205 protein-coding genes, 1 tRNA gene, 6 pseudogenes and 2 riboswitches (1 of these 214 only partly in view) are annotated in these 229,077 nt (G+C 72.6%); of the genes and pseudogenes, 120 read left to right on the forward strand and 92 right to left on the reverse strand.

All coding sequences use genetic code 11. The features are described from left to right. Positions 1–204: pseudogene (locus AB0M79_RS11260) on the forward strand (hypothetical protein); the annotation flags it as partial. A gap of 54 nt (positions 205–258) precedes the next feature. Here the strand turns inward: AB0M79_RS11260 and AB0M79_RS11265 are convergent. Then, positions 259–1,206, reverse strand: coding sequence for an A/G-specific adenine glycosylase (locus AB0M79_RS11265; RefSeq protein WP_364211037.1), 948 nt, complete (start codon positions 1,204–1,206; stop codon positions 259–261). 136 nt (positions 1,207–1,342) lie between these two features. Here AB0M79_RS11265 and AB0M79_RS11270 point away from each other — a divergent pair, with 136 nt between their 5' ends. The 3 genes from AB0M79_RS11270 to AB0M79_RS11280 all read left to right on the forward strand — a co-directional run bounded on the left by AB0M79_RS11270 (position 1,343) and on the right by AB0M79_RS11280 (position 3,199). Next, positions 1,343–1,855 (forward strand): ACT domain-containing protein, encoded by a 513-nt coding sequence (locus AB0M79_RS11270; protein WP_364211039.1) that lies wholly within the window; start codon positions 1,343–1,345, stop codon positions 1,853–1,855. Next, positions 1,852–2,403 carry a peptide deformylase gene (locus AB0M79_RS11275; RefSeq protein WP_364211042.1) on the forward strand — a complete coding sequence of 184 codons (552 nt, stop codon included), beginning with the start codon at positions 1,852–1,854 and terminating at the stop codon, positions 2,401–2,403. Before AB0M79_RS11270 ends, AB0M79_RS11275 begins: the two co-directional genes overlap by 4 nt. 88 nt (positions 2,404–2,491) lie before the next feature. After that, positions 2,492–3,199, forward strand: a complete 708-nt coding sequence (locus AB0M79_RS11280) for a hypothetical protein (protein WP_364211045.1) — start codon at positions 2,492–2,494, stop codon at positions 3,197–3,199. Positions 3,200–3,239: 40 nt separating this feature from the next. On the opposite strand, the gene disA is transcribed toward AB0M79_RS11280, so the two are convergent. The 4 genes from disA to AB0M79_RS11300 form a co-directional block, all read right to left on the reverse strand. Then, entirely contained in the window at positions 3,240–4,424 is a 1,185-nt protein-coding gene (disA, locus tag AB0M79_RS11285; RefSeq protein WP_357535353.1) for a DNA integrity scanning diadenylate cyclase DisA, read from the reverse strand. 230 nt (positions 4,425–4,654) lie between these two features. Then, positions 4,655–6,082: a DNA repair protein RadA gene (gene radA / locus AB0M79_RS11290; RefSeq protein ID WP_364211048.1), complete on the reverse strand. Its 1,428-nt coding sequence runs from the start codon at positions 6,080–6,082 to the stop codon at positions 4,655–4,657. 87 nt (positions 6,083–6,169) lie between these two features. Further along, on the reverse strand, positions 6,170–6,919 hold the full coding sequence (locus AB0M79_RS11295; RefSeq protein ID WP_364211051.1) for a hypothetical protein: 750 nt from the start codon (positions 6,917–6,919) through the stop codon (positions 6,170–6,172). A gap of 202 nt (positions 6,920–7,121) precedes the next feature. Continuing rightward, entirely contained in the window at positions 7,122–7,961 is an 840-nt protein-coding gene (locus AB0M79_RS11300) for a UbiA family prenyltransferase (protein ID WP_364211054.1), read from the reverse strand. A gap of 45 nt (positions 7,962–8,006) precedes the next feature. On the opposite strand from AB0M79_RS11300, the gene AB0M79_RS11305 reads away from it, so the two are divergent. From AB0M79_RS11305 to AB0M79_RS11320, 4 genes are all read left to right on the forward strand, one after another. Next, positions 8,007–8,783: a methyltransferase domain-containing protein gene (locus AB0M79_RS11305; protein ID WP_364211057.1), complete on the forward strand. Its 777-nt coding sequence runs from the start codon at positions 8,007–8,009 to the stop codon at positions 8,781–8,783. 28 nt (positions 8,784–8,811) lie between these two features. Beyond that, positions 8,812–9,981, forward strand: coding sequence for an acyl-CoA dehydrogenase family protein (locus AB0M79_RS11310; protein WP_364211060.1), 1,170 nt, complete (start codon positions 8,812–8,814; stop codon positions 9,979–9,981). A 116-nt stretch (positions 9,982–10,097) separates the two neighbouring features. Further along, complete coding sequence (locus tag AB0M79_RS11315) at positions 10,098–11,153, forward strand: 3-oxoacyl-[acyl-carrier-protein] synthase III C-terminal domain-containing protein (protein ID WP_364211906.1); 1,056 nt, start codon at positions 10,098–10,100, stop codon at positions 11,151–11,153. Positions 11,154–11,166: 13 nt separating this feature from the next. Then, entirely contained in the window at positions 11,167–11,739 is a 573-nt protein-coding gene (locus AB0M79_RS11320; protein ID WP_364211063.1) for a hypothetical protein, read from the forward strand. Positions 11,740–11,747: 8 nt separating this feature from the next. Here AB0M79_RS11320 and AB0M79_RS11325 read toward each other — a convergent pair whose 3' ends face one another. Continuing rightward, a complete protein-coding gene (locus tag AB0M79_RS11325) occupies positions 11,748–12,482 on the reverse strand; it encodes a hypothetical protein (RefSeq protein WP_364211065.1) in 735 nt (244 codons plus the stop codon). A 365-nt stretch (positions 12,483–12,847) separates the two neighbouring features. Here AB0M79_RS11325 and AB0M79_RS11330 point away from each other — a divergent pair, with 365 nt between their 5' ends. The 4 genes from AB0M79_RS11330 to AB0M79_RS11345 all read left to right on the forward strand — a co-directional run bounded on the left by AB0M79_RS11330 (position 12,848) and on the right by AB0M79_RS11345 (position 15,754). Beyond that, a complete protein-coding gene (locus AB0M79_RS11330; RefSeq protein WP_212825823.1) occupies positions 12,848–13,333 on the forward strand; it encodes a CarD family transcriptional regulator in 486 nt (161 codons plus the stop codon). 47 nt (positions 13,334–13,380) lie between these two features. Continuing rightward, positions 13,381–14,088, forward strand: a complete 708-nt coding sequence (gene ispD, locus AB0M79_RS11335; RefSeq protein WP_364211068.1) for a 2-C-methyl-D-erythritol 4-phosphate cytidylyltransferase — start codon at positions 13,381–13,383, stop codon at positions 14,086–14,088. Then, positions 14,085–14,573, forward strand: coding sequence for a 2-C-methyl-D-erythritol 2,4-cyclodiphosphate synthase (gene ispF, locus AB0M79_RS11340; RefSeq protein WP_364211070.1), 489 nt, complete (start codon positions 14,085–14,087; stop codon positions 14,571–14,573). The genes ispD and ispF overlap by 4 nt, the downstream gene beginning before the upstream one ends. A gap of 176 nt (positions 14,574–14,749) precedes the next feature. After that, positions 14,750–15,754, forward strand: coding sequence for a tetratricopeptide repeat protein (locus tag AB0M79_RS11345; protein WP_364211909.1), 1,005 nt, complete (start codon positions 14,750–14,752; stop codon positions 15,752–15,754). 81 nt (positions 15,755–15,835) lie between these two features. Here AB0M79_RS11345 and AB0M79_RS11350 read toward each other — a convergent pair whose 3' ends face one another. Continuing rightward, positions 15,836–17,008: a homogentisate 1,2-dioxygenase domain-containing protein gene (locus AB0M79_RS11350; protein ID WP_364211073.1), complete on the reverse strand. Its 1,173-nt coding sequence runs from the start codon at positions 17,006–17,008 to the stop codon at positions 15,836–15,838. A gap of 149 nt (positions 17,009–17,157) precedes the next feature. Here AB0M79_RS11350 and AB0M79_RS11355 point away from each other — a divergent pair, with 149 nt between their 5' ends. From AB0M79_RS11355 to AB0M79_RS11370, 4 genes are all read left to right on the forward strand, one after another. Further along, a complete protein-coding gene (locus AB0M79_RS11355) occupies positions 17,158–18,000 on the forward strand; it encodes a hypothetical protein (protein ID WP_364211912.1) in 843 nt (280 codons plus the stop codon). Next, positions 18,000–19,199, forward strand: coding sequence for a fumarylacetoacetase (gene fahA, locus AB0M79_RS11360; protein WP_364211076.1), 1,200 nt, complete (start codon positions 18,000–18,002; stop codon positions 19,197–19,199). Before AB0M79_RS11355 ends, fahA begins: the two co-directional genes overlap by 1 nt. 105 nt (positions 19,200–19,304) lie before the next feature. Further along, positions 19,305–19,538, forward strand: a complete 234-nt coding sequence (locus tag AB0M79_RS11365; protein WP_357535379.1) for a hypothetical protein — start codon at positions 19,305–19,307, stop codon at positions 19,536–19,538. Between the two features lie 106 nt (positions 19,539–19,644). Beyond that, complete coding sequence (locus AB0M79_RS11370) at positions 19,645–20,997, forward strand: PQQ-binding-like beta-propeller repeat protein (protein ID WP_364211080.1); 1,353 nt, start codon at positions 19,645–19,647, stop codon at positions 20,995–20,997. A 60-nt stretch (positions 20,998–21,057) separates the two neighbouring features. Here the strand turns inward: AB0M79_RS11370 and hisC are convergent, their stop codons facing one another. Together hisC and AB0M79_RS11380 are read right to left on the reverse strand one after the other, a co-directional pair. After that, the gene (gene hisC / locus AB0M79_RS11375) at positions 21,058–22,158 is read right to left on the reverse strand and encodes a histidinol-phosphate transaminase (protein WP_357535383.1); all 1,101 of its coding nucleotides are present in this window, start codon (positions 22,156–22,158) and stop codon (positions 21,058–21,060) included. After that, complete coding sequence (locus tag AB0M79_RS11380; RefSeq protein ID WP_364211083.1) at positions 22,155–23,144, reverse strand: RDD family protein; 990 nt, start codon at positions 23,142–23,144, stop codon at positions 22,155–22,157. The genes hisC and AB0M79_RS11380 overlap by 4 nt, the downstream gene beginning before the upstream one ends. A 440-nt stretch (positions 23,145–23,584) precedes the next feature. Between AB0M79_RS11380 and AB0M79_RS11385 the strand changes: the two genes are divergently transcribed. The 4 genes from AB0M79_RS11385 to AB0M79_RS11400 all read left to right on the forward strand — a co-directional run bounded on the left by AB0M79_RS11385 (position 23,585) and on the right by AB0M79_RS11400 (position 29,069). Next, positions 23,585–25,024, forward strand: coding sequence for a PQQ-binding-like beta-propeller repeat protein (locus AB0M79_RS11385; RefSeq protein WP_364211086.1), 1,440 nt, complete (start codon positions 23,585–23,587; stop codon positions 25,022–25,024). Between the two features lie 81 nt (positions 25,025–25,105). Then, the gene (locus AB0M79_RS11390; RefSeq protein WP_364211089.1) at positions 25,106–26,776 is read left to right on the forward strand and encodes a fumarate hydratase; all 1,671 of its coding nucleotides are present in this window, start codon (positions 25,106–25,108) and stop codon (positions 26,774–26,776) included. Between the two features lie 121 nt (positions 26,777–26,897). Further along, on the forward strand, positions 26,898–28,307 hold the full coding sequence (locus AB0M79_RS11395; RefSeq protein WP_364211092.1) for a class II fumarate hydratase: 1,410 nt from the start codon (positions 26,898–26,900) through the stop codon (positions 28,305–28,307). A gap of 33 nt (positions 28,308–28,340) precedes the next feature. Beyond that, the gene (locus AB0M79_RS11400; RefSeq protein ID WP_364211095.1) at positions 28,341–29,069 is read left to right on the forward strand and encodes an HAD family hydrolase; all 729 of its coding nucleotides are present in this window, start codon (positions 28,341–28,343) and stop codon (positions 29,067–29,069) included. Positions 29,070–29,143: 74 nt separating this feature from the next. Here AB0M79_RS11400 and AB0M79_RS11405 read toward each other — a convergent pair whose 3' ends face one another. Continuing rightward, a complete protein-coding gene (locus AB0M79_RS11405; RefSeq protein WP_364211098.1) occupies positions 29,144–29,791 on the reverse strand; it encodes a helix-turn-helix domain-containing protein in 648 nt (215 codons plus the stop codon). A gap of 131 nt (positions 29,792–29,922) precedes the next feature. Here AB0M79_RS11405 and cysS point away from each other — a divergent pair, with 131 nt between their 5' ends. The 3 genes from cysS to AB0M79_RS11420 all read left to right on the forward strand — a co-directional run bounded on the left by cysS (position 29,923) and on the right by AB0M79_RS11420 (position 35,810). Continuing rightward, positions 29,923–31,338, forward strand: a complete 1,416-nt coding sequence (gene cysS, locus AB0M79_RS11410; protein ID WP_364211101.1) for a cysteine--tRNA ligase — start codon at positions 29,923–29,925, stop codon at positions 31,336–31,338. Next, positions 31,338–32,477, forward strand: a complete 1,140-nt coding sequence (rlmB, locus tag AB0M79_RS11415; protein WP_357535397.1) for a 23S rRNA (guanosine(2251)-2'-O)-methyltransferase RlmB — start codon at positions 31,338–31,340, stop codon at positions 32,475–32,477. The genes cysS and rlmB overlap by 1 nt, the downstream gene beginning before the upstream one ends. Positions 32,478–32,585: 108 nt before the next feature. Beyond that, a complete protein-coding gene (locus AB0M79_RS11420) occupies positions 32,586–35,810 on the forward strand; it encodes an Hsp70 family protein (RefSeq protein ID WP_364211105.1) in 3,225 nt (1,074 codons plus the stop codon). A 125-nt stretch (positions 35,811–35,935) separates the two neighbouring features. On the opposite strand, the gene AB0M79_RS11425 is transcribed toward AB0M79_RS11420, so the two are convergent. The 5 genes from AB0M79_RS11425 to AB0M79_RS11445 form a co-directional block, all read right to left on the reverse strand. Next, the gene (locus tag AB0M79_RS11425) at positions 35,936–36,616 is read right to left on the reverse strand and encodes a hypothetical protein (RefSeq protein ID WP_364211108.1); all 681 of its coding nucleotides are present in this window, start codon (positions 36,614–36,616) and stop codon (positions 35,936–35,938) included. Between the two features lie 163 nt (positions 36,617–36,779). Beyond that, positions 36,780–37,658 carry a carbohydrate ABC transporter permease gene (locus AB0M79_RS11430; protein ID WP_364211111.1) on the reverse strand — a complete coding sequence of 293 codons (879 nt, stop codon included), beginning with the start codon at positions 37,656–37,658 and terminating at the stop codon, positions 36,780–36,782. After that, positions 37,658–38,638, reverse strand: a complete 981-nt coding sequence (locus AB0M79_RS11435; RefSeq protein WP_364211114.1) for a sugar ABC transporter permease — start codon at positions 38,636–38,638, stop codon at positions 37,658–37,660. Before AB0M79_RS11435 ends, AB0M79_RS11430 begins: the two co-directional genes overlap by 1 nt. Positions 38,639–38,668: 30 nt before the next feature. Beyond that, the gene (locus AB0M79_RS11440; RefSeq protein WP_357535403.1) at positions 38,669–40,015 is read right to left on the reverse strand and encodes an extracellular solute-binding protein; all 1,347 of its coding nucleotides are present in this window, start codon (positions 40,013–40,015) and stop codon (positions 38,669–38,671) included. A 19-nt stretch (positions 40,016–40,034) separates the two neighbouring features. Next, positions 40,035–41,069 (reverse strand): LacI family DNA-binding transcriptional regulator, encoded by a 1,035-nt coding sequence (locus AB0M79_RS11445; protein ID WP_357535405.1) that lies wholly within the window; start codon positions 41,067–41,069, stop codon positions 40,035–40,037. A 232-nt stretch (positions 41,070–41,301) separates the two neighbouring features. Here AB0M79_RS11445 and AB0M79_RS11450 point away from each other — a divergent pair, with 232 nt between their 5' ends. From AB0M79_RS11450 to AB0M79_RS11480, 7 genes are all read left to right on the forward strand, one after another. Beyond that, positions 41,302–42,633 carry a Gfo/Idh/MocA family oxidoreductase gene (locus AB0M79_RS11450; RefSeq protein WP_357535407.1) on the forward strand — a complete coding sequence of 444 codons (1,332 nt, stop codon included), beginning with the start codon at positions 41,302–41,304 and terminating at the stop codon, positions 42,631–42,633. 106 nt (positions 42,634–42,739) lie between these two features. Next, positions 42,740–44,170 (forward strand): glucuronate isomerase, encoded by a 1,431-nt coding sequence (gene uxaC, locus AB0M79_RS11455; RefSeq protein ID WP_364211119.1) that lies wholly within the window; start codon positions 42,740–42,742, stop codon positions 44,168–44,170. Beyond that, positions 44,167–45,468 (forward strand): enolase C-terminal domain-like protein, encoded by a 1,302-nt coding sequence (locus AB0M79_RS11460; protein ID WP_364211122.1) that lies wholly within the window; start codon positions 44,167–44,169, stop codon positions 45,466–45,468. The genes uxaC and AB0M79_RS11460 overlap by 4 nt, the downstream gene beginning before the upstream one ends. A gap of 56 nt (positions 45,469–45,524) precedes the next feature. Beyond that, positions 45,525–46,988, forward strand: a complete 1,464-nt coding sequence (locus AB0M79_RS11465) for a mannitol dehydrogenase family protein (protein ID WP_364211915.1) — start codon at positions 45,525–45,527, stop codon at positions 46,986–46,988. 96 nt (positions 46,989–47,084) lie between these two features. Continuing rightward, positions 47,085–48,260 (forward strand): Gfo/Idh/MocA family oxidoreductase, encoded by a 1,176-nt coding sequence (locus tag AB0M79_RS11470; protein ID WP_364211125.1) that lies wholly within the window; start codon positions 47,085–47,087, stop codon positions 48,258–48,260. Between the two features lie 230 nt (positions 48,261–48,490). After that, entirely contained in the window at positions 48,491–49,810 is a 1,320-nt protein-coding gene (locus AB0M79_RS11475; RefSeq protein ID WP_364211128.1) for a pectate lyase, read from the forward strand. Between the two features lie 161 nt (positions 49,811–49,971). Further along, complete coding sequence (locus AB0M79_RS11480; RefSeq protein ID WP_364211131.1) at positions 49,972–51,594, forward strand: family 16 glycoside hydrolase; 1,623 nt, start codon at positions 49,972–49,974, stop codon at positions 51,592–51,594. Positions 51,595–51,740: 146 nt separating this feature from the next. Here the strand turns inward: AB0M79_RS11480 and ugpC are convergent, their stop codons facing one another. Next, a complete protein-coding gene (gene ugpC / locus AB0M79_RS11485) occupies positions 51,741–52,832 on the reverse strand; it encodes a sn-glycerol-3-phosphate ABC transporter ATP-binding protein UgpC (RefSeq protein ID WP_364211134.1) in 1,092 nt (363 codons plus the stop codon). A gap of 395 nt (positions 52,833–53,227) precedes the next feature. Here ugpC and AB0M79_RS11490 point away from each other — a divergent pair. Beyond that, a tRNA-Thr gene (locus AB0M79_RS11490) sits at positions 53,228–53,304 on the forward strand. Positions 53,305–53,376: 72 nt separating this feature from the next. On the opposite strand, the gene AB0M79_RS11495 is transcribed toward AB0M79_RS11490, so the two are convergent. From AB0M79_RS11495 to AB0M79_RS11515, 5 genes are all read right to left on the reverse strand, one after another. Next, a complete protein-coding gene (locus AB0M79_RS11495) occupies positions 53,377–54,051 on the reverse strand; it encodes an RNA ligase family protein (RefSeq protein ID WP_364211137.1) in 675 nt (224 codons plus the stop codon). An 83-nt stretch (positions 54,052–54,134) separates the two neighbouring features. Further along, entirely contained in the window at positions 54,135–54,575 is a 441-nt protein-coding gene (locus AB0M79_RS11500; RefSeq protein ID WP_364211140.1) for an HNH endonuclease, read from the reverse strand. Between the two features lie 140 nt (positions 54,576–54,715). Then, entirely contained in the window at positions 54,716–55,207 is a 492-nt protein-coding gene (locus AB0M79_RS11505) for an MSMEG_6728 family protein (protein WP_364211143.1), read from the reverse strand. 3 nt (positions 55,208–55,210) lie between these two features. Continuing rightward, positions 55,211–56,740 carry an FAD-dependent oxidoreductase gene (locus tag AB0M79_RS11510; RefSeq protein WP_364211146.1) on the reverse strand — a complete coding sequence of 510 codons (1,530 nt, stop codon included), beginning with the start codon at positions 56,738–56,740 and terminating at the stop codon, positions 55,211–55,213. Positions 56,741–56,876: 136 nt separating this feature from the next. After that, positions 56,877–58,076 carry a hypothetical protein gene (locus tag AB0M79_RS11515; RefSeq protein WP_364211149.1) on the reverse strand — a complete coding sequence of 400 codons (1,200 nt, stop codon included), beginning with the start codon at positions 58,074–58,076 and terminating at the stop codon, positions 56,877–56,879. Positions 58,077–58,251: 175 nt separating this feature from the next. Between AB0M79_RS11515 and AB0M79_RS11520 the strand changes: the two genes are divergently transcribed. Then, a complete protein-coding gene (locus tag AB0M79_RS11520) occupies positions 58,252–60,036 on the forward strand; it encodes an NAD-binding protein (RefSeq protein ID WP_364211151.1) in 1,785 nt (594 codons plus the stop codon). Positions 60,037–60,051: 15 nt separating this feature from the next. Here AB0M79_RS11520 and AB0M79_RS11525 read toward each other — a convergent pair whose 3' ends face one another. Next, positions 60,052–61,260: a DUF4032 domain-containing protein gene (locus tag AB0M79_RS11525; RefSeq protein WP_357535431.1), complete on the reverse strand. Its 1,209-nt coding sequence runs from the start codon at positions 61,258–61,260 to the stop codon at positions 60,052–60,054. 149 nt (positions 61,261–61,409) lie between these two features. Between AB0M79_RS11525 and AB0M79_RS11530 the strand changes: the two genes are divergently transcribed. Both AB0M79_RS11530 and AB0M79_RS11535 read left to right on the forward strand, forming a co-directional pair. Next, positions 61,410–62,759, forward strand: coding sequence for a serine protease (locus AB0M79_RS11530; RefSeq protein ID WP_364211154.1), 1,350 nt, complete (start codon positions 61,410–61,412; stop codon positions 62,757–62,759). A 9-nt stretch (positions 62,760–62,768) separates the two neighbouring features. Further along, a complete protein-coding gene (locus tag AB0M79_RS11535) occupies positions 62,769–63,554 on the forward strand; it encodes a phosphatase PAP2 family protein (RefSeq protein WP_364211157.1) in 786 nt (261 codons plus the stop codon). Between the two features lie 25 nt (positions 63,555–63,579). Here AB0M79_RS11535 and nagA read toward each other — a convergent pair whose 3' ends face one another. The 3 genes from nagA to AB0M79_RS11550 form a co-directional block, all read right to left on the reverse strand. Beyond that, positions 63,580–64,686, reverse strand: coding sequence for an N-acetylglucosamine-6-phosphate deacetylase (gene nagA / locus AB0M79_RS11540; protein WP_364211160.1), 1,107 nt, complete (start codon positions 64,684–64,686; stop codon positions 63,580–63,582). Next, on the reverse strand, positions 64,683–65,558 hold the full coding sequence (locus AB0M79_RS11545; protein WP_364211918.1) for an ROK family protein: 876 nt from the start codon (positions 65,556–65,558) through the stop codon (positions 64,683–64,685). The genes nagA and AB0M79_RS11545 overlap by 4 nt, the downstream gene beginning before the upstream one ends. A 189-nt stretch (positions 65,559–65,747) precedes the next feature. Next, a complete protein-coding gene (locus AB0M79_RS11550; protein WP_364211163.1) occupies positions 65,748–66,677 on the reverse strand; it encodes a sugar isomerase in 930 nt (309 codons plus the stop codon). Positions 66,678–66,900: 223 nt separating this feature from the next. Between AB0M79_RS11550 and AB0M79_RS11555 the strand changes: the two genes are divergently transcribed. The 4 genes from AB0M79_RS11555 (at position 66,901) to AB0M79_RS11570 (ending at position 70,375) form a co-directional block, all read left to right on the forward strand. Continuing rightward, positions 66,901–67,686 (forward strand): DeoR/GlpR family DNA-binding transcription regulator, encoded by a 786-nt coding sequence (locus tag AB0M79_RS11555; protein WP_364211166.1) that lies wholly within the window; start codon positions 66,901–66,903, stop codon positions 67,684–67,686. Positions 67,687–67,873: 187 nt separating this feature from the next. Beyond that, a complete protein-coding gene (locus tag AB0M79_RS11560; protein WP_364211921.1) occupies positions 67,874–68,806 on the forward strand; it encodes an ATP-binding cassette domain-containing protein in 933 nt (310 codons plus the stop codon). After that, complete coding sequence (locus AB0M79_RS11565; protein ID WP_364211169.1) at positions 68,803–69,816, forward strand: ABC transporter permease subunit; 1,014 nt, start codon at positions 68,803–68,805, stop codon at positions 69,814–69,816. Before AB0M79_RS11560 ends, AB0M79_RS11565 begins: the two co-directional genes overlap by 4 nt. A 130-nt stretch (positions 69,817–69,946) precedes the next feature. Continuing rightward, complete coding sequence (locus tag AB0M79_RS11570) at positions 69,947–70,375, forward strand: DUF3263 domain-containing protein (RefSeq protein ID WP_364211172.1); 429 nt, start codon at positions 69,947–69,949, stop codon at positions 70,373–70,375. Between the two features lie 23 nt (positions 70,376–70,398). Here AB0M79_RS11570 and AB0M79_RS11575 read toward each other — a convergent pair whose 3' ends face one another. Further along, the gene (locus tag AB0M79_RS11575; protein ID WP_357535447.1) at positions 70,399–70,611 is read right to left on the reverse strand and encodes a hypothetical protein; all 213 of its coding nucleotides are present in this window, start codon (positions 70,609–70,611) and stop codon (positions 70,399–70,401) included. Positions 70,612–70,908: 297 nt separating this feature from the next. Between AB0M79_RS11575 and AB0M79_RS11580 the strand changes: the two genes are divergently transcribed. Beyond that, positions 70,909–72,141, forward strand: coding sequence for an ice-binding family protein (locus tag AB0M79_RS11580; RefSeq protein WP_364211175.1), 1,233 nt, complete (start codon positions 70,909–70,911; stop codon positions 72,139–72,141). Positions 72,142–72,161: 20 nt separating this feature from the next. Here the strand turns inward: AB0M79_RS11580 and AB0M79_RS11585 are convergent, their stop codons facing one another. Continuing rightward, on the reverse strand, positions 72,162–74,459 hold the full coding sequence (locus tag AB0M79_RS11585) for an AAA family ATPase (RefSeq protein WP_364211178.1): 2,298 nt from the start codon (positions 74,457–74,459) through the stop codon (positions 72,162–72,164). Between the two features lie 157 nt (positions 74,460–74,616). Here AB0M79_RS11585 and AB0M79_RS11590 point away from each other — a divergent pair, with 157 nt between their 5' ends. After that, positions 74,617–75,216: a hypothetical protein gene (locus tag AB0M79_RS11590; protein WP_364211181.1), complete on the forward strand. Its 600-nt coding sequence runs from the start codon at positions 74,617–74,619 to the stop codon at positions 75,214–75,216. A 22-nt stretch (positions 75,217–75,238) separates the two neighbouring features. Here the strand turns inward: AB0M79_RS11590 and AB0M79_RS11595 are convergent, their stop codons facing one another. The 6 genes from AB0M79_RS11595 to AB0M79_RS11620 are packed head-to-tail and all read right to left on the reverse strand — an operon-like array spanning position 75,239 to position 81,321. Continuing rightward, a complete protein-coding gene (locus AB0M79_RS11595) occupies positions 75,239–75,703 on the reverse strand; it encodes a hypothetical protein (protein ID WP_357535454.1) in 465 nt (154 codons plus the stop codon). A gap of 38 nt (positions 75,704–75,741) precedes the next feature. Continuing rightward, positions 75,742–76,545: an ATP/GTP-binding protein gene (locus AB0M79_RS11600; RefSeq protein WP_364211184.1), complete on the reverse strand. Its 804-nt coding sequence runs from the start codon at positions 76,543–76,545 to the stop codon at positions 75,742–75,744. Beyond that, positions 76,523–77,002 carry a DUF742 domain-containing protein gene (locus AB0M79_RS11605; RefSeq protein WP_364211187.1) on the reverse strand — a complete coding sequence of 160 codons (480 nt, stop codon included), beginning with the start codon at positions 77,000–77,002 and terminating at the stop codon, positions 76,523–76,525. Before AB0M79_RS11605 ends, AB0M79_RS11600 begins: the two co-directional genes overlap by 23 nt. After that, the gene (locus AB0M79_RS11610) at positions 76,999–77,478 is read right to left on the reverse strand and encodes a roadblock/LC7 domain-containing protein (protein ID WP_357535458.1); all 480 of its coding nucleotides are present in this window, start codon (positions 77,476–77,478) and stop codon (positions 76,999–77,001) included. Before AB0M79_RS11610 ends, AB0M79_RS11605 begins: the two co-directional genes overlap by 4 nt. After that, positions 77,475–80,111, reverse strand: a complete 2,637-nt coding sequence (locus AB0M79_RS11615) for a nitrate- and nitrite sensing domain-containing protein (RefSeq protein ID WP_364211190.1) — start codon at positions 80,109–80,111, stop codon at positions 77,475–77,477. Before AB0M79_RS11615 ends, AB0M79_RS11610 begins: the two co-directional genes overlap by 4 nt. Continuing rightward, positions 80,098–81,321 (reverse strand): hypothetical protein, encoded by a 1,224-nt coding sequence (locus AB0M79_RS11620; RefSeq protein WP_364211193.1) that lies wholly within the window; start codon positions 81,319–81,321, stop codon positions 80,098–80,100. Before AB0M79_RS11620 ends, AB0M79_RS11615 begins: the two co-directional genes overlap by 14 nt. Positions 81,322–81,698: 377 nt before the next feature. On the opposite strand from AB0M79_RS11620, the gene AB0M79_RS11625 reads away from it, so the two are divergent. From AB0M79_RS11625 to AB0M79_RS11640, 4 genes are all read left to right on the forward strand, one after another. Beyond that, positions 81,699–84,566 (forward strand): alpha/beta fold hydrolase, encoded by a 2,868-nt coding sequence (locus AB0M79_RS11625; RefSeq protein ID WP_364211196.1) that lies wholly within the window; start codon positions 81,699–81,701, stop codon positions 84,564–84,566. Next, positions 84,566–85,459 (forward strand): ABC transporter permease subunit, encoded by an 894-nt coding sequence (locus AB0M79_RS11630; protein ID WP_364211199.1) that lies wholly within the window; start codon positions 84,566–84,568, stop codon positions 85,457–85,459. The genes AB0M79_RS11625 and AB0M79_RS11630 overlap by 1 nt, the downstream gene beginning before the upstream one ends. 135 nt (positions 85,460–85,594) lie before the next feature. Continuing rightward, positions 85,595–85,734, forward strand: a riboswitch (SAM riboswitch). A 9-nt stretch (positions 85,735–85,743) separates the two neighbouring features. Next, on the forward strand, positions 85,744–87,036 hold the full coding sequence (gene thrC / locus AB0M79_RS11635; RefSeq protein WP_364211202.1) for a threonine synthase: 1,293 nt from the start codon (positions 85,744–85,746) through the stop codon (positions 87,034–87,036). 264 nt (positions 87,037–87,300) lie between these two features. Continuing rightward, positions 87,301–88,320: a GNAT family N-acetyltransferase gene (locus AB0M79_RS11640; RefSeq protein ID WP_364211205.1), complete on the forward strand. Its 1,020-nt coding sequence runs from the start codon at positions 87,301–87,303 to the stop codon at positions 88,318–88,320. A 44-nt stretch (positions 88,321–88,364) separates the two neighbouring features. Here AB0M79_RS11640 and AB0M79_RS11645 read toward each other — a convergent pair whose 3' ends face one another. Then, the gene (locus tag AB0M79_RS11645) at positions 88,365–88,829 is read right to left on the reverse strand and encodes a hypothetical protein (RefSeq protein ID WP_364211208.1); all 465 of its coding nucleotides are present in this window, start codon (positions 88,827–88,829) and stop codon (positions 88,365–88,367) included. A 65-nt stretch (positions 88,830–88,894) separates the two neighbouring features. On the opposite strand from AB0M79_RS11645, the gene paaN reads away from it, so the two are divergent. Continuing rightward, positions 88,895–90,562 carry a phenylacetic acid degradation protein PaaN gene (paaN, locus tag AB0M79_RS11650; RefSeq protein WP_364211211.1) on the forward strand — a complete coding sequence of 556 codons (1,668 nt, stop codon included), beginning with the start codon at positions 88,895–88,897 and terminating at the stop codon, positions 90,560–90,562. Between the two features lie 119 nt (positions 90,563–90,681). Here paaN and AB0M79_RS11655 read toward each other — a convergent pair whose 3' ends face one another. Further along, positions 90,682–91,200: a GNAT family N-acetyltransferase gene (locus AB0M79_RS11655; protein WP_357535475.1), complete on the reverse strand. Its 519-nt coding sequence runs from the start codon at positions 91,198–91,200 to the stop codon at positions 90,682–90,684. Between the two features lie 52 nt (positions 91,201–91,252). After that, the gene (locus AB0M79_RS11660; RefSeq protein ID WP_364211215.1) at positions 91,253–92,188 is read right to left on the reverse strand and encodes a serine hydrolase; all 936 of its coding nucleotides are present in this window, start codon (positions 92,186–92,188) and stop codon (positions 91,253–91,255) included. 253 nt (positions 92,189–92,441) lie between these two features. On the opposite strand from AB0M79_RS11660, the gene AB0M79_RS11665 reads away from it, so the two are divergent. Both AB0M79_RS11665 and groL read left to right on the forward strand, forming a co-directional pair. Then, positions 92,442–92,645: a cold-shock protein gene (locus tag AB0M79_RS11665; protein WP_357535477.1), complete on the forward strand. Its 204-nt coding sequence runs from the start codon at positions 92,442–92,444 to the stop codon at positions 92,643–92,645. Positions 92,646–93,348: 703 nt separating this feature from the next. Then, positions 93,349–94,971, forward strand: a complete 1,623-nt coding sequence (gene groL, locus AB0M79_RS11670) for a chaperonin GroEL (RefSeq protein WP_357535479.1) — start codon at positions 93,349–93,351, stop codon at positions 94,969–94,971. Positions 94,972–95,052: 81 nt separating this feature from the next. On the opposite strand, the gene AB0M79_RS11675 is transcribed toward groL, so the two are convergent. The 3 genes from AB0M79_RS11675 to AB0M79_RS11685 all read right to left on the reverse strand — a co-directional run bounded on the left by AB0M79_RS11675 (position 95,053) and on the right by AB0M79_RS11685 (position 98,860). Next, entirely contained in the window at positions 95,053–95,283 is a 231-nt protein-coding gene (locus AB0M79_RS11675; protein ID WP_364211995.1) for a hypothetical protein, read from the reverse strand. Positions 95,284–95,438: 155 nt separating this feature from the next. Beyond that, positions 95,439–96,392 (reverse strand): GNAT family N-acetyltransferase, encoded by a 954-nt coding sequence (locus tag AB0M79_RS11680; RefSeq protein ID WP_364211220.1) that lies wholly within the window; start codon positions 96,390–96,392, stop codon positions 95,439–95,441. A gap of 11 nt (positions 96,393–96,403) precedes the next feature. Then, positions 96,404–98,860, reverse strand: coding sequence for a S8 family serine peptidase (locus AB0M79_RS11685; RefSeq protein WP_364211223.1), 2,457 nt, complete (start codon positions 98,858–98,860; stop codon positions 96,404–96,406). A 58-nt stretch (positions 98,861–98,918) separates the two neighbouring features. On the opposite strand from AB0M79_RS11685, the gene AB0M79_RS11690 reads away from it, so the two are divergent. The 3 genes from AB0M79_RS11690 (at position 98,919) to AB0M79_RS11700 (ending at position 102,981) form a co-directional block, all read left to right on the forward strand. Beyond that, the gene (locus tag AB0M79_RS11690; RefSeq protein ID WP_364211924.1) at positions 98,919–100,739 is read left to right on the forward strand and encodes a glycerol-3-phosphate dehydrogenase/oxidase; all 1,821 of its coding nucleotides are present in this window, start codon (positions 98,919–98,921) and stop codon (positions 100,737–100,739) included. 161 nt (positions 100,740–100,900) lie between these two features. Continuing rightward, on the forward strand, positions 100,901–102,232 hold the full coding sequence (locus AB0M79_RS11695; protein WP_364211226.1) for an MFS transporter: 1,332 nt from the start codon (positions 100,901–100,903) through the stop codon (positions 102,230–102,232). After that, positions 102,229–102,981, forward strand: a complete 753-nt coding sequence (locus tag AB0M79_RS11700; RefSeq protein ID WP_364211229.1) for a MerR family transcriptional regulator — start codon at positions 102,229–102,231, stop codon at positions 102,979–102,981. The genes AB0M79_RS11695 and AB0M79_RS11700 overlap by 4 nt, the downstream gene beginning before the upstream one ends. On the opposite strand, the gene AB0M79_RS11705 is transcribed toward AB0M79_RS11700, so the two are convergent. Continuing rightward, positions 102,978–104,372 (reverse strand): FAD-linked oxidase C-terminal domain-containing protein, encoded by a 1,395-nt coding sequence (locus AB0M79_RS11705; RefSeq protein ID WP_364211232.1) that lies wholly within the window; start codon positions 104,370–104,372, stop codon positions 102,978–102,980. The two genes, AB0M79_RS11700 and AB0M79_RS11705, sit on opposite strands and share 4 nt — an antisense overlap. Positions 104,373–104,408: 36 nt before the next feature. Here AB0M79_RS11705 and AB0M79_RS11710 point away from each other — a divergent pair, with 36 nt between their 5' ends. Next, a complete protein-coding gene (locus tag AB0M79_RS11710; RefSeq protein ID WP_364211235.1) occupies positions 104,409–104,684 on the forward strand; it encodes a DUF4031 domain-containing protein in 276 nt (91 codons plus the stop codon). A 49-nt stretch (positions 104,685–104,733) separates the two neighbouring features. Here AB0M79_RS11710 and AB0M79_RS11715 read toward each other — a convergent pair whose 3' ends face one another. After that, positions 104,734–105,444, reverse strand: a complete 711-nt coding sequence (locus AB0M79_RS11715) for a metal-dependent phosphohydrolase (RefSeq protein WP_364211237.1) — start codon at positions 105,442–105,444, stop codon at positions 104,734–104,736. Between the two features lie 29 nt (positions 105,445–105,473). Between AB0M79_RS11715 and AB0M79_RS11720 the strand changes: the two genes are divergently transcribed. Next, a complete protein-coding gene (locus AB0M79_RS11720; RefSeq protein WP_364211240.1) occupies positions 105,474–106,637 on the forward strand; it encodes an FUSC family protein in 1,164 nt (387 codons plus the stop codon). A gap of 3 nt (positions 106,638–106,640) precedes the next feature. Here AB0M79_RS11720 and AB0M79_RS11725 read toward each other — a convergent pair whose 3' ends face one another. Further along, complete coding sequence (locus AB0M79_RS11725) at positions 106,641–107,930, reverse strand: aminotransferase class V-fold PLP-dependent enzyme (RefSeq protein ID WP_364211243.1); 1,290 nt, start codon at positions 107,928–107,930, stop codon at positions 106,641–106,643. A gap of 47 nt (positions 107,931–107,977) precedes the next feature. After that, a riboswitch (SAM riboswitch) is annotated at positions 107,978–108,128 on the reverse strand. A 67-nt stretch (positions 108,129–108,195) separates the two neighbouring features. On the opposite strand from AB0M79_RS11725, the gene AB0M79_RS11730 reads away from it, so the two are divergent. Beyond that, positions 108,196–109,923 (forward strand): PrsW family intramembrane metalloprotease, encoded by a 1,728-nt coding sequence (locus AB0M79_RS11730; RefSeq protein WP_364211246.1) that lies wholly within the window; start codon positions 108,196–108,198, stop codon positions 109,921–109,923. 10 nt (positions 109,924–109,933) lie between these two features. Here the strand turns inward: AB0M79_RS11730 and AB0M79_RS11735 are convergent, their stop codons facing one another. Then, a complete protein-coding gene (locus tag AB0M79_RS11735; RefSeq protein WP_364211249.1) occupies positions 109,934–110,272 on the reverse strand; it encodes a co-chaperone GroES in 339 nt (112 codons plus the stop codon). Between the two features lie 125 nt (positions 110,273–110,397). On the opposite strand from AB0M79_RS11735, the gene AB0M79_RS11740 reads away from it, so the two are divergent. Then, entirely contained in the window at positions 110,398–111,693 is a 1,296-nt protein-coding gene (locus AB0M79_RS11740) for an AI-2E family transporter (RefSeq protein WP_364211252.1), read from the forward strand. Between the two features lie 23 nt (positions 111,694–111,716). On the opposite strand, the gene AB0M79_RS11745 is transcribed toward AB0M79_RS11740, so the two are convergent. Then, positions 111,717–113,699 carry an ATP-dependent DNA helicase gene (locus AB0M79_RS11745; protein WP_364211931.1) on the reverse strand — a complete coding sequence of 661 codons (1,983 nt, stop codon included), beginning with the start codon at positions 113,697–113,699 and terminating at the stop codon, positions 111,717–111,719. 298 nt (positions 113,700–113,997) lie between these two features. On the opposite strand from AB0M79_RS11745, the gene AB0M79_RS11750 reads away from it, so the two are divergent. The 4 genes from AB0M79_RS11750 to AB0M79_RS11765 all read left to right on the forward strand — a co-directional run bounded on the left by AB0M79_RS11750 (position 113,998) and on the right by AB0M79_RS11765 (position 117,322). After that, positions 113,998–114,501: a DUF402 domain-containing protein gene (locus tag AB0M79_RS11750; protein WP_357535505.1), complete on the forward strand. Its 504-nt coding sequence runs from the start codon at positions 113,998–114,000 to the stop codon at positions 114,499–114,501. Positions 114,502–114,659: 158 nt separating this feature from the next. Further along, positions 114,660–115,532 (forward strand): PPK2 family polyphosphate kinase, encoded by an 873-nt coding sequence (locus AB0M79_RS11755; protein ID WP_364211934.1) that lies wholly within the window; start codon positions 114,660–114,662, stop codon positions 115,530–115,532. A gap of 158 nt (positions 115,533–115,690) precedes the next feature. Further along, positions 115,691–116,317, forward strand: a complete 627-nt coding sequence (locus AB0M79_RS11760) for a DUF47 family protein (RefSeq protein ID WP_357535507.1) — start codon at positions 115,691–115,693, stop codon at positions 116,315–116,317. A gap of 3 nt (positions 116,318–116,320) precedes the next feature. After that, a complete protein-coding gene (locus AB0M79_RS11765) occupies positions 116,321–117,322 on the forward strand; it encodes an inorganic phosphate transporter (protein ID WP_364211256.1) in 1,002 nt (333 codons plus the stop codon). An 85-nt stretch (positions 117,323–117,407) separates the two neighbouring features. Here the strand turns inward: AB0M79_RS11765 and AB0M79_RS11770 are convergent, their stop codons facing one another. After that, positions 117,408–118,376 (reverse strand): Gfo/Idh/MocA family oxidoreductase, encoded by a 969-nt coding sequence (locus tag AB0M79_RS11770; protein WP_364211259.1) that lies wholly within the window; start codon positions 118,374–118,376, stop codon positions 117,408–117,410. Positions 118,377–118,582: 206 nt separating this feature from the next. On the opposite strand from AB0M79_RS11770, the gene AB0M79_RS11775 reads away from it, so the two are divergent. Then, a complete protein-coding gene (locus AB0M79_RS11775; protein ID WP_357535681.1) occupies positions 118,583–119,380 on the forward strand; it encodes an NUDIX hydrolase in 798 nt (265 codons plus the stop codon). Here AB0M79_RS11775 and mshD read toward each other — a convergent pair. The 3 genes from mshD to AB0M79_RS11790 all read right to left on the reverse strand — a co-directional run bounded on the left by mshD (position 119,377) and on the right by AB0M79_RS11790 (position 122,233). Next, positions 119,377–120,312, reverse strand: a complete 936-nt coding sequence (gene mshD, locus AB0M79_RS11780; protein WP_364211262.1) for a mycothiol synthase — start codon at positions 120,310–120,312, stop codon at positions 119,377–119,379. The genes AB0M79_RS11775 and mshD overlap by 4 nt on opposite strands. Before the next feature lie 66 nt (positions 120,313–120,378). Further along, complete coding sequence (locus tag AB0M79_RS11785; protein WP_364211265.1) at positions 120,379–121,332, reverse strand: polysaccharide deacetylase family protein; 954 nt, start codon at positions 121,330–121,332, stop codon at positions 120,379–120,381. Positions 121,333–121,519: 187 nt separating this feature from the next. After that, the gene (locus AB0M79_RS11790) at positions 121,520–122,233 is read right to left on the reverse strand and encodes a response regulator transcription factor (RefSeq protein WP_212825987.1); all 714 of its coding nucleotides are present in this window, start codon (positions 122,231–122,233) and stop codon (positions 121,520–121,522) included. Positions 122,234–122,509: 276 nt separating this feature from the next. On the opposite strand from AB0M79_RS11790, the gene AB0M79_RS11795 reads away from it, so the two are divergent. The 5 genes from AB0M79_RS11795 (at position 122,510) to AB0M79_RS11815 (ending at position 126,053) form a co-directional block, all read left to right on the forward strand. Continuing rightward, positions 122,510–123,520: a hypothetical protein gene (locus tag AB0M79_RS11795; protein ID WP_364211268.1), complete on the forward strand. Its 1,011-nt coding sequence runs from the start codon at positions 122,510–122,512 to the stop codon at positions 123,518–123,520. A gap of 261 nt (positions 123,521–123,781) precedes the next feature. Then, on the forward strand, positions 123,782–124,567 hold the full coding sequence (locus AB0M79_RS11800) for a DUF2993 domain-containing protein (protein WP_364211271.1): 786 nt from the start codon (positions 123,782–123,784) through the stop codon (positions 124,565–124,567). Positions 124,568–124,631: 64 nt separating this feature from the next. Next, positions 124,632–124,709 (forward strand): Ms5788A family Cys-rich leader peptide, encoded by a 78-nt coding sequence (locus tag AB0M79_RS11805; protein WP_331716730.1) that lies wholly within the window; start codon positions 124,632–124,634, stop codon positions 124,707–124,709. A 169-nt stretch (positions 124,710–124,878) separates the two neighbouring features. Beyond that, positions 124,879–125,727: a sulfurtransferase gene (locus AB0M79_RS11810; protein ID WP_364211274.1), complete on the forward strand. Its 849-nt coding sequence runs from the start codon at positions 124,879–124,881 to the stop codon at positions 125,725–125,727. After that, a complete protein-coding gene (locus tag AB0M79_RS11815) occupies positions 125,724–126,053 on the forward strand; it encodes a DUF1416 domain-containing protein (RefSeq protein WP_357535683.1) in 330 nt (109 codons plus the stop codon). Before AB0M79_RS11810 ends, AB0M79_RS11815 begins: the two co-directional genes overlap by 4 nt. A 126-nt stretch (positions 126,054–126,179) precedes the next feature. Here the strand turns inward: AB0M79_RS11815 and AB0M79_RS11820 are convergent, their stop codons facing one another. Next, entirely contained in the window at positions 126,180–130,559 is a 4,380-nt protein-coding gene (locus AB0M79_RS11820; RefSeq protein ID WP_364211938.1) for a S8 family serine peptidase, read from the reverse strand. A gap of 238 nt (positions 130,560–130,797) precedes the next feature. Here AB0M79_RS11820 and AB0M79_RS11825 point away from each other — a divergent pair. The 3 genes and pseudogenes from AB0M79_RS11825 to AB0M79_RS11835 form a co-directional block, all read left to right on the forward strand. Then, positions 130,798–130,917 (forward strand): annotated as a pseudogene (locus tag AB0M79_RS11825) (transcriptional regulator); the annotation flags it as partial. Between the two features lie 273 nt (positions 130,918–131,190). Beyond that, a pseudogene (locus tag AB0M79_RS11830) lies at positions 131,191–131,490 on the forward strand (winged helix-turn-helix domain-containing protein); the annotation flags it as partial. Positions 131,491–131,623: 133 nt separating this feature from the next. Next, the gene (locus AB0M79_RS11835) at positions 131,624–132,532 is read left to right on the forward strand and encodes a hypothetical protein (RefSeq protein WP_364211277.1); all 909 of its coding nucleotides are present in this window, start codon (positions 131,624–131,626) and stop codon (positions 132,530–132,532) included. Between the two features lie 34 nt (positions 132,533–132,566). On the opposite strand, the gene AB0M79_RS11840 is transcribed toward AB0M79_RS11835, so the two are convergent. Continuing rightward, positions 132,567–132,941, reverse strand: coding sequence for a DsrE family protein (locus tag AB0M79_RS11840; protein ID WP_357535523.1), 375 nt, complete (start codon positions 132,939–132,941; stop codon positions 132,567–132,569). Between the two features lie 12 nt (positions 132,942–132,953). Here AB0M79_RS11840 and mtfM point away from each other — a divergent pair, with 12 nt between their 5' ends. Together mtfM and AB0M79_RS11850 are read left to right on the forward strand one after the other, a co-directional pair. Beyond that, entirely contained in the window at positions 132,954–133,058 is a 105-nt protein-coding gene (mtfM, locus tag AB0M79_RS11845; RefSeq protein ID WP_269746704.1) for a small membrane protein MtfM, read from the forward strand. Further along, positions 133,055–133,657 carry an FABP family protein gene (locus AB0M79_RS11850; RefSeq protein ID WP_364211281.1) on the forward strand — a complete coding sequence of 201 codons (603 nt, stop codon included), beginning with the start codon at positions 133,055–133,057 and terminating at the stop codon, positions 133,655–133,657. Before mtfM ends, AB0M79_RS11850 begins: the two co-directional genes overlap by 4 nt. A 70-nt stretch (positions 133,658–133,727) precedes the next feature. Here AB0M79_RS11850 and AB0M79_RS11855 read toward each other — a convergent pair whose 3' ends face one another. Further along, positions 133,728–134,573, reverse strand: a complete 846-nt coding sequence (locus tag AB0M79_RS11855) for an aminotransferase class IV (protein ID WP_364211284.1) — start codon at positions 134,571–134,573, stop codon at positions 133,728–133,730. Positions 134,574–134,613: 40 nt separating this feature from the next. Between AB0M79_RS11855 and AB0M79_RS11860 the strand changes: the two genes are divergently transcribed. The 8 genes from AB0M79_RS11860 to AB0M79_RS11895 all read left to right on the forward strand — a co-directional run bounded on the left by AB0M79_RS11860 (position 134,614) and on the right by AB0M79_RS11895 (position 140,625). Continuing rightward, positions 134,614–135,036 carry a Fur family transcriptional regulator gene (locus tag AB0M79_RS11860; RefSeq protein WP_357535528.1) on the forward strand — a complete coding sequence of 141 codons (423 nt, stop codon included), beginning with the start codon at positions 134,614–134,616 and terminating at the stop codon, positions 135,034–135,036. After that, positions 135,033–136,139 carry a folate-binding protein gene (locus AB0M79_RS11865; RefSeq protein ID WP_364211287.1) on the forward strand — a complete coding sequence of 369 codons (1,107 nt, stop codon included), beginning with the start codon at positions 135,033–135,035 and terminating at the stop codon, positions 136,137–136,139. Before AB0M79_RS11860 ends, AB0M79_RS11865 begins: the two co-directional genes overlap by 4 nt. A gap of 67 nt (positions 136,140–136,206) precedes the next feature. Further along, positions 136,207–137,046, forward strand: coding sequence for a 3-keto-5-aminohexanoate cleavage protein (locus AB0M79_RS11870; RefSeq protein ID WP_364211290.1), 840 nt, complete (start codon positions 136,207–136,209; stop codon positions 137,044–137,046). Further along, entirely contained in the window at positions 137,043–138,014 is a 972-nt protein-coding gene (locus AB0M79_RS11875) for an asparaginase (RefSeq protein WP_364211293.1), read from the forward strand. The genes AB0M79_RS11870 and AB0M79_RS11875 overlap by 4 nt, the downstream gene beginning before the upstream one ends. A gap of 184 nt (positions 138,015–138,198) precedes the next feature. Further along, positions 138,199–138,801: a helix-turn-helix transcriptional regulator gene (locus AB0M79_RS11880; protein WP_364211296.1), complete on the forward strand. Its 603-nt coding sequence runs from the start codon at positions 138,199–138,201 to the stop codon at positions 138,799–138,801. Then, a complete protein-coding gene (locus AB0M79_RS11885; protein ID WP_364211299.1) occupies positions 138,798–139,364 on the forward strand; it encodes a hypothetical protein in 567 nt (188 codons plus the stop codon). Before AB0M79_RS11880 ends, AB0M79_RS11885 begins: the two co-directional genes overlap by 4 nt. 65 nt (positions 139,365–139,429) lie before the next feature. Further along, positions 139,430–139,744: a DUF2516 family protein gene (locus AB0M79_RS11890; protein ID WP_357535538.1), complete on the forward strand. Its 315-nt coding sequence runs from the start codon at positions 139,430–139,432 to the stop codon at positions 139,742–139,744. Continuing rightward, on the forward strand, positions 139,741–140,625 hold the full coding sequence (locus AB0M79_RS11895) for an alpha/beta hydrolase (RefSeq protein WP_364211302.1): 885 nt from the start codon (positions 139,741–139,743) through the stop codon (positions 140,623–140,625). The genes AB0M79_RS11890 and AB0M79_RS11895 overlap by 4 nt, the downstream gene beginning before the upstream one ends. On the opposite strand, the gene AB0M79_RS11900 is transcribed toward AB0M79_RS11895, so the two are convergent. Continuing rightward, positions 140,618–141,754, reverse strand: a complete 1,137-nt coding sequence (locus AB0M79_RS11900; protein WP_364211305.1) for a nucleotidyltransferase domain-containing protein — start codon at positions 141,752–141,754, stop codon at positions 140,618–140,620. The two genes, AB0M79_RS11895 and AB0M79_RS11900, sit on opposite strands and share 8 nt — an antisense overlap. Positions 141,755–141,804: 50 nt before the next feature. Between AB0M79_RS11900 and AB0M79_RS11905 the strand changes: the two genes are divergently transcribed. Beyond that, positions 141,805–142,320, forward strand: a complete 516-nt coding sequence (locus AB0M79_RS11905; protein ID WP_364211308.1) for an O-acetyl-ADP-ribose deacetylase — start codon at positions 141,805–141,807, stop codon at positions 142,318–142,320. Positions 142,321–142,332: 12 nt separating this feature from the next. Here the strand turns inward: AB0M79_RS11905 and AB0M79_RS11910 are convergent, their stop codons facing one another. From AB0M79_RS11910 to AB0M79_RS11920, 3 genes are all read right to left on the reverse strand, one after another. After that, entirely contained in the window at positions 142,333–143,349 is a 1,017-nt protein-coding gene (locus AB0M79_RS11910) for a LacI family DNA-binding transcriptional regulator (RefSeq protein WP_357535548.1), read from the reverse strand. Between the two features lie 7 nt (positions 143,350–143,356). Beyond that, a complete protein-coding gene (locus AB0M79_RS11915) occupies positions 143,357–144,739 on the reverse strand; it encodes a GH1 family beta-glucosidase (protein ID WP_364211941.1) in 1,383 nt (460 codons plus the stop codon). A gap of 311 nt (positions 144,740–145,050) precedes the next feature. Next, positions 145,051–145,812, reverse strand: coding sequence for a maleylpyruvate isomerase family mycothiol-dependent enzyme (locus AB0M79_RS11920; RefSeq protein WP_364211312.1), 762 nt, complete (start codon positions 145,810–145,812; stop codon positions 145,051–145,053). Between the two features lie 68 nt (positions 145,813–145,880). Here AB0M79_RS11920 and AB0M79_RS11925 point away from each other — a divergent pair, with 68 nt between their 5' ends. Beyond that, positions 145,881–146,969: a UDP-N-acetylmuramate dehydrogenase gene (locus AB0M79_RS11925; RefSeq protein WP_364211315.1), complete on the forward strand. Its 1,089-nt coding sequence runs from the start codon at positions 145,881–145,883 to the stop codon at positions 146,967–146,969. A gap of 59 nt (positions 146,970–147,028) precedes the next feature. Further along, a complete protein-coding gene (locus tag AB0M79_RS11930) occupies positions 147,029–147,820 on the forward strand; it encodes an LPXTG cell wall anchor domain-containing protein (protein WP_364211318.1) in 792 nt (263 codons plus the stop codon). A gap of 8 nt (positions 147,821–147,828) precedes the next feature. Here the strand turns inward: AB0M79_RS11930 and AB0M79_RS11935 are convergent, their stop codons facing one another. Both AB0M79_RS11935 and AB0M79_RS11940 read right to left on the reverse strand, forming a co-directional pair. After that, on the reverse strand, positions 147,829–148,629 hold the full coding sequence (locus AB0M79_RS11935) for a class I SAM-dependent methyltransferase (RefSeq protein WP_364211321.1): 801 nt from the start codon (positions 148,627–148,629) through the stop codon (positions 147,829–147,831). Continuing rightward, on the reverse strand, positions 148,629–149,393 hold the full coding sequence (locus AB0M79_RS11940; RefSeq protein ID WP_364211324.1) for an SDR family oxidoreductase: 765 nt from the start codon (positions 149,391–149,393) through the stop codon (positions 148,629–148,631). Before AB0M79_RS11940 ends, AB0M79_RS11935 begins: the two co-directional genes overlap by 1 nt. A 175-nt stretch (positions 149,394–149,568) precedes the next feature. Here AB0M79_RS11940 and mshA point away from each other — a divergent pair, with 175 nt between their 5' ends. The 4 genes from mshA to AB0M79_RS11960 all read left to right on the forward strand — a co-directional run bounded on the left by mshA (position 149,569) and on the right by AB0M79_RS11960 (position 153,847). After that, positions 149,569–150,942, forward strand: coding sequence for a D-inositol-3-phosphate glycosyltransferase (mshA, locus tag AB0M79_RS11945; protein WP_364211327.1), 1,374 nt, complete (start codon positions 149,569–149,571; stop codon positions 150,940–150,942). A gap of 63 nt (positions 150,943–151,005) precedes the next feature. Next, the gene (locus AB0M79_RS11950; RefSeq protein ID WP_364211330.1) at positions 151,006–151,530 is read left to right on the forward strand and encodes a YbjN domain-containing protein; all 525 of its coding nucleotides are present in this window, start codon (positions 151,006–151,008) and stop codon (positions 151,528–151,530) included. A 79-nt stretch (positions 151,531–151,609) separates the two neighbouring features. Beyond that, positions 151,610–152,371 carry a hypothetical protein gene (locus tag AB0M79_RS11955; protein WP_364211332.1) on the forward strand — a complete coding sequence of 254 codons (762 nt, stop codon included), beginning with the start codon at positions 151,610–151,612 and terminating at the stop codon, positions 152,369–152,371. A gap of 333 nt (positions 152,372–152,704) precedes the next feature. After that, on the forward strand, positions 152,705–153,847 hold the full coding sequence (locus AB0M79_RS11960; protein ID WP_364211335.1) for a CaiB/BaiF CoA-transferase family protein: 1,143 nt from the start codon (positions 152,705–152,707) through the stop codon (positions 153,845–153,847). A 41-nt stretch (positions 153,848–153,888) separates the two neighbouring features. On the opposite strand, the gene AB0M79_RS11965 is transcribed toward AB0M79_RS11960, so the two are convergent. After that, positions 153,889–155,148, reverse strand: a complete 1,260-nt coding sequence (locus tag AB0M79_RS11965; RefSeq protein ID WP_364211338.1) for an MFS transporter — start codon at positions 155,146–155,148, stop codon at positions 153,889–153,891. A gap of 83 nt (positions 155,149–155,231) precedes the next feature. Further along, a complete protein-coding gene (locus AB0M79_RS11970) occupies positions 155,232–156,617 on the reverse strand; it encodes an MFS transporter (RefSeq protein ID WP_364211341.1) in 1,386 nt (461 codons plus the stop codon). 151 nt (positions 156,618–156,768) lie between these two features. On the opposite strand from AB0M79_RS11970, the gene AB0M79_RS11975 reads away from it, so the two are divergent. Continuing rightward, the gene (locus AB0M79_RS11975) at positions 156,769–157,527 is read left to right on the forward strand and encodes a phosphoglyceromutase (protein ID WP_364211344.1); all 759 of its coding nucleotides are present in this window, start codon (positions 156,769–156,771) and stop codon (positions 157,525–157,527) included. A 78-nt stretch (positions 157,528–157,605) separates the two neighbouring features. On the opposite strand, the gene phoU is transcribed toward AB0M79_RS11975, so the two are convergent. Next, positions 157,606–158,250: a phosphate signaling complex protein PhoU gene (gene phoU, locus AB0M79_RS11980; protein ID WP_364211347.1), complete on the reverse strand. Its 645-nt coding sequence runs from the start codon at positions 158,248–158,250 to the stop codon at positions 157,606–157,608. Between the two features lie 214 nt (positions 158,251–158,464). Between phoU and AB0M79_RS11985 the strand changes: the two genes are divergently transcribed. Beyond that, the gene (locus AB0M79_RS11985) at positions 158,465–159,754 is read left to right on the forward strand and encodes an ATP-binding protein (RefSeq protein ID WP_364211944.1); all 1,290 of its coding nucleotides are present in this window, start codon (positions 158,465–158,467) and stop codon (positions 159,752–159,754) included. 21 nt (positions 159,755–159,775) lie between these two features. Further along, positions 159,776–160,459 carry a response regulator transcription factor gene (locus tag AB0M79_RS11990; RefSeq protein WP_357535574.1) on the forward strand — a complete coding sequence of 228 codons (684 nt, stop codon included), beginning with the start codon at positions 159,776–159,778 and terminating at the stop codon, positions 160,457–160,459. A 112-nt stretch (positions 160,460–160,571) separates the two neighbouring features. Here the strand turns inward: AB0M79_RS11990 and AB0M79_RS11995 are convergent, their stop codons facing one another. Together AB0M79_RS11995 and AB0M79_RS12000 are read right to left on the reverse strand one after the other, a co-directional pair. Beyond that, positions 160,572–162,020, reverse strand: a complete 1,449-nt coding sequence (locus AB0M79_RS11995; protein ID WP_364211350.1) for a cellulose binding domain-containing protein — start codon at positions 162,018–162,020, stop codon at positions 160,572–160,574. A 142-nt stretch (positions 162,021–162,162) separates the two neighbouring features. Beyond that, positions 162,163–163,032, reverse strand: coding sequence for a hypothetical protein (locus AB0M79_RS12000; RefSeq protein ID WP_364211353.1), 870 nt, complete (start codon positions 163,030–163,032; stop codon positions 162,163–162,165). A 71-nt stretch (positions 163,033–163,103) separates the two neighbouring features. On the opposite strand from AB0M79_RS12000, the gene AB0M79_RS12005 reads away from it, so the two are divergent. Both AB0M79_RS12005 and AB0M79_RS12010 read left to right on the forward strand, forming a co-directional pair. Beyond that, the gene (locus tag AB0M79_RS12005) at positions 163,104–164,048 is read left to right on the forward strand and encodes a Ppx/GppA phosphatase family protein (RefSeq protein ID WP_364211356.1); all 945 of its coding nucleotides are present in this window, start codon (positions 163,104–163,106) and stop codon (positions 164,046–164,048) included. Between the two features lie 72 nt (positions 164,049–164,120). Continuing rightward, a complete protein-coding gene (locus tag AB0M79_RS12010; protein ID WP_357535581.1) occupies positions 164,121–164,948 on the forward strand; it encodes a sugar phosphate isomerase/epimerase in 828 nt (275 codons plus the stop codon). A 4-nt stretch (positions 164,949–164,952) separates the two neighbouring features. Here AB0M79_RS12010 and AB0M79_RS12015 read toward each other — a convergent pair whose 3' ends face one another. The 3 genes from AB0M79_RS12015 to AB0M79_RS12025 are packed head-to-tail and all read right to left on the reverse strand — an operon-like array spanning position 164,953 to position 166,949. After that, complete coding sequence (locus AB0M79_RS12015; RefSeq protein ID WP_357535583.1) at positions 164,953–165,504, reverse strand: CGNR zinc finger domain-containing protein; 552 nt, start codon at positions 165,502–165,504, stop codon at positions 164,953–164,955. An 18-nt stretch (positions 165,505–165,522) separates the two neighbouring features. After that, positions 165,523–166,689: a glutathionylspermidine synthase family protein gene (locus AB0M79_RS12020; protein ID WP_364211360.1), complete on the reverse strand. Its 1,167-nt coding sequence runs from the start codon at positions 166,687–166,689 to the stop codon at positions 165,523–165,525. A 2-nt stretch (positions 166,690–166,691) separates the two neighbouring features. Further along, the gene (locus AB0M79_RS12025; protein ID WP_357535586.1) at positions 166,692–166,949 is read right to left on the reverse strand and encodes a hypothetical protein; all 258 of its coding nucleotides are present in this window, start codon (positions 166,947–166,949) and stop codon (positions 166,692–166,694) included. A gap of 94 nt (positions 166,950–167,043) precedes the next feature. On the opposite strand from AB0M79_RS12025, the gene AB0M79_RS12030 reads away from it, so the two are divergent. From AB0M79_RS12030 to AB0M79_RS12055, 6 genes and pseudogenes are all read left to right on the forward strand, one after another. Next, positions 167,044–167,964 (forward strand): proline dehydrogenase family protein, encoded by a 921-nt coding sequence (locus AB0M79_RS12030; protein ID WP_364211363.1) that lies wholly within the window; start codon positions 167,044–167,046, stop codon positions 167,962–167,964. Positions 167,965–168,201: 237 nt separating this feature from the next. Further along, positions 168,202–169,503: a hypothetical protein gene (locus AB0M79_RS12035; RefSeq protein WP_364211366.1), complete on the forward strand. Its 1,302-nt coding sequence runs from the start codon at positions 168,202–168,204 to the stop codon at positions 169,501–169,503. A 419-nt stretch (positions 169,504–169,922) separates the two neighbouring features. Beyond that, the gene (locus tag AB0M79_RS12040) at positions 169,923–170,132 is read left to right on the forward strand and encodes a helix-turn-helix domain-containing protein (protein ID WP_357535592.1); all 210 of its coding nucleotides are present in this window, start codon (positions 169,923–169,925) and stop codon (positions 170,130–170,132) included. A gap of 274 nt (positions 170,133–170,406) precedes the next feature. Further along, on the forward strand, positions 170,407–170,508 hold the full coding sequence (locus AB0M79_RS12045; protein WP_007465623.1) for an AURKAIP1/COX24 domain-containing protein: 102 nt from the start codon (positions 170,407–170,409) through the stop codon (positions 170,506–170,508). A 111-nt stretch (positions 170,509–170,619) separates the two neighbouring features. After that, positions 170,620–171,663: pseudogene (locus AB0M79_RS12050) on the forward strand (NAD-dependent epimerase/dehydratase family protein); the annotation flags it as partial. Positions 171,664–171,794: 131 nt separating this feature from the next. After that, positions 171,795–172,727: a lysophospholipid acyltransferase family protein gene (locus AB0M79_RS12055; RefSeq protein ID WP_364211371.1), complete on the forward strand. Its 933-nt coding sequence runs from the start codon at positions 171,795–171,797 to the stop codon at positions 172,725–172,727. A gap of 36 nt (positions 172,728–172,763) precedes the next feature. On the opposite strand, the gene AB0M79_RS12060 is transcribed toward AB0M79_RS12055, so the two are convergent. From AB0M79_RS12060 to AB0M79_RS12080, 5 genes and pseudogenes are all read right to left on the reverse strand, one after another. After that, entirely contained in the window at positions 172,764–173,912 is a 1,149-nt protein-coding gene (locus tag AB0M79_RS12060) for a hypothetical protein (protein ID WP_364211374.1), read from the reverse strand. Further along, positions 173,909–174,811 carry an HAD-IB family hydrolase gene (locus tag AB0M79_RS12065; protein ID WP_364211377.1) on the reverse strand — a complete coding sequence of 301 codons (903 nt, stop codon included), beginning with the start codon at positions 174,809–174,811 and terminating at the stop codon, positions 173,909–173,911. The genes AB0M79_RS12060 and AB0M79_RS12065 overlap by 4 nt, the downstream gene beginning before the upstream one ends. A 364-nt stretch (positions 174,812–175,175) precedes the next feature. Continuing rightward, positions 175,176–176,033, reverse strand: a pseudogene (locus AB0M79_RS12070) (DUF5667 domain-containing protein); the annotation flags it as partial. A 259-nt stretch (positions 176,034–176,292) separates the two neighbouring features. After that, the gene (locus tag AB0M79_RS12075; protein ID WP_364211947.1) at positions 176,293–177,228 is read right to left on the reverse strand and encodes an ECF subfamily RNA polymerase sigma factor, BldN family; all 936 of its coding nucleotides are present in this window, start codon (positions 177,226–177,228) and stop codon (positions 176,293–176,295) included. Positions 177,229–177,320: 92 nt separating this feature from the next. After that, on the reverse strand, positions 177,321–177,491 hold the full coding sequence (locus tag AB0M79_RS12080) for a hypothetical protein (RefSeq protein WP_364211380.1): 171 nt from the start codon (positions 177,489–177,491) through the stop codon (positions 177,321–177,323). Between the two features lie 483 nt (positions 177,492–177,974). Between AB0M79_RS12080 and AB0M79_RS12085 the strand changes: the two genes are divergently transcribed. Genes AB0M79_RS12085 through AB0M79_RS12095 form a run of 3 tightly spaced genes read left to right on the forward strand, consistent with a single transcriptional unit; the run spans position 177,975 to position 180,505 of the window. Further along, the gene (locus AB0M79_RS12085; protein WP_364211383.1) at positions 177,975–179,576 is read left to right on the forward strand and encodes an AMP-binding protein; all 1,602 of its coding nucleotides are present in this window, start codon (positions 177,975–177,977) and stop codon (positions 179,574–179,576) included. Next, on the forward strand, positions 179,569–179,832 hold the full coding sequence (locus AB0M79_RS12090; protein ID WP_364211386.1) for a glutaredoxin family protein: 264 nt from the start codon (positions 179,569–179,571) through the stop codon (positions 179,830–179,832). The genes AB0M79_RS12085 and AB0M79_RS12090 overlap by 8 nt, the downstream gene beginning before the upstream one ends. A 13-nt stretch (positions 179,833–179,845) precedes the next feature. Continuing rightward, positions 179,846–180,505 (forward strand): HAD hydrolase-like protein, encoded by a 660-nt coding sequence (locus AB0M79_RS12095; protein WP_364211389.1) that lies wholly within the window; start codon positions 179,846–179,848, stop codon positions 180,503–180,505. On the opposite strand, the gene AB0M79_RS12100 is transcribed toward AB0M79_RS12095, so the two are convergent. Then, positions 180,490–181,152 (reverse strand): response regulator transcription factor, encoded by a 663-nt coding sequence (locus AB0M79_RS12100; protein WP_357535605.1) that lies wholly within the window; start codon positions 181,150–181,152, stop codon positions 180,490–180,492. The two genes, AB0M79_RS12095 and AB0M79_RS12100, sit on opposite strands and share 16 nt — an antisense overlap. A gap of 28 nt (positions 181,153–181,180) precedes the next feature. Next, positions 181,181–182,488, reverse strand: coding sequence for a sensor histidine kinase (locus AB0M79_RS12105; protein ID WP_364211392.1), 1,308 nt, complete (start codon positions 182,486–182,488; stop codon positions 181,181–181,183). Between the two features lie 405 nt (positions 182,489–182,893). Between AB0M79_RS12105 and AB0M79_RS12110 the strand changes: the two genes are divergently transcribed. The 6 genes from AB0M79_RS12110 to AB0M79_RS12135 all read left to right on the forward strand — a co-directional run bounded on the left by AB0M79_RS12110 (position 182,894) and on the right by AB0M79_RS12135 (position 188,918). Then, positions 182,894–183,667: a redox-sensing transcriptional repressor Rex gene (locus AB0M79_RS12110; RefSeq protein WP_357535608.1), complete on the forward strand. Its 774-nt coding sequence runs from the start codon at positions 182,894–182,896 to the stop codon at positions 183,665–183,667. Next, on the forward strand, positions 183,664–184,968 hold the full coding sequence (locus AB0M79_RS12115) for a glutamyl-tRNA reductase (protein WP_364211395.1): 1,305 nt from the start codon (positions 183,664–183,666) through the stop codon (positions 184,966–184,968). The genes AB0M79_RS12110 and AB0M79_RS12115 overlap by 4 nt, the downstream gene beginning before the upstream one ends. Then, positions 184,968–185,897 (forward strand): hydroxymethylbilane synthase, encoded by a 930-nt coding sequence (gene hemC / locus AB0M79_RS12120; RefSeq protein WP_364211398.1) that lies wholly within the window; start codon positions 184,968–184,970, stop codon positions 185,895–185,897. The genes AB0M79_RS12115 and hemC overlap by 1 nt, the downstream gene beginning before the upstream one ends. Beyond that, entirely contained in the window at positions 185,894–187,474 is a 1,581-nt protein-coding gene (locus AB0M79_RS12125) for a uroporphyrinogen-III synthase (RefSeq protein WP_364211401.1), read from the forward strand. The genes hemC and AB0M79_RS12125 overlap by 4 nt, the downstream gene beginning before the upstream one ends. A gap of 16 nt (positions 187,475–187,490) precedes the next feature. Then, positions 187,491–188,474 carry a porphobilinogen synthase gene (hemB, locus tag AB0M79_RS12130; RefSeq protein ID WP_364211404.1) on the forward strand — a complete coding sequence of 328 codons (984 nt, stop codon included), beginning with the start codon at positions 187,491–187,493 and terminating at the stop codon, positions 188,472–188,474. Between the two features lie 114 nt (positions 188,475–188,588). Beyond that, entirely contained in the window at positions 188,589–188,918 is a 330-nt protein-coding gene (locus AB0M79_RS12135) for a hypothetical protein (protein ID WP_364211407.1), read from the forward strand. A gap of 78 nt (positions 188,919–188,996) precedes the next feature. Here the strand turns inward: AB0M79_RS12135 and AB0M79_RS12140 are convergent, their stop codons facing one another. From AB0M79_RS12140 to AB0M79_RS12150, 3 genes are all read right to left on the reverse strand, one after another. After that, positions 188,997–192,269: a lamin tail domain-containing protein gene (locus AB0M79_RS12140; protein ID WP_364211410.1), complete on the reverse strand. Its 3,273-nt coding sequence runs from the start codon at positions 192,267–192,269 to the stop codon at positions 188,997–188,999. Between the two features lie 134 nt (positions 192,270–192,403). Beyond that, a complete protein-coding gene (locus AB0M79_RS12145; protein ID WP_364211950.1) occupies positions 192,404–193,426 on the reverse strand; it encodes a GNAT family N-acetyltransferase in 1,023 nt (340 codons plus the stop codon). Positions 193,427–193,503: 77 nt separating this feature from the next. Then, positions 193,504–195,141, reverse strand: a complete 1,638-nt coding sequence (locus AB0M79_RS12150; protein WP_364211413.1) for a lytic murein transglycosylase — start codon at positions 195,139–195,141, stop codon at positions 193,504–193,506. Between the two features lie 81 nt (positions 195,142–195,222). Between AB0M79_RS12150 and AB0M79_RS12155 the strand changes: the two genes are divergently transcribed. Together AB0M79_RS12155 and AB0M79_RS12160 are read left to right on the forward strand one after the other, a co-directional pair. Then, the gene (locus AB0M79_RS12155) at positions 195,223–195,444 is read left to right on the forward strand and encodes a zinc ribbon domain-containing protein (protein WP_364211416.1); all 222 of its coding nucleotides are present in this window, start codon (positions 195,223–195,225) and stop codon (positions 195,442–195,444) included. Positions 195,445–195,739: 295 nt separating this feature from the next. After that, complete coding sequence (locus tag AB0M79_RS12160; RefSeq protein ID WP_364211419.1) at positions 195,740–198,616, forward strand: adenylate/guanylate cyclase domain-containing protein; 2,877 nt, start codon at positions 195,740–195,742, stop codon at positions 198,614–198,616. Between the two features lies 1 nt (position 198,617). Here the strand turns inward: AB0M79_RS12160 and AB0M79_RS12165 are convergent, their stop codons facing one another. Next, entirely contained in the window at positions 198,618–199,160 is a 543-nt protein-coding gene (locus tag AB0M79_RS12165) for a phospholipase (RefSeq protein WP_357535625.1), read from the reverse strand. Between the two features lie 262 nt (positions 199,161–199,422). Next, positions 199,423–201,075 (reverse strand): family 10 glycosylhydrolase, encoded by a 1,653-nt coding sequence (locus tag AB0M79_RS12170; RefSeq protein ID WP_364211422.1) that lies wholly within the window; start codon positions 201,073–201,075, stop codon positions 199,423–199,425. Between the two features lie 237 nt (positions 201,076–201,312). Here AB0M79_RS12170 and AB0M79_RS12175 point away from each other — a divergent pair, with 237 nt between their 5' ends. Next, positions 201,313–202,308: a potassium channel family protein gene (locus tag AB0M79_RS12175; RefSeq protein WP_364211425.1), complete on the forward strand. Its 996-nt coding sequence runs from the start codon at positions 201,313–201,315 to the stop codon at positions 202,306–202,308. 817 nt (positions 202,309–203,125) lie between these two features. Here the strand turns inward: AB0M79_RS12175 and AB0M79_RS12180 are convergent. The 4 genes from AB0M79_RS12180 to AB0M79_RS12195 form a co-directional block, all read right to left on the reverse strand. Continuing rightward, positions 203,126–204,163 (reverse strand): DUF2330 domain-containing protein, encoded by a 1,038-nt coding sequence (locus AB0M79_RS12180; RefSeq protein WP_364211428.1) that lies wholly within the window; start codon positions 204,161–204,163, stop codon positions 203,126–203,128. A gap of 64 nt (positions 204,164–204,227) precedes the next feature. Continuing rightward, positions 204,228–205,292, reverse strand: coding sequence for a 2-oxoacid:ferredoxin oxidoreductase subunit beta (locus AB0M79_RS12185; RefSeq protein WP_364211431.1), 1,065 nt, complete (start codon positions 205,290–205,292; stop codon positions 204,228–204,230). Beyond that, entirely contained in the window at positions 205,285–207,132 is a 1,848-nt protein-coding gene (locus AB0M79_RS12190) for a 2-oxoacid:acceptor oxidoreductase subunit alpha (protein WP_364211434.1), read from the reverse strand. The genes AB0M79_RS12185 and AB0M79_RS12190 overlap by 8 nt, the downstream gene beginning before the upstream one ends. Positions 207,133–207,334: 202 nt before the next feature. Beyond that, positions 207,335–208,720: a hypothetical protein gene (locus AB0M79_RS12195; RefSeq protein ID WP_364211437.1), complete on the reverse strand. Its 1,386-nt coding sequence runs from the start codon at positions 208,718–208,720 to the stop codon at positions 207,335–207,337. A gap of 152 nt (positions 208,721–208,872) precedes the next feature. Between AB0M79_RS12195 and ndhC the strand changes: the two genes are divergently transcribed. Beyond that, positions 208,873–209,250, forward strand: coding sequence for an NADH-quinone oxidoreductase subunit A (ndhC, locus tag AB0M79_RS12200; RefSeq protein ID WP_212826131.1), 378 nt, complete (start codon positions 208,873–208,875; stop codon positions 209,248–209,250). A 36-nt stretch (positions 209,251–209,286) separates the two neighbouring features. Here the strand turns inward: ndhC and folP are convergent, their stop codons facing one another. Then, the gene (gene folP / locus AB0M79_RS12205; RefSeq protein ID WP_364211441.1) at positions 209,287–210,156 is read right to left on the reverse strand and encodes a dihydropteroate synthase; all 870 of its coding nucleotides are present in this window, start codon (positions 210,154–210,156) and stop codon (positions 209,287–209,289) included. Between the two features lie 214 nt (positions 210,157–210,370). Between folP and AB0M79_RS12210 the strand changes: the two are divergent. From AB0M79_RS12210 to AB0M79_RS12225, 4 genes and pseudogenes are all read left to right on the forward strand, one after another. Beyond that, positions 210,371–210,718, forward strand: a pseudogene (locus tag AB0M79_RS12210) (DivIVA domain-containing protein); the annotation flags it as partial. A gap of 461 nt (positions 210,719–211,179) precedes the next feature. Next, entirely contained in the window at positions 211,180–211,668 is a 489-nt protein-coding gene (locus tag AB0M79_RS12215) for an SRPBCC family protein (RefSeq protein ID WP_364211444.1), read from the forward strand. 160 nt (positions 211,669–211,828) lie between these two features. Next, complete coding sequence (locus tag AB0M79_RS12220) at positions 211,829–212,419, forward strand: DNA-3-methyladenine glycosylase I (protein ID WP_364211446.1); 591 nt, start codon at positions 211,829–211,831, stop codon at positions 212,417–212,419. Between the two features lie 4 nt (positions 212,420–212,423). Continuing rightward, a complete protein-coding gene (locus tag AB0M79_RS12225; protein ID WP_364211449.1) occupies positions 212,424–213,005 on the forward strand; it encodes a hypothetical protein in 582 nt (193 codons plus the stop codon). 106 nt (positions 213,006–213,111) lie between these two features. On the opposite strand, the gene AB0M79_RS12230 is transcribed toward AB0M79_RS12225, so the two are convergent. Both AB0M79_RS12230 and AB0M79_RS12235 read right to left on the reverse strand, forming a co-directional pair. Continuing rightward, the gene (locus AB0M79_RS12230) at positions 213,112–213,903 is read right to left on the reverse strand and encodes an enoyl-CoA hydratase-related protein (protein ID WP_357535646.1); all 792 of its coding nucleotides are present in this window, start codon (positions 213,901–213,903) and stop codon (positions 213,112–213,114) included. A 3-nt stretch (positions 213,904–213,906) separates the two neighbouring features. Beyond that, entirely contained in the window at positions 213,907–214,725 is an 819-nt protein-coding gene (locus AB0M79_RS12235) for a PaaX family transcriptional regulator C-terminal domain-containing protein (protein ID WP_364211452.1), read from the reverse strand. Positions 214,726–214,918: 193 nt separating this feature from the next. On the opposite strand from AB0M79_RS12235, the gene AB0M79_RS12240 reads away from it, so the two are divergent. Beyond that, complete coding sequence (locus AB0M79_RS12240) at positions 214,919–215,086, forward strand: DUF3117 domain-containing protein (protein ID WP_007455245.1); 168 nt, start codon at positions 214,919–214,921, stop codon at positions 215,084–215,086. 77 nt (positions 215,087–215,163) lie between these two features. Then, the gene (locus AB0M79_RS12245; protein ID WP_364211457.1) at positions 215,164–216,627 is read left to right on the forward strand and encodes a leucyl aminopeptidase; all 1,464 of its coding nucleotides are present in this window, start codon (positions 215,164–215,166) and stop codon (positions 216,625–216,627) included. A 61-nt stretch (positions 216,628–216,688) separates the two neighbouring features. On the opposite strand, the gene AB0M79_RS12250 is transcribed toward AB0M79_RS12245, so the two are convergent. Then, positions 216,689–217,258 carry an O-methyltransferase gene (locus AB0M79_RS12250; protein WP_357535695.1) on the reverse strand — a complete coding sequence of 190 codons (570 nt, stop codon included), beginning with the start codon at positions 217,256–217,258 and terminating at the stop codon, positions 216,689–216,691. Between the two features lie 294 nt (positions 217,259–217,552). Between AB0M79_RS12250 and AB0M79_RS12255 the strand changes: the two genes are divergently transcribed. Together AB0M79_RS12255 and AB0M79_RS12260 are read left to right on the forward strand one after the other, a co-directional pair. Beyond that, positions 217,553–218,884, forward strand: a complete 1,332-nt coding sequence (locus AB0M79_RS12255) for a trypsin-like peptidase domain-containing protein (protein ID WP_364211954.1) — start codon at positions 217,553–217,555, stop codon at positions 218,882–218,884. 72 nt (positions 218,885–218,956) lie between these two features. Further along, on the forward strand, positions 218,957–219,421 hold the full coding sequence (locus tag AB0M79_RS12260; RefSeq protein ID WP_364211460.1) for a preprotein translocase subunit TatB: 465 nt from the start codon (positions 218,957–218,959) through the stop codon (positions 219,419–219,421). Positions 219,422–220,247: 826 nt separating this feature from the next. On the opposite strand, the gene AB0M79_RS12265 is transcribed toward AB0M79_RS12260, so the two are convergent. The 3 genes from AB0M79_RS12265 to AB0M79_RS12275 all read right to left on the reverse strand — a co-directional run bounded on the left by AB0M79_RS12265 (position 220,248) and on the right by AB0M79_RS12275 (position 223,531). Then, positions 220,248–221,390 carry an Mrp/NBP35 family ATP-binding protein gene (locus AB0M79_RS12265; RefSeq protein WP_364211463.1) on the reverse strand — a complete coding sequence of 381 codons (1,143 nt, stop codon included), beginning with the start codon at positions 221,388–221,390 and terminating at the stop codon, positions 220,248–220,250. A gap of 268 nt (positions 221,391–221,658) precedes the next feature. Continuing rightward, the gene (locus tag AB0M79_RS12270; protein ID WP_364211466.1) at positions 221,659–222,249 is read right to left on the reverse strand and encodes a DUF1003 domain-containing protein; all 591 of its coding nucleotides are present in this window, start codon (positions 222,247–222,249) and stop codon (positions 221,659–221,661) included. Then, positions 222,242–223,531, reverse strand: a complete 1,290-nt coding sequence (locus AB0M79_RS12275) for a CBS domain-containing protein (RefSeq protein ID WP_364211469.1) — start codon at positions 223,529–223,531, stop codon at positions 222,242–222,244. Before AB0M79_RS12275 ends, AB0M79_RS12270 begins: the two co-directional genes overlap by 8 nt. Positions 223,532–223,672: 141 nt before the next feature. Between AB0M79_RS12275 and AB0M79_RS12280 the strand changes: the two genes are divergently transcribed. Then, the gene (locus AB0M79_RS12280) at positions 223,673–224,542 is read left to right on the forward strand and encodes a PhzF family phenazine biosynthesis protein (RefSeq protein ID WP_364211472.1); all 870 of its coding nucleotides are present in this window, start codon (positions 223,673–223,675) and stop codon (positions 224,540–224,542) included. A 20-nt stretch (positions 224,543–224,562) separates the two neighbouring features. On the opposite strand, the gene AB0M79_RS12285 is transcribed toward AB0M79_RS12280, so the two are convergent. Both AB0M79_RS12285 and AB0M79_RS12290 read right to left on the reverse strand, forming a co-directional pair. Beyond that, complete coding sequence (locus tag AB0M79_RS12285) at positions 224,563–225,087, reverse strand: hypothetical protein (RefSeq protein ID WP_364211475.1); 525 nt, start codon at positions 225,085–225,087, stop codon at positions 224,563–224,565. Further along, the gene (locus AB0M79_RS12290) at positions 225,071–225,874 is read right to left on the reverse strand and encodes an HAD-IA family hydrolase (protein ID WP_364211478.1); all 804 of its coding nucleotides are present in this window, start codon (positions 225,872–225,874) and stop codon (positions 225,071–225,073) included. Before AB0M79_RS12290 ends, AB0M79_RS12285 begins: the two co-directional genes overlap by 17 nt. Before the next feature lie 115 nt (positions 225,875–225,989). Here AB0M79_RS12290 and AB0M79_RS12295 point away from each other — a divergent pair, with 115 nt between their 5' ends. Together AB0M79_RS12295 and AB0M79_RS12300 are read left to right on the forward strand one after the other, a co-directional pair. Next, positions 225,990–226,937 (forward strand): DMT family transporter, encoded by a 948-nt coding sequence (locus tag AB0M79_RS12295; protein WP_357543691.1) that lies wholly within the window; start codon positions 225,990–225,992, stop codon positions 226,935–226,937. 115 nt (positions 226,938–227,052) lie between these two features. Then, the gene (locus tag AB0M79_RS12300; protein WP_364211480.1) at positions 227,053–228,009 is read left to right on the forward strand and encodes a CoA ester lyase; all 957 of its coding nucleotides are present in this window, start codon (positions 227,053–227,055) and stop codon (positions 228,007–228,009) included. Here the strand turns inward: AB0M79_RS12300 and AB0M79_RS12305 are convergent. Both AB0M79_RS12305 and AB0M79_RS12310 read right to left on the reverse strand, forming a co-directional pair. Next, the gene (locus AB0M79_RS12305; protein WP_364211483.1) at positions 228,006–228,464 is read right to left on the reverse strand and encodes a DUF4190 domain-containing protein; all 459 of its coding nucleotides are present in this window, start codon (positions 228,462–228,464) and stop codon (positions 228,006–228,008) included. The genes AB0M79_RS12300 and AB0M79_RS12305 overlap by 4 nt on opposite strands. 16 nt (positions 228,465–228,480) lie before the next feature. Beyond that, complete coding sequence (locus tag AB0M79_RS12310) at positions 228,481–228,909, reverse strand: DUF4190 domain-containing protein (protein WP_364211486.1); 429 nt, start codon at positions 228,907–228,909, stop codon at positions 228,481–228,483. 138 nt (positions 228,910–229,047) lie between these two features. On the opposite strand from AB0M79_RS12310, the gene AB0M79_RS12315 reads away from it, so the two are divergent. Continuing rightward, a protein-coding gene (locus tag AB0M79_RS12315; protein ID WP_357543687.1) for an SDR family NAD(P)-dependent oxidoreductase crosses the window boundary here: on the forward strand, positions 229,048–229,077 show its 5' portion. The gene runs 807 nt beyond the window's last position; the window shows 30 of its 837 coding nt (coding positions 1–30); it begins with the start codon at positions 229,048–229,050; its stop codon lies beyond the right edge, outside the window.

Genomic DNA, 229,077 nt, shown 5'->3' on the forward strand with positions numbered 1-229,077 from the left:
ATCCAGCGTGACATCGAGGACAACCTGTCCGAGCGGATCCTGTTCAACGAGTTGAAGCCGGGCCAGATCGTCGTCATCGACTGCGAAGGCGACCCGGAGGACATCGACAAGTCCAAGCTCGTGTTCCGCGGCGCCGACAAGCCGGTCGAGGTCCCGGACGCCGTTCCGGCCAACCTGACCAAGACGGCCGAGACGACCGAGTAACAACGGCAGAGAAGCCGGGTCGGAGTTCCCACTCCGGCCCGGCTTTTCCGTGTCTCAGACCGGATCGACACCGGCGTCCGGACCGGCCGCCAGCCGAGGCCCGGGAATGCGGCGATCGGCGAGGTGACGGTCGCCGGCGAGGACGTACGCCTCGCCGACCGGCTCGACCAGACCGTCGTCGACCAGACCGGCCAGCGCCCGGGCGCGCTGCGCGTCGTCGTCCCACACCAGGTCGAGGCGGTCCCGGTGCACCGGCCCCGTCGTCTCCCGCAACACCGCCAGCAGCATCCCGCGCACCTGGCGGTCCGTGCCGGCGTACCGCTGCGGGCGGCGGGTCGGCCCCACCGGGGCCGTACGCCCCGACGCCCGCCACGCGCACATCGAAGCCAGCGGGCAGTCGACGCACCGGGGTGCCCGGGCCACGCACACCAGCGCCCCCAGTTCCATGAACGCGGCACTCGCCCGCGCCGCCCGGGCCGGCTCCACCGGCAACAGTTCGGCGGTCGCGACGAGATCCGCCGGCCGGGTCGCCGGACCGGCGTCGGGTTCCCCGGCGACCGCCCGGGCCACCAGCCGCCGTACGTTGGTGTCGACGACCGGATGCCGCTGCCCGTACGCGAAGGCGGCCACCGCCCGCGCCGTGTACGTGCCCACACCGGGCAGGGCGAGCAGTTCGTCGAGCTGGGTGGGCACCTGCCCGCCGTGCCGCTCGACGATCGCCACGGCGCACTCGCGCAGCCGCAACGCGCGGCGGGGATAGCCGAGCCGTCCCCACATCCGGATCGCCTCGGCCGGCGGGTCCGCCGCCAGTGCGGCCGGCACCGGCCACCGGGCCAGCCAGGCCCGCCACGCCGGCAGCACCCGTACGACCGGGGTCTGCTGGAGCATGACCTCGCTGACCAGGATCGCCCAGGCACCGACATCCGGTTCGCGCCACGGCAGGTCGCGCGCGTTCTCGTCGAACCACCGCATCGCCGTCGCAGCCAGTTCCTTCTCCGCCATCTCGCCGCCGATCCTCGCACGCCGGCCGGACGAGCCCAGGGCGGGCGGCACCCAGTCGGCCGCCGCCCGTCCCGTAACGTGGGCGGCGCGTCGACGGCGGCGACATCGGACGGCCCCGATCAGGCAGACTGCCCGGATGAGCGAGCTCGCGATCACCGTGATCGGCCCGGACCGGCCGGGCATCGTCGCCGACGTGGCCGAACTTCTCGCGGGCCTCGGCGCCAACCTGACGGATTCGACCATGACCAGGCTCCGTGGCCACTTCGCGATGACCCTGGTCTGTTCCGGGCCGGGGGTGGCCGAGGTCGAGGCCGCGCTGGCCCCGCTGAGCGCGGACGGCCAGCTCGTGTCGACCGTACGCGAGGTCCGGCCGGACGGCCCGCAGACCCCGGCCGGTGAGCCGTACGTCGTCAGCGTGCACGGCGCCGACCGGCTCGGCATCGTCGCCGCGGTGACCCGGGTGCTGGCCGAGGCGGGCGGCAACGTCACCGACCTGACCACCCGGCTGGCCGGCCCGCTCTACGTGCTGGTCGCCGAGGTCGAACTGCCGGCGGGGAGCGCGGCCGAGGTGTCCGCGCGGCTGACCGAGGTGGCGACCGCGCTGGAGGTAGGGGTCACCCTGCGCCCGGCGGGATCCGATCTGCTGTGACGGGGGCGCTGGGTGGGTGGACCCTCGACGCGCTGGGTGGGCCGGGCCGGATACTTCCGGTCGTGACGGCGCCGGCGCAGGTGCTCAGCGGCGGTGGGCCGGAGGTCGACCCGCTGTCCGACGAGGTCGTCCGGTTGGCCGCCGACCTGGTCGCGACGATGCGGTCGGCGCCCGGTTGCGTCGGTCTGGCCGCCCCGCAGGTCGGGGTCGCCGCGCAGATGTTCGCGGTCGACGTGACCGGCCACCCGAAGTCGGTCACCTTGCACGGCACGTTCGTGCTGTGCAATGCCAAGCTGGTCGAGGCCAGCCGGTGGCGGCTCGGTCGTGAGGGCTGCATGTCGGTGCCGGACCTTACCGGTGACGTGAAACGGGCCAGCCGGGTCACGGTCGAGGGCGTGCTGCCCGGAACCGGACAACCGGTACGCTTGGCGACGGACGGTTTCGAAGCGCGCGCGCTGCAACACGAGATCGACCATTGTGCCGGTCTGCTGTTCCTCGACCGCGTCGCTGGCGCCCACGCGATCTACCAACGGAAGGTCTATCTCTGACGGTGCCGTGGGCGGCAGAGGTGTGCGTGGGTCCCCTCCGGCGCGTCGTCCGAGCCACCACATCCCATCCCGATACGGTGAGGGCATCATGCGATTGACGGTCGGCCCACTGCCGTCCGCCGTCTACTGGCGGCGACGGGCCATCGTGCTCGTCGCCATCCTGCTGCCGGTGATCGTGCTGCTCTACTCGTGCAGCGGCGGTGACGATCCGAACACCTCACCGGTCGGCAACGAGCCCACGCCGACCCCCGAGGCGACGGCGACGCTGCTGACGCCGGAGACCGGCGCGCCGCCGACCGGCGAAACGCCCGTCCTTCCGTCGCCCACCGCCGCCCCAACTTCGGCCGCTCCTTCGGAGCAGGTGCCGCAGAACCCCGCACCGCAGAACCCGCCGACGGGCGACACCTGCACCGACGCGGAGATGTCGGTGATTCCGGTGCCGGCGCGGGCCTCCGCCCAGCCGGGCGTCACCATCGACATCCGGCTGAAGATCAAGAACATTTCCAGCCGTACGTGCACGCGGGACGTCGGTGCCGACATGCAGGAGATCTACATCAAGCAGGGCGCCGAGAAGGTGTGGTCGTCGGACACGTGTGGCGCCGCCCGCGGCAACGACGTCCAGTCGTTCATCCCGAACCACGAGATGGAGTTCCGGGTCGGCTGGAACGGCAAGACCACCAGCACGTGCAACGGCAACCTGGCCGGTGGCGATCCCCCCAAGCCCGGCGAATACCAGATCATCGGGCGACTGGACCAGAAGCTCAGCGAGCCGGTGAAGTTCACCGTCACCAACTGACCGGCCAGGTCGGACCTGTCACGGCAAGTGACCGGCCAGGTCAGACGTACCGCTCCAGGATGGATGCCTCGGCGAGCCGGGAAAGTCCCTCCCGTACACCCCGCGCCCGCGCGTCGCCGACCCCGTCGACCGCCTGGAGGTCCTCGACCGTCGCGCCGAGCAGCCGCTGCAGGCTGCCGAAGTGGTTGACCAGCCGGTCGACGACCGTGCCGGGCAGCCGGGGCACCTTCGCCAGCAGCCGGAAGCCGCGCGGGCTCACCGCCGCGTCGAGGGCGTCGGACGCACCCGGGTAGCCGATCGCCTTCGCCACCGCCACCAGGTCGATCAGTTCGGTCGCGGTCAGCAGGTCGAGTTCGACCAGCGCCTCGTCCAGGGTCCGGGCCTTGCGCCCGACCGGCAGGTAGTCGCGGATCACCAGGGTGCGGTCGGAATCGACGCCGGCCATCAGCTCGTCGAGTTGCAGCGCCAGCAGCCGCCCGTCGGTGCCCAGTTCGACGACGTAGCCGGCGATCTCGTCGGCGATCCGGCGCACCATCTCCAACCGCTGCACGACGGCCACCGCGTCACGTACGGTCACCAGGTCTTCGATCTCCAGCGCGGACAGGGTGCCGGAGACCTCGTCGAGCCGCAGTTTGTAGCGTTCGAGGGTGGCCAGCGCCTGGTTGGCGCGCGACAGGATGGCGGCCGAGTCGTCGAGCACGTGACGCTGCCCGTTGACGTAGAGGCTGATGATCCGCATCGACTGGCTCACCGAGATCACGGGATAGCCGGTCTGCCGGGCGACCCGCTCCGCGCTGCGGTGCCGCGTGCCGGACTCCTCGGTGGGGATGGTCGGGTCGGGCATCAGGTGGACGGCGGCCCGTACGATCCGGGTGCCGTCGCTGGAGAGCACCACCGCGCCGTCCATCTTGCACAGCTCACGTACCCGGGTCGCGGAGAACTCGACGTCGAGTGGGAAGCCGCCGGTGCACAGCCCCTCCACGACCTTGTCGTAACCGAGCACGATCAGCGCCCCGGTGCGGCCACGCAGGATCCGCTCCAGCCCGTCGCGCAGCGCGGTGCCCGGTGCCATCAGCGCCAGGTTGGCGCGCAACGGGTCGCCGGTCGCCCCGGAGCCGGCGAGCGCGGAGGAACTGGCACTCACGCGGACGGGCGAGCCGACGACGCCGGCACGCCCCGGAGGGCTGACGCCAGCGGTTTTGTTCGCATCGCGGTCGATCGGCACCTGGACAGTCTACGGATCGTCACCCGCCCGCTGCGGTCGCGGTTGGCTCGGTCGCGCTGCCGTGACCTCCCACTGTGCGTCGTGGCGGTGCCGGCGCCGGTCGACTCGGCGCCGGCGCGGGCCGGGCGACGACAATCAACTCGAATCCGGACGTCATCCACGTGGGCGGCCGGTCCCGCCGGCACCCCGTCGACGCGCGGGCAGAGGACGGTCGCCGCCTACCGGTCCGGCTACTCGGCCGAGGCCCGGGCCGCCCACTGGAGAGCCGCCCGTACGTCGGCGACCTCCACCACCCGGATCGTGTCGGATTTCACTCCCGTCGACTCCGGCCCGCAGCCGTTGGGCACGATGGCGAACCGGAAGCCGAGCCGGGCCGCCTCCGCCAGCCGGCGGGGAACCGCGCCGACCCGGCGTACCTCGCCGGTGAGCCCCACCTCGCCGATCGCGACGAGATTCGGCGCGATCGCGAGGTTGAGGCCGCCGGAGGCCACGGCCAGCGCGACCGCCAGGTCCGCCGCCGGCTCCACCACCCGGATCCCGCCGACGGTGGCCGCGAAGACCTCCCGGTCGTGCAGCGTGAGCCGTTCGGTGCGCCGCTGCAGCACGGCCAGCACCATCGCCAGCCGGGCGCTGTCCAGGCCGGACACGGTCCGCCGCGGCGAACCGGCCACGGTGGCGCCGATCAGCGCCTGCACCTCGGTCACCAGGGCCCGCCGGCCCTCCATCGCCACCGTGACACAGGTGCCCGGCACGGCCTCGGAGTAGCGGGTCAGGAACAGGCCGGACGGGTCGGGCAGGCTGCTGATGCCGCCCTCGTGCATCTCGAAGCAGCCGACCTCGTCGGCGGCCCCGAACCGGTTCTTGACGCCGCGGACCATCCGCAGCGACGAGTGCTTGTCGCCCTCGAAGTGGAGCACCACGTCGACCAGGTGCTCCAGCACCCGGGGACCGGCGACCTGCCCGTCCTTCGTGACGTGGCCGACCAGGACGGTCGCCACCCCGCGCTCCTTGGCGATGGCGACCAGGGCGGCGGTCACCGCCCGCACCTGGGTCACCCCGCCCGGCACCCCCTCGGTGCCGGGGGTGGAGATGGTCTGCACCGAGTCGAGCACCAGTAGGCCGGGCTTGACCGCGTCGAGGTGCCCGATGACCGCCCCGAGGTCGCTCTCGGCGGCCAGGTAGAGGCGCTCGTGCAGGGTGCCCATCCGTTCGGCGCGCAACCGGATCTGGCTCACCGACTCCTCGCCGCTGACCACCAGCGAGGGGCTGCCCGCTCCCGCCGCCCACTGCTGGGCCACGTCGAGCAGCAGCGTCGACTTGCCCACCCCTGGTTCGCCGGCCAGCAGGACCACCGCGCCGGGCACCAGGCCACCACCGAGCACCCGGTCGAGTTCGGTCACGCCGGTCGGACGGGCCTTCGCCGGCGCGGCACTGATCGTGGCGATCGGCCGGGCCGGCTCCGACGGCAGGCGGGAGGTGACCACCCGCCCGGAGACCAGCGGGCCGGTGACGGTGGACTCGACCACCGAGCCCCACTCACCGCACTCGGGGCAGCGGCCGACCCATTTCGGTGGCTGGTGGCCGCAGGCGTCGCACTCGTACGCGGGACGCGGGTCACGGGCTGCGGCCCGGGGCCGCGACGCGGGTCGGGAGGTCACGCCACGACTCTAGACAGCGGGTACGACGCGGGCGGGCACCAACCGCCGTGAGGAGGTGGTGGCCCGCCCGGGTTGCCGGTGTGGGGGTCAGTGTCCTTCGTCGCCGGTCACCGAGGTCGCGCGCGGGGCCGGCGACAGCGGCACCCCGGTCGGCGCGGACGTGACCAGCGGCGGCGCCCCGTTGCTGAACTCGAACGTCAGGCTGACCGACTTGCCCGGGGTGAGCGCCGTGGTCAGGCCCTCGACCTGGAGGAGTTCGTCGCCGGTCCCGGAGATGACGACGGAGCCCAGCGCCGGAATCTCGATCACGGCCGGCCGGGTCGCCGGGGCCGGCGGCGTGGTCGGGGAAGCCGGAGCGGACGGCGAGGCGGGGGCCGACGGGGAGGCGGTGTCGGTGGAGGCCGGCACCGACGGCGAGGCGGGCGCAGACGGGGACGCGGGCGCTGACGGCGAGGCGGGCGGCGGCGCGGGAGTCGTCAGGTCGCTGAACACGACCGAGCTGCCCGAGACCACCGTCGCCTGGTTGTCCGAGCCCGAGGGGGCGGCCGGGGTGATCCGGACCATCACCGGCTGGTCGGACTGGTTGTAGAGGCTGAGCGCCAGCGGCGCGTCGCCGCCGGCCGGGTAGCCCTCGGGACCCTGGTAGACGACGTGCAGGTTCCGGATCAGGACGGAACCGTCGGAGGACTGGACGTTGACGCCGGGCACCGACGGCGCCTTCGCCGCGGTTTCGGCGATCTGGCCCGCGCCGCAACCCGACACCAGCAGTGCGGTGGCGAGAGCCACCCCACCCAGCAGAGCCGCCCGGTGGCGGGTCCCACTGATCGAGCGCGTCACGTCGGTCCTCCTCGTCGCGATCCCGCCCGGTCACGGAACCGGCCGGCACATCGGGGCGTGGTCTGTCGACGCGTCGGGCGGCGCCCGATCGGCCCGGGCGTGGTGGGCACACCCGTACAGACCACGCACCAGACTAGTTGGCGGCCCGTCCGTACCCCGATCCGGCCCGCCACCTCGCCGGATCCGGCCCGGGCGGACGGGGTCAGAGGCCCCGGCCGCCGGCGACGAGCAGCACGACGTCGATCAACGCGATCAGCATGACGGCCCGGAACACGGCGACCTGGCGACCACCCCGCCGGGCCGCCCGGCGCGCGGCGTACCAGCCGGTGGGCAGCACCACGACGGCGGCGACGATCGCCGCGAGCCCGACCCACGACGGCGGCCCCGGCGGGCCGAACACCAGCGTCGCCGTCGCCGCGAGCAGCAGCGTTCCGGCGGCGCCCCGCGACCAGGCCGCACCGATCCGGTGTGCGAGCCCGCGTACGCCGGTCCGCCCGTCGTCGTCGAGGTCGGGCAGTACGTTCGCGAAGTGGGCACCCGCGCCCAGCAGCGCGGCCGCCCCGACCAGCCACACCGGGGGCGCCGGCGCCCCCGGCAGGGCCAGCACCACGAACGCGGGCAGCGCGCCGAACGAGACCGCATACGGCAGCACCGACACCGGGGTCGACTTGAGCGGCCAGTCGTAGAGCAGGGCCGACACCAGGGCGAGCGTGGCACAGGCCGCGGCCGGCCAGGTGGTCGTGGCGGCCAGCAGCGGGGTGGCCACCGCCGCCAGCAGGCCCGCCATCGCCACCGCGCGCCGGCCGGCCGCGCCGGTGACCAGAGGCTTGTCCGGGCGGCCGACGAGCGCGTCCCGGTCGGCGTCGAGCCGGTCGTTGACCCAACCGACCGCGAGCTGGCTGGCCAGGACCGTCGCCGCGACCCGGACGATTCCGGAAGGTCCGTGACCGACCCCCCACGCCAGCAGGGCGGACACCGTGGTCACCGCCACCGCCGGCTCGGGGTGGCTCGCTCGTATCAGCCCTAACACCGTCCGCGACATAGAGGAAGTCTGGTTGTTACCGGCCCGTCGTGCCACGCTCGACCCATGGACAGCTCCGGGGCGGTCGACGCGGAACACGACCGCGCCGGGCCGCGGGCCCTGCCGCCCAACGACCCCCGGCAGTACGACGACCTCGCGGACCAGTGGTGGCAGCCGGACGGCGCGTTCGCCATGCTGCACTGGCTGGCCGCGGCCCGGGCCCGGCTCGTCCCGCCGGCCACCCGCGCCGACGCGCTGCTCGTCGACGTCGGCTGCGGCGCCGGCCTGCTCGCCCCGCACCTGCGCGGCAAGGGCTACCGGCACGTCGGCGTCGACCTGGTGCGCTCGGCCCTCGTGCAGGCCGCCGGTCACGGCGTCGTCCCGGTCGCCGGTGACGCGACCGCGGTGCCGCTGGCCGACGGCTGCGCCGACGTGGTGGTCGCCGGCGAGCTGCTCGAACACGTGCCGGACCTGCCGGCCACGGTGGCCGGGATCTGCCGGATCCTGCGGCCGGGCGGCCTGCTGGTCATCGACACCCTCAACGCGACCGCGCTGAGCCGGCTGCTCGCCGTACGGCTGGCCGAACTGGTGCCGGGGGTGCCCCGGGGCATCCACGACCCGGCCCTGTTCGTCGACCCGCGCGAGCTGACCCGGCTGTGCGCCCGGCACGGCGTACGTCTGTGGGTGCGCGGGGTACGGCCGACGTTCTGGCGTACCGCCGGCTGGGTAGTTCGGACGGCTACCGGACGTTCGGCGTCGACCGTCGACCGGCCGGCGCCCCGCATCGTTCCCACCTGGTCCACGGCGGTCCTCTACCAGGGGCGTGGCGTCAAGCAGAGCTGAAGCGTGATCCGCGGGCGGAAGGGGAGGCATGGCGGTGGATGCGATCGGTGCCGCACGTCGATTGGCGCCGCGGCTGGCGGCCCGGGCGGCCGGACACGACCGGGACGGCACCTTCCCGGTCGAGGACTTCGCCGACCTGCGTCGGGCCGGGCTCTTCGGCCTTATGGTCCCGGGCGAACTGGGCGGAGTGGGGGCGAGCTTCGCCGAATACACCGCGGTCGCCTACGAGCTGGCCCGCGGCAACGGGGCCACCGCCCTGGTCTTCAACATGCACGCCTCGGTGACCGGGGCGCTCGGCGCGGTCGACGAGCAGACCGCGGAGGCGCTGGGCGTGCCGGACGAGGCCCTGGCCGCCCGCGACCGGCTGCTCGCCGCCGCGGCGGCCGGATCCTGGTACGGCGTGGCGATGAGCGAGCGGCGGGCCGGCTCCCGCCTGTCGCAGCTCGCCACCGTCTACGAGCCGGTCGACGGCGGCTACCACATCAAGGGCGCGAAGACGTTCTGCTCCGGTGCCGGCAACGCCGACGCCTACCTGGTCGCGGCCCGCAGCGCCGCCGATCCGGACGTGGTGTCGCAGTTCCTGGTGCCGGCGACCCTGGCCGGGATCGAGGTCGAGCCGACCTGGGATTCGCTGGGCATGCGCGCGACCTCCTCGCACGACCTGCATCTCGACGTACGGGTGCCGGCCGACACGCTGCTCGGTGGTGTGGAGGGGCTGGCCCTGGTGATCGCCCAGCTGATGCCGCACTGGCTGATCGCCAGCTACGCCGCGGTCTACGTCGGGGTGGCGCGGGCGGCGGTCGACGCGGCGGTGGAGCACGTGAACGCGCGGGGCCTGGCCGGGCTGCCGGCCGTACGGGCCCGGATCGGCCGGGCCGACGCGGCGGTCGCGGCAGCCCGGCTGGTGGTCGACGAGGCGGCCAACCGGGTCGACGCGGCGCCCGGCGACGCGGAGACCAACCGCTGGGTGTGGCGGGCGAAGCTGCTGGCCGGCACGACGGCGGCCGAGGTCGCGGCGTCGATGCTGGAGGCGGCGGGCACCTCGGCGACGCGGCGTGGTCATCCGCTCGAACGTCTCTACCGCGACGCCAGGTGCGGCTCGCTGCACCCGGCGACGTCCGACGTGTGCGCCGACTGGTTGGGGGTCGCGGCGCTGGGCGGTGATCCGGACCGCGACACAACCACCCCGCGTTGGTGAGCACGAGGAGTGAGCGAGCGTAGCGAGTGAGCCCCGCGGTGTGGACAAGAGTTGGCACGGTGAGCGGGCGGAAGCGTGGCGGGTGACGGGAGGCCGTATCGGTGGGTGAACGGAGGATCGTTCCGGTGGTCGCCGGATTGGGTGTGGCGCTGCCGCCCACCGCGGCCCAGCGTGATCTGTGGGAGGGGTATTTCGCCGGCTACTACGGGGGTGCGACCCGGTCCCTCGCTGAACGGATCTTCACCAACTCCGGGGTGACGACCCGGCAGGCGGTGGTCAATCCACTGCTGGAGGACCTGTCCGGCTGGTCCACGGAGCGGCGGATGGCGCGGTATCTGGTCGAGGCGCTTCCGCTGGGCAAGGAGGCGGTCGGCCGGGCGCTGACCGACGCCGGCGTGGCAGCGGGCGACCTCGGCCTGTTCGCGGTGTGTTCGTGCACCGGCTACGCCACTCCGGGGCTGGACATCCTGCTCGCCCGGGATCTGGGCATGGCGCCTGACACGCAGCGGCTCTTCGTCGGGCACATGGGCTGCTACGCGGCCCTGCCCGGGCTGGCGACGGTGGGCGATTTCGTCACCGCCCGGGGGCGACCGGCGTTGCTGCTCTGTGTCGAGTTGACCAGTCTGCACGTACAGCCGGCGTCGGCGCGGGTGGACACCCAGCAGATCGTGGCGCACGCCCTCTTCTCGGACGCGGCGGCGGCGGCGGTGGTGCTGCCGTCGCGGGCCGGCGGGTACGCGGTCCGGGAGGTCGCCGCGGTGACGGACACGTCGACGGCCGACCACATGACGTGGGAGGTGACCGATCTCGGGTTCCGGATGGGGTTGTCGCCACGGGTGCCGAAGGTCCTGTCGATGCACGTACGCGGGCTCGTCGACGACCTGCTGGGCCGGCACGACCTTCGACTGTCCGACGTGGATGGTTGGGCGGTGCATCCGGGCGGGCCGCGGATTCTCGGCGTGGTCGAGCGGGAGTTGGGGTTGCCGGCCGAGGCGATGGCGGTGTCGCGGGCGATCCTGGCGGAGCGGGGCAACTGTTCGTCACCGACGGTGCTGCTGATCCTCGACCGGCTGCGGCGTTCCGCGCGTCCGCCGCGCCGCGTGGTGATGCTGGCGTTCGGTCCCGGTCTGACGCTCTACGCGGCGTTGCTGGAGTGGATTCCGGAGCCCTGAAGTGTCTCGTCCGGTGTCCGGAAGCGCCCCATATAGTCGCCGGGTGCAGACCGACGATTCGCAGCGGTATTCCGGGGCCGTGCTCGCTTTCCTGACGGTTGCGGCGCTGGTCGTCGGGGTCGGGTGGTGGGTGTCCGCCGCGCCTGCGGGGGCGCCGCGGCCGGAGTTGGGCGGCTCACCGGTGGTGGGTGAGGAGAGTGACTGGTCGCCGGAAGCCGGCAGTCCGCCGGTGACCGACGGGGCGGGAATCGTCGTCCTGGGGGAGAGCGCCGACAACCGGCTGCCGCAGTTCGCCGGCACCGTACGGCGCGAGGTGTGGGGGTTCGATTCGGACGATTGGCAGCGCTGGGCGATTTCGACGGATTCCGGAGCCCGCTTCCTGGTGCAGTTCGTGTGCGTGGGGAACGGTGTGCTGGAGGTCCGCCTGGGCGGTGTCGGGCCGGAGGGCCGGCGGCATCGGCTGAGCTGTGGCGACACGTTCGAGTCGGTCGACGTCACGGCGGCAGAGGACACCATGACCGTCGCCTTCCGCAGGATCGGCCCGGGGCCGGTGGAGGCCGCCGTGCAGATCGTGGCGGTGCCCTGACCGGTCGGTCAGCGGCTCGGGAGCAGGGCCAGGTCTTCCCGGTACGCCTCGACCGGTGTCGTCGCGGGCAGGGTCCGGACGATCCGTCCCGACGCGGCGACGAGCAGCACCGTGGGGCCGGGTTGGCCGGGGACGAGCCCGTCGACGAACGCGTCCAGCCGGGCGTCCGGGTCGCCCAGTGGACGGATCGGGGCGGTGCCCGGCCCGGGGGCGCCGGTGGGGGCCGGTCGGCCGCCGACCGGTACGACGGTGACCTGTGCCGGTGCGCCGGCCGCGACGGCCTGTATCTGGGCGTCGCAGGCGCAGTCCTTGACGAGCACGAGTACGGCGGGCAGCAGGCCGCGTACGGGCACTCGGGCGCCGTCGGGGCCGGTCAGGTCCAGGGCCGGCAGGGTGGCGGCCGGGACGGCGCCGCCACCGCTGGTGCCCGGGGTGTCGTCGGACTGGCGTTGGCCCTGCCAGATGACGGCGATCAGGCTGGTCAGTGCCGCCAGGACCGCGAGCGAGACGATGAGCAGCGGGATGCGCAGCGAGGCGGGTTCGAACCTCCCGGGGTGGCCGTCGACGGGACCCGCGCCGGGGCGTACGACCCTGCGACGCCGACGGAGTTCGCGGCGGACCTGAGCGGCCTCGGCGTCGAGTGCGGACGCGTCGTCGGGAACGACGATCGTGCCCCATTCGGCGGGCAGGTCAGGTAGGCCTTCGCGGTCGGGTCGGCTGTCACCGTTGCCGGGTGTGCCCATGGCGCCCCCTGGGGTTTTCCGCGCGGAATCGATCGGAACCGTGGTGTCGATCGGAACCGTGGAGTCGATCAGAACCCTGTCGTCCAGCCTCGCCCAACGACGGGGGGATTGCCAGTGCCGGCACCCGGCGAGCGACCCGAGATATGATGGAATGACCGCAACGTCCTAGATCCGATTTTTCCAGCTCGGCGGCACGCTGGTGATCCGGGCGTCACGGAGAGCGACGGAAATGGCGAATTGGCCGGTTGTCAAGCTGGAGCAAGACCTCTCACATGGCCTCTGAGCTGCGCTAATGGTCAGGACCGGAGTGGGACATCGGTGCCTGAGCGTGTTACCCTAGACACAGCGAAAGGGGTTTCGAACCTATGGATTTCAGTGTCGGCGAGACCGTTGTTTACCCCCACCACGGGGCCGCACTCATCGAGGCAATCGAGACTCGGGTCATCAAGGGCGAGCCTAAGCAATACCTCGTCCTGCGGGTCGCTCAGGGTGACCTGACGGTCCGGGTGCCCGCCGAGAATGCCGAGATCGTGGGCGTGCGCGAGGTGGTCGGCGAAGAAGGTCTGGGTAAGGTCTTCGACGTGCTCCGGGCTCCGCACACCGAGGAGCCGACCAACTGGTCGCGGCGTTACAAGGCAAACCTGGAGAAGCTGGCTTCCGGTAACCCCCTCAAGGTCGCCGAGGTCGTGCGTGACCTGTGGCGCCGGGAGCGGGAGCGCGGCCTGTCGGCGGGGGAGAAGCGGATGCTCGCCAAGGCTCGTGACATCCTCGTCGGCGAAGTCGCGCTCGCCGAGAAGAGCACCAAGGACGAGGCGGAGACGCTGCTCGACAAGGTGCTGACCGAGGCCTGAGAAGCCCGGCCCACAACCCACACACTGTTTTCGACGAGGACCGCGACGTGACCGCGCAGCTCAACCCGCGCGGTGACGTCGCGGTCCTCGTTCCTGCGGCGGGTGCCGGCGTCCGGCTCGGCCCCGGCGGCCCCAAGGCGCTGCGGCTACTCGGTGGCGAGCCGCTTCTGGTCCACGCCGTACGCCGCGTCGCCGAGGCGCCGTCCGTCGCGACGATCGTGGTCGCCGCGCCGGCCGCCGACGTCGACCACGTACGTCGACTGCTCGCCCCGGTCGCCCCGGTGACGGTGGTACCCGGCGGAGCGGACCGCCAGCAGTCGGTCGCCGCCGCACTGGCCGCCGTACCGCCCGGGCCGCAGATCGTGCTGGTCCACGACGCGGCCCGCGCGCTGACCCCGGCGACGCTCGTCGAGTCGGTCGCCGCCCGGGTCCGCGCCGGCCACGACGCGGTGATTCCGGTGCTGCCGGTGACCGACACGATCAAGGAGGTGTCGGCCGACGACGTCGTGCTCGGCACCGTCGACCGGTCGGTGCTGCGGGCCGTACAGACGCCGCAGGGCTTCCGCCGGTCGGTGCTCGTCGCCGCCCACGCCGCCGCCCTCGACCCGCTCACCGACGACGCCGGCCTGGTCGAGAAGAGCGGCGGTACGGTCACCTGCGTACCGGGCTCCGAACTGGCGCTGAAGATCACCCGGCCGTTCGACCTGATGCTCGCCGAGCACCTTCTGTCCGGCGGCGTACGCTTCGACCCGTGATCGTTCCCCGGGTCGGCATCGGCACCGACGTGCACGCGTTCGAGGCCGGCCGGCCGTGCTGGGTGGCCGGCCTGCTCTGGCCCGACCAGGACGGCCTGGCCGGGCATTCCGACGGCGACGTGGCCGCCCACGCGGCCTGCGACGCGTTGCTGTCCGCCGCCGGGCTCGGCGACCTGGGCTCGAACTACGGCACCGACCGGCCGGAGTGGGCCGGAGCGGCCGGTGTGGTGCTGCTCGCCGAGACCGCCCGCCGGGTACGCGACGCCGGCTTCGAGATCGGCAACATCTCCATCCAGGTCCTCGGCGTACGCCCGAAGATCGGCACCAGGCGTGACGAGGCGCAGCGGGCGCTCGGCGGGGCCGCCGGGGCACCCGTGACCGTGGCCGGCACCACCACCGACGGCCTGGGGCTGACCGGCCGCGCGGAGGGGTTGGCCGCCATCGCCGTCGCGCTGATCCACGCCGACCCGGCGCTGGCGCGCTGATCCACGCCGACCCGGCGCTGGCGCGCTGATCCACGCCGACCCGGCGCTGCCACGCTGAACCCCGGCCACCACCGGCGCGGCCGGCTCGCGGCCGGCTGAAAGGCACCGGCGGGGTAGGTGACGGTGCCGGCTAGGCTCGGACGGTGTCCAGCGACGCCACACCCCACCCGGACGCCATGTCGGACGACGGCCACGTACGACGGGCCGAGATGCTCGCCGACCTGGGCCGATACGACGAGGCCGCCGACGAGCTGACCGACGGGAGCGGCGGCCGGCCGGGCGACCCGACGACGCTGACCGTGCTGGCCCGCGTACACCTGGCGGCGGAGCGGCCGGCGGAGGCCCTGGCGGCCGCGGACGCCGCCCTGGCCGCGGCGCCGGGACTGCCCGGCGCGCTGGTGGCCCGCGGGATGGCACTCGTCGACCTGCGACGGTTCGGCGAGGCGGCCCAGGTCGCCGACGAGATCCTGGCCCGCGCACCCGACGACGCGTACGCCCACCGCAGCGCGGCCGCGATCCTGGCCGGCTCCCGCAACGGCCAGAAGTCGATCAACGCGGCGTGGCGGGGTGCCGAACTGGCCCCGGAGGAACCGCAGGCGCACCTGGTGCTCGCCCTGGTCGCGGCCCGGCTGCAGCTTTTCGACCTGGCGGAACGGGCCTACCAGGAGGCGCTGCGGCTCGACCCGTCGCTCGCCGACGCCCGCGAAGACACCGGCGTCATCCGGCTGGAGCGCAAACGCTACGCGCTGGCCCTGGAGGAACTGGCCGACCGGGTCGACCTGACCCCGGTCGCGGAGCCGCAGCCGGTCAAGCGGACCGTCGGCGAGACGGTCCGGCAGCTCGTGGTCTACGGCGCCGGCTACACGATCGTCGCCGCGGTCCTGGTCGCGTTCATGGCCGCGGCGAACGAGCCGATCTCCCGCTTCATGGCCGGGTTCGCCGGCGTGGTCGGCTTCGTGGTCGTCGGCGTGATGGCCGCCCGGGTGCCGGGCGCGATCGGCAGGATGCTGTCGGAGCTGTTGCGCACGGACCGGCTGATGGCCCTGGCGGTGTACGCCTCGTTCGCCGGCCCGTTCCTGGTCCTGCTCTACGCGGCGGTCGGCACGCCGTGGCCGCTGGTGCTGGCGATCGTGGCGACGGCGGTGGCCCAGCTCGCGGTGTTCCGTACCCGGCAGCCGTGACCGGGCCGGCGCCCGGCCGGACGCCGACCGCTGCCGTGGGCCGACGCCGACCGCTGCCGCGATGCCGGCCGACGCCGGCCGTCAGCGGCCGGGGTTGCGGGCCCAGGTCCAGGCGTAGCCGGCGTCTTCGCAGGACAGCGCCGGCTCGCACAGGTCGAGCGGCCGGAAGGTGTCGACCATGACGGCGAGCTCGTCGAAGTAGTCGACCCCGATGGCCCGCTCGACCGCGCCCGGCTGCGGGCCGTGCGTGAAGCCGGACGGGTGCAGCGAGATCGAGCCCTGCTCGATGCCGGAGCCGCGCCTGGCCTCGTAGTTGCCGCCGGTGTAGAAGAGCATCTCGTCGGAGTCGACGTTGTGGTGGTTGTAGGGCACCGGGATCGCCTGCGGGTGGTAGTCGACCTTGCGGGGGACGAACGAGCAGATGACGAAGTTGGGGCCCTCGAACGTCTGGTGGACCGGTGGCGGCTGGTGCACCCGGCCGGTGATCGGCTCGAAGTCGTGGATCGAGAACGCCCAGGGGTAGAGGTGACCGTCCCAGCCGACCACGTCGAACGGGTGGTTGGCGTAGACGTGGTTGGTCCAGCCGCGCCGGTGCCGGACCAGCACCTCGACGTCGGTGCCGTCGACCAGCAGCGGTTCGGCCGGGCCGCGTACGTCGCGCTCGCAGTAGGGGGCGTGCTCCAGGAACTGCCCGCGTACGGACAGGTAGCGCTTTGGCGGGCCGATGTGCCCGGTCGCCTCGATCGTCAACAGGCGCAGCGGGACCGGCGCGACCGGCACGATCCGGTGGATCACCGAGGTGGGGATGATCACATAGTCGCCGGCGGTCACCCCGAGCACCCCGAAGGTCGACTCGATCTGGGCGGCGCCGGACTCGACGTAGAGGCACTCGTCGCCCACCGCGTTGCGGTATAGCGGCGACGGGCGGTCGGCGACGACGTACGAGATGGTGACGTCGTCGTTGGCGAGCAGCGGGTGCCGGCCGAGCACCGGGTCGGCGCCGGGTGTGTCGAGCTTGTGGGTACGCAGGTGACGGGGCTTGAGCGGCAGGTTGGGCACCCGTGACCAGGCGGGTGGGGTGAACTCCTCGGCCGCCACGATCGCGGTCGGCAGGTGACGGTGGTAGAGCAGGGACGAGTCGGAGGAGAAGCCTTCCTGGCCCATCAGTTCCTCGGCGTAGAGGCTGCCGTCGGGCTGGCGGAACTGGGTGTGCCGCTTGCGGGGGATCTCGCCTACGGTGCGGTAGTAGGGCATGGCCACCCTCCGTTCCGTTCCGAACACCGAACGGTGTCGTCCTATTATCGGACACTATTGTCCGCTCCTCGTAGCGTCCCGTAGGTTCTCTGCTTGTGTCAACGCACGGACGCCGGGCCTCGTCCCCCACCGATTCACCATCGGCGCTGATTCCCGCGCTCTACACCGGCCTCGTCGACGACGCCGCCGTCTTCCCGCCCGGCAGCGCCACGCTGACCGACGCGGTCACCGCCCACCGCGGGCACCGCGGCGGCTGGTACGCGTCACTCGTCGGCCCGCTGCTGGTGCCGGCGTCCGACCTCGGCAACGTGCCCGCCCTCCTGGCCGCCGACGAGCGGCTGGAGATCGGCGTCGTCGCCGACGTACCGCTGGAGAAGTTGCCCGCGACGGTCGCCGGCGCCGACCCCCGGCTCGCCGTCCGCCAGGTCGAGGCCGCCGTCGCCAAACGCAGCCAGGACCCGCAGCCCGGCCTCCAGGCGTTGCTCGCCATGCGGCAGGACTGGCCCGACGTCCCCGTCTACGCCGAGGTGCCCCTGACCTGGGGGCTGCTCGCCGCCCTCGACACCCTCGCCGCGGCCCGCGCCGACGGCGTCCCGGTCGCGGCGAAGTTCCGCACCGGCGGACTCGCCGCCGAACTCTTCCCCACCCCCGTCGAACTGGCCGCCGTCGTCTGCGCCTGCCGCGACCGGCGCCTGCCGTTCAAACTCACCGCCGGGCTGCACAACGCGCTGCGGCACACCGACCCGGAGACCGGCTTCACCCACCACGGCTTCCTCAACGTGCTGGCCGGCACCCTCGCCGCCGAGCGGGGCGCCGAGGTCGCCGAGGTCGCCGAACTGCTCGCGGCCACCGATCCGGTGCCGCTGATCGAACCGGCCCGGGCCAGCCGCGCCGCCGACCGGCCGCTGTGGATCGGCTTCGGCTCGTGCAGCATCCTGGAACCGCTGACCGACCTGATCAGGCTCGGCCTGGTGGACGGGGGATTCGAGTGATGAGCTGGGTGGACGGTGCGGCCGGATCGCCGTACGGGGTGCACAACCTGCCGTACGGGGTGTTCCGCCCCGCGGACGGCCGGGCCCGGATCGGCGTACGGATCGCCGACCTCGTGCTCGACCTCGACGGCGCCGAAGCCGCCGAACTGATCCTCGCCGGCGGCGCGCTGCGCGAGCCGGTGCTCAACCAGTTCCTGACCCTCGGTCGTCCGCAGTGGACGGCCGTGCGCAGCCGGATCGTCGAACTGCTCACCGACGACGACCACCGGGCCGCCGTCGAGCCGCTGCTCGTCCCGCTCGCCGAGGTCGAGCTGCTGCTGCCGTTCGCCGTCGGCGACTACGTCGACTTCTACTCCTCCGAACACCACGCGGCCAACGTCGGGCAGATCTTCCGCCCCGGCCAGCCGCCCCTGCTGCCGAACTGGAAACACCTGCCGATCGGCTACCACGGGCGGGCCGGCACGGTGGTGGTCTCCGATACGCCGGTGGTCCGCCCGTCCGGGCAGCGCGGCACCCCCGACGGTCCGGTCTTCGGCCCCAGCCGGCGCCTCGACATCGAGGCCGAGGTCGGCTTCGTGGTGGGCGTACCGACCGAACTCGGCGAACCCGTGCCCGTCGACCGGTTCACCGACCACGTCTTCGGCATCGTGCTGGTCAACGACTGGTCGGCGCGCGACATCCAGGCCTGGGAATACCAGCCGCTCGGGCCGTTCCTCGGCAAGTCCTTCGCCACCTCGGTGTCGGCCTGGGTCACCCCGCTGGAGGCGCTCGCCGACGCCTGGGTACCGGCCCCGGCGCAGGACCCGGCGGTGCTCGACTACCTCGCCGACGCGCCGCACCTCGGGCTCGACCTGCGGCTGACCGTCGACTGGAACGGCACCACGGTCAGCCGGCCACCGTTCGCGACCATGTACTGGACCCCGGCGCAGCAACTCGCCCACCTCACCGTGAACGGGGCGTCGGTGCGCGCCGGCGACCTCTTCGCCTCGGGCACCGTCTCCGGCCCGGACCGGTCGCAGACCGGCTCCTTCCTCGAACTGACCTGGGGCGGCAGCGAGCCGGTGCAGCTCGACGACGGCACGTCACGCACCTTCCTCGAAGACGGCGACAGCGTGACGGTCACCGCGACCGCGCCCGGCCCGAACGGCACGACCGTGGCGCTCGGCGAGGTCCGCGGCACCGTCCGGCCAGCCAGGTGACCGCCGGCCGATCAGGGTGCGCCGGCTGGCACTGATCGGGGAGTCGCCGGCGCGCGGATGCTTCTAATCTTCTCCCTGTCAGCACGACACAGAGGAGACAGCGAAATGGTTGAGTTCATCGAGACCGACGTCGACGGCGACGGCTACGACGACCTGGTCCGGGTCGAGGTCGACGAGCACGGCGGCATCCTGGCCCAGGCCGACACCAACGGCGACGGCCTCGTCGACATCGTCACCTACGACGTGAACGGCGACGGCGTGGCCGAGTACGCCGAGGTCGACACCAACTACGACGGGATCGCCGACGCCAGCTACACCGGTGGCATCGCCGCCGTCTGAACCACGCACCTGACGACCTAGCGCTTGCCTCCGAGGCAGCCCCGCCGAGGGGGGAGGCAAGACCGGGTCGATCTCCGCTGGATAGGGTTCCCGCGGAGGTGCGCAGATGGGGATTCGCCGGTTCGTGTCGAGCGGACCCCGCTGGCTGCGGATCACCGCCGCCACAGCTCTGGCGGCCGGGGTCATCGCCGGCACCGCCGCCATCGCCGTACGGGTCCTCGCCCCGGCCGAGGTGAGCACGACACAGGCCGGGCCGTTCCCGGCGGCCAGCGAGCAGCCCGGTCCCGGCGTCCGGGGCGTACTGACCTCGGCCCCGCTGGTCGTCGCCGGCCAGCTGCGGATCTACGCCGCCACCCGCCAGGTACGCGCCGACGGGCCGGTCGACGCCAAGACCGAACGCAGCCCGTACTGGTCGTACCGCCGGTGGCCGGAACAACTCGTCGGGGTGGTCGTCACCGGCGACACCGTCGTAAGCCGGTGGTCCGACGGCCAACTCGTCGGACTCGACGGCCTGACCGGCGAGGTGCGCTGGCGCACCCCCGGACCCGAGCCGATCGACTCCGGATACACCGGCGGCCGTACCGGCGCCGACATCGTCTACCGGCCGCACGGGCTGCACACCGCGAACCCGCCCGGTGGCACGCCGGTGCTGATCGCCGGCAACTCCACCGAGCTACGCGGCTTCGACGCCGCCACCGGCCGCGAACTCTGGCAGGCCAGGTACGACCGACCCAACTGCCGGGCGACCGGGTTCACCACGACCGGCGGAGCCTTCCTGACCGTCGACGTCTGCGCCACCGAGGAGCCGCCGGTCGAGTTGTACGACGTGACGACCGGCGCGATGACCCGCTGGCAGCCCGAGGAAGCCCGCAAACCGCTCCAGGTGACCGGGGTGAGCTGCGCGGCGGCCGCGTCCGACTGCCCCGCCGTACGGATTCTCAGCGCCGGTGCGCGGCGCGGCTGGTCGACGGCCGGCCCGACGCCGGTGCCGGTGCCCGCCCTCGACCCGCCCACGGCGCTCGTCGCCGGGGACACGGTCGTCGCCCCCGGCGACGACCCCACGACGGTCGTCGCCACCTCGCTGGACGGCGGTGCGCCGCGGTGGAGCCGCGACGTCGACACCACCGCGCCGACCGGGACACCCGCCCCGTCGGGGCCGGCGGTCGCCGGCCTGTCGGTGCCGCCGGTGCGCCTGCTGGCCAGCCAGCCTGGCCGGCTGCACCTGCTGGTCACCGGCGGGCAACTGGTCACCCTCGACCCGGCCACCGGCGCCGAACTGTCCCGCTCGGTGCTCACCGTCGGCATCACCAACCGGCAGAAGACCGACTGGCAACCCGGTCACGTGTACGCCGAAGCCGGCCTGGTCTGCATCGAGCGGCTGCCCCACGAGGGCGACCCGGAGGGCACCGACCCCGGCGGCTTCTTCGTCGTCCAGCCGATGATCCTCGCCGGCACCTGAGCCGGCGCCGGCTCAGGTGCCGGACCGGACGTCGATGCCGGCCGGTCGGGCCGCCAGGCGTCAGAGAGCCGCTTCGGCCGCCGCCAGGAACGCGTCGTTCTCCGCCGGCGTGCCGATCGTGACCCGAACCCCGTCGCCCGGGAACGGCCGTACGATCACCCCGCGTGCCTCGCAGGCCGCCCCGAACGCCGCCGCCCGGTCGCGCAACGGCAGCCAGACGAAGTTGGCCTGGCTGTCCGGCACGTCCGGGACCAGCTTGCGCATCGCCTCGGTGACCCGGTCCCGCTCGGCGACGACCAGCGCGCAGCGGCGGCGTACCTCGTCTTCCTGGCCGAGCGCGGCGAGCGCGGCGGCCTGCGCGACCAGGTTGGTCGAGAACGGGGTGACCACCTTGCGGACGGCGGCGGCGACGGCCGGCTGCCCGACCATGAAGCCGATCCGCAGCCCGGCCAGCCCCCACGCCTTGGACAGGGTACGCAGCACGACCACGTTCGGCCGGTCGGCGTACTCCTCGATGCCGTCCGGCACCTCGGCGTCGGTGACGAACTCGCGGTATGCCTCGTCGAGCACCACCAGCACGTCGTCGCCGACCGCGTCGAGGAACCGGTCCAGCTGCGCCCGGCGCAGGCTGGTGCCGGTCGGGTTGTTGGGGTTGCAGACCAGCACGATCCGGGTCCGGTCGGTCACGGCCGCGGCCATCGCCGCCAGATCGTGACCGTGCCCGGCGTCGTTCGGCACCCGCACGCTGGTCGCGCCGCTGGTCGCCGCGATGATGGGGTACGCCTCGAAGGAACGCCACGAGTAGAGCACCTCGTCGCCGGGCAGGCAGGTCGCGCGCACCAGGTGCTCGCAGAGCGCGACCGAGCCGCAGCCGGTGGCGATCCGGTCCGGGGCGACGCCGTACCGCTCGGCGAGCGCCGCACGCAGCGCGACAACGCCCATGTCCGGATAACGGTGGGCACTGGCGACCGCATCGGTCACCGCCCCGACCACACCGGGCAACGGACCGTACGGCACCTCGTTGCTCGCCAGCTTGATCGCCTCGGGTAGGCCGAGTTCCCGGGCGAGGTCGGCGGGGCTGCGACCGGGTACGTAGTTCGGCAGCGCCTCGAGGTCGGCCCGGGTGAGTCGCTGCGGCTCGGCGGAACGGGGGCTGGTCATGCGGAGCCTCCTGGGGTGTCGGTGCGGTCACCGGCCGGCGGGGACGGGGCGCCGGCCTTCGGCGGGGCGGAACTCTTCGGCACCTGCACCACGACCGTACGCGCCGACTTGTCGTGCAGCGCCTGGCGCAGCGGCCGGTCGAAGAGCAGGAAGGCCGAGTCGACGAGTTGCAGGATGAACCCGACGCAGCAGTACCAGAGCAGGGTCGGCAGGCCCATCCGGATCCAGCGGCGGAACGAACGGCCGAAGCCGATCCGTTCGTCGGCCTCCAACGGCACGACCTTGATGCCGACGATCCGCTTGCCGAGCGTCTGGCCGCTGTTGCCGACCGCCGGCACCTCGTACGCGAACCACAGCGCGGTGGCGAGCAGCAGGATCGTCAGCAGGAGCCCGTCGGCCCGCGCGTCCAGTTGGGGAAGCCCCTCGGTCGAGCGGTCCCCGGCCATGGCCCGGCGCCAGCTCTCGGCGAACAGCGGGGAGAGTTCCTGGATGTACTGCCACACGAACCAGCCGTTGACGACGACGTTGAGCGCGAAGACGGCCCCGATGTCGATCAGCCGGGCGAGCAGGCGGCCGCCGAGCGGGGCCAGTGCCAACCCGTGCGGCCGGGGCGGGGGCTGGGGCGGCTGGAATCCGTACGGCGGGTAACCGTACGGCGGATAGGGCGCACCGGGCATCGGCTGGTGGGGGGCCGCCCCGGGGTGGGCGCCGGGGTGCCAGCCCGGCGGCGGAGGGCCGGCCGGTGGGTGGTGGGGCGGGGGCGCCCCGACGGGACCGGCCGGAGGTCCGGTGACCGGCTGGTTGCCGGCCGGTGCCTGCGGTGCCGGTTCGGCGGCGGCCGGCGGTTCCTCCGGCTCGGGCGGCGGCGGGCCGGCGGGCGGGGTGGCGTCGGCGGGCAGCGGCTTGCCGATCCAGCCCTCGCCGTCCCAGTAACGCTGGGTGGTCGGGTCTGCCGGGTCCTTGTACCACCCAGGATCGACGCTCACGGTGCCACCTCGCTCCGCTCGGCGGCACCGTGTCCGGGACTGAGCCTGATGGTTCGCTCGCTCACGGCCACCTCGCTCCGCTCGGCGGCACCGTGCTTGGCACTGAGCCTGATGGTTCGCTCGCTCACGGCCACCTCGCTCCGCTCGGCGGCACCGTGTCCGGGACTGAGCCTGATGGTTCGCTCGCTCACGGCGCCAGCCGTAGGGTCGTGGCCGTCGCCGATCCGGGGTGTCCGCTGCTCGCTCTCACGCTGGAACCTTAACCATCGGTTCTGTGGGTGCCCCGCCGTGGCCGTGTTCCGGAGCCGTACGGGGCAGGTGAAGCGGGTCGCGGCGCCACCGGCTCGGCCGGATCTATCGCACATAAGGTGCCTTACCCGATCGACACGGACGAATCGCGCTGGCGGAATCTGCGGTCCGGCGTCACTACCGTGTGCCGCATGGCGAACGGGAAGCCGAGGCTGCGGTACTACCTCGTCTTCGCGCTGGCCGTCGTCGTCGCGCTCGCCGCCACCGGGGTGTGGAACCCGTTCCCGACGATGTGGGACTGGGTGAATCGTAGCCAACCACTGTCCAAACCGGACGTCGCCTGGCAGCAGCGGGTCGGTGGCACGCCGAAGAGCGTGACGATAGCCGGCAACGCCGTCGTGGTCGAGCACCGGACCTCCGTCGAGGCGCTCAACCTCTCCTCCGGCGTACGGCTGTGGGACCGCAAGGCGGACTGGAGCGCCGTCGCCGGTGACGCCCGCGATCCCGTGGTCGCGGTCGGCAAACTGCTCATCAAGGGCTACGAGGTGCTCGACCCGGCGACCGGGGCCGTACGGCGCAAGGACACCGAGGCGGTCGCCGTGTGGACGTACCGCAACGCCCTGCTCGACGTGCGCTGCTCGGACCCGAAGGACTGCACGCTGACCGCCTGGGACCCGCGCGGCACCACCCCGCGGTGGTCCACCGACATCCCCGGCGTGGGATTCGTGCTCTTCGCCGACAACCCGGACGTGCTGGGTACCCGCAAGCTCACCGCCGACGGCGTCGACCCCGGCGCCGGCGGCCCCGAGCCCATGCCGGCCCTGATCGGCTTCCCGATCGACGGTCGGGTGCACGTCGTCGACACCGCCACCGGCCGGGTGGTGCAGCGGCTGGAACCGGACCGGCGTGACCGGCTGGTCGTGGTCGGCGGCCGGGTGCTGAAGATAACCGCCCGTTCCGAGGACGGCACCTGCTACTTCAACGTCGAGGCCCACGACCCCAACACAGGGCAGCGGATCTGGCAGCGGGCCGGGATCAACCTGCGTACGGCGGACGGCGCCGGCTGCGTGCAGCGGGAGGATCCGCAGGGCGGGCTCAACGTCATCGTCGGCATCGCCCCGGACGCCCGCGAGACGGTGATCGACGCGTACGACGGGCGCTACCTGTGGGTCGGCACGCAGGGCGAGCGGCTGCGGGCGGTCGACGATCATTACGCCCTGGTCCGCGCCGCCGACGGCAGGTCGGTGACGGGGCACCGGCTGTCGGTCGACGGCCCGCGCTGGGACCGGCCGGTCCACCCGGACGCCGAGATGGCCCTGGCCCGCTTCGCGGCGGTCGTGGTGGACAGCGACCCGGACCGGGTGATCGCCCTGGATCCGGCGACCGGCCGGGAGTTGGTCAACCTCCGTACGACCGCGAAGGTCCTCGCGGTCGGCCCGGCCGGCATGATCATCGGCGAGGGTCGCGACATCGGGTACGTCCCCTTCAACGGCTCCGCGCCCGACCAGCCGGGTGGCGGCGGGCCACCGCCCGGCGGCAACGGCGACCCCGGCGGCAACGGCGACGGCAGCGGGTCGTGCGGCGGCGCCAAGGAGCCGGAGTGTGAATCATCGCAGCCCAAGGACGGGTGACCGGCGTACTTCGGTGACGGCGGACATGCGTGGTGCCGGCGGGTGGGAGCGGACGGCCGCGCTGGCTTAGGCTCTCCGTTCATGAGCAGTGCCGCCGCCTTCTCCTACTCTCCCCTGCTGCCCCTCGGTGCCGACCAGACCGAATACCGGCTGATCACCGACGAGGGCGTCGACGTGGTCAACGGTCCCGGTGGCCGGCGGTTCCTGACCGTCGACCCGGCGGCGCTCACCGCCCTGACCGCCGAGGCGATGCACGACATCGCGCACTTCCTGCGCCCCGCTCACCTGGCCCAGCTCCGGTCGATCATCGACGATCCGGCGGCCTCGCCCAACGACCGGTTCGTCGCCCTCGACCTGCTGCGCAACGCGAACATCGCGGCCGGTGGCGTACTGCCGATGTGCCAGGACACCGGCACCGCGATCGTGATGGGCAAGCGCGGCCGGCACGTGCTCACCGACGGCTCCGACGAGGAGGCCATCGCCCGCGGTGTCTACCAGGCGTACACCCGGCTCAACCTGCGCTACTCGCAGCTCGCCCCGATCACGATGTGGGAGGAGCGCAACACCGGCACCAACCTGCCGGCGCAGATCGAGTTGTACGCCGAGGACCCGGGCGGCCACCCGGACGCCTACAAGTTCCTCTTCATGGCCAAGGGCGGCGGCTCGGCCAACAAGTCCTACCTCTACCAGGAGACCAAGGCGCTGCTGAATCCGACCAGGATGATGCAGTTCCTGGAGGAGAAGCTGCGGCTGATCGGCACCTCGGCCTGCCCGCCCTACCACCTGGCCGTCGTGATCGGTGGTACGTCCGCCGAGCACGCGCTGAAGACCGCGAAGCTCGCCTCGGCGAAGTACCTGGACAACCTGCCGACCGAGGGCTCGATGCTGGCGCACGGCTTCCGTGACGTCGAGCTGGAGGCCGAGGTGCTGGAGCTGACCCGGCAGTTCGGGATCGGTGCCCAGTTCGGCGGGCGCTACTTCTGCCACGACGTACGGGTGGTCCGGCTGCCCCGGCACGGTGCCTCCTGCCCGGTCGCGATCGCGGTGTCCTGCTCCGCCGACCGGCAGGCGGTGGCGAAGATCACCCCGTCCGGGGTCTGGCTGGAGCGGCTGGAGACCGACCCGGCCCGCTTCCTGCCCGACGTGACCGAGGAGACCCTCGGCGGCGACTCCGACGTGGTCCGCGTCGACCTCAACCGGCCGATGGACGAGATCCGGGCCGAACTCTCCCGCTATCCGGTGAAGACCCGGCTCTCGCTGACCGGGCCGCTGGTCGTCGCCCGCGACATCGCCCACGCGAAGATCGCCGAACGGCTGGACGCCGGCGAGCCGATGCCGCAGTACCTGCGCGACCACGCCGTCTACTACGCCGGCCCGGCCAAGACCCCCGAGGGCTACGCGTCGGGTTCGTTCGGCCCGACGACGGCCGGCCGGATGGACGCGTACGTGGAGAAGTTCCAGGCCGCCGGCGGCTCGCAGGTCATGCTCGCCAAGGGCAACCGGTCCGGCCAGGTGACCCGTTCCTGCCACCAGCACGGCGGCTTCTACCTCGGGTCGATCGGCGGCCCGGCGGCCCGGCTGGCCCAGGACTGCATCCGGCACGTGGAGGTGCTGGAGTACCCGGAGCTGGGCATGGAGGCGGTCTGGAAGATCGAGGTCGAGGACTTCCCGGCCTTCATCGTCGTCGACGACAAGGGCAACGACTTCTTCGCCGAGGTGACCAAGCCCGTCCTCACGGTCGGCCGCCGCTGACCCTCACCGCCACCACCCCGCTCCCCGCGATCTTGCAGTTATCTCCTCCTTTTGTCGGTTCTGTCGGGCGATAAGTGCAAGATCGCGGGGATCTCTGCGTGCCGGCGCCGCGCGGGGCAGGATGGAGTACGTGACTTCTCCTGAGGCTGTGGGCTACCGGATCGAACGCGACACGATGGGCGAGGTCCAGGTGCCCGCCGACGCTCTCTGGCGGGCCCAGACCCAGCGCGCGGTGGAGAACTTCCCGATCTCCGGACGCGGGCTGGAATCCGCGCACATCCGCGCCCTCGCCCAGATCAAGGGGGCGGCGGCAGAGGTCAACGCCGAACTCGGGGTGCTCGACCCGGACATCGCCGACGCCGTCGCCACCGCCGCGGCGCACGTGGCCGACGGCGGCTACGACGACCAGTTCCCGATCGACGTCTTCCAGACCGGCTCCGGCACCTCGTCGAACATGAACACCAACGAGGTGATCGCCACCCTCGCCGAGCGTGAACTCGGCCGGAAGGTGCACCCGAACGACCACGTCAACGCGTCGCAGTCGAGCAACGACGTCTTCCCGTCGTCGATCCACCTGGCGGCCACCCAGGCGGTCGTACACGATCTCCTGCCGGCACTGCGGCACCTGCACGCCGCCCTGGCGGCGAAGTCCGGCGAGTTCGCCACCGTCGTCAAGGCCGGCCGTACCCACCTGATGGACGCCACGCCGGTGACCCTCGGTCAGGAGTTCGGCGGGTACGCCACCCAGGTGCGGCTCGGTGTCGAACGGCTGGAGTCCGTCCTGCCGAGGCTCGGCGAACTGCCGCTCGGCGGCACCGCGGTCGGCACCGGCATCAACACGCCGCCCGGGTTCGCCGCGGCGGTCATCGAACGGCTCCGCCAGGAGACCGGACTGCCGCTGACCGAGGCCCGCGACCACTTCGAGGCGCAGGGCGCCCGCGACGCGCTGGTCGAGGCGTCCGGGCAGCTCAAGACCGTCGCGGTCAGCCTCTACAAGATCGTCAACGACATCCGCTGGATGGGTTCCGGCCCCACCGCCGGGCTGCGCGAGCTGCTGATCCCCGACCTCCAGCCGGGTTCGTCGATCATGCCCGGCAAGGTCAACCCGGTGGTGCCCGAGGCGGTCCGGCAGGTCTGCGCCCAGGTGATCGGCAACGACGCCACGGTGTCGTTCGCCGGCACCCAGGGCGACTTCGAACTCAACGTGATGCTCCCGGTGATGGCCCGCAACCTGCTGGAGTCCATCCGCCTCCTGGCCGCCGCCGGTCGCCTGCTCGCCGACCGCTGCGTGGCCGGCCTGGTCGCCGACGAGAAGGTCGCCCGGACGTACGCGGAGAGTTCGCCGTCGATCGTCACCCCCCTCAACCGCCACCTCGGGTACGACGAGGCCGCCTCGATCGCCAAGCAGGCGCTGGCCGAGGGGTTGACCATCCGCGAGGTGGTGATCGAGCGCGGCCACGTCGAGTCGGGCCGGCTCACCGAACGGCAGCTCGACGAGGCGCTCGACGTGTTGCGGATGACCCGTCCCTGAGCCCGGGGCCGCCGTCGGCCTACCCTCGACGATGTGATCTCCACTGTGGTCTTCGACGCCGACGAGACGCTGATCGACCTGCGGCCGGCGGTGACCGGCGGGCTGGTGGCCGTACTCGAGGAGATGTGGCGGCTGACCCCGATGGCGGCGGACGTCACACTCGCCGACCTGGAGTCGGACTGGGGCGCCGTCTTCGGCGAGTTGGCGTCGGCGCCGGTGACCGAGATCCGGCGGGCCGCGCTGGCCCGGTCGTTGGCCCGGGCCGGCCTGGAGACGGAACTCGACCGGCTGGCCGAGCTGTTCTTCGCCCGGCGCTTCGAGCTGACCCGCCCGTTCCCGGACGCGCTGCCGGCGCTGCGGTGGCTGCGGGAGACGTACACGCTGGGGTTCGCCACCAACGGCAACAGCCGGGCGGAGCGGTGCGGGCTGTCCGGCGAGTTCGCGTTCGAGATCTACGCCCATGTCGGCGGGGTGCCGAAGAAGCCGGACCCGGCCTTCTACGCGACCGTGGTGTCGGCGGCCGCGGTCGATCCGGCGGCGGTGGTCTACGTCGGCGACTCGCCGGAACACGATGTGACCGGCGCCCAGGCGGCCGGGCTGCGCGCGATCTGGCTCAACCGCTCCGGCGCCCCGGTGCCGGCCGGTCTACGCCCGGACGGCCAGGTCCGGTCACTCGCCGAGTTGCCCGCCGCGATCGCCGCCCTGCCAGCCCGACCCTCGACGCGACCCCGGCCGGACGCCCAGCCGCCAAGATCCGCGTGATCAGGGATTGAGTCTGGCGTGTCGTCGGTGCGCCGGCATGCAAAGTCCCTGATCACACGGATCTTGAGGGTGCTTCAGCCGAGGGCGGTGGCGATCGCGGTGGCGGCGGCGGTCACCTGCGTGCCGACCGATTCGATGTCCAGGGCGGCGAGCGCCACCACGCCTACGCTCGCGGCCAGACCCTCGACGCCGGGGACCGGGGCGGCCACGCCGTACGCCCCGGGTTGCAGCTCGCCGACGGTGGCGACCGGGCCGAGGTCGCCGAGCCGGCCGGCGAGGATCGCCCGGCCCGCCGCGCCCCGGTCGAGCGGATGCCGCGACCCGGCCCGGTAGGCGACGTGGAACGCGGTCCAGCTCGGCTCGACGACCGCCAGCGCGACTCCCTCGTCACCCTCGGCCACGGTCAGGTGGGCGGTCGCGCCGACCTGCTCGGCCAGCCGGCGCAGTGCCGGCAGGGCGGCGTCGGCGAGCAGCGGCTGCGCCCGGCGGGCGAGTTGCAGCACCCCCACCCCGAGCCGGAGCCGGCCGGCCGTGTCGCGGCGGACCAGGCCGTGCTGGACCAGCGCGGTGACCAGCCGGTAGACGACCGTACGGCCGACACCGAGCCGGGCCGCGGCCTCGGTGACGGTCAGCCCGGCGGGTGCGTCGGCGACCAGTTGCAGCAGTCGTAGCCCCCGGTCGAGGGTCTGTGCCGTCTCACCCGGGCGGGGCGCGCTCTCCACGACCGAGACCCTACGCGCGGAGCGGGTCGGCCGGCGCCACGCCGGCCCCTGCCGGCCGCCAAGATCGGATAAGGTGGATCAGAGGTATGTCCGGACGCCGCCGGGAAGGCCGCTGCGGCTACCCTTGTACGGTGACGCTACGCCTTTACGACACCGCGACCCGATCGGTGCGGGACTTCGTCCCGCGCGAGAGCGGCAAGGTGGGCGTCTACCTCTGTGGGCTGACCGTGCAGGCCCCGCCGCACATCGGCCACCTCCGTTCCGGCGTCAACTACGACGTGCTCCGGCGCTGGTTCCTGCGCAACGGCTACGAGGTGACCTTCGTCCGCAACATCACCGACATCGACGACAAGATCCTCGACAAGGCGTGCGAACAGGACCGGCCGTTCTGGTCGATCTCGTACGCCAACGAGCTGATCCTCTCGGCCGCCTACCGCAGCCTCAACGTGCTGCCGCCGACTTACGAGCCACGGGCCACCGGGCACGTGCCGGAGATGCACGAGCTGATCGCCCGGCTGATCGCCGACGGGCACGCTTACCCGGCGCTGGACGGCTCCGGCGACGTCTACTTCGACGTCAGCTCCTACCCCGCGTACGGGGAACTGTCCGGGCAGCAGCCGGACGCGATGCGGGCGGCCGAGGACGCGCCCGGGTTCGCCAAGCGCGACCCGCGCGACTTCGCGCTGTGGAAGGGGCACAAGCCCAGCGAACCGGCGGACGCCTCCTGGCCGTCGCCGTGGGGCCGGGGTCGGCCCGGCTGGCACATCGAGTGCTCCGCGATGTGCTGGCGCTACCTGGGCACCGAGTTCGACATCCACGGCGGCGGGCTCGACCTGACCTTCCCGCACCACGAGAACGAGGTCGCCCAGTCCAGGGCCGCCGGCTTCGGGTTCGCCCGCTACTGGGTGCACCACGGCCTGCTCAACCTCGGCCCGGCCAAGATGAGCAAGTCCCTGGGCAACGTCATCGACCTGGCCCACGTCACCGCGATCGGGGTCCGCCCGGTCGAGCTGCGCTACTACCTCGTGTCCCCGCACTACCGGTCCCGGATCGACTACTCCGACGAGGCGCTGCGCGAGGCGGCGGTCGCCTACCGGCGGATCGAGGGCTTCGTGCAGCGGGCCGTGGAACGCGTCGGCCGCATCGGTGCGGGTGCGGTGCCGGCGGCGTTCGCCGCCGCGATGGACGACGACCTCAACACCTCGGCGGCGACGGCGGTGCTGCACGACGCGCTGCGCGACGGCAACACGGCGCTGGCGGACGGCGACGACGACGCCACCCGCGTCGCGCTGGCCACGGTACGGGCCATGCTCGACATCCTCGGCGTCGACCCGCTCGACCCGGGAAACATCGGCGGTGAGCGGGGCGGCGACCTGAGAGGGGTCGTCGACTCGCTGGTCGCGCTGGCCCTGGAGCAACGCGCCCAGGCCCGGCAACGGAAGGACTGGGCCGCCGCCGACGCGGTGCGCGACCAGCTCAAGCACGCCGGAGTCGTGGTGGAGGACACCCCACACGGCCCGCGTTGGACCATTGGAGAACAGGACTGATGGCTGGCAACTCGCAACGCCGTGGGCGTCGGGTGACCCCGAAGAAGGGCGCCACGATCGGCTCGGGCGGCAAGAACCGCGCGGGTCTGGCCGGCAAGGGCAAGACCCTCCCGGCCGACGAGCGTCCGTGGCACAAGGCGTACTCGGGCACCGAGAAGCTGCCCCAGCGCACCGCCTGGAAGCAGGACAAGGAGCGGCGGGCGGCGGCCGAGGAGGGCCGGGCGCCCAAGATCGGCACACCGGGCTCGAAGGACACCACCTGGGGCGTCGGCCAGCGGGGCGCCGGCAAGCCGGCCCGCGCGGCCGCCGGCAAGGCGGGTGGCCGCGCCGGTTCCCGGACTCCGACCCGCAGCGGGCCACGGGTGGCGCCCGGCCGCAAGTCGATGCCGGCGAAGGACGCCCCCGAACTGCTCGTCGGGCGTAACCCGGTCGTGGAGGCGCTGCGCACGCACGTCCCGGCGACCGCGCTGTACGTCGCACACGGCATCGACATCGACGACCGGGTCAACGAACTGGTCCGGACCGCCGCCGACCGGGGCATCGCGATCCTGGAGGTCAGCCGGCCCGAACTGGACCGGATGACCGGCGGCGTGCTCCACCAGGGCGTCGGCCTGCAGGTGCCGCCGTTCGCGTACGAGATCTTCGAGGACCTGCTCGCGGCGTCGGTCGAGCACACCGCGCCGCTGCTCGTCGCGCTCGACGGGGTCACCGACCCGCGCAACCTCGGTGCGGTGATCCGCTCGGCGGCCGCCTTCGGCGCGCAGGGCGTCTTCATGCCCGAACGCCGCGCGGCCGGTATCACCGCCACCGCCTGGCGCACCAGCGCCGGCGCCGCCGCCCGGGTCCCGGTGAGCCAGGTGACCAACCTGACCCGGGCCGTCAAAGCCTGCCAGCAGGCCGGCTTCATGGTGGTCGGGCTCGACGCCGACGGCGAGACCGGGCTCTACGACCTGGAGGCCGCGGTCGGACCGCTGGTGGTGGTCGTCGGCTCCGAGGGGCGCGGGCTGTCCCGGCTGGTCGGCGAAACCTGCGACCTGCGGGTGAGCATCCCGATGGTGTCGGAGATCGAGTCGCTCAACGCCTCGGTGGCCGCCGCCGTGTCGCTGGCCGAGATCGCCCGGCGGCGCCGGGAGTCCTGACCCGCGGAGCCACTGCCACGGGCCGTGCGGCCCCGGACCGGTTTCGGGGCGGCGCGGCCCCCGTAACATGCAGGGCCGGGCATCCCCTCGCCCCGGAGGAGTCGGCAGATGGCAGACCAGGACGGCTACGCGCTCGGCGTCGACCTCGGCACGTCGAACACCGTCGCCGTGCTGCGCTGGCCGGACGGCCGTACCCGCCCGCTGCTGTTCGACGGCCAGCCGGTCATGCCGTCCGGGGTCTTCCTCGACGAGTCCGGCCGGTTCCACGTCGGCCGGGACGCGCAGCGGCTCGCCCAGGCCGACCCGGCCCGCTACGAGCCCAACCCGAAGCGGCGGATCGACGAGGCCGGGGCGCTGCTCGGCGACCGCGAGGTGGCCACCGTCGACCTGCTCGGCGCGCTGCTCGGCGCCGTCGCCCGGGCCGCGGTCGAAGCCGTCGGCTTCCTGCCGCCGGCGGTGGTGACATACCCGGCGGCGTGGGGCGCCCGCCGCCGGGAGGTGCTCGCCACCGCGGTCGGCCGCGCCGGCTGGCCGCCCGTCGATCCGGCCACCGTCGCCAGCGGCGAGGTCCGCCAGGGCACCGGCACCATCCTGCTCCCCGAACCGGTCGCCGCCGCCCGCTACTTCGCCGACGTACTGCGCCGGCCGGTGCCGGTCGGCAAGGCGATCGCGGTGTTCGACTTCGGTGGCGGCACCCTCGACATCGCCGTGGTCCGCAACGAGGGCACGGACGGCGGGGGCCGGCCCCGGTTTGTGGTCGTCGGCTCCGGTGGCGTCGCCGAGCTGGGCGGTCTCGACCTCGACTCCGCCCTCGTCGACCACCTCGGCCAGCTGCTGAACACCGCCGACCCGGGAGCGTGGCAGCAACTCGCCCGGCCGGCCACCCCGGCCCAGTCGCGCAACCGCCGCCAGTTCTGGGACGACGTACGCGGCGCCAAGGAGATGCTGTCGCGCAGCACGGTCGCCCCCGTTCCGGTCCCCGGCGTCGACCAGGCCGTCCACCTGACCCGTGACGAACTGGAGCGGCTGGCCACCCCGCTGCTGCGACGCGGGGTCATGGAGGCGGGCACCGTCATCACGAACTGCCGGATGACCAGCGACGAACTCGCGGGGCTGTTCCTGGTGGGCGGCTCGTCGCGGGTGCCGCTCGTCGCCCGGCTCCTGCACTCCGAACTGGGCATCGCGCCGACGGTGCTGGAGCAGCCCGAGCTGCCGGTGGCCGAGGGGGCCCTGGCCGAACTCGTCGCGCCGGCCCCGTCGCCGGCGACCGTCGCCGGGCCGGTCGGTCCGCTGGGCGCCGGAAACCTGGCGGCCGGCGGACTCGCCGCCGGCGGCCCGGTGGTCGCCGGCCTCGGTTCCGGTCCGGCCGCTTCCGGTCCGTTCGCTCCTGGTCCGGCCGCTCCCGGTCCGGGCCTGCCGGGGCCCGGCGTGGCCGGTCCGGGCGTTCCCGGCGCCCCGCCGGCCGGTGCCGGTGCCCATGGCGGGCCGGCCGGCGCCGGTACGGTGCCGGGCGGTGCCGGTGTCGGGCCGGCCGGCGCGGTGGTGCCGTCGCCGTCCGGGCCGCCGGTCACCTCCGCCCCGCCGTACCAGTCGGGCACCACCTACCAGGCCGGAACGTACGCGTCGAATGCCGCCGGTTCGCCCGCCGCACCGCCGGTCAGCCCCGGCCCGGCGCCGGGGGCCGGAGTCGCGTCCGTGCCGCCGTACCGGCCGGATTCCTCCTCCGGGCCGCCGTACCAGCAGGGGGTGGCCTCCGCGCCGCCGTACCGGTCCGAGGCCCCGTACGGCCAGGGCGGGCCGGCGGCGCCCGGCCAGCCGTACCCGTCGGGTGGTCCGGTCGGGTATCCGGTCTCCCCGGCGAGCCGGCCGGCACCGCAACCCGCCGCCCCGGTGTCCGCGGCGCCGTCCGCTTCCCGCTACGGCGGCCCGCCCCCGCGTCCGACCGAGCCGGACCGGGAACCGGTGGACGTCCACGGGTGGCGGCACCGGCGGTCGTGGTGGATGGGTGCCGGCGCCGCGGTCGCGGTCGTGGCGGTCGTGGCCGCCGCCTACCTCTACTTCACCGGCAACCGCTACGCCGACATCGAGTTCAAGACCTTCGCCGACGTCGGGACGGTCAAGGCCGGTGACACCCGGCCCTCACGCGTCTTCACCCGGGTCGTCGGGAACCGGGCGTACGCCGCCTACGAGCGGGAGGACAACCGGCTGGAGATCGTGGCCGTCGACATCACCACCGCCAAGGAGGTCTGGCGCCGGCAGACCACCGAGACGTCCGACGACTGGGCCGGCATCAGCGCGCTGCCCGACGGTGTCATCGCGTACGCCGACCGGATCAGCGACTCCGAGCCGCGCGCCATGGTCGTCTACGACGACGACGGCGACAAGCTGTGGACCCACCAGGTCCGGGGGAACGACTGGGTGTTCGTCTTCGACGGGGCGGCCGTGGTCATCGACCGGACCGGCAACCGGGTCGTCGGTCTCGACCGGCGGTCCGGTACGCAGAAGTGGTCCCACGACAACCCGCGGGACCAGTACGACAACGCGGCGACCGCCGTCTACCCGGTGACCACGGAGAAGGACATCTCCGGCCCGGCCATGGTCGACGGCAGCGCGCTCGCCCCGGATCTCGGCGACGACCAGCGGATCGTGCAGGTCGGCGCGGACCGCAGCGTCCGGGTGATCGACGTGAAGAGCGGCGAGATCGTCAAGAGCCGGCCGAACGTGGCCGACCCCGACGACACGGTCCTGGCGTACGGGAACCGGCTCTTCGTCGGCGCCAGCGAGAGCGGATACCGGATCGCCGCGTACGACCTGGAGAGCCTCGGTGAACCGTCGATCGTCTACACCGCGGCCGACGCGCAGGGGCGGCTCGACGCCATGGTGCCCTGCGGTGACGGGCGGATCTGCCTGCTGGAGACGTCGTCCCTGGACCGGAAGACCACCCACCTGGTGGCGGTGAACACCGAGAAGGACGGAGAGATCTGGCGCAAGCCGTCCCCCGACGCCCAACTCGTCGTGCCGGTGGGCGACCACGTCATCACCCGGACCCAGAGCAACTCGGAGTCGAAGGTCTTCGACGCCGACGGTGACGAGTTGGTCAGCCAGGAGGGGGTCGCGGTCCGGCTCGACGCGGCCAACGTACTGCTCTTCAGCGAGGACCTGGCCACCTACTCGGCCAGCCCGAGCGTCGCGGGGCTGCCGGTACGCGCCGGCGAGCCGGTCCAACTCGGTCAGCTCAAGGACGTCTGGCCGGCGAGTTGTTCGTGGAACACCGCCCAGATCATCTGCGGGACCGACGAGGGATTCGTGGTGAGGCGCTTCACCCCGGAGTGAGGCCGGCCGCGCGGCCTCGGTGTTCCTTGTCGATCTGAGCGAAAACCACCTCTCCCAGGCTGGGAAAGGTGGTTTTCGCTCAGATCACGATGCTGTTCGCCGCTGGCAATGCGGCGAGGTCGGCGTCAGCCGGCCTTGGCCGGGTGCCGGCGTTCGGTACGCCGGACCACGGCGTGCAGGGCCAGTAGCGCGTATCCGCCGAGGATCGGGATGACCGCCGGCAGGATCATGACGCCGAGGACCGCCACCAGCGCGGCGACGCCCGCGGTGGCGAGCAGCAGGCCGGGATGCGCCCCGGCGGTCAGCGCGGCGGCGCGGGTGGCGGCCAGCCAGTCCCGGCCGCCCCGCCGCCCCACCTCGACCAGGGTGAGTCCGGCGAGCCCGGCACCGGCCACGGCCAGTACGACGGTCAGCACGACCAGCGGGGCACCGCCCGGTACGACGCCCCGGTGCAGCGCCAGCAGGTTGACCCCGAGCAGCGCGGTGACGGCGAGCAGGGCGAGGGTGGCCACCGCACCGGGCAGAAGCGCGCGGGCGAACCGGTGCAGGGTCGGCCGCAGCCCGGGCCAACTGTCCGTCTCGATCCAGTCGTGGACGGCGGCGCTCGCGGTCGCCACCGCACCGCCCGCCGTCACCACCCCGAGCGACCCGATGGCCGCGAGGATCCCGACCAGGGCCAGGTCGCTGGCGTTGCGCAGGGTGTCCCGCCAGTCCCGCCGCGGCGCTGCGGCATCGGCTTCCTCCGGCCACCGGCCGACGACCGGATCGGCTGCCGTGCCGTCCGGCGCACCCGGACGGTCGACCATCCCCCGACGAGACACCCGCCCGGACGTCATGACCAGGCACCCGCCCCGTCATCGACCCCCGACCAGCGACCAGCACCGCTGCCACCCGACGAGGCACCTGGACCGGAGTCCAACCATGACCGGCTTGCGCAACCACCGACTGGCACGCCGTGACCCTCCGGTTTCACCCTTTGAGCCCGCTCGTGTTGATCCCCTCGACGAGCATCCGCTGGAATGCGACGAAGAAGAGGAAGACCGGCAGCAGGGACAGCACCGACATGGCGAACATCGGGCCGACCGCGCTCTGGCTGGTCGAGTCGATGAACAGGGTCAGCGCGACCGGCACCGTGTAGTCGTCGAGGTCGGACAGGTAGACGAGCTGCCGGAAGAAGTCGTTCCAGGTCCAGATGAACGAGAAGATCGCCGTGGTGACCAGCGCCGGCCTGCTCAGCGGCAGGATGACGTGGTAGAAGACGCCGTACGAGCTGGCGCCGTCGATCTTGGCGGCCTCGTCGAGTTCGCGCGGGATGCCCCGCATGAACTGGACCATGAGGAAGACGAAGAACGCCTCGGTGGCCAGGAACTGGGGTACGACCAGTGGCAGGTAGGGCCAAGGGCCGCCGACCATGTCGAAGGTGCGGAACAGGATGTACTGCGGCACGATCAGCACGTGACCGGGGAGCAGCAGCGTCCCGATCATGATGGCGAACCAGATGCCGCGGAACTTGAACCGCAGCCGGGCGAAGGCGTACGCGGCGAGCAGGCAGGAGACCGCGTTGCCGATGACGGTCAGCAGGCTGACCAGGGCGCTGTTGAAGAAGAACCGGCCGAAGTTGACGTCGAAGTTGGTCCACCCGTTGGTGTAGTTGCCCGGGGTGAACCGTTCCGGCAGGAGGCCGATGTTGTTGACGATCTCTTCCTGCGACTTGAACGACGTCCCGATCATCCAGATGAGCGGGTAGAGGACGACGGCCAGGATCGCGATCAGCATGAGCAGGCGCAGCGCCTGCCGGCCGCCGCCGGACCGGCGGGTGGCGGCGATTGCCGGTGTCTGGGTGACCATCAGTGGTCCTCCCCGTCGGAGTAGTGCACCCAGAACCGCCCGGTGCTGAAGAGCACGATCGTGATGGCGGCGATGGCGAGCAGGAAGACCCAGGCCATGGCGGATGCGTAGCCCATTTCCAGCTCGGTGAAGCCGGTGATGTAGAGGTTCAGCGTGTACATCAGTGTGGAGTCGACCGGGCCGCCGGTGCCGTTGCTGAGTACGAACGCGGCGGTGAAGCCCTGGAATCCGTTGATCGTCTCCAGCACCAGGTTGAAGAAGATGACCGGTGACAGCATCGGCAGGGTGATGTTGAGGAACTGGCGTACCGGCCCGGCGCCGTCGACGGAGGCGGCTTCGTAGAGTTCGGTCGGCACCTGCTTGAGGCCGGCCAGGAAGATCACCATCGGGGCGCCGAACTGCCAGATGGCCAGCACCATGAGGGTTTCCAGGGCCCAGTCGGGGTCGTTGACCCAGGGTTTGCCCTCGATGCCGAAGATGCTCAGGAACGAGTTGAACGCCCCGTCGCGGTTGAACATGTTGACCCAGACGATGGCCAGCGCGACGCTGCCGCCGAGCAGCGACGGCAGGTAGAACAGGCCGCGGAACAGCCCGACGCCGCGCCAGGCGCGGTTGAGCAGCAGGGCGACGGCGAGGGCCGCGGCCAGCTTGAGCGGTACGGCGATCAGGGCGAACGACAGCGTCACCTGTACGGCGTGCCAGTACGACGGGTCGGCGGTGAACATCCGCTCGTAGTTGGCGAAGCCGACCCATTCGAGTTCGGACCAACTGCTGAGGATGTCGTAGTTGGTGAAGCTGAGGTAGAGCGAAAGCAGCATGGGGATCGCCGTGATGGCCATCAGTCCGATGAGCCAGGGCGACAGGAAGACGTACCCGGCCAGACCTTCGCGCCGCCGGACCCGTCCGGACCCCCGCTTAGCGGAGGTCCGGACCGGGTCCTTGGTGCGCGAGGTCGGTTGGGGCGCCGTGGTCAACGCCACGAGTCGACTCCTCTCCGATCTCGTGACGGGCTATACGATCGCGGACTTGCAGGCGGTCAGGAACGCGGCGGCGGCCTGGGCCGGCGTCTGCCGGCCGTACTGGGCCTCCTCGGCCGACTTGATCAGCTCGGCCCGGACCTTGCTGTGGCCCTTGAGCGGCACCTGCGGGGACGGGCCGAACTTCGTGGCCAGGTCGGTCTCGACCTGGATCGAGGTCTTCATGGCCTGGTCGGTGACGGCGTCGCTGACGGTCTTGCGTACGTCGAGGTTGGACGGCAGGCCCCGGTCGGTGCCGAGGATCTTGCCGGCTTCGGGGTCGTTGGACAGGAAGTTGAGTACGTCGACCGCGACGTCCTTGTGCTTGGTGCCGCGGAAGACCGACCAGTACATCGAGGCCCGGGCCCACTGCGCGCTCGGGTCGCCGGGGTAGGCCATGACGCCGAGTTCGTCCTTGGTGTTCTTCTTCAGCTCCGGCAGCTGGTTGACCCACACGAACGAGGTGGCGGCCTTGCCGGTGACGACGAGCTGCTTGGTGATGTCGGTGGCGTTGCCCTCGTGGATCACGTCGGCGGTCGGGGTGGCACCGCGGTCGCGGGCGCCCTTCCACAGCTCGAACCAGCGGGTCACGTCGGACTCGTCGAAGCCGAGGTCCTTGCCCTTGTAGAGGTCCTTGCCCTGCTGGCGCAGCCACACCCAGAACGCCTTGTAGTCGGCGCTCGGGTCCATGGTCCCGGGGGTTCCGGTGGTCTTGCTGACCTGCTCGGCCCAGGTGATGAAGTCTTCCCAGCTCATGCCGGTGGTCGGCTCGGGCAGGTTGTGCTTCTGCAGCAGCGTCTTGTTGTAGACCAGGCCCTGGGTGTTCTCGCCGGAGGCGATACCGGCGAGCTTGCCGTCGACGACGCCGTACTGCCAGAGGCTCTCCGGGAACTTGGTGACGTCGAGCTTGTTGTCGTCCTTGTACGAGGTCAGGTCGAGCGTGGTGTTGCGCGACGCGTACTCGGTCAGGAAGTTGTCGTCGATCTGGAAGATGTCGGGGGCGTCGCCGCCGGCGGTGAGGGTGGCGAGCTTGTCGAAGTAGCCCTGGTTGGCCTGCCAGGTCTTCTTGAAGGTGACGTTGGGGTGCTTCTGGGTGTAGAGGGCGAGCGCCTGCTCGGTGAGGTTGGCGCGTGCCTCACCGCCCCACCAGAAGATCGACAGTTCGACCGGGGCGTTGGGGTCGGTGCTCGCTTCGTTGTCCTCGCCACCGCAGGCCGCGGCGCCGAGGACCAGGGGCAGTGCGACGACCGCCGCGACCAGGGCACGTAGCCTACGGCCACGACGGAAAGGGGTACGGTGGTCGCGCGGGGCGTCCGCCGTCGGGGATGAAGCGGGGTGCATTTGCGCTCACTCCTTGGCGTTAGGAGGCGACTCCTTCGAGGGCGGCTGTCGCCGTGCTGCCCGGGCCCGCAGGGCAATGCGGGCCCGGGCTCGTTGAGTCGCGAATGACCAGTTCGGTCTGCAGCGTTACCTGTGCGGTGGTGCGACGGTCGTCTCCGTGCTGTAGCAGCATGTCGACGGCCGTCCGGCCGGCGGCCGCGGTTGGGGTGGCCACCGTCGTCAATTTGGGGCGGGTGAGCCGGCTCAGCGAGATGTCGTCGATGCCGACCACGCTGATGTCTTTCGGCACCCCGATCCCGAGCGCGTCGAGCCCCTCGATGAGGCCGATCGCCATCAGGTCGTTGTAGGCCAGTACGGCGGTGACCTCGGCGCGGCGGACCTGGTCCGCCATGCTCTGACCGCCGTCTTCGGTTGGTGGGTTGGGGCCGAGCACCGTGAGGGTGGCGTCGGCGGCACGGGCCGCCGCGCCGGCAGCGCGGCGGATCTCACGACTGGTCCACGAGCCGCGCGGACCGCTGAGCAGGGCGATCTCACGGTGGCCGAGGCCGGTCAGGTGTTCGATGGCCAGGCGGGCGCCCTGGCCGACGTCCATCACGACCGCGGGTAGGCCGGTGACCTGCCGGTTGATGACGACGAGCGGCACCTCCCGGCTGAGTTGCTCGATCAGGCTGTTGCTCATCCGGGGGCTGCACAGCAGGACCCCGTCGACCTGCTTGGCGAGCGCGTGGACCAGCTCCTCCTCGACCGACGGGTCTTCGTTCGTGTCGGTCACGAAGATGTGGTAGTCCCGGTGTCGGGCCTGGCTCTCCGCCGCCTTGATCAGGGGCGGGAAGAACGGGTTGGCGATGTCGGCGACCATCAGGCCGATGTTGTGGGTACGGCCGGTGATCAGTGCACGGGCGGCTTTGTTGGGGCGGTAACCGAGGTGCTCGGCGCAGGCCAACACGCGACCACGGGTCTCCGGGTTGACCAGGTGCGGGGCCGAGAACGTGCGGGAGACGGTGGAGATGTGCACCCCGCAGGCCCGGGCTACGTCCCGAATGGTGGCAGGCACGTGAATCCCTTTCGCACTGTGGCTGTCGTCACTTCGGTGCGCCAATTAATGCAAACGGTTGCTCGGGTGTCAACGCCTGGATTACCGGATCATTGCGGCGAGGTTCCCGATCGGCGTCCTGAACGGTAGCTAACTAGGACAATCAGGGCGACTTTGCCGTCGAGCGTTGACGATCCTTCGGTTACATGGTTATTTCTGCTGCAAACGTTTGCAGTTACGGAGGCGGTGCGGAATGTCAGGCGAACCCGGTCGACGGCAGCGTTACGCCCTGGTCGGAGCTGGTGCGCGGGCGGAGATGTTCGTCCGCTCCCTGGTCCTCGACCACGGCGCGACCGCCGAACTGGTCGCGCTGGCCGACGTCAACCAGACCCGGATGGACGCCCACAACGCCTGGCTTCGCGAGCTGGCCGCACCGGCCGTGCCGACGTACCGGGCGGCCGACTTCGGCGCCATGCTGGACAAGGAACGCGTCGACACGGTGCTCGTGACCAGCGTCGACAGCACCCACGACGAATACATCGTCGGCGCGCTGCGGGCCGGCTGCCGGGTGATCACCGAGAAGCCGATGACCGTCGACGTGACCCGCTGCCAGCGGATCCTCGACGCAGTGGAGGCGACCGGCGGCTCGGTGGCGGTCGCCTTCAACTACCGCTACAACCCGTTGCACGAGAAGGTGCGCGAAATCATCGCCGCCGGCGAGATCGGCGAGATCGGCTCGGTCCACTTCGAGTGGCTGCTCGACGTACGGCACGGCGCGGACTACTTCCGCCGCTGGCACCGCGACAAGGCCAACTCCGGCGGGCTGATGGTGCACAAGGCCAGCCACCACTTCGACCTGGTCAACTGGTGGCTGGACGCGGTGCCGGTCGAGGTCTACGCCGCCGGGCGGTTGTTCTTCTACGGCTCCGACGCCGGGCACCGGCACGGCTACGCCCGCGACTACGACCGGGTGCACGGCTCACCGGCGGCCACCGACGACCCGTTCGCGATGCACCTCGCACAGCACCCCCGGCTGCGCGCGCTCTACCTCGACGCCGAGACCGAGGACGGCTACCACCGCGACCGCAACGTCTTCGCGCCCGGCGTGACGATCGAGGACGACATGGCGGTCCTCACCCGCTACTCCACCGGCGCGACCCTGACCTACCACCTCACCGCGTACGCGCCCTGGGAGGGCTACCGGGTGATGTTCAACGGCAGCCGCGGCCGCCTCGAACTCGAGGTCGTGGAGAGCGACCACGTCAGCCCGCAGAGTGCCGGCGCGCTCAAGGGTGCCGCGTTGCACGGCACCGAGGCCGCCGCCGAGTCCGGCGCGGTCAGCCTGACCGTACGGCCGTTCTGGACCAGGCCCCGGGAGGTGCCGGTGCCCGGCTACCGCCGCGAGGGCCACGGCGGCGCCGACGCCCGGATGACCGGGGTGCTCTTCGGCGGCGCGGCCGACCCGATGACCCGGGGCGCCACCGCCCGTGACGGGGCCCTCGCCCTGCTCACCGGCCTGGCCGCGAACCGCTCCTTCGAAACCGGGCAGCCGGTGCGGGTCGCCGACCTGCTGTCCGTGACCTGAGTGCCGGCCGGCCGAGCCGGCCGCGCCCCGTGACCTGACTGCCGGCCGGCCGAGCCGGCCGCCCCGTGACCTGATCCCGACCATGCACTTGCGAGGAGACCGCAACGTGTCGCCGACACCCAGATCCGACATCCTTTTCCCGGCCGAGCCCACCCAGCGGGCCCTCGCCCGGGAGCTGTACGCGCTGGCCAAGGACCAGCCGATCATCTCCCCGCACGGGCATGTCGACCCGCTGATCCTCGCCGACGACGCGCCGTTCCCCGACCCGGCCCGGCTGATCATCGTGCCGGACCACTACGTCACCCGGATGCTGCTCAGCCAGGGGGTCCCGCCGGCCGAGTTGGGCGTACCGACCGTCGACGGCCGGCCGGTGGAGACCGACGGCCGCACCATCTGGCGGCGGTTCGCCGCGCACTGGCACCTCTTCCGTGGCACCCCCTCCCGGCTGTGGCTGGAGCGGACCTTCGCCGAGGTCTTCGGCGTCGAGACCGCCCTGGGCCCGCAGACCGCCGACGAGGTGTACGACACCATCGCCGCCCGGCTCGCCGAACCCGAGTTCCGGCCCCGGGCGCTTTTCGAACGCTTCAACATCGAGGTGCTGGCCACCACCGAGTCGCCGCTGGACGACCTGGGCCGGCACGCCAAGCTCGCCGCCGACGGCTGGGGCGGCCCGGGCGGCCGGGTGATCACCACGTTCCGTCCCGACAACGTGGTCGACATGGAGTTCGAGGGCTGGGCCGACAACGTGGCCCGGCTCGGTGAGATCACCGGAGCCGACACCGGCACCTACCGCGGCTACCTCGCCGCCCTGCGCGACCGCCGGCAGGCGTTCATCGCCGCCGGGGCCACCTCGTCCGACCACGGCCACCCGACCGCGCTGACCCTGGCCCTGTCCGAGGCCGAGGCGACCGCACTCTTCGAGCGGGGCCTGCGCGGTACGGCCGACGCGGCCGACGCCGAGGCGTTCCGCGCCCACATGCTGCTGGAGTTCGCCCGGATGTCCATCGAGGACGGACTGGTGATGCAGCTGCACCCGGGATCGGTCCGCAACCACAACCGCTGGCTGTACGAGACGCACGGGCGCGACGTCGGCGGCGACATCCCGCAGGCGACGGAGTACCTGCACGCGCTGACCCCGCTGCTGGACGCGTACGGCAACGACCCGCGGCTGCGGGTGGTCGTCTACACCCTGGACGAGTACACCTTCAGCCGCGAACTCGCCCCGCTGGCCGGTGGCTACGCCGCCCTCTACCTGGGTGCCCCGTGGTGGTTCCTGGACTCGCCGGAGGTGCTGCGCCGCTTCCGCGAGTCGGTCACCGAGACCGCGGGCTTCTACAACACGGCCGGCTTCGTCGACGACACCCGGGCGTTCTGTTCCATCCCGGTACGCCACGACGTGGCCCGCCGCATCGACGCGGGCTTCCTCGCCCGGCTCGTCGCCGAGGAACGGCTGCCGCTTTCCGAGGCGGCCGAGACCATCGTCGACTTGGCGTACCGGCTGCCGAAGAAGATCTTCAAGATCGGGGAGAGGTTATGAGCGGCACGGTCACCATCACCGGCGTCGACGTACACGACGTGCGGTTTCCCACCGCGGCGGCCGGCGACGGCTCGGACGCGATCAACCGCGGTGACTACTCGGCGACCTACGTCGAACTGCGCACCGACGCCCCGGACGGGGTCTTCGGCGCCGGGTTCACGTTCACCAACGGCCGGGGCAACGAGATCACCTGCGCGGCCATCCGGGCCCTGTCGCACCACGTCGTGGGGCGTACGGTCGGCGAGATCTTCGCCGAGCCGGTGACGTTCTGGCGGTCGCTCACCGCCGACGTGCAGCTGCGCTGGCTCGGCCCGGAGAAGGGCGTCATCCACATGTCGGCCGGCGCGCTGGTCAACGCCGTGTGGGACCTGCGGGCCAAGCTGGAGGGCAAGCCGCTGTGGCGGCTGCTCGCCGAGATGCCGACCGAGGAACTGGTCGCCAACATCGACTTCCGGCACATCACCGACGCGCTGACCCCCGACGACGCGCGGGCCATCCTCGACAAGGGCCTGACCGGCCGGGAGGAGCGGCTCGCCGGCATCGAGCGGGACGGGTTCCCCTCGTACACCACCTCGGTCGGGTGGCTCGGTTACCCCGACGACAAGGTCCGGGCGCTGACCCGGCAGGCGTACGCCGAGGGCTGGCGGGCGATGAAGATGAAGGTCGGCGGGCCGATCGAAGACGACGTACGGCGGGCCCGGATCATCCGCGAGGAGATCGGCCCGGACGCGCTGCTGATGATGGACGCCAACCAGGTGTGGGACGTCGACGAGGCGATCACCAACATGGCCCGGCTCGCCGAGGTCGACCCGTACTGGATCGAGGAGCCGACACACGCCGACGACGTGCTCGGCCACGCCCGGATCGCCCGCGCCGTGGCGCCGATCCGGGTGGCCACCGGCGAGGTCGCGGCCAACCGGGTGATCTTCAAGCAGCTGCTGCAGGCCGAGGCGATCGGCGTCATGCAGATCGACGCCTGCCGGGTCGCCGGGGTCAACGAGGTGCTCGCCGAGATCCTGATGGCGGCCAAGTTCGGGGTGCCGATCTGCCCGCACTCCGGGGGCGTCGGCCTGTGCGAGTACGTCCAGCACCTGGCGATCTTCGACTACCTGCGGGTCGGTACGTCGCTGGAGGGCCGGATGGTCGAGTACGTCGACCACCTGCACGAGCACTTCATCGACCCGGTACGCACCCGGGACGGCCGCTACCTGGTGCCCGAACAACCCGGCTACAGCAGCACGATGCGGCCCGCCTCGATCGCCGAGTTCTCCTTCCCGGACGGCCCGGCGTGGCGATAACCAGCCAGCCCGGCGCGGCGACCGGCAGCCGGCCCGACCCGGCCCCGGGCGGGCGGCTGCGGCTCGACACGCTCCGTCACCTGCCCGCCGAGAGCCGCCCGCTGGTACGCCCCGGCGAGGTGTCCGCCGGCATCGTGCACCTCGGGCTCGGCGCCTTCCACCGGGCCCACCAGGCGGTCTACACCGAGGCGGCGATCGCCGCGGCCGGCGGTGACTGGGGCATCGTCGCGGTGGCCCCGCGCAGCCTCGACACCGTGCGCCGGCTCACCGAGCAGGACAACCTGTTCAGCGTCACGACGATGTCGGCCGCCGGGACCGGCACCAACGTGATCGGCGCGTTCGCCGGCGTACGGCACGCCGCCGGGGACCCGGCCGCCATCGTCGCGCTGCTCGCCGATCCGGCGATCCGGGTGGTGACGCTGACCGTGACCGAGAAGGCGTACCAGCTGGACCCGGCCACCGGCGTGCTGCGGCCCGACCCGGCCGTGGCCGCCGACCTCACCAGCGACCGGCCGCCGGTGACCGTACCCGGCCTGCTCGTCCGTGGGCTGCTGGCCCGGGCACGGGCACACGCCGGCCCGATCGCGCTGGTGAGCTGCGACAACCTGCCGTCCAACGGCCGGCGGCTGGCCGGGCTGGTGACCCAGGCGCTGGAGTACGCCGACGCGCCCGCCAAGGCCGTCGACTGGGTGTACGCGAACGTGACGTTTCCCGGCACCATGGTCGACCGGATCGTCCCGGCCAGCACCCCCGACACTCTCGCGACGGCGGAGCGGGCGCTCGGGGTCGCCGACCTGATGGCGGTGGCCGGTGAGCCGTACCGGCAGTGGGTGATCGAGGACCGGTTCCCGGCCGGCCGGCCGGCGTGGGAACGGGCGGGCGCGGTGCTCACCGACGACGCCGGCGGCTGGGAGCGGCTGAAGCTGCGGACCCTGAACGGCCTGCACTCGGCGACCGCCTATCTGGGCGCGCTCGCCGGGCGGGAGACGATCGCCGACGCGCTGCGGATCCCACACCTGACGCGGGTGCTGCGCCGGCTGGTCGCCGAGGACGTGGCGAACAGTTTCATGCCGCCGGACGGCGTCTCGGTGGTCGAGTACGGCGAGACGGTGCTGGAGCGGTTCGCCAACCCGGTCATCTGCCACCGCACCGTACAGGTGGCGATGGACGGATCGCAGAAGCTTCCGCAGCGGGTGCTGCACACGATCCTCGACCGCCGGGCGGTCGGGGCGAGCCCGCGCTGGGCGGCCCTGGTGGTCGCCGCCTGGATGCGGTTCGCGCAGGGTCGCGCCGACGACGGTTCGGCGCTGCCGCTCGACGACCCGCTGGCGCCGATGATCGGTGCCGCGCTCGCCGACAGCGACGGGACCCCGGCCGGTGTGGTCACCGCGCTGCTCGGCCTGACCGAGGTGTTCCCGTCCGGGCTCGCCGACGACGATGTGGTTCGTGAACTGATCGTGGACTGGTTGACCGCGCTGGACCGGCACGGCGTCGAGGCGACGCTGGCCGGGGCGACCTGACCGTACGACCGCCGGGCGGCGGGACCGGGTCCCGCCGCCGCGCGGTGGAGCGGGAGCGGGCCGCTGCCGCGGTGGAGTGAAGATGGAGGAGGAACGGTGACGACACCGACGGTCGCCCTGATCGGGGCGAGCGGCCACGGGCTGTGGCACCGCCGGGCGCTGGCCCCGTTGCACGAGTCCGGCCGGCTCCGGCTCGTCGCGCTGGTCGACGTACGGCCGGTGGAGGCGGCGCCGGACGCGCCCGTACCCGAGGGGGTCGGGGTGTTCACCGACCACCGGGAGATGCTGCGCGCCGCCCGGCCCGACGTGGTGGTGATCTGCACGCCCGCGCACACCCACCTGCCGATCGCGCTGGACTGCGTGGCGGCCGGCGCCGATCTGCTGCTGGAGAAGCCGCCGGTGCTGACGCTGGCCGAGCACGCCACGCTCGCCGACGCGCTGGCGGCGGCCGGGCGGACCTGCCAGGTCGGGTTCCAGGCGCTCGGGTCGGCGGCGCTGACCGAGTTGCGGCAGGCGGTCGGCTCCGGTGCCCTGGGTACGGTCACCGGCGTCGCGGCGGTCGCGTCGTGGCGCCGTGACGACGCCTACTACGCCCGCTCGTCGTGGGCCGGCCGGCGGTCCGTCGACGGCCGGCCGGTGCTCGACGGAGCCCTGGTCAACCCGCTGGCCCACGCCGTGATGCAGTCGCTGGTGATCGCCGGTGGGTGCGCGCCGGGCCGCCCGGTGTCGGTCGAGGTGGAGCGCTACCGGACCCGGCCGATCGAGGTCGACGACACGGCCACGATGCGGGTGACGCTGGACGGCGGCCCGCCGGTGGTGGTCGCGGTGACGCTGGCCGGGGAGGATTTCATCCCGGGCGAGGTGATCGTGCACGGTACGGCCGGCCGGGCGGTGCTGGAGTATCCGACCGACCGGCTCAGGCTGCCGGGTGAGACGGTCGCGCGGCAGGTGCCGGGCCGGGTCGGGCTGTTGGAGAACCTGTTGGCCCATCGCGCCGACCCGGCGGGGGTGCCGTTGATCGCGCCGCTGGCCGCCACGGAGGCGTTCACCGCCGTGGTCGAGGCGATCGGGACCGCGCCGGAGCCGACCCTGGTCGACGCGGTGTCGGTCGGTGCGGGGCCGGCACGGGTACGGGTGATCGAGGGCATCGACGGTGCGCTGCGGCTGGCCGGGGATCGGATGGCACTGCTCTCCGAACTCGGGGTGGCCTGGGCCCGGCCGCCGTTCCGGGCGGAACTCGCCGGGGCGGCCGGAGTCGGGCAGGGCGGGTGACGGAAAACATATTGCAAATCTGGGGAACAACAGTCCGGTAGCAAAACGGACCGAAGAGTACGAACCTCGGCGAGAGTGGCCGAGTGAATATGTATTGCCCTGATTCAATGCAACATTTCTGCGTTTCCAATGCATTGACATATTTGTGGCCACTTACCTAGCGTTTGTTCCAGTGAGGTTTCGTACTGGCGAACATCAGGCAGGGGCGAAATATGCGAATGCGATCGAGGGTGTTGACGGCCGCGGCGGTCGGGGTCTGCCTCGCGGCGGCTCCGGCCACCGTCGCGGCCGCCGGCGGCGGCATCGACCGGCCGGCGGGCTGGCAGACGCTGCCGGTGAACGACGGCTGGGCCGCGTACGGCCCGGGCACCACCGGCGGTGCCGCCGCGACGCGCGACCAGGTGCACGTGGTGCAGACCCGGGCCGAGCTGGTCGCGGCGCTCGGCGGTGACAACGCCACCAACCGGTCCAACGCCACTCCGAAGATCATCTACATCAAGGGCACCATCGACGGTTTCGAGGGACCCGACGACAAGCTGCTGAGCTGCGACGATCTGGCCGACCCGGAATACTCGCTGCCGGCGTACCTGGCCGCCTACGACCCGGCGACCTGGGGACGGGTCACCCCGTCCGGGGCGCTGGAGCAGGCCCGGGTCCGCTCGGTCACCAACCAGACCCGGCACACCCAGATCAACCTCGGCCCCAACACCACGATCATCGGACTGCGCGGTGCGGTCCTGACCGGTCTCACCCTGATGGCCGACACCGCCAACAACGTGATCATCCGCAACATCACCTTCGACGACGCCCGGGACTGCTTCCCGGCCTGGTCGCCGACCGACGGTGAGACCGGAAACTGGAACTCGCAGTACGACCAGATCTCGGTGCGGCGCAGCCAGAACGTCTGGATCGACCACAACACGTTCACCGACGGCGACAACCCCGACAGTTCCCAGCCGCTGTATTTCGGGCGGCCGTACCAGGTGCACGACGGCTCGGTCGACATCACCCACACCGCCAGCCTGGTCACCGTTTCCTACAACCGTTTCACGGGCCGTGACAAGGTCATGCTGATCGGTTCGTCGAACACCGTCGGGCCGGACGTCGGAAAGCTCAACGTGACGATTCACCACAACGTTTTCGAGAACGTCTACCAGCGGCTGCCGCGGGTGCGGTTCGGTCAGGTCGACGTCTACAACAACCACTACAAGCTGTCCGGCGCCGACTTCCAGTACGCCCTCGGGGTCGGGGTCCAGTCGGCCATCTACGCGGAGAACAACTACTTCTCCCTCGACCGGGGCGTCACCGCGGACAAGATCATTTACGACTGGTCCGGAACCGCGATCACCGAGAAGGGCAACTGGGTCCGCGAGGGCTGGCGGCTGCCCCGCCACGTCGACCTGCTGGGGGCCTACAACGCGGCGAACGAGGTCGCCCTCGGCTCCGACGCGGGCTGGACGCCCACCCTGCGCCACGGCCCGGTGCTGCCCGCACCGCTGGTCCCGCTCGCGACCACGCTGCTCGCCGGGGCCGGCAAGCTGCCGGTCTGATTACCGGTCGGTCCGGCCGTCCCGCCGGACCCGCAAGCCGCCAGCCGTGCCCGGCCGCGTCCTCGCATCCGCGGCCGGCACGGTTGGCCATCGTCCACCCGGCGGCCGGTTCCCGGCCGGCCGCCGGGCGGCCACCCCACCACACCCAGGGAGGCCCAACCATGGACAAGACTCCCGTCCCCCACCGATCCCGGTGGCGGCTGCCCGTCGCGGCAGCCACCGCCGGAACCCTGACCGCCGCCGTCCTGGCATTCGGCACCCCGTACGCCTTCGCGGACAGCCTGTTCTCCGACGACTTCGAGGACGGCAACTCGAACGGCTGGTCGAAGTCGGGCGGAAGCTGGTCGGTCGTCACCGACGGCTCGCTCGTCAACCGCCAGTCCGGCACCAGCAGCGACGCCCGTACCCTGGTCGGCTCCGCCACCTGGACCGACTACGGCGTGCAGGCCCGGGTCAAGCCCACCGGGTTCAACGGCGCGAACCGCCACGTCGGAGTGGTCGCCCGGGCGCAGAGCAGCAGCAACTACTACGCCCTCGTGGTCACCAGCGGCGGCGCGGTGCAGTTGCTCAAGCGGTCCGGCGGCGCTCCCGTCGCGCTGGCCAGCGGTGCCGGCGGCCCGACCGTCGGAAGCTGGGCGACGCTGCGGCTGGAGGCCGTCGGCAACTCGCTGCGCGGGTATGTCAACGGCAACCTCGCCGTCGAGGCCACCGACAGCGCCTTCGCCAGTGGCCGGGTCGGCCTGGCCACCTCGTACGCCAGCGCGTCGTTCGACGACGTCGCCGTCGACACCGAGACCGGCGCGCCACCGACCGGTGGCCCCACCACCGGACCCACCCTGCCACCCACCGGCCCGCCGCTCGATCCGATGGCGCCGCCGGTCGGCTTCGCCTCGGTCGACGCCCTCGGGCAGAACGGCACCACCGGCGGCGCCGGCGGCCCGACGGTCACCGTCGACACCGCGGCCGAGCTGCTCACCGCGATCGCCACCCCCGGCCCGCTCAACATCCGGGTCGACGGGATGATCGCACTGCCCGGCCCGATGCACGACGTGACCTCGGACAAGACCATCGTCGGCGTCGGGGCCAACTCCGGCATCACCGGTGGCGGCCTCAACATCGGCCTGCCGGTCAGCGACATCACCACCCGGCCGCCGGACGCGGTGCACAACGTGATCATCCGGAACCTGAACTTCCGGAACACCGTCGACGACGCGATCAACGTCCAGATGTTCAGCCATCACGTCTGGATTGACCACAACGACCTGGCCCAGGGCTACGACGGTCTCATCGACGTCAAGCGCGGGTCGAGCTACGTGACCATCTCGTGGAACCACGTCCACCACCACACCAAGACGATGCTGCTCGGCCACGACGACAGCAACGGGGCGCAGGACATCGGCCAGCTCAAGGTGACGTACCACAACAACTGGTTCGACCGTACGCCGCAGCGCAACCCGCGGGTCCGGTTCGGCGATCCGGTGCACGTGTTCAACAACTACTTCGTCTACAACACCGATGTCGGGGTGGCCTGCCAGCTCAACTCCGGCTGCGTCGTCGAGGGCAACTACTTCGAGGACGTCGAGGAGCCGTGGTCGATCAGCTACTCCGGACAGCGTGGCCGGATGATCGCCCGGGACAACGTGCTGGCCGGCAGCAGCGAGCCGGGTGACGCCGGCGGCACCGTGCAGGAGCCGAGCACCTACTACAGCTACACCCTCACCAACCCGAACGACGTGAAATCGGTCGTCATGACCGGTGCCGGCACCGGCAAGATCGGTCTGTAGCACCTACGACGTCGAGGCCACCGTGACCGCCGGTGTTTCGGCACCGGCGGGATCGGCCCGCGACCCCGAGCCTCCGGTGCCCGGCCGGACGGGAAAGGGCGCCCCACGGAGATCCGTGGGGCGCCCTTCTCGTTCGACCAGGCGGATCAGATCCGCACGCCGGTCGCGGCGTGGAAGGTGTGGTGCCGGTCGGTACGCGGCTTCACGAACACCGTGTCGCCCATGTTCGGCATGTGCCGGCGGTCGGTGCGTACGACGAACCGCTCCGAGACGCCGTCGAGGGTGGCGTGGCCGTAGACGTTGGCGTCGGAGCCGAGGTCCTCGACCAGTTCGACGACGACCGGCAGGCCGCCCTCGGTCGGGCTGACCAGGTCGCAGTCCTCCGGACGGAACCCGACGGTCACCTTCTTGTTGCCGCCGTCGGCCTGGGCCGTGGCAACCTGCTCCCGGGTCAGCGGAACGAGCAGGTCCGCGAACACCGCGCCCTTCTCCGACAGCGACACGGTCTTGATGTTCATGGCCGGGGAGCCCATGAAGCCGGCGACGAAGACGTTGGCCGGGGTGTCGTAGAGCGTCCGCGGGGTGTCGACCTGCTGGAGCACGCCGTCGAGCATGACCGCCACCCGGTGGCCCATGGTCATGGCCTCGACCTGGTCGTGGGTGACGTAGACGGTCGTGACGCCGAGCTTGGCCTGCAGCGAGGCGATCTGGGTACGGGTCTGGACCCGCAGCTTGGCGTCCAGGTTGGACAGCGGCTCGTCCATGAGGAAGACCTGCGGCTCGCGGACGATGGCGCGACCCATGGCGACCCGCTGGCGCTGACCACCGGAGAGCGCCTTGGGCTTGCGGCTGAGGAACTCCTCGAGCTGCAGCAGCGCCGCCGCCTCCTTCACCCGCCGGTCGATCTCGGCCTTCGAGGTCTTGCGCAGCTTCAGCGCGAAGGCCATGTTGTCGTAGACCGACATGTGCGGGTAGAGCGCGTAGTTCTGGAAGACCATCGCGATGTCGCGGGCCTTCGGCGGCAGGTGCGTGACGTCGCGGCTGTCGATGTAGATCGAGCCCTTGTCGACGTCTTCGAGGCCGGCGAGCATCCGCAGGCTGGTGGACTTGCCGCAACCGGAGGGGCCGACCAGGACGAGGAACTCCCCGTCGCCGATCTCCAGGTCGAGTTCGTTGACCGCGGGGCGTTCGGTGCCCGGGTAGATCCGGGACGCCTTCGCGTAGGTGACCGTAGCCATGGTGAAGCGCTTCCTTTCACCGGCAGGAACGTGCCGGACGATCCGAGTGAAGGAGCGACCGGTGCGGTGGGCGCCGGCCAACGAACGGCATCCGGACAGCAGGGCAGCCACGGATGTCGCTCGTGTCACGCCACGGTAAACGGGATTCGGCCCGGTGCCAAGGTCAGACGCCATCCGTGGGACGGAAGCCGGCGCTGACGGGCCCGACTTTCTGGGACAAGTGGCTTCTGACAGTCACTAAATGGCCAGTCGGGCAGTCCATGTCGACAAGTTCGTCTATCGGTCCGATTCAGTTGCTCCCGCCGCACTTCCGGCACCGGAAGAGCGATCTTGGCCACCGATGCCGGTCATTGCGCTGTTGTGGCCCGATCAGTGGTTATGCTGGCCACGGACACGCCCCTGTAGCTCAGCTGGCCAGAGCACTCGCCTTGTAAGCGAGATGTCGCCGGTTCGATCCCGGCCGGGGGCTCCACCAATCTCGGACCGCACGGAAGCCGATGGGCCCGCCCGGAAAACGGGCGGCCCACGATCGATGCCCACTCACTTATCCGGCCCCCGGAGAAGGTGACCGTTTCGGCCCATCCGTTGCCCGGAAACCGTTGGTGGCGAAGTCGTCCCGGTGCCGCCAGGCCGCCGTCGTACGGACGTGGCCGGCGCGTACCCACTTGCCGACCCGGTGCGCGAACTCGCTTGCGGGCACCGGACCCGCCGGCCGTACGACGAAACCCTCCGACGTCGTGGCGTCCCGGCACCCGGCCCAGGCGCCCAGTGCGGCGGCGAGATCCGCCCCCCGGTGCAGCACCGGCACCAGCGGCAGGCCGAGCAGGGCGGCCCACTGCTCGGTGTCGTCCCAGCCGAGCAGGGTGTCGTCGGCGTCCCACACCCCGAAGACGAGGAAGACCCCGGGCAGGTCGTCGTAGCCGACACTGCGCCGGGCCCACATCGACTCGCCGCTGATCCGCCAGCCGGCCGGGACGTCGTGCGCCACCCGCGCCCAGACCGCCTTCGCCGGCCGGTCCCACACGTGCGTGCCGGAGTCGACCGAGCGGGCGTACATCGCCTCGCGGGTGAAGGTGACGTTCCCGCCGTCCATCTTCTCGGTCACCACCAGTTCGCCGGTCAGGCCGGACAGGTCGGGCAGCCGCCGGTCGTCGGCGGTGGCGCCGGGGGAGCCGGGCAGGTGGTGGGTGCGGGGGTACTTCTTCCGGCGGGCGGACATCGTCGCCTCCAGGGCGGAGCCGGCCGGCGAAGGAGGTCCTTCACCGGCCGGCCGGGTCGACCGGCCGACGTGGCCGGGTGGGTTCAGCGGACCAGCGCCGCCCAGCTGGGGGCGACCGGCGTACGGCGTAGCCGCATGCCCGCCTCACCGGGCGTACGGTCGGCCTTGCGGTTGTTGCACGGACCGCAGGCGGCGACCGTGTTCAGCCAGGTGTTCCGGCCACCGCGCGAGCGGGGCAGCAGGTGGTCGACGGTGCTCGCCGGGCCGCCGCAGTAGGCGCAGCACCGGCCGTCGCGGACCAGTACCCCGGCCCGGGACCACCCCGGCCCGGAGGTGAACCGCCAGCGGGTGACGACGTAGCGGACCAGGCGTACGACCCGGGGCAGCGGGAACGCCCCGATGAGCCGGTCCGGCTCGGCTTCGTGGATCTCGGCCACCCGGCGGCAGAGCATCCGGATCGCGTGCTGCACGCTGACCCGGTGCAGCGGCCCGAGGTCGGCGTTGACGACCAGTACGGCGTTCACCGGGACTCCTCTCGTTCGGTCGCGGCGCGGTGGGGGTGGGGCGTGACGAAACAGCCGCCCGGTCCGGTCGGACGGGCGGCTCGGTCGTGGCCGGCTGACCGGTCCACTGTAGGTAGACCGGCGAACGTCGGACCAGCGATTTAACCGTCGGCGGGCGGCAGGCAGCGGGCTGGCCGGTCGGATCCCGGCCAGACGTACGGCAGGTCGTCCGGCAGGTCGCCGAACAGCGGCCGGTAGAAGTCGGGGTCCTTGCGCAGCAGCGACGAGCGGTGGCTGCGGTGCAGCGCGCCGTCACCGAGCCACGGGGGCAGCTCGCCGGCCGCGGCCAGGTCGGGCTGGGCCCGTACGGGAAAGGCGCCGCAGGCGAGGGTGAGGTCCGCGACCAGGCTGCCCGCGACGGTGTCCCGGCGCCCGGTCTCGCACCACACCGCGCACATCTGCAGGCCGTAGCGGACCAGGCCCTCCTCGTAGCCGGCCCACATCTTCACCGCCGGGTGGTGCCGCCACCCGTAGCGTGGCCGGGTGAGGGCCCGCAACACCTGCAACGCCTCGACCCGCTGCTTGCCGAGCCGCCGGGCGTCCAGCGCGCGGGCGCTGGCGGTGAAGTCCGGGTACGGCAGGAACGTCTGCACGGCTCAGCCCCGCCGACCGGCCAGCAGCCCGCGTGGGCGGACCGACCGCAGCGGCTCGGCCGCCGCACCGAGCCGGCGCAGCACGTGGTTGGCGGCGGTGATCCCGGTGGCCGCGGCCCGCTCCATCAACGCGCTCGGCAGGTCGGTGTGGATGCCGTCGCCGGCCAGGTAGAGCCGGTCGGCGTCGGTGCGCACACCCGGGCGACCGGCCGCCGTGCCGGGCCGGAACGCCGGGGCCCGCGCCCCGGTCTCCGCCCGCAGGTCGACCACGGGCAGGCCGGCCGTCTCCGGCCACAGGGCCGCGAGTTCGGCCCGCATCCGGTCCGCCAGGACCGGCGCCGGCAGGTCGGGGCAGGCGTACGCGTGCAGTTCGACGACCGAACCACCGACGCGGTCGGCCCACCGCCGGGCGCCGCGTTCCAGCCGGTGGTAGAGCGTGATCGAGTCGAGGGTCGGCTGCCGCGAAACCCCGCTGAACACCGACCGCCCCGGGGCCACGTCGCCGCCGAACCAGAACCTGGCGACGGCGTACGGCGGTCCGACACCGGCCGTCGCGACCTGCCCGGCGAGCACCGGTGCGGCGGCGGCGAGCCGGGGCGAGGCGGCGAGCAGGTCGCGCAGGGCCGGCGGATCGACGGCGAGGACCAGGAACGCCGACCGGTGGGTACGCCCCGCGGCGGTGTCGACCCGCCAGCCGGGCCGGACCTCCACGGCCGGGTCACCGGTGTGCACCACCGCGCCCCGACGTTCGGCGTGGGCCGCGAGCGGCCGCCAGATAGCGCTGTCGTGGTCGAGGTCGGGTGCGTCGAAGGCGAGCCCCTCGGGATTGCCGAGAAAGTAGAAGTGGAAGGCGGCGATCAGTTCCGCGGCCGACAGGTCGGCCTCGTGGTTGAAGAACGAGTGCGCGAAGACCTCGAAGAGCATCGCCCGGGCGCGGTCGGGCAGGTGCAGCCGGTCCAGCAGTTGCCGTGCGCTGGCGCCGTCGTGGTCGCGGTGGGTGCGTTCGGGGTCGTACGCGAGCAGCGGCAGCGCCGCCCGCCGGTCGATGCCGCGCAGGTCGCGCAGGCGCAGGCTGGGGCTGCGGGCGAGCAGGGCCAGCAGGTTCGCCGGCGGGGCGGCCGGCAGCCGGCCGAACTCCTCCGGCGGCCAGTCGGCCGACAGCACCGGATAGCCGTCGACCGGGCGCAGGAAACCCAGCCCGGGGTCGATCCGGCGCAGGATCGCCCGCCAGTTGTAGTACTGCCGGAAGAACGCGTGGAAACCGTGGTCGACGAGTTGGGACGTACCGTCGGGAAGCGACTCCGGCCGGGCCGACAGCCGCCCGCCCAGCCGTGGGGCGCCTTCGAGCACCGTCACCCGCACCCCGCGTTCGGCGAGCACCACCGCCGCGGACATGCCCGCGATGCCACCGCCGACGACCGTGACCCCGGCCGGGCCGGGCATCCCCGGCGCCTCGGCCGGGCCGTCGGCGCCGGGGTCGACCTGCTCGGCGCGTACGCCGAACAGGCGGCCCAGCAGTCGTGATCCGTCCATCCGCCCCTCCGGCCCGGTTGTGGCCAGGGTGCCCGGTACGGCGGCGTTCAATCCGGGTCGGCGGGTGGGTGGATCGGGGAACGGCCCCCGGCCGGCGGGTCGCGCCGGGCGGGGGCCGTCGGGGGGCCGTGGGCGGTCAGCCCGCCGGCAGGGTTCGGTCGATGCTCATGACCATCGGCGCGACGGTGCTGGTGGCGGGTCGGCCGCCCTGTGCGGGCAGGGTCTGCAGGCCGTCGAAGGCCGGCAGGAGTTGCGGATCCGATCCGCCGGGCAGGGCCCCGGCGGGCCGGATTCCGGGGTGCTGACCGGCGGCGGGCAGGACGGGTGAGCCGGCGGGGGCCGGCAGGGTCACCGGGCCGTCGAACGCCGGGAGCGTCTGCGGGCCGTCGGAGGCCGGGAGGACCTGCCGTGCGGACGAGGCCGACTCGGCGTAGTCGGGGTCCTCGCCGGCGACCGGACGGCCGGTGCCGTTGAAGCTCCGCTCGCCGCCGCGGGCCGGCTGCCCGCCGGCGGTCGACGGTGCCGGTCCGGTCGCGGGTCGGGTGGCCGTGTCCCCGGTCGCCGGCTGGGTCGTCGCCGGCTGGGTCGTGGCGGGCTGGGTGGTCGCCGGTCGGGTCGTGGCCGGCTGGGTCGTGGCCGGCTGGGTCGTCGGACCGGCGGCGGCCGGGCCGACCAGGTTCGACGGGTCGCCGACCAGCGGCAGTGATCCGACCAGCGGTACGCCGCCGTGGGTCAGGTCACCGACCACCGGGAGGCCGCCGACGACCGGCAGCGTGTCGACGACGGGCAGCGACTCGGTGCCGCCGAAGAGCTCCGGCTTCTGGGCCATCAGCGCGTCGCCGATCAGGGCGGGCACCTGTTCGCCGGCCGAGGTCACCATGGCCGGTATGGCGTCCGCCGTGGCGCCGGTCCGGCCCACCGGCTGGCCGACCTGGTCGACCGCCGGCCCGGCCGGGGCGGACTGGTCGCCGAGGCCGGGGAACATCCGGAGCTCGCCGGCGAGCAGCCGGTCGACCGGTACGTCGGCGAGGTCCGGCAGTTGTCCGGTCAGCGGGTCCGGCGCCGCCTCCCGGCTGCCGTCGGCCGCGTTGTTGCGGCTGATCGTGAGCACGCCGTCGGAGATCTCCCCGGCGGTCGCGTCGAGTTCGGACAGGCCCAGGTCGGGAAGGGTGCCGGTCGGGGTCAGGAGCTTGTCGATGGCGCCCTGGACCTGCTGCGGATCGGCCGCCTGCGGCGTGGCGTCGGCCGGATCGGCCTGGGCGGCGCCGCCGGTGAGCAGGAGGAAGCCGCCGGCGACACCGACGGTGCCGACCGCACGATGGAACCATCTCGACATTGCGCATCCAATCAGGTGCCGTACGGATACTGCGGGCAGCAAATCCGGATACACCTAGCAAATAGGGAGCACTGCAACAAAGTGCTTAACGATCGAGTCGTCGATACGTTGCTGCCCGATCCGGCGAAATGATCACGGGGCGGCGATCGATGAACGACATCGCTACGATCCGGGCATGACCTCCGGCCCCTGGCGTAGCCGCGCCCGTCGCGTGGTCGAGTCGAGGCTGCGGGACAGCCTGCGCCCCAACGGCGAGGCACGTCCGCACTACGTGATCTGCGGCGACGACGCACTGGCCTACTGGGTGGTCCGGACGCTGCGGCGGGACACCCCCACCAGCCCGGTACGGATCACCGTCATCGTGCCGACCAGGCGCCGTCCCGGCGACCCGGACATCACCGCGCTGCGCGGCGTACGGATCGTGCGGGCCGAACGCCTCAACGAGGAGACCTTCCGCCTCGCCGGCCTCACCGGGGCGGCCGGCCTGGCGCTGCTGCACCAGGACGACGTCGGCAACATCCACGCCGCACTGTGCGCACAGGAGGTCGAGCCCGACCTCCGCCTGGTCATGCGGATGTTCAACGCCAACCTCGGCAACGGGGTCAAGCGGCTCTTCCCGGACTGCGAGGTGCTCTCCGACGCCTCGATGGCGGCACCCGCCTTCGTCGCCGCCGCGCTGGGCGAGGTCGCCCCCACCCACTTCCGGCACGCCGGCCGCACCCTGCTGGTGGCCCGGCGGGCCGACGTACGGCCCGAGCACGTGGTGGTCGGGCTCGCCGACACCCGCGAGCCCAACAACCTGCGGGTCCTGCCGTCCGACGAGAGTCGGGCCGACCTGGTGCTCGCCGAGGCGAGCGGCCGGCCGGCCGGGACCGAACTGGCGGCCCGGCGGCTGGCCCGGGCCCGCTGGCGGCACCCGTTCGTCGGGCTGCTGCGGAGCATCCGGTCGTTCGCCACCCGCAAGATCGGCATGGCGACGCTCTGCGTGCTCGCCATCGTCGCGCTCTTCGGTTTCCTGCTGGCCCGTGCCGAGCGGGTCAGCATCGCGGAGGCGGTCTACCTGACCCTGCTGACCACGTTCAGCGGGGCCGAGCCCGAGGCCGGCACCGACGCGCGGGTGCAGGTCATGCAGGTGGTGCTGACCCTCGCCGGGCTGGCGCTGATCCCGCTGATCACCGCCGCCGTGGTCGACGGCATCGTCAACGCCAAGCTCGCCCTCACCGTCGGCCGGCTCTCGGTGCGCCGCGACGGCCACGTGGTGGTGGTCGGGCTCGGCAACGTCGGGAGCCGGGTCGTCGGGCAGTTGCACGACCTGGGGGTCGAGGTCGTGGCCATCGACAAGGACCCCGATGCCCGGGGCGCGTCGCTGGTCCGCCGGCTCGGCGTGCCGTTCATCGTCGCCGACGGGGCGCAGGAGGAGACGTTGCGGGCCGCCTCGGTGGCCACCTGCCAGGCCCTGGTCATGGTCTCCACCGACGACGTGACGAACCTCCAGGCGGCGCTCAACGGGCGCACCCTCAACCCCGACCTGCGGGTCGTGCTGCGCCTCTTCGACGGCGACTTCGCCGCCCGGATCCAGCACGCCTTCAACATGAACATCTCGCGCAGCGTCTCCTACCTGGCCGCGCCGTCGTTCGCCAGCGCCCTGACCAACCGCAACGTGATCGCCACCATCCCGGTCGACCGGCACGTCCTGCTGGTCGCCGAGGTGACCGTCGGCGAGCGGTCGCCGCTCGACGGGCTACGGCTGCGCGACGCCCGGCGCGGCACCGGCGTACGCGTGATCGGGCTGGCCCGGGCCGGTCAGTCGCGGCTGCGGTGGGCGCCCGCCCTGGAGAGCCGGGTCCGGGCCGGTGACCGGATCACGGTCGTCGCCCGCCGGGCAGGGCTGAGTTGGCTGCTCACCCAGACCACCCCGGTGCCGGCCCTACCCGAGGACGAACCCGACCCGGTCCCGTGACCGGCCGGTCGCTCGTCACCCGGTGGCGACCTCGATGCCGAGCACGGCCTGCTCGTCGGGGCGGTGCACCAGCACGTCGGCGAGGAACGACTGCACCGCCGGGGCCAGCCCGACGTCGCGACCGGCCTTCTCCGACAACCGCCACCGGTGCTCGATGACCTGCGCGAACAACTCCGACGGCTCCAGCTTGCGGCGCAGGTGCGCGGGTACGGCCCGGACCACCGGCTCGAACACCTCGGTCAACCACCGGTGTGCCGCCTGCTGCTCGTCGGTCAGGTCGCTCTCGGCCCGGTAGGTGTCGAGGTCGTTGAGCAGCCGGCGGGCCTGGTTCTCCTCGGCGTCCAGCCCGGTCAGCCGCAGCAGCCGGCGGGAGTGGTAGCCGGCGTCGACGACCTTCGGGCGGATCAGGTAGGCCCCCTGGTCGACCAGGGACATCGCCACCTCGGCCACGTCGAAGCCCATCTCGTTGAGCCGCCGGATCCGGCCCTCGATGTCGTGCCGGGCCTCCCGGGCGACCTCCTGCTCGAAGGTGATCTCGTGCCACAGGCGCTCGTAGCGGGCGACGACCTCCTCGCAGACCACCTCCGGGTCGATCGACTCGTGCAGCAGCCCGGCGGCCTGCAGGTCGAGCGCCTCGCCGAAGATGTTCACCCGCGCGATCTCCAGGTCCTCGCCGCGCTGGCCGTTGGAGAGCCGCGGGTGCAGTGCCCCCGTCTCGGCGTCGACCAGGTAGGCGGCGAAGGCGCCGGCGTCGCGCCGGAAGAGCGTGTTGGACAGCGAGCAGTCGCCCCAGAAGAAGCCGGTCAGGTGCATCCGGACGATGAGCGCGGCGAGCGCGTCCAGCAGCCGGTTCATCGTCTCCGGGCGCAGCGTGTTGGAGAAGAGCGCCCGGTAGGGCAGGGAGAACTGCAGGTGCCGGGTGATCAGGACCGGGGCCAGCGGCTCACCAGTCGGGTCGACCCGGTCGGCGACGATCGCCACCGCCTCGACGGACGGGAAGTCGATCCGCTCCAGGGCGCGGAGGAGGTCGTACTCGCGTTCGGCGACCCGCTCGCCGGTCTCCTTGACCGCGTAGACCGTGCCGGCGAGCCGGACGAACCGTACGACGTGCCGCGAGATGCCCTGGGGGAGCGCCACCAGGTGATCTGCCGGCCACTCCTCCAGCGGGGTGGACCACGGCAGGTCGAGCAGTGCCGGGTCGACGAGGGCGGAAGTGATACGCACCCATCAAGCATGACGGCCGGGACCGCGCGTCGCCGCCTGGCGTGGCTCGTTACACAGTGGCGAGATCACCGGCTTTGTGGCATCTGACGGTTTTTGCCGTCGGCATGTCGCGCACAGGACACACGGGAGACACAGGTATGCGGCGGACGGTGGCATGGGTTGTCGGAGCGTGCACGGTGGTGGCACTGGCCGGGGTGGCGGCGGCGGTGGGGCAGCCCGCCGAGCGGCCGACCTGGTCGGGCACGGAGACGTCCGCCACCGGTACGCCCGACCCGGCCGACCGGGTCGAGGAGGACCCGCCGCTCCCCGAGCCGGACCGCGCGGCCACCGCCCCAGCCGGGCGCGACCGGACGGCGCCGCCCACCGGCCGCGACGAGAACACCTCCGCGCCCGCCGGCCGGGACCGGATCGGCACCCTGAAGACCGTCGACCGGGTGCTCGGCTACCTCGACGGGGACACCTCCACCACACTGCGCTACCCGGGCGCCGACTACGTCAAGGTGCACTTCGACCGGCTCCTGATGCTGCCCGGCGACCACGTCACGGTGGCCAGCCCGGACGGCACCGAGGTGCACCGCATCGACGGCGACCCGGTCGGCGGGGTGGTCGACGCGCTGCGCGCCTCGCCGGCCGGCCGCTGGGCGATGTCGGTCTCCGGCGACACCGCCGTGGTCACCCTGCACCGGGCCCGCCCCGACCTGCTCGGCCTCGGCTCCCGGCTGGCCGGGCTCGGCGTCGGCATCGACCGGGTCGCGCACGGCCTCACCGCCGCCGACCGGGAGAGCGCGGCAGCGGCGCCCGGCGCCGCCGGGCCCGGCCGGGAGGAGAGCGTCTGCGGCCGCAACGACTCCCGCGACGCGATCTGCTACCGGTCCAGCGACCCGGTCGCGTACGAGCGCTCGAAGGCGGTCGCCCGGCTGCTCATCAACGGCACCGAACTGTGCACGGCGTGGCGGCTCGGCCCCACCAACCGGATGATGACCAACCACCACTGCTTCACCAGCTCCGAAGAGGCGTACCAGACCGAGGTGTGGTTCAACTACCAGTGCGCGGCCTGCGGCGGCTACGAGGTGTTCCGGAGCACGAAGGTGTGGGGCGACCGGGTGCTGAGCACCGACCGGACGCTCGACTACACGCTGTTCACCGTCGAGGACTTCCCGGCCGTGGAGAAGTTCGGTTACCTCGAACTCGACCTGCGCCGGCCGGCCCGTGGCACCGAGCTCTACATCCCGCAGCACCCGGGCGGCGACCCGACCGTGATCGCGATGTCCAGCGACCGGGACGCCAACGGCACCTGCGCCGTCGACAACCCGAGCTACGACGGCTACGGGACCGCGTCCGACATCTCCTACCACTGCGACACCGAGGGCGGCTCGTCCGGTTCACCGGTCATCTCCCGGGCCAGCGACAAGGTCATCGCGCTGCACCACTTCGGCGGCTGCCCCAACTCCGGGGTCCGCATCGATCTGATCCACGAGCGGATCCGCCAGCACCTGTAGCCTGGCTGCGTGCAGTTGACCCGGACGGTACGGCAGATCGCCGGGCTCACCCCGCGCCCGGTCCGGCCGGCCGGCTGGTGGCTCGACGGGGTGCTGCTCGTCGCCACGGCGGCCCTGACGCTCGCCCTGGCGAACGGGTTGTTCCTCGACACCGACATCGCCGTACGGGACTGGGTCGACTCGCACCGGCCGGAGGCGGCGTACTGGACCGCCCGGGTCTTCAACTTCCTCGGCCAGGGCGGTTGGCTGCTGATGCCGGTGGCCGGCCTGCTCGCCGCCGCGCTGGCCTGGCGGTCCCGGTCGGTGCGGCCGGCACTCGTCTTCGCCGGCGGGTTCCTGATCACGTACGCGACGATCGGGCCGATGAAGCTGCTGCTGCACCGCGGCTACCCGCACAACGAGGACGTCGCGCACCCGGAGCGGCTGTTCAGCGACCCGACCGAACACGCCTATCCATCCGGGCACGTCGCCAACGCCATCGTCTGGTACGGCGTCATCACCCTGCTGCTCGCCGGCCTGCTCCGGCACCTCCACCGGCCGGACGTCTCCCCGGCGGTCTACCGCACGATCCGGGTGGCGCCCCCGGCGATCGTCTTCTGCACCACGACCTACCTCGGCTTCCACTGGATCACCGATTCGATCGCCGGATTCCTGCTCGGCCTCCTGCTCTCCCGCCTGCTCAGCCGGGTGCCCTGGGACGACCTCCCGCTGCCGGCGCTGCCCAACGGGTTCGACCGGCCGGCGATCTTCAACCAGCCGGCCGCACCCGTGGAGAAGCCCACACCGGTCTCCTGACCCGGCCCGGTGCCGGGCGTACCGGTCAGATCCAGGCGCCGGCGCGCATCACCCGGACCACCCGCAGTTCGTCGTCGAGCACCACCAGGTCGGCGCGGCGGCCCGGGACCAGCGCCCCGACCCGGTCGTCGACCCCGATCGCCCGGGCCGGCGTGGTCGCCGCCATCCGGACCGCGTCGACCATCGACACCCCCGCACCCACCGCCTGGCGCAGCGCCGCGTCCATGGTCAGCGTCGACCCGGCGATCGACCCGTCGCGGGTCAGCCGGGCCACCCGGTCGGCGACCGTCACCGACTGCCCGCCGAGTTCGTACTCGCCGTCCGCCATCCCGGCGGCGGCCATCGCGTCGGTGATCAGCACCGCCCGGTCCGGGCCGGCGGTCTGCGCCGCGAACGCCAGCGTGCCGTCGTGCAGGTGCACCCCGTCGGCGACCAGCTCACAGAACACGTTCGGCGCCCCGAGCAGGGCGAAGACCGGCCCCGGCTCGCGGTGGTGCGGCTGGCGCATGCCGTTGAAGAGATGGGTGCCGACGCAGGCGCCGGCCGCGACCGCCGCCAGCGTCTGCTCGTACGTCGCGTCGGTGTGCCCGACCGCCGCCACGATCCCGTGCGAGACCAGCAGCTTCACCGCCTCCAGCGCCCCGTCCCGCTCCGGCGCGAGGGTGACCATCCGCAGCGTGCCGCCGCTCAACTCGATCAACTCGGTGAGTTCGTCGGCCGACGGGTCACGCAGGAACTCGGGATTCTGCGCACCGCAGCGCACCGTCGACAGGTACGGCCCCTCGTAGTGCACCCCGGCCAGCACACCCTCGCGGACCAGCGGCGTGAACGCCGCCGTCGCCGCCCGCATCAGCTCGTACGACGAACTGACCAGGCTGGCCAGCAGCGTCGTCGTACCGTGCGCCAGGTGGAACGCCGCCGCGCCGCGCGCCGCGTCGACGTCGCCGGTCGTGAACGTGTGCCCGCCGCCGCCGTGGGTGTGGATGTCGACGAACCCCGGCACGATCCAGTGCCCGTCACGCACGCTCGGGTATTCGGCGACCGCGTTGATCCGGTCGCCGGCGACCTCCACGCAGCCCTGCCGGATCACGCCGTTCGGCGTCACCACCTTGCCACTGACGCGTACGGTCACGGAGCCTCCAGAGTGTCGAGGGCGAGCAGGGCGGCCCCGATGCAGCCGGCCTCGTCGCCGAGAGTGGCGCGAACCAGTCGTGGCTCGCGGTGGAAGGTCAGCCGCTGGCGCAGGGCGGCGCGCAGCGGGTCGAGCAGGCCGGCGCCGGCCTCGGCGAGTCCACCGCCGAGCACCACCACCGCCGGGTCGAACAGGGCCTGGGCGACGAGCAGGCCGTCGGCCAGCGCCTCGACGGTCTCCCGCCACACCTTCGCGGCGACCGGATCACCCGCGACGGCACCGGCGGCCACCTGGGCCGCGGTCGCCGGCGTACCGGAGAACTCGGTGTAGCGCCGGCCGACCGCCGCCGCCGACGCGATCGACTCCAGGCAGCCGTACTGCCCGCAGCCGCAGCGCAGGCCGCCGGGGCGTACGACGATGTGGCCCAGTTCGCCGGCGGCGCCGTGCGCCCCCGCGAACGCCGACCCGCCGACCACGTGGGCGGCGGCGATGCCGGTGCCGATCGCGACGAACAGCACGTGGTCGCTGCCCTGCCCGGAACCGAGCCGGGCCTCGGCGATGCCGCCGACCCGCACGTCGTGGCCGAGCGCCGCCGGCCGCCCCAGGCGCGCCGCCACCAGGTCCCGCAGCGGTACGTCACGGAAGCCGACGTTCGCCGACCAGCGGGCCACGCCGGCGGCCTCGTCGACGACCCCGGGTACGGCCACCCCGGCCGCCACCACCTCGAGCCCGTCGGCCCGCGCCTTGTCCGCCAGCCCTTCGGCGACGTCGAGGATGGTGCCGATCACCGCCTCCGGGCCCCGGTCGGCGCCGGTCGGGTGCCGTTCGGTGTGGTGCACCCGGCCGTCGGGCCGGACCAGCGCACACTTCATCCCGGTGCCCCCGACGTCGAGCGCGACGACGGCGGTTCCGGTCACGGTGTCCCCTCGCTGCGCTCGGTGCCACCGTGCTTTGTGCTGAGCCCGATGGCGACCTCGCTGCGCTCGGTCACGCTGCCCCCTCGCCGCGCCCGGTGCCACCGTGCCTTGTACTGAGCCCGATGGTGACCTCGCTCCGCTCGGTCACGTGAGAACGACGGAGCGGGTCAGGTGGCGGGGTGCGTCCGGGTCGAGACCGCGGCTGGTGGCCAGCGCGACCGCGAACCGCTGGGCCAGGATCAGGTCGGCCATCGGGTCCAGCGGCTTGCGCCCGGCGACCCACCGGCCGAGTACGGAGTGGACCCCGCTGGTCCGGCTGTGGACGAACGCCGCACCGGTGGCCTCGACGTCGAGCGAGAGCCCGTCGGGGATTTCGCCGAACGCCCACACCGCACGGCCGGGCGCCGCGATCGAGATGGGGCCGTGCCGGTAGTCCATCGCCGGATAGGCCTCGGCCCAGAAGGTGGCCGCCTCCCGGCACTTCAGCGCTGCCTCGTGGGCGAGCCCGATCGTCCAGCCCCGGCCGAGGAAGGTGGCCTGCTCGATGCGGGCCGGGTCGATCGGCAGCGGTGCCCGTACGGCCACCTCGGCGTCGGCGGCCGCGGCCGACAGGTTTTCGCCGAGGCTGGTGCGCAGCAGCGCGAGGGCGCTGGTGGCGAAGCGGGTCTGCACGACCGACCGTTCGTCGGCGAACGGAATCGGCACCGTGTCGGTGGCCACGTCGACCACCGGCGATGCCGGGTCGCCGACGACGACCGACGTCGGGCAGGTGCCGTGCAGGTCGTTGAGCAGGTCGAGTACCTCGGTGGTGGTGCCGGACCGGGTGATCGCGAGCACCCGGTCGTAACGTCGGCCGACCGGGAACTCGGACGCGGGGAAGGCGTCGGTCTCGCCGTGGCCGGCCCGCTCGCGTAGGCCCGCGTACGCCATCGCCATGAACCACGAGGTGCCGCAGCCGACCACGGCGACCCGTTCGCCCCGGCGGGGAAGCGCGTCGGTGGACGTTGCGGCGACCTCGGCGGCCTGGCGCCAGCAGTCGGGTTGGCTCGCGATCTCCGTGTCGACGTAAGCCATGGAAGCACTCCTTTGCCGAGACCACTGCGCGCCGGACGGTGGCGCACCGAACCCTGCTGCTTGATACGGCTCGGTACGAGGGTCTTTCGAGCGTCATTGTGCGCGAAGTTTCCGGGGCCTGGCAACCATGTGACGAGATCGCGCACCCTGCGGGCTTTGCGTGGCGCAGTTTCGCGCACTATCGTGCACGCAACTGCTCACCGTTCGTGCAGAGAGGCATTCCGTGGACCGGTACGCGCGCTGGAACGCCCTGCTCGAACTGCTCACCGAGAGCGGTCGGGTGAGCGTCGAGGACGCGGCCGAACGGCTCGACGTCTCGCAGGCCACCATCCGGCGTGACTTCGACCAGCTCGCGCAGCAGCAGATGATCACGCGTACCCGGGGTGGCGCGGTCGCCAACGGTGTCTCCTACGACCTGCCGCTGCGCTACAAGACGGCCAAGCACTCCGCGGAGAAGCAGCGCATCGGCGCCGCCGCCGCCGGGCTGGTCTCGCCCGGCATGGTGGTCGGTCTCAACGGCGGCACGACGACCACCGAGGTCGCCCGGGCGCTCGCCGTACGCGCCGACCTGAACACCAGCGCCGACGGCGCGCAGCTGACCGTCGTGACCAACGCGCTCAACATCGCCAACGAGTTGCTGGTCCGGTCGCGGATGAAGGTCGTCGTAGCCGGCGGCGTCGTACGGCCGCAGTCGTTCGAGCTGGTCGGGCCGCTCGGCGGGGCGCTGCTGCGCGAGGTCACCCTCGACGTGGCGCTGCTCGGGGTCGACGCGATCGACGTACACCTCGGCGCGGCGGCCCACCACGAGGGTGAGGCGTCCATGAACGCCCTCATGGTCGCCCGCGCGAAGCGGGTCGTGATCATCGCCGACTCGTCGAAGCTGGGCGGGCACGCCTTCGCCCGGATCTGCGCGATCGAGCGGGTGGAGACCCTGGTCACCGATTCGGGGGCCGACCCGGTGACGGTCGAGGCGTTCCGGGCCGCCGGGCTGACGGTCATCTGCGCCTGACGGCCTACCTTTCTGTCCCCTGTCCGGGGAAGGGTGAGCGTGGCTTGTGCATACCGAGTATGGTGCCCACGTCATCGGAACCGAGGCGGGGAGGCCGAACTTGGTCGCCGTACTGGAAATAGAAGGTCTACGAAAGACGTACCGGAGCAGACGCCACGGCGTCCGCCAGGCGCTGGACGGGTTCGACATGCTGGTCGAAGCCGGTCAGGTGCACGGCTTCCTCGGCCCGAACGGGTCGGGCAAGACCACCACCCTGCGCACCCTGCTGGGGCTCATCCGGGCGAACGGTGGCCGGATGAGCATCCTCGGTCACGAGGTGCCGGCGGCGCTGCCGGCCGTCGCCGGCCAGGTCGGCGCGATCGTCGAGAGTCCGCAGTTCTTCCCGTTCTTCAGCGCCAGCGACACCCTGTCGCTACTCGCCGACGCCGGCGGGGTGGCCCAGACCCGGGTGGCCGAGGTGCTCGAACTGGTCGGCCTGCGGGACCGGGCCGGTGAGCGGGTCAAGACCTATTCGCTGGGCATGAAGCAGCGGCTCGCGGTCGCCTCCGCCCTGCTGAAGAACCCGAAGCTGCTGATCCTCGACGAGCCCGCGAACGGCCTCGACCCCGGCGGCATCCGGGAGATGCGGTCGCTGATGGCCAACCTCGCCAGGTTCGGCATGACCGTCGTGCTGTCCAGCCACATCCTCGGCGAGGTGCAGCAGATCTGCGACTCGGTCACCATCATCTCCCGCGGCCGCCGGGTCGCGGCCGGGCCGGTCGCCGAGGTGCTCGCGCAGCACTCCGCCACCGAGATCCGGGTCCGCCTGGAGGCCGTCACCGACCTGCCGATCGCCGCCGACCTGCTCACCCGGGCCGGCGCGCAGGTCACCACCTACCGTGACCACCTCATGGTGGGCGGGATCGACAAGCCGGCCAGGGTGACCCGGGTGCTGGCCGAGAGCGACTTCTTCGTCAGTGAACTGACCCCGCTCACCGTCGACCTGGAGAGCGTCTTCCTCGAACTGACCGCCACCGCACCGGTGCCCGGCCAGAACCGGCAGGTCGACCAGTCCGTGGTGGTGGGGCCGGCCGGCGCGGCCGACGCCGGGGCGCCGAGCAAGGGAGCGTGGGGGGTATGAGCCTCGCGAAGGCGGAGTTCCGCCGGTTGTTCAAGCGCCGGGTGACCCGGCTGATGCTGGTCCTGATGGTGCTCGGGCTCGGCGCCATCGTGGTCTCGTTCTCCCTGGCCAGCCAGCCGACCGGCCCGGCGCAGCGCGCCGCCGCCGAGGCCAAGGCCCAACAGCAGTACGAGGAACAGGTTCGCTACCACCAGGAGTCGGTGGCCGACTGCGAGGCGGCGCAGGCGCGGGGCGAGAACACCGACGACCGCTACCCGCCGGACTGCGGCCGCGATTACGCGCCCCAGCGCGACCAGTTCATGGCCGAGTGGTTCCTGCCCTACCAGTTCGACTTCAAAGCCGAGTTCGGCATCTTCGTCTCGGTGTTCGCCGGGATCGTCGCCCTGTTCGGGTTCATCGTCGGCGCGTCGTACGTCGGCGCCGAGTGGAACACCGGCGGCATGATGAACCTGCTGCTCTGGCGGCCCCGGCGGCTGCCGGTCCTGCTCACCAAGCTCGGTGTGCTGCTCGGCAGCGTGCTCGGGATCAGCGCCGTACTCGGTGCCCTGTGGACGGTCGCGTTCTGGCTCATCGGCAAGTTCGACGGCACGGTCGCGGGGATGACCGGTGGCACCTGGCAGTCGCTCGCGATCACCGGTGCCCGGGGGATCGGTCTGGTGCTGGCGGTCACCGCCGTCGCGTTCGGCCTCGCCTCGCTGGGCCGGCACACCGCGATGGCGCTCGGTGCCGCGGTCGGGATCGGCGTGGTGAGCGAGATCGGGCTCCGGATCGCGCTGAACATCGTCGGCGTGTCCTTCCCCGACCGGTTCGTGCTGTCGAGCTACGCGGTGGCCTGGTTCAACAAGTCGTACACGCTCTTCGACTGGAACTCGTGCCAGTTCACGATGGGCGCGTGCGAGCCGGCGGAGTGGGTGGTCACCTGGCAGCAGTCGGCCGTGCTGTTCGGCGTCGGACTGGTGGCGGTTCTCGGCGCGGCACTGTGGACAATGCGTAGTCGAGACATCACCTGAGAGTATTCTTGGTGGCGTGGGGCGGGGTCCGGAACCCGCCCCACCTGGGCGTCTGGTGCGCGGTGCGCGGCCGGCGGCTAGGCTGGTGAGTCCGTTCGCACATCAGTGCCACCGACGCCCGGGGGGCGCTATGAAGTCATCCGCCTCCGGCGCCATGAAGTCGTCCGCCTCCGGCGGCAGGAAACCGTCCGCCTCCGACGCCCCGGACCTCCGGCCGGCGGACGACGCGGCCGAACCGGCCGGCGTGCCTGGTCCCGACGGGCCGGCGGGTGCGGGCGATGCCACCGGGGCCGGTGCCCCGCCGGACGGGGCGGCGCGGCCCGAGGTTCCGCCGCTGACCGACCGCGAGCTGCAGGTCCTCGCCTTCGAGCAGAAGTGGTGGAAACACGCCGGCTCGAAGGAGCAGGCGATCCGCGACGCGTTCGACCTGTCGGCGACCCGTTATTACCAGATCCTCAACGGGCTGCTCGACAACCCGGCCGCGCTTGCCGCCGCCCCGGTGCTCGTCGCCCGGCTCCGCCGGCTGCGCTCCACGCGGGCCCGCACCCGCCGGCGCTGATCATCTGCCGGTTCGGCGCGGGCTCACTTCTCGTACGTGCGCAGCCCGTTGCCGAGCGCGATGAACGTCGGGGCCCATTCGCCGATGAAGATGCCCCACCGGTCGGCGCGGTCGATGCCCGCCGACTCGAGTTTGCGGGAGCAGGCCCAGCTCAGAAACGACAGGCCGATGCTCGCGATGCCCGCCATGTAGCAGTGTTCGGCCCGAAGGCCGGCTTCGTGCAGTCGCTCCAACATCCGCGGTGAACCCTTCGGTCGTGGAAACGGCGCCCAGTGGCGGAACATCACCCGGTGCGATGTCCCAGTGGTGGACCCGCTGGTGCCACTCGGCTTCACGCTACATTCGGTCACCATCCGACTTCGGTCGGTCGTGAGAATGCTTCGTGATGTGTCGCCCCGGTGGTCTTCGCCGGGGCGACCAGGTTTGACCGACAGACGTACGGGGAGCCCGTCGGTGGTCCGGCACCGCCCGCCAGGCACCGGTGGGCGATCGCGAGGGTGGGCCAAGCCATCCGACACCGAATGGGATATCCGATGACAGTCAACGCTGCGCTCCGGGCACGCGCCCGCCGTGGCCTGAGAGGGCTGGGTCTGGTCCTCTGCGGCACGTTCGCCTCCGGCGTGGTCCTCGCGCCGTCGCCCGCGTACGCGGCCAACGGGCCGGTCCCGCTCGGCGCGGCCGACCGCTATGCCGTACTGGCCGGGGAAACGGTGAACAACGTCGGCAACTCCGTGATCGGCGGTGATCTCGGCGTGGCACCCGGCGAGACGCTGACCGGATTCCCGCCCGGGGTCGTCAACGGCGAACGGCATCCCAACGACGAGTCGGCCCAGCACGCCCAACGCGACCTGGCGAGCGCGTATGACGACGCGAGCAACCGGGTGTCGACCGACCCGACCGGCACCGAGCTGGGCGGCAAGACGCTCGCGCCCGGCGTCTACACGTCGACCGACGCGGTGGCGCTCACCGGCACGCTCACCCTCGACGCCCGGGGCGACGCGAACGCGGTCTTCGTCTTCCAACTGGCGACCACCCTGGTCACCGGCGCGGACAGCCAGGTGCGGGTGGTCAACTCGCCCCGGCCGCTGTGCAACGTCTACTGGAAGGTCGGTACGTCGGCCACGTTGGGCTCCGACACCGAGTTCGTCGGCGTCATCATGGCGCTCGACTCGGTCAGCCTCAACCCCGGTGCCCGGGTCACACCCGGCGCGGTGCTGGCCCGCGACGGCGCGGTCACCCTCGACGAGAACACCGTGAACCGGGCGAGCTGCCTTCCGGCCGCGTCGCCGGGTGCGTCGGGCGTGCCGGGTCGACCCACGCCGTCGGTGTCCCCGTCTCCCTCACCGTCGGTGTCGCCCTCGCCCTCGCCTTCGCCGAGCCCGTCACCGTCGCCGTCCTCGCCGAGCCCGTCACCGTCCTCGTCGTCACCGAGCCCGTCACCGTCGAGCCCGTCGCCGTCCTCCCCGAGTCCGTCGATCTCGTCGCCTTCGCCGAGCCCGTCCCCGGCGGGGCCCACACCGACCCAAGCTCCGGCATCGCCGGCCGAACCACCCGCACCGCCGGCTCCGGCCCAGCCCGAACAGCCGCCCGTCCAGCCCGAGCAGCCGGCCCAGCCCGAACAGCCCGTCGTGCCGGAAGAGCCGGTCCTGCCTGAGCAACCCGTCGTGCCGGAACAGCCGGTGATGCCGGCGGAACCGGGACAACCGGGGGCGCCCGGGCCGGCGGCCCCGGCCGTACCGAACTTCGAGGTGCCGCAGGGGCCGTGACCGGGCGGCCCGGCGCCGGGTCAGCGGGCCGAGTGCTTGTCGGCGTAGTTGGCCAGCCAGGCGACCTGGGCCGGGTCGAGCGAGGGGCGTACCCGTGCGCGGGCCGCGGCGACGTGCGCGGCGGTGACCGTCGACGCCTCCAGTGACTGGCGCATCGCCGCCAGCGCCGCCTCGCGGACCAGGGCCGCGCAGTCGGCGGCCGAGAACCCGTCGAGTTCGGTGCCGAGTTCGGCCAGGTCGACGTCGTCGGCGAGCGGCACCGTCCGGGCCGACGCCCGCAGGATCTCGGCCCGGGCGTCGGCGTCCGGCGGCGGGACGTACACCAGGCGTTCCAGCCGGCCGGGGCGCAGCAGGGCGGGGTCGATCAGGTCGGGCCGGTTGGTCGCCCCGATCACCACCACGTTGCGCAGGGACTCGACCCCGTCGAGTTCGGTGAGCAGGGCGGCGACGACCCGGTCGGTGGTGCCGCCGTCGGTGGCCTGACCGCGTACAGGGGCCAGCGCGTCGACCTCGTCGAGGAAGACCAGCGTCGGGGCGGCCTCCCGGGCCCGGCGGAACAGTTCCCGGACGGCCCGCTCGCTCTCGCCGACCCACTTGGAGAGCACCTCGGCGCCCTTGACCGACAGCACGTTGGCCTTGCCGGTGCCGGCGAGCGCGGTCACCAGGAAGGTCTTGCCGCAGCCGGGCGGCCCGTAGAGGAGCACGCCGCGCGGCGGCCGGACACCGAGCCGGGCGAACGTGTCGGGATAGGTCAGCGGCCACAGCACCGATTCGGTGAGCGTCTCCTTGACCTCGACCATGTCGCCGACGTCGTCCAGCGTGACGGTCGCTATGTCCAGGGTGGACGAACCCATCGACGTCGGCCGGACCACCTCCAGGGCGGCCTCGAAGTCGGCCATCGCCACCGCCGGGGAGGGCGCCTCCTTCTGGCGCAGCGCCGCCCGCACGCCGGCCTCGCGGGCCAGCGCGGCCAGGTCGGCCGCGACGAACCCGGGCGTACGGCCGGCGACGTCGTCCAGCCGTACGTCGTCGGCGAGCGGCATGCCCCGGGTCAGTACGGTCAACTGTTCGCGGCGCAGCGCGTTGTCCGGCAGCGCCACGGTGATCTGCACGGCGAGCAGGTCGGGGGAGCGCAGCCCGACGTCGACCGACTCCGGGTGACTGGTGGTGCAGACGACGGCCGCCCCGGCGGCGACCGTCTCGGCGAGCAGTTGCCGGAACACGGTCGCCAGCGGGCCGGGCTGGTCGCGGGGGACCAGCGCGTCCACGTCGGAGACCAGCAGCACCGCCGGGCCGCCGGAGCGGACCGAGGCGGCGGCCTCCCGCAGCCGGCGGGCGGCGGCGTCGTTGGTCAGCGCGGCGATCTCGGGCGCCCACAGCGCCACCAGCCGGGCGCCGACGGCGGCGCTCACGGCCCGTACGAGGGCGGTCTTGCCCGATCCGGCGGGGCCGCTGACCAGCACGCCGAGCGACACGGTGGTGCCGAGCCGGCCGAGCACCTCCCGGTGGTGGAACCCGAGGTCGAGCAGTTCGGTGAGTTCGTGCGCCTGGGCGCGCAGGCCGGGCAGGTCGTCGACGCTGGGCGCCTCGACCTCGTCGACGGCGGCCGGCGCCGGGGCACCGCCGCCGGCGGGCGTCGTGGCGTACGGCGAACCGCCGGTGCCCCGGCCGGCACCGGCCACCGGCCCGCCACCGACGGCCAGCCGGCCCGCGGCCGCGGCGCCGGGCATGTTGCCGTGGGTGACCTGGCCGCCCTGCCAGCCGACGCTGGTGTCCATGGTGACCAGTGCGGCCTGCGCCGGCTCGGCGGCGGCGACGGTGAGCAGGGTGCTGGTCCAGGCGTACCCGACGGTGTTGGCCAGGCTGCGGCGGGCGGCCTCGACCAGGGCGCGGGCCGTGGCGTCGGGCAGCACGTCCTGGGGCAGCAGCGACACGTCGTCGCCCTCGGTGACGACCTTGCCGAGCAGGGCGAGGCGGAGCATCTCCGGGCTGACCGCGGCGACGATCTCCGGCGGGCCGGCGAGCGTCACCCGCCGGGCCGGTACGACCGGGGTGGGCGCGACGGTGACCTGGCCGCCGTCGCGCAGCCCGAGGTTGCCGAGGATGAGGTCGTCGGCGTAGAGCAGGGCGCGGCTGGCGGTGTGCTCGGCGCGGGCGGCGATCCCGGCGGTCACCCGGCGGCCGGACAACCGCACCGGATCGCCCGGGTGGAGCCCGAGGGCGGTGAGCACCTCCGGGTGCAGGCGGACGATGCCGCGGCGGGCGTCGAGCGCGGCCGGCCGTAGGCTCGCGGTGAGGGTGAGGTCGTGATCCGCCACCCGCCGAGACTATCCGGCCCGGGGTGCCCCGGGCCGTACGGCGGCCGGTGTGCCGTACGGCCCGGGTCGCCGCCCCGCCGTCCGGACGCGGCGGGATGGTGCCCGAACAGGCGCTGGTGCCCGACTGGCCGGGGGCTCACACTCGCGGAGGACTTTCGTGAGATCGCCGGGAGGCTCGAAGATGATGCAGCGTCGCGCGCTGGTGGCCCTGGCCGTCGTGGGCGGGCTGGCCCTCGCCGGGTGCACCGGCGACGACGAGCCGGGCCCGACGATCGGGTCGGCGGCGCCGGATGGCGCGGCGGGCCCGACCCGGCCGGCCGTCGACAGCGACATCAGCCCGAAGGGGATGGGACCCTACCTGGTCGGCGTCAAGCTCGCTGACCTCCAGACCGCCGGCCTGGTCGGTGACACCGAGAAGGCCGAGGGCTGCCCCGACCTGGCCCTCGGCAAGGGGCTGCCGGACTACGCGGTGCCGGCGCTGGCCTTCGACGACGGCCAGTTGGTGCACCTGACCGTGAGCACCCCGGCGGTGCGTACGACCGAGGGTGGCCGGGTGGCGATGACCCGCGCCGAGGTCGAGGCCAACCACCCGGACGGCCGGCAGGTGGCCGGCCGGGCCGGGGCATCCGGATGGTTGGTGACCGAGGACGCCAACGGCCTGCTCTTCCGGTTCGACGGCGAAAACCGGGTGGAGTCGATCGAGGCGGGCGACTCGGCGGCGCTCCAGCGGAGGTTCACCAGCGGCCGGGAGTGCTGACCGGCGCCGGTGAACCCGCCGGTCACCGTTCGTTCTCGTAGCCGTCCAGCAGCGACGGGTCGCTGCGGATGAGTTCGGCCAGCCGGGCGGCCGACCGGCCGGTCGCGGCGCTGTCGGCCGGTCCGGTCCACGGCTGCCCGGTGCCGGCCGGCCAGGCCGGTGGCGCGGCCGTCGCGGCGCCGGGTGCGTGCGTGGCCGCCGGCGCACGGACGTCCGTGGTGGCCGGCCCGACGGTGACGGTCACCTCGCCGGCGGTCCACTGCACGCGCAGCAGGGCGGCGGACGCGCCGGTGTGCACCGACAGGGTGACGGCCATGTCCGGGTGCCGGGATACGACCTCCCGTACGGCCGCGGTCACCTCGTCCGCGGGCGTGGGCCCGGCGGGTGGCGGCGGCTCGGGGGCGGGCGGCGCTTCGGCCGCCAGCCGGCGCTTCAGTTCGTCGCGCCGCGCCAACCGGGCGAGCGCGTCGTCCAGTTCACCCCTCATCCGGTGTCACCTTTCTCGTCCGCGTCCCGACCACCTCGTCAGGACTTCTTCTCCTTGACCGCCCGGTCCAGGGCGCGGTCCAGGACAACCAGCAGAGCGTCGCGTACGGACAGCCGGTCCCGTGCGTCGAACGTCAGCAGCGGGACGTGTCGTCCGATCGCGAGCGCCCATCTCACCTGTTCGAGATCATGCGCCACGCGTCCGTCGAACGCGTTGACGGCCACCACGAACGGCAGCCGGGCGCGTTCGAAATAATCGACGGCCGGGTAGCAGTCGTCCAGCCGGGAACTGTCGACGACCACCAGCGCCCCGAGCGCGCCGCGGACCAGGTCGTCCCACATGAAGCCGAAGCGGGCCTGCCCCGGGGTGCCGAAGAGATAGAGCTTCAGGCTGTGGTCGATCGTGACGCAGCCGAAGTCCATGGCGACGGTGGTGGTCGTCTTCGCCGAGCGGCTGCCCGGATCGTCGACGCCGATGCCGGCCGAGGTCATCTCCGCCTCGGTGGTCAGCGGGTCGATCTCGGAGATCGCGCCGACGGTCGTGGTCTTGCCGACCCCGAACCCGCCCGCGATGACGATCTTGACTGGGATGGGTGGGGTGGCCCGGCGGCCGCCGGCCGGCGGTGCCGCCGTCCCGATCCGGGGTGCCGGCCGGTCGGCGGGTGCGCCGTGACGCGGCGGCCCGCCCGGCCGGGGCGCGGCCGGGTCGGCGTCGCCGGCGGCTTCGAGCCGCCCGGTCGAACCGTCCTGGATCGCCGGGCCGTAGCCGGTGGTGTGCCCACGTGGCGTGCCGTAGATGGTGGAGCCGGCCCGTGGCCGGTCAGGAGATCGCACGGAGTCCATGGATCACTCGCAGAATCGTCTCGGGATCGTATGGGTCCGCCACGTCGGCGGTGTGTACGTCGAGATGGCCGGCCGCGCTCAGGTCGCCGACCAGGACCCGGGTGACGCCCAGGTGCAGTCGCAGCCGGGCCGAGATCTCGGCGACCGACAGCGGCACGGCGCACAGGTCGACGATCGCCTGAAGCTCCGGGGCCAGACTCGCCAGCGGCGGGGCGGTCCAGGCCACCCCGCCGAGCCGGGCGGTCACCTGCGTCTCCAGGCCGATCGCCGGATCGGTGCTGTTCACCCGGCCGGCGGTCAGCACGAACGGGCGCAGCCCGCCCGGCACGACCGGGGCGGTCTCGGCCCGGCCGGTCGTGGCCTCCGGATCCGGCGCGGGTTCCGGTGCCGACCCGCGCAGGTACGGACGTACCCGGAAGGACGGCTCCGGCACCTCGTCGCCGGCGGACGGGGTCATGACTGGACGGAGTTCTTCAGTTCGACGATCAGTCGCGGTGTCAGGGCGCTGCCGGCCCGGCTGGCGAACAGGGTCATCTCGTACGCCACCGTGCCCAGGTTGGCCGACCGGTCGGCGATGACGCCGAGCACCGAGCCGCTGCTGATCGACGCGACCAGCAGGTAGCCGTCGGCCATGTCGACGATCACCCGGTTGAGCGGCCCCAGGGAGTACCAGCTCGCTGCCCCGCCGGCCAGGCTGGTCATGCCGGAGACGACGGCGGCCAGCCGCTCCGCGTTCGACCGGTCCTTGATCGCCGACATCGCCATCAGCAGGCCGTCGGACGACACCGCGATGGCCTCCAGCACCCCGGCGGTGGTCGACGTGAACGAGTCGAGTAGCCAGTTGAACGTCTTCGCCTCGGGACTCAGCTGTCCGGCCGTACCCGGCCGGGAATCCTGGCGTTCCACGCTCTCGTGGATGAAGGGGCTGCTCATCGTGGTGATCCCTCTTCGCTGCGGTGTTCTGAACTGACCTCACGCAGTGCGCGTTCCACGCCGGACTCGAACTGCGTGACGAGATGACGTACTTCTTCCGGGTCGAGCGGCCGGTGCGCCTGCGGGGCCCGGTGCCGGACCGCCACCGGCGGCAGGCGCAGGCTCGCCCCGGGGATCCGCTGGGTCAGGACGGTCGTACCCGCTCCCTGCTGCTCGGCCCGCCGTACGCCGGACTCGAACTCCTCGACCAGAGCCCGCACGGTCAGCGGGTCGGCCGGCGCGGGCGGTGCCGCGGGCGGGCCGCCGACCGAGACGGGCAGTTGCGCGCCGGGCACCCGCTGCCGCAGCACCTGACCGGCCGGGGTGGTGGCCGGTGGCCGGGCGGGCGGCTCGTCCGCCGTCGACGCTGCGGCGGACCGGCCGGCCACGGCGGGTGCCAGCCCGGGGAGCGGTGCGGGTTCGGCCGGCGGTGCGGGTTCGTCGGCGGCGGGTACCGGGGCGGCGAACGCGTTCCACGGCTGCCCGGACTCCAGCGACCGGCTGGCCCGGGTCAGCGCGGCCGGGTCGAACAGCCCCGCGCCGGCCGGGATACGTCCGGCCCGGTCCGGCCGGCGGCTGGAGGTCCGGGCGGGCAGCCCGTCGGACGTCAGCGCGGGCGCCGCCGGCAGCGCGCCGGCCGGCCGCAGCTGTGCGGCCGGCAGCGCCTTGGCGCCCGCCGTGCCGGGCCGGGCCGCCACGACCAGCGGCGGTTCCGGCCGGGTGACGGGGGTCGGCACCGGACGGCCGGTCACCAGCAGCCGGGCGGCAATGTCGACGTCGGCGGTGACACCGCCGCCGGGGGTGGGGCTCAGCGCGACGTCCAGCCCGTGCCGACGGGCCAGCCGGCCGACCACGAAGAGACCGAGGAGTTCGGTCGGCACCAGGTCGAGCCGTTCGCGCCGGGTGATCCGGGCGTTCTCCTCCGCCATCCGCTCCGGCGACATGCCGATCCCGTGGTCGATGACGGTGACCCGTACGCCGTCGTCGCGCGGTTGCGCGGTGACGCTGACCCGGGTGTGCGGCGGCGAGAACGACGTGGCGTTCTCCATCAGTTCGGCGAGCGCCAGCACGAGGTCGCCGATGGCACCCGGCGCGACCAGCACCTCCGGCGGCACCCGTACGTCGACCCGCGGGTAGTCCTCGATCTCGCCGAGCGCCAGCCGTACGACGTTCGCCAGCGGCAGCGGGGCGACGTACCCGTCGGCGCCGGTCGAGCCGGAGAGCACGACCAGGCTGCTGGCGCTGCGGCGTAGCCGGCTGGAGACGTGGTCGAGCCGGTAGAGGTTCTGCAGCCGGGTCGGGTCGGTCTCGTCGTGTTCGAGCCGGTCGATCAGCGCGATCTGCCGGCCGACCAGGTTCTGGGTACGCCGTCCGACGTGCCCGAACATCTGCGCCACGTTGCGCCGGCTGGCCACCTGCCGTTCGACCAGCCGGGTGGCGGTGCCCTGGACCCGTTCGAAGGCCCGCGCCAGGTCGCCGATCTCGTCGCGGGCGTCGACGTCGACGGGGTCGAGGCGCACCTGCTCCACGACCTCGCTCTCCTCGTCGGAGATCCGGACGAGTTCGGCCTCGGCGACCCGGGCGACGCGGTCGGCGGACTGGGTGAGCCGGGTCAGCGGCCGGGCCACCGCCCGGGCGACGCCGGTGCTGAGCAGCACCACCGCGGCGAGCACCAGCAGGGCGAGGGCGCCGATGCCGTACGCGAGGAGGAGTTCGGTCTGCTGGCGTGCGGTGACCTCGCCGAGGACGTCGGTGATGATCTTCTGTTCGACGAACTGGCCGAGGGTGATCAGCGACTCGACGGCCGGGAAGAGCGTGGCGAGTTCGAGGCCGGCGATGGCGCCCTGCGGGTCGGTGCCGAAGGTGTCGAGGAAGTCGGGGCTGGTCCGGGCCCCGGCCGCGACCTCGACCAGCTGGTACAGCTCGTTCTGCTCGGCGCTGGCGTAGAGGCCGAACCGGCCGATCGAGACCTGGAGGGCGGCCATGTTGGCGATGTAGGCCGTGATCGCGCCGGCGTTCTTCGTGCCGACCACGACCACGAGCCAGCTCGCGCCCGCGCTGATGCCCTCGTCGGCGCGCAGTACGGCGTCGAGCGCGACCACCTGCCGGCCCTCGTCGGCGGCGGTGTCGATTCCGTCGAGCAGCCGCAGCGAGTCGACGAGCCGCTGGTTGAGCGCCGAATAGCCGGCCATGATCGCATCCGGGCTGGCGGTGCGGTCGAGCACGTTGGCGCGCAGGTCGGCGAGGTACTGGACCCCGTCGACCGCCTCGGCGACCCGTTCGGGTGGCGTGCCCTCGTAGTCCGCGGCCAGGTCGGCGACCCGGTCGCCGACCTGTGCCGTCTGCAGTAGCAGGCGGGACCGGTCGACGACGCCGAGCAGATACCCGATCGACAGCAGTCGTTCCCGTTGCAGATCCTGCACCAGGGTGCCGATGTGACCGGCGAGGCGCACCGAGCGGGCGGTGTCGGCGGCCCGGCCGGCCTGGGTCACCTGGTCGACGACCATCGGTACGGCGAGACCGGCGAGGCTGAGCAGCGGAACGATCAGCAGCAGGGCCAGCTTGCCCCGGATGCGCAGCCTACCGAGCAGCACCGCTGTGCTCCCACTGCTTCGGCGCCGGGGCGGTGTCGGCCGGGGTCGGGTGGCCGGGACCGGGGGGTTCCGGCGTGCCGCCGGGCCAGTGCCTCGCCACCGCGCCCGCCCGGCCGGCGGGTGCCGGGTCGCCGGCCGGACCGGACGGTCCGGCACCGGGCGCGGGCGGGGCGGTGCTGCCGCGGTGGCGGCCGGCGGCGACCAGGAAGACCAGGAGCGGAGCGTGGCCGATCAGGAAGAGGGCCACGCCGGCCGCGACCGTCACCAGGCGGGCGGTGCCGAGGCCGTCGACACGGGCTTCGAGCAACTGGTCGATCTCGGTGAGTACGGTCGCCGACAGCGCCGCCGCGGCGGCGTGCACGACCACCCGGGCGGCGGCGACGGCCGCCGGGTCGGGCAGCGCGTCGCCGGTGTTCGGGTTGCCGGTGTCCAGGGTGGCGGCGGCGCCGAGCGCCTCCACCGCCTGCTGGTAGGCGTCGAGTTCACCGAGCAGGTTGCCGCCGAGGGTGCCGCTGTCCGTGCTGTCGACGGCGAGCTGGAGGTTGGTGACCAGGTCGTGGGCGGGGTCGAGGACCTCGGCCCGGGCGTTGCTCAGCTCGCCCGCGGTGCGGACCAGTTCGGCCTGTGGCCGGACGGCGGCGAGCACCGCCAGGTCGGCGAGCCGGCCGGCGGCGACGACCGACTCGGGCAGTTCCTCGCCGGCGCTGTCCTGGAGCTGATAACTGTCCGGGTCGGGATCGCGGACCAGGCCGGAGGTGTCCCGAACCTTGGCGTACAGGGCGAGCAGCAGGTCGGTGGCCTCGGTGTACGCCGTGTACGTGGCCTCCGGGTAGGTGTGGCTCCGGTCGGACAGCGATTCGATCTTGGCCCGTACGCCGGCCCACCGTTCGTGGGTGCGCAGTTCGGTGCCGAGCCGGGCGTCGACCGTGCCGCCCTCGGCGACGGCCCGGTTGAGCGCGTCGCGGGGCACCGGCTGGCCGGCCACCGCGGCCGACTGGGCGTCGACGAGCGTGAGGGTGATCTGTCCGAGCGCCCGCAGGTATTCGACCCCGGCGCGTTCCCGTTCGGCGAACGCCGCCTTCTCGTCGGTCCCGCGCCATGCCTGTACGGAGAGGACGAGGGTGGGCACCAGCAGCGTCACCGCGAGTAGCAGGCGCGGGAGCAGTCCCGACATCCGCCGGTCGGGCGACCGCTCTGCTGGAAGTGTCATCGTCTTCCCCCCTCGGGCGACGTGAAAGGCGCAGGCGGGGGTACGTGTCGCACGATGCCGGTCCCGTCCGCCGGACCGGAAACCTAATGGACATCTGCGGCGGTGCAATCCACACCGAACAGCTATTTCTTGCCCACTGGCAAGTAACGTGCCGCTGTGTCGGAACGATGGTTACGTTGCGTGTCGACTCTGGAGTGGCCTGTTTCGATTGCCGTGATATGTGACTGAAGATCGGAATTCACGGGATGCTGCACTTGTCCTGCCGTCCTTCGGGTATGTCCGGTCGACTCACGGTTGCGGGGCGACGTTCGGAGGCCGGTCCGGGCCGTACGGACGATCTCAGGTGGCACTCAGGAACGGGGCCGTACGGTGTCCCCATGCCTTCACCGCTGTCGGCGCGGCTCCGTCGTGCCCTGCCGCGGATGACCCGGCGCCGGGTCGTCACCGCCACCGTGCTGATCGCCGTCCTCGCCGGCGCGGTCGCCTGGGCGGTCTGGCCGGAACGGCGCGACTTCACCGCCACCGACAGCATGATCAGCGTCCGGTCCGGGCCGACCGGTGACGAGCCGGTGACCCTGGACACCCGGTACTACCTGCCCGACGGCGCCTCCGCCGACGCCCCGGTGCCGGCGGTGCTGCTCGCCCACGGCTTCGGCGGGACCAAGGACACCGTGCGCGCCGACGCCGAGGACCTGGCCGGGCTCGGGTACGCCGTACTGACCTTCACCGCCCGCGGGTTCGGCCGCAGCGGTGGCGAGATCCACCTCGACAGCCCCGACTACGAGGTGCGCGACGCGCAACGGCTCCTCGACTGGCTGGCCGCCCGGCCGGAGGTCCGTACCGACACCCCCGGCGATCCACGGGTCGGGGTGGTCGGCGGCTCGTACGGCGGCGCCCTCGCCCTGCTGCTCGCCGCCCAGGACCCCCGTGTCGACGCGATCGTCCCGATGATCACCTGGAACGACCTGTCCCGTTCCTTCCTGCCCGAGTCGACCGGCCGGGAGCCGGTCGACGGGGTCTTCAAGAAGGGCTGGGCCGGCCTCTTCTTCGGCAGCGGCACCAGTGGCGGGCTCGGCGCCGCCGGCCTGCCCGGCGGCCCGGCCACCGGACCCGGCTCCGGCGACACCGGGGGCCTCCCCGCCGGGGTGCCGACCGCCGGCGGCGGGCTGGGCCCGGGCGCCCCGTTCGGCGACCCGTCCTGTGGCCGCTTCGCCCGCGACGTCTGCGCGGCCTACCAGCAGATCGCCACCACCGGTCGGGGTACGCCGGAGGCGGTGGAGTTGCTGCGCCGGTCCAGCCCGGCCACCGTGCTCGACCGGATCAAGGCGCCGACCCTGCTCGTCCAGGGCGGGGCCGACACGCTCTTCCCGCTGGCCGAGGCCGACCTCAACGCGCGCGGCATCGCGGCCAACGGCACCCCGGTGCGGGTCGCCTGGTTCACCGGCGGCCACGATGGCGGCACCGGTCCGCAGACCGACCGCGACCGGCTCAAGTTCCTCACCGCGCAGTGGCTCGGCCACTACGTCAAGGGCGAGGGGGAGCCGCCGGCGGACAGCTTCACCTGGTCGCGGATCGCCGGCTTCGACGCCATGGACCGGGGACTGGTGGCGACCGGCTACAGCACCGTCGACTATCCCGGCGTCGGCGGCGCCACCACCTCCGCGGTGGCAGTCGCCGGGCCACCACAGGCCATCGCCAACCCGCCGGCCGGCAACCCGGCCGCGATCTCCTCCCTGCCGTTCGCCGGCGGCCTGTCGTCCGTACTCGGCGGGGTCGCCGGAGACCTGCCCGGACAGCACGCCCGGTTCGAGTCCGCGCCGCTCGACGAGGCGGTCGACGTGGTCGGCTCACCGACCGTGTCGGTCCGGGCGGCGTCCCCGACCGGTGAGGCGGTGCTCTTCGTCAAGCTCTACGACGTCGACCCGAACGGTGCGGCCACCCTGCCCAGCGGCCTGGTCGCCCCGGTACGGCTCACCGGCCTGCCGGCCGACATCGGACAGGCGCGGCCGGTGACCGTGACGCTGCCGGCGATCGTCCACCGGGTCGAGGCCGGCCACCACCTGCGGCTCGTGCTCGCCACCGCCGACCAGGCGTACGCCACCCCGGTCGAGCCGACCGTCTACACCGTCGGCCTCGGCGCCGGCAGCACCGGCCCGGTGACGCTGCCGACCGTGACCGGCGCGCCGATCGCCACCTCGGAGCTGGTCTGGCGCTGGGTGCTCGCCGGCCTGCTCGCCGCGATCGTCGTCGGTCTCGTCGCGGTCGTGGCGGTGGTCCGTCACCGGCACCGCCGGCACGACACGTCGGTCGTCGCCGAACACGCCGACACCCCGCTCGTCGTACGCGACCTGCGCAAGGAGTACGCCGACTTCGTCGCCGTCGCCAAGGTCGGCTTCGAGGTACGGCGCGGCCAGGTGGTCGGCCTGCTCGGGCCGAACGGCGCCGGCAAGACCACCACGCTGCGGGTGCTGATGGGGCTGACCCAGCCGACCGCCGGCGAGATCTACGTCTTCGGCCACCGGCTGGTCCCCGGTTCGCCGGTGCTCTCCCGGATCGGGTCGCTGGTCGAGGGGCCGGGCTTCCTGCCCCACCTGAGCGGGCGCGACAACCTGAAGTCGTACTGGCGGGCCACCGGGCGGCCGTGGGCCGAGGCCCGGTTCGAGGAGGCGCTGGAGATCGCCGGCCTCGGGACCTCGGTCGACCGGCGGGTCCGCACCTACAGCCACGGCATGCGGCAGCGGCTGGCCATCGCCCAGGCCATGCTCGGCCTGCCCGAGCTGCTGGTGCTCGACGAACCGACCGACGGGCTCGACCCGCCGCAGATCGCCGAGATGCGCCGGGTGCTCAAGCGGTACGCCACCGACGGCCGGGCCGTGCTGGTCTCCAGCCACCTGCTGGCCGAGGTCGAGCAGACCTGCACCCACGCGATCGTGGTCAACAAGGGCGCGGTCGTGGCGGCGGGTCCGGTCGCCGACATCGTGGGCGAGTCGCCGATGGTGCAGTTCGACGTCAGCGACGCCGGTGCCGCCCGGGCCGTGCTCGACGGGCTGGAGGGCGTGCGTACGGTCGGCGGCGACGGCAACGGCGGCCTGGTGGTCGACATCGACGGCACCGCCCGCAGCGAGGTCGTGGCCGAACTCGTCCGGGCCGGGGTGGGGGTCGACCGGGTGGTGCCCCGGCGCCGCCTGGAGGACGCCTTCCTCGCCCTGGTCGGGGAGAACTCTCGGGGAAGCGGGGACCGGTGATGGCAGACGTCGAGCAGGCGGAGCGGGCCGAGGCGGCCGACGGTTCGGGGGCCGCCCCCGGATACCGGCCGCGCGCCACCCTCCCGATGTCCGCGGAGTTCCGGCGCCAGGCGTCCCGCCGGCGTACGCAGCTCGCGCTCGGGTTCATGGTGCTGCTGCCGCTGATCATCCTGATCGCGTTCCAGTTCGAGAGCGGCGACGACGACAACGGCGGCGGCGAGTTCGCCAGCCTGATCGAGTTCGCGACCGCGAACGGTCTCAACTTCACCCTCTTCACGCTCTTCGTGTCGGCCTCGTTCCTGCTGGTCGTGGTGGTCGCGCTCTTCTGCGGCGACACGGTGGCCAGCGAGGCGAGCTGGGGCAGCCTGCGCTACCTGCTGGCGATCCCGGTGCCGAGGTCGCGGCTGCTGGCGGTGAAGCTGGTGGTCGCGCTCGCCTACTCCGCGCTGGCCCTGCTCCTGCTCGCCGGCACCGCCCTGCTGATCGGCACCCTGCGCTACGGCTGGGGGCCGTTGCAGAGCGCGGTCGCCGCCGAGATCCCGGCCGGTGAGGGCCTGTTGCGGCTGCTCGGCATCCTCGGCTACCTGGCCGTGGTGCTGCTGGTGGTGGCCGGGCTGGCGTTCCTGCTCTCGGTGACGACCGACGCGGCGCTGGGCGCGGTCGGCGGGGCGGTGCTGCTGTGGATCCTGTCGAGCATCCTCGACCAGATCACCGCGCTGGGCGTGCTGCGTGACTTCCTGCCGACCCACTACAGCAGCGCCTGGCTCGGGCTGCTGTCGACGCCGGTGCAGACCGACGACATCGTCCGTGGCTCGATCTCCGCGATCAGCTACGCCACCATCTTCTGGGGGCTGGCCTTCTGGCGCTTCACCCGCAAGGACGTCGTCTCCTGAGACCCGCGCGACGGGACGGGCGGGTCGCTACGGGGCCGCCCGGCCCACGTCAAGATCCCGAGGTGTGGCTCACAACCTGGGAATCAGCGGTGGTCAACCGCGATCACGCCCGTAGACTCGGGTGCACAACTCAATACCTCATCCAGAGGGGCTGAGGGATACGGCCCGTTGACGCCCCGGCAACCACCCCGCACGACCGACTCATCGCCGAGTCGCGGGGGGCAGGTGCCAAATCCGTCCCCGCCGCGCGGTGCGGTGCAGGGGAAAGATGAGAGGACCCTCAGATGACGTCGATCATCGACGAAACCGCCGACGCCGCCACCTCGATCTCCAGCCCGGCCCGGTCCCTGGTCTGTCGCGGCTGCGGTGCCGAATACCCGCTGGCCGCCCAGCACGCCTGCTTCGCCTGTTTCGGCCCGCTGGAGGTCGCCTACGACCAGGCCGCGCTGGCCCGGGTCACCCGGGCCGACATCGAGGCCGGCCCGAACAACATGTGGCGGTACGCCGCCCTGCTGCCGGCCGGCCAGGACCCGGCCACCCGGGTGACGCTCGATCCCGGCATGACCCCGCTGGTCGCCGCCCCCGGCCTCGCCGCCGAACTGGGCATCAGCGCACCGCTGTGGGTCAAGGACGACAGCGGCAACCCGACCCACTCGTTCAAGGACCGGGTGGTGTCGGTGGCCCTGACCGCCGCCCGCGAACTCGGCTTCACCCGCTTCGCCTGCGCCTCCACCGGCAACCTCGCCAACTCGGTCGCCGCGCACGCCGCCCGCGCCGGCGTACCGTCGATCGTCTTCATCCCCGGTGACCTGGAGCCAGGCAAGATCATCACAACCGCCGTGTACGGCGGCGACCTGGTCGCCATCGACGGGTCGTACGACGACGTCAACCGGCTCTGCGGCGAACTGGTCGAGACCGACGAGTTCGAGGACACCGCCTTCGTCAACGTCAACGTCCGGCCCTACTACGCCGAGGGCTCCAAGACCCTTGGCTACGAGGTGGCCGAGCAGCTCGGCTGGCGCATCCCGGCCCAGGTGGTCATCCCGATGGCCAGCGGCGAACTGCTCACCAAGGTCGACAAGGCGTTCAGCGAACTGGTCGAGATCGGGCTCGTCGAGGCGCCGGCCGGCGGCTGGCGGGTCTTCGGCGCCCAGTCGACCGGCTGCAACCCGATCGCCACCGCCCTGCACGCCGGCACCGACACGATCAGCCCGGTCAAGCCGACCGGCATCGCCAAGTCGCTCAACATCGGCGACCCGGCCGCCGGGGCGTACGCGATCGAGGCGGTACGGCGTACCGGCGGCTGGATGGACCACGCCGACGACGACGAGATCCGCGACGGGATCCGGCTGCTGGCCCGCACGACCGGCGTCTTCGCCGAGACGGCCGGCGGCACCACCGTGGCCGTGCTGAAGAAGCTGGTCGACAGCGGCCGGCTCGACCCCGCGGCGGAGACGGTCGTCTACAACACCGGCGAGGGCCTCAAGACCCTCGACGCGGTCGCCGGGCTGGTCGGCCCGACGCACCGGGTCAAGCCGTCGCTGCGGGCGGCCCGGGAGGCCGGCCTGCTCGGCTGAGCGTCCGCTGTCAAGCCGGTCACCCCGTCGGGGTTACCGGCCTGCGCGGCCGGTAACCGGGGTTTTGCCGTCCGTGGAGAAAACCTGGCCCGACAGACTTGACGACCGCCTCGCGAAGACGCAAGATGCTCCGTGCGGGAGGGCGTAGCGCCGTAGACTTTTGAAGCTCTAACGACCCAGCGCCGGAGGCGTTGTGCGCACGTCCTCCCGACCAAAGAAGAAATTCGGTCGCGGGCACCCCGACCAGGCGGCACTCTCGGTCCCATGGACATCGCCGTCACCGCCTTCACCCCCGCCGACAGCGCCGCCGTGGAGCGAGCTTTCGAAATCCAGACGGCGGTCGTCACCGCCGACATCCCGGGTTTCCCGACACCCGTTCAACGCGACTTCTACGTCGGGATGAAACATCCGCGGACCGGGTACGCCTTCGAGCGCTATCTCGCGCACGTCGACGGCAAGCCGGTCGGCTATCTCGAAATGACGATGCCGCAGCTCGACAACACCGACAACGTCACGGTCGAGTTGCAGGTGCTGCCGGACTACCGGCGGCGTGGGGTGGGCCGGGCCCTGCACGCCCGGGCCGTCGAGCGGGCCCGGGCGCTCGGCCGCAAGCGGCTGATGAGCATGGCCGTCGCCACGCTGCCCGGCGGCCCGGTGCGCGACGAGGCCGGCAACCGGTTCGCCGCCGCGATGGGCGCCGAGTCGGTGCTCCTCGAGGTGCGCCGGCGGCTCGACGTGACCTCGGTCGACCAGCCCCGGCTGGACGCGATGCTGACCGAGGCGTGGAAGCACGCCGACGGCTACGAGCCCGTCCGCTGGGTGGGGGCCACCCCGGAGGACCTCATCGACGACGTCGCCTACCTCGACGGGCGGCTGGTCGAGGACGCGCCGATGGGCGACCTGGAATGGGAGCCGGAGAAGGTCGACGCGGACCGGATCCGCAAGGTGGAGCAGAACCACGAGTTGCGCGGCCGGCGCATGTACCACTCCGGTCTGCGGCACGTGGCGAGCGGTCGGCTGGCGGCCTGGACCGAGATCACGCTCGCCGACGGCAACGAGTGGCACGCCTTCCAGCAGATCACCATCGTCGAGCCGGCCCACCGGGGCCACCGGCTCGGCACCATCGTCAAGATCGACAATCTGCGTCAGGTCCTGGCGAAGGAACCCGACCTGAACGTCATCGACACCTGGAACGCGGCGGCCAACGACCACATGATCTCGATCAACGAGGCGATCGGGTTCCGCGCCGTCGACACCTGGAACAACTGGCAACAGGCGGTCTGACCCGGCCCTCCACCGGCGGGTACGGGTGCACGCGTACCCGCCGGTCAGCGCGGCGGGTGGCGGGTGAACGTGGTGTGGACCCGGACCGCCCACGGCCGCAGCGGCAACTCCCGGTAGCCGCCCGCCGAAAGCCCGGCCCGCCGCTCGAAGACGTTGCGGCAGCCGTACGAACCGGTCAACGTGTACGACCATCCGCACGCCAGCAGGTAGGCCGGCAGGAACAACGGGCCGAGCAGCGCGTACTGCCCGACGTGCCGGACCTCGTGCGCGAACAGTTCGGCCCGGCGCGGATCGAGCAGCCACCCGGCCGGCCGCCGCGTCACGACCACCGACCCGACCGTGAAGCACGGCTGCGCCGGCACCGGCAGCCGGTAGCCGCCGGCGACGAACACCCCGTCCGGCCCGCGCTCGCGGGTGGCCCCGCCCAGCGCGGCCACCACCAGCCCGGCAAGCGTCGAGCCGTTCACCCAGTTGACGGCCGTACGCAACGACGACCAGCGCCCGCCCATGACAAGAGGATGCGCCGGAATCACGCCCTACGACACCCACGGTCGGCTACGGCATGATGGCTGACATGACGGAGACCCCGCATCCCATGTACACCGCGCACGCCGACACCCTCGCCCGCGCGCTCACCGCGATCGCCGAGCGCGGCTACTGGTCGGCCTATCCCGAGTCACCCAGCCCCCGGGTGTACGGCGAGAACGCCGCCGCGCAGGGCGAGGCGGCGTTCCGGGCCCTGCTCGGCAACCGGTACCCGCTCGACCAGCCCGGCACCGTCGACTGGGTGGCCACCGAGGCCAGCCCGTTCGGTGTCGACCTCGGCGTCAGCTATCCGCACGGCGACGTCGACGCCTTGGTCGCCGCCGCGCGGGCCGCGCTGCCGGCCTGGCGTGACGCCGGAGCGCAGACCCGGGTCGGCGTCTGTGCCGAGATCCTCGCCCGGCTGCACGCCAACGTCTTCGAACTCGCCAACGCGGTCCAGTTCACCAGCGGCCAGGCGTTCGTGATGGCGTTCCAGGCCGGCGGCGCGCACGCCCTCGACCGTGCCCTCGAAGCGCTCGCCTACGCGTACGCCGAGATGACCCGGCACCCGGGCACCGCGGAGTGGGAGAAGCCCGCCGGCAAGGGTGACCCGCTGCGGATGAGCAAGACCTTCCACGTCGTACCCCGCGGGGTGGCGCTGGTCATCGGGTGCAACACCTTCCCGACCTGGAACTCGTACCCCGGGCTCTTCGCCTCGCTGGCCACCGGTAACCCGGTGGTCGTCAAGCCGCACCCGGGCGCGGTGCTGCCGTTGGCCATCACCGTCCGGATCGCCCGCGAGGTGCTCGCCGAGGCCGGCTTCGACCCCAACCTGGTGCTGCTCGCCGTCGAGGCCCCCGGCGAGAGGATCGCGTCCACGCTGGCGCTGCGCCCGGAGGTCCGGATCGTCGACTTCACCGGCTCCACCGAGTACGGCGACTGGCTGGAGGCCAACGCCCGGCAGGCGACCGTCTACACCGAGAAGGCCGGCGTCAACACCGTCGTGGTCGACTCGACCGACGACTTCGCCGGGCTGTGCCGCAACCTCGGGTTCTCGCTGACCCTCTACAGTGGACAGATGTGCACCACCCCGCAGAACATCCTGGTGCCGGCCGGCGGCATCAGCACCGACCAGGGCCACAAGACCTTCGACGAGGTCGCCGCCGGGATCGCCGGAGCGGTGGGCAAGCTCACCGCCGACCCGGCCCGGGCCGTCGAGTTCACCGGCGCCATCGTCAACGCCGGGGTGCTGGCCCGGCTCGCCGAGGTCAGCGGTGACGTCGTGCTGGAGTCGCGGGCGGTCGACCACCCGGCGCACCCCGACGCGGTGGTCCGTACGCCGACGATCGTGAAGCTGCCGGCCGACGCCGTCGACACGTACGGCCGGGAGTGGTTCGGGCCGATCTCGTTCGTCATCGCCACCGACTCGACCGCGCAGAGCCTCGACATCTTCCGCGAGACGGTCGGCCGCAACGGCGCGCTGACGGCGGCGGTCTACTCGTCAGACGAGAAGGTGCTCGACGCGGCCGAGGAGGCGGCGGTGGAGGCCGGCGTGCACCTGTCGTGCAACCTGACCGGTCAGGTCTTCGTCAACCAGTCCGCGGCGTTCTCCGACTTCCACGCCAGTGGGGCCAACCCGGCGGCGAACGCGGCCCTCACCGACGGGGCGTACGTCGCCGGCCGGTTCCGCATCGTCCAGTCGCGCCGCCACCTCTGATCCGCCTGACCCTCATGATCCCCGTGATCAGGGACCAGGACGCGCGTGTCGTCGGCGTGCCGAGGCGCGTACTCCCTGATCACGGGGATCATGGGCGGGAGGCCTAGGCGGCGGGACGTCTAGGCGGAGCGGCGCATCTGCAGTTCGGTGAGCACCGGGATGGTCGGGTGCGGCACCCGAACCCCGGTGTCGACGAAGCCCAGCCGCTCGTACGCGCGTACCGCCCGGTCGTTGCCGACCACGACCTCGAGCATCAACTCGGGCCGGCCAGCCATCCGCGACCACCGCGCGACGCTGTCCAGCAGCGCCCCCAGCACCCCGCTGCCCCGGTGTTCGGGTGTGACGTAGACCGCGTAGACGACGGTGAGGGTCGGCTCGTCCGGCGAGACGACGCCGCCGGCGTGCGCCACGAAACGCCCGTCCACCTCGGCGACGAACTGGGCGACGTCGTCGCCGGCCGAGACCCGGGCGACCCGGGCGGCGAACTCGGCGTGCGGCCGCGCCGCCGCCTCGGCCAGCGTCTCCAGGAAGGCCAGCGGCGTGTCGGCCAGCATCTCGAGCCGCATCGCCCGCATCCGTGCCGTGTCGGACGGTCGGAGCCGGCGTACGGCGGTCGGTGGGGCGGTCACGTCGGTCATCGTGGCATGGTCGGCGCCGGTACGGCCCGGCGGCAACCCGATTCGCCGCCGGTCAGGGCGCGTTGGGGGGAGGGGCCGCCCGGACCCGCCCGACCAGCAGTTGCCCGCCGACGTCGCGGCACAGTCCGGTGCCGTACTCGAAACCCAGCCGGCCGGGATAGCGGGCGAGGGTGGCCACGACCCAGTCCGGGCCGATCGCGAGGCAGGCGATGTGCCACAGGCCGTCCTCGTCGCGCAGCAGCCAGCCGTTCTTGATCGCGACCTGCGGGGCGAGGTCGGCGGGCAACGCGGCCCGGATCCCGAAGTCACCCACCCCGCGTACCCGCCGCATCTCGTCGAGCAGCCACGGCGTCCACCGGTCGCCGGCCGCGCGGCCGTCGGCGAGGCAGAGCCCGATCCGTACGGTGTCCCGCGCCGAGACGACCGTGTTGCTCCAGGCGTCGTGGTAGGGCGCCGAGTCGGTCAGCCCACAGGTCTCCACCAGCCGCTCGATCGACCGGCGGCGCCCGAGGACCGCGAAGAGGTCCTGTGCCGCCGCGTTGTCGCTGTCGCGGATCATCCGGGTCAGCGCGTCCAGCCGGGCCTCCGTCGGGGTCTCGCCGGGCGGTAGCCGCCGCAGGTAGTCGGCGGCGAGCCAGGCTTTCACCATCGACATCGTGTCGCTTGGCGCGGTGTGGTTGGCGGACCCGGTGATCCGGCCGGAGCGGCGGTCGAGGAAGGCCCAGGACAGGAACCCTTCGACGGGCACCCGCACCGCGTCCGGGGACGGCGGGCCGGGGTCGGGGGCGGCGGTCGCGCCGGCCGCGGGTTCGGTGCCCGCGGCGGGGTCCGGGCCGCGTACGAGGGCGGCCGGGGCGGGGTCGGCCGCACCGTGCCGGATCACCTCGTGGACGACCTCCGCCCCGATGAGCCCGGCGGCGAGCAGGAGTACGACGAACAGGTGGTGCCGCCGGCGCCGCCGGTGCCGACGTAGCCGGTGACGTGCCATCGGTTGGCTGGTTTCGGGGTGACCCACGTTGGTTAAACGAGCAACCCATTCCGGCGACGCCGTCGTGCATAAGATCGCATTCACCGTGTCCTTTTTGGGGTAGTGCACGGCAGAGATACCTCGTGTAGCGTGCGATTTCGGCCGCCATGTTCGACGGGACCGACATGGATCACGATTCCAGGTCCTCTCCGGGCGTACGTCCCGGGCCGGGAGGAGTGAAAGGCCAGGCAGCATCGAAGTGAGGAAGTGCACCGTGGCACAGGGCACCGTGAAGTGGTTCAACAGCGAAAAGGGCTACGGCTTCATCGCGGTCGACGGGGGGCAGGACGTGTTCGTCCACTTCTCGGCGATCCAGATGGACGGCTACAAGGCACTTGACGACGGGCAGCGGGTGGAGTTCGAGATCGCCCAGGGTCAAAAGGGGCCGCAGGCCGAAAAAGTGCACCTCATCGCCTGACGCCAGAGATCGACCAAGGCGGCCGAGAGGGGCCTCGGAAGAAACGTTCGGCGCCGGTTCTCCATAGCAGAGGGCCGGCGTCTTCGTTGTCCCCGAGGACGTCCTTTTCCTAACCGCTTCCCGGTGAGCAGGCACATGACGTGCCTCAATCGGTGTACGGCTCTCCGGCAGCTCCGGCCCGCCGGTTCGTTCTCGGCTTCCGTGCCGGTCCCTCGAATGAGGGAGCCCCGGCCCCTTGAATGGGGGAACGTCTCCGATGTTCGCCGGCCGGGTCGGGTTTTCCGGGCCCTGATCGGCGTGATCCGGGACGGGCTGTCGTCGCGTCGGGGTGTCGCGACGCCCGCTCCCGAGCGCGATCGTTGCGCGTCTATCTGTCGCGGGCTGCCTGGTCGGCCTCGTGCGACGTGCGGCGGGGCTGTCGCGGGCGGTCCCGGAAAAGCTCAACGAGCTTGCACTCGGCAGGGGGGAGTGCTAAACAGGTCATTGGCACTCGCGGACCGTGAGTGCCAATGGTCGGGGCGGTGGGGCCACCGGTGCGGACCCGGGAGACGGGGCTGTGGCGATGGCCGGTCGTCGCGGGCTATCCGGCCCGGCCAACGGACGTCACTGTCGCCAGGTAGTGACGTCCGAGGCTGCGTAGTCAGGCGGCACACCCGGGCCAACCGGCCCAGGTGGCCGTGAGTGTCCAGGAGGACAACGCCGTATGGCCAAGATCATTGCGTTCGACGAGGAGGCGCGCCGCGGCCTCGAGCGGGGCATGAACACCCTCGCCGACGCCGTAAAGGTGACGCTCGGCCCCAAGGGCCGCAACGTCGTGCTCGAGAAGAAGTGGGGCGCCCCCACCATCACCAACGATGGTGTGAGCATCGCCAAGGAGATCGAGCTCGAGGACCCGTACGAGAAGATCGGCGCCGAGCTGGTCAAGGAGGTCGCGAAGAAGACCGACGACGTGGCCGGCGACGGCACGACGACGGCGACCGTCCTGGCCCAGGCGCTGGTCCGCGAGGGCCTGCGCAACGTCGCGGCCGGCGCGAACCCGATCGCCCTCAAGCGGGGCATCGAGTCCGCGGTCGCCGCCGTGGCGGAGGAGCTGGCCAAGCTCGCCAAGGACGTCGAGACCAAGGAGCAGATCGCCTCCACCGCGTCGATCTCCGCCGGTGACAACACCGTCGGCGAGATCATCGCCGAGGCGATGGACAAGGTCGGCAAGGAAGGCGTCATCACCGTCGAGGAGAGCAACACCTTCGGGCTCGAGCTCGAGCTCACCGAGGGTATGCGCTTCGACAAGGGCTACATCTCGCCCTACTTCTGGACCGACCCGGAGCGTATGGAGGCCGTCCTCGACGACCCGTACATCCTGATCGTCGACGGCAAGATCTCGGCGGTTAAGGACCTGCTCCCGATCCTCGAGAAGATCATGCAGTCGGGCAAGCCGCTGCTGATCATCGCCGAGGACATCGAGGGCGAGGCCCTGGCCACCCTGATCGTCAACAAGGTGCGTGGCACCTTCAAGTCCGTCGCCGTCAAGGCCCCGGGCTTCGGCGACCGCCGCAAGGCGATGCTGAACGACATCGCGATCCTGACCGGTGGTCGGGTCATCAGCGAAGAGGTCGGCCTCAAGCTCGACGCCGTCACCATCGACCTGCTGGGCCACGCCCGCAAGGTGCAGGTGACCAAGGACGAGACCACCATCGTCGACGGTGCCGGTGACGCCGACCAGATCCAGGGCCGGGTCAACCAGATCCGCGCCGAGATCGAGAAGAGCGACTCCGACTACGACCGCGAGAAGCTGCAGGAGCGGCTGGCCAAGCTGGCCGGTGGCGTTGCGGTGATCAAGGTCGGCGCGGCCACCGAGGTCGAGCTGAAGGAGCGCAAGCACCGCATCGAGGACGCGGTCCGCAACGCGAAGGCCGCCGTCGAAGAGGGCATCGTCCCCGGTGGTGGCGTCGCGCTGGTCCAGGCCGGCAAGACCGCCTTCGACAAGCTGGACCTCGTCGGTGACGAGGCGACCGGCGCGCAGATCGTCAAGGTCGCGCTGGACGCCCCGCTGCGCCAGATCGCGGTCAACGCCGGCCTCGAGGGCGGCGTCGTGGTCGAGCGGGTCCGCAACATCGAGGCCGGCCACGGCCTCAACGCGGCCAGCGGCGAGTACGTCGACCTGCTCAAGGCCGGCATCATCGACCCGGCCAAGGTGACCCGGTCGGCGCTGCAGAACGCCGCCTCGATCGCGGCGCTGTTCCTCACCACGGAGGCCGTGGTGGCGGACAAGCCGGAGAAGACCCCGGCCCCGGCGGGCGCGCCGGGCGGCGGGGAGATGGACTTCTGAGTCCGGACTCCACGTGACGAAGGGCGGGCCGCGCGAGCGGCCCGCCCTTCGGCGTCTGCGGCACCCGGCCGCTGACGGCGCCTAGCGCCGCTGGTTGCGTTGCTTCTGGCGCCGTGACGTGGGTTCCGGCGCCATCTGTCGGGGCGCGTCGACCAGCGCCAGCGGCTCGTCCGCCGGCGGATCGTCGTACTCCGCCAGTTCGGCCAGGTCACCGAAGTCGAGCCGGTCGACGGGCAGGTCCGTGGACCGGTCCGCCATCCGCGCCGAGGCCGGAACGTGGAGATCGTCCGTCGGGTCGTCGTCCTTGGTCATGACCTCCTCCTTCCCCGGTCACCGTAAGGCGCGGCGGGGGGTGGCCGGGGACGAACGGCGCTACACCCGATACCTCCCATTTCGCTGGTCAGGTAGGGAGACGCGCCGGACGGCGACGGTCAGAGCTGCTTAGGGAGACGCGCCGAGGGCGACGGTCAGAGCTGCTTGCGGAAGAGGAAGAAGACCCGTTCGATCCAGGCCCCGGCGCTGCCGGCGTAGAAGGGCACCGGGCCGACCCAGCCGATCTGGACCCGATCGTGCCCGGCCGCCCGCTGGTCGCGCAGGCAGCGGCGCAGCAGCACACCGCCGATGCCGAGCCCCTGCGTGTCCGGCGCGGTCCCCATCGGGCCGAACCAGGACGGCCGCGACGACCCGTACGCGGCGAAGCCGAGCAGTTCGCCGCTGTCGCGTACGGCGAGATGGCAGCCGCCGTCCGGGCGGTCGACCGAGTGGGCGAGTTCGCCGCCCCACGACCCGCCGAAGGTGGCCCGGGCGAAGGCGACCAGCGCCGGCACGTCGTCCTCGGTCGCCCGCCGTACCCGGATCCCGCGCTCGGCGAGGCGGGCCTCGGCCGGCCCGGTGTCCCGCAGCGCCGGCGAGCCGTCGTAGGACAGGTCGGCGGTCATGTTCCAGGCCGTCCGGTCCTGCTCGTAGCCGAGCGCCATCGCCGCGCAGATCGCCGGCGTGTACCGGACGTCGATTCCCGGCCAGGCGTAGTACGGCGGGTTGCCGGCCAGCAGGACCTCACCGGCGCCCAGCCCGGCGAGCGCGCCCTCGACCCGTGACAGCAGGGTGCGGCCGATGCCCCGGCGCCGGTCGGCGGGGTGGACCGCGATCAGGTCGACGTGGCCGACGGCGGGGTCGCGGTGGGCGATGGAGCCGAGCACTACGCCGACCGGTTCGCCGCCGGCGACCGCGACGAACCCGACGAGCTGCCGGCGGCCGTCCGTCCAGGTCGCGTCGCCGGGGGCGGTGGTCTCACGGAGCCGGGTGACGATCTCGTTCGCCTCGGCCGAGTCCTCCGGCAGATCGAGCGCTTCGCCACAGAGTGCCACCACCTGGGGCAGATCGGCATCGGTCAGTTCGGCGACGGAGAACTCGAGATCCACGAGCGCCGAACCTACCGTGTCTGGCGGGCCCGCTCCACCGCGGCGTACGCGTCGACCAGACCGGCACCCTCGACGTTGGCGAGCTGCCCGCAGTCGCCCTCGCGCTGGCTCGCCGTCGGGGGCACGACCCCGGTGGCGGTGTCCAGCATGATCTGCCGGGTGGTGGCCAGGTCACCGATCAGGGCCGGGTTCGCCGACCACATCAGCGCCGCCACGCCGGCGACCTGCGGGGTGGCCATCGACGTGCCGGAGTTGCTGGTGTAGCCACCGCCCGGCATCGCCGACAGCACGTCGGCGCCCGGCGCCACCAGATCGGGTTTCGCCGAACCGTCCGGGGCGGGGCCACGGCTGGAGAACTCGGTCACCCTGCGGTTCTCGTTCACCGCGCCGACGGTCAGCACGTCGGCGTACGGCGCGGGCGGATCGTCGATCGAGCCGCAGAACGGGCCGGTGTTGCCGGCGGCGGCGACGAAGAGGATGCCGGCGGCGGCGAAGGCGGCCGTCGCCTCCGCCAGGGCCGCAGTGTCGCACCCCTCCAGGGCCGGGCAGCCCCAGGAGTTGGTGAGGATGTGCGGCGCGCGGTCCGGCCGGCCGTCGGTGAACGGGTCGCCGCCGGCCGGGAACGGCGCCAGCATGAACTGCAGGCAGTCGAGGTAGCGGGCCGGGTTGCCCAGGTTGCGGTCGAGGTTGACGCAGCCGACCCACTGGGCGCCGGGGGCGACGCCGATGTTGTCGCGCCCGACGGCCGAACCGGCGGTGTGGGTGCCGTGCCCGCCCCGGTCGGTCGGGGTGCGGGTGTCGTTCCAGGGGTCGTACCAGGAGTCGTCGCCGCCCCGGAAGCCCGCGGCCAGCGCCGGGTGGCTGCCGTCCACACCGGAGTCGGACGAGCCGACGACGATGCCGGCGCCGTCGGTGTCCAGCTGCGACCAGACCCGGTCGGCACCGATCATCGTCAGGTGCCACGGCGGGGCCTGCGGTGCGGGCTCGGTGCCCCGGCCGGGTGGCGGCGCCGCCGGCAGCGGCCGGATCTCCTGGCTGAGCAGCACCCGGTCGACGTCGGCACGGCGCGAAAGCCAGGCCCGCACCGCCGGCCCGCCGTCCACCTCGATCGCGTTGACCAGGTAGTACGGCCGGTGCCACAGGCGGAACCGGTCGAGTTCCCGGCGCAGGTCACCCTGCGACCGGGTGGCGGTGTCGACGAGCCGCCGGTGCACCTCGCGCACCTTCGCGTCCCGCCCGGCCTGGCCGGCCCCGCCGGTGATGCCGGTCAGGTCGGCCTGCTCCTTCATCACCACGAAGAGGCGCTCGCCGTGCAGGCCCGGTTGGCCGAGGCCGACGTGGACGGCCGCGCCGGCGAGCACGACCGCGGTGGCGGTGACCACGCCGACCCACCGGTGCGGGGTCGCGGCGCGGGTACGGCCGAACGCGACCGCGTACGCGATCCCGACGACGAGCGCGAGAGCGGCCGAGCTGCCGGCGGCCACCATGGTCCAGAAAGGCACGTCCCGGTCGATCAGGACCAGCGAGATCTCCTCGGGGTCGACCAGGGCCAGTGGTCCGAGGACGGCGACGGCGACCAGCCAGCCGACCGGCGGACGGGGGCCGGCGTCGTCCGCCGGTCCGTAGCCGGCGGTCCCGCGCTTCGGCGTCGCCGCGACGGGACGCAGCGCGGCGAGGGCGAACCCGGTCGCCGGCAGCAGGAACAGGGCGGCGAGCTGGCTGCCGCTGTGCCCGACGGCGGCCCCGACCAGCAGCAGCGTCACGCCGGCCACCAGCCCGCCCAGCAGGACCGGCCGTACGCCCCGGCCGGTCGGCCCGCCGTACGTGGACCAGAAGCCGGCGTCGAGGATCGCGGCGGCCAGCCAGCCGGTCGCGGCGGCGGCGGTGCCGGCGAGCAGCGTCTCGGTGAGCCCGCCGAGCGCCCCGACCCAGAGCCAGGGCAGCAGTACGGCGGCTCCGGCGGCGACCGCGAGCAGCACCGCCACCCCGGTCGGCCGTGATCGGCGTACCCGGCCCCGCGTGCTCCGGATCGCGACGGCGAGCAGGACCGCGCCGACGGTCAGCAGGGCCAGGTAGAGCTCGTTCTGCGCCTGCGGTACGGCCCGCAGCAGGCCGAGTACGGCCAGGACGATCGCGCCGCACAGCCAGGCCCGGCCGGCGGCCCGGACCGCCGCCGAGCGGGGTACGACCGCCAGCGGCGCCGCCACCGCGGAGATCAGTGCCGCGTCGACCAGGCTGGTCAGCGGCCACACCCAGACCGGTGCGGTCAGGCCGGCGACGATCGCCACCTGGTCGACCAGCCACCCGCCCACCTGCGCGACGGTGGTGATGCCGACCGCCCACAACCCCACCGCGACCGCCGCGACGACCGCCCCGATCCCCGGGCCGGGCGGCGGGGGCGGTGGCGGGTACCCGGGCACCCATCCGGTCGACGGCGGTTCTCCAGAAGGCGGCGGACCCGGCTGCATGCCCAGACAGTACGTTGTCGCTGCCTGCGGTTAACGTGGACACGTGCGTGACCCAGCCGTGTCCCGATACGCCGCCGGCCAACTGTCCGCGTCCCGCCGGGCGGCCGACCTGCGCCGCCTGCGCGGCGAACGGTTCGACGTGCTCGTCATCGGGGGTGGTGTCACCGGTGTCGGTGCCGCTCTCGACGCCGCGTCGCGCGGGCTCAAGGTGGCGCTGGTCGAAGCGCGTGACTACGCCGCCGGCACCTCCAGCCGGTCCAGCAAGCTGATCCACGGCGGCCTGCGCTATCTCGAACAGTTGGAGTTCGGGCTCGTGCACGAGGCCCTGACCGAGCGCGGGCTGCTCGCCACCCGGCTCGCCCCGCACCTCGTCCGGCCGGTGCCGATCCTCGTGCCGCTGCCGTCCGGCGCCGGCCCGCGCGCCCTGCCCGGCCGGGCCTTCCGGCGCGCCTACTACGGCCTCGGCGTGGCGGCGTACGACGCCTTCGCCGGGGCTTTCGGCGGCGGTCGCGGCATGCCGCTGCACCGCCACCTGTCCCGCGAGGGCGCCCGCCGGATCTTCCCGAGCCTGCGCGCCGACGCGATCGGTGGCGCGATCCGCTACTACGACGGCCAGATGGACGACGCCCGCCTGGTGGTCAACCTGGCCCGCACCGCGGCCAGCCTGGGCGCCGCCGTGGTGACCAGCGCGCGGGCGGTCGCCCTGGTGCGGCAGGCCCGTGAGGTCACCGGGGTCCGGGTCCGTGACATGGAGGCGCCCGCCGGGTCGCCCGACGCCGAGTTCGAGGTACGGGCCCGCACCGTCGTCGCCGCCACCGGGGTCTGGACCGACGACATGTCCCGGATGCTCGGCGACGTGGGCCTGCGGCCCGGCTTCCGGGTACGCGCCTCGAAGGGCGTGCACCTCGTCGTGCCCCGCTCGGCGATCACCGGCGACGCCGGTCTGATCCTGCGTACCGCGACCTCGGTGCTCTTCGTCCTGCCCTGGGGCGGTCACTGGATCATCGGTACGACCGACACCGACTGGCAGCTCGACCGGGCCCATCCGGCGGCGTCGGCCAGCGACATCGACTATCTGCTCGACCAGGTCAACACGGTGCTGGACCGGCCGCTGACGACCGCCGACATCGAGGGCGTCTACGCCGGACTGCGCCCGCTGCTGTCCGGCGAGGCCGAGTCGACGTCGAAGCTGTCCCGCGAGCACGCGGTCATCGAGCCGATGCTCGGCCTGCTACTGGTCGCCGGCGGCAAATACACCACCTACCGGGTGATGGCGCAGGACGTGGTCGACCGGGCTGCCCGCCGGCTCGGCGGCGCCCGCCCGTCACGCACCGCCGATCTGCCGCTGCTCGGCGCCGACGGCTACGCCGCCATGTGGCGCGACCGCGCCGACCTCGCCCGCCGGCACGGGATGCCGGGCGGTGTCGTCGAGCACCTGCTGGAGCGCTACGGCACCCTGACCACGCACCTGCTCGCCCTGATCCAGGCCGATCCGCTGCTGGCGACACCGCTGGCCGGGGCACCCGAATACCTGGCGGCCGAGGTGGCCTACGCCGCGCACGCCGAGGGCGCGCTGCACCTGGACGACGTGCTGACCAGGCGCACCCGGATCTCGTTCGAGACCCCGCACCGGGGCAGCGAGTCGGCCGAGCAGGCCGCCGAGATCATGGGCAAGGTGCTGGGCTGGGACGCGACCGTACGGGCCCGCGAGGTCGAGCACTACCTGGCCCGGGTCGAGGCGGAGCGGCAGTCGCAGCGGATGCCCGACGACGCGACCGCCGACGCGGCGCGGATGGGGGCACCCGACGTACGCGGCTTCGCCGCCGACCGGGGCATCGACCTGACCCCGCCTCCGGAGGCCCGCCTCCTGCCCGGCTGACCGCCGGCCGAGGCGCACCGGCTGACCGCCGGCCGAGGCGCACCGGCTGCCCGTCGGGCGAGGCACCGGCTGGCCGCCGGCCGAGGCGCGTCGGCTCGGCCGCGTCGAGGCCGGAAAAGCGAGCTTGACCCCGCCGTAGCGTCATGGTTTTTGCTCGGACCATGAAGCGGATACCCGTCACCTTCCTGGCCAGCGACTTCCTGTCGCTGTTCGGCAACGCGATCGCGGGCGTGGCCCTGCCGCTGATCGTGTTGCAGACGACCGGCAGCGTCCTGGGGGCCGGGATCGTCGCGGCGGCCACCGCGATCCCGGCGATGCTCGGCGGCCTGCTGACCGGTGTGGTGATCGACCGGATCAACCGGCGTACGGCCTCGATCGCCACCGACCTGATCTCGGCCGGTGCGGTGGCCGCGCTGCCGGTCGTCGACCTGCTGGTCGGCCTCGAACTCGGCTGGTTCATCCTGTTCGGGATCCTCGGGTCGTTCGGGGACGTACCCGGGATGACCGCGCGGGAGGCGCTGCTGCCGGCGGTCGTGCGGCACGGCGGGATCGCCGCGGAGCGGCTGATCGGCGTACGGGAGAGCCTGGGTGCCCTGGCGATCCTGGTCGGACCGGCGGCGGCCGGCGGCCTCATGGTCCTCTTCGACGGCTCGACGGTGCTGTGGATCACGGCGGCGACGTCCCTCGGGGCGGCGCTGGTGACCCTGACCCTGCCGCGCCGGGTCGGCGAACTCGAAGCCGCCCCGGTCCCGGCCCCAGCCGCCGCCGGGAGCGCGGCCGTCGGCGCCGGGAGCACGGCCGTCGGCGTCGGGAGCGCGGCCACGGCGGAGCCGGGTGGTGGCGACGTGGGGGTGGGGCTGCGACCCGAGCCGGTCACCGGCTGGGCGCAGTTGCGGGAGGGCTGGCGGCTGCTCTTCCGGGGCAGCCCGTTCCTGCTGGCGGTGACCCTGCTCAACCTGGTGCTGGCGACCGTGCTGTCCGCCCTGCAGGGCCTCGTGCTGCCGGTGCACTTCACGCTCCTCGACCAGCCGGGCCGGCTCGGCCTGGTGCTCAGCTCGATCGCACTCGGCACCCTGGTCGGCGGTGCCGCCTACGCGGTCGCCGGCAGCCGGGGACCGCGCCGGGCGTGGCTGGTGGCCGGTTTCGCCGCGAGCGTGGTCGGGGTCGCGGTCATCGGCGCGCTGCCGGCCGCCGGCCTCGTGTTCGCCGGCGCCTTCGTGGTCGGCGGATCGATGGGAATGCTCAGCGGACTCCTCGGCGTGCTCATGCTGGAACGGATCCCGGACCGGATGCGGGGCCGGATCCTCGGGACCCAGAACGCGATCCTGACCGGCGCGGCCCCGCTCGGCATCGTGCTGGCGGCCGTGGTCGTCGAGTACGCCGGACTCGGCACCGCCGCGGTCGCCCTCGCGGCCGTGTGGGCGGTCGCGGCCGTGGCCGCCGTGAGCAGCCGGGCGCTGCGTAACCTGGACGGGGTGCGGGAGAGCGTGTGAACAGCGGCGAGGTGGCCCGGCTGGCCGGCGTGTCCGTACGCACGCTGCGCCACTACCACCAGATCGGGGTCCTGCCCGAACCGCCCCGGGCGGCGAACGGCTACCGGCGGTACCGGGCCGGCGACCTCGTCCGGCTGCTGCGGATCAAGCGCCTCGCGGCGCTGGGCATCCCGCTCGAGCGCATGCCGCAGCTGCTCGACGGCACCGGCCAGGATCCGCCGGAGCTGCTGGACCAGCTCGACCGCGAGCTTGCCGCGCAGATCGAGCGGCTGACCCGGCAGCGGGAGGTCATCGCGCGGATCCGGGCGGAGGGCAGCGCCCCGGACATCCCACCCGAACTCGGCCGGTTCTTCGCCGTGTTCGGCGCCGCCGCCACCGACATCTCACCCGAGCTGACCGCGGCCGACCGCGACCAGTCCATCCTGCTCGCCCACCTGGTCGGCGACCAGGCCATGCCGCAACTCGGCGAGTTCTACGACCTGATGGCCTCCGAGGAGTACGCGCCGCGGGTCGTCGAGTTCGCCCGCCGGTTCGGCGACCTCGGCCCGGAGACCGGGGCGGACGAGCTCGACGCGCTGGTCGAGCAGTTCGTCGAGCTCTTCGGGCCGGCGGTGACCGCGGTGGGCGGTTCGGACGTGCTGCCGACGATCGACGAGAAGCGGGTGAAGCTCCTCGACGACCTGCGCGACGACCAGCTCAACGACGGCCAGCGGACCTTCCTCGCCCGGGTGCAGGCGCGTTTCGCCTAGAGGACCTTGCCCGGATTCAGCAGTCCGGCCGGGTCCAGCGCCGCCTTGATCGCCTGGTGGACGCGTACGCCCACCGGCCCGATCTCCTTCGCCAGCCACTCCCGCTTCAGCAGGCCCACGCCGTGCTCGCCGGTGCAGGTGCCGCCCAGCCCCAACCCCAGCTCCATGATCGCGTCGAAGGCGAGCCGGCCGCGTTCGAGGCTCGCCGGGTCGGCCCGGTCGACCACGATGTTCGGGTGCATGTTGCCGTCGCCGGCGTGCCCGACGACGCCGATCGGCACCTGGTACTCGGCGGCGACCTTCTCCACCCCGTCGAGCAGTGACGCCAGCGAGCCGCGGGGCACCGCCACGTCGTCGATGATCAGGCCGCCCCGGCCGCCTGGATAGGTGTCGGCGGCGAACTTCTCCATCGCCGCGTGCGCCAGCCGCCGGGCCTGCAACAGCGCCGCCGCCTCGGTCGCGTCGGTCGCCTGGTAGACCTCGCTCGCCCCGGCCGCCTCGCACACGGCCGCGATCCGGGCCAGGTCGGCGCCGGCCCGCTCGCCGGTGTCGGCCGCCGCGAGGAGCAGGGCCTTCGCCTCGGTCGGCAACCCCATCGACCGGTACGCCTCGATGGCGCCGAGGTGGGTCTGGTCGAGCAGTTCCAGCAGGCTCGGGGTGAGCCCTTCGGACGCGATGGCCGCCACGGCCGCGCCGGCGGCGGCCGTCGACGGGAACACGCCCACCAGGGTCAGCGACTGCCCGGCGGCCGGGCGCAGCGCCACGGTGACCTCGGTGATCACCCCGAGGGTGCCCTCGGAGCCGACGAAGAGCTTGGTCAGGTCGTATCCGGCGACCCCCTTCGCGGTGCGCCGACCGGTGCGCAGCACCTCGCCGGAGGCGAGCACCACCTCCAGACCGATGACGTACTCGCTGGTCACGCCGTACTTGACGCAGCACATGCCGCCCGCGTTGGTGGCGACGTTGCCGCCGATCGTCGACGACTCCCACGACCCCGGGTCCGGCGGGTAGCGCAGCCCCTGCTCGGCGACCGCCCCGGCCAGCGCCGAGTTGACCACCCCGGGCTGCACCACGGCGATCCGGGCCACCGGGTCGATCTCCCGGATCTCGGTCATCGCGGTGGTGCTGAGCACCACACAGCCGTCGACGGCGTTCGCGGCGCCGGCCAGCCCGGTCCGCGCGCCCTGCGGTACGACCGGCACCCCGTGCGTGGCGGCGACCCGTACGACGGCGGCGACCTCGGCGGTGGTGCGGGGCCGTACGACGACCGCCGGGAGGCCGTACGCGCACAGGTCCGCCTCGTCGCGCTGGTAGCTCACGAGCAGATCGGGGTCGGTCACCACCGCCCGGTCGGGGAGCACGGCGCGCAGGTCACTCAGCAGGTCGGTCATGACTGGCCAGGGTATCGGCCGGTTACCTTGGTGACCATGGTCTACGTGGACCCGCCTGCCTGGCCCGCCGACGGGCGGCTGTGGTCGCATCTGGTCAGCGACGTGTCGTACGCCGAACTGCACGCCTTCGCGGCGGGCATCGGCCTGCCCCGGCGGGCGTTCGACCGCGATCACTACGACGTGCCGGAGGAACGGTTCGCCACGGTGGTGGGGCACGGCGCCCGGGTGGTGTCGAGCCGGGAGATCGTCATCGTGCTGCGCCGTTCGGGGCTCCGGCTGCCCAAGCACCTGGCCGGGGGCCGCCGCCCGTAGCCGATCCGGCCGCTGCCGCTCGGTCGGCCGTCGCTCGGCCCGCCGTCGCTCAGCCCGTCGCGGCCAGGGCGGCGAGTTCGCGGCCGAGGTTGGTCCGGGCCGGCGCCTCCCAGTCCCGCGCGAGGACCGGCAGCCGGTAGAGGGCCGGCAGGTCCAGCAGGTGCCGCAGAACGGCGCCCCGGCCGGCCCGGAAGAGTTCGTCGGGCACGTGGGCGTACTCGCGGCGGACGGCGGCGGCGTAGCGGTCGTAGTCGGCGGCCGGCCCGGCGAGTACGGCCAGGTCGGCGTCGCAGAGCAGGGCCCCGTCCCGGTCGTGCGGGGTGGCGCCGTGCCCGGCGGTGAGCAGGACCAGCCGGGCCACCTCGGCGACCGCGTCCGGTGGCACGCCGAGCCCGGTCAGGGTCGCCGTGGCGAGCGCCGCGCTGGCCCGCTCGTTGGCGTCGCCGGCCGCGCGCGGGTCGTAGACGGCGTCGTGGAACCAGACGGCGAGGCGTACGAGGTCGGGCCGGTCGGCGTGGTCGGCCTGCCCGTCGACCACCCCGAGCACGGCGGCGAGATGGTCGACGGTGTGGTAGTGCCGCTGCGGCTCACCCCACCGGTCGAGCAGGTCGCGGCCGGCGGCGGCGATCGCGGCCGTACCGGTCGCGCCGGCCGCCGTGGCAGCGGCCGACCAGCGGGCGCTCAGTTCGGTCACCGGACCAGTCTGCCGCAGCCGGGCCGGCGCGGTCATGGCCGGATCCGGGGCGGCCGGTCCAGCCATGAACCGGAATCTGCCGGGTATGCCGGCGCATGGCCGCGGACCGGGACAGCACCGAGAGTTCGCCGGCCACCGGCATGGCGCAGCGGTGGCGCGAACGGCGCAGGCGGTTCGACACCACCTTCCGGGAACGGACCATCAAGGTACGCGCCAACGCCGGGCTGGCGATCCAGGCCGGTGTCGCCGGCGGCCTCGCCTGGTTCGTGGCCGCCGGGATCGTCGGCAACCCGGCGCCGTTCTTCGCGCCGATCGCGGCGGTGGTGACCCTGGCCTCGTCCGTCGGGCAGCGCCTCCGGCGGACCATCGAGCTGATCATCGGAGTGGCGCTGGGCATCGCGGTCGGCGACGCCATCATCCTGGTGATCGGCACCGGGGCGTGGCAGATCGCCGTGGTGGTGACGCTGGCGATCATCGCGTCGATCTACGTCGGCGGCGGCCCGTCGCTGTTCAACCAGGCCGCGGCTTCGGCCGTGCTGGTCGCCACCCTGAGTCCGCCGGAGGGCGGGATCTACTTCACCCGGTTCTTCGACGCGCTCATCGGCGGCGTGGTCGCCCTGATCGTCATGACGCTGTTGATTCCGCTCAACCCGCTGCGGGTGGTCGACCGGGCGGTCGACCCGGCGCTGGAAACCATGGCCGACGCGCTCAGCGACACCGGCGGCGCCCTGGCCCGCCGGGACGCGGCCCTCGCCGACGCCGCGCTGGAGCGGCTGCGCAAGGCGGAGGGCGAGGTACGGACGCTGGAGAGCGCCATCGAGGCCGGCCGGGAGACGGCCGCCCTGGCGCCGCTGCGCTGGCACAAGCGGGGCGTGCTCACCAGGTACGTGGACAGCTCCAAGTACATCAGCCGCGCGCTGCGGGACAGCCGGGCACTGGTCCGCCGGGCGGTGACCCAGATCCAGGACGGCGAGCCGGTCCCACCACCCCTGCCCGACGCGGTGTGCGACCTCGGCGAGGCGGCCCGGCTGCTCTACAACGAGTTGGGGGCCGGGGTGGAGCCGCAGGAGGCCCGGGACCGCGCGCTGCGCGCGGTGAGCGGCGCCGCCGGGGCGTACTCGGCGGGGGTCGGCCTGTCCGGCAGCACCGTCGTGGCCCAGGTCCGGTCGATCGCCAGCGACCTGATCGCCGCGACCGGGGTGGACATGGCCGAGGCCAACCGGATGGTCCGGCGGGCCGTCGGCCACACCACCGGTTGACCCCTACCGCCCGGCGAGCGCGGTCAGGAGGCGGTCGACGTGCTCGACCGTGCTGCCCAGCCCGATGCTCGCCCGCAGCGCCGTCGCCGGCGGGTTCCGCCAGCCGCGCCGGGCGGCGGCCTCCGCGATCAGCCGCCGGGTCAGCGGGTGCGCGCAGAACAGGCCGTCCCGTACGCCGATCCCGTGTGCCGTCGCCAGCTCCGCCGCGACCGTCGCCGACTCCCGGCCGGCGACCACGAACGACACGATCCCGACCCGGGGCTCGGTCGCGTCGAAGAGCCGCAGCTCCTCGACGCCGGGGAGCGCGGCGAGGCCGGCCCGCAGCCGGGCCAGCAGCGCCTGTTCGTCGTCGTGCAGCGCGGCGCGGTCGGCCGCGCCGAGCGCGGCGCAGACCGCCCCGAGCGCGACCGCGCCGAGCAGGTTCGGGGTGCCCGCCTCGTGCCGGGCCGGGCCGGTCGCCCAGCGCACCTGGTGCGTCGCCGGGCCGACGTAGGCACTGGCCCCGCCGCCGGACAGGTACGGCGGGGCGGCGTCCAGCCAGTCGCCCCGCCCGACCAGCACACCGGTGCCGAACGGCGCGTAGAGCTTGTGGCCGGAGACGGCGACGTAGTCGACGCCGAGCGCGGCGATGTCGACCGGGGCGTGCGGGGCGAGCTGGGCCGCGTCGAGCGCGATGCGGGCGCCGTGCCGGTGCGCGACCCGGGCCAGTGCGGCGACCGGCCACCGTTCCCCGGTGACGTTGCCGGCCCCGGTCACCGCCACCAGCACCGGCTGGCCCGGATCGGTGCCCCGGCGCAGCTCGCGCAGAGCGGCGTCGAGCGCCCGTACGGCCGCGCCGGGCGACGCCGGCACCGGCAGCCGTACCGCTGCGGACGGCCAGGGCAGCAGGTTGGCGTGGTGCTCGCTGGCGAAGGTGACGACGGTGCTCGCCGCCGGCAGCGCGTGGGCGAGCAGGTTGAGCGCGTCGGTGGTGTTGCGGGTGAAGATCACATGGTCGTCGGCGCGGGCGCCGAGGAAATCGGCGACCTCCTCGCGGGCCCGCTCGTAGGCGAGCGTGCAGCGTCGCGACAGCTGGCCGGCGCCGCGGTGCACACTCGCGTACCACGGCAGCAGTTCGGTCACCGCGTCGGCGGCGACCGACGCGCAGGGTGCGGTGGCCGCGTAGTCGAGGTTGATCTGACCGGGCACGCCGAGCACGTCGAGCGGCCGCGTGGCCGGACGTCCCGGGCCGGCCCACGGCAGCGGCTCGGCGGCCCACGGCAGGGTCGTCACGGGGGTGAGGGTCGTGTTCATCGGCCAGCCTCCGGCGATCGGGGACCCCGGGTGTGGCGGAAGGGTGGGGCCCGCGCTTGCCCGGCACCTGGTGGCGACGGGCCCGGTCTTCACCCAGGGCACCCCACCGCGAACCTCGACGAGGGTTGCCGGCCAGCAAGCTGGGGCTTCGGCCCGCACCGCAGCGGGGCGGACCGTTGGTCGCTGGCACTCGTGACCTGCACCGGAGCATAACCGCAACACGGGTGACCCGGCGAGTGGTCTTCAACTCGATACGCTGGCGGGCATGGCCGAACTTCCGCCCGGCGGGCAACCACCCGCGTCGCCCGTACCCCCCGGCCCGGTTCCGGGGGACGGGCAGCCCGCCGCGCCACCGGTGGACCGGGAGCCGCCCGGACCCGTCGCCCCGCCGCCGCCGTCGTCGGCACCGCCGGGCGTCGGCCCGTCTCCGGCGGCGGCCGTCGTGCCGGGTGTGCCCGGGGTGGCCGTCGAGCCGGGGATGGCCGCCGTGCCGGGCGTACCGGCGGCGGCAGGCGTGCCCGGGGCGGGCTGGCCGTCGGGTCCGGTGCCGGACCCGGCCGGCAAGGCGCGCCGCTGGCGGGTCGGCTGGCGGCGTGGTCTGATCATGGCGGCGACCATCCTGGTGATCGCCGGCAGCGCGATCGCGATGCTGTTGACGCTCGGGCAGAACCTGGGCGTCGAGGCGCTGGTCATCGGTCTGGTGGCGGCGATCCTGCCGGTACCGGTCCTGGTGGTGTGCTTCCTGTGGCTCGACCGCTACGAGCCCGAGCCGATGAAATACCTGGTCTTCTGCTTCGCCTGGGGCGCGGCGGTGTCGACGTACGCGTCGTTGAACGTGAACACCTGGGCGGCCGGGGTGTTCGAGCGCAACGACCTGCCCGACTCACTGACCGCGGTGCTGGTCGCCCCGTTCATCGAAGAACTGACCAAGACGCTCGGCCCGATCCTGCTGCTGATCGTGCGGCGCCGGGAGTTTTCCGGCATCACCGACGGTATCGTCTACTGTGGAATGTCGGCGATCGGCTTCGCCATGGTGGAGAACATCCTCTACCTGGGCGGCCACGGCTACGCCAGCGGCGCCGAGCAGTACGGCCGTGCCACCGGCGCGCAGATGCTCTTCGCCATTTTCATCGTCCGGGTGCTGCTCACCGCGTTCGCCCACCCGCTGTTCACCGCGATGGCCGGCATCGGCCTCGGTATCGCCGCCCGCTCCAGCGACCGGCGGATCCGGGTGCTGGCCCCGTTCGCCGGCCTGCTGCTGGCGATGATGCTGCACGGCGCCTGGAACCTGATGCCGTCGCTCGCCGTCGCCACCGGGCAGAACCTGATCCTGCTCTACGGCTACATCGGCCTGATGGTGCCGATCTTCTTCGGCATGGTCGGGCTGGCCGTGTGGCTGCGCGGCTGGGAGGGCCGGCTGACCGAACGCACCCTGCCGCACTACGTACGGGCCGGCTGGCTCTCACCGCCCGAGGTCGCGTCGCTGGGCAGCCTGGGACGCCGGCACTCGGCCCGCCGGTGGGCCCGGCGGGTGGCCGGCGAGGCCGGACTCAAGGCGATGCGCGGCTACCAGTTCTCCGCGACCCAGTTGGCCCTCCTGCGCGACGGCATGCTGCGCGGCCTCGACGCCAAGCCCGCCGACCGGGCCGGCGCCGTACGGGAGGAGGCCGAACTGCTGGCGGCGATCGTCCGCTACCGGCAGGTCTTCACCGGACGCGACCCGCAGGCGCCCGACGCGCGCTGGGACGGCGAGCGCTACCACATCGCGTTCCCGGACGGGGTGCGACGCGTGGTCGACGCCCCCGACCAGCCGGTCGTGCCGATCCCGGTGGTGTTCACGCCGCCACCCCCGCCGCCCGTCCCGGTCCACCCCGGCGCGTACGGCCCACCGGGCGCGTACGGCCCACCGGGTGCGTACGGCCCGCCCGGCGGGTTCGGCCCACCCGGCGGCTACGGCCCACCGGGCGGCTACCCGCCGCCGGGCTGGCGCTGACCGTCCCCGCTCAGAGGTAGAGGCCGGTGGAGTCGGTGTCGACCCGTTCGGCCGCGACCGCGTGCAGGTCGCGCTCGCGCAGCAGGATGTAGGCCCGGCCGTGCAGTTCGACCTCGGCGCGGTCCTCGGGGTCGAAGAGCACCCGGTCGCCGGTGACGATGGACCGCACGTGCGGGCCGACGCCGACCGCCTTGGCCCAGGACAGTCGCTTGCCCATGGAGGCGGTCGCCGGGATGACGATGCCGGCGGTGGACCGTCGCTCGCCGTCACTGCCCTCGAGTTGCACCAACACGCGGTCGTGCAGGAGGCGGATCGGCAGGCCGGGGTCGTAGTTGGATTCGGCGCTCACGACGGAACCGTACCCCGCCTCGCAACCGGACCCGGCGGCGGTTGAGACACCCCGGCCGGGGGCAACATACGCCGGACTCGGGACCCCGGTGAGCGCTGCTCAGTGCGAACACCCGCTAACGTGGGGTGGCCGAGCGTGAGGAGGTGCTCTTGAACCGCTTCGAGCAGGTACGGGCGAAGATCCGTCGGGCCTACGAAAAGGGCGAGGCATCGGTGCGCGCGAGGAGCCGCTCCCGGCCCGAACCCGAGCCGGCGCCGGCTCCGGTCGAGCCGCCGCCGAACGGGGGATTCGAGCCGCCGCCACCGGAGGTCCACCAGTCCACATCGAGCCGTGACGACGCCGACGTACCGCACGGCCTGCGGATCGCCGCCGCCTGGTCGTGGCGGCTGATCGTCATCGGCGCGATCGGCTGGGCGATGCTGAAGGTGATCGGCACCGTACGGATCGTCATCATCCCGCTGCTCATCGCGCTGCTGCTGTCGGCGCTGCTCGCCCCGGCCGTCGGCTGGCTGCTGCGGGCCCGGTTTCCCCGCTCGCTGGCCACCGGCCTGGTGCTGGTCACCGGGCTGGCCGCGGTGGTCGGCACACTGACCATGGTGGTCAACGAGTTCGTGGCCGGTGTGCCGGAGTTGAGCCGTAACGCGACCAAGGGCGTGCAGCAGATCCAGGACTGGCTGAAGACCGGCCCGTTGCACATGTCGGACAACCAGTTCAGCCGCTACATCGAGCAGGGGCAGCGCTGGATCGACGAGAACACCCAGGCCCTCACCAGCGGCGCCCTGTCCACCGCGACCACCCTCTTCGAGGTGCTCACCGGCGCGGTGCTGGTGCTCTTCGCGACCTTCTTCTTCCTGCGCGACGGCCGCCGGATCTGGCGGTTCCTGGTCCGGCTACTGCCGGTCGCCGCCCGGTGGCGGGTCGACGACGCGGGGCAGGCGTCCTGGTCGACGCTCGTGTCCTACGTCCGGGCGACCGTGCTGGTGGCCTTCATCGACGCCGTCGGCATCGGCATCTTCCTGGTCATCTTCGACGTGCCGTTCGCCCTTCCGCTGGCCGCGCTGGTCTTCCTCGGCGCGTTCATCCCGATCGTCGGCGCCACCCTGTCCGGCGCGGTCGCCGTGCTGGTGGCACTGGTCGACAGTGGCTGGGTCACCGCGCTGATCATCCTGGGCGCCGTGATCGGCGTGCAGCAGGTCGAGGGGCACATCCTCCAGCCGCTGATCATGGGACGGGCGGTGGCCATCCACCCACTCGCGGTGATCATCGCCATCGCGGCGGGAAGTGTGCTCGCCGGCATCGTCGGCATGCTGGTGGCCGTGCCGCTGATCGCGGTGCTCAACACCGCCGTACGCCGGCTGGCCGGCCGGCGTACGCCGGAGGTGCCGCCCGACGCGGTCGTGGTGGCGTCGAAGACACCCTGACCCGCCGACCGGCACCGGCCCGGTCAGGTGCGGGAGAGTCGTTCCAGCGCCCCCTGCGCGATGTCGGGACGGGTCGTGTACCAGAACGGTGGCAGCGAGCGACGCAGGAACGCCCCGTAGCCCCGGGCGGTCTCCAGCCTGGAGTCCAGCACGGCCACGACGCCCTTGTCGCCCGTCGACCTGATCAGCCGGCCGACGCCCTGCGCGAGCCGGATCGCGGCGATCGGCACGCTCACCGAGGCGAAGCCGGAGCCGCCGGTCGCGTCGACCGCCGCCGCCCGGGCCGCCGCCAGCGGCTCGTCCGGGCGCGGGAAGGGCAGCCGGTCGATCACCACGAGCTGGCAGGCGTCGCCCGGCACGTCCACGCCCTGCCACAGCGACATCACGCCGAACAGGCAGCTCGCCCGGTCCTCGCGGAACCGGCGGACCAGCAGCGGCAGCGCCTCCTCGCCCTGGAGCAGCACCGGCAGGTCGGTGCGGGCCCGCAGCAACTCCGCCGCCTGGGTGGCGGCCCGCCGCGACGAGAAGAGCCCGAGGGTACGGCCACCGAGCGCGCCGACCAGCCGGAGCAGTTCCTCGCCGGCCGCCTCGGGCAGGCCGGAGGCGGCCGGCCGGGGCAGGTGCGCGGCGACGTAGAGGATGCCCTGGCGGGGGTAGTCGAAGGGGGAGTCGACGTCGAGCGACCGCCACGGCGGGGAGTCCGTGTCCTTCTCGGCGTCGCCCGGCCGGCCCTCACCGGCCCTGGCCGGGGCGGGTTTGCCGTTACCCGGCCCGGCACCGTCGGGCTGGTCGACGGCGGCGCCCGGAGCCAGCCCGAGCGCCCGGGCGATGGTGTCGAACCGGCCGCCGAGGGTGAGGGTGGCCGAGGTCGCCACGACCGTGCGTTCGTCGTAGAGGTTGACGGCCAGGGTGCCGGCGACCGACAGCGGTGCGACGACCAGCGCCCGCCGGCCGCTCTGGGCACCCTCGGGCTTCTCCACCCAGGCCACGTCGTGGTCGGCCTCCTCCAGCAGGCGCTGGGTGGTCTTGGACAGTTCGTCGAGCACCGACTTCGACTGCTGCTTGCGTACGGGGTCCGGGTCGTCGGACTTGACGTCGCCGATCCGGTCCAGCGCGGACCGGGTCGCCGAGTCGAGCAGGGTGCACGCCTCCCGCAGCGGCGGCGGCAGCCCGGCGGTGAGCCGGCCGGCCGGCACCTCGGCGAGCCCGACGGCGAGCGCGTCGCCCGCCTCGACCAGCGTCTCGGCGATCTCCGGGGTCAGCAGCGGGCGGGACTGCCGGGCGGCCCGCTCGACCGCCTCGGCGGTCAGCTCGGCCTGGGCCGCGGACGAGACCCGGTCGGCCAGTTCGTGTGCCTCGTCGATGATCAGGAGCTTGTGCGGTGGCACGATGTGCCGGCCGGCGAGCATGTCGACGGCGAGCAGGCTGTGGTTGGTCACCACGATGTCGGCCTCCCGCGCCCGGACCCGGGACGCCTCGGCGAAGCACTCGTCGCCGTACGGGCAGCGGGTCGCGCCGACGCACTCCCGGGCCGGCATCGAGACCTGCCGCCAGGCGGTGTCGTCGACTCCGGGGTCCAGCTCGTCGCGGTCACCGGTCTCGCTGGTCAGCGCCCAGTCGCGGACCCGTTGGATCTGCTTGCCGAGCCGGCCGGCCTCGCCGAGCCAGCCGGTGCTGTTGCCGCCGGACCCCGGCGAGTCGAAGAGGGTGTCCGGCTCGTCCTCTGTGGAGTGGTCGAGTTTGGCCATGCACACGTAGTGGTGGCGGCCCTTCAGCACGGCGTACGTCGGCCGGCGGCCGAGCACCGGCTCGACGGCGTCGGCGAGCCGGGGCAGGTCGTGCTCGACGAGTTGGGACTGGAGGGCGAGGGTGGCCGTGGAGACCACGACCGGCCCGTCCACGGTGAGCGCCGGGGCGAGGTAGGCCAGCGACTTCCCGGTGCCGGTGCCGGCCTGCACGAGCAGGTGCTCGCGGGACCCGATCGCATCGTCGATCGCCGCCGCCATCTGCTGCTGGCCGGGGCGGGCCGCGCCGCCGGGCACCGCACCGACGGCGGCCGTGAGCAGGTCGTCGGTGCTCACCCTTCCGCGTCGACGTCGGGTGCCGGGAGTGCCGGTGGCGGCGGTTCTGGCTGCGGAGGTGGGCGCGGCGGTCACCGTGCGACCGTACCGGTAGCGGCCGACACGGCCACGCCGATCCGGGTCACGCCCCGCCGTGCCCGGCGTACCGGTTGTTCATTTCCTGACAATGTGAGAAGTGTTCACGGGCCGGCATCCGTTGTGACCTATCAGTTAGGGTGCGGTCATGCCGAGCGATGTTGTGCGGGTCGTTTATCGCAAATACGACGGTTCCGCCCATCGTGACTACCCCGCCCGGCGCCTCGCCGAGGACGACCTCGGCACCTGGCTCGGCGTCACCGCCGGCACCCCGTCCGTCTACCATGGCCGGCCGTCGGTCGAGCAGATCCCGTTCGTCCTCTTGGTCCCGCACGCCGCCTGGTGGACCGGGATGTTCAACCCGGAACCGCGCACCAGCGAGGTCTACTGTGACATCGCCACGCCGGCCCGCTGGGAGGGCGACACCGTCCACATCATCGACCTCGATCTCGACGTGGTGCGCCGGCGCGCGACGGGTGCGGTGGAGCTGCGCGACGAAGACGAGTTCGCCGATCACGGTGCCCGGTTCGGCTACCCGGAGGACCTGATCACCGAGGCCCGGGCCGCGGCGGCGTGGCTGTTCCTCGCGCTGGGCGACGGCACCGAGCCGTTCGCGACCGCCTACCGCAAGTGGTTGGCCCTGGTGGTCTGAGCCGGCCGCCACCGCCGGTCGGTGCCGCCGTACGGCATCCTCCGGACCCGTCGACTGGCGAGCCGGCTGTCGCCGGGCGGCTCCCGCTCGGCATGATCGCCTGGTGGGCCCGTGGGTGGCCCGGTGCGAGACGCGAGTGAGGTGGCGACGTGAGCGAGATGCGGGATCTGTTGCGGGTCGGCGGACCCGGACCGGTGGATCTCAATGCGATCCGGCCGAGGTCCACACCCGGACTGCCGACCGGTGACGTGGTCGGGCCGGTGCCCAAGGCATGGGGGCGGGCCCAGGTCGCGCAGATCGGCCGGGAACTCGCCGAGGAGCAGGAGAAGCTGGCGGCGCTGGCGAAGACCGAGCCGGATTTCGACCGCCGCGTCCTGCTGGTGTTGCAGGCGATGGACTGTGGTGGCAAGGACGGCACGATCAAGCGGGTGGCGGGCGCGATGAACCCGCTCGGCCTGCACATCCGGTCGTTCGGGGCGCCGACCGCGGAGGAGTTGTCGCACGACTTCCTCTGGCGGATCCGGCGCGCGCTGCCGGCCCCGGGCTACCTCGGGGTGTTCAATCGGTCACACTACGAGGACGTGCTTATCGCGCGGGTCGACGAACTGGTGCCGGAGAGCGTCTGGCGGGCCCGCTACGACCAGATCAACGAGTTCGAGGCGGAACTCGTCGACAGCGGCTTCACGCTCGTGAAGGTGATGTTGCATATCTCACCCGAAGAGCAGCGGGAACGCCTGATGGAGCGGCTGACCGATCCGCACAAGCACTGGAAGTACCACCCGAGTGACGTCGAGGCCCGTCGCCGGTGGGCCGACTACCAGGCCGCGTACGCCGAGGCGCTGGCGTATTGCAGCACCGACCGGGCGCCGTGGTACGTCGTACCGGCCGACCGTAAGTGGTACCGCGACTGGGCGGTGGCGAACCTGCTCCGCGAGACCTTCGCCGACCTCGGGCTGTCCTACCCGGCGGCGACCTTCGACGTCGAGCGGGAGCGGCGCCGGCTGGAGGAACAGGTCATTCCGTCACTCTGACGAAGGTAAACGGAGGGTGAACTGGGCGCTAATGGCGCATGACCAGGGGTGGGCGCTCAGCGGGCGCGATTCGGGGTTCCCTAGCATTCCCCGAGGATCCCGGGGAACCGTCCCCGAGGCCGGCATCCCCGTCGATCAGGAGCAACGAGGTCCGCGCTGTGAAGTTTTCCTTCCGCCCCACCGAGGGCGCCTTCTACGAGCTCTTCACCAGGGCGGCGGAGAACCTGGTACGGGGCACCGAACTGCTCAACGAGCTGGCCCTGCCGGACGTCGACGTCCAGTCGGTCAGCGAGCGGCTGACCGAGGTCGAGCACGACAGCGACCAGATCACCCACCAGCTCTACAAGAAGATCAACTCCGCGTTCATCACGCCGTTCGACCGCGAGGACATCTACCAGCTCGGCTCGCAGCTCGACGACGTCATGGACCACCTCGAGGCGGTCGGCAACCTGCTCTACCTCTACGGGCTGACCAAGTTGCCGTCGCTGCCCCGGGAGATGCACGAGCTGGTCGACGTGCTGGACCAGCAGGCCAAGCTGACCGCCGAGGCGATGCCCCGGCTGCGGTCGATGAAGGACCTCGAGGACTACTGGATCGAGTGCAACCGGCTGGAGAACGAGGGCGACCGCGCCTACCGGATGCTGCTCGTCCGGCTCTTCTCCGGCGAGTACGACGCGCTGACCGTGCTGAAGATGAAGGAGGTCGCCGACGAGCTGGAAGCCGCCTGCGACGCCTTCGAGCACGTGGCGAACACAGTCGAGACCATCGCGGTCAAGGAGTCCTAGGCCTTGTCCCCCGAGCTCATCGCAGTTCTGGCCGTCATCCTGGTCGCCCTGGTCTTCGACTACACCAACGGCTTCCACGACGCGGCCAACGCCATCGCCACCAGCATCTCGACCCGGGCGCTGACCCCCGGCGTCGCGCTGGGCATGGCCGCCATCGGCAACTTCATCGGCGCCCACTTCGGCGCCGAGGTGGCCAAGACCGTCGGTAGCGGGCTGGTCAACCTGCCCACCGGCAAGGCGAGCCTCGCCATCGTCTTCGCCGGGGTGGTCGGTGCGATCACCTGGAACCTAATCACCTGGTACTTCGGCCTGCCCTCGTCGTCGTCGCACGCGCTCATCGGCGGCGTCGTCGGCGCGACCCTGGTCGCCGCCGGCGAGGTCCTGTGGAGCGGCATCCTGTCCGACGTCGTGGTGCCGATGATCCTGTCGCCGGTGGTCGGCTTCGTGCTCGGCTACCTGGTGATGCTGCTGGTCCTGTGGACCTTCCGCAACGGGCACCCGGGCAAGCTGAACCGTGGTTTCCGGTGGGCGCAGACGGCCTCGGCCGCGGCGATGTCGGTCGGCCACGGCATGCAGGACGCCGCCAAGACGATCGGCATCATCGTGCTCGCCCTGTACGTCGGCGGTTACCAGAGCGACGCGGAAACCATTCCGGAGTGGGCGTTCTGGACCTCGGCGACCGTGCTGGCGCTGGGCACCTACGCGGGTGGCTGGCGGATCATCCGTACCCTCGGTCGCAAGATCATCGACCTGCGCCCGCCGGAGGGTTTCGCCGCCGAGACCGTCGCCAGCGGCGTGCTCTACTTCAACGCCCTGGTGCTCGGCGCGCCGATCTCCACCACGCACACGATCACGTCGGCGATCATGGGCGTCGGGGCGACCAAGCGGCTGTCGGCGGTCCGGTGGGGGGTGGCCGGCAACATCGTCGGCGCCTGGATCCTCACCTTCCCCGCCGCCGGCTCCATCGCCGCCCTGTTCTACCTGATCGTCCGCCCGCTCTTCTAGCCGTGCCCGTCCCCGCGATCTTGCACTCGTCGCCCGACAAAGGCGACAAAAGGGGGAGACAAGTGCAAGATCGCGGGGAGTGGGGTCAGGTGTACGAGACGCCGACCTGCGCGCGGACCGTGTCGAGCAGCGACATCACGTCCAGGGTCGCGGCGTGCGGCACCAGTGGACTCTCCCGCAGCCCCGCCCGCAGGCACCGCTGCACCTCGGCAGCCTCGTACTGGTAGCCGCCGCCGGTCTGCTCGGTCACCACGGCCTCCGCCTCCGCACCCGCCCGCAGCAGCGTGAACCCGCCCGGCCGGAAGAACGGCGAGGGCAGTTCGATCCGCCCCAGGGTGCCGGTCACCGAGGCGGTGGTCGGCGTGCCGCCCACCAGCCCGCAGGTCAGCGTCGCCACCGCCCCCGACTCGTAGCCCAGCACGATCCCGGTGTTCTCGTCGACGCCCTCCGGCCCGATCTTCGCCCAGGCGCGTACCCGGTCGGGACGGCCGAGCAGCAGATGGGCCAGGCTCACCGGATAGACGCCGAGGTCGAGCAGGGCACCACCGCCGAGTTCCCGGGCCCGCAGCCGGTGCTCGGGCGGGAACGGCCCGGCCAGCCCGAAATCGGCGCGTACGGTGGTCACCTCGCCGATCGCCCCATCGGCGATCAGCTCCAGCACCCGCAGGATCGTCGGGTTGCAGCGCATCCACATCGCTTCCATCAGGAACAGGTCGCGGGCCCGCGCCGCCTCGATCAGTTCGGTCGTGGTGGCCAGATCGAGCGTGAACGGCTTCTCGCACAGCACCGCCCGGCCGGCGTCGAGGCAGATCATGGTGGCCAGGTGGTGCGCGGAGTGCGGGGTGGCGACGTACACCACGTCGACGTCGCCGTCGGCGGCCAACTCCTTCCAGGTCCCGTACGCGCGCGGGATGCCGTACCGGTCGGCGAACGCCTGGGCGCTCGGCAACGACCGGGAGCCGACCGCCACCACCTCGGCGTCCGGCAGCAAACCAAGGTCTTCGACGAACCTGCCGGCGATGTGGCCGGTGGCGAGGATGCCCCAACGAGTCATGCCCGCACGCTAGTCGAGGCCGGCCCAGCCGCCGAGAGCGAGATCGTCCCGTCCCGGCCGCGACGGCCCGGTGGCGGGCCGGCTCCCGGCCGCCGGCATAGGCTGGCCGGGTGACATCGACCGACCCCCAGCTCCCGGTGCCGGAGGCACTCGCCCCCCAGCTCCCGGTGCCGGCACCCGACCTCCACTTTCCCGTGCCGGAGGACCTGCTCGCCCGCGCCACCCGGTTCTACCGCGCCGAGGAGCGGCCGGTGCCGCCCCGGGTCGCGGCCACCGTCGTGCTGCTGCGGCCGGCCGACGCCGGCGGCTTCGAGGCGTACGTCATCCGGCGCCTCGCCGCGATGGCGTTCGGCGGCATGCACGCCTTTCCGGGCGGGGGCGTCGACCCGACCGACTCCGAGGGGCAGCTCGACTGGGCCGGGCCGGACACGGGGGAGTGGGGGCGCCGGCTGGGGCTCTCCGACGGGCCGGCCCAGGCGGTGGTGTGCGCGGCCGTACGCGAGGTGTTCGAGGAGGCCGGGGTGCTGCTCGCCGGCCCCGGCGGTGACACCGTCGTCGGCGACGTCAGCGGTGACGACTGGGAGGCGGCCCGCCGGGCCCTGGTGGCCCGCGAACTCGGATTCGCCGACCTGCTCCGCGAGCGCCGGCTGACGCTGCGCTCGGACCTGCTGGTCCCGTGGAGCCGCTGGATCACGCCGGAGTTCGAACCCCGCCGCTTCGACACGTACTTCTTCGTGGCCCTGCTGCCGCGGGGGCAGCGGACGCGGGACGTGTCCGGGGAGGCCGACCACACAATGTGGATCAAGCCGGCGGAGGCGGTCGCCCGGGCCGAGGCGGGTGGGTTCGCGATGCTGCCGCCGACGCTGGTGACCCTGCGCGAGGTGGCCGCGTGCGCGGACATCCCGGCGGTGCTGGCCGCGGCGGCCGACCGCGACGCCGGCCGGATCATCATGCCGAAGCTGGAGGTCATGCCGGACGGCGAGGTCCGGTTCGTCCTGTCCTAGTCGCGTACGTAGTTGACGTCGACGGTCCAGCGGGCGAAACCGAGCCGGCCGTACAGGGCGATGGCGCCGGTGTTCGACTCGTCGACGTACAGCATCGCCTCGCCCAGGCCGCGCTCGCGCAGATGACGTAGCCCGGCCAGGGTCAGCGCGGTCCCCAGACCGGTGCCGTGGGCGGCCGGGTCGACGCCGAGGACGTACACCTCGCCGATCGGGTCGGCACTCCGGCCGTCCCGGCCACCGTCGTGCACCTTGGTCCAGTGGAAGCCGAGGATCCGGCCGGTCGGGACGTCGGTCGCCAGCAGGAAGCCGGTCGGGTCGAACCACGGTTCGGCGATCCGGGCCCGCAGGTCGTCCAGGGTCCAGCGGCCCTGTTCCGGATGCTTCGCGAAGGCCCGGTTGTTGACCGCGAGCCAGGGCTCGTCGTCCACGCCGGGCCGGAACGGGCGCAGCGCCACGCCGTCGGCCAGCCGCGGCTCCGGGATCGGCTCGGCCAGCGACCGGCGCTGGGAGAACAGCACCCGGTCGCGGCGGAAACCCAGCCGCAGCGCCAGCGCGCCGGCCGACGGATGGTCGCCGTGCGCCCACACCCGCAGCGGGCCCACCGGCCCCGCCGCGCCGATCACGGCGAGCACCAGTTCGCGGCCGAGACCCTGCCGGCGTCGCATCGGGTGTACGACCAGTTCGGCGGCGGCACCGTCGGCCGCGCCGGACGCGTCGACGTACGCGTATCCGGTGAGTTCGCCCGCGGTGTCCCGGATCGTCAGGTGCGCCGCCGGGGTGTCCGACCCGTGCCGGATCCGTAGCACGACCTGTTCCGACAGCGGCTGGGCGCCGTCGGCGCGGTCGGCGGTCGCGGCCAGCGCCAGCACCTCGGCGATCCCCGCCGGGTCGAGCCGCTCGGCGGACTGGACGAGGGGGCGTTCGGTGCTCACCCCGTCACGGTATCCGGCGCTGCCGCCGGACACCGGCGACGGTGCGCCGCCGTACACCGTGGGGGGTCAGATCTGGCCCGGGTGCAGCGGCAGTTCGAGCCCGAAGCGGGGCGGCTGGTCGATCCCGGCCGGCAGTGCCTCGAGCAGGAAGCGGCGGCCCACGTTGGGCAGGATCGACCGCAGCGCGTTGACGGTGCCCTGCCGGTTGCCGCCCGCGTCGTGCAGCAGCACGATCGCACCGGGGTGGGCGCCCGCGTTCACCGTCGCCGCGATGCTGCCCGCACCGGGCACCGTCCAGTCCTGTGGGTCGACCGTCCAGTGCAGGGAGGTCATGCCCATCTCCCGGGCCACCGCGACCGCGCCCGGTGTCCAGTTGCCGCCGGGGTGGCGGAAGTAGGAGATCTTCTCGCCGGGGACGGCGGCCAGGATGGCCTCGTTGGTCCGGCGCAGGTCGTTCTCGATCACCGTCCGGCCCCGCGCCCCGAGGGCGAAGTCGTGGTTCCACGAGTGGTTGCACAGGGTGTGCCCGTCGGCCACGATGGCGCGTACCAGGTGCGGGTAGCGGCGGGCGTTCTCGCCGACCAGACAGAAGGTGGCCCGGACCTCGTACCGCCGCAGCAGCGCCAGGGCCTGCGGGGTGTAGTTCGGGTCGGGCCCGTCGTCGAAGGTGAGGGCGACGTACGACATGCCGGTCGTCATCCGGCTGCCGAACGGCCCGTTCCGGTCCTCCGGCAGCGGTGGCCGGTTGGGCCCGGTGATCGGCTGCGCCATCGGCTCGGAGTTGCGGCGGGCCCGCTCCTGGGCGGCCGGCCTGGTGACCGGGGTGGCGGTCGCGGAGGCGCTGGGGCTGGCGGCGGTCGAGGCCGGTGCGACGTACGGGTCGACGGCCAGCCCGAGCGAGTAGGCGCCGGTCAGGATCGCCGCCACGGCCAGGACGGCGGGTACGACCGCTCGCCCGCGCAGCCAGGCGAGTACGGCGTCCCGCCGCTTCACTGGCGTCTCGTCGTTCACCTGGCCCACAACCGCCTCCTCTGTACCGATTCCGGCAACCAGAGTAAGTACGACTTAGAGCGCTAAAAGCGTGTTTAAAGCAAATCAGCCACACGGCGGCCGGAGGGGCACACAAAGCCGAGCGCCACCCGGAAAACCGGGTGGCGCTCGTCGGATATCCCGCCGCGCGGCGACGGAACCGGTATAGGGGTGCGGGTCAGACCGGCAGCGGCGCGGGCTCCGAATCCGGCAGCGACCGCGACGGCGGTACGACGAACTTGTAGCCGACCTGGCGGACCGTGCCGATCATCGACTCGTATTCGGAGCCGAGCTTGGCCCGCAGCCGCCGGACGTGCACGTCGACGGTGCGGGTGCCGCCGAAGTAGTCGTAGCCCCAGACCTCGCGCAGCAGCTGGTCGCGGGTGAAGACCCGGCCGGGGTGCTGGGCGAGGAACTTCAGCAGCTCGAACTCCTTGTAGGTGAGGTCGAGCGGCCGGCCCTTGAGCTTGGCGGCGTAGGTGTCGGGGTCGATGTTGAGCTCACCGGCGCGGATCGATCCACCGGCGCCGGCGGTCGCGTTGCTGAGCCGTCCGACCGCGAGCCGCAGCCGGGCCTCGACCTCGGCCGGCCCGGCACTGGCCAGGATGACGTCGTCGACACCCCAGTCGGCGGTGAGCGCGATGAGCCCGGCCTCGGTGACGACCGCGATCAGCGGCACCCCGAGTCCGGTGGCGTGCAGCATCCGGCAGGTGGCCCGCGCCTCGCTCAGCTCGGACCGGGCGTCGACCATGACGGCGTCCGGGCTGGGGGCGGACACCAGTGTGCGTACGTCTCGTGGTGCGGTGCGTACCGCGTGCGGAAGCAGGTCGAGCGCGGGCAGTACGGCGGATGGTTCGCCGGCCCGTGCGGTCACCAGCAGCAGGATCTCCACACTTCACCTCCGTCCTCGCGGCCCGCTGGCCGCGCGGTGACCGGCGGCTGTCGAGCTGGTCGCGCCGCGTCCTGGGCGGTCAGCTGTCGTTGCCGCGGAGTTGCCGGTCCCGGCGTCGCTGACGGGGCGGGTAAGGGCCGAGCTTAACCGATCCATGGCCCGAAAACGGCGGGTGCCGGTCCGATCATCTGTGTGTTCGGCCATAACGGATGAGGCGTTGTCCGGGGGTGTCCGCGTGATCCGCGCGTCATTTCCGGCGTCTGCAAGGATCGGAGGGTGTTTCCCTCCACGCCCCCCGCGGCCGGCCGCGACGCCTGGTCCGACGACCCACCCCCCGGCGCGGCCGGTCCGCCGCACGGACCGGGTCGGCGCGGCCATCCGGCCGATCCGGGACCCGCGGCGCGGGAGGGGGACCCCGGCCACGAGCCCGACGACGACGCCGAGTTCGAGGACGAGATCGAGATCGTGCCGGTACGCCGCCGGCTGTCGGCCGCGATCGCCGGCTTCGCCGTGCTGGTCGGGGTCGGCCTGATCCTCGGCGCGCAGACGTCCGGCCCGGGCGCCCGGATCCCGTTCGCGGTCGTCGTCTTCGGCGTACAGGTGCTCTTCGTCCTGGCCTGGACCATGGCGACCCGGCCGCCGGCGCTGCCCTGGGTCGCCGGGGTGGCGGTCGCCGTCGCCGCCGCCGCCGACCTGCTCGCGGTCACCCGGCAGGAGGCCGGCCTTTCGCCGCTGCTCCTCGTGGCGATCGGCGGTGCCGTCCTGGCCGTCCTCGGCCAGCTGGTCCGCCGGGCCGACCGGGCCCGGTTGACCGAGTCGGTCGGCGCCACCCTGCTGGTCACCTTCGGGGTGGTGGCGCTGGGCACGCTGCTGGTCCTCAGCCGGGTGCCGGCCGGCACCCAGGCCATCTTCGTCGTGGCGACGGCGGCCGCGGTGGCGCTCCTCGTGGCCCGGGTGACCGACGCCGTGTTCCTCTGGCCACGGCTGGCCCCCCAGGTGCCGCGCGGCGCCGCCGGCGTCGTCGTCGGCGCGATGTGCGGCACCCTGGCGAGCGCGGTCCTCGGCAGCTACCTCGTGTCTTTCACCCCGGCGAGCGGGGCGGTGATCGGGCTGGTCGCCGCCGGTGCCGCCGTACTGACCGATCTCGGGGCCGGCTACGCCGAGGCGGGACGGCAGATGGCCGGCGATCCGCCGACCCTCTGGCTGGCCCGGCACCTCCAGGGACCGCTGGGCGGATTCGCGCTGGCCGCCCCGGTCGCGTACGCCATGACGGTGCTCTACCTCTGATCCGCCCCGGCCGACCACTGCGACGGATCACGGCGCCGACTCGCGCGATAGTGCCATCCGCGCGGCGGCGAGCGTGCCGGCGCCGCGATCCGGGTACAGAATCAGCCCGGCGCGCGGGAATCGTCGGCACCGCGGCCGACCGCCCCCACCGGGGCGGCTTGCAGCGGAAGATCGGCCGGTCGTCCCAACGGGGCGGCTTGCAGCGGAAGATCGGCCGGTCGTCCCAACGGGGCGGCTTGCAGCGGAAGACAGGAGGCGGGCGTGGCAGACAGCTATCCGACGCGGGAGGTCCGGCCGCGCCGCCGGGGCCGGCGGCTGCTCATCGTGGCGGTGATCCTGCTCCTGGTGCTGGCCGGCCTGCTCGTCGTCGCCGACCGGGCCGCCGTCGGCTTCGCCGAGCGGACGATCGCGCAACAGGTGAGCACCGAGGTCAGCCGGCAGAACCTCCAGGCGTCGCAGCCGGAGGTGTCGGTCGGGGGTTTCCCGTTCCTCACCCAGGTCGCCGCCGGGCGGTACGAGTCGATCTCGATCCTGCTGCGCGACGTCGAGGGATCGGTGCAGGGCCGCTCGGTGAGCATGCCCGAACTGGACGTCAACGCCCGGGACGTCACCGCCTCGATCGAGACCCTTCGGTCCGGTCAGGGCGACGTACGGGCCCGCACGGTCGAGGGCACCGGCACCATCTCGTACGCCAGCGTCGCCGCGCTGATCCAGCGGCCGGGCGTGACGCTCGCCGAGGAGGGCGGGCAGTTGGCGGTGAGCGCCCCGCTGGAGGTCCTGGGGCAGCAGTTCACCGTCCACGGCACGGCCGACCTGGCCATCAACGAGGGACAGGTGCAGGTCCGTTTCGAGAACCTGACCGCCGAGGGGTTGCCCGACGTGCCGGCCGCCCAGGCGCTGGTCAACGCGTACGCCCGGCAGATCTCGATCGACGTGCCGTTGCCGGCGCTGCCGTTCGAACTCGCCGTGCAGGAGGTACGCCCGCTGCCGGAGGGTCTGGCGGTGACCGCGACGGCCCAGGACGTGCCGCTCAACTCCACCGTGTGACGGCGGTTCCCGCATGCTGGTCGACCTACCAGCCGTGGTAACACGGCTGGTAGGCTGCCTGGTCATGGGGACGTTCCTCACCAAACGGCGCGCGGTCGACCTGTGCCGCGTGGCCACCTGCCTGTGTCGCCCCGTCATCTGACGGCGGGGCTGCCTCCCTCTGCGTACCCTCTGGTCTGAACGCTCGGCAGCGGCGCCGTCGCACAAACCCGTGATCCGCCCTAACTGGGTCCCGCGCGTGGTGCGACCGAACGATCCCGTGATCATCAACGCGCTGGCTCACCACCTCCATCGTCACAAGGAGTGATCTGATGAGTCGCGACACCGCACTCGTTTCGGCCGACTGGGCCGAGAAGAACCTCGGCGCCCCGGGCGTCGTCTTCGTCGAGGTCGACGAGGACACCACCGCGTACGACGGCGGCCACCTCGCCGGCGCGATCAAGCTCGACTGGAAGACGGACCTCCAGGACCCGGTACGCCGGGACTTCGTCAACAAGGAGCAGTTCGAGGCGCTGCTGTCCGAGCGTGGCGTGTCCAACGACGACGTCGTCGTGCTCTACGGCGGTAACAACAACTGGTTCGCCGCCTACGCCTACTGGTACTTCAAGCTCTACGGGCACGGCGACGTCAAGCTCATCGACGGTGGCCGCAAGAAGTGGGAACTCGACGCCCGTCCGCTGGTGAAGGACGCCGTCTCCCGCCCGGCGACGCAGTACGTCGCCAAGGACCCCGACCTGTCCATCCGGGCGTTCCGGGACGAGGTCGTGGCCGCCATCGGCACCCAGAACCTGGTCGACGTGCGCTCGCCCGACGAGTTCGCCGGCCGGCTGCTCGCCCCGGCGCACCTCCCGCAGGAGCAGGCCCAGCGGGCCGGGCACATCCCGACCGCGGTCAACGTCCCGTGGTCCAAGGCGGCCAACGAGGACGGCACCTTCAAGTCCGACGACGAGCTGCGCGCCCTCTACGCCGACGCGGGTCTCGAGGACGGCAAGGACACCATCGCCTACTGCCGCATCGGCGAGCGCTCCTCGCACACCTGGTTCGTGCTCAAGGAGCTGCTCGGCCACCAGAACGTGAAGAACTACGACGGTTCGTGGACCGAGTACGGCTCGCTCATCGGTGTGCCGGTCGTCCTCGGCGACGAGCCCGGGAAGGCCTGACGACGATGACCGCACCCACATCAACCGGCTGCGCCGCGCCGGACCAGGCGGCTCCGTTGCCCGCATCGGTCGACCTCACCCGCGAGACCGTCATCACCGGCGTGGTCAAGACCGCCGACGGTGAGGCGGTGGCCGGCGCCTACGTCCGGCTGCTCGACTCGACCGGCGAGTTCACCGCCGAGGTGGTCACCTCGCCGGCCGGCCAGTTCCGGTTCTTCGCCGCCCCCGGCACCTGGACGCTGCGGGCGCTGTCCCGGCACGGCAACGGCGACGCGACGGTCACCGCCGCGCAGGGCGTCAACGAGGTCGGCGTCAGCGTGGGCTGACCCGGCGCAGGACGACCGAAGGGGGAGCCGGTGACCGGCTCCCCCTTTGTCATGTCCGAGCCATCCGGGCCGGGACCGGCCCGCGGGTGGCTTCACACCACCCGGCGGACCGGCCCCGGGACCGGATCAGATCCCGCCGAGGCGGGGGGCACAGGGGCTCGACGGCGCGAGCGTGAAGTCGCTCGTCGCCACGAAGCCCGGCTGCACCTGGATCCGTACGGCCTGCGGGATCCAGCCGTCCTTGGCCACGATCACCTCGTAGCGCCCACGCGGGATCCAGTACGCGTACGTACCGTTGCCGCCCGAGGTCAGCGTGTAGCCGACGCCCGGCGTGTTGAGCGAGTTGAGGCGGACGGTCGCCGCGACGCCGACCCTGACCCCGGCACAGGTCTCACCGATCACGGTGCCCTGCACCTTGCCCCAGCTGGTCGGCGGCGAGACGTTCATCTCGACGCTGATCGCCGGGACCGGGTAGGAGGTGTCGGAGACGATGCCCAGCTCGGCCGTGTAGGTGCCCGGCTGCTCGACACCGGCCGCCGCGGTGGCGGTCAGGGTGACCTTCACCTTCTTCGACTCGCCCGGGGCCAGCGTGAACTCCGTCGGGTCGGTCGACAGCCACGACACGTCACCGGCGGCGTCGCACAGGTCGAGCCCGCCGAGCATCTCGGAGTCCGCCGAGCCGACGAACGACGACGGCGAACCACCGATCTTGTACGCGCCGCAGGCGGCGGCACCCCGGTAGCGGGCGAACTGGGCGTTCGGCAGGTTGAGCCATTCCGCCGCCACCGGGTCGTACGCGATCGTCCGGTTGGTGACCGTCGTCGACGCGGCGGTGACGCCACCGGCCAGCACCAGCAGGCCACCGGCCGAGGTGCCCTGCGAACCCCACAGGTCGATCGGCATGTCCGGCAGCGGGCTCCACTGGTCGGCACCCGGGTCGTAGGAGTACGCGTCGGTGAACTCCGAGGCCCCGGCGCCGCCGGCGCAGTAGACCTGGCCACCGATGCCGCCGCAGGACATCCACGCGACCGCGAGCGGGTAGTCGGCACCGGTGCCGAACGCGCCCGCGGCGGGGTCGAAGATGACCGTGTCGTTGGAGTCGGTGCAGGCGCTGTCGGCGCAGCCACCCACCAGGATGACCTTGCCGTCGACGACCGCCGTACCGGCCGCCGACCGCGGTGCCGGGTTGGTCACGCCGGCCAGCGTGCTCCACGTACCGGCCGCCGGGTCGAAGACGTCGACCGTGGCGACCGGCGTGCCGCCCGGACCCCAACCACCGATGACGTAGAGCTTGCCACCGACGGCCGCCGCCGACGGCTTGGCGCGGGCGTTCGGCATGTCCGGCAGCGCCGTCCAGGCGTTGGTCTCCGGGTCGTAGACCCAGGCCTTGCGCTCGATGCCGCTGCCGCTGCCGCCGCCGACCGTGTAGACCTTGCCGTCCAGCGTCGCGGCGGCGTTGTCGAAGACGGCCGCCGGGTAGTTCGCGATGCGGGTCCAGGCCTCGTCGACCGCCGGAGCGGCGGCCCCGGTCACCCCGGGCGCCGGGTAGACGGTGCCGGTGGCGGCCTTGCTGATGCCCTTCATCTGGTGCTCGGCGAGTACCGCACCCTGGCGGCCGAGCAGTTCGAACGCGCCGGTCCGCTCGACGAACCCGACGGTCGCCGGGGCGCCACCGGTGTTCTTGACCGTGACCGTGGTGGTGCGGGTGCTGCCGTACGGCTGGTGCGACTCGATCGACGTCGGGCTGACCGTGAGCCGGCCCGACGGCAGGGCGAAGTCGCTCCGTACGGTGCCGTTGGCGGCCACGTTGACGTTCTTCGTGACCGGCTGGTACGGCGACCGGGTGGCGGTGAACGGGTGCGACCCGGTCAGGCTGGAGAACAGCCAGTAGAAGCCGTCACCGATGTTCGGGTCGTCCGGCGTCGCCGCCGAGACCGCCTTGTCCAGCGGCTCGTCGCCACTGGTCACGGTCGCGCCGTTGACCGCCGCGCCGGTGTTGGCGTCGGTGACGAAGCCGACGACCAGGCCGCCCGGCTCGGGGGAGCAGGTGCGGTTGACGACCTGAACGTCGTCGACCTGCCACCACCAGGCCCAGGTGCCCTTGTAACGGAACCGGATGAGGGCCTCTTCGGCACCCGCGGCCGAGGCCAGCGAGATCTCCTCGATGGTCGGCCCACGCCGGCTGGTGGTCTGGTGCCAGACGTTGACCCAGGTGGTCCCACCGTCGATCGAGACGTCGACGTCGGCGGTGTTGGTGCTGCCGACGGCCCGGAAGTCGCTGTTGAAGCGCAGGTAGGGGCCGGTGGCGTCGGACAGGTCGATCGGCGGCGAGATCAGGTCGGTGTCCTGGGTGTTGCCGCTGCCCAACCGGTCACTGTCGATGATGGCGAAGTTGCCGGTGCCACCGGTCAGGTTGCCCCGCAGGCCCGGGTCGTCGAAGACCCAGCCGCCGCTCGCGGTGCGGTTGACCACCGACCAGCCGGCCGGGGTGGTGGTGGCGTCGAAGCTCTCGCTCGCCAGTGGCGCGCCGAACGAGGCCGAGTAGCCGGCCGCCGTGCAGGCGGGGTCGACCTGGACGGCGAAGTCGACGGTCTGCGCCGCCGAGCCGACCGCCACGTCCCGGACGACCGTCTGGTAGCCGGGGTACTGCACGGTGGTGGTGAACCGGTAGTCGGTGCCGCCGGCCACGGTGAACGAGTACTGGCCGGTCACCGGGTTGGTGAAGACGGGACCACCGGGGCGGCCGGCAACCTCGATCTTCGCGTAGAGCGGGTAGCCCTTGCCGGAGCCGTCGGTGACCTTGCCGCTGACCGTGACGACCGGCGCGGCGGTGAGGGTGAAGTCGCGGGTCACCGCGCCGCCCTCGGTCACCGTGACGGTGGCGGTCTGGCTACCGTAGCCGTACGCGGAGGCGGTCACCTCGTGGTCGCCGGCCGGCAGGTTTAGCGCGTACCGGCCGTCGGGGCCGGTGACGGTGCTGCGGGTGCCGGAGACGACGTTCGCGCCGACGACCGGGTTTCCGGCCGAGGTGACGCTGCCGCTGACCCGGCCGACCGGACCGCGCGGGGCGGCGGTGACCGCCTGGTACGCGTTCAGCCGGCCCTCGCCGAAGGTGTTGTTGTTGTCGGCGGTGCCGCCACAGGTGGTCGCGTTGACGTCGGTGGCGGTGTCGTCGAGCAGTGCCTGGGTGGCGTCGAGGTCGCCGATCAGGCTCGGTGCCGCCGACCAGATCAGCGCGATCGTGCCGGAGACGTGCGGGGCGGCCATCGAGGTGCCGTTGAACGCGGCGTACCCGTTGCCGTCCACAGCGGACCGGACGTTGATGCCCGGTGCGGCGATGTTCGGCTTGATGCCACCGTCCACGGCGGACGAGCCGCGGCTGGACAGGCTGCCGATGTTGTTGTTGATGTCGTACGCGCCGACCGCGTACGAGATCGGGTAGTCGCCGGGCGAGCCGGTGGTGTTGCAGCCCGGGCCGGAGTTGCCGGCGGAGAAGACGGGGAACATGCCGACCGTCCGCCAGGCGGCGACCGTCTGCAGGTACCACTCGTCGCCGCCGCCACCGCCCCAGGAGTTGTTGATGATGTCGGCGTGCAGGTCGGGGCGGGGGTTCTGGCCGTTGAGGTCGGTGGGGGCGAGCATCCACTGACCGGAGGCGAGCAGGGCGGCGTCGCTGCAGCTACGGCTCTCGCAGCCCTTGGCGGTCATCCACTTGGCGCCCGGGGCGACGCCGATCTGGTTGGCTTCGCCGTCGTCGCCGGTCATCGTGCCCATGGTGTGGGTGCCGTGGTCGTTGTTGTCACACGGCACGTCGCCGGGGCAGACGTTCGACGGGTCGAACCAGTTGTAGTTGTGGTCGAAGGTGCCGTTGCCGAGGTTGCCCCGGTAGCTGTTGACCAGCGCCGGGTGGTCGAACTGGGCGCCGCTGTCGATGCTGCCGATCACGACACCCTCACCGCGGACGCCGTACTCGCTCCAGACCCGGGGCGCCTCGACGTTGGTGATGTTCCACTCGACGGCGTTGGTGCCGGACCGGTCGGCGGTCGGAGCGTTGCGCTCCGGCTCGACCAGCTCGTACGTCCGCGCCGGCTCGATGCTCTCCACCTCGGGGCGAGCGGCGATCAGGTCCACTAGGGCCTTGTCGCCGGTGACCCGCAGCGCGTTGGCGATCCAGAACGCCTGGTAGGGCACCTTGCGCTCGTCGAGTTCGGCGCGCAGACCACGCTGGGTGCGCGACGCCGTGTCGGTGAGCTGCCGGTAGGTCTCGGCGGCCCGGGCGTCCGAGGTGGACAGCCGGGCGGCGCCGCCGAGCTGGGCGCGTTCCTTCAGGTAGACGGTGAATTCGGTGCTGCCCTCCCGGGCCAGTTCAGCCGCTAGTTCGGGGTTGACCTCGGCCTTCGGGGCGGCTGACGCGATCCCTGGCGTCCCGGTGAGGGCCAGGATGATCGCGGCGGCCACGGCCGTCGATCGGGTTACTAACGAACGGCGTCTTGAGCGATGTGACATAGGGTTCCTCTCCCGCAACCGTTTGAAGTCATGCTCTGGTGGGTAGAGGTAGTGATCAATGGATTCGGGCGGGCAGTTTTCGGGCAAGATTCTGGCCCGATTCAGGCGGCCGTCAGAAAGTTGTCGCACATCGACGACAGACACTGTTGACTCCGTCGATGGAACGGCGTTGGCTGATGGTGCACGGCAGACCTGGGAGGATTCTGGGAGGACCGCGTTGGTCGATGGCGACGTTCCGCTGGTCGTTTGCGTATCGGCGGATCCGACGGTCCGCGAGCGGGTGGTACGGCGCCTCGACGACTGTGGCGCCGTCGTGCTCTGTGCCGACCTGACCGAGCTGCGCGCGCTGCTCTTCCCGGCGCAGCTCGTGACTCCGGCGGTCACCCCGGTTCCCGCTACCCCGGTTTCCGCCACTTCGGCCGGCGACGGTCCGTCCCTTGTGCCATACCGGCCGGTCGGGCTGACCGGCGAGGTCCTGCCCGCCGTGGCACCCACGGTCGCGACCCTGTCCGGCCCGCCGGTGCCCTGGCCGGCGCCGCCGCCCCGGCACGCCCCGGTGCCCCCGCCCGGCGCGGTCACCCCGCTCACCGGCCCGCCGGTCCAGGTAGCCGACCCGGCGGCCCAGGCCGGCCCGATCCGGCTCGGCGAACTGACCATCGACGCCGCCGGGCACCTGGTCACCTGGCGCGGCGAACCGCTCGCGCTGACCCGGCTGGAACGGGCCGTACTCGCCGTGCTCGCGAGCCCGCCGCTCGCGGTGTGGACGTACGAGCGGCTCTTCGGCTCGGTCTGGGGCGGCGCCTACCTCGGCGACACCGCGATCCTGCACTCGGCCATGAAGAGGTTGCGCCGCAAGCTGCGCGCCACCGACGACGACCTGCGGGTGCAGACCGTGCGCGGGGTCGGCTACCGGCTGGCCGTACCGAACTGACCGGCCGCCGGCCGGCACCGGCACCGTGGACCCCGCCGGCCCGGAACCGCGGACCTTGTCGGCACCGGCACCTCGGATCCCGCCGGCACCCGGCACTGGGGGTCCGACCGGCGAACGTGCCACCATGGGCGGCGTGAGCATCGACCCGCCCCGGCAGCTTCCGCCGGTCGCACCGCCGCAAGTGCCGCCACCCGGCGGCTGGCCCGTCCCGGCCGGTGCCCCGCCCGCACCCCGTCCCCGGCGCTGGCTCATCGCGGTCGGCGCCGCCTGGGCCGTGGTGCTGCTGGTGCTCGCGTACGTCTCCACCCGCACCGACGAACCGACCGTCCGCGAGCAGCGCGGCATGGCCGAGGCCGGTCCGCTCGCCGACCGGGTGATCGGCGAACTCGTCGCCGCCGGCGGCACCGACGTGGTCGCGCAGCTCACCCCGATCCGTTACCGGACCGGGTGCCGGATCACCCCGATCCGCTCCGGTGCCACCCTGGAACGCGGCGTCGCCTTCCGGACGACCGAGGCCGACGCGCCGGCCCTGCTCGACCGGATCGCCGACCGGCTGCCGCCGACCTGGCGGGCCGGCACCCGGCACAGCGAGGGTGGCACCGTCCACTCGTTGCGCGCCGACGCCGGCGACTTCGTCGGCGTACGCGGCGGGGTCACCTCACCCGGCGTGATCACTCTGACCGTGAGCACCGGCTGCCGCCCCACGTCCGACGACTACGACCCGACGGTCCGGCTGGCGATCGGACTGCCGGTCGACACCGAGCCCGGCCGGATGCTGGCGGCGATCGGGGTCACCGCGGCCGGAGGGGGCGGGCGGGAGTCCGCCACCTGCCCGGGCGGCGGGCAGGTCCACACCGCCTGGGCGACCGGAACCGGCACCCCGACCGGGCCGCTCGCCGACGCGCTCGCCGAGGTCCGGCCCGCCGACGCCGTGGTGGTGACCGACGCGCCGGACGGCTACGCCTACCGCGCCGGCGACACCGGCGTCGAGGTCCGGGTCGTCGACGGCGAGGTACGGGCGACCGTGACGATCGGCTGCTGACCGCCCGTCGGATCAGCGGCCGGTCGCGCGGCGGTCAGTAGACGAGCGCCTGCGCGCCGTCGGCCAGCGACTCCTCGACGAAGACCGCCGCCCCGGCGATCCGTACGCCGGGCAGCACGTCGTCGGGGCCGATGTCGCGCCGGGCGGCGCACTGCGTGCAGACGGTGACCCGCCCGGCGGCCAGCACCGCGCCGAGCAGGTCGGTCAGCGGCGCCGAATGCGGCAGGTCGAACTCGGCCGCGCGGCCCGGTAGGGCGAACCACGACGACTCGCCGGTCAGCCACAACGACACGTCGACCCCGGCCGCGGCCGCCGTCGCGGCCACCGTGAACGCCTGCGCGCACCGCTCCGCCGAATCCGAACCCGCGGTGGCCTTTACGACGAGAGTGCGAGCCATACCGGTCAGCATAGGATGACCTTCGTGGTCACCGAGATCGGGTTCGTCAGCCTGCTGGTCGCGGGCTTCGGCGCACTCGCCGGTGGCCTGGTCTACCTAGCCGTACGCATCTCGAGAGGACGCTGGTGACTACTCCCGCGGACGAGAACCCGATCGGCCCGCCGCCCTGGCTCAACGCACCGCCGGTCGATCCGTACCCGTTCGAGGAGACGCACGACCTCCGGGTCGGGCCCGACCTGCACCCCGCGCTGCTGGGGCTGCTGCCGTACATCGGGGTCTGGCGCGGCCGGGGCCGTGGCGGCTATCCGACGATCGACGACTTCGACTACGCGCAGGAAATCCGGATCAGCCACGACGGCCGGCCGTTCCTGCACTACGAGTCGCGGGCCTGGCTGCTCGACGAGCAGAGCCGGCCGATCCGGCCGGCCGGCCGCGAGGTCGGCTGGTGGCGGCCGGTGTTCGACGGCGAACGGGTCACCGACGATCTCGAAGCGCTGATGATGACCCCGACCGGCATCATGGAGCTCTACCTCGGCCGGGTCAGCGGCACCCAGGTCGAGCTGGCGACCGACGCGGTGCTGCGGACCGCCACCGCCAAGGAGGTCACCGGCGGCCACCGGCTCTTCGGCATCGTCGAGGGGGCGTTGCTCTACGCCCAGGAGATGGCCGCCGTCGGCCACGGTCTGACGCCGCACCTGTCCGCCCGCCTCGTCCGCGTCGGCGGCTGACCCGACCCCGTCGGCACCCCGGACCGGCCGCCCGGCGGCCGGTCCGGACGTCGTCAGGCTCCGCAAGCCGTCAGGCGAAGCCGAGCAGTTCGCGGATCGCCGTCGTGTGCGGCGACGGCGGCAACGGCACGCCGTCGAGCGACCGCACCTCCGCGACGCCGCGAACCGACGAGGTGAACCACACCCCGCCGGTCGCGTGCAGGTCGGCCGGCGTCACCATCCGTTCGTCGGCCGCCCAGCCCAGCTCGCCGGCCCTGGCCAGCAGCCAACCGGCGGTCACCCCGGGCAGGATGCCGGTGGCCGCGGCCGGCACCGTGCACAGCGTCGCCCCGTCCAGCCAGACCAGGCTGGCGGCCGGCCCCTCCAGGGCGAACCCCTCCGTCGACGTCCACAACACGTCGTCGACCCCGTTCGCCACCGCCCAGCGGCGGGTCGCCTGGCTGACCCCGTACGACGTGCTCTTGACCCCGGCGAGCAGCCACGGCGCGGCGGCGCGGGCGGTCGCGGCCACGCCGAGCGGCAGGGTCGCCACCGAGATGCCGGCGCGGCGGGCGCGCACCGCCGCCGGACCGATTCCGGACAGGGTGGCGAAGGCGGTCGGCGGCCCGCCGTGCTCCGGGCCGCGGGTGCAGACCAGCCGCACCGCCCCCTCCAGATCGGCCGGCCAGGCCGCGCAGACCAGGTCGATCAGCCCGGCGAGGTCGGGGAGCGGGGCGAGCGGCAGGTCGACCTGGTCGGCCGAGCGGGCCAGCCGGGCCAGGTGCGGGTCGCGTAGCCAGGGCTGGCCGGCACGGACGTGCATCGTTTCGAAGAGGCCGTCGCCGTGCAGCACACCCCGGTCGTCGGCGCGCACGACCGGGGCGTCCGGGGCGACCAGACCCCGGCCCAGTACGGCCACGAACTGCGGGCTGGACACGACTCCCGAGCGTAACGGGGATTCGAACTATGATCGGGCCGTGTCGGACACATCGCTCGCCGAAGTGCTGCGGTCGCGGGGGCTGCGGCTCACCGCGCAGCGGCAGCTGATCCTCGAAGCCGTGCACGACCTGGGGCACGGAACCCCGGAGCAGGTGCACAACGCCGTCCGTGAGGTCGCCGCGGGCGTGAACATCACCACTATCTACCGCACCCTGGAACTACTCGAAGAGCTGGGACTGGTTACCCATACGCACCTGTCGCACGGGTCGCCGACCTACCACCCGGCCGGCGCCGACCAGCACGCCCACCTGGTGTGCCGGTCGTGCGGCGAGGTCGACGAGATCGACCCGGCGACGCTGATGCCGCTGGCCGAACAGTTGGCGGCGCAGCGGGGGTTCCGGGTCGACATCGGGCACGTGTCGTTCTTCGGGGTCTGCGTGAAGTGTGGGGAGCAGGAATGATCGATCTACCAGGGGCGGTGGCGGTCGGGGCCATCGACGAGGAGTCACCCGACGTCGGCGTCGCCGCCCACTACGGCGACCCCAACCGGGAGCAGCGGGCGTTGGCGACCGACGTCGGACTGGTCGACCGCTCCAACCGCGGCGTGCTGGCCGTACCCGGCGAGGAACGGGTGAGCTGGCTGCACACCATCACCACCCAGCATCTCGCCGCGCTGGCCGACGGGCAGGGCAGCGAACTGCTCGTCCTCTCCCCGCACGGGCACGTCGAGCACCACGCGCTGGTCGCCGAACTCGACGGCACCACCTGGCTCGACACCGAGCCCGGGCCGGCCGCCGGCGAACTGCTCGGCTTCCTGGAGAAGATGCGGTTCTTCACCCGGGTCGAGCCCCGCGACGCCACCGCCGAGTGGGCCGTGCTGTCGCTGGTCGGCCCGCGCGCGGCGCAGGCCGCCGCGACGCTCGGCGTCGACGGGCTCACCGACCCCGACACCCTCGGCGTCCCGGCCGCCAAGTTCGCCGCCGGCTCCGTGCCATCCCGCCCCACCAGCCGATACGCCGTACGGCCGCTGCCCGCCGGCGGGTGGGCCCGACGCGGGCCGCTCGGCGTCGACCTGCTCGTGCCCCGGGGTTCCGTCGACGAGGTGGCCGGCCGGCTGACCGCCGCCGGCGTGCCGGCCGCCGGGCTGTGGGCGTACGAGGCGATCCGGGTCGCCGCCCGCATCCCCCGGGTCGGCTTCGAGACCGACCACCGCACCATTCCCGCCGAGATCGACCTGGTGGCGCCGGCCGTACACCTCGACAAGGGGTGCTACCGGGGCCAGGAGACGGTGGCCCGGGTGCACAACCTCGGCCGACCGCCGCGCCGGCTGGTGCTGCTGCACCTCGACGGGGTGGCCACCGACCAGCCGCCGGCCAAGGGCACCCCGGTCACCACCGACGACGGCCGGACGGTCGGGTTCGTCGGCACCGCCGTACGCCACTTCGAGCTGGGCATGGTCGCGCTGGCCGTGGTCAAGCGCAACGTCGCCGACGACGCGCGGCTGACGGTCGGCGAGTCCGCCGCCGCCATCGATCCGGTGCCGGAGCCGAGCCGGGTGGCGTGAGATGCCAGGTGGCGGTGACCCGACATGGTTTCCGGCACCTGGGAGAACCGGCCCTAGTATCAGCGGCATGACGACAACGACGTTGATCACGGTGGCACCGACCGGTGCCGAGTCCAGCAAGGCTGACGTACCGGCGCTCCCGGTGACCATCGACGAGCTGGTGGTCACGGCGAAGGAGTGCGAGGCACTCGGCGCCGCCGTGATCCACGTCCACATCCGCGACGACGAGGCCCGGCCCACCCTCGACATCGGCCGGCTGCGGGCCACGGTCACCGCGCTGCGCGAGTCGACCGACCTGGTCGTGCAACTGTCCAGTGGCGGTGCGGTCACCGACCCGGAGGCCGCCCGGCTGGCCGTACTCGACGCCGCGCCCGACATGGCGTCGTGCACGATGGGCACGGTCAACTTCGGCGACGACGTCTTCCTCAACCGCTGGGAGTTCATCGTCGACCTGCACACGCGCATGCAGGAGCGCGGCGTCGTGCCGGAGTACGAGATCTTCGACCTCGGCCACCTGACCGCCCTCCAGCGCCTCCTCGGCAAGTACGGCCTGCCGGCCGGCGGCCACGTGCACGTCGACTTCGTGATGGGGGTGCCGGGCGGGATGCCGGGCACGACCGAGGCGCTGGTGGCGTGCCGCCAGGCGGTGCGTGACCTGCCTGAGGGCACCACGTTCTCGGCCACCGGGGTCGGCCGCACCACGATCCCGGTGATGCTCGCCGCGCTGTCGACCGGCGGTCACCTGCGGGTCGGCATGGAGGACACCCTGACGTACGCCAAGGGGCGTCCGGTCGACTCGAACATGCAGCTCGTCGCGCGGGCGGTGGGCTTCGCCCGGCTCGCCGAGCGGCCGCCGATGACGGCGGCCGCGGCCCGTGAGCTGTTCGGCATCCCGGCCCGGCCGTGACTCACCCCGGCGGGTACGCCGGCGGCGTCCGGCTCGCCGAGGTGGTCCGGTCCGGCTTCGTGGAGGGCTTCCACCACGGCTCGGTCGTGGTGCTCGACGCGACCGGGTCGGTGTCCGACGCCGCCGGGGACGTACGGGGGCCGATCTTTCCCCGGTCGTCGGTCAAGCCGTTGCAGTCGGTCGGGATGTTGCGCGCCGGGTTGCCGGTGACCGATCCGGCCGACCTGGCGTTGATCTCCGCCAGTCACCACGGTGAGCCGTTCCACCTGGACCGGGTCGCGGGGCTGCTGCGCCGGGCCGGGCTGACCGAGGCGGACCTGCACTGCCCGCGCGCGATGCCGATCGGGCCGGCGGCGGCCGAGGCGGTGCTGCGGGCCGGTGGCGGGCCGACCCGGATCCAGATGAACTGCTCGGGCAAGCACGCCGGGATGCTGTTGACCTGCCGGGCGGCCGGCTGGCCGGTCGACGGCTACTGGCTTCCGGAGCATCCGTTGCAGCGGCGGCTGCGGGCGGCAATCGAGGAGTTCACCGGGGAACGGGTCGCCGCGACCGGGGTCGACGGGTGCGGCGCACCGGTGCTGGCGGTGTCGCTGACCGGGCTGGCCACCGCCTTCCACCGGCTGGTGTCCGCGGCGCCCGGCACGGTCGAGCGTGCCGTGGCGGACGCGATGCGGGCCCACCCCGAGCTGGTTTCCGGGACCGCCGCGGAAGCCGAGGACAACCGGCTCATGCGCGGCGTGCCCGGTCTGTTGACCAAGGTCGGGGCGGAGGGGGTGTTGGCGGTGGCGCTGCCCGGGACCGGCGCCGTCGCCTGCAAGATCGACGACGGTGGGCAGCGTGCGCGCCCACCGGTGCTGGTCGCCGCGCTCCGCCGGCTCGGGATCAGTGCCCCGGTCCTGGACGAGCTGGCGGAGTCCGCGCTGTTCGGCGGCGGGGACCGAGTGGGCGGAGTCCGCGCCTTCTGGTGACCGACGCGTTCCCGCGATTCCGCCGCCTTCCGCGCGACACCGCAACCTTTTCCCCGCCATGTGACGAAATGTCGGGTGAGGAGTGCGGGACTGCGGGAAACTGGAGACGCTGGCCGGGTGAAGTCGCTAACTCTGGCTAGCGTTTCGCTTGCAGGAGCAAGCGGTCGGCGCTACCTTCGGTTTCATGCCCAGTCGCAAGGACCTGCCCCGAGACATCGGCGGCTTCATCCGCGACCTGCGTCACAACGCGCGGATCTCGATGCGCCAGCTCGCCGACCAGGCCGGGGTGAGCAATCCCTACCTGAGCCAGATCGAGCGCGGGCTGCGTAAGCCGAGCGCCGAGGTGCTCCAGCAGCTCGCCAGCGCCCTGCGGGTCTCGGCCCCGATGCTCTACCTGCGGGCCGGCCTGCTCGATGCCGAGGGGGAAGGGGTGCTGGCGGCCATCGCCACCGACCCCGACCTGACGATCGCGCAGAAGCAGTCGCTGAGCCAGATCTACGAGACGTTCCGCCGGGAGAACGCCCGCCAGGCCGAGGAGGACCGGGCCGCCGGCCGGTCCGACGAGTCGGCCGACACGGAGCTGAACCCGCCCACGCCGGGTAAGGCCGACCTCGAGAAGACACCGCCCGCCGGGGCACCGGCCGACGGCGTACTCGAATCCGTGGCCGTGACCGAGACCGGCGCCACGCCCGCGCCGACCACCGAGACCCCTGAGCCCGCGAAGAAGATCGCCCAGAAGGCGATCAGCGAGGCCGCCGACCCGGCGGCCGAAGAGGAGAAGTCATGACCCAGCCGAAGACGACCCGGATTCCCACCCCGCTCTACGCTGCCGCCGGTGCGGGCGAACTCGCCTACCAGCAACTGCGCAAGCTGCCCGCTGTCGTCAACGAGCTGAGCGGCAAGGCGGTCGTCACCACCTTCGAACTGCGCGACAAGGCCGCGGAGACCCTGCGCAACGCCAACACGACCGCCACCACCCTGCGCGACAAGGCCACCGCGACCGACGTCGACGTCGAGCGGCTGCGCGAGGCGGCCATGCGTAACGCCGCCGCCGTCGTGGCCGGCGCCCAGGCGGCCCAGGAGCGCGCGGTCGCCGTCTACGGACTCCTCGTCGCCCACGGCGAGCGCGTCGTCGGCACCCGGGTCGTCCGGGCCGCCGACACGGTCAACGCCGACATCGAGGCGACCGAGGCGCCGGCCGAGGTGACCGCCACCCCGGCGGCCGTCGCTACCCCGGCCGACGTCGCTACCCCGGCCGACGTCGCTACCCCCGCCGACATCGCCACCCCGGCCGACGTCGCCGCCCCGGCCGCGAAGCCGGCAAAGCGGACCCGCCCCACCAGCAAGTGACGTATGGTCGACGGCCCCGGCCCGCGTGTTCCACGCGGCCGGGGCCGCCGGCATAAGCTGTTCCCATGGACCACGCCGCGCCGATCTTCATCTACGATGTGCGTACCGTCATCGAGCTGGTACTGCTCGTGTTTGCCCTGGTTGTGCAGGGGGTCGCCTTCGTTCACTGCCTCACCCAGCGCGGCGACGCGTTCCCGGCCATCGGCACCCTGCCCAAGGGCGCCTGGCTCGCCATCCTCGGCGTCTGCCTCCTGCTGACCCTGCTCTTCTTCCAGGCGATCAACATCTTCGGCCTGATCGGCATCGCCGCCTCCCTGGTCTACCTGCTCGACGTCCGGGCCGGCCTGCGAGATATGACCGACGGCAAAGGCTTCTGGTGAGGGATTTCCGCTGGCCACCGCCACCCGATGGCGGCCCGCGGACCTACGGCCCCGGGCCGAGCGCACCCCGCACCGGCCGGCCGGCGTTGCCCGAACCGGCGACCGAGATCGTCACCACCCCGCACGGCGTACGGCTCGAACGCCTGGTCACCGGCAGTGGGCGGCCGGTGACCGTCTTCGCCCACGGGTTCGGCAGCGGCATCGCCACCACCCGGCCGCTGGGCAGCGCGGTGACCGGGAGCAAGGTCTTCTTCCAGTTCCGCGGGCACGGCCGCTCGGACGCCCCGCCAGGGCCGTGGACCTACCGTGACCTGGCCCGCGACCTGCGGGCGGTCGCCGACCTGTCCAACGCCGGGCGGGCGGTCGGGGTCAGCCTCGGTGCCGGCGCGCTCGGCCGGCTGTTGACCGAGAGCCCCGAACGGTTCGAGCGGGTCGTCTTCTTCCTGCCGGCGGTGCTCGACGAGGCGAGGCCACCCGCCTCGACCGAGCGGCTGCACCACCTGCTCGACGCGGTGGGCGTGGGAGACATCTCGGCCGTCGCCGACGTGCTCTCGGCGGAGATCCCGCCGGCCGTCCGCAACACCCCGGCCTCCTGGGCCTACCTGCGGCAGCGCATCGACCAGTTGATGCGCGACGGGCTCGCCCCGGAACTTGCCGACCTGACCGGCGAGGTGGCGGTTCCCGACCGGGCCGCGCTGTCCCGGGTGACCGCCCGGGCCCTGGTGATCGGCTGCGTCGGCGACGACCTGCATCCGGTGGCGGCCGCCGAGGCGCTCGCGGCCGCCCTGCCGAAGGCCGAGTTGCACGTCTACGACCGGCCCGGCGTCTTCTGGACCAACCGCGCCGACCTGCGCGACCGGATCTCCACGTTCCTCAACTAGCCGGGCGGGCACCCTCCACCGGCGCGGGCAGATGGTCGGCGCGTACGGCCAGCAGCCAGCGCTCCACGGTGGTCTCGTCCGGCCGGTCCGGCAGTGGGGTCCGGATCGCGTCGAACTCGCGGGTGGTCGACTCCAGCAGCCGTTGCGCCAGGTCGAGGTCGCCGGCGGCGACGCGCTCACCGAACTCGACGAAGCGGGCCGGCTCGGTGAGCCGGATCTCCAGCCGCCCGGTGGCGTAGAGCAGACGTCCCTGGTGCAGCAGCCGGGCCAGGTGCCGGGCGTGCTTGGCCGTACGCCGGCGGGTGTCGGCGGAGAAGCTGCCGTCGCCCCGGCCGGCGAGTCGGCGGAACTGCTGGCCGGCGTAGCCGAGGTAGGCGTCGCGGACCCGGGGCGCGGACAGGAACGCCGTCCGGATGGCGATCAGCTCGTCGCCCCACGGCGTACGGGTGTCGTAGAGGTCGTCGGGTAGCCAGGCGAGTTCGGTGGCGGTGGGGTTCCCGCTCAGGGCGAGCCGGCACCATTTGGCCGCTTCGTGCAGCGTGCTGTCGGGGGTGGTGGTCACGATCGACTCGCGGGGCGGGTGCAGCCCGTGGAAGGCGACCGTGGGGGCGGCGAAGACGCCGAGCCGGTCGACGTCCGAGCCGGGGCGGCTGAGGCCGTACGCGGTCGACCCCACCACTCCGGCAAGTAGTACGTGCATATCGGCCATGATGCCGTAACCTTCGGCACCCGAAGAACGGTGATTTAGTGTGCGTATACCACCGAAAGTGATATTCGGGATCATCGTTGTAATTGGCTTGCCGGTCGCGGTCTGGGGCGGCTGGATCTGGGCCGGTGAGGTTCCGGCGCCACCGGCCGAACGGGGCGGAGCCGGCACCATGGGCGCGGCGCCGACCCGCGCCGTGCCCACGCCGAGCCAGCCGGTCTGGATACCGTCGCCGTCGGTGGTCCCCACCGAACCCACCCCGGACCCGAGCCCGACGGCGACCCCGGCCGAACCGTCGGAGTCGCCGGTCGAGCCGTCCCCGACACCGTCGTCGCCGGCCCCCACGACCAGCCCCGCGCCGGAGGTCACCGGCGAGCCGACCGGCACTCCCAGCAGCACGGCGTCCCCGGTGCCGTCGGCCACGGCCCGGCCCTGAGTGGTCCGCGCCGGCCGAGGCGCGCGAGGATGGCCGCATGGAGATCGTCCTGACCGAGGGTGACATCACCGCGCAGCGGGTGGACGCGATCGTCAACGCGGCCAACTCGTCGCTGCTCGGTGGCGGTGGTGTCGACGGCGCCATCCACCGGCGGGGCGGCCCCGACATCCTCGCCGAGTGCCGGGCCCTGCGGGCGTCCCGGTACGGGCGCGGCCTGCCGACCGGGCAGGCGGTCGCCACCACGGCCGGCCGGTTGCCGGCCCGCTGGGTCGTGCACACCGTCGGGCCGGTCTGGTCGGCCGACGAGGACCGGTCGGCCCTGCTGCGCGACTGCTACGCCAACTCGCTGCGGGTCGCCGACGACCTCGGCGCCGCCTCGGTCGCCTTTCCGTTGATCTCGTCCGGCGTCTACCGCTGGCCGGTCGAGGACGCGGTCCGGCAGGCGCTCGCCGTACTGCGCAATGCCGGGCCGGCACAGGTCACCTCGGCCCGGCTGGTCCTCTTCGACGCGCCGACGTACGCGGTCGCGCGGCGGGTGCACGCGGCCGGCTGAGCCGCCCCGGACTCAGGCCGACTCGCGCAGCACCAGCTCGGTCGGCAGCACGACCGCGTGCCCGATGTCCTCACCGGCAGCCATTCGCAACAGTTGGCGGGTCATCTCCCGCCCCATCTCCTGGATCGGCTGGCGCACCGTGGTCAGCGGCGGGTCGGTGTAGCGGGCCATCTCGATGTCGTCGAACCCGACCACGGCGACGTCCTCCGGCACCCGGCGGCCGGCCTCGCGCAGCGTACGCAGCGCGCCGTGCGCCATCAGGTCGGAGGCGACGAAGACCGCGTCGAGGTCGGGGTCGTCGTCGAGCAGCTGCCGCATGGCCAGCCCGCCGGACTCCCGGGTGAAGTCGCCGACCGCGATCAGCGATCGACGGCCCGAGTCGCGCAGCTCGTCCCGGTAGCCGGCGAGCCGGTCGATGCCGGCGATCATGTCCTGCGGGCCGGCGATGGTGGCGATCCGCCGCCGGCCCGTCTCCAACAGGTGCCGGACCGCCTTCGCGACACCGCCGATGTGGTCGACGTCGACGTACGGCACCGGCACGGTGACCTGGCCCATCGGCCGCCCGCTGCACACCACGGGGATGCCGGAGCGCACGAGGGTCGCCGGGAGCGGGTCGGCGCCGTGCACCGACGCGAACATCACGCCGTCGACGTGCCGCCCGGTCGCGTAGCGCTCGACCCGGGCGTGGCTCGCCGCCGAGCCGGCGATCATCAGCACCAGTTGCTTGTCGGCGGCCTCCAGCTCCTGGCTGACGCCGCGGATGATGCCGGGGAAGAACTGGTCGTCGGAGAAGACCCGGGTCGCCGTCTCGGGCAGCACCAGCGCGATCGAGTCGGTGCGCTGGGTGACCAGGCTGCGGGCCGCCAGGTTGGGTACGTACCCGAGTTCCTGGACCGCCCGGCGGACCGCTTCCTGGATCGGTTCGGCGACCGTGGTCGAGCCGTTGACGACGCGTGAAACGGTTGCCCGGGAGACACCGGCGCGGCGCGCCACCGCCTCCAGCGTGGGCCGTTCCCGTGCAGTCGTCATGTGGCTCTCATCCTTCCAGCCCGTTGCGGCGGATCACCTCCTGGAACCACCGCGCACTGTCCTTCGGCGTCCGCCGCTGGCTCAGGTAGTCGACGTGGACGATGCCGAAGCGCTTGTCGTAGCCCTCGGCCCATTCGAAGTTGTCCAGCAATGACCATACGAGATAGCCGCGCAGATCGACGCCCCGGGCGATGGCCTCGTGTGCCGCGCGCAGGTGTCCGTCGAGATAGCCGATCCGGTCCGGGTCCGGGACCCGGTCACCCTCGGGCCGGTCGGGGAACGCGGCGCCGTTCTCGGTCACGAACAGCGGCACCCCGGGATAGTCGCGGCCGATGCGTTCGAGCAGCGCGGTCAGCCCGGACGGTTCGATCATCCAGCCCATGTCGGTCAGCGGCCCGACCGGCGGCAGGAACTCGATCCCCTCGGTGCCGGGGTAGGCGCCGTCACCCCCGGGGGCACCGGGGCGGGCCGCGACGTAGGTGGGCGCGTAGTAGTTGATGCCCAGCAGGTCGACCGGGCCGCCGATGATCTGCTCGTCGCCGTCGCGCAGGAAGTCGAGATCGGTGAACCGGGCGACGTGTTCGAGCACGTCGGCGGGGTAGCCGCCGCGCAGCAGCGGGTCGAGGAAGATCCGGTTGTGCAGGCCGTCGACGAGCCGTACGGCGCGTTGGTCGGCGGCGCTGTCCGGGTCGGCGGGGACCACCGCGGCCGGGTTGACGGTGATGCCGACGGTGGTCGCCCCGGCCGCCCGCAGCGCCTGCGCGCCGAGCCCGTGGGCGAGCAGCAGGTGGTGTACTGCCGCGAAGGCCGCCGCCGGGTCCTGCCGGCCCGGCGCGTGCACCCCGTTGCCGTAGCCCAGGTACGCCGAGCACCACGGTTCGTTGAGCGTGGTCCAGGTCCGGACCCGGTCGGCGAGCCGGCCGTACACGGCGGTGGCGTAGCCGGCGAAGTGCTCCGCGGTCTCCCGGTTGGTCCAGCCGCCCCGGTCTTCCAGGGGCTGCGGCAGGTCCCAGTGGTAGAGGGTGACGATCGGGTCGATGCCCCGACCGAGCAGTTCGTCGACGAGCCGGTCGTAGAAGTCGAGCCCGCGGGGGTTGACCGGGCCGCTGCCGTCGGGCTGGATCCGCGGCCACGCCACCGAGAAGCGGTAGCTGGCCAGGCCGAGCTCCGCCATCAGGGCGACGTCGTCGCGGTAGCGGTGGTAGTGGTCGCAGGCGACGTCGCCGGTGTGTCCAGCGTGCACCTTGCCCGGCGTACGGCTGAAGGTGTCCCAGATCGACGGACCGCGACCGTCGTCGCGGGCGGCACCCTCGATCTGGTACGCGGCGGTGGCCGCCCCCCAGACGAAGCCCTCGGGGAACCGGACACCGGCCGGGGCCCGGTCGAGCAGTGCCTGGCCGGTGTCGCCGGACGTGGTCACTCGTTGGTTGCTCAAGCTTTCACGGCACCTTCCATGATGTCGCCGATGATCTGGCGGCCGAGTACGACGAACACGAGCGGTGGCGGAGGCGAACGCATTGTGCCCCTTTGTCGTGGTGGTGTTCGACCTCCGGCATCGAGTATCTAGTAGGAGAGCGCTCTCACGAAAGGGTGGACCGAGCGTGGCCAGGCGTCAAGAGAGCGCTCCCAGAAAGTTGCCCGCGCGGTGCCGAGGAACCCGCCCACGAAGGGGCGGGTTCGAAGCGGGGGAAGAGGTCGGGATCAGCCGGTGCGCAGAGCGGTCAGGAGGGTCGCGTCACCGGTCACGTCGATCACGTCGAAGCCGATCCGGCCCCAGAGGGCGAGCAGCAGGTCGCTCGCCGTGCCGGTCGCGTGCAGCCGCGCGTGCGGGTCGTCACTGTCCAGGATCGTGTCGGTGTCGAGCAGTGCGACGCCCTCGCCCCGCAGCCGCAGGTACCACTCCTGGTCGGCGTCGGTCGCGACGAGTTGCGCCACACCGTGCCGCGGCTCGGTCGAGAGCCGCCGCCCGGCCGGCAGCCAGGTGTCCAGCAGTTCGGACACCCCGTCAGCGGCGAGCTTGGCCTCGATCGGTTCGACCGAGACGATCGCCGTCTGGGCGTCCCACCGGCGAAGGGCGGTCTCGTGCGCGACGCGACGGTGCCAGAACCCGACCCGCTTCGGCTGCGGCGCCCAGTTCCACGCCGGCGCCTCGGCGTCGAGGCCGTCGAGCAGGTTGATGAGGCGGTCGAACTCCTGCTGCCACCAGTCGATCGCCGCGACCCCGGCCGGCAGGCCCTCCGGCCCGGCCGGTGCCGCCGGCTGCTCGGTGCTGCCGGAACCCACCACGCCGGCCACCCACCCGTAGAAGGATCCGAGGTGGTGCACGAGGTCGGTGACGGTCCAGTCAGGACACGACGGCACCGGCGCGTCGGGGGCGGCCTCGGTGATCGCGGCGCGGAACGCGGGGCCCTCGGCGCGCAGTCCGCCGATCCAGAAATCCTTGGTGCCGTGCAGTCTGCTCATCGCCATTTCCTCCAGGACGACCGACCGTCCGTGCCTCGCCAGGCCGCTTCCAGCCTAGGGTGAACAGCGTGCCCGACGTTAGTGCAGAAGCGCCGACCACCGGTGAACCGACCAGCCCCCGATCCCTGGCCGCCTACACGACCCTGCGGCTCGGTGGCCCGTCCCGCCGATTTTTAACCGTTGGCGACGCCGCTGAAACCGTGCAAAGCATACGAGAGGCGGCGTTCGACGATCAGCCGGTTCTGATTCTCGCCGGCGGCAGCAACGTGGTGGTCGCCGACGCGGGATTTCCCGGGCTCGTCGTGCTCGTCCGCTCGCGGGGGGTGCGGGTCGTCGCCGAGGACGCCGAGACCGTCACGGTACGGGTCGCCGCCGGTGAACCGTGGGACGACTTCGTCGCGTACACCATCGATGCCGGGCTGTCCGGCGTCGAGTGCCTGTCCGGCATCCCGGGGTCGTCCGGCGCCACCCCGATCCAGAACGTCGGAGCGTACGGCCAGGAGGTGGCCGAGACGATCAGCGCCGTCGAGGCGTACGACCGGGTGACCGACGAGGTGGTCCGGCTGGCTCCGGCCGCCTGCGGCTTCGCCTACCGGGGAAGCGTCTTCAAGCACAGCGACCGCCGGGTGGTGCTCTCGGTCGACTTCCGGCTGGCCCGCTCGCCCCTGTCGGCCCCGGTCCGGTACGCCGAACTGGCCCGGGCCCTCGGGGTGGGGACCGGCGACCGGGTGCCGCTGGCGCAGGCGCGTACGGCGGTGCTGGCACTGCGGGCCGGCAAGGGCATGGTGCTCGACCCGGATGACCCCGACACCCGCTCGGTCGGCTCGTTCTTCACCAACCCGGTGCTCGACGCGGCGGCGTACGAGGCTCTGCTGGGCCGGGCCGGCGCGGCCGGCGAACCGCCGTCCTGGCCCGATCCGTCCGGCGTGGTCAAGGTGAGCGCGGCCTGGTTGATCGACCGCGCCGGCTTCACCAAGGGGTACGGCGACCCGGGCACCGTCGCGATCTCGTCCAAGCACACGCTGGCGCTGACCCACCGTGGCGGCGGGACGACGGCCGATCTGCTGGCGCTGGCCCGCGAGATCCGCGACGGCGTGCACGCCCGGTTCGGGGTGACGCTGCATCCGGAGCCGGTGTTGGTCAACTGCGAGCTTTAAAACGGACTATTTGCTTATTTTGCCGTTGCCTGAGTTCGGTCGGCTCGTTGACGGTGGTTATGGGGAAGATCTCTGCCGTCCGTCGCGTCCTGTCCGCGACCGTACTCGCCGCCGTCGTGTCCGTACCGATCCTGCCGGTCGCCGCGGCCGCCCAGCCGTCGCCGCCCGCGCCGATCCTGCCCGGCCTCCCGGTCATCCCCGGCCTGACCGGTGACGCGCCGGCCGACGACGGGCCTGGGCCGATCCCGGGGACGGACACCGGCGAACCGGCGCGCGGCGACGGGGACCGCCCCGCCGCCACGACCGGCGACGCGGCCCAGGTGGAGGCCGCCCGACCGCTGGTCATCACCAAGGCGGCCGACGCCGCCCAGGTCATGCCGGGAGCCAAGGTCAACTACCAGATCATCCTGCGCAGCGGGCAGGGGCTGGACGACATCGAGGTCGTCGACGACCTCACCGGTGTGCTCGACGACGCCGACTACGACGGCAACGCGACCGCCACGGCCGGCCGACTCGACTGGGCTGAACCGGAGCTGACCTGGACCGGCGACGTGCCGGCCGGCGAGCCGGTGGTGATCAGCTACTCGGTCACGGTGAAGACCGGGCAGCCCGGCGACCTGCGGATGCGCAACGTCGTCCGTGGTCCGGCCGAGAGCAACTGCGACCCGGCCTACCGGCAGGGCGGCTGCGCCGTCTCGTCGTTCGTGCTGGAGCCGGTGGCCCGGCCCAGCACCCCGCCGCCGCTGCCCAACACCGGTGCGCCGGTCACCTGGCTCGCCGCCGTCGGTGGCGGCCTGCTCGCCGCCGGCGCCGTCGCGCTCGTGATCGCCCGGCGCCGCCGGACCGCCTGACCGTCCGGTCAGCCCCCGGTCGCCGGGGCGACCGCCGACCACGGCACCGTCACCTCACCCAGCCGCCAGCGGGCTGGCCGGTCCGACACCGGCCAGCCCGCTTCGCGTATCGCCGCGACCGCGCGCACCCAGCGCTGCCGCGGCCCGAACGGCGCGTACGGCGCCGCGGCACGCCAGCCGTCGTCGAGCGCCCGCAGCAGGTCGTGCACCGGCTCGCCGGGCACGTTGCGGTGGATCAGCGCCTTCGGCAGCCGTTCGGCGACCGTGCCCGGACTGTCCAGCCTGGACAGCTTGGCGGCGAGGGTCAGCGACCGGGGACCGGCCGCGTCGAGCAGCACCCAGGATCCGAGCCGGCCCAACTCGTCACAGGTGCCCTCGACGACCACCCCACCGGGGGCGAGCGCGCCGGTCATCGTCCGCCACGCCGGCGCCACCTCGGCCTCGTCGTACTGCCGCAGGACGTTGAACGCGCGTACGACGGCCGGCCGGGCACCGGCCAGTTCGAACCCGCCCCGGGCGAACGTCAGCCACGGCGGGTCGGCGGCGCCCGCCGCGGCCGCCACCCGAACCGGATCGATCTCCAGGCCGAGCACCCGTACGTCGGGCCGTACCGCGGCGGCCAGCCGGGCACGCAACTCCACGGCGGTCACCGGGGTGGCGCCGTACCCCAGGTCGACCACGAGCGGGTCAGGGGCGTCGCGCAGCACGTCGGTGCAGTGCGCCGCGATCCAGTTGTCCACCCGGCGCAGCCGGTTGGGGTTGGTGGTGCCGCGCGTGACGACCCCGAGCGGCCGACGCGGTCGGGTCATCAGCTCACCCGGTGCACCTTGTGCTGCGCGGCCTGGGCCAGCGGCCGGACCACGAGACGGTCGATGTTGACGTGATGCGGGCGGGTGGCGCACCAGGCGATGCAGTCGGCGACGTCGTCGGCGACCAGCGGCTCGGCGACACCCGCGTAGACGGCGGCGGCCCGCTCCGCGTCGCCGTCGAACCGGACCAGGGCGAACTCGTCGGTGCGCACCATGCCCGGATCGATCTCGACCACCCGGATCGGGCGGCCGTTGAGTTCGAGGCGCAGCGTGCCGGCCAGTGCGGTCTGCGCGTGCTTGGCCGCCGTGTAGCCGCCCCCGCCCTCGTAGACGCCGAGCCCGGCGGTGGAGCTGACGACGACCACCGTCGCGGCGCCGGACCGTTCCAGGGTGGGCAGCAGCGCCTTGGTGACCCGCAGCGTGCCGAGCACGTTGACGTCGTACATCCACTGCCAGTCGCCGACGTCGGCGTCCTCGATCTGGTCGAGGCCACGCGCTCCGCCGGCGTTGTTGACCAGCAGGGTCACCGGCCCGGGCAGGTCGCCGACCGCCTCGGCCAGGCCGGCGACCGACTTGTCGGACGTGACGTCGCAGGCCACCGTGGTCGCCCGGCCGCCAGCCGTGGTGATCTCGGCGAGCAGGGTTTCCAGGCGGTCCGTCCGGCGAGCGGCCAGGACGACGTGGAAGCCCTCGGCGGCGAGCCGCCGCGCGGTCGCCGCGCCGATCCCGCTCGACGCTCCGGTGACGATCGCGACAGGGGTCATGGGCCCCATTCTTTCCCACCGGTCCGCTGCGGGGCTGCCGGGATGAGGTGGGTCACGTACGGGGGCGGCCTCGATGTATGGGGTTGCCTGAATCGGGAAGATGGCACGCGGTGCAGCGGTTGCTCTATGAGGCCGGTCGCGCAGAACGGCGCATAGCTGACTTTGAGGAGCAGATGTGGCGGAAATGCACACCGGCGTGGCGCGGCAGCGAGGTCTCCAGCCGTGGCCGACACCCAGACGGATCGCCACCCTGTCCGTGCACACCTCGCCGCTGCACCAGCCCGGCACCGGTGATGCCGGCGGCATGAACGTCTACATCGTCGAGGTCGCCCGCCGCCTCGCCGACGCCGGCGTCGAGGTCGAGATCTTCACCCGGGCCACCGCCGGTGACCTGCCCCCCACCGTCGAGATGGCCCCCGGCGTCAAGGTCCGGCACATCATCTCCGGGCCGTTCGAGGGGCTCGCCAAGGAGGAACTGCCGGCCCAGATGTGCGCCTTCACCACCGGCGTACTACGCGCCGAAGCGGCCCGCGCCCCCGGCTACTACGACCTCGTGCACTCCCACTACTGGCTCTCCGGACAGGTCGGCTGGCTGGCCAAGGAGCGGTGGGGAGTGCCGCTCGTACACAGCGCGCACACCCTGGCCAAGGTCAAGAACGCCCAGCTCGCCGCCGGCGACCGCCCCGAGCCGAAGGCCCGGATCATCGGCGAGGAGCAGTTGGTCGTCGAGGCCGACCGGCTGGTCGCCAACACCCGCGTCGAGGCCCACGACCTGGTCGACAGCTACGGCGCCGACCCGACCCGGGTCGCGGTCGTCGAACCCGGCGTCGACCTCGACCGCTTCCGGCCACCCACCGCCGGCACCGAGGCCGCCACCCGCCTCGCCGCCCGCCGCCGGCTCGGCCTGCCCGAGCACGGGCACATCGTCGCGTTCGTCGGCCGGATCCAACCGCTGAAGGCCCCCGACGTGCTGCTGCACGCCGCCGCCGCGCTGCGCGCCCGCGACCCGGAGATCGCCGACCAGCTCACCGTGGTGATCGTCGGCGGTCCGAGCGGCACCGGCCTGGACCGGCCGACCGCCCTGATCGACCTGGCCGCGTCGCTGGGCATCTCCGACGCCGTACGCTTCCTGCCGCCGCAGACCGGCGACGACCTGCCGGCCCTCTACCGGGCCGCGGACCTGGTGGCGGTGCCGTCGCACAACGAGTCCTTCGGCCTGGTGGCGCTGGAGGCGCAGGCGTGCGGCACGCCGGTCGTCGCCGCCGCCGTCGGCGGCCTGGTGACCGCCGTACGCGACCAGATCAGCGGCATGCTCGTCGACGGCCACGACCCGGTCGACTGGGCCCGGATGCTGGGCGGCCTGCTCGCCGCGCCGGCCCGCCGGGCCGGCCTGGGCCGGGGAGCGGTACGCCACGCCCGCAACTTCTCGTGGGCGCGTACGGCCTCCGGGCTGATCGCGGTCTACCGTGAGGCGGTGGCCGAACACCGCAGCCGGACCCTGTCCCAGTTGACCGACGGGGCGGCGGCGATCAGCGCCGGTGCGTTCTAGTTGGGTTCGCGCGAGGAGTGCGGCGAAGCGGAGTCCCGCAGTCGTGAGCGAAAGGCGATCCAGTTGGGTGTTCAGGGGCAGGTGGCGGCGCTGGTCGAGTCGGTGTGCACCGACCGGGAACTGGAGTACGAGTCGACCGGCGAGTTCTCGTACGCGGTCACGCTGCCCGGCACCCACAAGCTCAAGACGGTCTGCAATCTGATCGTCGGCGAGCACGCGCTGCGGATCGAGGCGTTCGTCATGCGGCAGCCCGACGAGCGGCGCGAGGAGTTGTGGGCCTGGCTGCTCCAGCGCAATTCCCGCATGTACGGCGTCGCGTTCGCCATCGACCCGGTCGGTGACGTCTACCTGACCGGCCGGGTCGGCCTGGGTGGGGTCGACGAGGACGAACTCGACCGGCTGCTGGGCTCGGTGCTGACGTACGCGGACGAGTCGTTCGACACCATGCTCGAGATCGGCTTCGGTACGGCGATCCGGCGCGAATGGGAGTGGCGGGTCCGAAACGGCGAATCGACGGCGAATCTGCGGGCGTTCGCGCATCTCTTCGAGCCCTCGGCGGCCGGTGACACGGGTTTGGACCGCCCCTGACGGGTATCGCTGTCGGGGCGGCCGGTGACCGTGCCGGGAACCGCCGCCCGCCGAGGACAGACTGTCGAGGGAGCAGGAAATGGCTCAGCGGAACAGTTCGGGTCGCGGCGGGTCCGCGACCGCCACGAAGAGCCGGTCGGGTTCGGCGGCGACCGAGATCAGGGAGAGCGACATCGCCCAGCGGCGGGTCGACGACCTGCGCGGGGAGTTGCGGCGCCGGGGGATCTCCGGCACGTCGGGCCTGCGCAAGGACGAACTGGTCAAGCGGGTCGTCAAGGAGATGCGGGCGGATCAGCGCCGGGGCGGGGCCGCCAAGGCCGGGACCGCGCCGAAGGCCGGCGGCGCCGGCAAGCGTACGGAGTCCGCGGCCGGCAAGGCCACGACCGGGCGGGGCGCCGGGGCGAAGAAGACCACGTCGGCCCGGAAGAGCACGTCCGCGGCCGGCAAGTCGTCGCAGGGAGCGTCCGGCCAGCCGCGGCAGGGCGGTGTCACCTCCCGGACGACGAAGTACGCCCAACGCATCTCGTCGACCCAGGACCGGCCGGAGCGTGCGGGCCGCAGCCTGGTCACCACCGACCACGAGGTGATCAAGCGGTGGGCGCAGGCCCGCAACGCGAAGCCGGCCACCATCGAGAACACCGACCACGACGGCCATCTCGGGGTGTTGCGTTTCGACTTCCCGGGGTACCACCGCGGCCGGCCGCTGACCGAGGTGAGTTGGGCCGAGTGGTTGCGTACGTTCGACGAGCGGCAGCTCAATTTCATCTACCAGGAACAGATGCGCAGTGGGAAGCAGAGCAATTTCTTCCTGCTCGAGTCACCGTTGCGCGAAGACGGCTGAGAGTGGCCCCGCGCGCACGTACCGAGATTTTTCGGTCCTTAAACGCCGCGGATGAAAAAGTGACGGCGATCGCAGGGTGTGACCGGCAAGACATGGTATTAGGGTTGTCGGTCGCGCCGGCTCCGAACTAACGTGATCTGTACGCGCCAAGCTCGGAAATGTTCGGGGGAGCAGCGGATCGGTTCGATCCGCGCACGAGCTGGCGACGGGGACGGGTGGCATTCTGGGCCGTTGGGGGACGGCGCCACCTCAAGCCGGCGGTGTGCGCGGGCGACGCTTACGGGGGTGAGCGTCGCCCGCCGCCGCCGGGCCGACCCCGTAGAGTCCCCCCTCATGAGCGGACCGCTGACCGGCCTGACCGTCGTCGAGATCGCCGGCCTCGGACCGGCTCCGTTCGCCGGGATGCTGCTCGCCGATCTGGGTGCCACCGTCGTACGCGTCGACCGGCCGGGTGAGCCCGGCCTGATCGCCGATCCCCGTCACGACCTGCTCAACCGCGGCAAGCTGTCGATCGCCGTCGACCTGAAGGATCCGCGCGGGGCGGCCGTCGTGCTGGCCCTGGCCGCCGCCGCCGACGTACTGGTCGAGGGTTTCCGGCCGGGGGTGGCCGAGCGTCTCGGGATCGGTCCGGCCGACTGTCACGCCGTCAACTCGCGACTGGTGTACGGCCGGATGACCGGCTGGGGGCAGGACGGTCCGCGGGCGCGTACGGCCGGACACGACCTGACGTATCTCGCGGCGACCGGTGTGCTGCACGCGATCGGTCCGGCCGATGGTGCGCCGGTGCCGCCGCTGAACCTGCTCGGTGACTACGGCGGCGGCGGAATGCTGCTCGCGGCGGGTGTGCTCGCCGCGCTCTGGCAGGCCGGCCGTGGCGGACCCGGCCAGGTGGTCGACGCCGCGATCGTCGACGGCACGGCGCTGCTGGCCACCCAGCTCTTCGGACTGCTCCATGGTGGACTGTGGCAGGACCGGCGGGGCGCCAACCTGCTCGACGGCGGAGCACCCTTCTACGGCGTCTACCCGACGGCGGACGGCCGGCATCTGGCGGTCGGCCCGATCGAACCGAGGTTCTACGCGGAGTTCGTCGAGCGGCTCGGCGGCCTCGGCACCGAGCCGCCCGACCAGTACGACGTCACCCGGTGGCCACGGCTGAGGGCGCTGATCGCCGAGCGGATCGCGTCGCGTACGCGGGACGAGTGGGTGGCGGTCTTCGCCGGCTCCGACGCGTGCGTGGCGCCGGTGCTGTCGCTGGGCGAGGCACCCGACGACCCGCACCTGGCCGCGCGGGACGTGTTCGTGGAGTCGTACGGCGTCCGGCAGCCGGCGCCCGCGCCGCGTTTCTCGGCGACCCCGGCCGGCCCGCCCGCGTCGCCGCCGCCCCGGCCCGGAGAGCACTCCGAGACGGTGCTGGCCCGCTGGTCGATTCCGGACGGCGCGGCACTGCTGCGGGACGGCATCGTGGTCCAGGACTGACCGCCGCCGGCCGGCACCCCCCGACCCGGTGCTCCCGGCCGTCAGGCGCCCCGCGGGGCGGCCGGTGCCGCCGTGGGCTTCCCGGTGGCCGGCCCGCCGGAGCGGGCGAGCCGGGCCGCGACCTGGCGCTCGCGGGGTGGTCCGGCCAGCAGGTGCCCGCCGACGGCGAGCAGTCCGGCGACGCCGGTGATGATCCAGTGCCAGTCGCCCAGGTATTCCAGGCTCGCCCCGCCGAGGGCCGGCGCGACGAACGACGCGGCCGGGAACGTCAGGTAGAACACCGCCTGGTATCGGCCGCGCAGCGCGGGTGGGGCGAGTTCGGCGTTGATCTCGGCGTTCGGGGGTGCGGCCAGCATCTGCCCGACCGTCCAGACGAACGCCGCCGCCAGGTAGGCGGCGAGATGGTCGGCGAACGCCAGCGAGCCGAAGCCGACGGCCAGCAGGCCGGTCGACAGCGCCAGCACGTGGTGCTTGCGGCGGCCGTCGATGAGCCGGGGCACGAAGAGTTGCCCGACCACGATCAGCGCACCGCCGACGGCGACGACGAGGCCGTACGCGCCGGGGCCGAGGCCGTCGGCGCGCATCGCCAGCGGCATGATCGTGGAGGTCTGGGTGACCAGCACCGCCAGCGCGAAGGTGAGCGCGACGAAGACGAGGAACGCCCGGTCGGTCAGCGCCGTACGCAGCCCCGGGCCGCCCCGCGCCCGCCGGGTCCGTCGCCCGGTCAGCGTCTCGGGCACCTTCCAGAGAATGATCGCGGCGGTGGTCAGCGTGGCCGCCGCGTCGACCAGGAACAGGGCGGTGAAGCTGGCCCCGGCGAGCACCCCGGCGAGCAGCGAGGCCGCCGCCATCCCCAGGTTGAACGCCCAGAACTGCAGGTTGAAGGCCCGCGACCGGCGCTCCTCGGGCACGATGTCGACGATCGCGGCGACGAACGCCGGGCCGGGCATCGAGTGGACGATCCCGACGAGCGTGGCGAGCACGGCGATCGTGCCGATGCCGCCCGCGAACGCCATCGCGATCATCAGGAGGCCGGCGACCAGGTGCGACCAGAAGAGCGTGCGGCGCCGCCCCCAGGAGTCGGCGAGCACCCCGCCGAGCAGCACCCCGGCCGCCCCGCCGATGCCGTACGCCCCGACGACCAGGCCGGCGACCGCCGCCCGGGCACCCCGTACGTCGGTCAGGTAGAGCGACAGGAACAGCATCGCGAAGGCGCCGGTCCGGTTGATCAGCAGACCGGTCCACAGGTACCAGTACGTCGCCGGGAGGCCGCCGGCCGTGTCGCGCAGCCAGGTACGCACGCGGCGCCCTCCGGGAAGGTTTGTTTCCAGTCGGTCGTGTAGACGTTAGGAAGTGGTGACCCGGTGCGCCAGCGTGTCGCTCGTCACCCGGTGGTGGTGACACCGTTCCTGGTCGGCGTGATCGCCGCCGCGGTGGCCTGGGCCGGTGGCAGCGGCGCCACCAGCGGCTCGGTGGCCGGCGCCGCGTCGTCGGGCGTACCGGTCGACGATGCGGCCGGGGTGTCCGGCTGCGCGGCCGGCGCCGACGCGGCGCGCAGGGCGGCGGCCCGCCGTTCGCGGGCCGGTCCGGAGAGCAGCTGGGCGATCGCGACGAAGCCGGCGAGCGCGCCGCAGCCGAGCCACAGCACCGAGTTGCCCAGGTTCTGCTGGACCCAGCCACCGGCGATCGGGGCGGCGAACGACGCCAGCGACCAGGACAGCGAGAAGACGCCGGCGTACCGGCCGCGCAGCGTACTCGGCGACAGTTCGGCGATCAGCGTGGAGTTGGACGGGGAGTTGAGCATCTCGCCGAGCGTCCAGATCAGCACGGTGAGCGCGTAGAACCAGGCGACCTCGGCGAACGCGGTGAGTCCGAACCCGATGCCGGTGATCAGGGCGGCCAGGGCGAGCACGTGGGACCGGCTCCGGCCCCGGATCAGGCGTGGCACGAAGAGTTGCCCGACCACGATCAGCACCCCGTTGAGGGCGATCACCGAGCCGTACGTCGCCGGTGACAGCCCGTCCTGGCCCATGGCGATCGGCAGCATCGAGATGTGCTGCATGAAGATCAGCGCCAGCAGCAGGTTCAGCCCCGCGAAGACGAGGAACACCCGGTCGGTCAGGGCGGTACGCAGCCCGCCGGGCGCCGCCGGCGTACCGGTGAGTTTCACGGCGGTCCGGGCCGGCGCCGACTCGCGGACCTTGCGGAAGATGATCACCGCGGTCGCCGTCGTGGTGACCGCGTTGACGATGAAGAGCAGCAGGTAGTCGGCCTGTGCGGCGAAGCCGGCGAGGATCGCGGCGCAGGCGAAGCCGAGGTTGAGGGCCCAGTAGTTGAGCGAGAAGGCGCGCAGCCGGTCCCGCTCCGGCACCACGTCGACCATCATCGCGGAGAACGCCGGCCGGGCCGCCTCGGCGAACATGCCGAGCAGGAACGCCCCGACGGCGATCGCCCACAGTTCGCGGGCGAGGCCGAGGCCCAGCATCATCGCCGCGGCGCCGAGATGTGCGGTGAGCAGCGTGGGCCGGCGCCCCCACCGGTCGGCGAGGGTGCCGCCGGCCAGGGTGCCGACCGTGCCGCCGGCGCCCCAGAGGCCGAGCACGACGCCGGCCTGCAACTCGGAGAAGCCGCGCTCGCTGGTCAGGTAGACCGCGAGGAAGATCAGGACGAAGGATCCGAGGCGGTTGATCAGCGTGCCGGCCCACAGGTACCAGAACGCCCGGGGCAGTCCGCCGGCGGTGTCCCGCACCCAACCTCGTACGCTCCGCACGCCGCCGCCCCGTTCATCCGTACCGTAATGACCGCGTCCCGTGCGGTGCCTTACACAACCTAGTGCCGGCCGGTGTCCCGGGTCAGCGGCATTTCCACGTGGTGGTCGTCACCACCGGGTCGGGGCACCGGCGCCCGACGGCTACGGCAGGATGAGATTCATGACTGTGGGGACGTTGGTGCTGCTGCGGCACGGCGAGAGCGAGTGGAACGCCAAGAACCTCTTCACCGGTTGGGTCGACGTCGACCTGAACGCCAAGGGGGAGGCGGAGGCCCGGCGCGGCGGCGAGCTGCTGCGCGATCATGACCTGCTGCCCGACGTGGTGCACACCAGCGTGCTGCGCCGCGCCATCCGCACCGCCGAGCTGGCGCTGCACGCCGCCGACCGGCACTGGATCGCGGTGCGCCGCTCGTGGCGCCTCAACGAGCGGCACTACGGCGCGCTCCAGGGCAAGAACAAGAAGGAAACCCTGGAGGCGTACGGCGAGGAGCAGTTCACCATCTGGCGACGCTCCTACGACACCCCGCCGCCGCCGATCGAGGCGGACAGCGAGTGGTCGCAGACCGACGACCCGCGCTACTTCACCCTGCCGCCGGAGCTGGCGCCGCGCACCGAGTGCCTGAAGGACGTCGTGGAGCGGATGCTGCCGTACTGGTACGACTCGATCGTGCCGGACCTGCTCGCCGGCCGTACGGTGCTGGTCGCGGCGCACGGCAACTCGCTGCGCGGGCTGGTCAAGCACCTCGACGGGATCTCCGACGAGGCGATCGCCAAGCTCAACATCCCGACCGGCATCCCGCTGCGCTACGACCTCGACCCGCAGCTGCGCCCGGTCACCGCCGGCGGCAGCTACCTCGACCCCGAGGCGGCCAAGGAAGCCGCCGCGGCGGTGGCGAACCAGGGCCGCTGAGCAGCCGGAACGACGGCGGGCGGTGCCACCGGCACCGCCCGCCGCTCTATGTCCCGGGCCGTAGGTGGTCGGCCCGGATCAGTAGGGGTGTTCTCCGGTGACGAGGTAGTGCACGTGCCGGCCGGCGTTGACCGCGTGGTCGGCGTACCGCTCGTAGAACCGGCCGAGCAGCGCGCCGTCGATCGCGGTCTCCACCCCGTACGGCCACGCGTCGTCGAGCAGCGTGCTGAACAGGTTGCGGTGCAGTTGGTCCATGACGTCGTCGTCACGCTCCAACTCGGCGGCCTGCTCGGCGTCGGGCTTCGACAGCACGTTGGCGATCTTGTCGGCGATCCGGTCGGCCACCTCGGCCATCGACACGAAGATCGGCCGCAGCTCGGCGGGCACCGCCGGCGACGGGTGCCGGCGCAGCGCCGTCTTCGCCACGTGGTCCGCGAGGTCACCCATCCGCTCCAGGTCGGCGGCGACATGCAGCGCGGTGACCACCGTACGCAGGTCGGTGGCGACCGGGGCCTGCCGGGCGAGCAGGTCGGAGACCCTGGCCTCGACCTGCGCGTAGAGGCTGTCGATCTCGGCATCCCGGGCGATCACCGCCTCCGCCGCGGTCCGGTCGGCCGTCAGCAGTGCCCGGGTGGCGTTACGCATGGCGGCGCGTACGGCCTCTGCCATGTCCACCAGCAGCTGGCTGACGGTGTGCAGGTCGGCGCGGAACTCCTCGCGCATGATCACGTCCCTGTGCGTCGGGGCCGGCCGCGCGGGTGTGCGTGGCGGCCGTCGGGTGGGCCGGGCCAACCGTAGGTGAACGCGGCGGCGACGGAGTGAACAGCGGTGAACGACGCCGGGCGGGACAGTGAATATTCTCCGACGTGGCTGTGATTCGTCCCGTTATGCGAGGTCAAAAGGTTAACAGTGACCCTACGATCGCCTCGTGGATTGGGTGGTCGTGGCCAGTATTGCCGGCGCAGCGGTGGCCGGCATGGTGGCCGGACTCACCGTACTGCCGATTGTCCAACGCGCCTGGATACGCCACCGGACTTCCCGCCGGCCCGGCCGACCGGGCCGGTCGACCCTGGGGAGGGCTCAGATCAGCACCGACCAGCAGGCCGCCCTGACCGGGCTCGGCCGCAAGAGTCTCGATTCGCTGCGCGTCGGCGTGGTCGTGCTCGACGTCGACGACGTACCGGTCCTGGTCAACCCGGCCGCCCGGGCGATGGGACTGCTGCGGGTCGGACCGACGCAGGGCACCGTCGCCGCCCACCCGATCATCCGCACCCTCGCCGGCCAGGTACGCCGCACCGGCGTACGCCGGGAGGTCGAACTCGACCTGCCCAGGGGCCGGGAGGGCGCCCAGGAGCCGCTCGGCGTGCACCTGCGCGCGGTCGGGCTCGGCACCAACTACGTCGCCGTCGAGGCCTCCGACGTCACCGAGGCGCACCGCGTCAGCCGGGTACGGCGGGACTTCGTCGCCAACGTCAGCCACGAACTGAAGACGCCGATCGGCGCCCTGCAACTGCTCTCCGAGGCGCTGCTGGATGCCACCGAGGCCGCGGAGTCCGCCGACGCGCAGGACATCGTCGAGGACGTCGCCGCCGCCCGCCGGTTCGCCGAGCGCATCCACCACGAGTCGACCCGGCTCGGCCGGCTCGTCAACGAACTGCTCGAACTCACCCGCCTGCAGGGCGCCGAGCCGCTGCCCGCGCCGGAGCCGGTCGCCATCGAATGGGTCGTGGCCGAGGTGATCGACCGTACCCGGACGGCCGCCGCCGCCCGGCACATCGAGGTGGCGGTCGAGGGCGACCGCCGGCTGACCGTCTACGGCAGCGACACCCAGGTGGCGACGGCGCTGTCGAACCTGGTGGAAAACGCCATCGCCTACTCCGGCGAGCGGACCCGGGTCACCATCACCATCGGCCGCTCCGACGGATACGTCGAACTGGCCGTAAGTGACCAGGGCGTCGGTATCGCCCCGCACGAGGTCGAACGGATCTTCGAGCGGTTCTACCGGGCCGACCAGGCCCGCTCCCGCGCCACCGGCGGCACCGGCCTCGGGCTGGCCATCGTGAAGCACATCGCGAGCAACCATGGTGGTCGGGTCGACGTGGCGAGCACGCTGGGAGGAGGGTCGACGTTCACGCTGCGGCTACCGTCGAGCCCACCCGACGCGGCCCTTCCGCTACCACCATCGCTCGAGATCGACAACGGTCCGGCCGAGCTCCGGCAGGCCTGACGACCAGGAAAGGAAAGTCCCGTGGCCCGCGTACTCGTGGTCGAGGACGAGGAGTCGTTCTCCGACGCCCTGTCCTACATGCTGCGCAAAGAGGGATTCGAGGTGTCGGTCGCCGCGACCGGCCCCACCGCGCTGACCGAGTTCGACCGCACCGGCGCGGACATCGTGCTCCTCGACCTGATGCTGCCCGAGATGTCCGGCACCGAGGTGTGCCGCCAACTGCGGCAGCGGTCGCACGTGCCGATCATCATGGTCACCGCCCGGGACAGCGAGATCGACAAGGTCGTCGGCCTGGAGATCGGCGCCGACGACTACGTGACCAAGCCGTACTCGCCGCGTGAACTGGTCGCCCGGGTTCGGGCCGTACTGCGCAGGCACAGCCCGGAGAGCACCGACGTGTCGACCCCGACCCTGTCCGCCGGCCCGGTGCGGATGGACATCGAACGCCACGTGGTGACCGTCGACGGCGCGGCCGTGCAGTTGCCGCTCAAGGAGTTCGAGCTGCTGGAGCTGCTGCTGCGCAACGCCGGCCGGGTGCTGACCCGCGGCCAGTTGATCGACCGGGTGTGGGGTGCCGACTACGTCGGCGACACCAAGACCCTCGACGTGCACGTCAAGCGGCTGCGCTCCAAGGTCGAGCCGGAACCGTCCGCGCCCCGTTACATCGTCACCGTCCGCGGCCTGGGCTACAAGTTCGAGCCGTGACCGGCCGCTGCCGGCCGTCGATCTGAGCACCAGAGACCTTTCCGACCCCGGATAAGGTCCCTGACGCTCAGATCGACAAAGGGCTGGCGGCTGCCGCCACGTCGTCTGGCACTCACGGGGTGACGGCGATGTTGGTCAGGCCGATCGTGGCGTTGGTGACGGTGTTGTCGGCGTACACCCGGTTGAGGTTGCCGGGGCACTTCGACGTCGAGGTCACCCGGATCGCGTAGGCGCCCACGCCGCCCAGGTCGGACCGGTTGCCGCGCCAGACGTTGCCGCAGCCGTAGCCGTCGAGCAGGTGGTGGGTCTGGTAGCCGTTGGCGAAGGTGCCGGGCGGGGCGTACGTGCCGGTGTTGTTCTCGAAGAGGTAGCCGTTGCCCTTGGCGTCGACCCACGAGTCGGCGGAGTTCTGTCCGGAGATGCCGCGCCCGTCGAAGGTGTTGCCGCGTACGACGCCGCCCTCGGTGCCCTCCTTGGCGTCGATGTGTTCGGCGGTGACGTACGGCCCGATCCGGTTGTTCAGCACCTGGACCCGGTCGGACCGGTCGATGCCGCCGCTGTTGCCGTGGCAGCCGAAGTTGGACTGCGCCGATCCGATGTAGACGCCTTCGCCGTAGCCGGGCTGGACCAGGCCGGTGTGCTCGATGACCGAGTCGCGGATGACGCCGTCGGCGGACGAGCGGCGGAAGTGCACGCCCTCGTCGTCGACGTGGTGTACGTGCACCCCGGTGATGGTGACGTGCCGGGAGTTGTCCAGCACGATCCCCTTCTTGGATTCGGTGACGGTGAAACCGGTCAGGTCCCAGTACGGCGCGTCGAACAGCCAGAGGCCGTACCCGGGGTCCCAGCCGGCGGTCGGCGCGGGGCAGGAGGGTCCGCTGCCGGCGGGGCCGTCGTTGATCAGGACCGCGGTGCGTGGCCCGGTCAGGGTGATGCGGGCGGTGGCGGTGCCGGGCCGGTTGGCCAGGAACGCGCCGCGGTAGGTGCCGGCGGCGAGCCGGATGGTCTGGCCGGGCTGGGCGTTCGCCAGGGCGGTCCGTAGCTGGGCGCCGGTGGCGACGTCGACGACCGGGCCGGGCGGTGTGGTGGGCGTCGGTGTGGGGCTCGGCGTGGGCGTGCGGGACGGGGTGGGCGTGGGGGACGGGGTGCCGCCGCCGCACGGGTTGCCGTTGACCGTGCAGTTGACCGGTGTGCCCAGCCCGGTGACGTTGAAGCCGAAGGACCGCTGCGTGCCGGGTGCGACGGTGCCGTTCCAGGTGGCGTTGGTGAAGCGGTAGCGCTGGCCGGTCTGGGTGCGTACCGAACTCCAACTGCTGGTCACGGTCGAGCCGGCCGGCAGGTCGAACTCGACGGTCCAGCCGGTGGCGGTGGCGTCGCCGGTATTGGTGATCACGTAGTCGGCGCCGTAGCCGGTGCTCCAGGTTGAGGTCTGGACGAACGCGGCGGTGAGTCGCGCGGTGGCGGCCCAGGCGGTGGGCGTGACCAGGGCCGCGAGGGTGACCACGGCGGCCGCGAGACCGCCGGCCACGGCGAGGCGGTGGGACGGGACGGATCTGCGCACCGGGTCCTCCGTCGGCGAGGGACCGTCGCCCGGCTGTGACGACTACCGTTAAGATAGTTAACTGATAGTCGCCCGTCTATAACCTGCTCAGCCGTTATGGCCTGCTCAGCTGTTATGACCTGCTCAGGCCGTTGTGACCTGTTCAGGCCGTCCGCGTCGACGCGTCCGCCGACGGCAGCGCCTCCGCCGACGGGGCCGTGTCGTCGGCCGGCGACGCCGGGTGCGGTGCCACCATCCCGTGCTCGAGCCGGGCCGCGCACAGTTCGGCCAGTTTCGTGTATGCCGCCGATCCGATCAATGCGGTGAGTTCCGGCTGGTAGGAGACGTACATCGGCTCGGTGCCCACGTGCGCCTCCGGCGACGACGTGCACCACCAGTCGAGGTCGTGGCCGCCCGCGCCCCAGCCGCGCCGGTCGAATTCGGTCAGCGTCGACACCAGGACCCGGGAACCGTCCGGTCGCTTGGTCCATTCGTGGTCCCGGCGGACCGGCAGTTGCCAGCACACGTCCGGCTTGTATTCCAGCGGGTGTACGCCGTCGCGCAGCGCCTGGGCGTGCAGCGCGCAACCGCCGCCCCCGGGGAACTCGGCGTCGTTGTGGAAGACGCACGGACCATCGTCGCCCTGGGTGGCGGTGCGCCGGGCCGGATTCTCGCCGTCGACGGTGTCCATCTCCGTGTAGTTCTCGAACCCACGCCGGTAATGCTGCCAAGTCTGCGGAGTAAGCCGCTTCGCGGCTTTCCGGATCCGCTTCTCGTCATCGGAGTCGGTGAAGAACGCACCGTGCGAGCAACAGCCGTCGGCCTCCCGGCCGGCGATGATGCCGTGGCAGGCCTTGCCGAACACACACGTCCAGCGGGACAGCAGCCAGGTCAGGTCGGCCCGCACGAGGTGCTTGGGATCGGCCGGGTCGAAGAACTCCACCCACTCCCGGGGGAAGTCGAGCCCGACTTCCAGGCTGCGCGGGTCAGCGGGTTCGTCGACCAGGACACGCAGCAGTTTTCGGGTTGCCATCCGGCCAGCGTACGCCCGGTGCGACCGGCCGACCGGCCGGCACCGCACATCAGGGGCCTAATGTCTTGTCCATGCGACTGGGTGTGCTCGACGTCGGATCCAACACCGTGCATCTGCTGGTGGTGGACGCGCACCGGGGCGCACATCCGTGGCCGGCGTACTCGGAGAAGGCCGTACTGCGACTGGCGGAGCAGATCGGCGCCGACGGAGCGCTCACCCGGGCCGGTGAGGACGCGTTGGTCGCCGCCACCGCCGACGCGCGGGCGGCCGCGCTCCGGCTGGGCGCCGACGAACTGCTCGCCTTCGCCACGTCCGCGGTCCGCGACGCCACGAACTCGGTGGCGGTCCTGGACCGGGTACGCCAGGAGACCGGCGTCGACCTGCGGGTGCTCTCCGGTGCCGACGAGGCCCGGATGACCTTCCTCGCCGTACGGCGCTGGTTCGGCTGGTCGGCCGGCCGGCTGCTGGTGCTGGACATCGGTGGCGGCTCGCTGGAACTCGCGGCCGGTATCGACGAGGAGCCGGACCAGGCGATGTCGCTGCCGTTGGGCGCCGGCCGGCTGACCCGGGAGTGGCTCGGGATCGATCCCGGCACGCCCGCCCCGCCGCCGGCCCAGGCTGTCGAGGACCTCGGGGAGTACGTCGATTCCGCGCTCGACCCGGTCGTGGCGCGTCTCGGCGGGGTCGGTTGGGAGCGGCCGGTCGCCACCTCGAAGACGTTCCGCACGCTGGCCCGGCTGACCGGGGCGGCGCCGTCCGCGGCCGGGCTGTGGGCGCCGCGCCGGCTGCCGCTGACCGGCCTGCGGCAGGTGATCGGCTTCATCCGGCACATCCCGCCCGGCAAACTGTCCGAACTGGAGGGGGTCAGCACCAGCCGGGCACACCAGTTGCTGGCCGGGGCGGTGGTGGCCGAGGCCACGATGCGCCGGCTGGGCGTCGAGGCGCTGGACATCTGTCCGTGGGCGCTGCGCGAGGGTGTGATCCTGCGTCATCTCGACCACCTGGGCACGGCGTGAGGCGGTAGGTTAAGGGCGATTTGCGGCTGCTTGTCCGTGGCCGGCGGGCTTCTTGGAGCTACCCTGGCAACCGTGACCTCCCGTGTTCCCGTGCTCCTGTCCAGTTCCTCGGTCTTCCCCGAGCCGACCGCCGCGGCGTTCGAGTTGGCCGCGTCGCTCGGCTACGACGGTGTCGAGGTGATGGTCTGGACCGACGCGGTCAGTCAGGACGCCGGCGCGCTGCGCGGCCTGGCCGCCCACTACGGGGTGCCGGTCCTCTCCGTCCACGCCCCCTGCCTGCTGGTCACCCAGCGGGTCTGGAGCCCCGACCCGTGGGAGCGGCTGCGGCGGGCGGCCGTGCTCGCCGAGACCCTCGGGGCGCCGACCGTCGTCGTGCACCCACCGTTCACCTGGCAGCGCGAATACGCCCGTACGTTCACCGCCGGCCTGAGTCGCCTGGTCACCAAGCACCCGGACGTCCGGTTCGCCGTCGAGAACATGTATCCGGTGCGGATGGCGGGCCGGGAGTTCGTCCCCTACCAGCCGGGCTGGGACCCGACCGACACCGGATACGACTCCTACACCCTCGACCTGTCGCACTGCGCCGCGTCACACACCGACGCCCTGCGGATGGCCGACGCGATGGGCGCCAATCTCGCCCACGTGCACCTCGGCGACGGCACCGGTGAGGGCCGCGACGAGCACCTCGTGCCGGGCCGGGGCAACCAGCCGTGCGGGCCGCTGCTGGCGTCGCTGGCCGGGCGCGGCTTCACCGGCTCGGTCGCCGTCGAGGTGGCGACCCGGGGCGCCAAGAGCAGGGCGATCCGCGAGGCCGACCTGCGTGCCTCGCTCGAGTTCGCCCGGCAGCACCTGACCAGCGGCAACCCGTCGACGCCGGCGGCGACCCGGGTCGACGCCTGACCGGTCAGCTCACCGCGCTGAGCTGCTTCTCCTCGACCGCCGCCCGCTTGCGGGCCCGGTGGGCGGCGACGTGCGAACGGGTCGCACACCGTTCGGAGCAGAACCGCCGGCAGCAGTTCGACGACGTGTCCAGGTAGACGTTGCCGCACCGGTCGTCGGCGCAGACCCCGAAGCGGGCGCTGCCGTACTCGCACAACCACACCGAAAGGCCCCAGACCGCCCCGGCCAGGTATTCCGCGCTCACCGACGCACCCCGGCTGCTCGCGTGCATGTGCCAGTCGCTGGAGTCGTGGCCGGAGATGCGCGGCTGCACCGGGAACGCCTCGAGCAGCCCGTTGAGTTCGACGACCGCCTCACCGTCGCGCCCGGTCGTGCCGTATTCGAACACGTCCCGAAGCCGCTTCTGGGCGCGCCGGAAGGTGGCCAGGTCGCGTTCGGCCACCTCGTCGCGCATCCACACGTTTTCGTCGGTGAACAACGATCTCAGGTCGTCTACGCCGTCCAGCGACGTGTTGACGAGGTCAACCGCGGTCCTGGCGTACGCGTCGAAATTCACTCGACAACCGTAGACGACTCACGCACCCTTCGGCGTGGACACGTAGTGGGGCAGGAACCGCGCGTAGCCGTCGGTGATGAGACTCGTGCTCTCCCGCAGCCCGGCCCCGACCGATTCGTCCCCTACGACCCAGCTCCCGAGGACCAGCCGGTTGCCGTCGAACGACGGCAGTGCCCGGAATTCCTGGTAGCACCAGCCCTCGTCGCCGTAGATGCCCGGATTCGTGATCTCTTCGGCCGGCGTGACGATCCGTACCGACGCGCCCTCCCGGCCGAGTAGCGGCTTGACGACGTACTCGGTCATCGAGCGGGGCGAGTCGAGGTAGGCGGGCAGCAGGTAGGGATGCCCGGGGTAGAGCTCCCACAGCACCGCCAGCAGCGCCTTGTTCGACAGCAGGAGCTTCCACGCCGGCTCGATCCAGGTGGTCGGGGTCCCCGGTTCGAGGGCCAGCGGGCCGTACGGCTCGGCGAGCATCCACTCCCACGGATAGAGCTTGAAGCAGGTGTTGACCGGGGTGTCGGCGGCGTCGCGGAAGCGTCGCCCGTCCCAGCCGATCTCCCGCATCGGGATCAACTCGGTCAGCAGCCCGGCCTGGTGCGCCGTCTCGGCCAGGTAGCCGGCCGTCATGTGGTCCTCGCCGGTCTCCTCCTCGTCGGACCAGGCGACGTGCAGCAGCGGGTCGTGCAGGTCGGCGCCGATCCGCCGCCACGCCCCGACGAGCGCCTCGTGGATGCCGTTCCACTGGTCGTGCTCGGCGCGGGTGTCCTCCAGCCAGTACCACTGGGTGATCGCCGCCTCGACCAGCGCCGTCGGGGTGTCCGCATTGTATTCCAGCAGCTTCGGCGGCCAGGAGCCGTCGTACCAGAGGTCGAAGCGGCCGTACAGGGTCGGCGGCTGTTCCCGCAGCGACCGGGCGACCGCGTCGGCCGCCCACTCCGGGATGCCGAACTCGGCGTAGCGCCGACGGTCGACGACGTGCCGCGCCGCCGCGACCGCCATCCGGTGCAGCTCCTCGGTCGCCTCCTCCAGCCGCAGCACCTCGTCGAGGTCCAGCCGGTAGCAGGCCGTCTCGTCCCAGTACGACATCAGGCCGCCGTCGGGCAGTTCGGTGTCGATGTAGACCAGGCCCTGGGCGCGTACGGTCGCGTCCCAGCCCGGCCGGGGGGTCGACGCCTCCCGGCGCACCGTCAGCCGCCGCAGGAGGCGAGATGGGTGCCGAACCCGCCGCGCTCCGGCACGGCAGCGGTGCCGCGCTGCTCGCCACCGGCGGTCTTCGAGACCGGGTTCTGCAACGCCATCGCCACCGCGCCACCGCCACCGACCGGGCCCATCGCGCAGTCGTCGTCATCGTCGGAGTCACAGGCGGTCAGCGTCAGCGCGAGTGCGGTCAGGGCCCCCAACTGGACGCTGGCCGACCGCAGACGGCGGCGGGGTGTCTTGTGCACGCGTCTGTTGTAACGCATCGACGCAAGTCGGCTCGGACAGCTATCCTGCCTGGTCGCGGCAGCCACCTCCGATCGCGGGCGCTACGCTGCCGTCATGCTCCGTTCGGTCATCCTCGCCGCCTCCCGGTCATCCCGGGTGGAGCGGCTCGTCGAGACGGCACCGTTCACTCGGGATGTCGTCCGCCGGTTCGTCGCCGGCACCGCAACTGACGACGCCCTTCGTGCCACCCAAGAGTTGGTGACGAACGGGCTGTCGGTGACTCTCGACCATCTCGGCGAGGACACCGTCACCGCGGAACAGGCCGTCGCCGTACGCGACGAGTACCTGTCGTTGCTGGCGGCCCTGTCGGCGGCCGAACTCACCCCGGCGGCGGAGGTGAGTCTCAAGCTCTCGGCCATCGGGCAGAAGTTCGACGAGAAGTTCGCCTACGACAACGCGCGGGCGATCTGCGCCGCCGCGAGCGAGGCCGGCACGACGGTGACCCTCGACATGGAGGACCACACCACCACCGACTCCACGCTGGAGATCCTCGCCAAGCTGCGGGCCGACTTCCCGACCACCGGTGCGGTGCTCCAGGCCTACCTGCGCCGTACCGAGTCGGACTGCCGCGAGCTGGCGTCGGCCGGATCCCGGGTACGGCTGTGCAAGGGCGCCTACAAGGAGCCCGAGTCGGTGGCCTACCAGGCGGCGAACGACGTCGACAAGTCCTACGTGCGGTGCATGAACATCCTGATGTCCGGCCAGGGCTACCCGATGCTCGCCACCCACGACCCGCGACTGATCGCGATCGCCGAGGACCGGGCCCGCTGGTTCGACCGCTCGCCCGACACCTTCGAGTTCCAGCTCCTCTACGGCATCCGGCCGGAGGAGCAGGCCCGGCTGAGCGCCGACGGCTACACGGTCCGCGTCTACGTGCCGTACGGCGACGAGTGGTACGGCTACCTGATGCGCCGGCTCGCCGAACGCCCGGCCAACATGGCGTTCTTCGCCCGCGCGCTGGTGTCGAAGAAGTAGCCCCGACGTGGTGCCGATCCGGCCGGCAACTCGACTGAACGGCCGATCCCGCTTCCGGGTGGCTCACCGTACCGTCCGCCCGTGATCGACGGGGAGCGTACGCCGCCGGCTCCGACGGGTGGCCCACCGGCACCGGCCGGTGGTCCGCCACCTGCCCCCGGCGGCGTCCGGCCCGCCCCACCTTTCGGCGGCGGGCCGGTGCCACCCCCGTACGGGGGCACGACCGGTGCTGCGCCGATGCCACCCCCGTACGACCCGAGCCCGCGCCGCCGGTGGCCACTGTGGGCGGGGCTCGGTCTGGTCCTCGTCCTGCTCCTGTGCTCCGCGACGGTGGTGCTCGGCGTACGGGCGCTGGACCGGTCGCCGGCCGCCGGCCCGCCCTCGTCCGGCCCGGCTTCCAGCCCGGAGCCCGGCGACCCGCTGGCGACGACCCAGGCGTGGCTGCGCCAGCGGATCGGCGCGCTGCTCGACCAGCAGGCCGGTGCGCTGCTGCGCGGCGACGAGGCGGGTTGGCTCGCGGTCGCCGACCAGACCGCCGAGCCGGTCGTGGCCGACCTGAAGCGGCGGTTCGCGGCGCTGCGGGCGATGCAGGTGACCACCTGGCGCCCGACCGTCACGAGCCTGCCGATGCGGCTGGAGGAGGACGGCCGGGTCGAATGGCGGGTGCCGGTCACCGTCGAGCACTGCTTCGTCGTACCGCAGTGCCGCACCGGGCCGGTCGACCTCAGCACCCGGTGGATCGACGCGGACGGCCGCCTGGCGATGGTCGCGATCGAGCCGAACCAGGCGAACGGTCCCCGTCCGTGGGAGGTCAGCGAACTCGTCGTGCAGGTCGGCGCGCGGACCGTCGTGGCGACCACCCCCGACCTGCGGTCCCGGCTCCCCGAACTGCTCGGCGAGGCCGAACGGGCGGCGGCGGTCGCCGACCGGTTCGCCGCCGGAGGCACCCCGCCCGACCGCTACCGGATCTTCTACGCCGGCGACCCGGAGTGGAACCGCTGGTACGGCGGTGGCCGTCCGGAATGGACGGCCGGGTACGTGGTGCCGGTCGGTGGTGACCACTACGAGGTCGTGCTCAACGCCAAGGATCTGCACAGCAGCGTGCTCGACGACCTGCTGCGGCACGAGTTGACCCACGCCGCGTCGCTGCCCGGTGACGGGCACACCGACGGCGGCCAGTGGTGGCTGGTCGAGGGACTGGCCGACTATGCCGCGGCCGCCGGCCGTCCGGTGAGCCGCTACAGCAGCCTGGACGAGGTCCGGCGGTTGGTGGCCCAGGGGTCCTGGAGCGGGCGGCTGGCGGACACCGAGCCGCGCCCGACGGCCGAGGCCTGGGAGGTCAGCGCCCGGTACGGGATCGGTTACCTGGCCGTACGCCACCTCGTCGACCGGTTCGGCGAGGAGCGGATGCTCGCCTTCTACCGGGCGGTGGTGGTCGACGGGAAGTCGGTCGAGGACGCGTCGGAGGAGGTCCTGGGGGCGTCCTGGACGGGCCTGCACGACGCCTGCGTGGCCTACATCCGGAGCGCGGTCGGCTGACCGGTACGGCCGGGCCGACCACGATCGCCTGTTTCGCCGCGTCCCCGGCCCGGCGGCTGTGTCCGTGGCGGTCCGGCCTGAGATAGTGGATCCCGCTCCCAGCGCGGAGTCCCGGCCGCGTCCGGAAGCGGCCCGGGGCACCCGTCCGGTGGCTCCGGTGGCGCCGCCGGAGCCGCCGGGCGCCGCCCGGTCGGGTCGTGCGTCGGCGTCCGGACGCGGGAGGACGCCCCGGCGGGTGAATGTCGATGCGACCGGCTTGACCGGTCGGCGTGGCGACTTGACTGACCTGGGCGAAATGGGCGAATGGCGCCCGCTGTCACAGTCGTCTCGCTACCGTACTGGTAACACGCGCGTTGTCGCCCCGGCGCGGAAGGACCCCACCGGGCGACACGCGCCGGGGATGGATGGGTTGGTGAGCCATGGCGGGATCACCACAGGACGGCCGGCTGTCGGAGGTCAAGTTCCTGACCGTCGCCGAGGTGGCGACGCTCATGCGGGTATCCAAGATGACGGTCTACCGGCTGGTGCACTCCGGCGAACTGGCCGCCGTACGGGTCGGCCGGTCGTTCCGGGTGCCCGAGCACGCGGTGCACGAATACCTCCGGGGCGCCTTCCGGGAGTCGGCGTAACGGCGTACGCCGGGGGTCGGCCGACCATGCCGCGACCGCCGTCCATGGGGTCGCGTTGGCCCTGCACAGCCGTGCGGGCTACCCTGGACCGCGACCGTGACCCCAGTCAGGTGCCGGCATGCGCGGAACGCATTCGGACGGCTCCACATCCGGAGCCCGTCCAGATGGCCGCGTCACCCACCGGCCTGGGCCGGTTCGCTGTCCAGATCGGATGCCGGCATCACGTCCCCGTGACGTCCGGACCGACCCGCACGTTTTTTGGAAGGGCTGTCGTATGGGCTCGGTGGTCAAGAAGCGCCGCAAGCGCATGGCTAAGAAGAAGCACCGCAAGCTGCTGCGCAAGACCCGCGTCCAGCGTCGCCGCCTCGGCAAGTGACCGCGGCCGGGCTCCGGCCCGGCCCGCGTTGATCGGTCGACCTTCGGAGGCCCGGATGGAGAGGTCGCGGCAGTGTCCTCCCGAGCCGTGCCCACCGGTCGGGTGGGCGTCGTGACCGACGCCCGGTCTCCGAAGGTCGTCGTGGTCACCGGCATCAGCCGGTATCTCGGCGCCCATGTCGCGGCCCGGCTCGCCGACGATCCACGGATCGGGCGGGTCGTCGGCCTCGACGCCCACGACCCCGCTCCGGGCGTCGTTCCGGCCATCGGCACGGTCGAGCACGTACGCGCCGACGCCGGCACGGTGGGCAGCGTCATCGCCGACCTCGACGCCGAAGCTGTCGTGCACCTGTCCCTGGTGACGGCCCCCGACCCGCAGCACGGTGGCCGGGCGGGCATGAAAGAGCAGAACGTCATCGGCACGATGCAGCTGCTCGCCGCCTGCCAGCGGGCGCCGCGCCTGCGCAAGCTCGTCGTGCGCTCGTCCACGGCCGCGTACGGCGCGTCGTTCCGCGATCCGGCGGTCTTCACCGAGGACACCGAGCCGCGCCAGGTGCCCCGGGGCGGCTTCGCCCGCGACATCCTCGACATCGAGGGCTACGTACGCGGCTTCCGGCGGCGACGTCCCGACGTCACGGCGACCGTGCTGCGGTTCGCGCCGTTCATCGGCTCGACCGCCGACACCACGCTGACCCGCTACTTCGCCCAGCCGCTGGTGCCGACGGTGCTCGGCCGTGACCCGCGGTTGCAGTTCGTGCACTTCGACGACGCGCTGGAGGTGCTGCACCGCTCCGTCGTCGAGACGCACGGCGGCACGTTCAACGTCGCCGGGCCGGGGGTGCTCGCCCTGTCCCAGGCGATCCGGCGGGCCGGGCGGGTCGCCGTACCGATCGTCGAACCAGGGCTGTCCGGCGCGGCCAGCGTCGCCCGGCTGATGGGCTTCGGCCGCTACGGGCTGGACCAGCTCGATCTCTTCGTGCACGGCCGGGTCGTCGACACCGGCCGGCTGATCCGGGAGTACGACTTCACCCCCCGCTCGACCGCCGAGGCGTTCGAGGACTTCATCCTCGGGCACACCGGCGGCACCGTGGTCACCCCCGCCCAACTCGCCGTCGCCGAGCGGGCGATCCTCGACGGGATCCGGCAGGTGCGTACCGAGATGCTCGGTGACCGGGCGGCGCCCGCCGAAGGGACCGACCCGCCGGTGACGACCGGTGCGACCGACCAGCCGGCGCCCGGCGAGGTCACCGACCGGCCGGTGGCGGAACCGGCCGGTGAGGAGCGCGTATGAGCAGCGAAGAGCCGAGCGTCGCCGACCGGGCCGCCCAGAACGGGCACGTACCGCCGCCGGTCGATCCGGCGATCGTCGACGAGCCGCACGACATCTGGGACCGCCGGGTCGCCGCCGGCCTCGCCTTCCTCCGGCGCCGACTGGCCGGGCAGTACGAGGTCGACGAGTTCGGCTTCGACGCCGAACTGACCGACCAGGTGTTCCATCCGGTGCTGCGGGTGCTCTACCGCGACTGGTTCCGCACCGAGGTGTCCGGCATCGACAACCTGCCGGTCAAGGGCGCCGGCCTGGTCGTCGGCAACCACTCGGGCACGCTCGCGCTCGACGCGCTGATGCTCGCCGCCGCGCTGCACGACCAGCACCCGGAGCGGCGCCACCTGCGGCTGCTCGGCGCCGACCTGGTCTTCCGGATGCCGGTGCTGTCGGAGTTGGCCCGCAAGGCCGGCAGCACGGTCGCCTGCAATCCCGACGCCGAGCGGCTGCTGGGCGCCGGCGAACTCGTCGGGGTCTTCCCCGAAGGCTTCAAGGGCGTCGGCAAGCTCTACGCCGACCGCTACAAGCTGCAGCGGTTCGGCCGGGGCGGCTTCGTCTCGGCGGCGCTGCGCACCGGTACGCCGATCATCCCGGCCGCCATCGTCGGCGCCGAGGAGATCTATCCGATGCTGGCCGACATCAAGCCGCTGGCCCGGCTGCTCAAGCTGCCGTACTTCCCGGTCACGCCGACCTTTCCCTGGCTGGGGCCGCTGGGCGTGGTGCCGCTGCCCAGCAAGTGGCTGATCGAGTTCTGTCCACCGATCCCGACCGAGCATCTGGTCGACCACGCCGACGACCCGCTGGTCGTCTTCAACCTCGCCGACCAGGTGCGTGAGACGATCCAGCAGACCCTGCACGAGCTGCTCGAACGCCGCCCCGACCCGTTCGGTCGCTGACCCGTCCGGACCCGGCGGGCCGGTGCGGCTCAGCAGTCAGGTCAGGGAGCGCAGGTCGAGCGAGTGCCAGGTGGCGGTCTCGTTGTCGCCGGTTGACCACCACAGCATCCCGTCGCGGCACTGCACCATGCCGACGCCCTCGGCCACCACGAGGGTCTGCCGGTCGCGTTCGTCGTAGAGCATCAGGCGCTGGCTGGCGACGGCCACGTCGGGCGCCCCGGCCAGCGACAACACCTCGAACCGGTCGAGTAGGGCGACGTCGATGACCGCGGCGGCCGTCATCCCGCCGGCGACCTGCCGGCGGTCGGCGCCGTCGGGGCGGACGAGGTCGATCCGGGCCGGCTCGGCACCGGGCAGGACCAGCATCCGGCACCACACCGGACTGCACGTGACCACCTCGTCGGCGGTGGCGTCGACCTCGAGCCCTTGCCCGGTCGCCAGGTTGTGCAGGCGTACCGGGCCGTTCTGGCCGCTGCCGGCGCTGACCAGCCACGGCCAGGCGGACATCGCCCAGGTGCCGGGTTCGGTGCGGACCTGGACCGGACCGCCGGCCAGCGGTACGGAGCGCAGTTCGGTGGCGACCTCGGTGCCCGGCGCGACCGCCGCCCAGTGCAGCACCCCGGCCTCGATCACCATGTCGTACTGGGAGTTGAAGAAGACGACGTCGCCGCTGTCGGCGGTCACCCGGCGGGCCGGTGTGGCCGCGTCGACGCCCGCCGTCCACATTTCGGTGCGGCCCAGCCCGTCGTCGTCGGCGACGGTCTCGGCCCAGGCCACCTGGCCACCGGCCACGGTGAAGCCGGTGAACTGCGGGATCAGGTCCAGCGGCAGCCGGCGCAGTTCGCGTGTCGTCCCGTCGGCCGACCGGGTGATCAGGCGCAGCGCGCTGCCGTCCGGGGTCGGTGCCGTACCCAGCGAAGACCGTACGTCGAGGTAGTGCACCGGGCTGTAGGCGGACCCGTCGGGCAGGGTGGCGGCGAGGTCGGCGCGCTGGGCCGCCGGCCACCGCGACTCGACGGTCCGCATCCGCTCGCCGGCCGGCGAGCCGTCGTCCACCGGGGGCAGGGCGAGCAGCAGTGCGGCCGCGCCCAGCGCCGTCATCAGGCCGACCGTGCTCCGCAGCCGGCCGGGTGGGCGGGCGGACGGGGACACGGCCGACTCCGGGCGGTCGGCGGTGAGGGTCACCGGCCGCGCCAGCGGCGGTGTACCGCCCGGCCGGCGGTGACGGCGCCGATCAGCAGGCCGGCGGCGACGGTGGACGGGATCGCGATCCGGGCGGCCCGGCGTCCGGTGCGGAAGTCGTGGATCTCCCAGCCGCGGGTGCGGGCCTCCGCCCGCAGCGCGCTGTCCGGGTTGACGGCGGCCGCGTGCCCGACGGCCGACAGCATCGGGATGTCGTTGGCCGAGTCGCTGTAGGCGGTGCACCGGCTCAGGTCGAGCCCTTCGACCGACGCGAGCTGGCCGACCGCCTCGGCCTTGGCCGGGCCGTGCATCAGTTCGCCGGCGAGCCGTCCGGTGTAGGCGCCGTCGCGGATCTCGGCGACGGTGCCGATCGCGCCGGTGAGCCCGAGTCGCCGGGCGATGACCCGGCCGATCTCGACCGGTGCGGCGCTGACCAGCCAGACCCGCTGCCCGGCGGTCAGGTGGGCGGCGGCGAGGGCCCGGCTGCCGGCCCAGATCCGGGGCGCCATCAGCTCGTCGAAGATCTCCTCGGTGAGGCGTTCGATGTCGTCGACCCGCCAGCCCTCGACGAAGGCGAGCGCCGCCTCCCGGGCCTGGGACATGTCGCCGGCGTGCTCCCTGGCGAGCACCCGGAACCGCATCTGCTGCCAGGCGAATCGGGCCAGGTCACCGGTCGTGAAGTATCTGCGGGCCGCCAGCCCGCGGGCGAACCAGTAGATGGAGGCGCCCTGCATCATCGTGTTGTCGATGTCGAAGAACGCCGCCGCGGTCGGGTCGGGCCGGTCCACCACGCCGGTTCCGAGGCCCGTGGTGGCCCAGCCGGTGGTGTGGCCCTGCGCGTCGGTGCTGACGGTCCGGGACACCGGGGCGCGGCCTCGGCGAGCGGGACGGATGCGGGCCACGCGCTGACCTCCTTGCGCCGTCGGGGCCGGGCGGCCTGACTCCAGCGAGGGTATCCGGCCGGCCTGACAGCGCACGGGGCTCCGACCATGGCCCCGGAGCATGCGGGATCGGTCAGTTGAGGATGCCGTCGAGCAACCGGCCGAGGCCGCCCAGCAGGCCGCCGTCGTCGCTCGGTGCCGGGCTGGGGGAACTGGACGGTGACGTGCTCGGCGCGGGTGTCGTCGGGCCCGCCGAGGGTGCTGTGGACGGGTTGGCCTCGACGGTGGGTGTGGTGCCCACGGAGGGGCCGGCCGACGGGGTCGGCCCGGTCCGCCCGGCCGTGCCGGCCTCGCTCGCGGCGGGACCCGGCCCCGCCGACGGCGTCGAGGCGCACGAGCCGGGCAACGGCCCGAGGGCGTCGGTCCCGGCGGGCGCGGCCCCGCAGGCCAGGGCGGCCCGCAGCCGGTCGGTGCGGTCCTCGACGGCGTCGAGCAGGGCCAGGGACGCCGAGGCGCGTTCCCGGTCACCCGCCGGTCGCCCGTCGATCAGCCCGTTGACGCCGGTGCGCTGACCCTCCACGAAGGAGGTGATCGCGTCGAGCGCGATGGCGCCGGTGCGGCCGGTCGACGCGGTGGTCAGGAGCTTGACGCCCTCGCGGGTGTCGCCGTCCATGTCGTCGAGCACCGCGGCGAAGCCGGCGTTGTCGCCGCGTACGGCGCCGGCCTCGGTGAGCCGGGTGCGGGCGAAGTCGAGGAAGAGCTGACCACGGCTGAGGTCGGAGCCGGTCAGCGCCAACTGGGCGCGTTCGGTCGACCGCTTCATTCCATAGAGGGCGTCGCCGGGCAGGGCGTCCACACTGGCCGCCGAGATCCCGGAGACGGCGACCGCGCCGACGGCGACGCCGACGACGATGGCGCCCCTGGTGCGGGCCCGCCGGCCGTTGAGCGCGGGGCGGAACAGCCGCCAGCCGGTGCGGGTCGGTTGGGCCGGTTCCCGGGTCGCGGTGGCGCCGATGCCCTCGCGTTCGGCGGTGGCGACGAGCATCGCCCGCAGCCCGCTGCGGAACTCGGAGTCGACCTCCACGGTCGGGGTTGCAGCCGGTAGTCGGTGGCCGATGGCCACCAGGTCGGCGAGGTCACGGTCTTCGGTCGACCGGACGTGCTGGCGACGGCCGCCGTTTGCTTCTTCGAGCAGTTGCGCGAAGCGCTCGGCGCGCCGGCGGTGGAACACGGTCGTATTCACCGCGGGCACCTCCCTTCGCTGGTCACGGCTAGGAGATCGGCCCCGTCGCCGACCGCTGCGACCACGGTTCCGGCCCGGACCAGCACAGCCGTCACCGGATGCCGTGCCCGGCCCGCCCCCTTGTGAGGGGATGCGAGGGTCACCACCGGTCGCACCCGGACAAACGCCCGGCGGGGCCGGGCGGTTACGGGTCGGGGCGAAGAATAATTACCAAGAGTGAGCGGCGTCACCGGTGCCGCCGCGGGCGGGTACCGATCGGTCACGGTTGGAACCCGTCCGGCAGCAGCCGGGCCAGGGCGCGTACGGCGCGGTATTGCAGGGCCTTGATCGCACCCTCGTTCTTGCCCATCGCCTTCGCCGTCTCCGCGACCGAAAAGCCTTGGAGGAAGCGGAGCACGATGCACTCCTGCTGCTCCGGGTTGAGCTGCTTGACGGCGGTCAGCAGGGCGACGTTGGTGATGTGGTCGACGACCGCGGCCTCCGGACTTCCCTCCGGCCCACGGTCCTCGCGTTCCGCATCCAGAACGTCACCCGTAGTAACTTCCAGTCGGTAGCGGCCGGACTTGAAGTGGTCGGCCACCAGGTTGCGGGCGATCGTCACCAGCCAGGCGCCGAGGTCGCGGCCCTGCCAGGTGAAGCTGCCGATCCGCTTGAGGGCCCGCAGGAACGTGTCGGAGGTGAGGTCTTCGGCGAGTTGGCGGTTGCCGACGCGGAAGTAGACGAAGCGGAAGACGGTGTCGACGTAGCGGTCGTAGATCAGGCCGAACGCCTCGGCCTCGCCGGCCTGGGCCCGCTCGACCAGCTTCCACACCTCGGTGGCCGGGTCGGACGGGTCGGGCCGGCTCGGATAGCCGGGCGGTGGTCCGCCGCTGCCGGTCGACTTCTCGGCCGGTACGGCCGGGATGACGACCGTGTCGGTGGCCGTGACCGCCGGGATGACGGCGGTGTCGGTCGCCGGCACGGCCGGGATGATCGCCGTGTCGGTGTCCGTGCCGCCAGGGCGCAGCCCCGCGTCCGCCGGTCCGGGCTGGGCCGGCATGGTGGGCCGGGCCGGTGTGGCGACTCGGCCACCGACGGTCTTGGCGTTGCCGCCCGCCGGCGTGTGGCGACCGGGTGTCTCGTTCGGGTGCGGTCGGTTGCGGCTGGGCTTGGTGCTCCCGTCGCCGCGCACCGCGAGGCTGAACATGTCGTACATCTCCAGCCGGAGTCTGGCGAGCCCCTCGTTGAGGGCGTTACGCGCCGCCAGGATCTCGCGGCTGACCAGCCCGTCGCCGTAGGCGTATCCGCTCACCGGCTCTCCTCCGCCCAGCCGGACACCGGTCCGGACGTCGGGCCGTACGGCAACCGCGACCCGGCACCCGGAATGGAGGTGTGTCCGCTCGGGCCGACGTGGGCCACCGCGGTGTCGGCGGTGCGACACACGTCGTTGAGGTGCTGGTGCAGTGCTTTACCGGGCACTGAGGCCTCCTCAGGCTGAGGGGTGTCGACTCACGGCAAAACGGGTGGGTCAACCCTGGTGATGATAGGGGCAACGTCACCGATGCGTGCGGAGTCCGTTACACAGAGCCGAAGTATTTACTGGACGTGGATCGACCCGTCGCACAAAGTGTGCGGCGCCGAGAAATTGACGTACTTCTGGTGGATGGCGATGACCAGCGCAAACGCGGAGACGCGCCGACAGGTGGCACGCGATCTGGCGAGCCACCCGAGCTTCTGGTATCCACGGTCCGCTTCACCCGGATGAGTGGTGCCCGGACCCTGCCACGGTGATCGTTCTGCGGCCGGCACCGGCGAGTCGATCAGTCCCGTGCACGGTACCGCGCCTTCCGAAGGCCGTCGAATCGGACCCGGCCCGCTGGCCAGCGGACCCGCCCCGGCACCGGCCGTCCATCGACGATCGGGCGTAGTCGGGACGGGTGGACTGTGCCAGACTCAGCGACCGTGCAGGAACCAGCCAGCACCCCCGACCCCGTCGTCGCGCGCCCCGGCGGCACCCTCGCCGAACGCGTACGGCGGGCCGCCGCAGGTGGCCCCGAACGTCCCGCCCTCGTCTGGCGCGACCAGACGATCACCTGGGGCGACCTCGACGCCCGCATCGACACCGCCACCGCGGCTCTGACCCGACTCGCCCCGGCGACGCCCGGCGAACCGCCGCCCCGCGTCGCCATCGCACTGCCCAACTCGCCGGAATTCGTCGTCAGCTACTTCGCCGCCCTGCGCGCCGGCCGGATCGCCGTGCCGGTGAACCCCGCGTTCACCGCCCGCGAGCTGCGCCACGTGCTCGCCGACTCCGGAGCCACCCTGCTGATCTGCACCGAAGAGATCAGGGAACTCGTCGACGGCATCCGCGCCGAACTGCCCGCGCTCATGGGCGTACACACCGGTCCGCCGCCGGTCCCCGACGGCGCGGCACCCACCCCGACCGGACCGACCGGCCGCGACGAGGTGGCGGTACTGCTCTACACCTCCGGCACCGAGGGGCAGCCGAAGGGCGCCATGCTGACCCACCGGGCGCTGATGGCCAACCACGAGCAGATCGCCCGCATCCGGCCCGCCGTCGTCGGCACCGACGACCGGCTGCTGCTCGCGCTGCCGCTGTTCCACGCGTACGGGCTCAACACCGGTCTCGGCGCGGTCGCCTACCACGGCGCGTGCGGCGTACTGCTCGACCGGTTCGAGCCGGCCGAGGCGCTGGCGGCGATCACCCGGCACCGGGTCAGCGGGGTCGTCGGCGTACCGTCGATGTTCGCCGGCTGGGCCGACCAGCCCGACCTGCGCGCGGCCATGACCTCGGTCCGGGTCGCGGTCTGCGGCGCGGCGCCGCTCGACCCGGCCACCGCGCAGCGGTTCACCGCCGCCGCCGGGCGGCCGGCCTTCGTCGGGTACGGCCTGACCGAGACCGCGCCCGTGCTCACCGCCACCCTGGCCAGCCCGGCACCGAAGAGCGGCTCGATCGGCCAGCCGATTCCCGGCGTCGAACTGCGGCTCGTCGGGCCGGACGGCGCGGACCTGTGGCGCGACGGCGCCACCGAGGCCGGCGAGGAGGACGAACTCGCCGTCGAGTACGGCTCACCCGGCACCGATCCCGGCGAGATCGTCGTACGTGGCGCCAACCTCTTCTCCGGCTACTGGCCCGACGGGCACGACGGCCCCGACCCGGACGGCTGGTGGGCGACCGGCGACATCGCGTACGCCGACGCCGACGGCGACCTCTTCCTCGTCGACCGGGTCGGCGAGCTGATCATCGTCAACGGCTTCAACGTCTACCCGCACGAGGTCGAACTCGTGCTCGACGCCCACCCGGACGTCGCCGAGTCGGCGGTGCTCGGGATCGCGCACCCGACCGCCGGGCAGGCCGTCGCGGCGTACGTCGTCCGTGCCCCCGGCGGCACCGTCACCTCCGCCGAGTTGGGCCGGCACTGCGCTGACCGGCTGGCCCGCTTCAAGTGCCCCGCCACGCTGGAGTTCGTCGACGCGCTGCCACACTCGGCGATAGGAAAGGTCCGCAAGACCATGCTGAGATCGGAGTACGCCGGTGGCTGAGCCACGCCTGACCCTGATCACCCGCCCCGGCTGCCACCTGTGCGACGACGCCAAGGCCGCCATCGACCGGGTGGTGGCCGTCACCGGCGACCGCTGGGTCGAGATCGACGTCACCGGCGACCTCGAACTCGAACGCGACTACGGCGACCGGCTGCCCGTCGTGCTGCTCGACGGCCGCGAACACGGCTACTGGCGGGTCGAGGAGGAGCGGTTGCTGGGCGACCTGCGACGGCCTCGACCGGCGCCGCCCGGCTGAGTAGGGTGCTGCGGTGACCACCGCACCCACCCACCTCGTCTGGGACTGGAACGGCACCCTGCTCAACGACCTCAACCTCGTCGTCGAGTCGACCAACGTCGTCTTCGCCGCGGTCGCCGGCCCGGCGGTCACCGCCGACGAACACCGGGGCCGGTTCCGCCGGCCGATCTCCGACTACTACGCCGAGGTCCTCGGCCGGGCCGTCGACGACGACGAGTTCGGCCGGCTCGACCGGATCTTCCACGACGCCTACCGCACCGGGCTGACCACCTGCGAACTCGCCGCCGACGCCACCAGCGCGATGCGGAACTGGTCCGGCAGCCAGTCGTTGCTGTCGATGTGGTTCCACGACGAGCTGGTGCCGGCCGTCGAGACGTACGGGCTGTCCGGCCTGTTCAACCGGGTCGACGGGCTGCGCGGCACGGTCGGCGGGGACCGTAAGGCCGGACATCTCGAAAGCCATCTCGCCGAGCTGGGTGTCGACCCGCGCTCGGTGGTGCTGATCGGCGACTCGCTCGACGACGCCGACGCCGCCGAGTCGGTGGGCGCCCGCTGCGTCCTCTACACCGGCGGGTTCACCGACCCCGGCCGGCTGCGGGCCTCCGGGCACCCGGTCGCCGAGACGCTCACCGAGGCGGTCACCCTGGCCGGAGGGCTTCAGCCGCGCAGGTAGGCGAGCACCGCCAGCACCCGGCGGTGCTGCTCCTCGTCCGGCGGCAGCTGCAGCTTGGTGAAGATGTTGCGGACGTGCTTCTCCACCGCGCCGTCGCTGACCACCAGGGATCGCGCGATGGCGGTGTTCGACCGGCCCTCCGCCATCAGCGACAGCACCTCACGCTCGCGGGGGGTCAGCTCGCGCAGCGGGTCGTCGCGACGCCGACGTACGAGCAACTGGCCGACGACCTCGGGGTCCAGGACCGTACCGCCGGCGGCCACCCGGGCGACCGCGTCGAGGAACTCCTCGATCGCGGCCACCCGGTCCTTGAGCAGGTAGCCGATCCCACCGCCGCCCCCGCCGGCCCCGGCGGCGGTGGCGAGCAGGTCGTCGGCGTACGACACCTCGACGTACTGGGACAGCACCAGGATCGGCGTACGCGGCACCCGCTGGCGGGCCTCGACGGCGGCGCGCAGCCCCTCGTCGGTGTGTGACGGCGGCATCCGTACGTCGACGATCGAGACGTCGGGCTTGTGGACGACGACCGCCTCGACGAAGGTGTCCCCGTCACCGACGGCCGCCACCACGTCGTGGCCGTGTTCGGTCAGCAGCCGGATGATCCCCTCGCGCAGGAGTACGGCGTCGTCGGCGATCACTACCCGCATCTGGTCGGCGTCTTCCGTCTCGGCAGGGTCAACACGGCAGCTCGGCCCGGATCTCGGTGGGTCCGCCCGGCGGGCTGAGCACACTCAGCATGCCACCGTTGGCCCGCAACCGGTCGGCGATGCCGGCCAGCCCGTGCCCCTTGGAGACGTGTGCCCCGCCGACCCCGTCGTCGACCACCTCGATCCGCAGGTCGTGGTCGGTCCGGGAGACGGTCAGCCAGCAGTCCGACGCGGCGCTGTGCTTGGCCACGTTGGCGAGCGCCTCGGCGACGACGAAGTAGGCGGTGCTCTCCACCGCCGGGTCGAGCCGGCCGCCCGGGGTGCCCAGGGCGGGGTCGACGGTGAGTTCGATCGGGATGACCCCCCGGCTGGCGAGCGCCGCGAGCGCGCTCGGCAGCCCTCGGTCGATCAGGATCGGCGGGGCGATCCCACGGGAGAGGGCACGCAGCTCGTGCAGGGTCTCCCGGGTCTGCACCAGGGCCTCGTCCAAGGTCCGGCGGGCGGCGTCCGGATCGTTGGCGAGCTGCTGCTGGGCCCGGCCGAGGTCCATGGCCAGCCGGACGAGCCGCTGCTGCGGCCCGTCGTGGATGTCGCGTTCGAGCCGGCGCAGCGCGGTCGCCTCGGCGGACACCGCGGCCCGCTTCTGTTCCTCCAGCACGGTGATCCGGTTGCGCATCTCGGCCACCCCGGTCAGCAGGGCCCGGCCGAAACTGGCCTGGAGCAGGGCGCAGCCGCGTACCACGATCGGCAGGGTGACGAGGAAGAAGACGCCGATGGCGGTGTTGAGGCCGATACGGGCCAGGCCGGAGCCGCCGAGACCGAGCAGTTCGTTGAGCGAGCCGCCCTCGGTGGGCCGCGGCAGGAGCCAGTCGTACGCCCAGTAGAGGCTGCCGGCGACGGCCCCGGCCCACCAGACCACGGTGATGACGAAGGCGATCAGGGAGACGAAGACCTTGAGGCAGCCGTGTGCCAGGTCGAGCCAGGACTGGGCGTCGGCGATCGGGACGAAGATCCGCCGCCAGGCGTTCGCGCCCGGATCCGGTGTCCGGTAGTGCGGCCGGATCCGTGGCTGGTGCAGTACGGGCGGCAGGCGCAGGCGCTCGATGTCGGCGAACCCGCGCGCCGCGTACAGGACCCCGGCGAGGATCGGCAGGCCGATCACGGTGACGGCCAGTCCGGTGCCGACCGCGAGCCCGGCGATCAGCACGATGAAACTGGCCAGGGCGAGGGGGAAGCCGAGCAGGATGTAGCCCGAGTCGATCCCGAGCTGGCGCACGATGCTGCGCGATGCGGCCGGATCGACGGCCGAGGTGGTGGACAGGCTGGCGGCGCTCATGTCGTCGACGCTAGGCATAAGGCCGTTTCGCCCCCATCCCGTCGGCCGGCCTCTTCACGGTAGGGCTGCCCCTACCGGAGCCGGTCTCCGGGGCGCCCGGTCGCGGACCGTGGTCGATGTCGGTGGCATCACGGCCGGTTGGTTCAGAATTGCGCAATAATCGACGGGCGACCCTGATGCCGGTCTGCCAGGTGATCTACGAACCGCAGGTGGGGCGGATCACCACGGTGGTCGATCAAGATCGCGATTTGTGCACGCCTTCACAAGCGCCTACTCTGTAACCCCGACGAGCCCTGCTAGCACAGCCGGTCACGGCGGTTGCGGGAGGGTTGCCGATCCGACCCGCCGGCCCGGTCGCCTCAGCCGCCGGCCCGGCTGGTCCATGAGCGCACCGCACGGAGTCCCATGAGTCAGCACCGCCATCCAGGCGCGTCCGGTCACACCGGCGCTGTTCCGGCGCTCCCGGACCTGCCTGAAGCGACGGTCGCCAGACTCCCCGAATACCTCCGTGCCCTGCACAATCTGGCCGAGACCGGTCACGACACCGTCTCCAGCGAGGCGCTCGCGACAGCCGCCGGGGTCAATTCGGCGAAACTGCGTAAGGATCTTTCCCACCTCGGCTCCTACGGCACCCGTGGCGTCGGCTACGACGTCGCCCTGCTGATCGACCAGATCGAATACGTATTGGGGCTGACCCAGCGCCGTGCCGTCGCCCTCGTCGGCGTCGGTAACCTCGGTCACGCCCTCGCCGGCTACGCCGGTTTCGTCAGCCGGGGATTCCGGATCGCCGCGCTGTTCGACGCCGACGAGTCGCGGGTCGGCGAGGAAATCAACGGTCTCGTCGTACGGCACATCGACGACCTGGCGACCATCGCCGCGCAGGAGGCGATCGCCATCGGCGTGATCGCCACCCCCGCGCCCGCCGCGCAGAGCGTGGCCGACCGGCTCGTCGCGGTCGGGGTCACCAGCATCCTCAACTTCGCGCCGTGCGTGCTCTCGGTGCCCGACGGGGTCGACGTACGCAAGGTCGACCTCGCCATCGAGCTGCAGATCCTTTCCTTCCACGAGCACCGCAAGGCCTCGCTGACCGGGATTCCGGCCAGCGGACCGGCGGCGGGTCTCACGGCCCTGCCCGGCGGGCTCGCGGCAACCGGCACGCAGGAGGCGGTCGGCTCGTGAACCTGCTCGTCGTCGGCGCGTCGTACCGCACCACCCCGGTCGCGACCCTGGAGCGGCTCGCGGTGGCGCCGGCCGACCTCACCCGAACCCTGGACCGGTTGCTCGCCCAGCCCTACATCGGCGAAGCCGTCGTCGTCTCGACCTGCAACCGGGTCGAGGTCTACGCCGCCGTCACCGGCTTCCACGGCGGCCTCGGCGACATCTGCGAGGTGCTCGCCGCCCACGCCGGCTGTGTCCAGAACGACCTGGCCAACCGCCTCTACGTGCACTACGACGGCGCCGCCGTCGAACACGCCTTCCGGGTCGCCGCCGGACTGGACTCGATGGTCGTCGGCGAGGCACAGATCCTCGGACAGCTCCGCGACGCCTACCACGCGGCGACCGAGGCCGAGGCCACCGGCCGCCTGCTCCACGAACTCATGCAGCAGGCCCTGCGGGTCGGCAAGCGGGCACACTCCGAGACCAGCATCGACCGGGCCGGCCAGAGCGTGGTCACCGCCGCGCTCGACGTCGCCGCCACCCACCTCGACGGCGGGCTCCCCGGCCGGCCGGCGCTGGTGATCGGGGCCGGCGCCATGGGTGCACTCTCCGTTGCCACGCTGTCCCGCGCCGGGGTCGGCCCGCTGTCGGTGGCCAACCGGGGCAACGACCGCGCCGTCCGGCTCGCCGAGTCGTACGGCGCCAGCGCCGTGCCGTACCAGGACCTGGCCGCCGCGCTGACCGGCGTCGACGTCGTCGTCGCGGCCACCGCGTCGACCCAGCCGGTGCTGACCCGCGACATGCTCGCGACCGCCCTCGCCGACCGGGACACCCCGCTGGTCGTGCTCGACCTGGCGGTGCCCCGCGACGTCGAGCCGGCCGCCGCCGAACTGCCCGGTGTGGTCGTCGTCGACATCGACAACCTCGCCACCGCGTTGCGCGACGGTCCCGCCGCCGCCGACCAGCTCGCCGTGACCCGGATCGTCACCACCGAGGTCGAGGCGTTCCTTTCCTGGCTGCGCGGTGCCGACGTCGCCCCCACCGTGGCCGCCCTGCGGGCCCGCGCCGACGACGTGGTCACCGCCGAACTGCGCCGGCTGGCCCAGCGCCGCCCCGACCTCAGCGAGGAGCAGCGCGCCGAGGTGGCCCACACCGTCCACCGGGTGGTCCAGCGGTTGCTCCACTCGCCGACCGTACGCGCGCGTCAACTGGCCGCCGAGCCCGGTGGTGACCAGTACACTGCCCTGTTGCGCGAACTGTTCGACCTCGAGGTGCCCGGCAGCGCCCAGGCCGACTCCGTGCCCGACATCGGAGAACGGTGATGAACGCACCACTGCGCCTCGGCACCCGGGGCAGCGCACTGGCGCTCGCCCAGTCCCGGCTGGTCGCCGCCGCCGTGCACGCCGCCACCGGCCGTGAGGTCGAGCTGGTCGAGATCGTCACGGCCGGCGACCGCTCCTCCGCGCCCGTGCTACGGCTCGGCGTCGGGGTGTTCGTGTCCGCGTTGCGCGACGCGCTCACCGACCACCGGATCGACTTCGCCGTGCACTCCTACAAGGACCTGCCGACCGCCGGTCACCCCGGCCTGCACATCGCGGCCGTACCGCCCCGCGAGGATCCGCGGGACGCGCTGATCGCCAGGGACGGCCGTACCCTGACCGAACTGCCGGCCGGTGCCGTCGTCGGCACCGGCGCGCTCCGGCGGATCGCCCAGCTCCGGGCCCTCGGCCTGCAACTGGAGGTCGTCCCGATCCGGGGCAACGTCGACACCCGGATGGCGCGCGTGCTCGGCCCCGCCGCCGACCTCGACGCGGTCGTACTCGCCCGCGCCGGACTGGCCCGGCTCGGCCGCGCCGGTGAGATCACCGAAACCCTCGACCCGATGCTGATGCTGCCCGCGCCGGCCCAGGGCGCGCTGGCGGTGGAGTGCCGGGCCGAGGACATTGACCTGGTCGAGTCGCTTGCCGCGCTCGACCACGCACCGACCCGGGCCGCGGTCACCGCGGAGCGGGCGTTGCTGGCCACGCTCGAAGCGGGGTGCAGTGCCCCGGTCGCGGCCTACGCCGAGATCGCCGAAGGCGACGACGGCGATGAGATCTACCTGCGCGGGGCGGTGATCAGCCCGGACGGCGTCCGTGACCTCCGGCTGTCCCGCACCGGAACGCCCGCCGACGCGGCGGAGATCGGCAAGGCGCTCGCCGCCGACCTCCTCGACGCCGGCGCCGACACCCTATTGGGGAGCACAGAATGACCCGCACCCGTAAGCCCGCAGGCCGCATCGCGTTCGTCGGGGCCGGCCCCGGCGACCCCGGCCTGCTGACCCGCCGGGCGCACGACGCCCTGGTCGACTCCGACCAGGTGATCTACGACCGGGGCGTGCCGGAGTCGCTGCTCGACGCGATCCGTGCCGAGGCCAAGGAAGACGCGCAGTTCACGCCCGCCGAGGGAGCGCCCGGCGACGTCGCCAAGGTGCTGATCTCCGCGGCCCGGTCCGGCCTGTCCGCCGTACACCTCGTCGCCGGTGACCCGTTCGGCCACGACTCCGTGGTCAAGGAGGTGCAGGCGGTCGCCCGCACCGCGGTCCACTTCGAGGTGGTGCCCGGCGTCGGCCAGGCCGAGGGCGTCGCCGCCTACGCCGGCGTGCCGCTGCCCGGCGTACGCACCGCGGCCGACGTCGACGACGTCGGCACGCTCGACTTCGAGGCCCTCTCGGCGGCGGTCAACCGTGGCTCCCTCGCCCTCGCCGTCGACGCCGGTGATCTCGCCGCCGTCCGTGACGGGCTGCTCGCCGCCGGGGTCGACGGCACCACCCCGGTCGCGGTGACCGGTGACGGCACCGGCGAGACGCAGTACACGACCAGTTCGACCGTCGACAGCTTCGTCGCCGCCGCCCTCGGCTTCACCGGCCGCGTCGTGCTCACCCTCGGTGCCGGCGTGACCCAGCGCGACAAGCTGAGCTGGTGGGAGAACCGCCCGCTGTACGGCTGGAAGGTGCTCGTACCGCGCACCAAGGAGCAGGCCGGGGCGATGAGCGCACGGCTGCGGGCGTACGGGGCGATCCCGTGCGAGGTGCCGACGATCGCGGTCGAGCCGCCGCGTACCCCGGCCCAGATGGAGCGTGCGGTCAAGGGCCTGGTCGACGGCCGTTACGCCTGGGTGATCTTCACCTCGGTCAACGCCGTACGCGCGGTCTGGGAGAAGTTCGCCGAGCACGGGCTCGACGCCCGGCACTTCGGCGGCGTCAAGATCGCGTGCATCGGCGAGGCGACCGCCGACGCCGTCCGCGCCTTCGGCATCCAGCCCGAGCTGATCCCCTCCGGTGAGCAGTCCTCGGAGGGCCTGCTCGCCGAGTTCTCGCCGCACGACGAGATCCTCGACCCGGTCGGCCGGGTGCTGCTGCCGCGTGCCGACATCGCGACCGAGACGCTGGCCGCCGGCCTGACCGAACGGGGCTGGGAGGTCGACGACGTCACCGCCTACCGCACGGTCCGGGCAGCGCCGCCGCCGGCCGAGATCCGGGACGCGATCAAGTCCGGCGGCTTCGACGCGGTGCTCTTCACGTCGTCGTCGACCGTACGCAACCTGGTCGGCATCGCCGGCAAGCCGCACGCCCGCACCGTCGTCGCCGTGATCGGCCCGAAGACGGCGGAGACCGCGACCGAGTTCGGGCTGCGGGTCGACGTGCAGCCCCCGCACGCCTCCGTGCCCGACCTGGTCGAGGCGCTCGCGGCATACGCCGTGGAGTTGCGTGAGAAGCTGGCCGCGATGCCCGCCAAGCAGCGCCGTGGCTCGAAGGTGCAGGGGCCGACCGCGCTGCGGTTCCGCTGACGCCGAGGAGTTCCTGATGTCTTACCCGGACATGCGTCCGCGCCGCCTGCGGCGCAACGCGGCGATGCGCCGGCTGGTCGAGGAGACCCGGGTCGCGCCGGCCGAGCTGGTGCTGCCGATGTTCGTCAAGGAGGGGCTCACCGAGCCCCGTCCGGTCGCCTCGCTGCCCGGCGTCGTCCAGCACTCCCGTGACTCGCTGCGCAAGGCTGCGGTCGAGGCGGTGCAGGCCGGGATCGGCGGCATCATGCTCTTCGGCGTACCGGCGACCCGCGACGAGACCGGCTCGGGCGGCATCGACCCGGACGGCATCCTCAACGTGGCGATCCGCGACGTGGTGGCCGAGATCGGCGACTCCACCGTGGTGATGAGCGACCTCTGCCTCGACGAGTTCACCTCGCACGGGCACTGCGGGCTGCTCACCCCCGGTGGTGAGGTCGACAACGACGCCACCCTGGCGGCCTACGCCGAGATGGCGGTGGCCCAGGCCGCCGCCGGGGTCGGCGTGGTCGGGCCGTCCGGCATGATGGACGGCCAGGTCGGCGTCGTACGCCGCGCGCTCGACGCGGCCGGTTACCAGGACGTGGCGATCCTGGCGTACGCCGCCAAATACGCCTCGGCGTTCTACGGCCCGTTCCGGGACGCGGTCGAGTCGGCGCTGGAGGGTGACCGGCGCAGCTACCAGCAGTCGCCGGCCAACCTGCGCGAGTCGCTGCGCGAGGTCGAACTCGACGTGGCCGAGGGCGCCGACATGGTGATGGTCAAGCCGGCGCTGCCCTACCTCGACGTCGTGGCCGCGGTCCGCGACCGGGTCGACGTGCCGGTCGCCGCCTACCAGGTGTCGGGCGAGTACGCCATGGTCGAGGCGGCCGCCGCCAACGGCTGGCTGGACCGCGACCGGGTCATGCTGGAAACGTTGACGTCGATCCGTCGTGCCGGGGCACAGGTCATCCTCACCTACTGGGCGGTGGAAGCCGCCCGGCTGCTCCGCGCCGGATACTGACCCGCTGTCGCGACTGTCATTTCTGCCACCGCAGGTGTCGCAAGAATGTCGTAACCCTGTGGAGCCCAGGTTCAAAGCCCCTGGTCCGGCCACCTGGCGTGCCACGCTGAGCGCGTGAAGATTCCACTTCAGCGAATCGACAGCCTGGAATCCGAGGCTGCCCGGTTCCACCAGCGGTTCGAGTTGGTCGACGCACGTCTGTCGTATCTCACCAACGCTGTCGGGGATCTGTCGCAGGGGCAGCGCGAGCTGCGCCTGGACATCCGGGAACTGCGCCAGGGCATGGGACAACTGCGTGACCAGGTCGCCGTACTGGACGGCCGAGTGACGGCACTGGACGGCAAGGTCACCGTGCTGGATGGCAAGGTCGATGCGGTGGCCGTGCAGGTGCTGGCGATCGCGCGGCATCTCGGCATCGCGGACGGTGCGCGCCCAGGCGGCTGAGGACGTACCCCCCGAACGCGAACACGACACGGCCCCCGTCGCCCTGCGAGGCGACGGGGGCCGCGGTGTCGGTACGGATCAGTCGTCGTTGACGATGGTGCCGGTGGCGGTCGCCGTCAGCGTCCGCAGCCCGGGCACGCCCGCGACCACGAAGTTCAACGTCTCGTTCCGCTCCTTCACCCGCTCACCACGCACCTGCACGGTGAACGTCACCGACGTCTGCCCCGCCGCCAGCGTCTTGCAGCCGGCGAAGAGGTTGAAGTCGAACAGCGGCAGCGCGGTGCCGGGCAGCGCGGTGGCGCAGAGCAGCACCGGGTGGCTCAGCGGCCGCGACACCTCGACGGTGAAGGTCATCGGGGTGGTGCCCGAGTTGCCCTCCACGACCGAAACGTCGGCCACCGACAGCGCCGCCCGCGAGTGGAACCGGGCCACCTGCGGGTCGTGGTCGCTGGCGCCGCGCGAACCGTCGCCCTCGTAGTCGGCCGGGAAGTCCGCGTTGACGTGCGCGGCCCGCATCTCGATCAGGTCGCCGTAGAGGGCGTCGTTGACGAGGATGTGGTCGAGCGTCTGCACCTGGCCCTCGAAGACGTACGAGTACGCCGCCGACGGGTTGGCCGCGTTCAGGTCGTCCCACAGGTTGTGCAGGCCGCCGTCGTACAGCGGGCCCAGTTGGTCCGACGGGATCGGGTTCTGCGCCGTCGCGATCGGGTCGTCCGGACGCGGGAACACGTTCAGGTCACCGCCGTACGCCACCCGGGCGTGCGGGTCGGCGGCCTCGATCGCGGCGACGATCGCCGCCCCGTACGCGGCCTGTTCGGTCCGCTGCCCGACCCGCGCGTCCGGGGTCGACGAGAAGTGGTTGCTGACCGCCCAGAGCGCGAACCGGTCGTTCGACCCCGGCGCGGCGGCGACCAGGAACTTCGCCACCTGCGGGGCCCGGGTGTAGACGTTGGACCCGTCGACGCCGGTGGACCGGTCGACGTCGGCCGGCAGCACCGCGTTGAGGGTCTTCGGGTTCTGCACGTCGGCGTTGCTCGGCAGCCCGGCGGACCGGTACTGCACGGTCGGCGCGGAGCCGAGCACCGCGTCGCCCTCGGTGGCCTCGGCCAGCGTCAGCCGGTCGGTGCGGTACATGAACGCCGAGACGATGCCCCGGGCGTCGGCGCCGTTCCGGTCGTACGCCGCGGCGTACGCCGGTCCACCGGCGGCCTTGATCCGCAACGCCAGTTCCTGCAGCGTGTCGGGGGCGCCGTCGGCGTTGTTGGTGTCACCGCAGACGAGCTGGTCGCCGGAGACGGTGCAGATGTCCTGGTCCTCGGCCTCCTGGATGAGCAGCAGGTCGGGGGAGTGCAGGTCCTTGATGATCTGGTCGGCCAGGTCGCCGAGCTGTGCCTGGTAGTCGGCCTCGCTGGCCGGCACGTAGTCGAACGGCGGGCTGACCCCGGTGCAGCCGGAGTTGCCGGCGAAGTCGCAGCCGTCGAACGGGTCGTCGCGGAAGTCGTACAGGTTCTCGACGTTGTAGACGGCGACCGAGAACTCCTCGGACCGCTTCGCCGGCCGCGGCGCGTGGTTCTTCGCCGGGTCGGTGCCGGCGGTGAACGCCGCCTGCTCCACCTGTACGCCGTACTTCTCGAACGAGTAGTAGAGCGCGCCGACGGCGTCACCGGTCAGCTTGTCGAAGGCGCGGGCCGGCGGGAGCAGCGCGGTGTTGTCCTGCGCGGTCCACTTGACACCCATCGTGCCGAACATGATGCGCTGGCCGTTGCCGTCGTTGAAGCCCTGGCCGGGCTGGTTGTCCAGCTCGTGGGTGTCGCGGAAGACCCGGCGGGCGTACGGGTCGGCCCGGTCGAGCAGCGGGTCGTCCCGGTCGACGAGCCAGATCTCCGAGTCGGCGGTCGACGCGAAGACGTTGCGGCCGCTGATCGCGCCGCTGCCGGCGCGTACCCGGATCCGCTCACCCTCGTGCCGCTCCCAGAACCGGTCGGCCTGCGCCAGGTCGGCCGGCGGGATCGCGTCGGTCACCTTGACCGCCGTGTTCACGTCGAGTCCGGAGGCGAGCTTCTCGACCAGCGAGGCGCTGGAGAGCTGGGTGAGGTTGAAGTATTCCGACACCCGGGCCCGGACGACGATCTCGTCACCGACGGTCGGCGCGTAGCCGCCGATCAGGGTGTCGAAGCCGCCCATGAAGACGAAGATGCCGTCGGAGCTGTTCGGGTCGCCGTCCTCGGTGCCGAGCCGGCTCTGCATGAAGAAGCCGTACTGGTTGGCGCCCGAGCTGTTGCGGGCCAGGGTGCGCTGGGTGACGACACCGCGTACGTCGTGCAGGGTGCTGCTCGTGCCGTTGCCGGAGGCGGGGGCGAGCGGCGACCGGTGCAGCCGGGCGTCGGCGGTGTCCGAGACCGGGCCCTGCACCTCACCGATCGACAGGACCGAGGTCACCTGCACGTTGAGGGTGCAGATGGCGGTGGTGCCGTCGGCGTCGGTCGAGGTCAGCGTCACCGCGTAGGTGCCGCCGGGCAGGTCGGCGCTGGCGGTGACGGTCGCGGTCGCGGTGCCGCCGACAGCGGACGCGGCGGTGAACGCCGTACGGGAGATGCTGCCGGCCGACGGGGCCGGGCTGACCGCGGTGACGGCCAGGTCCACGATGGTGTCGTCGACGTCGGTGGCGGTCACCTCGCGGCTGGCGGCGGTGCCGGCCTGCGTGACGAGGGCGCCACCGCAGTTGAGCGTCGCCGGCTGGTCGACCGGGCCGCCGCCGTCGACGGTGTGCGAGCCCAGGCCGTCGAACGTGTCGACCGGGTAGCCGATCCACTCGGCCGCCGGGTCGAACGCGTCGTCGGGGTTGGTGTCGCCGGTCGTGACCGACGGCTTGCGACGCAGCGTGTTGTCGGCCGTGCTGGTCAGCCCGCTGCCCCACTCGGTGCCCGGGTCGTTGCCGACCTGGCCGATCGAGTCGACGACGGTGCTGCCCTTGCGCAGCACGATCGCGTCGTCGCCGTTGAACAGCCCGGCGGTCGTGGTCTGGTCGGCCTGGGCGAGGATCGCCGTCCCGGACGAGGCGTGGGCGAAGACGAACACGTCCCCGTTGGCCACCGTGCCGGTCAGCGGGAAGCTGGTGCCGGTGGTGCTGCCGTTGAAGAAGACCTGTAGCGAATAGCCGGCGGCGGCGAGGTTGACCGCCGCGCCGGTGCCGTTGTAGATCTCGATCGCCTTGTTGTTGGACGAGCCTTCGATGTATTCCGAGATGAGCAGCTCGGTGGGTGCGGCGAGTGCCGCAGTCGGTGCGAGACCGGCCGCAGCGGTCAGGGCTGCGGTCGCGGTGAGTACGGCGCACAATCGGCGCGGGCGCATCAAGCCTCCACGTTGGGTGAATGGGAGTCAACGCACGTTAAGGCCCGTCGCTGGCTGACGTCTATCCCACAGTGGTCCGAAGGGTGAACTCACCCGACAGGCCGGGGCGACAGACCGCCGCCGCGGCGCCCCGTTCAGTCGCGGTTGTTGAACCGGTGTACGAGTTCGGCCACGTCGATGCCGTATTCGCACCACTCACGGTCGGCGAGGAAGCCGAGTTCGGCGTTGACCTTGAGCATCGGCTCGTTGGCCTGCGCGTTCCAGGTCTGCACCTCGGCGAGTTTCGGCTCGGCGCCGCGTAGTTCGAAGAGCATTCGGGCCTTGATCGCCCGGTCGATGCCGTATCCGCGGTGGTCCTGGGCGACGATCGTGTCGTACTGGTCGGCCCGGGTCGGGTGCTGCGCCGGCACGACGACCTCGGTGAGGCCGGCCACCTCGCCCGTCTTCTCGTGGATGGCCAGCACGATGTAGGGCTGTAGGCCGCGGCGGCGCAGGCAGGCGAGGCTGTCCCGCAGCCGCTGCGGGTCGTAGGAACTCGGGCGCAGGTCGAGGTCGCCGTCGTCGATGTCGCGGACCTCTGCCTTCGCCTTCGCGTACGGCTCGATCAGCTCGTCGGGCGGCCCGCCCGGGTAGAACTCGACCCGGTAGCCGGCGGCGATTCCCCCGGCCATCTCGCCCAGCGTCAACCAGTCCACCGTGGACAACTTCAGTACGCTGCGCGTTTCGACGTATTCGCGGATGAATCCCAGCGACTCGTAGAAGGCCACCGCCGGCGTGTTGCCGACGACCTCGACGCCGATCGACGAGAACCCCTCGTTGTAGGCCCGCCGGGCCGCCTTGGCGAGCAGCCGCTGACCGAGCCCGGTGCGCCGGACGGACGGGTGGACCAGGAGTTCGACGACGCCGATGTCACCCAGGAGCAGGACATTGACGTGACCGAGCAGCCGGCCGGGCCGCCCGTCGGGGCCTGCTTCCTCCTCCGCGATCCAGCAGATCCGTCGTTCACCCGGCATCGTTTCGGCCAGGTATTCGCGCAGGAAGCTGTCCTGCCACAACGGATCTTCCGGCACGTCCGCCGCGACGACCGCGTTGAGCGTGTCCAACATCGACCCGATCTCGTCGGCCGGCGCTGTTCGTGGATCCCACTCGCGCACAATCACCCGTCTAGCTTGCCGCTAACCGGACCCGGACGAAAGTGCTCAGTCCCCGAATGTGTGCGGGCGGTGACGCCGGCTCACGCGCGGCTGGCCGCCCCGTATTGGTTCGCCGCGTCGAACACGGCCTGTGCGTACTGTCGGACGTCATTGTACGAAAGGATCGCGTTCCACCAGTCCTGCGACGTCGACAGGTTGCGCCCGTTGCTGCACAGGTAGTTGGCGGCGGCCAGGGCGGCGTCGTCGATGTCGTGCGGGTCCTTGACCCCGTCGTTGTCGGCGTCGACACCGCTGATCGCCCACGTGCTGGGGATGAACTGCATCGGTCCGACCGCCCGGTCGAGGACGGGGTCGCCGTCGAGCCGGCCCCCGTCGGTGTCGGCGATCCGCTGCCGTCCACCCTGGCCGTCGAGCGGCAGGCCGATGATCGGCGGCATCGCCTTGCCGTCCGGGCCGAGCGACGCCCCGTTGGCCCGGCCGTGGTTGGACTCCACCAGCCCGATCGCCGCCAGTGTCGTCCAGGTCAGCCGGCAGTTCGGCGTGGTGCGGCTGACGACGAGTTCGGCGTAGCCGTACGCCTGGACCGCGACCGCCGGCACCCCGATCCGCTCGCCGGTCTGCTGCGCCCAGCCGGCGAGCACGTCGGCCGGGCGGCCGGTCGGTTGGGGCAGTCCCGGCACCGCGCCCGGTGAGGTGGTCGGTGCCGTGGTGGGCAGGGTCGGCAGCAGTTCGAGGTCGGGGTCGGGCGAGACCTCACCCGGGCCCGCGACCGGAGTGGGGTCCGGCGCGATCGCCGGGACGATCACGGCGCCCGCGGTGCCGGTGGCGGCGACGACCAGCAACAGCAACAGCGCGGGCAGGGTGAGCCGGCCGCTCGGCCGGCGCGACCAGGCACCGACCGACCGGGCCGCGGACGCCGCGGCCTGCCGGGTCGGCCGGCGTACGGCGTGCGCGAACGGGACGCGTATCCGGCTGCGGCGTTTGGGTGCGACGGCGGCGACGGGTGCTGTCGGAGCGTCGCTGGCGGGTGCGGCTGCCGGGACGGGAGTCAGGTCGATCTTCGTGTCGGTGTCGTCGGGCTTGCCGGTGCTGGTCGGCGCGGTGGCGGTGGGTTCGATGGCGTCGGTCCCGGCGGCCGGGGTGGGATCGATGGCGTCGGTCCCGGCGGCCGGGGTGGGATCGCCGGCGCCGGTCCCGGCGGCCGGGGCGGGATCAGTGGCCGGGGTGGGATCGGCGGTGCCGGTCCCCTCGGCCGGGGTGGAACCCTCGGCGGTCCCGGCGGGCGGGGCCGCCGCGTCGATGGCGGCCGGGGTGCCGGCCGGGTCCGGTCCGCCGGTGGCGGGGCTGCCGGCCGGTGCGGCGACGGCGGTGGTCGACGCGCCGCCCGCTGCCGGCCGGTCGGTGCCGTCCTTGCCGTCCGTGGCCGGTGTCGGGTCGGCACTCTCGGCGGTCGCCGGTCGGTCGGTCGTGGCCGGGTCGCCCGTCGGTGGTTCAGCCGGCGCGGCCGGTGCGTCCGGCCCGGTCGTCGGGCTCTGCGACCGCGGCGCCTCGGCCGCCGGAGTGGCGTCGGAGGTGGTCGATTCGGTCGGCGGCTTGCCCGGCTGGGCGGGCACCGGTGGTGGCGGTGCGTCGTCGGGCGCGGCGCCCGAACTGGCCAGCGGCCCGGCCGCCGCCAACTCGGCGGATGCCGGTACGGCCGGACGTAGTCGTCGTGCCACCGGTGTTTCCTCCCCGCCTGTCACGCTGTCGAGTATTACCCATCGCGCGCAACTCGTCAGGTCCAGCCGTACCCTGGCGGCATGCCCCGGTACGAGTTCCGTTGCCGCGCGTGCGGCAGCACCTTCGAGGTCAACCGTCCGATGGCCGAGTCTTCCTCGGCCGCGACCTGCCCGCAGGGTCACGCCGACACGGTGAAGCTGCTTTCCACCGTCGCGTTCACCGGCCGGGGTGGCACAACCGCTGGCAGCGGCCCGGTTCCTGCCGGTGGGGGCGGTTGCTGCGGCGGCGGCTGCGGTTGTTGACGTACGACCGAAACCCGGCTTTTGCTGGTATTTGAGGCTGTTTCTGGGCAGATTCCGCTCGGGCCGATCATCCGTAAGGCTCCGAGATCTGACCTGTCGTGCCACAACCGGGGCCACCCGTTGTCGTTACGCCACCCGTAGCATCGCCCCCGTACGCCGCACGTCGAACACCGGTCGATGACATCGTCCCAGGCCCTGGCGTCTGGGACGGAGTCTTGCCGTCCTTTTCTACGATGCGCGGACCGTGGGGCGTACGGAAGCATGAAGCCGACTTCCATGGGGGCGGAGGTTCACCGTGTCGGCACGGAATCACCTGCCGAGTGGCCTGGTGACTTTCATGTTCACCGACATCGAGGGCTCGACGAGGTTGGCCCAGATGCTCGGTCCGGGCTACCGCCCGGTGCTCAGCGAGCACCGGCGGCTGCTGCGGTCCATCCTGTCCGCCAGCGAGGGCATCGAACTCTTCACGGAGGGTGACTCCTTCTTCGTCGCGTTCGCCGACGCGGCCGCCGCCCTCGACGCCTGCCTCGGCGCCCAGCGGGCGCTCGCCAGCCACGACTGGCCGAGTCCCGAGTCGGCACCCCGGGTCCGGATGGGACTGCACACCGGACACGCGGTGCCACTGTCCGGTGAGTACGCCAGCCCCGAGGTGCACCGCGCCGCCCGGATCGCCGCCGCCGCCCACGGCGGCCAGGTGCTCTGCTCGGGCGCGACCGCCCAGCACGCCGCGCCGCTGCCGGTCGGGGTCTCCCTGCTCGACCTGGGCCTGCACCGGCTGCGCGGCTTCGACGACCGGGAGCGGCTGTTCCAGCTGGTGGCGCCCGGGCTCGAACGGCAGTTCCCGCGCCCGCGCACCGCCGACGCCGTACCGCACAACCTGCCCACCCAGATCACCTCGTTCGTCGGGCGGCAGGCCGAACGCGCCGAACTGCACGAACTCGTCGCCGAACAGCGGCTCGTCACGGTGGTGGGCGCCGGTGGCGCCGGCAAGACCCGGCTCGCCGTCGAGCTGGCCGGCGGTGTCGTGGAGTCGTACCCGGACGGGGTCTGGTTCGTCGACCTCGCCCCGGTGACCGATCCCGGCCTGGTCGCCTTCGCTATCGCCGCGGTCCTCGGGCTGCGGCCCGAGCCCGGCCGGCCGATGGTCGACACGCTGGTCGAATACGCCGCCGCGCGCCGGATGCTGCTGCTGCTCGACACCTGCGACGCCCAGCCGGCGGCGACCGCCGAGGTCATCTCGCGGCTGCTCACCGGTGGTGGCGGCGTCCGGGTGCTCGCCACCAGCCGGGAACCCTGCGGCCTGCCCGGCGAGGTGGTCTGGCGGATACCGCCGCTGTCCGCCGACCCGGGACCGGACGGCGGCCCGAGCGAGGCGGTCGCGCTGCTGCTCGCCCGGACGGTGGCGGCGCGCGGCGGCCGGCGGGCCGGCGTGGTCGAGACCGACGACCTGCGGCGGGTGGTCAGCCGGCTGGACGGGCTGCCGCTCGCCATCGAACTGGCCGCGGCCCGGCTGCGGGTGCTGTCGGCCAGCCAGCTCGCCGAGCGCCTCGACGATGTGCTCGGCACCCTCGACGCCGGCCGCGACGAGCCGGTCGGCGCCGCCTCGACCGACGGCCGGTTCGTCGCCAGCCAGGTCGACACCATCGACCTCGGCGGTGCCGGAGCGGTGGCGCCGGCCGTCCACGGCCGTACGGCCACCCAACGGCACGTCACCATGCAGGCCACGGTCACCTGGTCGTACCGGACGCTGGGGCCGCGCGCGGCCCGGCTGCTGCGCTGGCTCGCGGTCTTCTCCGGGCCGGTCGACCTGACGACGGTGGAGTGGCTGTTCGACGACGACGCCCTGGACCCGCTGGCGGTGCTGGTCGACAAGTCGATGCTCCAGGTCGAGCCGCACGCGGCGGGCAGCACCTACCGGATGCTCGACCCGATCCGGGCGTACGCGGCCCGCCGGCTGGTCGACGCGGGCGAGGAGCGGGCCGCCCGGGACCGGCACGTGGCGTGGTCGCTGCACGCGTTGCAGCGCGCCCACCTGGGGTCGGACGGCCGTCCGGTGACGCTGTCGCTCTACAGTCTCGACCCGCTCGCCGACGAGCTGCGCGCCGCGTTGCGCTGGACGGCGACCGGGGGCAGCGCCCGGCTGGGGCTCCAGATCGCCAGCGGCCTCGACCAGTGGTGGCGCGAACGTGGGCTGGCCCGCGAGGGCCGGCTGTGGCTGTTCCGGCTCTACGGACGGATCGCCGAGACGGGGGAGCGGATTCCGGAGGCGGAGCTGGCGGCGGCCTACCACATGCACTCGCTGCACGCTGGCGCCGACGGCGAGTTCGCCGAGGAACTGCGCTTCTCGCAGCAGGCCGAGGCGGCGGCGCGGCAGGCCGGCGACGCGGCGTTGCTGGCCCGGGTGCTTTCCGGGCGGGCCGCGCCGCTGGTCGACATGGGCCGGCTGGGCGAGGCCGAGCAGATCTGCCGCGAGCTGCTCGACTGGGCCGGCCGGGAGGGCGTGACCGGGGAGACCCTTTTCGCCGTCTACGGCCTCGCCGAGCTGCTCTGGCAGCGGGGGGCGCTGGACGAGGCGGCGGAGCTGCTGGGCGCGGCCCGCCCGGTCGAGGCGTCCCGACCGGTGGAGCGGGGCCGGCGTACGGTCGACATGCTGCTCGGCATGGTCGCGCTGGCCCGGGGTGACCTGGTCGCCGCGCACGACCACCTGGTGGTGGCGTTGCGGTCGCGGATGCTGCACGGTTTCCATCGGCGGACCTGCGACGCGCTCAACGCGATGGCGGTCCGGTGTGCGCTGGGCGGCGATCCGTCGACCGCCGCGCTGCTGTTCGGCGCCGCCCAGGCCAACCGGTCGGTGCTGCGTACGACGGCGGGCATGTTCGGCGGCTACTGGGCGCAGCAGCAGGCCGACCTGCGGACCGTGATCGGTGACGGGGAGTTCGACCGGGCCTACGCGCAGGGGGCGAAGCTGTCCCTGGAGGAGGCGGTCGAGCTGGCACTCGGGATCGAGCATCCGGATCTCGCCGCCGGGTCGAGCCGGTTCGCGGCCGGCGCGGGGCAGTTTCCGGGGCTGCCGCCGCGGTTGCCGGCCGAACCGGCGCCGCACCGGTCGGGAGCCTTCGGGTACGTCTCCGACGTGTCCCGTGAGGTCCTCGACCGGCGCGAGCTGCCGTGAATCAGCGGGCGTCGGCCTGGGCCATCCGCTTCTCGCCGGCGGCCTTGAGGCTGGCCGCCTTGTCCAGGTCGGCCTGGCTCAGGACGACCTTTCCGAAGGTCCGGACCGCCTGGTAGTAGGTCCAGGCCAGGCTGGTGCAGGCCGGCCGCACGAACGAGTTGTACGTCGCGCAGACCCGCTTGAGGTCCTCGTAGAAGGCGCTGTCCAGGCGGGCCTTGTGGGTGGAGAACTGGCCGACCGCCTTGTAGTTGCGGTAGCCGAAGTCGTGCCGGTAGCACGACAGGTTGAACGTGAAGCCGAGCGGGTTGTCCGGGCTCGACGAGCAGTAGTCGGTCGTCCAGTTGAAGTTGTACGCGGCCCAGGCGCCCTGGTTCAGCCGGGCGGAGTTCCACGAGTTGTAGCTGCTGGCGCTGGTCTGGGTGAAGCTCGACAGGACGGAGAGCTTCTGGGCCTGGGTGACGGCGGCGGCCGGGGTGGACATGCCGATGGTCGTCAGGACGGCAAGGGTGGTGCCGGCGAGAATCGTCAGAAGCCGACGTCGCATTGCGTACCTCCGGGGGAACGGGAGAGCCCGTCGTTCGGGCGGGGCGGTCAGCCCTGGTGACCGGTGGGTAACCAGGGGGTCACCAGTCTCGGGGGATAGGCTGGCGCCGATGTATAGGCGAAGTAGATCTTTTGCGTCTTCCGGGTAAACGGACAGATGCCCCGGAATCAATGTGATCCCGGGGCATCCGGTCCAGCGATGTGTCCGATTTGCCTAGTCAGATCGGCGGTCTGCCTGGTCTGGCGGGCAGTGGTCGGTCAGGTCAACGGACGACGAACCGCGGCGGGCTCGGGATGCTCTCGTTGTAGAGCCGGTCGAGCGTGCTCACGTAGTAGGTGTAGCGCTGACCCGGCACCGCCGTCGGGTCGACGTAGGACTGGGTGCCGGAACCGGTGGCCCGCAGCGTGGCGACCAGGTTCGAGGCGTCGGCGAAGTCGCAGGCGGCCGGCAGGCCGAGACCGTCGAAGCGGTACACGGCATACGACGTGGCCTTGCCGAACGGCCCGACCCCGTCGGCCGGCTGCCGCCAGCTCAGCTTGACCCCGTCGGCCTGCCGGGTCGCCCCGGTCACCACCGGGAACATCAGCGGGCGGCTCGGCAGGTGGTCCATCGTCGGCACCAGCGCCGGCCGCGAGTAGTGCTCGGCCGCGTAGATGTCGGCGGAACCGAGCCGGTTCGCCCGGACCTGCACCGCGCTGAAGTGGATGTTGCCGGCCACGTTCGGGTAGTCGCGGTTGAAGGTCAGGTGCTTCGACATCTCCCGCGGGTCCTGCCACGCCGCCGGCTGGGCCGGATCGGCGATCTTGTAGTCGGCCTGACCGATGTAGAGCTGCACGTCGGTGCCGTCGACGACGTCCGACCACCACGGCACCAGCTTGGCGTAATCGGCGACCGCGAGGCCGATGTTCCAGTAGACCTGCGGCACGATGTAGTCGATCCACTCCTCCTTGACCCACTTGCGGGTGTCGGCGAAGTTGGCGTCGTACGACTGCGAGCCGCTGGTCTCCGAGCCGAGCGGGTCGGCCGCCTTGTTGCGCCAGATGCCGAACGGGCTCACGCCGTACTTCACCCAGGGCTTGGCGGCCTTGATCTTCTCGCCCATCTCCTTGATCAGGAGGTCGATGTTGTTCCGGCGCCAGTCAGCCTTGTTCGCGAACCCGTCGCCGTACTCCTCGAACGTCGCCGCGTCGCCGAAGTCCTGGCCGGCGGCCGGGTAGGGGTAGAAGTAGTCGTCGAAGTGCACGCCGTCGATGTCGTACCGCAGCACGGCGTCCATCATCGCGGTCTGGACGAACGCACGGACCTCGGGAACGCCCGGGTTGTAGTAGAGCCTCGACCCGGCGGCGTTGACCGGGTAGGCAACCGTCCAGTCCGGGTTCTGCCGGGCCGGGTGGCCCGGGGCGAGCTTGTCCAGGTCCGCGCCCGCGCCGTCCGGCATCGAGATCCGGTACGGGTTGAACCAGGCATGGAACTCCAGGTTGCGCTTGTGCGACTCGGCGACCAGGTAGGCCAGCGGGTCCCAGCCCGGGTCCTGGCCACGGGTGCCGGTCAGGAACTCCGACCAGGGCTCGTGCGGTGACGGCCAGAAGGCGTCGGCGGTCGGGCGGACCTGCACGACCACGGCGTTGTGGTTGAGTCGCTCGGCGAGGTCCAGCCAGCCCTGGAACTCCGCCTTCTGCGTGGCGATCCGGTCCGGGGCGGTGTACGAAGCCTTGGTCGGCCAGTCGATATTGACCACGGACGCGATCCACATGGCTCGGAACTGGCGTTTCGGGGTTGCCGGATCGGTCTCGCAGCCGGCGTTCGAGGGGGTGTGGGTCACGACCGGCGCGGCGCTCGCTGGGGTGGCGGCGACCGCGAGCGAGCCGAGCAGCGCCACGGCCAGCCCGGCGGCTCTGAGTCGATGTGCCTTCATGCGGTGCGTCCCTTCGTTGGGGCTCCCGTGTCCTGTGTGGGCGCGGTGACCGCGGACGGGGACGGGCCGGGCGGTTCCGGCAACATCCGTCGCTAGCGATGCATCGCTAGAAGGAAATTTTCACAAGTGCCCGGCGAGCGCAAGACCCGACTCGGCCCGGCCTTCCGCCACCGGGCCACCCGCCCCCCGCTATGTTGTGGACGTGCACGCCGACGAAAGGGCGGGGCGAGACCAGCAGTGATCCACTTTCCCGCCATCAACAAAGGCCCGCTGCGCGCCCTCAGCCTGCGGCTCGCCGCCGCGATCGGCCTCGTCCTGGCCATCGTCGCCGTCGTGTACTTCGACCGCGACGGCTACCGCGACGTCAACGAGGACGAACTCAACCTCATCGACTGCTTCTACTACGCCGTGGTCACCCTCTCCACCACCGGGTACGGCGACATCACCCCGATCACCGACACCGCCCGCCTGGTCAACGTTCTGGTGATCACGCCCGCCCGGGTGCTCTTCCTGATCATCCTGGTCGGCACGACCCTCGAGGTCCTGACCGAGCAGTACCGCACCAACCTGCGCCTCACCCGGTGGAGGAAACGAGTGAAGGACCACGTCATCATCTGCGGCTACGGCACCAAGGGGCGCAGCGCCATCAGTGCCCTGCTCGAGAACGGCGTCGACAAGCAGCGCATCGTGGTCGTCGAGCGCAACGCCACCGGCGTACGGCAGGCCACCGCCGCCGGCCTCGTCGCCATCGAGGGCTCCGCCACCCGCTCGTCCACCCTCAACGAAGCACACGTCAAGAACGCCAAGGCCGTCATCATCGCCACCAACAGCGACGACGCCGCCGTACTCGTCGCCCTGACCGTCCGGCAGCTCACCGCCGGCCAGGTACGGATCATCGCCGCCGTACGGGAAGCCGAGAACGCGCCCCTGCTCAAACAGAGCGGCGCCCACCACGTCATCGTCTCCTCGGCGACCGCCGGTCGCCTGCTCGGCCTGTCGACGTCCGCCCCGCCACTCATCGACGTCGTCGAAGACCTGCTCACCCCGGGCCAGGGCATGGCACTGGCCATGCGCTCGGCCGAACGCGCCGAGGTCGGCTCCTCCCCCCGCGACCTCGACACCCTCGTCATCGCCCTCGTACGGCGTGGCAAGGTCGTGTCGCTGGCCGAACCCGGCGCCACCGCCATCGAAACCGGCGACCTCCTGGTGTACGTCCGCGACGACCGGAGTTGACCGGCCTCGCTGGCTTGTTGGTCCTCGCTTCGCTCGGACGGCTCGCTCCGCTTCGCGCCGCCTGAATGCACCGTCTTCGCCCTGCGGGCCGCGACCGCTTCGCGGCGCGGTCCTCGGGCTCCGGACGGTGCGGCGGCGCTCGGTCGACTCGCGACGTGAGTTGCGGTCACACCTGTCCGCCGATTGCTTCGCCGATCTGTGTCTGGTTGGGACGGGGGCGCGGGTCAAGAGGCTGTCCGAGTTCGGTGGTCGGGCGGTCGCGCCCAAGCCGACCCGACAGTCCGGCCGGCTGGCGAGGTGAGCGCGGGCGGGATTGTTCCGGCCGGATAACCCCGCCCGCGCTCAGTTCGTCCTGCGGGATATTCGTCCAGCGGGGCGATATGCGCGGAAAGTCCGCCTGGGCGGGGAGTGGGTCGTGGAGCCACGTGGTTGATCTGGGCGGGAGGAACCTTATCGAGCGTGGATAAGGTTCCTCCCGCCCAGATCAACGAGGGTGATCACCAACGACGCTCCCGGCCAGGTGGCTCCGGCCACCGTCCGACGGAAGCTGCGAAGCGTCCGGCTGCCCGTCGGCCGTGCCGACCACCAACCGCAACCCGCCGGCGAAGCAATCGGCGGACAGGTGTGACCGCAACTCACGTCGCGAGTCGACCGAGCGCCGCCGCACCGTCCGGAGCCCGAGGACCGCGCCGCGAAGCGGTCGCGGCCCGCAGGGCGAAGACGGTGCACTCAGGCGGCGCGAAGCGGAGCGAGCCAGCCCTCGCGGAGCGAGGGCCGGCCAGCTCAGCCAGCCGAGCCGAAGGCGAGGCCAACCAGCTCAGCGGGTGCGGCGGCGCATCAGGACGGCGGTGACGGTGCCGGCCACGATGAAGGTGAGCAGGACACCCAGGATGATCAGAAATGGGCCGGCGGGTAGGCCGGCGAGGTAGACGGGCTCGGTGCGGTAGACGACGTCGCGGTGGTCGTCGTCCGCCCCGGCGGCCACGAATCGGTAGTCGTCCGTGATCGACTCGGGGGACTCGATGCGCTGGTCGAAGCGGGTCAGGAACCTGCGGCCGTCGACCAGGCCGGCGAGTGTGGTGCCGGCGACGGCTTCGGGGCCGATCCAGCCGGCGAACCGTACGTGCGAGTCGGTGGGCCCGACCGGACCGGCGCTGCGGACCCGGTGGTCGGTCAGCACGTAGAGCCGGACGCTCTGCGCGTCGCGGGCGAGGGCGGTCAGCCGCATCGGGTAGACGATCTCGGCGCTGGCGAAGCTGACCCGTAGCGGGGGCAGCTGCCGGCTGAGCCGCTCCCGGTCGTCGGGGGCGGTCAGCTTCACCGCCACGTAGCGCCAGCCGGCCGCCGCGTACGGGGCGAAGCCGCCGGCGAGCGCCGGATCGAGGCGGTAGCCGTGCCCGTTCAGCCAGTTGGCGAGCGCGTCGCCGTCGGTGGCGGCCAGGGTGGTGACGTCGTACGGGCCGATGGTGATCTGGTCGAGCACGGTCGCGCCGTCGCCGGGCGCGCTGCCGGCGGTGGCGCCGCCCCGGCCCCAGGGCGGGAACCAGTCGCGGACCACGACGGTGCGTGGCCGGGTGAGGACGGCCAGGTCGGCGAAGAGGTCCTCGGGGCCGAGTTCGAAGGACGGGTCGGCCGGTACGGGCAGGATCCAGGCCGCGTCCCGGGGCTCGTCGGTCATGGTGAGCCCCATGACGATCTCTTCGGTCTGGCCGTCGTGCCGGATGAGGGCGGTTTCCTCGTTGACCCGTACGCCCTCCTGGGTGACGACGGCCCCGCAGGCGCACGCGGCGGCTGGCGGGACGACGAGGAGGATGCCGGTCAGCGCGAGGATGGTAAGCAGGGCGAGTCGACGCACGACGCCACGCTGCCACAGCGGGGCAACCGCCGTCGATCGGCGGTCGCCCCCGTCGTTGCGCGGGTTACAGGATGGTCCAGGTGTCGCCGCTGCCCAGCAGGCCGGCGAGCTGCTCCTCCGGGGTGCCGCTGGCGCCCGACACGGCGGTCGCCAGTTGCTCCTGCACGACGCTGTCGTAGGACGGCCGGTCGACGTTGCGGAACACGCCGATCGGGGTGTTCCGCAGGGCGAAGCCGGGCAGCCGGGACAGTGCGAAGGCGTACGCCGGCTCGGCCACCGTCGCGTCGTGCACCACGATGTCCTCGGCCGGGGTGGAGGCGGTGTCGCGGACCTCCAGACCGAACGCGCCGGGCGGGTGTACGACGCAGAACTGGCCCTCGCGACCGAAGGTGATCGGTTGCCCGTGCTCGAGCCGGATCAGGTAGTCGTCGCGGGTCTCCGGCTCCTTGAGCTGGTCGAACGCGCCGTCGTTGAAGATGTTGCAGTTCTGGTAGATCTCGACGAACGCCGAGCCCTGGTGCTCGGCCGCCGCCCGCAGCACCGACTGCAGGTGCTTGCGGTCGGAGTCGATGGTGCGGGCCACGAACGACGCCTCGGCGCCCAGCGCCAGCGAGAGCGGGTTGAACGGGGCGTCGGCCGAACCGACCGGCGTCGACTTGGTGATCTTGCCGACCTCGGAGGTGGGCGAGTACTGCCCCTTGGTCAGCCCGTAGATCCGGTTGTTGAACAGCAGGATCTTCAGGTTGACGTTGCGGCGCAGCGCGTGGATCAGGTGGTTGCCGCCGATCGACAGGGCGTCACCGTCGCCGGTCACCACCCACACCGAAAGGTCCGGCCGCGACACCGACAGGCCGGTGGCGATCGCCGGCGCCCGCCCGTGGATCGAGTGCATGCCGTACGTGTTCATGTAGTACGGGAAACGCGACGAGCAGCCGATGCCGGAGACGAAGACGGTCCGTTCCCGCGGGATGTTCAGCTCCGGCATGAAGGACTGCACCGCCGCGAGGATGGCGTAGTCACCGCAGCCGGGGCACCAGCGCACCTCCTGGTCGGACTTGAAGTCCTTGGCGGTGAGCTTGAGGGCGACCGGCGTTGCCGCGCCGCCACCGGAGGTGTTGGCCTCAGGCATTCTTGACTACCTCTTCCAGCATGATCTCCAGCTCGGCGGCGGTGAACGGCAGGCCGCGGACCTGGTTGTAGCCGATGGCGTCGACCAGGAAGCGGGCCCGGATCACGTGCGCGAGCTGGCCCAGGTTCATCTCCGGGATGACGACGCGGTCGTAGGAGCGCAGCACCTCGCCGACGTTGGCCGGCATCGGCGCCAGGTGCCGCAGGTGCGCCTGGGCGATAGAGAGCCCGTGCTGGCGCAGCCGCCGGCAGGCGGCCCCGATCGGCCCGTACGTCGAGCCCCAGCCGAGCACGAGGACCCGCGCGTCGCCGTCCGGGTCCTCGACCTCCAGGTCCGGCACCGGGATCGACTCGATCCGCGCCGCCCGGGTGCGGACCATGAAGTCGTGGTTGGCGGGGTCGTACGAGATGTCGCCGGTCTTGTCGGCCTTCTCCAGCCCGCCGATGCGGTGCTCGAGTCCGGGCGTACCCGGGATGGCCCACGGCCGGGCGAGCGTCTCCGGGTCGCGCAGGTAGGGCAGGAAGGTCTTGCCGTCCTCGCCGTTGGGCGAGGTGGCGAACTCGACCCGCAGGTCGGGCAGCGAGTCGACCTCCGGCAGCAGCCACGGCTCGGAGCCGTTGGCGACGTAGTTGTCGGAGAGCAGGATGACCGGGGTGCGGTAGGTCAGCGCGATCCGGGCCGCCTCGATCGCCGCGTGGAAGCAGTCGGACGGCGACCGCGGCGCGATCACCGCCACCGGGGCCTCGCCGTGCCGGCCGAACAGCGCCATGTTGAGGTCGGCCTGCTCGGTCTTGGTCGGCATGCCGGTGGACGGGCCGGCCCGCTGCACGTCGACGATGACCAGCGGCAGCTCCAGCGCCACGGCCAGCGAGATCGTCTCGCCCTTGAGGGCCACGCCCGGGCCGGACGTGGTCGTCACCCCGAGCGCACCGCCGTAGGAGGCGCCGAGCGCGGCACCGATGGCGGCGATCTCGTCCTCGGCCTGCATGGTCGTGATGCCGAACCGCTTGTGCTTGCTCAGCTCGTGCAGGATGTCCGACGCCGGGGTGATCGGGTAGGCGCCGAGGAAGACCGGCAGCTTGGCGCGTACGCCGGCGGCGACCAGGCCGAGCGACAGGGCCGCGTTGCCGGTGATGTTGCGGTAGGTGCCGGGCTTCATCTGGGCCGGCTTGACCTCGTAGCGGACGCCGAAGTCCTCGGTCGTCTCGCCGAAGTTCCAGCCGGCCTTGAAGGCGGCGACGTTCGCGGCGACCAGTTCGGGCCGCTTCGCGAACTTGCGCTCGAGGAACCGCAGCGTCGACTCGTACGGGCGCGAGTACATCCACGAGAGCAGGCCGAGGGCGAACATGTTCTTGGCCCGCTCGGCGTCTTTCTTGGAGATCTGGTGCTCGGCGAGCGCGCCGACGGTCATCGAAGTCAGCGCGACCGGGTGCAGGGTGTAGCCGTCGAGGGTCCCGTCGTCGAGCGGGCTCACCTGGTAGCCGACCTTGGCGAGGTTGCGCTTGGTGAACTCGTCGGTGTTGACGATGATGTCGGCACCGCGCGGCAGGTCGACCAGGTTGGCCTTGAGCGCGGCCGGGTTCATCGCGACCAGGACGTTCGGCGCGTCGCCCGGGGTCAGGATGTCGTAGTCGGCGAAGTGCACCTGGAAGCTCGACACGCCGGGCAGGGTGCCGGCGGGGGCCCGGATCTCGGCGGGGAAGTTGGGCAGCGTGGAGATGTCGTTGCCCAGTTGCGCCGTCTCCGAGGTGAACCGGTCACCGGTTAGCTGCATGCCGTCGCCGGAGTCGCCAGCGAAACGGATGACCACCCGATCCAGTTGGCGGACCTGTTTGGTCACGAAGCTGACCTCCTTGCAAGCCGACGGCCGCGGGCCGCCCCCGGAATGGCCGACCCGCAGTCTTGTTCACCGCAAAGCGTACGTCGGATCGCCCGTCCAACCCCGCCCCGGGTCCAACGTGTGACACAGCCCTACTTCGCCGGCGGCGGATACCCACCCAGCGGCCGCCTACACGTCCGGCCCATCGAAACGCCCTGATCGCTCAGTCGGCGGCGGCGACCGGCGTCGATGCGCCCGTGCGGTCCTCGGGCCGCAGCCGGCGGCGCAGCGAGGTGGTCGCCAGGGCCAGGGCCAGCACCACCAGCAGGGAAGACACCGTGATCAGCGCGATCGCCGTCTTCTCCACCCTGGTCAGCGGGCCGGATCTCGGCGGCGCTCCCGGCGGCGGCAGGACGCCCTGCGAACCGGTCGGCCCGGCGCCGTCGAGGACCGGCGGGGTGGCGGTCGCCGCCGCGGCGACGATCCGGAAACTCATCTGCATCCGCCGGCTCGGGCCGTACGCCGCGTCGATGATGCCGATCACGGCCCCGGACAGTGGCGCGGTCCGCTGGGCCTCTGCGGTGGCGGCGACCGGCAGACGTAGCGACCCGACCCCGCCGGCCGAAACGGTCCCGAGCGCGCACCGGGTACGGGCGGCGTCGACCGCGCTGCAGTTGGCCGGTGGTGCCGGTACGGTCACGCCCGCTGGCAGGATCACCTCCACCGTGCCGGCTGAGTCCGTGTCGCCGGTGTTGCCCAGCCGTACGTCGAGCGTGCTGGACTGCCCGCTGATGTCGAAGCTGACCTCGTCGGCGTCGAGGGACAACCCGACGGCCGGCGGGCCGGGCGGGAAGAGGACCGCGAAGCCCTCGTCGTCGGAGACGGCGGGCAGATCCGGGTTTCCGGGGGCGGTCGCGGTCACCCGGACCGATCCGCTGAGCGGCATGTGCCGCCAGGCGTCCGGGGCGATCCGGAGCCGGATGAGCGTCGTCCACTGCGCGCCGGGGTCGGCCGTCCACGCGCCGCAGGCGTGGCCGTCGCCGGCCGGTGCGCACCCGGCGGTGCCGTCGTCGGACACCCCTGCCGGCAGCCGGTAGCCCAGTCGCATCACCTGCCGGGTCCCACCGGTGTTGGCCACCGTCACCCGCAGGTCGGCGACGGCCCCTCCGCCCGTCCAGTAGGTGGCGGTCAGCGGTAGGTCGCCGGTCGAGACGTGGACGCCGAGCCGGGGCCGGCCGGGCAGGTCGGGGCCGGGCGGTGCGGTCTTCGGCGTTCCGGCCGGGGGCATGGTGGCCGGGGGCTCGGTCGGCGGCGCCCCGGTCGGTGACGCCGGGGTTTCGGCCGCCGGCGGGGTGGCCGTCGGCTCCGGTACGGGTGACGCGGACTCGGTGGCGGCCGGTGCCGAAGGGGTGGGCTCCGGCCGCGGTGTCTGGTTTTCGTCCGGCTCGGTCGCGGCGCGGGCGGCAAGCACTCGGGCGGCACCCGCGCGGTCGCCGTCCGTGGGGTCGGCGGCCCCGGCCGGGACCGGACCGGTCACGAGCGCGAGCAGGGCGACGAGCCCCGCGGCGCCGGCCCGGGCGAGTACGGGCCCTGCCGTGACGCGTGACATCGAACCTCCGGGGCGGTGGGCTGCCAGGATCGGCGATGCTTGCACTTGTGCACTAGTCCCCGTGCGAAACAAATCCGTAACAGCGAATCGTGCCGCAGGTGGGCGGCGATCGTTGTCGTTGATCGGTCACCGGCGCCGGTAGGCTGCCGGCCATGAGCGGATACCTGGGGTCGTACGCGACGCTCGGGCTCCTGTTGCTCGCCAGCGTCGTCGTGTTCGTCGGCGCCTTCTCGGCGAACCGGCTGCTGCGTCCGGCGCGGCCCGCGGAGCCGCCCGGCAAGCGGGAGACGTACGAGTGTGGGCTCGACCCGGTCGGCGGCGACTGGGCGCAGGTGCAGATCCGCTACTACGTCTACGCCTACCTCTACGTGCTGTTCGCCGTCGAGGCGGTGTTCCTCTTCCCGTGGGCGGTGGTCTTCGACCGTCCGGGCTTCGGGCTCGTCACCGTCGCCGAGATGGCGATCTTCGTGGCCGTCCTCGCCCTGGGCATTCTCTACGCCTGGCGCAAGAACATCCTCCGCTGGACCTGATTCTCTTATCGGGCAAGGCGGACAGGGGGTGCTCGCTCAGGCGAGCGCCCGCCGCGACATCGCCGGTGGCCGGTCACCACGGATCGACGCGACCATGTCCAGCACCCGCCGGGTCTCGCGTACCTGGTGGGCCCGGAAGACCCGGGCACCCAACCAGGCCGACACCGCCGTTGCCGCCAGCGTCCCCTCCAGCCGCTGGTCCACCGGCAGGTCCAGGGTCTCCCCGACGAAGTCCTTGTTGGAAAGTGCGACGAGCAGCGGCCACCCGGTCGCGGCCAGCTCCGCCAGCCGTCGGGTGATCTCCAGCGAGTGCCGGGTGTTCTTGCCGAAGTCGTGCGCCGGGTCGATGAGGATGCCGTCCCGACGTACCCCGAGGTCGGCGGCCCGGTCGGCGAGCCGGGTGACGGTCGAGACGACGTCGGCCACGACGTCGTCGAAGGCCGCCCGGTGCGGCCGGGTCCTGGGGCGCAGCCCGCCCGCGTGCGAGCAGACCAGCCCGGCACCGGTTCGGGCGGCCACCTCGGCCAGCTCCGGGTCGGCCCCCGACCAGGTGTCGTTGAGCAGGTCGGCGCCGGCCGCGACGGCCTCCACCGCCACCGCCGCCCGCCACGTGTCGATCGAGATCACCACGTCCGGGAAGGCGGCCCGTACGGCGGCGATCGTGGCGACCGTACGGCGGATCTCCTCGGCGACGTCCACCTGCTCGCCGGGGCCGGCCTTCACCCCGCCGATGTCGATGATGTCGGCGCCGTCGGCGACGGCCGTCTCGACGGCCCGCAGCGCCGCGTCCGCCGCGAACGTCGCACCCCGGTCGAAGAACGAGTCCGGCGTACGGTTCACGATCGCCATGACGGCGAGTTGCCCGGGCCCGAACGTGCGTGCGCCGAGCCGTAGCGTTCCCGGCATCCGGACCTCCTTGATCACCGTCGGCTGGCCGTCCCCGACGCTAGACGACGCTGACCGTGCCGGGGCATCCGACCGGTCCCCCGGCGCCTCCTTGATCGACAACTGTGAAGGCCCGGCTGGCCCGCGCCGGCACGCTCGGCTTTCGCCGGTCCGGCACCCGCTCGTGGGGTGGCGGGGTCGCCCCGCACCGGTCGCACGTGCCACGATCCTTGTCATGGGTCAGTTTCTGCTCCTTCTGGTCGTGGCGTTGACGGTCGGTGCGGTCGTCTTCGGCGTGACGGTTCTCGTCTCCGGTGGCGACCAGGGCCTCGCGCCCGCCGAGCCGGACGGTCGCGCCGTCCCGTTACCCGGCACCCGGCCGCTGATCGAGGGCGACGTCGCCGAGGCCCGCTTCGACACCGCCCTGCGCGGTTACCGGATGGAGCAGGTCGACCAGGCGTTGCGTCGGGCCGCCTACGACATCGGCTACAAGGACGAGCTGATCGGTGTGCTGGAGGCCGAGGTCATCGCGTTGCGCGACGGCCGCACGGCTGACGCCGACCTGCTGCGTCAGGCCCGGGAGGCGGCGCTCGGTCCGGCCGCGGCCGGCGGCGCCGGCGCCGGTGCCACCGTGCCCGGCTCCGGTCTCGCGAAGGCCGGCTCCGTCGACGCGGGCCAGTCCGGGGCAGCCGCTCCGAAGGGTGCCGTGGCGCTCCTCGACCCGCCGGCCGACCGGACCTCGACCGGCGACGCCGGCCCGTCCGCGGCCGCCGATGACGTCGCCGCGTCGACCCCGGCCGGGGCCGGCGGCACCGCCGACACCGACGCGATCGCGGCCAACCGCTCCGGCGACACCGACGAGGACGCCGCCGGCAAGGCCGCGGCCAGCGAGGACGCCGGCGGCAGGGCCACGGCCGACAACGGTACGTCCGGCGACGACGCCACGGGTGCCGCCCGTGACGACACCGCCGACGCCCGCGCCGCCGAGGCGACGGAAACCGGTCCTGACCCGGCTGACAGCGGCAGGGCTGCCGTGGACCGCAAGTGAGTGGATCCGGCGACCCACAGGAGGCGGCGCAACCGGGGGCAGGGGAGGTCACGGCGACCGTCATCGTCAACGCCCCCGCCGAACGGGTCTACGCGGCCTTCACCGCCTGGGATCGGCAGTCCGACTGGATCCCGTTCACCACGGTGCGGGTGATCGAGGGCGACGGCGGCGAGGGCAGCCTGATCGAGGCGGTCACCGCGGTCGGCCCGGCGGTGCTCCGCGACCGGATGCGGGTCGCCCGGCTCGATCCGCCTTACGAGGTCCAGGTCGTCCACCTCGGACGGGTGCTGCGCGGGCCGGGAGTGCTGCGCTGCACCCAGATGGAGCACGACCGCACCCAGGTGGTCTGGCACGAGTGGTTCCACCTGCCCGGTGGTGTGGCGGGGCGGGTGGCGTGGCCGGTGATGTGGCCGGGGTCCAAGGTCAGCCTCACCCGGGCCCTGAAGAAGTTCGGCCGGCTCGTGGAGACCGGCGTCCTGCCCTGACCGCAGCCGTCCGACCCGGCGTCGACATTCCCGCCGGCGGCAGCCCCGTGGCACGCAGCACGCACCCGCGGGCCACGCACCCCCGGAGCACCCGCGGCGCACGCGTCTGCCCTGAGCACGGCTTCGGGCCGGTGTCGTGGCGCCGACCTAGAGTGGTCCGGTGACAGACCTGGTGATCGGTGCCGACGGGCTCGCCCGGTGCGGCTGGGGCGGTAGCACCCCTGACTACGCGGCCTACCACGACGACGAGTGGGGGCGGCCGGTCCACGGCGACGACGCCCACTTCGAACGGCTCACCCTGGAAGCCTTCCAGTCCGGGCTGTCCTGGCTGACCATCCTGCGCAAGCGGGCCGCCTTCCGGACCGCCTTCGACGGCTTCCAGATCAAGACGGTCGCCGGCTACGACGACTCCGACGTCGTCCGGCTGCTGGCCGACGCCGGCATCGTGCGTAACCGGGCCAAGATCGAGGCAGCCATCGTCAACGCCCGGGCCGCCGCCGATCTGCCCGACGGCCTTGCCAGCCTGCTGTGGTCGTACGCGCCGCCGCCACGGGCCGGGCGTCCGGCCGGGTTCGCCGACGTACCCGCCGTGACGCCCGAGTCGACGGCGATGGCGAAGGAGCTGAAGAGGCGCGGCTTCCGCTTCGTGGGGCCCACCACGTCGTACGCCCTGATGCAGGCCATCGGGATGGTCGACGATCACCTGCTCGGCTGTCACGTCGGGCCGGCCACACGCGGCGTGATGGGATGAGGGCATGAGCGCCTGGGCGGTGACGATTCCCGAGGGCCGGTTCGCGGCCGAACGCCTTTACCACCACGAAACGCTGGAGTTGACCGGTCTCGACAGCCGGCTGCGCCCCGGCGTCGGTGACCCGGTGCTGGTGGTGAGCGAGGAGAGAAAGCCGCAGGTGGTGGCCCTCGGCCGGGTCACGCAACCGGCCGGTGCCGGGGTGCCGACCGATCCCGACGATCCGGAGTCGGACACGGGCGAGGCCACGCTGGTGGTGACGTACACCCGGCGGGCCTTCGACGAGCCGGTGCCGGCCGATCCGGTCGTCGTGGACGGGCCGGTGGTGGAGATCGACCGGGCGACGTACGACGAGGTCGCCGGGCGGTTCGCTCCACAGCCCGACCGGCGGACCTGGCTGGTGAGCCTGGACCTGCCGATCGAGGCGTCGACGCCGGCCGAGGCCGTCCGGATCTTCTGGTCCTACGTGGCCGAGCTGGGCCCGCGCGAGCTGCCGACGTTCGTCTCCCCGTCCAGCGACGAGTTGGCGATGCAGGCTTTCGTCCTCGGCGAGGAGGCCAACCAGGACCCCGAGGAAGACGACGACTAGCCCGCTCGCGTTCCAAGATTCGCCTGATCAGGGACCTGGCCGGGCGGGCGCGCCGACGACACGCCCGTGCCGGCCCCTGATCACCGCGATCTTGTGAGAAGTGCGGTCAGCGGCCTTCGAAGACGGGCTTGTCCTTGTTGACGAAGGCGAGGGTGGCGTTGCGGTGGTCGGCCGTACGGCCACAGATCGTCTGCGCCTCCGCCTCGGCGGCCAGCGCGTCGGACAGCGTTCCCGCGTCGCCGATGGACAGCTCACGCTTGATCGCCCCGTACGCCACGGTCGGCCCGGCCGCGAGCCGCGCCGCGAACTCCTGGGCGACCGGCAGCACCTGCTCGTCGTCGTCGACCAGCCGGGTGAGCAGCCCGAGCCGCTCGGCCTGTGCCGCGTCGACCGGCTCGGCCAGCATCAGCAGCTCGACCGCCTTGGCGTGACCCACCAGCCGCGGCAGCGACCACGAGGCACCGGTGTCGGCGGCGAGGCCGACGTTGGCGAAGGCCATCACGAACTTCGTACGCGGTCCACCGATGCGGAAATCGGACAGGAAGGCCAGGCCGGCGCCGGCACCGGCGGCCGTGCCCCGTACCGCCGCGACCACCGGCTTGGGCAGATGCGCCAGCCGGGCCGCGATCGGGTTGTAGTGCGTGCGGACGGTGTCCAGCGGGTCGGATCCGCCGGCCGTGAGGGTGTCGACGTGTTCGCGCAGGTCCTGCCCGGCGCAGAAGGCGCGGCCCGAACCGGCCAGCACCACCGCGCGGCAGCTCCGGTCGCCCTCCAGGCTGGCCAGCGCGTCCCGCAGCGCCTCCTTCAGCGCGGTGTCGAGCGCGTTGAGCGCGTCGGGCCGGTTGAGGGTCAGGGTGACCACTCCGTCGGCGCGGTCGACGAGCAGCGGCTCAGTCATGGTTCAGGTGCCCTTCTGTCGGGTCGGCCGGGTGCAGGCGTCGAGGCACTGGTCGACGTAGCGGTCCGCGGCCGGCCGCAGCCGGGCGGCGTGCCGGTCGAAGAACGCCGCGGCGCTGGTGCCGGGCCACCGTTCGGGCAGCAGCGCCGGAGGGAGCTGCGGGTCCCGGAACAGGAAGGTACGCCAGGCGTGCACGAGCCGGAACCGGGCGGCGTACGCCTCCTCGTCGTCGCTGCGTACGGTGATCGCGGCGACGAGGGGCCGCTGCTCGGCGATGAATCCCTCGTACGCCTCACCGATCTCGCCGAGGTCCCAGGCCTGGCGGACGACGGCCATCGCGCCCGTGGTGCCGGCGGCGTGGGTGGCGGTGAAGCGCTCGAACCGGACGCCGGACTCGGTCAGCACCACGTCGATGTCCTCGCCGGGCCGGGTGGCCACCCAGGTGCCCTCGGTGAGCATGCCGTAGCCGAGGAAGGTGAGGTTGGAGTTCAGCCGGAGCCGGTCGCGGCGGTTGGCGGGTACCTCTAGGGTGATCAGATCGAACCGGCCGTCCCAACCGATCTTGGTGGTCCGGTAGATCCGGGCGGCGGCCTCGTCCAAACGGCGGGCGGCCTTCGGGGTGAGTAGGTAGCCGGGTCCGGCGGAAAGTCTGAGCGGATGGAGCCAGCCCTGGCGGACCATACGGGAGACTGCGGTGCGTACGGCCGGGGGTGCGATCCCGAGCGGTGCGAGCAGCTTGACCAGCGCGGCGACCGGTGCGCGGCCACCTCTCGGGCGGAGGTGGTCGCCGTAGAGGTCGAAGAGCGCCGACCGTGCCTGCATGACCGCACATTGTGACAGCGAACGGCAGGTTATGCTAGATGTTGTCACATCAATGCTGGTTCGGTTTGGGTCCGGCGGGTTTCATCAGGGAAAATCGTTGGTCGGCACCGCGGGCCGTGTAGTGCGGTGCCTGCGAAACGAAGTGGCTGTGGGGCAACCCACCGACCCTGGTGTAGGTCTGAGGGGAGACAACATGGCGGCGATGAAGCCGCGGACCGGAGACGGTCCGCTGGAGGTCACCAAGGAGGGCCGGGGCATCGTCATGCGTGTTCCGCTCGAGGGTGGTGGCCGGCTCGTCGTTGAGATGACGCCCGACGAGGCCAATGCGCTCGGTGATGCGCTGAAGGCTGCCGCCGGCTGATAACCACGAGGCCCGCCGGCACGGCACTGCCGTACCGGCGGGCCTTCTATGCACAAAGACCTGGAGGTCATCGCACCGTGCTCGCCATCCGACTCGCGGTGGATCCGGACCTGTCCGGTGTGGTCGCGCTGCCCGTGGGTGCCGCGGACGACGACGGCCGGGCGGCGCTCCTCGCGCCGTTGCCGGGCGTGCCCGACGACCTGGTGGCGGAGGCCGCCGCGCTGATCGAGCAGGTCGAGCACGACGGGGCGCCGGGGGTGGTGCACCAGTTGCCCCGGCCGCTGCGCACGCCGTACCGGTTGCTGTTGGTCGGCGTCGGGGACGGTGGAGAGGGCGGATGGCGGGCCGCCGGTGCGGCGATCGCTCGATCCGCGGCAAGTGAGACATACGTCACGACTGTCACGCCTGTCGATGTGTCCGTGGGTGTGCTCCGCGGGCTCGCCGAAGGGCTCTGGCTCGGGTCCTACCGGTACCGGCTGACCGACGAGTCGGCGGGCGACGGAAAGACCCTGACCGAGGTGGTCGTGGCGGTGAACGACGCCGACCGTTTCCGGCCGACGCTCGCCGCCGCGCGGATCACCGCCGAGGCCACCCGGCTCGCCCGGGACCTCACCAACACGCCGTCGTCGGTGAAGAACCCGGCCTGGTTCGCCGACCGGGTGACCGAAGCCGCCGCCGGCACCGGGCTCGGCATCACCGTCCGCGAACCGGACCAACTCGCGGCCGAGGGCTTCGGCGGCATCCTCGCCGTCGGCAAGGGCTCCGCGCAGGGGCCCCGGTTGGTCGAAGTCGAGTGGCGGCCGCCCGCGGCGACCCGGCACGTCGTACTCGTCGGCAAGGGCATCACCTTCGACACCGGCGGCGTCTCGATCAAGCCCCGCGAGGGCATGAAACTGATGCGCAAGGACATGGGCGGAGCGGCCGCCGTCGTCGCCGCGGCCATCGGCGCCGCCCGGCTCGAACTGCCCGTACGCGTCACCGCGCTCGCCCCGCTCGCCGAGAACATGGTCAGCGGCTCGGCGTTCCGCCCCGGCGACGTCATCGCGCACTACGGCGGCACGACCAGCGAGACGACGAACTCCGATGCCGAAGGCCGGCTGGTCCTCGCCGACGCCATCGCGTACGCCGTCGACCGGCTCGCCCCCGACCTGATCATCGACCTCGCCACCCTGACCGGCGCCAACGCCGTCGCGCTCGGCAAGCGCACCGCCGCGCTCTACAGCGACAGCGACGAACTGGCCGAGTCGATGGTCGACGCCGCCGCCGAAGCCGGCGAGTTCGCCTGGCGGATGCCACTGGTCGGCGACTACGTCGAATACCTCGGCAGCGAGATCGCCGACTACTACAGCGCGCCCGAACGCGGCGCCGGATCGGTCACCGCCGCGCTCTACCTGCGCGAGTTCACCGGTGACCTGCACGACCGCTGGGTGCACATCGACATGTCCGCCCCGTCGTGGGCGGACAGCGACGACCGCGAGCTGAGCAAGGGAGCCACCGGGTGGGGCGTGCGGACCCTGCTCCGCTGGCTCTCCCGGCCGTAGCTTTCCCGGCCCTAGCGCCGTTCCGGCGCGTCGCACAGCGCGGAGGCGCTGTGCGACGCCCCTAGCGCTTCACCGCGGTCAGCAGGCCGGCGCCCGCCGGGAGCAGCGCGGGAATCCACTCCTCCGACTCCCGTACGGCCTTGACCACCTCGCGCACCGCGACCGTCTCCAGGTCGCGGGCCGCCGGGTCGGCGATCCGCCCGCCGGCCAGCGCACCGTGCACCGCCAACACCCCGCCCGGGCGCAGCAACCGCAACGCCGCGTCCACGCACGGGGCGTACTCGGCGGTGTCGGCGTCGACGAAGACCATGTCGTAGACCCCGTCGGCCAGCCGCGGCAGCACGTCCAACGCCCGACCGGTGATGATCCGGGTACGGCCGGCCACGAAGCCGGCCTCCACGAAGATCCGGCGGGCGATCCGCTGGTGCTCGTGCTCCAGGTCGATGGTGGTGAGCACCCCGTCGGGGCGCATGCCGCGCATCAGCCACACCCCGCTGACACCCGTACCGGTGCCGATCTCGACGACCGCCCGGGCGTTCCCGGCCGCCGCCAACAGGCGCAGCAGGGCGCCGGTGCCGGGCGTCACGGCGTCGAGGCCGACCTCCTGGGCCAGGCTTCGGGCCGTACGCAGGACGACGTCCTCCGCGACGTATGTCTCGGTGAACTGGACGGCCTGGGCAGTCGTCGCGGCGGCTGAGCCGGCAACCGTGGCGATGGGACACCTCCAGCGGCGGGGGTGGGCGGACGAGGCTGGGTAGAGCCTAGATCCGGTGGTACAGGATTGGCAGTCAGGACATGGGTGGCCGACGAAGCCGTGCGGGATCCGCCGACCGGCTATCGAGCATCCGTGCAATCCTGGAGGCGGGCCGGGGCCCTCCGGGGCGGTTCGCCGCCGGCGTGGCGCACCCGGGCTCCGGGGATGGGACTGGGAGGCACCAACGTGACCGACGGCTGGAACTGGCGCCAGCCTGACGGGAACGCGACTTCGGCATACCCGCCGGCGCCGCCGCCGTCAGCAAACCCGACCAGCGCCGCGGGCGCGAACTCCTCGCCCTGGTGGTCCGACGCCCTGCACGACCCGTGGCGCGACCCGCAGGCGCCGACGGCGATCGTCGTGAACCCCGTACCCGCCCCCGGCACCCCCGGCCCCGAACCGGTCGTCGACCCGGACGCGCCGCGTCCCCGTGGCCTCGGCCGGGTCATGCTGGTCTCGCTCGTCACCGCCCTGCTCGCCGGCATGCTCGGCGGCGCGATCGGCTACGTCGCCGCCGTCCGCGGCGGCCTCGGCGGCGGTACGGTGCTCGGCGCCCCGACCGGCGGAGAGGCGCCGGCCGCCGCCCAGCGTCCGCCCGAATCACTGGCCGGCGTCGCCGAACGGCTGCTGCCGAGCGTGGTGACCGTACAGGCCAGGACCGGGCGGGGAGTCAGCGTCGGGTCCGGGTTCGTCGCCACCGCCGACGGCTACGTCATCACCAACGACCACGTGGTCGAGGGCAGCACCGGCCCGGCCACCGTGGTCTTCGACGACGGCAGCACGGCCAGCGGCCCGGTCGTCGGGCAGGACCCGGAATCCGACATCGCCGTAATCAAGATCGACCGGAGCGGACTGGTGCCGGTCGAGTTCGGCGACTCGGACGCCCTCGCCGTCGGCGACCCGGTGCTGGCCATCGGCTCGCCGCTGTCGCTGGCCAACACGGTCACCGCCGGCATCGTCAGCGCCCTCGACCGGACCATCCAGGCCGGCGAACCCGGCGGCCAGGTGCGCTACTACGCGGCGATCCAGACCGACGCCGCCGTCAACCAGGGCAACTCCGGCGGTCCGCTGGTCGACTCCGCCGGCCGGGTCGTCGGCGTCAACTCGGTGATCAAGTCCCTGGCCGCCGACGAGGAGACGGCCGGCAACATCGGCCTCGCCTTCGCCATCCCGATCAACCAGGCCAAGCGCGTCGCGCAGGACATCATCGACACCGGCAAGCCACGCCGTACCGTGATCGGCGCCCAGGTCGGCGGCGGCCGGGCCCCGGGCGGGGCCGGCGGCGTACGACTCTCGTCCGTCGAACCCGGCGGACCGGCCGAAAGCGCCGGGCTGCGCGGCGGCGACGTCGTGCTCAAACTCGACGGGCGCCCGCTGGCCGAGGCGACCGACCTGATCGCCCTGGTACGCAAGTACGCGCCCGGCTCGGTCGTCACCGTCGAATACCGGCGCGGCACCGCCCAGCAGACGGCATCCGTCACCCTGGCCGCCGACGTCAAGTAACGACCGTTCACCCCCTGCCGGACCGGGGATGACGTGCGTACTCTGGCCGGGAGCGACGAGGAGGGCGGGACCGTGTTCGAGAACCTGAACTGGTGGGAGATCGGAGCCCTGCTGCTCCTGGCCCTGTTGATCTTCGGTGACCGGCTGCCCAACGTGATCAACGACGGCCTGCGCATGCTGCGCAACCTCCGCCAGATGGCCACCAACGCCACCGGCGACCTCAGCCGCGAACTCGGCACCGACATCCAGCTCGAAGACCTCCACCCGAAGGCGTTCATCCGCAAGCACGTCCTCAGCGAGGAAGACGAGGCCCTGCTGCGCAAGCCGCTCCAGTCGGCGTACGAAAACGTCCGCTCCGACCTGACCGGTGTGCACGACGAACTGAAGGATGTCGCCAGCGCGGCCGACCTGAGAAAGTCGGCCACCAGCCTGCAGAAGCCGAGGCTCACCAAGTCGGCCACCCGCACCGCCGAAGCCAACGGCACCGCGACCGCCCCGGCACCGGCCACCCGGTCGTTCGACGTCGACGCGACTTAAATCATTGGTCCTCGCTGAGCTGATTCGTCCTCGCTCCGCTCGGACGGCTCGCTCCGCTTCGCGCCGCCTGAATGCACCGTCTTCAGGCTGCGGGCATGACGGCTCCGCCGCATGTCCTCGGGCTCCAGACGGTGCGGCGGCGCTCGGTCGACTCGCGACCTGGGTTGCGGTTCAGGGCTGTCCGTCGATTGCTTCGCCGAACCTTGCGGTTACAGGTCCACAACTGCACCCGGCAACCGTTGGCGGTGAAGCCGCCGCTGACGTCCGCGGTGGGTTCGGGACCCCCGCCGGCGCACCATCTAACGGTCGGAATCCTCGCGGCCGTGTCCGGGCGAGGGGCAAGCAGACCCGGGGGCATCTTGCCTGGCCGACGTGGGCGGTGATGTTGATCTGGGCGGGAGGGACCTTACCCGGGCTGGATAAGGTCCCTCCCGCCCAGATCAACAACGATTGCTGGCCGTAGTTCCGGCAAATCCGGCAGGGGCTGGTTGGGCGCCCCCGTGCCTCGGGCCTCGGGCCGGGCGGTCGTGCCTGCGGCCACCCCGAGCCGGGCGGCCATGTCTACGGCCACCCCGTGTCGGTGGTGCACCTGGGCGGGGCGGCCGGCGATAAGCGGTAAGGCCCCGGCGAAGCAATCGGCGGACAGGTCTGACCGCAACTCACGTCGCGAGTCGACCGAGCGCCGCCGCACCGTCTGGAGCCCGAGGACCGCGCCGCGAAGCGGTCGCGGCCCGCAGGGCGAAGACGGTGCATTCAGGCGGCGCGAAGCGGAGCGAGCCAGCCCTCGCGGAGCGAGGGCCAGCCAGCTCAGCGAGGGCCAATCAGCTCAGCTGGGGCGGAGGCCCAGGGGCTTGCCGATCAGGGATTCGCGCCGTACGGCGAGCCGGTCGGCGACCCCCTGCAGGGCCAGTGCGGCGGGTGCGGTCGGCTCGGCGAGCACGATCGGCGTGCCGGCGTCGCCGGCTTCGCGTACGCGGGTGTCGAGCGGGATCTGGCCGAGCAGCGGGACCTGGGCGCCCACGACGCGGGTCAGCGAGTCGGCGACGGTGGCTCCGCCGCCGGCGCCGAAGACCTCCATGCGGCTGCCGTCGGGCAGTTCGAGCCAGGACATGTTCTCGACCACGCCGACGAGACGCTGGTGGGTCTGCAGCGCGATCGCGCCGGCGCGTTCGGCGACTTCGGCGGCGGCGGTCTGCGGGGTGGTGACGACGAGGATCTCGGCGTTGGGCAGGAGTTGGGCGAGTGAGATGGCGACGTCGCCGGTGCCGGGCGGCAGGTCGAGCAGGAGTACGTCGAGGTCGCCCCAGTAGACGTCGGCGAGGAACTGCTGGAGGGCGCGGTGCAGCATGGGGCCGCGCCAGACGACGGCCGCGTTGCCGGCGGTGAACATGCCGATGGAGATGACCTTCACGCCGTGCGCCTGCGGCGGCATGATCATGTCTTCGACCCGGGTGGGGCGCCCGTCCGCGCCGAGCATGCGGGGGACGGAGTGGCCGTAGATGTCGGCGTCGACGACCCCGACGGAGAGGCCGCGGGCGGCGAGTGCGGCGGCCAGGTTGACGGTGACGCTGGACTTGCCGACGCCGCCCTTGCCGCTGGCGACCGCGTAGACGCGGGTGCGGGAGCCGGGCTGGGCGAAGGGGATGACGGGCTCTTCGGTGGCGCCGCCGCCACGGAGCCTGGCCTGGAGCGACTGCCGCTGTTCGGCGCTCATCACACCGAATTCGATCTCGACCCGTTCGACGCCGGGGACCGCGCCGACGGCGGCGGTGATGTCGGTGCGCAGCTTGTCCTTGAGCGGGCAGCCGGCGACGGTGAGCAGCAGTTCGACCCGTACGACGCCCTCGTCGTCGATCACCGCTGATCGGACCATGCCGAGTTCGGTGATCGGGCGGCGGATCTCCGGGTCGTCGACTGTGGCGAGGGCGGCCTGGATGGCTTCCTCGACGGTGCTCACGGGTGCAGACATGCGGCCATGTTACGTCGGGTGACGAGGGCGATCGGCGGCTGCGGTGGCCGGGTGTGACGAAGGTCGATAGGAGGCCCGGAGCGGCATTATAGGCATCTCGTCCGTCCTGGGCGGCTCTTTGCAAAATGTGGTTTTCAGGCTGGACGCCGTACCCGACCTGGTGCAACGATCGTTGAAGACCGCCGCGCGCCCCGCCCCTTGGGGCGCGCGGCGCCGGTCTTTCCGCCGCCGGCCAGCTGGCCGACCAGGCTCGACCGGGCGGCGACGCTCAGGGACTGCCGAGTTCGTCGTACGGTTCGTCGAAGCCGTTGCGCGCCGCCCGTGGCGCCGCCCCGCGCATTTCCCGCTGCTGCTGGATGCGTTCCAGCCGCTGGCGGCGCTGCGCCTGCTCGTCGAGTTCCTCGGCGAGCCGGCCGAGTTCGGAGCGCAGGAAGTCGCGGGTGGCGACCTCGCCCATGGCGATGCGCAGCGACGCGATCTCCCGGGACAGGTATTCGGTGTCCGCCTTCTGCATCTCGGCGCGCCGCCGGTCCTCTTCCAGCGCCACCCGGTCCCGGTCCGCCTGGCGGTTCTGCGCGAGCAGGATCAACGGTGCCGCGTACGACGCCTGCAGCGACAGGACCAGGGTCAGGAACGTGAACGTGTACGGGTCGAAGCGCAGCGCGGGCGGGGCGAGCACGTTCCAGCCGATCCACAGCAGGATCACCACGGTCATGTAGACGAGGAACTTCGCCGTGCCCATGAACCGGGCGATCCCCTCCGACCAGGCGCCGAACGCCTCGGGGTCGAACCGGGGCATGCTGATGCGGTGGCGTTCGCGCGGCTGGTCGAGCCGTTGCGCGCGGCGCGGCTCAGCCATCGATCCGGCCCTCGGTGCTCGTGGCGGCGGGCCGCGCGGGGGTGGGCGCGTCCCGGTCGCGCCAGTCGGTCGGCAGCGAGTGGTCGAGTACGTCGTCGACGGTGACCGCCCCGACCAGCCGGTTGGCGGCGTCGACGACCGGCATGGCGACCAGGTCGTAGGTGGCCATCCGGCGGGTGATCTCGGGAAGCGGTGTGGCCGGCTGCAACGGGTCGATGCCGTTGTCGACCACCCCGCCGAGCATCTCGGCCGGTGGTTCGCGCAGCAGGCGCTGGAAGTGCACGACGCCGAGGTATTTGCCGGTCGGGGTCGCCATCGGGGCGCGGGCGACGAAGACCTGCGCGGCGACCGCCGGCGGGAGTTGGGGTTCGCGGATGCGGGCCAGGGCCTCGGCGACCGTGGCGTCCGGGGTGAGGATGACGGGCTCGGAGGTCATCACGCTGCCGGCCGTACCCGGTTTGTATTTGAGCAGTTGCCGGACGGGATCGGCCTCGTCGGGCTCCATCAGGTCGAGCAGCACCTCCTGCTCCGGCGGTGGAAGCTCGCCCAGCAGGTCGGCGGCGTCGTCGGGGTCCATCTCCTCCAGCACGTCGGCGGCGCGTTCCCGGCCGAGCGCGGCGAGGATCTCCACCTGGTCGTGTTCGGGCAGTTCGCCGAGTACGTCGGCCAGCCGCTCGTCGTCGAGGGCCGCCGCGACCTCGTTGCGCCGGCCGTCCGGCAGGTCCTGGAGCGCGTTGGCGAGGTCGGCGGGGCGCATCTGGTCGAGCACCGCCAGCAGGTTGGCGGTGCCCCGGGTGTCGGGTACGCCGATCAGCCCGCGGACCCGGTCCCAGTCGAGCTGTTGGAGGTGCCCGCGGCGGGCGAGCCGCCCGGTCTGCTCACGTACGGCGACCCGGCTCAGGGACCATTCGCCGATCCGGTTCGCCTCCATGGCGACGTCGACGACGACGCCGGGCCGCTCGGCCGGTTCCATGGTCACCCGCCGGTCGAGGAGGTCTTCGAGCACCAGCAGTTCGTTGGGTCGCTTCTCGAACCGGCGCAGGTTGAGGGTGCCGGTGTTGAGCACGACGGCGTCGCTGTCGATCGAGGTGATCCGGTTGATCGGCAGGAAGATCCGGCGACGCATCGGCATCTCCGCCACCAGGCCGACGACCTGTGGCGGACGGTTGGTGGTGCGCAGCCGTGCCACCGCGTCGCGGACCCGGCCGACCTGGTCGCCGTTGGGGTCGAAGACGGCGAGGCCGGCGAGTCGGGCGATGTACACCCGGTTCCCGATCGTCACGGGTCAAGCCTAGGGGCACCACCACGGATCTTGCTCGGAAGCGGAGCCCGAGGGCGACCCCGCGGGCGACCCCTCGGGTCACCGGTGACCTGCGTGGACACGCTGCGGTCCCGTGGGTCGGACCGCATATCGTTACCGACCATGTCGACCTTGGCGTACGAGATCGTGGACGTCTTCACCGACCGGCCGTTCGCCGGGAATCCGCTTGCCGTCGTCTTCGGCGCCGAGGGCCTGGCGGGCGAGCAGATGCAGGCGATAGCCCAGGAGTTCAACCTGTCCGAGACGGTGTTCGTACTGCCGACGACGCAGGCCGGCGCCACGTACCGGGCCCGGATCTTCACCCCGGAGAAGGAGTTGCCGTTCGCCGGTCATCCGAGTGTCGGCGCCGCCGTCACCTCGGCCCGGCGTGGCCTCTTCGGCAAGGGCCGGGTCACCCAGGAGTGCGAGGCGGGTCTGCTGCCGATCGACGTGTCCGACAACCGGGCCACCCTCACCGGTGCCGCCCCGACGCTCGGGCCGGAACTCGACCCCGAGCCGCTGCTGTCGATCGTGGGGCTGACCCTCGACGACTACGCCGGCCCGGTGCCGCGGGTCGCCGGCTGCGGCCTGGAGTTCCCCTATCTGGCGGTCCGTGCCGACGCGGTCGGCCGGGCCCAGATCGACGTGCCCGGGGCCGAGCGGCTGGGGGTGGAACACGTCAGCGTGCTGGCCTGGTCGGCCGAGGAACGCAGCGCGCACACCCGCGTCTTCGCCCCCGGTACGGGGGTCGTGGAGGATCCGGCCACCGGGTCGGCCGCCCTCGGCATGGGGGTGTGGCTGGTGGCCAGCGGCCTGCTGCCGCCGGACGGCGAGTCGGCGTACGCCGTCCGGCAGGGCGCGGAACTCCGCCGCCCGTCCAGCCTCGACTGCACGGTGGTGGCGGTCGGCGGGGCGGCCGTCTCGGCGACGGTCACCGGGAGTGTGGTCCCGATCGCCCGCGGCGAGATCGCCGTCCCGCCGTTCGTCGGCTGATCCGACCGCCCGCCGGCGGATCAGCGGCGCCGTACCCGGTGCAGCCGGAACGGTTTCCTGACCTGCCGTGCGGCCGGGGTCGGCCGGGGCGGGGCGGCGAGCGAGTCGTCGGGCAGCGTCGGCCCGGCGGCCAGCGGCTCGCCGGCCGGCGTCAGCCGGTTCAGCGCGCATTCGTCCGCCCAGCGGGCGACCAGGTCGGCGGCGCCGCCGGGGGCGTTGAGCCGTTTCGTCGCGACCTGCGGCGCCACCGTGGCCCACTCGTCGGAGCCGGGCGCGATCCGGGTGACCGCCGCCGGCCAGGTGACGATCTGTCCACCGTGGTCGCCGCGCAGGGTGACCGCCGCGGTGGTGGCTTCGGCGAGTCCGGGTGCGGACTGCTCGCCCGGCCCGCTGACCACGTAGAGGGTGCCGTCGACCGGCAGGCACCACAGGGCCCGGGCGGGGCCGTCGCCGACCGCCACCCACGCCACCGCCGCCTTCTTGACGGCCTCCTCGACCAGCGGTGTCGTCGCGGGGCCGCCTGCCTCGTCAGTCACGCCCTGCATCCTGCCGTACCGGGGTGCGTTCCCGCACGGTCACCGTGACCGGCGACCGGTCGCATCCGCGTGCCGGCAGGGTCGGACCGACGCGGGGCGGGTGCCGCCGGAGCCCCGGATCCACCATGGTGACGGCGTCGGTGAGGCTGGCCACGATCGGGCCGGTCCAGCCGGCGTCGGCGTCGAACGTCAGGTGCTGGTGCAGGTCGGGGGCGGCCAGCCGGACGGCGGTCATGCCGACCTCGGTCGCCCCGGTCAGTTCGCGGCTGCCGCCGTCGCCGACGTACAGGCACTCTTCGGGCGCGACGTCGAGCCGCTCGCAGGCGGTGAGATACATCCGGGCGGCCGGCTTGCACTCGCCGACCTCGGTCGAGAACACCAGCGTGTCGAGCAGCGTGGCGACCGGCAGGTGCGGCACGTACGCCGCCAGTTCGTACGTGCAGTCGCTGACCAGCGCGGTGCGCAGCCCCCGGTCGCGTACGGCCCGCAGGGCGGCCGCCGCGTCGGCCCGTAACCGGGTCTCGGCCCGCAGGGCGTCGGTGCGGGCGGCGAGTGCGTCGCGCAGGGTGTCGTCGGACGGCCGGGTGCCCATCCGGTCGCAGACGAAGCGCAGGTCGGCCTCTGCCGAGCCGAACATGCCGCTGGCCCTGGTGTAGTAGGTGCGGTCCAGGACGGTGGTGAGCGTCTCCAGGTCGGATCCGAGCATCTGCGCGATCACGGCGTGGCGCGGTCCGCGCCGGACGGCCGTGGTCAGCGTGCCGAAGAAATCGAACAGCACCGCACGGAACGGGGTCATCGGTGAATCAGCCTCCAAGGGGGAGAGGATGGTGCAAACACCGTAGTTGGCTGCTCACGGACAGTGCATCAGGTTGGAGGTGATCATCACTGTCGGCCGATCGGGGCGAATTGGCATGTCAGGATGGGCGATCGTGCACCGGCCGACTGTCGACCCGCTGACCACGGCGTCCATCTCGATCGCCATCATCGCGGTGTCGTCGTCCGCTCCGTTGATCGCGTTCGCCGCCGCGCCCGCGCTCGCGATCGCCTTCTGGCGCAACGGGCTGGCGGTGGCCCTGCTCGGGCCGTTCGCACTGCTGCGGCGGCGGTCCGAACTGCGGGCGCTGGTCCGCGGCGACGGACGCCGGGCCGGAATCTTCTGCGTGCTCGCCGGGCTCGCGCTGGCGGTGCACTTCGCCACCTGGATACCGAGTGCCAAGCTCACCTCGGTGGCGACCGCGACGGCCCTGGTGGCGACCCAGCCGGTATGGCAGGGGCTGATCGCGCTCGGCCAGGGCCGGCGACTGCCCGCCGTCGCGTGGATCGGCATATCGGTGGCGGTGGTGGGGGCGGCGCTGGCCACCGGAGCCGACCTCGGGCTCTCCCCCCAGGCGGTCCTGGGCGACCTGCTCGCGCTCGCCGGGGCCGTCTTCGCCGCGGTCTACACGGCCTTCGGCGAGCAGGCCCGCCGGGCGACCAGCACGGTCACCTACACCACGATCTGCTACGCCACCTGCGGACTGGCCCTGCTGGTGGCCTGCCTGCTGGCCGGAGTGCCGCTGACCGGTTTCTCGAACTCGGCCTGGCTGGCCATTCTCGGCCTGGTCGTGGGTGCCCAACTGCTCGGGCACTCGATGTTCAGCTACGCCCTGCGGAAGGTGTCCGCGACCACGGTGAGCATCCTGATCCTGCTGGAGGTTCCGGCGGCCGCTCTGATCGCGTGGGCCTGGCTGGGGCAGGCGCCCCGGCCGGCGGCGCTGCCCGGCCTGGCCCTGCTGCTGGTCGGCGTCGCGGTCGTCGTACTCGGCGGGAGCCGTGCCGCCCGCCGCCCGGAACCGCCGGTCGCCGACCCGCTGCCCTGAACGACGCCCGGTGCGGTGAGATCCTGCACACTGCGGACCCGGCGTCCGGTCGCCCGGTTACGGTGCCTCTGTCGATCGCCGAGGTGGCGACCGCCCGTGGGAGAAGGAGCCGCTGATGGCCGTAGTCGGACGCCCCCGCCGGTCCTGCCTGGCGGTCCCCGGATCGAGCCGGAAGATGCTCGACAAGGCCCGAGGGCTCCCCGCCGACCAGGTCTTCCTCGACCTGGAGGACGCGGTCGCCCCGCTCGCCAAGCCCGATGCCCGGCGCAACGTCGTCGCGGCCCTCAACGAGGGCGGCTGGGACGGCAAGACCCGGGTCGTACGCGTCAACGACCTCACCACGCCGTGGACGTACCGGGACGTGGTCGAGGTGGTCGAGGGGGCGGGCGCCAACCTCGACTGCGTGATGCTGCCGAAGGTGCAGGCCGCCGGTCACGTCGAGTGGCTCGACCTGACCCTCACCCAGATCGAGAAGGCGCTCGGCCTGCCGGTCGGCGGGATCGGCATCGAGGTGCAGATCGAGAACGCCGCCGGCCTGGTCAACGTCGACGCGATCGCGGCGGCCTCGCCCCGGGTCGAGACGATCATCTTCGGCCCGGCCGACTTCATGGCCTCGATCAACATGAGGTCGCTGGTGGTCGGCGCGTTGCTTCCCGACTATCCGGGCGACCCCTACCACTACATCCTGATGCGCATCCTGATGGCCGCCCGGACGTACGACAAGCAGGCGATCGACGGCCCGTTCCTGCAGATCCGCGACGTCGACGCCTTCCGCGAGGTGGCCCGGCGTTCCGCGGCGCTCGGCTTCGACGGCAAGTGGGTGCTGCACCCCGGCCAGATCGAGGCGGCCAACGAGGTGTACTCGCCCGCGCAGGCCGACTACGACCGTGCCGAACTGATCCTGGACGCCTACGACCACTACACCTCGGAGGCCGGCGGGCGGCTCGGCGCGGTCATGCTCGGTGACGAGATGATCGACGAGGCGTCCCGCAAGATGGCGCTCGTGATCGCGGCGAAGGGCCGGGCGGCCGGCCTGGTGCGTACGTCGGGGTTCACCCCGCCGCAGGACTAGACGCCGGTGGCGAACATCGCGCCGAACATGATCGCGAGGAAGCCGAAGTACGCCACCATGAACAGCAGCAGCACGGCGCTCAGCGCGATCGCGCACCAGCCGACGATCACCCCGGCCAGGGCCAGGCCGTCGCCCTGCTCACCACTGGACCGGATCTCGGCACGGGCCCGATTGCCCAGGTAGACGGCCACACCGCCGATCAGCGGACAGGTGGCCAGGCTGACCAGGGCGATCACCAGTGCGGTGACGGCCAGGGTGTTGGTCGGCCGGAGCGGTGCGAACGGACGGCTCACCGGCCCGGGCCACACCGGCCGGGCCGGCCCCGGCACCGTGCGACCGGCGTCGGCCGGTCCCGGCGGGACCCCCGGTTTGTCGAGGCTGGCCGGTCCCGGCGTCGGGGTGCCGGTCGCACCCGGCGTGCCGGTCGCCTGCGGTTCGCCGTCGGGCTTGTCCACGGTGCGCTCCCGATCGTCAGTAGGTGCTGGTCGTGTCGGCGCTGATGACGAAGGCGATGAGGGCGATGTAGCCGATGGCACCCAGGAGGTACAGCCCGGTGATGACCCAGCCGATGATGATGCCGGCCAGGGCCATGCCGTCACCGGCCTCGCCCCGCTCCCGGATCTGTCGGCGGGCCACGTGTCCGAGGACCGCGCCGACCGGAGCCGAGACGCAGGTCGCCAGACCGATGAGGGAGCAGACCAGCGCGGCGATCGCCATGCCGTTGGTCGGCGGCGGCGTCACCGGGTAGCCGTACTGCGGCGGCGGGGGGTAGCCGGACACCGGGTAGGCGTCCTTGCCGACCGGCTGCCCACTGACCGGGTAGGACGGGTCGCCGTAACCCGGCTGTGGCGTCGGCCAGGACGGGTCCGACCAGTTGCCCGGCTGCTGGGGATAGCTCATGGACTCAACTCCGTCATATCGAGGATGCGCCGTCAGGGTAGTCGCCGCCGGCCAGCGGCGGTGTCCGACACCTGGGCACGGGACCGTAACGGCTGGGCGTCGTTGCCGGCGCCGCCGGGACCGGGCAGGATCGGCGGCATGGCTTTCGACGTACGCGCCGGTGGACGG

The sequence above is a fragment of the Polymorphospora sp. NPDC051019 genome (assembly GCF_040683055.1).
Lineage (GTDB): Bacteria > Actinomycetota > Actinomycetes > Mycobacteriales > Micromonosporaceae > Polymorphospora > Polymorphospora lycopeni.

Bases quoted from the DNA above. Each gene is read 5' to 3' on its own strand.
- AB0M79_RS11440 (WP_357535403.1), bottom strand. From the start codon at position 40,015: ATGCACCCCGCTTCATCCCCGACGGCGGACGCCCCGCGCGACCACCGT.
- AB0M79_RS12290 (WP_364211478.1), bottom strand. From the start codon at position 225,874: ATGACCCCGTTCCGTGCGGTGCTGTTCGATTTCTTCGGCACGCTGACC.
- AB0M79_RS11515 (WP_364211149.1), bottom strand. From the start codon at position 58,076: ATGTCGAGATGGTTCCATCGTGCGGTCGGCACCGTCGGTGTCGCCGGC.
- AB0M79_RS11910 (WP_357535548.1), bottom strand. From the start codon at position 143,349: ATGACGACTGCACGGGAACGGCCCACGCTGGAGGCGGTGGCGCGCCGC.
- AB0M79_RS11630 (WP_364211199.1), top strand. From the start codon at position 84,566: ATGGCAGACGTCGAGCAGGCGGAGCGGGCCGAGGCGGCCGACGGTTCG.
- AB0M79_RS11810 (WP_364211274.1), top strand. From the start codon at position 124,879: ATGAGTCGCGACACCGCACTCGTTTCGGCCGACTGGGCCGAGAAGAAC.
- AB0M79_RS11270 (WP_364211039.1), top strand. From the start codon at position 1,343: ATGAGCGAGCTCGCGATCACCGTGATCGGCCCGGACCGGCCGGGCATC.
- fahA (WP_364211076.1), top strand. From the start codon at position 18,000: ATGAGCTGGGTGGACGGTGCGGCCGGATCGCCGTACGGGGTGCACAAC.
- AB0M79_RS11940 (WP_364211324.1), bottom strand. From the start codon at position 149,393: ATGACCCCTGTCGCGATCGTCACCGGAGCGTCGAGCGGGATCGGCGCG.
- AB0M79_RS11640 (WP_364211205.1), top strand. From the start codon at position 87,301: ATGGACATCGCCGTCACCGCCTTCACCCCCGCCGACAGCGCCGCCGTG.
- AB0M79_RS11480 (WP_364211131.1), top strand. From the start codon at position 49,972: ATGGACAAGACTCCCGTCCCCCACCGATCCCGGTGGCGGCTGCCCGTC.
- AB0M79_RS12005 (WP_364211356.1), top strand. From the start codon at position 163,104: ATGCGACTGGGTGTGCTCGACGTCGGATCCAACACCGTGCATCTGCTG.
- AB0M79_RS12185 (WP_364211431.1), bottom strand. From the start codon at position 205,292: ATGCCTGAGGCCAACACCTCCGGTGGCGGCGCGGCAACGCCGGTCGCC.
- AB0M79_RS12125 (WP_364211401.1), top strand. From the start codon at position 185,894: ATGACCCGCACCCGTAAGCCCGCAGGCCGCATCGCGTTCGTCGGGGCC.
- AB0M79_RS11770 (WP_364211259.1), bottom strand. From the start codon at position 118,376: ATGACTCGTTGGGGCATCCTCGCCACCGGCCACATCGCCGGCAGGTTC.
- AB0M79_RS11510 (WP_364211146.1), bottom strand. From the start codon at position 56,740: ATGGACGGATCACGACTGCTGGGCCGCCTGTTCGGCGTACGCGCCGAG.
- AB0M79_RS11610 (WP_357535458.1), bottom strand. From the start codon at position 77,478: ATGAGCAGCCCCTTCATCCACGAGAGCGTGGAACGCCAGGATTCCCGG.
- AB0M79_RS11595 (WP_357535454.1), bottom strand. From the start codon at position 75,703: ATGAGGGGTGAACTGGACGACGCGCTCGCCCGGTTGGCGCGGCGCGAC.
- AB0M79_RS11840 (WP_357535523.1), bottom strand. From the start codon at position 132,941: ATGCTGACCGGTATGGCTCGCACTCTCGTCGTAAAGGCCACCGCGGGT.
- AB0M79_RS11545 (WP_364211918.1), bottom strand. From the start codon at position 65,558: ATGAAGTGTGCGCTGGTCCGGCCCGACGGCCGGGTGCACCACACCGAA.
- AB0M79_RS11805 (WP_331716730.1), top strand. From the start codon at position 124,632: ATGGGGACGTTCCTCACCAAACGGCGCGCGGTCGACCTGTGCCGCGTG.
- AB0M79_RS12110 (WP_357535608.1), top strand. From the start codon at position 182,894: ATGAGTCAGCACCGCCATCCAGGCGCGTCCGGTCACACCGGCGCTGTT.
- AB0M79_RS11885 (WP_364211299.1), top strand. From the start codon at position 138,798: ATGACCCAGCCGAAGACGACCCGGATTCCCACCCCGCTCTACGCTGCC.
- AB0M79_RS11600 (WP_364211184.1), bottom strand. From the start codon at position 76,545: ATGGACTCCGTGCGATCTCCTGACCGGCCACGGGCCGGCTCCACCATC.
- hemB (WP_364211404.1), top strand. From the start codon at position 187,491: ATGTCTTACCCGGACATGCGTCCGCGCCGCCTGCGGCGCAACGCGGCG.
- AB0M79_RS11705 (WP_364211232.1), bottom strand. From the start codon at position 104,372: ATGACCGACCTGCTGAGTGACCTGCGCGCCGTGCTCCCCGACCGGGCG.
- rlmB (WP_357535397.1), top strand. From the start codon at position 31,338: ATGGCTGGCAACTCGCAACGCCGTGGGCGTCGGGTGACCCCGAAGAAG.
- ugpC (WP_364211134.1), bottom strand. From the start codon at position 52,832: ATGGCTACGGTCACCTACGCGAAGGCGTCCCGGATCTACCCGGGCACC.
- AB0M79_RS12075 (WP_364211947.1), bottom strand. From the start codon at position 177,228: ATGTACGACATGTTCAGCCTCGCGGTGCGCGGCGACGGGAGCACCAAG.
- AB0M79_RS11345 (WP_364211909.1), top strand. From the start codon at position 14,750: ATGTCGGACGACGGCCACGTACGACGGGCCGAGATGCTCGCCGACCTG.
- AB0M79_RS11325 (WP_364211065.1), bottom strand. From the start codon at position 12,482: ATGGGCACACCCGGCAACGGTGACAGCCGACCCGACCGCGAAGGCCTA.
- AB0M79_RS11430 (WP_364211111.1), bottom strand. From the start codon at position 37,658: ATGGTCACCCAGACACCGGCAATCGCCGCCACCCGCCGGTCCGGCGGC.
- AB0M79_RS12285 (WP_364211475.1), bottom strand. From the start codon at position 225,087: ATGCAGGGCGTGACTGACGAGGCAGGCGGCCCCGCGACGACACCGCTG.
- AB0M79_RS12280 (WP_364211472.1), top strand. From the start codon at position 223,673: ATGTCGACCTTGGCGTACGAGATCGTGGACGTCTTCACCGACCGGCCG.
- AB0M79_RS11330 (WP_212825823.1), top strand. From the start codon at position 12,848: ATGGATTTCAGTGTCGGCGAGACCGTTGTTTACCCCCACCACGGGGCC.
- AB0M79_RS11625 (WP_364211196.1), top strand. From the start codon at position 81,699: ATGCCTTCACCGCTGTCGGCGCGGCTCCGTCGTGCCCTGCCGCGGATG.
- AB0M79_RS11460 (WP_364211122.1), top strand. From the start codon at position 44,167: ATGAGCGGCACGGTCACCATCACCGGCGTCGACGTACACGACGTGCGG.
- AB0M79_RS12045 (WP_007465623.1), top strand. From the start codon at position 170,407: ATGGGCTCGGTGGTCAAGAAGCGCCGCAAGCGCATGGCTAAGAAGAAG.
- AB0M79_RS11385 (WP_364211086.1), top strand. From the start codon at position 23,585: ATGGCGAACGGGAAGCCGAGGCTGCGGTACTACCTCGTCTTCGCGCTG.
- AB0M79_RS11365 (WP_357535379.1), top strand. From the start codon at position 19,305: ATGGTTGAGTTCATCGAGACCGACGTCGACGGCGACGGCTACGACGAC.
- AB0M79_RS11280 (WP_364211045.1), top strand. From the start codon at position 2,492: ATGCGATTGACGGTCGGCCCACTGCCGTCCGCCGTCTACTGGCGGCGA.
- AB0M79_RS11960 (WP_364211335.1), top strand. From the start codon at position 152,705: ATGAGCGGACCGCTGACCGGCCTGACCGTCGTCGAGATCGCCGGCCTC.
- AB0M79_RS12035 (WP_364211366.1), top strand. From the start codon at position 168,202: ATGCCACCCCCGTACGACCCGAGCCCGCGCCGCCGGTGGCCACTGTGG.
- AB0M79_RS11580 (WP_364211175.1), top strand. From the start codon at position 70,909: ATGACAGTCAACGCTGCGCTCCGGGCACGCGCCCGCCGTGGCCTGAGA.
- AB0M79_RS11265 (WP_364211037.1), bottom strand. From the start codon at position 1,206: ATGGCGGAGAAGGAACTGGCTGCGACGGCGATGCGGTGGTTCGACGAG.
- AB0M79_RS11575 (WP_357535447.1), bottom strand. From the start codon at position 70,611: ATGTTGGAGCGACTGCACGAAGCCGGCCTTCGGGCCGAACACTGCTAC.
- AB0M79_RS11310 (WP_364211060.1), top strand. From the start codon at position 8,812: ATGGCGGTGGATGCGATCGGTGCCGCACGTCGATTGGCGCCGCGGCTG.
- AB0M79_RS11425 (WP_364211108.1), bottom strand. From the start codon at position 36,616: ATGGTCGACCGTCCGGGTGCGCCGGACGGCACGGCAGCCGATCCGGTC.
- AB0M79_RS12155 (WP_364211416.1), top strand. From the start codon at position 195,223: ATGCCCCGGTACGAGTTCCGTTGCCGCGCGTGCGGCAGCACCTTCGAG.
- folP (WP_364211441.1), bottom strand. From the start codon at position 210,156: ATGCCGGGAACGCTACGGCTCGGCGCACGCACGTTCGGGCCCGGGCAA.
- AB0M79_RS11395 (WP_364211092.1), top strand. From the start codon at position 26,898: ATGGAGTACGTGACTTCTCCTGAGGCTGTGGGCTACCGGATCGAACGC.
- AB0M79_RS11920 (WP_364211312.1), bottom strand. From the start codon at position 145,812: ATGAGCAGACTGCACGGCACCAAGGATTTCTGGATCGGCGGACTGCGC.
- AB0M79_RS11305 (WP_364211057.1), top strand. From the start codon at position 8,007: ATGGACAGCTCCGGGGCGGTCGACGCGGAACACGACCGCGCCGGGCCG.
- AB0M79_RS11975 (WP_364211344.1), top strand. From the start codon at position 156,769: ATGAGATTCATGACTGTGGGGACGTTGGTGCTGCTGCGGCACGGCGAG.
- hemC (WP_364211398.1), top strand. From the start codon at position 184,968: ATGAACGCACCACTGCGCCTCGGCACCCGGGGCAGCGCACTGGCGCTC.
- AB0M79_RS12165 (WP_357535625.1), bottom strand. From the start codon at position 199,160: ATGCGACGTCGGCTTCTGACGATTCTCGCCGGCACCACCCTTGCCGTC.
- AB0M79_RS11450 (WP_357535407.1), top strand. From the start codon at position 41,302: ATGTCAGGCGAACCCGGTCGACGGCAGCGTTACGCCCTGGTCGGAGCT.
- AB0M79_RS11720 (WP_364211240.1), top strand. From the start codon at position 105,474: ATGGCCGCGGACCGGGACAGCACCGAGAGTTCGCCGGCCACCGGCATG.
- AB0M79_RS11520 (WP_364211151.1), top strand. From the start codon at position 58,252: ATGACCTCCGGCCCCTGGCGTAGCCGCGCCCGTCGCGTGGTCGAGTCG.
- AB0M79_RS11880 (WP_364211296.1), top strand. From the start codon at position 138,199: ATGCCCAGTCGCAAGGACCTGCCCCGAGACATCGGCGGCTTCATCCGC.
- AB0M79_RS12270 (WP_364211466.1), bottom strand. From the start codon at position 222,249: ATGGCTGAGCCGCGCCGCGCGCAACGGCTCGACCAGCCGCGCGAACGC.
- groL (WP_357535479.1), top strand. From the start codon at position 93,349: ATGGCCAAGATCATTGCGTTCGACGAGGAGGCGCGCCGCGGCCTCGAG.
- AB0M79_RS12230 (WP_357535646.1), bottom strand. From the start codon at position 213,903: ATGACTGAGCCGCTGCTCGTCGACCGCGCCGACGGAGTGGTCACCCTG.
- AB0M79_RS12235 (WP_364211452.1), bottom strand. From the start codon at position 214,725: ATGCAGGCACGGTCGGCGCTCTTCGACCTCTACGGCGACCACCTCCGC.
- AB0M79_RS11560 (WP_364211921.1), top strand. From the start codon at position 67,874: ATGCTGGTCGAAGCCGGTCAGGTGCACGGCTTCCTCGGCCCGAACGGG.
- AB0M79_RS11350 (WP_364211073.1), bottom strand. From the start codon at position 17,008: ATGCCCTACTACCGCACCGTAGGCGAGATCCCCCGCAAGCGGCACACC.
- AB0M79_RS12100 (WP_357535605.1), bottom strand. From the start codon at position 181,152: ATGCGGGTAGTGATCGCCGACGACGCCGTACTCCTGCGCGAGGGGATC.
- AB0M79_RS11935 (WP_364211321.1), bottom strand. From the start codon at position 148,629: ATGACCCGACCGCGTCGGCCGCTCGGGGTCGTCACGCGCGGCACCACC.
- AB0M79_RS11570 (WP_364211172.1), top strand. From the start codon at position 69,947: ATGAAGTCATCCGCCTCCGGCGCCATGAAGTCGTCCGCCTCCGGCGGC.
- AB0M79_RS11930 (WP_364211318.1), top strand. From the start codon at position 147,029: ATGGGGAAGATCTCTGCCGTCCGTCGCGTCCTGTCCGCGACCGTACTC.
- AB0M79_RS11655 (WP_357535475.1), bottom strand. From the start codon at position 91,200: ATGACCGACGTGACCGCCCCACCGACCGCCGTACGCCGGCTCCGACCG.
- AB0M79_RS11865 (WP_364211287.1), top strand. From the start codon at position 135,033: ATGATCGATCTACCAGGGGCGGTGGCGGTCGGGGCCATCGACGAGGAG.
- AB0M79_RS11565 (WP_364211169.1), top strand. From the start codon at position 68,803: ATGAGCCTCGCGAAGGCGGAGTTCCGCCGGTTGTTCAAGCGCCGGGTG.
- AB0M79_RS11370 (WP_364211080.1), top strand. From the start codon at position 19,645: ATGGGGATTCGCCGGTTCGTGTCGAGCGGACCCCGCTGGCTGCGGATC.
- AB0M79_RS11820 (WP_364211938.1), bottom strand. From the start codon at position 130,559: ATGTCACATCGCTCAAGACGCCGTTCGTTAGTAACCCGATCGACGGCC.
- AB0M79_RS11870 (WP_364211290.1), top strand. From the start codon at position 136,207: ATGACGACAACGACGTTGATCACGGTGGCACCGACCGGTGCCGAGTCC.
- AB0M79_RS11420 (WP_364211105.1), top strand. From the start codon at position 32,586: ATGGCAGACCAGGACGGCTACGCGCTCGGCGTCGACCTCGGCACGTCG.
- AB0M79_RS12295 (WP_357543691.1), top strand. From the start codon at position 225,990: ATGTCAGGATGGGCGATCGTGCACCGGCCGACTGTCGACCCGCTGACC.
- AB0M79_RS11645 (WP_364211208.1), bottom strand. From the start codon at position 88,829: ATGGGCGGGCGCTGGTCGTCGTTGCGTACGGCCGTCAACTGGGTGAAC.
- AB0M79_RS11730 (WP_364211246.1), top strand. From the start codon at position 108,196: ATGGCCGAACTTCCGCCCGGCGGGCAACCACCCGCGTCGCCCGTACCC.
- AB0M79_RS12225 (WP_364211449.1), top strand. From the start codon at position 212,424: ATGAGCGCCTGGGCGGTGACGATTCCCGAGGGCCGGTTCGCGGCCGAA.
- AB0M79_RS12265 (WP_364211463.1), bottom strand. From the start codon at position 221,390: ATGTCTGCACCCGTGAGCACCGTCGAGGAAGCCATCCAGGCCGCCCTC.
- ndhC (WP_212826131.1), top strand. From the start codon at position 208,873: ATGAGCGGATACCTGGGGTCGTACGCGACGCTCGGGCTCCTGTTGCTC.
- AB0M79_RS11605 (WP_364211187.1), bottom strand. From the start codon at position 77,002: ATGACCCCGTCCGCCGGCGACGAGGTGCCGGAGCCGTCCTTCCGGGTA.
- AB0M79_RS12040 (WP_357535592.1), top strand. From the start codon at position 169,923: ATGGCGGGATCACCACAGGACGGCCGGCTGTCGGAGGTCAAGTTCCTG.
- AB0M79_RS11390 (WP_364211089.1), top strand. From the start codon at position 25,106: ATGAGCAGTGCCGCCGCCTTCTCCTACTCTCCCCTGCTGCCCCTCGGT.
- AB0M79_RS11755 (WP_364211934.1), top strand. From the start codon at position 114,660: ATGCGGGATCTGTTGCGGGTCGGCGGACCCGGACCGGTGGATCTCAAT.
- AB0M79_RS11685 (WP_364211223.1), bottom strand. From the start codon at position 98,860: ATGCAGCCGGGTCCGCCGCCTTCTGGAGAACCGCCGTCGACCGGATGG.
- AB0M79_RS11955 (WP_364211332.1), top strand. From the start codon at position 151,610: ATGGCTCAGCGGAACAGTTCGGGTCGCGGCGGGTCCGCGACCGCCACG.
- AB0M79_RS12310 (WP_364211486.1), bottom strand. From the start codon at position 228,909: ATGAGCTATCCCCAGCAGCCGGGCAACTGGTCGGACCCGTCCTGGCCG.
- AB0M79_RS11750 (WP_357535505.1), top strand. From the start codon at position 113,998: ATGCCGAGCGATGTTGTGCGGGTCGTTTATCGCAAATACGACGGTTCC.
- AB0M79_RS12140 (WP_364211410.1), bottom strand. From the start codon at position 192,269: ATGCGCCCGCGCCGATTGTGCGCCGTACTCACCGCGACCGCAGCCCTG.
- AB0M79_RS11715 (WP_364211237.1), bottom strand. From the start codon at position 105,444: ATGGCTGGACCGGCCGCCCCGGATCCGGCCATGACCGCGCCGGCCCGG.
- AB0M79_RS12000 (WP_364211353.1), bottom strand. From the start codon at position 163,032: ATGGCAACCCGAAAACTGCTGCGTGTCCTGGTCGACGAACCCGCTGAC.
- AB0M79_RS11745 (WP_364211931.1), bottom strand. From the start codon at position 113,699: ATGGCGGCGGCGATCGACGATGCGATCGGGTCCCGCGAGCACCTGCTC.
- AB0M79_RS12300 (WP_364211480.1), top strand. From the start codon at position 227,053: ATGGCCGTAGTCGGACGCCCCCGCCGGTCCTGCCTGGCGGTCCCCGGA.
- AB0M79_RS12055 (WP_364211371.1), top strand. From the start codon at position 171,795: ATGAGCAGCGAAGAGCCGAGCGTCGCCGACCGGGCCGCCCAGAACGGG.
- AB0M79_RS11710 (WP_364211235.1), top strand. From the start codon at position 104,409: ATGGTCTACGTGGACCCGCCTGCCTGGCCCGCCGACGGGCGGCTGTGG.
- AB0M79_RS11495 (WP_364211137.1), bottom strand. From the start codon at position 54,051: ATGTCCGCCCGCCGGAAGAAGTACCCCCGCACCCACCACCTGCCCGGC.
- AB0M79_RS11660 (WP_364211215.1), bottom strand. From the start codon at position 92,188: ATGGCACGTCACCGGCTACGTCGGCACCGGCGGCGCCGGCGGCACCAC.
- AB0M79_RS12240 (WP_007455245.1), top strand. From the start codon at position 214,919: ATGGCGGCGATGAAGCCGCGGACCGGAGACGGTCCGCTGGAGGTCACC.
- AB0M79_RS11890 (WP_357535538.1), top strand. From the start codon at position 139,430: ATGGACCACGCCGCGCCGATCTTCATCTACGATGTGCGTACCGTCATC.
- AB0M79_RS12030 (WP_364211363.1), top strand. From the start codon at position 167,044: ATGCTCCGTTCGGTCATCCTCGCCGCCTCCCGGTCATCCCGGGTGGAG.
- thrC (WP_364211202.1), top strand. From the start codon at position 85,744: ATGACGTCGATCATCGACGAAACCGCCGACGCCGCCACCTCGATCTCC.
- AB0M79_RS11725 (WP_364211243.1), bottom strand. From the start codon at position 107,930: ATGAACACGACCCTCACCCCCGTGACGACCCTGCCGTGGGCCGCCGAG.
- AB0M79_RS11300 (WP_364211054.1), bottom strand. From the start codon at position 7,961: ATGTCGCGGACGGTGTTAGGGCTGATACGAGCGAGCCACCCCGAGCCG.
- AB0M79_RS11695 (WP_364211226.1), top strand. From the start codon at position 100,901: ATGAAGCGGATACCCGTCACCTTCCTGGCCAGCGACTTCCTGTCGCTG.
- AB0M79_RS11550 (WP_364211163.1), bottom strand. From the start codon at position 66,677: ATGGCTTACGTCGACACGGAGATCGCGAGCCAACCCGACTGCTGGCGC.
- paaN (WP_364211211.1), top strand. From the start codon at position 88,895: ATGACGGAGACCCCGCATCCCATGTACACCGCGCACGCCGACACCCTC.
- AB0M79_RS11905 (WP_364211308.1), top strand. From the start codon at position 141,805: ATGGAGATCGTCCTGACCGAGGGTGACATCACCGCGCAGCGGGTGGAC.
- hisC (WP_357535383.1), bottom strand. From the start codon at position 22,158: ATGACCAGCCCCCGTTCCGCCGAGCCGCAGCGACTCACCCGGGCCGAC.
- AB0M79_RS11675 (WP_364211995.1), bottom strand. From the start codon at position 95,283: ATGACCAAGGACGACGACCCGACGGACGATCTCCACGTTCCGGCCTCG.
- AB0M79_RS12105 (WP_364211392.1), bottom strand. From the start codon at position 182,488: ATGAGCGCCGCCAGCCTGTCCACCACCTCGGCCGTCGATCCGGCCGCA.
- phoU (WP_364211347.1), bottom strand. From the start codon at position 158,250: ATGCGCGAGGAGTTCCGCGCCGACCTGCACACCGTCAGCCAGCTGCTG.
- AB0M79_RS12195 (WP_364211437.1), bottom strand. From the start codon at position 208,720: ATGTCACGCGTCACGGCAGGGCCCGTACTCGCCCGGGCCGGCGCCGCG.
- AB0M79_RS12170 (WP_364211422.1), bottom strand. From the start codon at position 201,075: ATGAAGGCACATCGACTCAGAGCCGCCGGGCTGGCCGTGGCGCTGCTC.
- AB0M79_RS11620 (WP_364211193.1), bottom strand. From the start codon at position 81,321: ATGACACTTCCAGCAGAGCGGTCGCCCGACCGGCGGATGTCGGGACTG.